204 protein-coding genes, 5 tRNA genes, 1 riboswitch and 4 other annotated features (1 of these 214 only partly in view) are annotated in these 230,686 nt (G+C 29.5%); of the genes, 40 read left to right on the forward strand and 169 right to left on the reverse strand.

What is annotated here, in order from left to right; all coding sequences use genetic code 11:
• The 11 genes from secD to B2S02_RS06130 all read right to left on the reverse strand — a co-directional run.
• On the reverse strand, positions 1-1,529 hold the 5' portion of the coding sequence (gene secD, locus B2S02_RS06080) for a protein translocase subunit SecD (RefSeq protein ID WP_346848656.1). 616 nt of this gene lie to the left of the window's left edge; 1,529 of the gene's 2,145 nt are visible here — the first part of the coding sequence; its start codon is at positions 1,527-1,529; its stop codon lies beyond the left edge, outside the window.
• Positions 1,530-1,697: 168 nt separating this feature from the next.
• A complete protein-coding gene (gene scfB, locus B2S02_RS06085; RefSeq protein WP_346848655.1) occupies positions 1,698-3,062 on the reverse strand; it encodes a thioether cross-link-forming SCIFF peptide maturase in 1,365 nt (454 codons plus the stop codon).
• Between the two features lie 58 nt (positions 3,063-3,120).
• Positions 3,121-3,258: a six-cysteine ranthipeptide SCIFF gene (scfA, locus tag B2S02_RS06090; RefSeq protein ID WP_035134469.1), complete on the reverse strand. Its 138-nt coding sequence runs from the start codon at positions 3,256-3,258 to the stop codon at positions 3,121-3,123.
• Positions 3,259-3,285: 27 nt separating this feature from the next.
• Positions 3,286-3,654, reverse strand: a complete 369-nt coding sequence (locus tag B2S02_RS06095) for a TIGR04086 family membrane protein (RefSeq protein ID WP_035134467.1) — start codon at positions 3,652-3,654, stop codon at positions 3,286-3,288.
• A gap of 54 nt (positions 3,655-3,708) precedes the next feature.
• The gene (yajC, locus tag B2S02_RS06100; RefSeq protein ID WP_346848654.1) at positions 3,709-3,999 is read right to left on the reverse strand and encodes a preprotein translocase subunit YajC; all 291 of its coding nucleotides are present in this window, start codon (positions 3,997-3,999) and stop codon (positions 3,709-3,711) included.
• Between the two features lie 51 nt (positions 4,000-4,050).
• The gene (gene tgt / locus B2S02_RS06105; protein ID WP_346848653.1) at positions 4,051-5,178 is read right to left on the reverse strand and encodes a tRNA guanosine(34) transglycosylase Tgt; all 1,128 of its coding nucleotides are present in this window, start codon (positions 5,176-5,178) and stop codon (positions 4,051-4,053) included.
• Positions 5,179-5,194: 16 nt separating this feature from the next.
• The gene (gene queA / locus B2S02_RS06110) at positions 5,195-6,223 is read right to left on the reverse strand and encodes a tRNA preQ1(34) S-adenosylmethionine ribosyltransferase-isomerase QueA (RefSeq protein ID WP_346848652.1); all 1,029 of its coding nucleotides are present in this window, start codon (positions 6,221-6,223) and stop codon (positions 5,195-5,197) included.
• A gap of 38 nt (positions 6,224-6,261) precedes the next feature.
• Entirely contained in the window at positions 6,262-7,269 is a 1,008-nt protein-coding gene (ruvB, locus tag B2S02_RS06115; protein ID WP_346920454.1) for a Holliday junction branch migration DNA helicase RuvB, read from the reverse strand.
• Positions 7,270-7,306: 37 nt separating this feature from the next.
• Positions 7,307-7,900 carry a Holliday junction branch migration protein RuvA gene (gene ruvA / locus B2S02_RS06120; RefSeq protein ID WP_346848650.1) on the reverse strand — a complete coding sequence of 198 codons (594 nt, stop codon included), beginning with the start codon at positions 7,898-7,900 and terminating at the stop codon, positions 7,307-7,309.
• Between the two features lie 294 nt (positions 7,901-8,194).
• Positions 8,195-8,854 carry a hypothetical protein gene (locus tag B2S02_RS06125; protein WP_346848649.1) on the reverse strand — a complete coding sequence of 220 codons (660 nt, stop codon included), beginning with the start codon at positions 8,852-8,854 and terminating at the stop codon, positions 8,195-8,197.
• Between the two features lie 205 nt (positions 8,855-9,059).
• Entirely contained in the window at positions 9,060-9,473 is a 414-nt protein-coding gene (locus tag B2S02_RS06130) for a DUF3785 family protein (RefSeq protein ID WP_346848648.1), read from the reverse strand.
• Between the two features lie 233 nt (positions 9,474-9,706).
• On the opposite strand from B2S02_RS06130, the gene B2S02_RS06135 reads away from it, so the two are divergent.
• From B2S02_RS06135 to B2S02_RS06150, 4 genes are all read left to right on the forward strand, one after another.
• Positions 9,707-11,098 carry a hypothetical protein gene (locus tag B2S02_RS06135; protein ID WP_346878560.1) on the forward strand — a complete coding sequence of 464 codons (1,392 nt, stop codon included), beginning with the start codon at positions 9,707-9,709 and terminating at the stop codon, positions 11,096-11,098.
• 194 nt (positions 11,099-11,292) lie between these two features.
• Entirely contained in the window at positions 11,293-11,586 is a 294-nt protein-coding gene (locus B2S02_RS06140; protein WP_346848646.1) for a metalloregulator ArsR/SmtB family transcription factor, read from the forward strand.
• 158 nt (positions 11,587-11,744) lie between these two features.
• On the forward strand, positions 11,745-14,237 hold the full coding sequence (locus tag B2S02_RS06145; protein WP_346878559.1) for a CoA-disulfide reductase: 2,493 nt from the start codon (positions 11,745-11,747) through the stop codon (positions 14,235-14,237).
• A gap of 446 nt (positions 14,238-14,683) precedes the next feature.
• Positions 14,684-14,851: a hypothetical protein gene (locus B2S02_RS06150; RefSeq protein ID WP_198028596.1), complete on the forward strand. Its 168-nt coding sequence runs from the start codon at positions 14,684-14,686 to the stop codon at positions 14,849-14,851.
• 232 nt (positions 14,852-15,083) lie between these two features.
• Here B2S02_RS06150 and B2S02_RS06155 read toward each other — a convergent pair whose 3' ends face one another.
• The 7 genes from B2S02_RS06155 to hflX form a co-directional block, all read right to left on the reverse strand.
• Positions 15,084-15,332, reverse strand: coding sequence for a BhlA/UviB family holin-like peptide (locus B2S02_RS06155; protein ID WP_150843415.1), 249 nt, complete (start codon positions 15,330-15,332; stop codon positions 15,084-15,086).
• 283 nt (positions 15,333-15,615) lie between these two features.
• Positions 15,616-15,762 carry a hypothetical protein gene (locus tag B2S02_RS06160; protein ID WP_346848644.1) on the reverse strand — a complete coding sequence of 49 codons (147 nt, stop codon included), beginning with the start codon at positions 15,760-15,762 and terminating at the stop codon, positions 15,616-15,618.
• Between the two features lie 372 nt (positions 15,763-16,134).
• Positions 16,135-16,875, reverse strand: coding sequence for a YebC/PmpR family DNA-binding transcriptional regulator (locus tag B2S02_RS06165; protein WP_035134436.1), 741 nt, complete (start codon positions 16,873-16,875; stop codon positions 16,135-16,137).
• Positions 16,876-16,970: 95 nt separating this feature from the next.
• Positions 16,971-17,624, reverse strand: a complete 654-nt coding sequence (locus B2S02_RS06170; protein ID WP_346848638.1) for a YigZ family protein — start codon at positions 17,622-17,624, stop codon at positions 16,971-16,973.
• Positions 17,625-17,697: 73 nt separating this feature from the next.
• On the reverse strand, positions 17,698-18,606 hold the full coding sequence (locus B2S02_RS06175; protein WP_346848637.1) for an EamA family transporter: 909 nt from the start codon (positions 18,604-18,606) through the stop codon (positions 17,698-17,700).
• Positions 18,599-19,303 carry a HEAT repeat domain-containing protein gene (locus B2S02_RS06180; protein ID WP_346878557.1) on the reverse strand — a complete coding sequence of 235 codons (705 nt, stop codon included), beginning with the start codon at positions 19,301-19,303 and terminating at the stop codon, positions 18,599-18,601. The genes B2S02_RS06175 and B2S02_RS06180 overlap by 8 nt, the downstream gene beginning before the upstream one ends.
• 71 nt (positions 19,304-19,374) lie before the next feature.
• Positions 19,375-21,162 (reverse strand): GTPase HflX, encoded by a 1,788-nt coding sequence (hflX, locus tag B2S02_RS06185; protein WP_346920455.1) that lies wholly within the window; start codon positions 21,160-21,162, stop codon positions 19,375-19,377.
• Between the two features lie 150 nt (positions 21,163-21,312).
• On the opposite strand from hflX, the gene hpt reads away from it, so the two are divergent.
• Positions 21,313-21,840, forward strand: coding sequence for a hypoxanthine phosphoribosyltransferase (hpt, locus tag B2S02_RS06190; RefSeq protein WP_346848635.1), 528 nt, complete (start codon positions 21,313-21,315; stop codon positions 21,838-21,840).
• Positions 21,841-21,979: 139 nt separating this feature from the next.
• Here hpt and B2S02_RS06195 read toward each other — a convergent pair whose 3' ends face one another.
• Entirely contained in the window at positions 21,980-22,711 is a 732-nt protein-coding gene (locus B2S02_RS06195; protein ID WP_035134424.1) for a class I SAM-dependent methyltransferase, read from the reverse strand.
• A 144-nt stretch (positions 22,712-22,855) separates the two neighbouring features.
• Entirely contained in the window at positions 22,856-23,488 is a 633-nt protein-coding gene (gene yunB / locus B2S02_RS06200; RefSeq protein ID WP_346878556.1) for a sporulation protein YunB, read from the reverse strand.
• A 184-nt stretch (positions 23,489-23,672) separates the two neighbouring features.
• On the opposite strand from yunB, the gene B2S02_RS06205 reads away from it, so the two are divergent.
• The gene (locus tag B2S02_RS06205; protein WP_346920456.1) at positions 23,673-26,264 is read left to right on the forward strand and encodes a transglycosylase domain-containing protein; all 2,592 of its coding nucleotides are present in this window, start codon (positions 23,673-23,675) and stop codon (positions 26,262-26,264) included.
• 72 nt (positions 26,265-26,336) lie between these two features.
• Here the strand turns inward: B2S02_RS06205 and spoVAE are convergent, their stop codons facing one another.
• From spoVAE to B2S02_RS06330, 25 genes are all read right to left on the reverse strand, one after another.
• A complete protein-coding gene (spoVAE, locus tag B2S02_RS06210) occupies positions 26,337-26,696 on the reverse strand; it encodes a stage V sporulation protein AE (protein WP_346848632.1) in 360 nt (119 codons plus the stop codon).
• A gap of 2 nt (positions 26,697-26,698) precedes the next feature.
• Complete coding sequence (gene spoVAD / locus B2S02_RS06215) at positions 26,699-27,718, reverse strand: stage V sporulation protein AD (protein ID WP_150844476.1); 1,020 nt, start codon at positions 27,716-27,718, stop codon at positions 26,699-26,701.
• Positions 27,719-27,722: 4 nt separating this feature from the next.
• Entirely contained in the window at positions 27,723-28,175 is a 453-nt protein-coding gene (gene spoVAC / locus B2S02_RS06220) for a stage V sporulation protein AC (RefSeq protein ID WP_346848631.1), read from the reverse strand.
• 266 nt (positions 28,176-28,441) lie between these two features.
• On the reverse strand, positions 28,442-29,197 hold the full coding sequence (sigF, locus tag B2S02_RS06225) for an RNA polymerase sporulation sigma factor SigF (RefSeq protein WP_035134413.1): 756 nt from the start codon (positions 29,195-29,197) through the stop codon (positions 28,442-28,444).
• Positions 29,198-29,206: 9 nt separating this feature from the next.
• Positions 29,207-29,638: an anti-sigma F factor gene (gene spoIIAB, locus B2S02_RS06230; RefSeq protein ID WP_035134411.1), complete on the reverse strand. Its 432-nt coding sequence runs from the start codon at positions 29,636-29,638 to the stop codon at positions 29,207-29,209.
• A 17-nt stretch (positions 29,639-29,655) separates the two neighbouring features.
• A complete protein-coding gene (spoIIAA, locus tag B2S02_RS06235) occupies positions 29,656-29,991 on the reverse strand; it encodes an anti-sigma F factor antagonist (protein WP_035134409.1) in 336 nt (111 codons plus the stop codon).
• Positions 29,992-30,401: 410 nt separating this feature from the next.
• Positions 30,402-31,037, reverse strand: coding sequence for a cyclodeaminase/cyclohydrolase family protein (locus tag B2S02_RS06240; RefSeq protein WP_346878554.1), 636 nt, complete (start codon positions 31,035-31,037; stop codon positions 30,402-30,404).
• A 17-nt stretch (positions 31,038-31,054) separates the two neighbouring features.
• Positions 31,055-32,311, reverse strand: coding sequence for an imidazolonepropionase (gene hutI / locus B2S02_RS06245; RefSeq protein ID WP_346848629.1), 1,257 nt, complete (start codon positions 32,309-32,311; stop codon positions 31,055-31,057).
• Between the two features lie 22 nt (positions 32,312-32,333).
• Positions 32,334-33,230: a glutamate formimidoyltransferase gene (gene ftcD, locus B2S02_RS06250; protein ID WP_035134405.1), complete on the reverse strand. Its 897-nt coding sequence runs from the start codon at positions 33,228-33,230 to the stop codon at positions 32,334-32,336.
• A 116-nt stretch (positions 33,231-33,346) separates the two neighbouring features.
• Positions 33,347-34,870, reverse strand: coding sequence for a histidine ammonia-lyase (gene hutH / locus B2S02_RS06255; protein ID WP_346878553.1), 1,524 nt, complete (start codon positions 34,868-34,870; stop codon positions 33,347-33,349).
• 236 nt (positions 34,871-35,106) lie between these two features.
• Positions 35,107-36,243 carry a glycosyltransferase gene (locus tag B2S02_RS06260; protein ID WP_346848626.1) on the reverse strand — a complete coding sequence of 379 codons (1,137 nt, stop codon included), beginning with the start codon at positions 36,241-36,243 and terminating at the stop codon, positions 35,107-35,109.
• Between the two features lie 142 nt (positions 36,244-36,385).
• Complete coding sequence (locus B2S02_RS06265) at positions 36,386-37,270, reverse strand: DMT family transporter (RefSeq protein ID WP_346848625.1); 885 nt, start codon at positions 37,268-37,270, stop codon at positions 36,386-36,388.
• Between the two features lie 122 nt (positions 37,271-37,392).
• A complete protein-coding gene (locus B2S02_RS06270) occupies positions 37,393-38,067 on the reverse strand; it encodes a sugar transferase (protein ID WP_414632888.1) in 675 nt (224 codons plus the stop codon).
• Positions 38,068-38,285: 218 nt separating this feature from the next.
• A complete protein-coding gene (locus B2S02_RS06275) occupies positions 38,286-39,455 on the reverse strand; it encodes a DegT/DnrJ/EryC1/StrS aminotransferase family protein (protein ID WP_346848624.1) in 1,170 nt (389 codons plus the stop codon).
• A 12-nt stretch (positions 39,456-39,467) separates the two neighbouring features.
• On the reverse strand, positions 39,468-40,688 hold the full coding sequence (locus tag B2S02_RS06280) for a glycosyltransferase family 4 protein (protein ID WP_346848623.1): 1,221 nt from the start codon (positions 40,686-40,688) through the stop codon (positions 39,468-39,470).
• Positions 40,689-40,710: 22 nt separating this feature from the next.
• Entirely contained in the window at positions 40,711-41,763 is a 1,053-nt protein-coding gene (wecB, locus tag B2S02_RS06285; protein WP_346848622.1) for a non-hydrolyzing UDP-N-acetylglucosamine 2-epimerase, read from the reverse strand.
• 20 nt (positions 41,764-41,783) lie between these two features.
• A complete protein-coding gene (locus B2S02_RS06290) occupies positions 41,784-42,878 on the reverse strand; it encodes a glycosyltransferase (protein ID WP_346848621.1) in 1,095 nt (364 codons plus the stop codon).
• Positions 42,879-42,901: 23 nt separating this feature from the next.
• A complete protein-coding gene (locus B2S02_RS06295; protein ID WP_346848620.1) occupies positions 42,902-44,005 on the reverse strand; it encodes a glycosyltransferase family 1 protein in 1,104 nt (367 codons plus the stop codon).
• A 75-nt stretch (positions 44,006-44,080) separates the two neighbouring features.
• Positions 44,081-45,439 (reverse strand): O-antigen polymerase, encoded by a 1,359-nt coding sequence (locus tag B2S02_RS06300; protein ID WP_346848619.1) that lies wholly within the window; start codon positions 45,437-45,439, stop codon positions 44,081-44,083.
• A 14-nt stretch (positions 45,440-45,453) separates the two neighbouring features.
• A complete protein-coding gene (locus B2S02_RS06305) occupies positions 45,454-46,548 on the reverse strand; it encodes a leucine-rich repeat domain-containing protein (RefSeq protein ID WP_346848618.1) in 1,095 nt (364 codons plus the stop codon).
• Between the two features lies 1 nt (position 46,549).
• Positions 46,550-47,851 carry a flippase gene (locus B2S02_RS06310; RefSeq protein WP_346848617.1) on the reverse strand — a complete coding sequence of 434 codons (1,302 nt, stop codon included), beginning with the start codon at positions 47,849-47,851 and terminating at the stop codon, positions 46,550-46,552.
• Between the two features lie 13 nt (positions 47,852-47,864).
• Complete coding sequence (locus B2S02_RS06315) at positions 47,865-48,965, reverse strand: Gfo/Idh/MocA family oxidoreductase (protein WP_346848616.1); 1,101 nt, start codon at positions 48,963-48,965, stop codon at positions 47,865-47,867.
• A gap of 155 nt (positions 48,966-49,120) precedes the next feature.
• The gene (locus B2S02_RS06320) at positions 49,121-50,437 is read right to left on the reverse strand and encodes a nucleotide sugar dehydrogenase (RefSeq protein ID WP_346848615.1); all 1,317 of its coding nucleotides are present in this window, start codon (positions 50,435-50,437) and stop codon (positions 49,121-49,123) included.
• 51 nt (positions 50,438-50,488) lie between these two features.
• Positions 50,489-52,330, reverse strand: a complete 1,842-nt coding sequence (locus tag B2S02_RS06325; RefSeq protein WP_346848614.1) for a nucleoside-diphosphate sugar epimerase/dehydratase — start codon at positions 52,328-52,330, stop codon at positions 50,489-50,491.
• Between the two features lie 181 nt (positions 52,331-52,511).
• A complete protein-coding gene (locus tag B2S02_RS06330; RefSeq protein WP_346848613.1) occupies positions 52,512-53,573 on the reverse strand; it encodes a tetratricopeptide repeat protein in 1,062 nt (353 codons plus the stop codon).
• A gap of 382 nt (positions 53,574-53,955) precedes the next feature.
• On the opposite strand from B2S02_RS06330, the gene B2S02_RS06335 reads away from it, so the two are divergent.
• Positions 53,956-55,446, forward strand: coding sequence for an aminotransferase class I/II-fold pyridoxal phosphate-dependent enzyme (locus B2S02_RS06335; RefSeq protein ID WP_346848612.1), 1,491 nt, complete (start codon positions 53,956-53,958; stop codon positions 55,444-55,446).
• 104 nt (positions 55,447-55,550) lie between these two features.
• Here the strand turns inward: B2S02_RS06335 and B2S02_RS06340 are convergent, their stop codons facing one another.
• The 26 genes from B2S02_RS06340 to ytxC form a co-directional block, all read right to left on the reverse strand.
• The gene (locus B2S02_RS06340; protein ID WP_346848611.1) at positions 55,551-56,411 is read right to left on the reverse strand and encodes a hypothetical protein; all 861 of its coding nucleotides are present in this window, start codon (positions 56,409-56,411) and stop codon (positions 55,551-55,553) included.
• Between the two features lie 271 nt (positions 56,412-56,682).
• Positions 56,683-57,258 carry an indolepyruvate oxidoreductase subunit beta gene (locus tag B2S02_RS06345; protein ID WP_346848610.1) on the reverse strand — a complete coding sequence of 192 codons (576 nt, stop codon included), beginning with the start codon at positions 57,256-57,258 and terminating at the stop codon, positions 56,683-56,685.
• A 1-nt stretch (position 57,259) separates the two neighbouring features.
• Positions 57,260-59,026 carry an indolepyruvate ferredoxin oxidoreductase subunit alpha gene (gene iorA, locus B2S02_RS06350; RefSeq protein WP_346848609.1) on the reverse strand — a complete coding sequence of 589 codons (1,767 nt, stop codon included), beginning with the start codon at positions 59,024-59,026 and terminating at the stop codon, positions 57,260-57,262.
• Between the two features lie 76 nt (positions 59,027-59,102).
• Positions 59,103-59,999, reverse strand: a complete 897-nt coding sequence (locus B2S02_RS06355; protein WP_346848608.1) for a phosphate butyryltransferase — start codon at positions 59,997-59,999, stop codon at positions 59,103-59,105.
• Positions 60,000-60,248: 249 nt separating this feature from the next.
• Positions 60,249-61,271, reverse strand: a complete 1,023-nt coding sequence (locus B2S02_RS06360; protein ID WP_346848607.1) for an alpha-hydroxy-acid oxidizing protein — start codon at positions 61,269-61,271, stop codon at positions 60,249-60,251.
• A 23-nt stretch (positions 61,272-61,294) separates the two neighbouring features.
• Positions 61,295-61,768, reverse strand: a complete 474-nt coding sequence (locus tag B2S02_RS06365; protein WP_346848606.1) for a DUF523 domain-containing protein — start codon at positions 61,766-61,768, stop codon at positions 61,295-61,297.
• A 24-nt stretch (positions 61,769-61,792) separates the two neighbouring features.
• Positions 61,793-64,159 (reverse strand): endonuclease MutS2, encoded by a 2,367-nt coding sequence (locus B2S02_RS06370; RefSeq protein WP_346848605.1) that lies wholly within the window; start codon positions 64,157-64,159, stop codon positions 61,793-61,795.
• 17 nt (positions 64,160-64,176) lie between these two features.
• Positions 64,177-66,543 carry a U32 family peptidase gene (locus B2S02_RS06375; RefSeq protein WP_346920457.1) on the reverse strand — a complete coding sequence of 789 codons (2,367 nt, stop codon included), beginning with the start codon at positions 66,541-66,543 and terminating at the stop codon, positions 64,177-64,179.
• A 176-nt stretch (positions 66,544-66,719) separates the two neighbouring features.
• Entirely contained in the window at positions 66,720-67,712 is a 993-nt protein-coding gene (locus B2S02_RS06380) for a glycosyltransferase (RefSeq protein ID WP_346848603.1), read from the reverse strand.
• A gap of 166 nt (positions 67,713-67,878) precedes the next feature.
• Positions 67,879-68,481, reverse strand: a complete 603-nt coding sequence (locus tag B2S02_RS06385) for a cell division protein ZapA (protein WP_346848602.1) — start codon at positions 68,479-68,481, stop codon at positions 67,879-67,881.
• A 305-nt stretch (positions 68,482-68,786) separates the two neighbouring features.
• Complete coding sequence (locus B2S02_RS06390; RefSeq protein WP_346848601.1) at positions 68,787-69,458, reverse strand: ABC transporter ATP-binding protein; 672 nt, start codon at positions 69,456-69,458, stop codon at positions 68,787-68,789.
• A 21-nt stretch (positions 69,459-69,479) separates the two neighbouring features.
• Positions 69,480-72,011 (reverse strand): ABC transporter permease, encoded by a 2,532-nt coding sequence (locus tag B2S02_RS06395; protein WP_346848600.1) that lies wholly within the window; start codon positions 72,009-72,011, stop codon positions 69,480-69,482.
• 91 nt (positions 72,012-72,102) lie between these two features.
• On the reverse strand, positions 72,103-72,237 hold the full coding sequence (locus B2S02_RS06400) for a hypothetical protein (RefSeq protein ID WP_346848599.1): 135 nt from the start codon (positions 72,235-72,237) through the stop codon (positions 72,103-72,105).
• A 54-nt stretch (positions 72,238-72,291) separates the two neighbouring features.
• Positions 72,292-72,576 (reverse strand): hypothetical protein, encoded by a 285-nt coding sequence (locus B2S02_RS06405; protein WP_346848598.1) that lies wholly within the window; start codon positions 72,574-72,576, stop codon positions 72,292-72,294.
• A gap of 11 nt (positions 72,577-72,587) precedes the next feature.
• Complete coding sequence (locus tag B2S02_RS06410) at positions 72,588-74,723, reverse strand: radical SAM peptide maturase, CXXX-repeat target family (protein WP_346848597.1); 2,136 nt, start codon at positions 74,721-74,723, stop codon at positions 72,588-72,590.
• Between the two features lie 19 nt (positions 74,724-74,742).
• Positions 74,743-76,398 carry an ABC transporter ATP-binding protein gene (locus tag B2S02_RS06415; protein ID WP_346848700.1) on the reverse strand — a complete coding sequence of 552 codons (1,656 nt, stop codon included), beginning with the start codon at positions 76,396-76,398 and terminating at the stop codon, positions 74,743-74,745.
• Between the two features lie 303 nt (positions 76,399-76,701).
• Positions 76,702-77,976: a helix-turn-helix transcriptional regulator gene (locus B2S02_RS06420; protein ID WP_346848596.1), complete on the reverse strand. Its 1,275-nt coding sequence runs from the start codon at positions 77,974-77,976 to the stop codon at positions 76,702-76,704.
• A gap of 220 nt (positions 77,977-78,196) precedes the next feature.
• The gene (gene pheT, locus B2S02_RS06425; protein ID WP_346848595.1) at positions 78,197-80,575 is read right to left on the reverse strand and encodes a phenylalanine--tRNA ligase subunit beta; all 2,379 of its coding nucleotides are present in this window, start codon (positions 80,573-80,575) and stop codon (positions 78,197-78,199) included.
• A gap of 18 nt (positions 80,576-80,593) precedes the next feature.
• A complete protein-coding gene (gene pheS, locus B2S02_RS06430) occupies positions 80,594-81,613 on the reverse strand; it encodes a phenylalanine--tRNA ligase subunit alpha (protein WP_035134359.1) in 1,020 nt (339 codons plus the stop codon).
• Between the two features lie 170 nt (positions 81,614-81,783).
• Positions 81,784-81,998, reverse strand: a binding site (T-box leader).
• A gap of 103 nt (positions 81,999-82,101) precedes the next feature.
• Entirely contained in the window at positions 82,102-82,893 is a 792-nt protein-coding gene (locus tag B2S02_RS06435; protein ID WP_346877765.1) for an RNA methyltransferase, read from the reverse strand.
• Positions 82,894-82,905: 12 nt separating this feature from the next.
• Positions 82,906-83,565 carry a TrkA family potassium uptake protein gene (locus B2S02_RS06440; protein WP_346848593.1) on the reverse strand — a complete coding sequence of 220 codons (660 nt, stop codon included), beginning with the start codon at positions 83,563-83,565 and terminating at the stop codon, positions 82,906-82,908.
• A gap of 14 nt (positions 83,566-83,579) precedes the next feature.
• A complete protein-coding gene (locus B2S02_RS06445; protein ID WP_346848592.1) occupies positions 83,580-84,947 on the reverse strand; it encodes a TrkH family potassium uptake protein in 1,368 nt (455 codons plus the stop codon).
• Positions 84,948-85,205: 258 nt separating this feature from the next.
• Complete coding sequence (rplT, locus tag B2S02_RS06450; protein ID WP_035135825.1) at positions 85,206-85,559, reverse strand: 50S ribosomal protein L20; 354 nt, start codon at positions 85,557-85,559, stop codon at positions 85,206-85,208.
• 27 nt (positions 85,560-85,586) lie between these two features.
• Positions 85,587-85,784, reverse strand: coding sequence for a 50S ribosomal protein L35 (gene rpmI, locus B2S02_RS06455; RefSeq protein ID WP_035135823.1), 198 nt, complete (start codon positions 85,782-85,784; stop codon positions 85,587-85,589).
• A 19-nt stretch (positions 85,785-85,803) separates the two neighbouring features.
• Positions 85,804-86,331 carry a translation initiation factor IF-3 gene (gene infC, locus B2S02_RS06460; RefSeq protein WP_035135821.1) on the reverse strand — a complete coding sequence of 176 codons (528 nt, stop codon included), beginning with the start codon at positions 86,329-86,331 and terminating at the stop codon, positions 85,804-85,806.
• Positions 86,332-86,364: 33 nt separating this feature from the next.
• Positions 86,365-86,476, reverse strand: a sequence feature (ribosomal protein L20 leader region).
• A gap of 36 nt (positions 86,477-86,512) precedes the next feature.
• The gene (ytxC, locus tag B2S02_RS06465) at positions 86,513-87,439 is read right to left on the reverse strand and encodes a putative sporulation protein YtxC (protein WP_346920458.1); all 927 of its coding nucleotides are present in this window, start codon (positions 87,437-87,439) and stop codon (positions 86,513-86,515) included.
• A 188-nt stretch (positions 87,440-87,627) separates the two neighbouring features.
• Here ytxC and B2S02_RS06470 point away from each other — a divergent pair, with 188 nt between their 5' ends.
• Positions 87,628-88,335: a DUF6873 family GME fold protein gene (locus tag B2S02_RS06470; RefSeq protein WP_346848590.1), complete on the forward strand. Its 708-nt coding sequence runs from the start codon at positions 87,628-87,630 to the stop codon at positions 88,333-88,335.
• Between the two features lie 125 nt (positions 88,336-88,460).
• On the opposite strand, the gene B2S02_RS06475 is transcribed toward B2S02_RS06470, so the two are convergent.
• From B2S02_RS06475 to B2S02_RS06510, 8 genes are all read right to left on the reverse strand, one after another.
• Positions 88,461-88,534 (reverse strand) — tRNA-Cys (locus B2S02_RS06475).
• Between the two features lie 4 nt (positions 88,535-88,538).
• Positions 88,539-88,613: transfer RNA gene (locus tag B2S02_RS06480), tRNA-Gly, on the reverse strand.
• 7 nt (positions 88,614-88,620) lie between these two features.
• Positions 88,621-88,696, reverse strand: a tRNA-Phe gene (locus B2S02_RS06485).
• A gap of 22 nt (positions 88,697-88,718) precedes the next feature.
• Positions 88,719-88,795 (reverse strand) — tRNA-Asp (locus B2S02_RS06490).
• A gap of 3 nt (positions 88,796-88,798) precedes the next feature.
• Positions 88,799-88,874, reverse strand: a tRNA-Val gene (locus B2S02_RS06495).
• 141 nt (positions 88,875-89,015) lie between these two features.
• On the reverse strand, positions 89,016-89,897 hold the full coding sequence (gene hslO / locus B2S02_RS06500) for an Hsp33 family molecular chaperone HslO (RefSeq protein ID WP_346848589.1): 882 nt from the start codon (positions 89,895-89,897) through the stop codon (positions 89,016-89,018).
• A 4-nt stretch (positions 89,898-89,901) separates the two neighbouring features.
• Positions 89,902-90,648 (reverse strand): class I SAM-dependent methyltransferase, encoded by a 747-nt coding sequence (locus B2S02_RS06505; RefSeq protein WP_346848588.1) that lies wholly within the window; start codon positions 90,646-90,648, stop codon positions 89,902-89,904.
• Positions 90,649-90,867: 219 nt separating this feature from the next.
• A complete protein-coding gene (locus tag B2S02_RS06510; protein ID WP_346848587.1) occupies positions 90,868-91,110 on the reverse strand; it encodes a small, acid-soluble spore protein, alpha/beta type in 243 nt (80 codons plus the stop codon).
• A gap of 565 nt (positions 91,111-91,675) precedes the next feature.
• Here B2S02_RS06510 and B2S02_RS06515 point away from each other — a divergent pair.
• Entirely contained in the window at positions 91,676-93,361 is a 1,686-nt protein-coding gene (locus B2S02_RS06515; RefSeq protein WP_346920459.1) for a peptide ABC transporter substrate-binding protein, read from the forward strand.
• 144 nt (positions 93,362-93,505) lie between these two features.
• Here B2S02_RS06515 and B2S02_RS06520 read toward each other — a convergent pair whose 3' ends face one another.
• The 6 genes from B2S02_RS06520 to B2S02_RS06545 form a co-directional block, all read right to left on the reverse strand.
• Entirely contained in the window at positions 93,506-95,203 is a 1,698-nt protein-coding gene (locus tag B2S02_RS06520) for a peptide ABC transporter substrate-binding protein (RefSeq protein WP_346848585.1), read from the reverse strand.
• Positions 95,204-95,735: 532 nt separating this feature from the next.
• A complete protein-coding gene (locus B2S02_RS06525) occupies positions 95,736-97,421 on the reverse strand; it encodes a peptide ABC transporter substrate-binding protein (protein WP_346848584.1) in 1,686 nt (561 codons plus the stop codon).
• Positions 97,422-98,092: 671 nt separating this feature from the next.
• Positions 98,093-99,061 (reverse strand): oligopeptide/dipeptide ABC transporter ATP-binding protein, encoded by a 969-nt coding sequence (locus tag B2S02_RS06530; RefSeq protein ID WP_150846023.1) that lies wholly within the window; start codon positions 99,059-99,061, stop codon positions 98,093-98,095.
• Between the two features lies 1 nt (position 99,062).
• Positions 99,063-100,085: an ABC transporter ATP-binding protein gene (locus B2S02_RS06535; RefSeq protein ID WP_346848583.1), complete on the reverse strand. Its 1,023-nt coding sequence runs from the start codon at positions 100,083-100,085 to the stop codon at positions 99,063-99,065.
• Positions 100,086-100,099: 14 nt separating this feature from the next.
• Entirely contained in the window at positions 100,100-101,020 is a 921-nt protein-coding gene (locus B2S02_RS06540; protein WP_346848582.1) for an ABC transporter permease, read from the reverse strand.
• A gap of 11 nt (positions 101,021-101,031) precedes the next feature.
• On the reverse strand, positions 101,032-101,964 hold the full coding sequence (locus B2S02_RS06545) for an ABC transporter permease (RefSeq protein WP_346848581.1): 933 nt from the start codon (positions 101,962-101,964) through the stop codon (positions 101,032-101,034).
• Between the two features lie 1,060 nt (positions 101,965-103,024).
• On the opposite strand from B2S02_RS06545, the gene B2S02_RS06550 reads away from it, so the two are divergent.
• Genes B2S02_RS06550 through dapB form a run of 3 tightly spaced genes read left to right on the forward strand, consistent with a single transcriptional unit; the run spans position 103,025 to position 105,692 of the window.
• On the forward strand, positions 103,025-104,026 hold the full coding sequence (locus B2S02_RS06550; RefSeq protein ID WP_346848580.1) for an aspartate-semialdehyde dehydrogenase: 1,002 nt from the start codon (positions 103,025-103,027) through the stop codon (positions 104,024-104,026).
• Positions 104,027-104,051: 25 nt separating this feature from the next.
• Positions 104,052-104,930 carry a 4-hydroxy-tetrahydrodipicolinate synthase gene (gene dapA / locus B2S02_RS06555; protein WP_346848579.1) on the forward strand — a complete coding sequence of 293 codons (879 nt, stop codon included), beginning with the start codon at positions 104,052-104,054 and terminating at the stop codon, positions 104,928-104,930.
• A 12-nt stretch (positions 104,931-104,942) separates the two neighbouring features.
• Positions 104,943-105,692, forward strand: coding sequence for a 4-hydroxy-tetrahydrodipicolinate reductase (dapB, locus tag B2S02_RS06560; protein WP_346848578.1), 750 nt, complete (start codon positions 104,943-104,945; stop codon positions 105,690-105,692).
• Between the two features lie 92 nt (positions 105,693-105,784).
• Here the strand turns inward: dapB and B2S02_RS06565 are convergent, their stop codons facing one another.
• Both B2S02_RS06565 and B2S02_RS06570 read right to left on the reverse strand, forming a co-directional pair.
• A complete protein-coding gene (locus B2S02_RS06565) occupies positions 105,785-106,933 on the reverse strand; it encodes a pyridoxal phosphate-dependent aminotransferase (protein WP_346848577.1) in 1,149 nt (382 codons plus the stop codon).
• Positions 106,934-106,952: 19 nt separating this feature from the next.
• A complete protein-coding gene (locus B2S02_RS06570; protein WP_035133066.1) occupies positions 106,953-107,492 on the reverse strand; it encodes a cob(I)yrinic acid a,c-diamide adenosyltransferase in 540 nt (179 codons plus the stop codon).
• Between the two features lie 223 nt (positions 107,493-107,715).
• Between B2S02_RS06570 and dapD the strand changes: the two genes are divergently transcribed.
• Positions 107,716-108,426, forward strand: coding sequence for a 2,3,4,5-tetrahydropyridine-2,6-dicarboxylate N-acetyltransferase (gene dapD / locus B2S02_RS06575; protein ID WP_150846032.1), 711 nt, complete (start codon positions 107,716-107,718; stop codon positions 108,424-108,426).
• Positions 108,427-108,500: 74 nt separating this feature from the next.
• Here the strand turns inward: dapD and B2S02_RS06580 are convergent, their stop codons facing one another.
• Positions 108,501-109,235: a single-stranded DNA-binding protein gene (locus B2S02_RS06580; RefSeq protein WP_150846033.1), complete on the reverse strand. Its 735-nt coding sequence runs from the start codon at positions 109,233-109,235 to the stop codon at positions 108,501-108,503.
• A gap of 223 nt (positions 109,236-109,458) precedes the next feature.
• Positions 109,459-110,223, reverse strand: coding sequence for a polysaccharide deacetylase family sporulation protein PdaB (gene pdaB / locus B2S02_RS06585; RefSeq protein WP_346848576.1), 765 nt, complete (start codon positions 110,221-110,223; stop codon positions 109,459-109,461).
• 164 nt (positions 110,224-110,387) lie between these two features.
• On the opposite strand from pdaB, the gene B2S02_RS06590 reads away from it, so the two are divergent.
• Positions 110,388-110,912, forward strand: coding sequence for a DUF4364 family protein (locus B2S02_RS06590; protein WP_035133078.1), 525 nt, complete (start codon positions 110,388-110,390; stop codon positions 110,910-110,912).
• A gap of 49 nt (positions 110,913-110,961) precedes the next feature.
• Here B2S02_RS06590 and B2S02_RS06595 read toward each other — a convergent pair whose 3' ends face one another.
• From B2S02_RS06595 to B2S02_RS06605, 3 genes are all read right to left on the reverse strand, one after another.
• The gene (locus tag B2S02_RS06595; protein ID WP_346848575.1) at positions 110,962-111,846 is read right to left on the reverse strand and encodes a YncE family protein; all 885 of its coding nucleotides are present in this window, start codon (positions 111,844-111,846) and stop codon (positions 110,962-110,964) included.
• An 87-nt stretch (positions 111,847-111,933) separates the two neighbouring features.
• A complete protein-coding gene (locus B2S02_RS06600) occupies positions 111,934-113,238 on the reverse strand; it encodes a folylpolyglutamate synthase/dihydrofolate synthase family protein (protein ID WP_346848574.1) in 1,305 nt (434 codons plus the stop codon).
• A 208-nt stretch (positions 113,239-113,446) separates the two neighbouring features.
• Positions 113,447-116,089, reverse strand: coding sequence for a valine--tRNA ligase (locus tag B2S02_RS06605; protein ID WP_346920460.1), 2,643 nt, complete (start codon positions 116,087-116,089; stop codon positions 113,447-113,449).
• 199 nt (positions 116,090-116,288) lie between these two features.
• Positions 116,289-116,506, reverse strand: a binding site (T-box leader).
• Between the two features lie 164 nt (positions 116,507-116,670).
• On the opposite strand from B2S02_RS06605, the gene B2S02_RS06610 reads away from it, so the two are divergent.
• Positions 116,671-117,030: a tetratricopeptide repeat protein gene (locus B2S02_RS06610; RefSeq protein WP_035133086.1), complete on the forward strand. Its 360-nt coding sequence runs from the start codon at positions 116,671-116,673 to the stop codon at positions 117,028-117,030.
• A 115-nt stretch (positions 117,031-117,145) separates the two neighbouring features.
• Here the strand turns inward: B2S02_RS06610 and B2S02_RS06615 are convergent, their stop codons facing one another.
• From B2S02_RS06615 to B2S02_RS06625, 3 genes are read right to left on the reverse strand one after another with little or no spacing between them, the layout of a single operon-like run.
• The gene (locus B2S02_RS06615) at positions 117,146-118,333 is read right to left on the reverse strand and encodes a transglutaminase-like domain-containing protein (RefSeq protein WP_346920461.1); all 1,188 of its coding nucleotides are present in this window, start codon (positions 118,331-118,333) and stop codon (positions 117,146-117,148) included.
• Positions 118,334-118,374: 41 nt separating this feature from the next.
• Positions 118,375-119,238, reverse strand: a complete 864-nt coding sequence (gene recX, locus B2S02_RS06620) for a recombination regulator RecX (protein ID WP_346879525.1) — start codon at positions 119,236-119,238, stop codon at positions 118,375-118,377.
• 37 nt (positions 119,239-119,275) lie between these two features.
• Positions 119,276-120,523, reverse strand: a complete 1,248-nt coding sequence (locus tag B2S02_RS06625; RefSeq protein WP_346848570.1) for a pitrilysin family protein — start codon at positions 120,521-120,523, stop codon at positions 119,276-119,278.
• A gap of 248 nt (positions 120,524-120,771) precedes the next feature.
• Between B2S02_RS06625 and B2S02_RS06630 the strand changes: the two genes are divergently transcribed.
• Positions 120,772-122,340, forward strand: coding sequence for a DEAD/DEAH box helicase (locus B2S02_RS06630; protein WP_035133090.1), 1,569 nt, complete (start codon positions 120,772-120,774; stop codon positions 122,338-122,340).
• 133 nt (positions 122,341-122,473) lie between these two features.
• Complete coding sequence (locus B2S02_RS06635) at positions 122,474-123,916, forward strand: WG repeat-containing protein (RefSeq protein ID WP_346878545.1); 1,443 nt, start codon at positions 122,474-122,476, stop codon at positions 123,914-123,916.
• 92 nt (positions 123,917-124,008) lie between these two features.
• Here B2S02_RS06635 and dhaS read toward each other — a convergent pair whose 3' ends face one another.
• The 6 genes from dhaS to B2S02_RS06665 form a co-directional block, all read right to left on the reverse strand.
• Positions 124,009-124,575, reverse strand: a complete 567-nt coding sequence (gene dhaS / locus B2S02_RS06640; RefSeq protein ID WP_035133092.1) for a dihydroxyacetone kinase transcriptional activator DhaS — start codon at positions 124,573-124,575, stop codon at positions 124,009-124,011.
• 192 nt (positions 124,576-124,767) lie between these two features.
• Entirely contained in the window at positions 124,768-125,529 is a 762-nt protein-coding gene (locus tag B2S02_RS06645; RefSeq protein WP_346848568.1) for a 4Fe-4S dicluster domain-containing protein, read from the reverse strand.
• Between the two features lie 186 nt (positions 125,530-125,715).
• The gene (locus tag B2S02_RS06650; protein ID WP_346848567.1) at positions 125,716-126,906 is read right to left on the reverse strand and encodes a pentapeptide repeat-containing protein; all 1,191 of its coding nucleotides are present in this window, start codon (positions 126,904-126,906) and stop codon (positions 125,716-125,718) included.
• Between the two features lie 379 nt (positions 126,907-127,285).
• Positions 127,286-128,440, reverse strand: a complete 1,155-nt coding sequence (locus B2S02_RS06655; RefSeq protein WP_346848566.1) for a YibE/F family protein — start codon at positions 128,438-128,440, stop codon at positions 127,286-127,288.
• Between the two features lie 83 nt (positions 128,441-128,523).
• Positions 128,524-133,521, reverse strand: coding sequence for a CehA/McbA family metallohydrolase (locus B2S02_RS06660; protein WP_346920462.1), 4,998 nt, complete (start codon positions 133,519-133,521; stop codon positions 128,524-128,526).
• A gap of 285 nt (positions 133,522-133,806) precedes the next feature.
• A complete protein-coding gene (locus B2S02_RS06665; RefSeq protein ID WP_346878543.1) occupies positions 133,807-135,033 on the reverse strand; it encodes a dicarboxylate/amino acid:cation symporter in 1,227 nt (408 codons plus the stop codon).
• Between the two features lie 177 nt (positions 135,034-135,210).
• Here B2S02_RS06665 and B2S02_RS06670 point away from each other — a divergent pair, with 177 nt between their 5' ends.
• Positions 135,211-136,068 (forward strand): AraC family transcriptional regulator, encoded by an 858-nt coding sequence (locus B2S02_RS06670; protein WP_346878542.1) that lies wholly within the window; start codon positions 135,211-135,213, stop codon positions 136,066-136,068.
• A gap of 51 nt (positions 136,069-136,119) precedes the next feature.
• On the opposite strand, the gene B2S02_RS06675 is transcribed toward B2S02_RS06670, so the two are convergent.
• The 5 genes from B2S02_RS06675 to B2S02_RS06695 all read right to left on the reverse strand — a co-directional run bounded on the left by B2S02_RS06675 (position 136,120) and on the right by B2S02_RS06695 (position 140,186).
• Positions 136,120-136,257: a clostri-philic family protein gene (locus tag B2S02_RS06675; RefSeq protein ID WP_346878541.1), complete on the reverse strand. Its 138-nt coding sequence runs from the start codon at positions 136,255-136,257 to the stop codon at positions 136,120-136,122.
• Between the two features lie 66 nt (positions 136,258-136,323).
• Complete coding sequence (locus tag B2S02_RS06680; protein WP_346920463.1) at positions 136,324-137,142, reverse strand: M55 family metallopeptidase; 819 nt, start codon at positions 137,140-137,142, stop codon at positions 136,324-136,326.
• A gap of 25 nt (positions 137,143-137,167) precedes the next feature.
• Positions 137,168-138,556 (reverse strand): aldehyde dehydrogenase, encoded by a 1,389-nt coding sequence (locus tag B2S02_RS06685; RefSeq protein ID WP_346878539.1) that lies wholly within the window; start codon positions 138,554-138,556, stop codon positions 137,168-137,170.
• Positions 138,557-138,845: 289 nt separating this feature from the next.
• Positions 138,846-139,529, reverse strand: coding sequence for a hypothetical protein (locus B2S02_RS06690; protein WP_346877758.1), 684 nt, complete (start codon positions 139,527-139,529; stop codon positions 138,846-138,848).
• Positions 139,530-139,616: 87 nt separating this feature from the next.
• Positions 139,617-140,186 carry a helix-turn-helix domain-containing protein gene (locus B2S02_RS06695; RefSeq protein WP_346848559.1) on the reverse strand — a complete coding sequence of 190 codons (570 nt, stop codon included), beginning with the start codon at positions 140,184-140,186 and terminating at the stop codon, positions 139,617-139,619.
• A 391-nt stretch (positions 140,187-140,577) separates the two neighbouring features.
• Here B2S02_RS06695 and B2S02_RS06700 point away from each other — a divergent pair, with 391 nt between their 5' ends.
• Both B2S02_RS06700 and B2S02_RS06705 read left to right on the forward strand, forming a co-directional pair.
• Positions 140,578-141,291: a flavin reductase family protein gene (locus B2S02_RS06700; RefSeq protein ID WP_346877756.1), complete on the forward strand. Its 714-nt coding sequence runs from the start codon at positions 140,578-140,580 to the stop codon at positions 141,289-141,291.
• A 33-nt stretch (positions 141,292-141,324) separates the two neighbouring features.
• Positions 141,325-143,229 carry an NAD(+) synthase gene (locus B2S02_RS06705; RefSeq protein ID WP_346920464.1) on the forward strand — a complete coding sequence of 635 codons (1,905 nt, stop codon included), beginning with the start codon at positions 141,325-141,327 and terminating at the stop codon, positions 143,227-143,229.
• Between the two features lie 128 nt (positions 143,230-143,357).
• Here B2S02_RS06705 and B2S02_RS06710 read toward each other — a convergent pair whose 3' ends face one another.
• Positions 143,358-143,780 carry a DUF327 family protein gene (locus B2S02_RS06710; RefSeq protein ID WP_150846056.1) on the reverse strand — a complete coding sequence of 141 codons (423 nt, stop codon included), beginning with the start codon at positions 143,778-143,780 and terminating at the stop codon, positions 143,358-143,360.
• A 100-nt stretch (positions 143,781-143,880) separates the two neighbouring features.
• Here B2S02_RS06710 and B2S02_RS06715 point away from each other — a divergent pair, with 100 nt between their 5' ends.
• From B2S02_RS06715 to B2S02_RS06740, 6 genes are all read left to right on the forward strand, one after another.
• The gene (locus tag B2S02_RS06715) at positions 143,881-144,447 is read left to right on the forward strand and encodes a chromate transporter (protein WP_346848556.1); all 567 of its coding nucleotides are present in this window, start codon (positions 143,881-143,883) and stop codon (positions 144,445-144,447) included.
• Entirely contained in the window at positions 144,448-144,996 is a 549-nt protein-coding gene (locus tag B2S02_RS06720) for a chromate transporter (RefSeq protein WP_346879520.1), read from the forward strand.
• Positions 144,997-145,320: 324 nt separating this feature from the next.
• Complete coding sequence (locus B2S02_RS06725; protein ID WP_346848554.1) at positions 145,321-147,972, forward strand: cation-translocating P-type ATPase; 2,652 nt, start codon at positions 145,321-145,323, stop codon at positions 147,970-147,972.
• 400 nt (positions 147,973-148,372) lie between these two features.
• Positions 148,373-148,516 carry a hypothetical protein gene (locus tag B2S02_RS06730; RefSeq protein WP_346879519.1) on the forward strand — a complete coding sequence of 48 codons (144 nt, stop codon included), beginning with the start codon at positions 148,373-148,375 and terminating at the stop codon, positions 148,514-148,516.
• Positions 148,517-148,723: 207 nt separating this feature from the next.
• Complete coding sequence (locus B2S02_RS06735; RefSeq protein ID WP_346879518.1) at positions 148,724-150,004, forward strand: helix-turn-helix domain-containing protein; 1,281 nt, start codon at positions 148,724-148,726, stop codon at positions 150,002-150,004.
• A 361-nt stretch (positions 150,005-150,365) separates the two neighbouring features.
• Positions 150,366-151,424, forward strand: a complete 1,059-nt coding sequence (locus B2S02_RS06740; RefSeq protein ID WP_346920465.1) for a hypothetical protein — start codon at positions 150,366-150,368, stop codon at positions 151,422-151,424.
• Positions 151,425-151,482: 58 nt separating this feature from the next.
• Here B2S02_RS06740 and B2S02_RS06745 read toward each other — a convergent pair whose 3' ends face one another.
• The 6 genes from B2S02_RS06745 to B2S02_RS06770 all read right to left on the reverse strand — a co-directional run bounded on the left by B2S02_RS06745 (position 151,483) and on the right by B2S02_RS06770 (position 154,770).
• Positions 151,483-151,980 carry a hypothetical protein gene (locus B2S02_RS06745; RefSeq protein WP_346920466.1) on the reverse strand — a complete coding sequence of 166 codons (498 nt, stop codon included), beginning with the start codon at positions 151,978-151,980 and terminating at the stop codon, positions 151,483-151,485.
• Positions 151,980-152,159: a helix-turn-helix domain-containing protein gene (locus B2S02_RS06750; RefSeq protein ID WP_035133168.1), complete on the reverse strand. Its 180-nt coding sequence runs from the start codon at positions 152,157-152,159 to the stop codon at positions 151,980-151,982. The genes B2S02_RS06745 and B2S02_RS06750 overlap by 1 nt, the downstream gene beginning before the upstream one ends.
• 38 nt (positions 152,160-152,197) lie before the next feature.
• Positions 152,198-152,644 carry a DUF2975 domain-containing protein gene (locus B2S02_RS06755; RefSeq protein ID WP_346879563.1) on the reverse strand — a complete coding sequence of 149 codons (447 nt, stop codon included), beginning with the start codon at positions 152,642-152,644 and terminating at the stop codon, positions 152,198-152,200.
• Between the two features lie 146 nt (positions 152,645-152,790).
• On the reverse strand, positions 152,791-153,627 hold the full coding sequence (locus B2S02_RS06760) for a CvfB family protein (RefSeq protein ID WP_346877752.1): 837 nt from the start codon (positions 153,625-153,627) through the stop codon (positions 152,791-152,793).
• 38 nt (positions 153,628-153,665) lie between these two features.
• A complete protein-coding gene (locus B2S02_RS06765) occupies positions 153,666-154,163 on the reverse strand; it encodes a GAF domain-containing protein (protein ID WP_346848548.1) in 498 nt (165 codons plus the stop codon).
• Positions 154,164-154,257: 94 nt separating this feature from the next.
• Complete coding sequence (locus tag B2S02_RS06770) at positions 154,258-154,770, reverse strand: gamma carbonic anhydrase family protein (RefSeq protein WP_346848698.1); 513 nt, start codon at positions 154,768-154,770, stop codon at positions 154,258-154,260.
• A gap of 483 nt (positions 154,771-155,253) precedes the next feature.
• Here B2S02_RS06770 and B2S02_RS06775 point away from each other — a divergent pair, with 483 nt between their 5' ends.
• Positions 155,254-158,253: a vitamin B12-dependent ribonucleotide reductase gene (locus B2S02_RS06775; protein ID WP_346920467.1), complete on the forward strand. Its 3,000-nt coding sequence runs from the start codon at positions 155,254-155,256 to the stop codon at positions 158,251-158,253.
• Positions 158,254-158,320: 67 nt separating this feature from the next.
• On the opposite strand, the gene B2S02_RS06780 is transcribed toward B2S02_RS06775, so the two are convergent.
• From B2S02_RS06780 to ymfI, 5 genes are all read right to left on the reverse strand, one after another.
• Positions 158,321-159,712 (reverse strand): hypothetical protein, encoded by a 1,392-nt coding sequence (locus B2S02_RS06780; protein ID WP_346879513.1) that lies wholly within the window; start codon positions 159,710-159,712, stop codon positions 158,321-158,323.
• Positions 159,709-161,106, reverse strand: a complete 1,398-nt coding sequence (locus B2S02_RS06785) for a HAMP domain-containing sensor histidine kinase (RefSeq protein ID WP_346920468.1) — start codon at positions 161,104-161,106, stop codon at positions 159,709-159,711. The genes B2S02_RS06780 and B2S02_RS06785 overlap by 4 nt, the downstream gene beginning before the upstream one ends.
• Positions 161,107-161,793 carry a response regulator transcription factor gene (locus B2S02_RS06790; RefSeq protein WP_035133134.1) on the reverse strand — a complete coding sequence of 229 codons (687 nt, stop codon included), beginning with the start codon at positions 161,791-161,793 and terminating at the stop codon, positions 161,107-161,109. It abuts the gene before it with no gap.
• A gap of 87 nt (positions 161,794-161,880) precedes the next feature.
• On the reverse strand, positions 161,881-162,219 hold the full coding sequence (locus tag B2S02_RS06795; RefSeq protein ID WP_346848544.1) for a hypothetical protein: 339 nt from the start codon (positions 162,217-162,219) through the stop codon (positions 161,881-161,883).
• 85 nt (positions 162,220-162,304) lie between these two features.
• A complete protein-coding gene (gene ymfI, locus B2S02_RS06800; RefSeq protein ID WP_346848543.1) occupies positions 162,305-163,042 on the reverse strand; it encodes an elongation factor P 5-aminopentanone reductase in 738 nt (245 codons plus the stop codon).
• Positions 163,043-163,306: 264 nt separating this feature from the next.
• On the opposite strand from ymfI, the gene B2S02_RS06805 reads away from it, so the two are divergent.
• Positions 163,307-163,477, forward strand: a complete 171-nt coding sequence (locus B2S02_RS06805) for a DUF362 domain-containing protein (protein WP_035133140.1) — start codon at positions 163,307-163,309, stop codon at positions 163,475-163,477.
• Between the two features lie 59 nt (positions 163,478-163,536).
• Here B2S02_RS06805 and B2S02_RS06810 read toward each other — a convergent pair whose 3' ends face one another.
• The 4 genes from B2S02_RS06810 to B2S02_RS06825 form a co-directional block, all read right to left on the reverse strand.
• Complete coding sequence (locus B2S02_RS06810; protein WP_346879511.1) at positions 163,537-164,880, reverse strand: erythromycin esterase family protein; 1,344 nt, start codon at positions 164,878-164,880, stop codon at positions 163,537-163,539.
• A 211-nt stretch (positions 164,881-165,091) separates the two neighbouring features.
• The gene (locus B2S02_RS06815) at positions 165,092-165,949 is read right to left on the reverse strand and encodes a YitT family protein (protein WP_346877750.1); all 858 of its coding nucleotides are present in this window, start codon (positions 165,947-165,949) and stop codon (positions 165,092-165,094) included.
• Positions 165,950-166,195: 246 nt separating this feature from the next.
• On the reverse strand, positions 166,196-166,507 hold the full coding sequence (locus B2S02_RS06820; protein ID WP_150846074.1) for a DUF1540 domain-containing protein: 312 nt from the start codon (positions 166,505-166,507) through the stop codon (positions 166,196-166,198).
• 81 nt (positions 166,508-166,588) lie between these two features.
• Entirely contained in the window at positions 166,589-168,325 is a 1,737-nt protein-coding gene (locus B2S02_RS06825; RefSeq protein WP_346920469.1) for a DUF4153 domain-containing protein, read from the reverse strand.
• A gap of 222 nt (positions 168,326-168,547) precedes the next feature.
• Between B2S02_RS06825 and splB the strand changes: the two genes are divergently transcribed.
• Positions 168,548-169,570, forward strand: a complete 1,023-nt coding sequence (gene splB / locus B2S02_RS06830; protein WP_346848539.1) for a spore photoproduct lyase — start codon at positions 168,548-168,550, stop codon at positions 169,568-169,570.
• Between the two features lie 104 nt (positions 169,571-169,674).
• Here splB and B2S02_RS06835 read toward each other — a convergent pair whose 3' ends face one another.
• The 9 genes from B2S02_RS06835 to B2S02_RS06875 all read right to left on the reverse strand — a co-directional run bounded on the left by B2S02_RS06835 (position 169,675) and on the right by B2S02_RS06875 (position 175,543).
• Positions 169,675-170,361 carry a M15 family metallopeptidase gene (locus B2S02_RS06835; RefSeq protein ID WP_346877748.1) on the reverse strand — a complete coding sequence of 229 codons (687 nt, stop codon included), beginning with the start codon at positions 170,359-170,361 and terminating at the stop codon, positions 169,675-169,677.
• Between the two features lie 108 nt (positions 170,362-170,469).
• Positions 170,470-171,534: an ACR3 family arsenite efflux transporter gene (arsB, locus tag B2S02_RS06840; RefSeq protein ID WP_346867429.1), complete on the reverse strand. Its 1,065-nt coding sequence runs from the start codon at positions 171,532-171,534 to the stop codon at positions 170,470-170,472.
• 12 nt (positions 171,535-171,546) lie between these two features.
• Positions 171,547-171,957 (reverse strand): arsenate reductase ArsC, encoded by a 411-nt coding sequence (locus tag B2S02_RS06845; RefSeq protein ID WP_346848536.1) that lies wholly within the window; start codon positions 171,955-171,957, stop codon positions 171,547-171,549.
• 79 nt (positions 171,958-172,036) lie between these two features.
• Positions 172,037-172,354: an ArsR/SmtB family transcription factor gene (locus B2S02_RS06850; protein ID WP_346848535.1), complete on the reverse strand. Its 318-nt coding sequence runs from the start codon at positions 172,352-172,354 to the stop codon at positions 172,037-172,039.
• A 188-nt stretch (positions 172,355-172,542) separates the two neighbouring features.
• Positions 172,543-172,782 (reverse strand): thioredoxin family protein, encoded by a 240-nt coding sequence (locus B2S02_RS06855; RefSeq protein WP_346848534.1) that lies wholly within the window; start codon positions 172,780-172,782, stop codon positions 172,543-172,545.
• A 26-nt stretch (positions 172,783-172,808) separates the two neighbouring features.
• Positions 172,809-173,744, reverse strand: coding sequence for a CobW family GTP-binding protein (locus B2S02_RS06860; protein WP_346848533.1), 936 nt, complete (start codon positions 173,742-173,744; stop codon positions 172,809-172,811).
• Positions 173,745-173,793: 49 nt separating this feature from the next.
• Positions 173,794-174,069 (reverse strand): ArsR/SmtB family transcription factor, encoded by a 276-nt coding sequence (locus tag B2S02_RS06865; RefSeq protein ID WP_035133162.1) that lies wholly within the window; start codon positions 174,067-174,069, stop codon positions 173,794-173,796.
• Between the two features lie 201 nt (positions 174,070-174,270).
• Positions 174,271-174,933, reverse strand: coding sequence for a GGDEF domain-containing protein (locus B2S02_RS06870; RefSeq protein ID WP_346848532.1), 663 nt, complete (start codon positions 174,931-174,933; stop codon positions 174,271-174,273).
• Positions 174,934-175,351: 418 nt separating this feature from the next.
• A complete protein-coding gene (locus B2S02_RS06875; RefSeq protein ID WP_346848531.1) occupies positions 175,352-175,543 on the reverse strand; it encodes a helix-turn-helix transcriptional regulator in 192 nt (63 codons plus the stop codon).
• A 165-nt stretch (positions 175,544-175,708) separates the two neighbouring features.
• Between B2S02_RS06875 and B2S02_RS06880 the strand changes: the two genes are divergently transcribed.
• Both B2S02_RS06880 and B2S02_RS06885 read left to right on the forward strand, forming a co-directional pair.
• Positions 175,709-176,056, forward strand: a complete 348-nt coding sequence (locus B2S02_RS06880) for a helix-turn-helix domain-containing protein (protein ID WP_346848530.1) — start codon at positions 175,709-175,711, stop codon at positions 176,054-176,056.
• A 202-nt stretch (positions 176,057-176,258) separates the two neighbouring features.
• A complete protein-coding gene (locus tag B2S02_RS06885) occupies positions 176,259-178,406 on the forward strand; it encodes a HAMP domain-containing sensor histidine kinase (RefSeq protein WP_346920470.1) in 2,148 nt (715 codons plus the stop codon).
• Positions 178,407-178,476: 70 nt separating this feature from the next.
• On the opposite strand, the gene nhaC is transcribed toward B2S02_RS06885, so the two are convergent.
• The 4 genes from nhaC to asnS all read right to left on the reverse strand — a co-directional run bounded on the left by nhaC (position 178,477) and on the right by asnS (position 184,557).
• A complete protein-coding gene (gene nhaC, locus B2S02_RS06890) occupies positions 178,477-179,937 on the reverse strand; it encodes a Na+/H+ antiporter NhaC (RefSeq protein WP_346848528.1) in 1,461 nt (486 codons plus the stop codon).
• 487 nt (positions 179,938-180,424) lie between these two features.
• Positions 180,425-181,840, reverse strand: coding sequence for a hypothetical protein (locus tag B2S02_RS06895; protein WP_346920471.1), 1,416 nt, complete (start codon positions 181,838-181,840; stop codon positions 180,425-180,427).
• The gene (locus tag B2S02_RS06900; RefSeq protein ID WP_346920472.1) at positions 181,833-182,372 is read right to left on the reverse strand and encodes an RNA polymerase sigma factor; all 540 of its coding nucleotides are present in this window, start codon (positions 182,370-182,372) and stop codon (positions 181,833-181,835) included. The genes B2S02_RS06895 and B2S02_RS06900 overlap by 8 nt, the downstream gene beginning before the upstream one ends.
• Positions 182,373-183,165: 793 nt before the next feature.
• Positions 183,166-184,557: an asparagine--tRNA ligase gene (gene asnS, locus B2S02_RS06905; RefSeq protein ID WP_346848525.1), complete on the reverse strand. Its 1,392-nt coding sequence runs from the start codon at positions 184,555-184,557 to the stop codon at positions 183,166-183,168.
• A 92-nt stretch (positions 184,558-184,649) separates the two neighbouring features.
• Positions 184,650-184,894, reverse strand: a binding site (T-box leader).
• A 193-nt stretch (positions 184,895-185,087) separates the two neighbouring features.
• Here asnS and B2S02_RS06910 point away from each other — a divergent pair.
• The gene (locus B2S02_RS06910; protein ID WP_346848524.1) at positions 185,088-185,570 is read left to right on the forward strand and encodes a DUF1648 domain-containing protein; all 483 of its coding nucleotides are present in this window, start codon (positions 185,088-185,090) and stop codon (positions 185,568-185,570) included.
• Positions 185,571-185,661: 91 nt separating this feature from the next.
• Here the strand turns inward: B2S02_RS06910 and B2S02_RS06915 are convergent, their stop codons facing one another.
• The 7 genes from B2S02_RS06915 to B2S02_RS06945 form a co-directional block, all read right to left on the reverse strand.
• Positions 185,662-186,798, reverse strand: coding sequence for a DHHW family protein (locus B2S02_RS06915; protein WP_346848523.1), 1,137 nt, complete (start codon positions 186,796-186,798; stop codon positions 185,662-185,664).
• A gap of 19 nt (positions 186,799-186,817) precedes the next feature.
• The gene (locus tag B2S02_RS06920; RefSeq protein ID WP_346848522.1) at positions 186,818-188,224 is read right to left on the reverse strand and encodes an MBOAT family O-acyltransferase; all 1,407 of its coding nucleotides are present in this window, start codon (positions 188,222-188,224) and stop codon (positions 186,818-186,820) included.
• Positions 188,225-188,252: 28 nt separating this feature from the next.
• Positions 188,253-188,726: a DUF4358 domain-containing protein gene (locus B2S02_RS06925; RefSeq protein ID WP_346848521.1), complete on the reverse strand. Its 474-nt coding sequence runs from the start codon at positions 188,724-188,726 to the stop codon at positions 188,253-188,255.
• A 9-nt stretch (positions 188,727-188,735) separates the two neighbouring features.
• On the reverse strand, positions 188,736-189,524 hold the full coding sequence (locus tag B2S02_RS06930; protein ID WP_346848520.1) for a GDSL-type esterase/lipase family protein: 789 nt from the start codon (positions 189,522-189,524) through the stop codon (positions 188,736-188,738).
• 202 nt (positions 189,525-189,726) lie between these two features.
• A complete protein-coding gene (locus tag B2S02_RS06935) occupies positions 189,727-190,254 on the reverse strand; it encodes a QueT transporter family protein (protein WP_346877741.1) in 528 nt (175 codons plus the stop codon).
• A 632-nt stretch (positions 190,255-190,886) separates the two neighbouring features.
• A complete protein-coding gene (locus B2S02_RS06940) occupies positions 190,887-191,588 on the reverse strand; it encodes a hypothetical protein (protein WP_346920473.1) in 702 nt (233 codons plus the stop codon).
• Positions 191,589-192,006: 418 nt separating this feature from the next.
• Positions 192,007-192,453 carry a hypothetical protein gene (locus tag B2S02_RS06945; RefSeq protein ID WP_346848517.1) on the reverse strand — a complete coding sequence of 149 codons (447 nt, stop codon included), beginning with the start codon at positions 192,451-192,453 and terminating at the stop codon, positions 192,007-192,009.
• 290 nt (positions 192,454-192,743) lie between these two features.
• On the opposite strand from B2S02_RS06945, the gene B2S02_RS06950 reads away from it, so the two are divergent.
• The gene (locus B2S02_RS06950; protein WP_346848516.1) at positions 192,744-194,363 is read left to right on the forward strand and encodes a Na/Pi cotransporter family protein; all 1,620 of its coding nucleotides are present in this window, start codon (positions 192,744-192,746) and stop codon (positions 194,361-194,363) included.
• Positions 194,364-194,474: 111 nt separating this feature from the next.
• Here B2S02_RS06950 and B2S02_RS06955 read toward each other — a convergent pair whose 3' ends face one another.
• Both B2S02_RS06955 and B2S02_RS06960 read right to left on the reverse strand, forming a co-directional pair.
• A complete protein-coding gene (locus B2S02_RS06955; RefSeq protein WP_346877739.1) occupies positions 194,475-195,326 on the reverse strand; it encodes a YjjW family glycine radical enzyme activase in 852 nt (283 codons plus the stop codon).
• A gap of 148 nt (positions 195,327-195,474) precedes the next feature.
• The gene (locus B2S02_RS06960) at positions 195,475-196,974 is read right to left on the reverse strand and encodes a YjjI family glycine radical enzyme (protein ID WP_346920474.1); all 1,500 of its coding nucleotides are present in this window, start codon (positions 196,972-196,974) and stop codon (positions 195,475-195,477) included.
• A 358-nt stretch (positions 196,975-197,332) separates the two neighbouring features.
• On the opposite strand from B2S02_RS06960, the gene B2S02_RS06965 reads away from it, so the two are divergent.
• On the forward strand, positions 197,333-197,827 hold the full coding sequence (locus tag B2S02_RS06965) for a metallophosphoesterase family protein (protein WP_346848513.1): 495 nt from the start codon (positions 197,333-197,335) through the stop codon (positions 197,825-197,827).
• 75 nt (positions 197,828-197,902) lie between these two features.
• On the opposite strand, the gene B2S02_RS06970 is transcribed toward B2S02_RS06965, so the two are convergent.
• The 8 genes from B2S02_RS06970 to B2S02_RS07005 all read right to left on the reverse strand — a co-directional run bounded on the left by B2S02_RS06970 (position 197,903) and on the right by B2S02_RS07005 (position 207,221).
• Positions 197,903-198,883, reverse strand: coding sequence for a biotin--[acetyl-CoA-carboxylase] ligase (locus B2S02_RS06970; RefSeq protein WP_346847424.1), 981 nt, complete (start codon positions 198,881-198,883; stop codon positions 197,903-197,905).
• A 25-nt stretch (positions 198,884-198,908) separates the two neighbouring features.
• Positions 198,909-199,574 carry an HDIG domain-containing metalloprotein gene (locus tag B2S02_RS06975; protein ID WP_346847423.1) on the reverse strand — a complete coding sequence of 222 codons (666 nt, stop codon included), beginning with the start codon at positions 199,572-199,574 and terminating at the stop codon, positions 198,909-198,911.
• Between the two features lie 275 nt (positions 199,575-199,849).
• Positions 199,850-201,379, reverse strand: coding sequence for a VanW family protein (locus B2S02_RS06980; protein WP_346847422.1), 1,530 nt, complete (start codon positions 201,377-201,379; stop codon positions 199,850-199,852).
• Between the two features lie 169 nt (positions 201,380-201,548).
• Positions 201,549-202,922: a VanW family protein gene (locus tag B2S02_RS06985; RefSeq protein WP_346847421.1), complete on the reverse strand. Its 1,374-nt coding sequence runs from the start codon at positions 202,920-202,922 to the stop codon at positions 201,549-201,551.
• 305 nt (positions 202,923-203,227) lie between these two features.
• Positions 203,228-204,406, reverse strand: a complete 1,179-nt coding sequence (locus B2S02_RS06990; protein WP_346847420.1) for an acetyl-CoA C-acetyltransferase — start codon at positions 204,404-204,406, stop codon at positions 203,228-203,230.
• Between the two features lie 401 nt (positions 204,407-204,807).
• On the reverse strand, positions 204,808-206,166 hold the full coding sequence (locus B2S02_RS06995; RefSeq protein ID WP_051824230.1) for a sigma-54 interaction domain-containing protein: 1,359 nt from the start codon (positions 206,164-206,166) through the stop codon (positions 204,808-204,810).
• 112 nt (positions 206,167-206,278) lie between these two features.
• Entirely contained in the window at positions 206,279-206,818 is a 540-nt protein-coding gene (locus B2S02_RS07000) for a Gx transporter family protein (protein ID WP_035135090.1), read from the reverse strand.
• A 10-nt stretch (positions 206,819-206,828) separates the two neighbouring features.
• Positions 206,829-207,221, reverse strand: coding sequence for a NusG domain II-containing protein (locus tag B2S02_RS07005; protein WP_346847419.1), 393 nt, complete (start codon positions 207,219-207,221; stop codon positions 206,829-206,831).
• A gap of 362 nt (positions 207,222-207,583) precedes the next feature.
• On the opposite strand from B2S02_RS07005, the gene B2S02_RS07010 reads away from it, so the two are divergent.
• Together B2S02_RS07010 and B2S02_RS07015 are read left to right on the forward strand one after the other, a co-directional pair.
• Positions 207,584-207,979 (forward strand): FMN-binding protein, encoded by a 396-nt coding sequence (locus B2S02_RS07010; protein ID WP_198028602.1) that lies wholly within the window; start codon positions 207,584-207,586, stop codon positions 207,977-207,979.
• 254 nt (positions 207,980-208,233) lie between these two features.
• Positions 208,234-209,274 (forward strand): FAD:protein FMN transferase, encoded by a 1,041-nt coding sequence (locus B2S02_RS07015; protein WP_346847418.1) that lies wholly within the window; start codon positions 208,234-208,236, stop codon positions 209,272-209,274.
• A gap of 32 nt (positions 209,275-209,306) precedes the next feature.
• Here the strand turns inward: B2S02_RS07015 and B2S02_RS07020 are convergent, their stop codons facing one another.
• The 9 genes from B2S02_RS07020 to cobT form a co-directional block, all read right to left on the reverse strand.
• Positions 209,307-212,198, reverse strand: a complete 2,892-nt coding sequence (locus B2S02_RS07020) for a hypothetical protein (protein WP_346878524.1) — start codon at positions 212,196-212,198, stop codon at positions 209,307-209,309.
• A gap of 51 nt (positions 212,199-212,249) precedes the next feature.
• The gene (locus B2S02_RS07025) at positions 212,250-212,831 is read right to left on the reverse strand and encodes an XRE family transcriptional regulator (protein ID WP_346847416.1); all 582 of its coding nucleotides are present in this window, start codon (positions 212,829-212,831) and stop codon (positions 212,250-212,252) included.
• A 406-nt stretch (positions 212,832-213,237) separates the two neighbouring features.
• A complete protein-coding gene (yjeM, locus tag B2S02_RS07030) occupies positions 213,238-214,755 on the reverse strand; it encodes a glutamate/gamma-aminobutyrate family transporter YjeM (RefSeq protein WP_346847415.1) in 1,518 nt (505 codons plus the stop codon).
• A gap of 155 nt (positions 214,756-214,910) precedes the next feature.
• On the reverse strand, positions 214,911-216,683 hold the full coding sequence (locus B2S02_RS07035) for an aminopeptidase P family protein (protein ID WP_346920475.1): 1,773 nt from the start codon (positions 216,681-216,683) through the stop codon (positions 214,911-214,913).
• Positions 216,684-216,732: 49 nt separating this feature from the next.
• The gene (locus tag B2S02_RS07040; protein WP_346878522.1) at positions 216,733-217,587 is read right to left on the reverse strand and encodes a DegV family protein; all 855 of its coding nucleotides are present in this window, start codon (positions 217,585-217,587) and stop codon (positions 216,733-216,735) included.
• A 285-nt stretch (positions 217,588-217,872) separates the two neighbouring features.
• Positions 217,873-218,688, reverse strand: a complete 816-nt coding sequence (gene cobS, locus B2S02_RS07045; RefSeq protein WP_051823907.1) for an adenosylcobinamide-GDP ribazoletransferase — start codon at positions 218,686-218,688, stop codon at positions 217,873-217,875.
• 15 nt (positions 218,689-218,703) lie between these two features.
• Positions 218,704-219,255 carry a bifunctional adenosylcobinamide kinase/adenosylcobinamide-phosphate guanylyltransferase gene (gene cobU / locus B2S02_RS07050; RefSeq protein ID WP_346847411.1) on the reverse strand — a complete coding sequence of 184 codons (552 nt, stop codon included), beginning with the start codon at positions 219,253-219,255 and terminating at the stop codon, positions 218,704-218,706.
• A gap of 45 nt (positions 219,256-219,300) precedes the next feature.
• A complete protein-coding gene (gene cobC / locus B2S02_RS07055) occupies positions 219,301-219,888 on the reverse strand; it encodes an alpha-ribazole phosphatase (protein ID WP_346847410.1) in 588 nt (195 codons plus the stop codon).
• A 59-nt stretch (positions 219,889-219,947) separates the two neighbouring features.
• Positions 219,948-221,021, reverse strand: coding sequence for a nicotinate-nucleotide--dimethylbenzimidazole phosphoribosyltransferase (gene cobT / locus B2S02_RS07060; RefSeq protein ID WP_346847409.1), 1,074 nt, complete (start codon positions 221,019-221,021; stop codon positions 219,948-219,950).
• Positions 221,022-221,180: 159 nt separating this feature from the next.
• Positions 221,181-221,353: riboswitch (cobalamin riboswitch) on the reverse strand.
• 273 nt (positions 221,354-221,626) lie between these two features.
• Between cobT and B2S02_RS07065 the strand changes: the two genes are divergently transcribed.
• The 4 genes from B2S02_RS07065 to B2S02_RS07080 all read left to right on the forward strand — a co-directional run bounded on the left by B2S02_RS07065 (position 221,627) and on the right by B2S02_RS07080 (position 225,589).
• A complete protein-coding gene (locus B2S02_RS07065) occupies positions 221,627-222,487 on the forward strand; it encodes a DMT family transporter (protein ID WP_346920476.1) in 861 nt (286 codons plus the stop codon).
• Positions 222,488-222,723: 236 nt separating this feature from the next.
• The gene (locus B2S02_RS07070) at positions 222,724-223,818 is read left to right on the forward strand and encodes an MGDG synthase family glycosyltransferase (protein WP_346879500.1); all 1,095 of its coding nucleotides are present in this window, start codon (positions 222,724-222,726) and stop codon (positions 223,816-223,818) included.
• Positions 223,818-224,522: a polysaccharide deacetylase family protein gene (locus B2S02_RS07075; RefSeq protein ID WP_346847406.1), complete on the forward strand. Its 705-nt coding sequence runs from the start codon at positions 223,818-223,820 to the stop codon at positions 224,520-224,522. Before B2S02_RS07070 ends, B2S02_RS07075 begins: the two co-directional genes overlap by 1 nt.
• Before the next feature lie 2 nt (positions 224,523-224,524).
• Positions 224,525-225,589, forward strand: coding sequence for a lysylphosphatidylglycerol synthase transmembrane domain-containing protein (locus tag B2S02_RS07080; protein ID WP_346847405.1), 1,065 nt, complete (start codon positions 224,525-224,527; stop codon positions 225,587-225,589).
• A gap of 129 nt (positions 225,590-225,718) precedes the next feature.
• Here the strand turns inward: B2S02_RS07080 and B2S02_RS07085 are convergent, their stop codons facing one another.
• From B2S02_RS07085 to eutM, 8 genes are all read right to left on the reverse strand, one after another.
• Positions 225,719-226,189: a cupin domain-containing protein gene (locus B2S02_RS07085; protein WP_346847434.1), complete on the reverse strand. Its 471-nt coding sequence runs from the start codon at positions 226,187-226,189 to the stop codon at positions 225,719-225,721.
• 2 nt (positions 226,190-226,191) lie between these two features.
• The gene (gene eutH / locus B2S02_RS07090; RefSeq protein ID WP_035130598.1) at positions 226,192-227,286 is read right to left on the reverse strand and encodes an ethanolamine utilization protein EutH; all 1,095 of its coding nucleotides are present in this window, start codon (positions 227,284-227,286) and stop codon (positions 226,192-226,194) included.
• An 81-nt stretch (positions 227,287-227,367) separates the two neighbouring features.
• The gene (locus tag B2S02_RS07095) at positions 227,368-227,913 is read right to left on the reverse strand and encodes a BMC domain-containing protein (protein WP_346847404.1); all 546 of its coding nucleotides are present in this window, start codon (positions 227,911-227,913) and stop codon (positions 227,368-227,370) included.
• A complete protein-coding gene (locus tag B2S02_RS07100) occupies positions 227,906-228,178 on the reverse strand; it encodes a EutN/CcmL family microcompartment protein (RefSeq protein ID WP_035130595.1) in 273 nt (90 codons plus the stop codon). Before B2S02_RS07100 ends, B2S02_RS07095 begins: the two co-directional genes overlap by 8 nt.
• An 11-nt stretch (positions 228,179-228,189) precedes the next feature.
• Positions 228,190-228,876 carry a TIGR02536 family ethanolamine utilization protein gene (locus tag B2S02_RS07105; RefSeq protein ID WP_346920477.1) on the reverse strand — a complete coding sequence of 229 codons (687 nt, stop codon included), beginning with the start codon at positions 228,874-228,876 and terminating at the stop codon, positions 228,190-228,192.
• Between the two features lie 22 nt (positions 228,877-228,898).
• On the reverse strand, positions 228,899-229,525 hold the full coding sequence (gene eutD / locus B2S02_RS07110; protein ID WP_150846124.1) for an ethanolamine utilization phosphate acetyltransferase EutD: 627 nt from the start codon (positions 229,523-229,525) through the stop codon (positions 228,899-228,901).
• Between the two features lie 16 nt (positions 229,526-229,541).
• Positions 229,542-230,321: an ethanolamine utilization cobalamin adenosyltransferase gene (locus B2S02_RS07115; RefSeq protein ID WP_035130586.1), complete on the reverse strand. Its 780-nt coding sequence runs from the start codon at positions 230,319-230,321 to the stop codon at positions 229,542-229,544.
• Between the two features lie 72 nt (positions 230,322-230,393).
• Positions 230,394-230,684, reverse strand: coding sequence for an ethanolamine utilization microcompartment protein EutM (eutM, locus tag B2S02_RS07120; RefSeq protein ID WP_035130585.1), 291 nt, complete (start codon positions 230,682-230,684; stop codon positions 230,394-230,396).
• Positions 230,685-230,686: the final 2 nt, after the last annotated feature.

Here is a 230,686-nt window from a genome sequence, read left to right on the forward strand (position 1 = left end):
TCATTCAATACCCCTTCTTGAACAATAATTTGTATCTCTTTTCCTTCACTAGCTAATTTGGTAGAGTATTTATCTTTAGCATACTTATCAATAATAGTATTTACATCAGCCTTATTGAATTCTTTATTCATATCTAAAGTAATTAATGTACCACCCTTGAAATCTATACCATAATTTAAACCTTTAGTTGCTATAAATCCAACTCCAATAGCAATTATAATAATTGATATAGCAAACCATATTTTAGTCTTCTCTATTATTTTTAAACTAGTAAATTCATGTTTTTTTCCTTCTCTCACGCCAAAATATGATGGTTTATTTATCCAACCTGCATTTACAGCATTATTGAGTAGAAACTTTGTAACAAATAAGGCAGTAAATATACTTACAATAATACCTATAAGTAGCGTTACTGCAAATCCCTTAACAGAACCTGAACCTAGAAAATATAATACTAGTGCTGCAATAATTGTAGTTATGTTAGAGTCTAAAATTGACGATAATGCTCTACTATAACCAGCTTCAACAGAAGTCTTTATAGATTTACCTAATCTTAACTCTTCCTTAGTTCTTTCAAATATGAGAACATTAGCATCTACAGCCATACCAATGGTAAGAATTAACCCTGCTATACCTGCTAAAGTTAATACTACTCCAAATTGAGAGAATATTACAAGTAATAAACTTACATATAAAACTATAGCCACAGAAGCAATTATTCCTGGAACTCTATAGTATGCAACCATAAATAGTATTATACAAGCTATACCAATCATGGCTGCCTTTTTACTAAGGGATAATGCCTCAGCTCCAATAGTTGGTCCTACTGTTTTAACTGAAGTAGCTTCTATTTTTACTGGAAGAGCTCCCGAAGTTATGATACTAGCAATAGAATTTGCCTCTTCTAAAGAACTCATACCTTCAATAATTGCCTTTCCATCACTAATAACAGCATTAACTGTTGGATTAGTTAAAACTTCACCATCCATTTTTATAGCTATACTTTTATTTAAGAAAGTCTTAGTTGCTTCCGCAAATTTTGCAGTTCCATCTTCATTTAATTCAAGATTAACAACATACTTATTATCTTGAGATATATATGCTCCTGCTTCTTTAACCTCTTTACCAGTTAAAATTACTTTTCCATCTGGACCTTCAAAGGTTAATTCACCAGTTTTACCAATGGTATCTAAAACCTTATCTGTATCAAACTCTCCTGGTATTTCTATTCTAATTCTATTTTCGCCTTCTTGAGTTATAGGAATTTCGCTTACTCCATCTTTATTTATTCTCATAGAAATAAGTTCTATAGTTCTATCTATAACAGCTTGATCTACCTTCTCCTCCTTTATCTCCATTAAAAGAGAAGTTCCTCCTACTAAATCAAGCCCTTTATCAATACTACTTCCAAAGGTTTTGATTCTATAATTACCTAAATTCACCCCATAAAGACCAGCGTATGCAAAAAGACCTATTAATATTATTGCTATGATAACTACAATTCCACTTTTTCTATTTTTCCTCCTCATGGTTATCCCCTTCCTGTTTTCTAATTGTATTTTCTAATTGTCTATTTATTATTTATTTTACAGGTATTGTATGGATAAAATCAAGTACATATAACTTAATTTTCTGTATACTTCTTATTTTTTATCAAAATAAGGATAGAATTTTTAATTCTATCCTTTAAAACACAATTATTTATTCATTGTTTTCGCTTTTAAAGCAATAGCACACTCTATTCTCTTCTTTTGCATTTTACAACCTAATTCATATGGCACGTGAACATCACCATTAAAGTTAAAGTTGTTAGCTTGACATCCTCCACTACAGTAGAATCTTGCCCAGCAGTTTTTACATGTAGGTTTATTATATATATGAGCATCCTTAAGATTTTGAACTATAGAAAAGTCCTTAACCCCTTCATATATATCTCCCATAAGAAAGTCTTTATTCCCTACAAATTGATGACAAGGATATATTTCTCCATCAGGAGTAACTGCTACATACTCATGTCCAGCTCCACATCCTGAAATTCTCTTATAGATGCATGGACCTCCTTGTAAATCTATATTGAAGTGATAGAATTTAAAGGATTTTCCTGCTTCATATTTTTCAACCATATATTCATATAATTTATCATATTGTTCAAAAATTGTAGGAAGGTCCTCTTCTCTTAATGAAAGTTCATGGTCATCTGGAAGTACTACTGGTTCAATAGATACTTCATCAAAGCCTAGCTCCACCATATGCTTTACATCTTCAAAGAAATCTGTATTTTCTCTTGTAAAAGTACCTCTTACATAATAAGTCTTAGACTTATCTCTTATATCTACCATTTTCTTTATTTTAGGTAATATAGATTCATAGGTACCAGTTCCATCAAATCTTATTCTTACTTTATCATTGACTTCTTTTCTTCCATCTATACTTAAAATTATATTTCCCATGTTTTTATCAAGGTAGTCCATTATTTCATCATTTAAAAGAGTAGAGTTAGTAGTCATAGTAAATCTAATGTTTTTATTGTGAAGTTTTTCTTGTTCTCTACCGTAATCTACTATTTCCTTTATGATATCAAAGGCCATAAGTGGCTCTCCACCAAATAAGTCAATTTCTATATTTTTTCTTTTACCTGAGTTTTTTATAACAAAATCTATAGCGTCTTTACCGGTTTGTGCGCTCATGGTTTTTCTACAACCCTTATATTCTCCTTCATCGGCAAAACAATATTTGCACTTCAAATTACAATCATGAATTATATTAAGACAAAGGGCTTTAATGGCTACCTCTGCTTGTCCACTCATCATTGCTATATTTTCATATAAATCTTTAGAATAAAGCATTTCTTCATGAACTAAAGATTCTAATTCCTCATATACATCATCAATTTCTTCACTGGAGTATCTATCCTTATATATTTCTTTTAACTCGTCTTTAGTTTTAAGTTTATCTGAGTCTAACATGTCATATACAAGCTCATCTACTTCATGAACTGCACCTGAATTTACATCTATAACATAAAAATCATTGCCTTGTCTAAATTTGTGAATTAATTCCATTGTTTTTCCTCCTAACTAAACACAAAGCAGTAACTTTTTGTTACTGCCTTTAAAATGATTAGTTTTCACACTCTAAATTAGCTACTGTACAAGAAGTTTTGCAAGCTGATTGACATGAGTTAGCACACTCTTTACAACCTGGTTTTTTTAAACTTTCTTTAATGTTAGATTTGTTGATAGTTTTTATATGTTTCATTTTTATTCCTCCTAAAATTGATAATATCTATAGATTCACTCCTAGCATTCCTGACAATGATCCTGCTGCTAATGCTAAAATTAATCTAACTACGTCTTTTCCTCCTAATGCCAAGTCATTTCCAAAGCATAAGGATACTATATAAAGTATTAACATATAAAATACTGCTACTAGCAACCCCACAAGCCAACCTTTGCTTCCCATTTTTAATGTAGCATATATAGCTCCATATACCACACTAGCCAATGTAGCTATAACTAAAAATACTGATGTGACTGCGTCACTAAATGGGAAATATGAAGTAACTAGTGAATATACTAAAACGCAAATTACTGTTAAAATTGATGCTCTTAGCACCCCTACTCCTATAGCGGAATAATTAAACTTTTTATACATACCCAAAACCCCCTTATATTAATAAATATGTTTATATAAGGGGTTTTATGATGATTATGCCTTTATTTCTTCTGGTTCATTAGCTGATTTTGTAACTGAAGCAATACCTAGTTTGCTCATTTTTATTCTTGCTCTATCTGGACCACTTTCTAAAATAATATATTCTTCTTGAATATTTATTATTCTTCCCATGATTCCACCTTTAGTCATAATCTCATCATTTATAGCTAAAGAATTCAACATATCATTGTATTGTTTCTTTCTTTTCTTTTCTGGCATGAAAATCATGAAGTAAAACAACACAAGTACAAGTACCATTGGAAGAAACGCCATTAAGTTTTGCATAATATCTCTCCTTTCACTAGTTATGTATATATTTAAAAAATAGATACCTAATTATTTTTTTCCCCACTCTGAAAGTCTTTGATTTTTAAATTCTTCAAAGTAATCCCCATCAATTGCATTTCTTATATCCTCCATTAATTTATTATAGAAATATAAGTTATGAAGCACACAAAGTCTCATTGCCAACATTTCCTTGGCTTTAAATAAGTGCCTTATGTATCCTCTTGTATAATGCCTACAAGTAGGACAATCACATCCTTCATCTATAGGTTTTTTATCTAATTCATATTTAGCATTCATGATGTTTATTTTACCATACTTAGTAAACACATGTCCATGCCTTCCATTTCTAGCTGGTAATACACAATCAAAGAAATCTACACCTCTTGAAACTGCCTCTAATATATTTTCTGGAGTACCAACTCCCATAAGATAAATTGGTTTATCCTCTGGAAGATATGGAACTACCGCATCAATAACTCTATACATGTCCTCATGACTTTCACCAACAGCCAATCCTCCAATTGCATATCCATCCAGGTCTAGTTTTCTAATGGTCTTAGCATGTTCTATTCTAATATCCTCGTAAACTCCACCTTGATTTATACCAAATAGCATTTGCTTTTTATTTATTGTATTAGGATCTGCATTTAATCTATCCATCTCTACTTTACATCTTTCAAGCCATCTAGTAGTTCTTGCTACAGATTTTTCTACATATTCTCTTGAAGATGGATTTGGAATACACTCATCAAAGGCCATAGCAATAGTTGAAGCTAGATTACTTTGAATTTGCATACTTTCTTCAGGTCCCATAAATATTTTCCTACCATCTATATGAGAGCTAAAGTATACACCCTCTTCTTTAATTTTTCTCATGCTTGCTAATGAGAACACTTGAAACCCACCTGAATCTGTAAGAATAGGTCTATCCCAATTCATAAATTCATGAAGTCCTCCCATTTTTTTAACTACTTCATCTCCTGGTCTTAAATGAAGATGATATGTATTTGACAATTCTACCTGACACCCAATTTCTTTTAAATCCATGGATGATACTGCTCCTTTTATTGCAGCCAAAGTTCCAACATTCATGAACACAGGGGTCTGTATTGTACCATGAGGAGTAACAAATTCCCCACGTCTAACTTTTCCACTCTTTTTAAGTAATTTATACACCTATTCATCGTCCTTCCTATTCATGGATAAACATAGCATCACCAAAACTAAAGAATCTATATTTGTTTTCTACTGCAATTTTATAAGCATTCATCACTATTTCCCTAGTTGAAAAAGCACTTATAAGCATTATTAAAGTAGATTCTGGCAAATGAAAATTAGTTATTATGGCATCTACTATTTTAAATTTATACCCTGGATATATGAATATACTAGTATATCCTGATTGTTCTTTAACTTGACCTTCTTCATTAGCTATACTTTCAAGGGTTCTATTTGATGTGGTTCCTACAGCTATAACTCTTTTCCCACTTCTTTTAGCATTATTTATTATTTCAGCGTTTTCCTTATCTAAAATATAATACTCAGAATGCATTTCATGATCTTGAATATCTTCAGCTTTTACTGGTCTAAAGGTTCCAAGTCCCACATGCAAAGTTACAAAAGCTATATTAATTCCCTTTTTTTTGATAGCTTGTAGTAACTCATCTGTAAAGTGTAGTCCTGCTGTAGGGGCTGCTGCAGAACCTACTTCCTTTGAGTAAACCGTTTGGTATCTTTCTCTATCTTCCAGTTTTTCTTCTATATATGGTGGCAATGGCATTTCGCCAAGTCTATCTAATACTTCTTCAAATATACCATTATAGTAAAACTTTACTTTTCTATTTCCATTGTCTAAAACTTCTACTACCTCGGCTTTTAGTTCTCCATTTCCAAATACAAATTTAGCTCCAACTTTTCCTCTTTTACCAGGCTTAACTAAGGTTTCCCATATATCGTCTTCATGCCTATTTAAAAGCAAAAACTCCATTTTACCACCGGAGCCTTCCTTAGCTCCATAAAGTCTAGCCGGCATAACTCTTGTATCATTTAATACAAGACAATCTCCTGGATTTAAATACTCTATAATATCTTTAAACACTTTATGTTCTACTTCACCACTTTTTTTATTTAGAACCATAAGCCTTGATTCATCTCTTTTTTTTAAAGGATGCTGGGCTATTAATTCCTTTGGTAAATCAAAATAAAAATCCTTTACTTTCAAAGTCTATACACTTCCCTATTCTATCTATATGTTTATTTCTATAATATATGATCTGGAATAATCCTTCCTAAATGTTCATAGGCTTTCTTTGCCGCCATTCTACCTCTTGGAGTTCTTACAATAAACCCCTTTTGTATCAGGTATGGTTCATATACATCCTCAATGGTACTGACTTCTTCACCTATAAAATAAGCTAGTGTCTCAACTCCAACGGGTCCCCCATTAAAGTTATCCACTATAGCTTCTAATATCTTATTATCTAATCTATCAAAGCCTTCTCTATCCACTTCTAAAAGTTCAGCTGCTTGCTCCACCATGTTAATATCAATTACACTTATACCTTTAACCATAGAGTAATCTCTAACTCTTTTTAGTAACCTATTAGCTATCCTTGGTGTTCCTCTAGATCTCATTCCCAGACTAAAGGCACCTTCCTTATCAATTTCAACTCCTAATATTTCAGAAGACCTTAAAACAATTTCTTTAAGCTCGTCATCATTATAATATTCCATTGAACATAGTACTCCAAATCTATCTCTTAAAGGTGCAGTCAAAAGTCCTACCCTTGTAGTTGCTCCTATGAGAGTAAATTTAGGTAAATCTAGTCTTATAGATTTTGCTGATGCCCCCTTACCAATAACAATATCTAAAGCGAAATCTTCCATGGCTGGATATAAAATTTCTTCTACAGACCTATTCAATCTATGAATTTCATCTATGAATAATACATCATTGGTATTTAGATTAGTTAACAATGCTGCTAAATCTCCAGCTCTCTCTATAGCAGGACCAGATGTAATTTTTAAATTTCCACTCATTTCTTTTGCTACTATGTTAGCTAATGTAGTTTTACCAAGGCCTGGTGGTCCATATAATAATAAATGGTCTAAGGGTTCTTTTCTCATCTTTGCAGCTTTTAAAAATATATCTAACTTATTTTTAACTTTTTCTTGTCCTATATATTCCTTAAGTCGCTGAGGTCTTAAGGAATATTCTACTTCTATATCTTCCTCAATAATATTAGATGTAATAACTCTATCTTCCATAATCCCCCTCCTTAACTAAAAACCTTTAATAAGGTTATTATCCCATTAAAATTTTCAAACATTCCTTTATAATATCTTCAACACTATTACTTCTATTAGCTTTTTCTATTGCTTTTTCTGCCTCTTTATCTGAGTATCCAAGAGCTATAAGTGCCCCCACTGCTTCTGATAGTTTTTCATTATCTATGTCAATATCACTAATAGTAGTTCCCTTTGGCATGGCGCCTCCTACGGTTATCTTATCCTTAAGTTCTAATATGATCCTTTGAGCAGTTTTCTTACCAATGCCCGGTGCCTTAGTTATTAATTTATCATCATCGGTAATTATAGCATACTTTAATGTAGAAACATTGGCAATAGACATGAGTGATAGTGCCGCCTTAGGTCCTACACCATTAATGGAAATAAGAAGATTAAACATGGATATTTCATCTTTAGTTAAAAAACCATAAAGTCCAATGAAATCTTCTCTTACAATTTGATGAGTATAAATCTTTATTTGTTGATCTATAGCTGGCATATTAGAAATTGTACTACCTGATGTGAAAATTTTATATCCAATATTACCACATTCTATAACTATATATTCCTTTTCTATAGACTTAAAAATTCCTTTTATATATTCATACATGCTTTGTCACCTATCTTTTTTATTTAACCATTTGTTAATTCTTCATTACTATATAGTCATCATCTGCAAATTTAGACCTATAATCTATTATATACCTATATGTATTGATATTAAACTTCACTAATTAATTATATTACCTTACAATCGTAACTATATTATACTTTACCATCTACAATATAACAATTCAATAAAAACTATTTTAAACTTATTTCAAATTAAATTTATACCATTTCTACAATTTCTCATGAAAAAAGAGTGTTTCAAAATTCCTTTTGAAACACTCCCTTTCTGACACTATGTGCTACAAAGAGCCTGAGCATATTCCATAGCCTCTTGTATATTGGAAAACTGATAATCTTTATGTCCTTCGTAGAATGTCCTCAAAAGATTACCTCTGTTCTCTATGTCGTTAATTTTTAAATACGACTGTCCATTATCATCTTTAGGATTCAATATCTTCTCTTCTACTACTTTTATTGTTCCATTAGAATCCTTATTATAAATAACAATATTTTCATCCTTTATTCCTATAAAATAAGAATCTTCTTTGTAGGAATATCCTTCTATGTCCTTTACAAATATAATATCTTCTTTTGTGAATTTTTCTACCTTGTATCCAAAACTAGAAAATATCTTTTCAGCCTGCTCCTGATTAAGACCAATCAAATTATCTTTTTCTACATTTATAGTTTTATCTAATTTATCATTAATCTTTACCTTACCTAAAGAGTTTTTATAGTTTAACATGAACTCTATATTACTTTTATCTGAAATTAATACATCATTCATATTTAAAAAGCTTGCTTGAGATGCTTCGCCTAAAATTCCAGCTCCTCCATCTTTTGAACTTCTTAAGAATGCTATACTTACAGTATAGCTAAGTAAAAAAACTATTATTCCTACAGAGGCTATAAAAATATATAATCCTTTATTTTTTTTATATCTTTCAATCATACAATCCCTCCTACTAGGAATTGTATCCAGCTTTGATATGTTTATACACTATTGCTTACAAAAATTTATAAATTATACATCTCCATTCTTCTTCCATTAAAGAGTATATGGAATTAACCTAAAAATATACACAGATATTTAAATTCAAGTCACAGTTATTTAAATTCATGTCACAATTATTTAATTATATATCACAGTTATTTATTTACATATCACACTGTTCAACTTCTATTGCAAAATTCTTACAACTTTCACAGATGATAATAGATACTATATAACTTTCATCAATTTTTTTCATTCTCTCTAATTTGGAATAAGTAGTGGTTTCAAACTCATTACTTATATTACTAATTATATATTTTCCTTCTTTAGTAAAAATATAAAAATGATACTCTAAATATCTATAATGTTTTTTATCTATAACTTCACTATTTCCACATGCTTCACAGTTATCAGCATAATATTCATAGTCAAATTCTACTTTTTCTTTACCTTCTTCTAAAATTTCTAATGCTTTTTCTATGGTAAAATCTTGTACTTCCTCAGCTTCAATATAAGAAAGGTTATCTTCTGATAAAATAAACTCTTCATCCTTATGTTTAAATTTAAAATTATTCATATTATTTCTCCTCAATTCTTCAATTTGTTCCAAAATATCATACTATTATTATATATTATTTAAAACTATTTAAACAGTTTTATTCATAATATAAAACCTCTTATATTTTTAGTCCATAGAACTAACCAATGAAAATCTGAATTTTTAAAATTTCCATCTTGCTTTTTTAACACTAATTTCTCCTGTCAGCATATTCTATTATTAAATTAGGATAAGTTAGTAGGAGGCTACAAATGATTGAATTAACCGCAATACACTATATATATTTAATTTTTATTATATTAATTTTAATAGCAATGATAAAAAAATTAGACTGTTCCCTTATTTGCATTGTTGGAGTAGTATTAATTGCATTAATTAGCACTAAATCTATTCCTGCATCTCTAATTAGTATTTTTAATAGTTTTATCTACTCAATTACGGAATTACTGCCAACAATACTTATAATATCTATAATTGCTGGATTAAGTAAAGCATTATCCTATACTGGCATAAGTAAAGTTATGATAGAACCCTTTAGTAAGTTTATGAAAAATGATTTTATAGCCTTTTGGGGTATAGGTATAATAATGATGATTATTTCTTATTTCTTTTGGCCATCTCCAGCCGTTGCACTAGTTGGAGCTGTATTAGTTCCTGTTGCTATCAAATCTGGTCTCCCTGCCATAGGTGCTGCCATAGCTATGAATCTTTTCGGTCATGGTATTGCATTGTCTACAGACTTTGTAATTCAAGCTGCTCCAAAATTAACTGCGGATGCTGCTGGTATTCCTGTATCTGAAGTAGTTAAAGCTAGTATTCCTCTAATAATTATTATGGGAATTGTCACTACTGTTACAGCCTTTATCATGCTAAAGAAAGATATGAAAAATGGAACCCTTGAAAATCTCACCTACACTGAATATTCAGAAGAGGTTCAGTCTACAGATGAATCTCTTTTAAGCAAAGGATGGAAATCTTTTTTTGCAATATTAATTCCTCTTCTCTTTTCTATTGATGTATTTTTGATGGTTTCTTTAAACTTAAAAGGTGGAGATGCTACAGCACTAATCGGTGGTACAACCTTAATTATACTCATATTGATATCTATAAAATCTTATAAAAAGGCTTCTCTTGATAAAATCACTAGATATCTTGTAGAAGGTTTCCAATTTGGCTTTAAAGTTTTTGGAATAGTAGTTCCAATTGCTGCCTTTTTCTATGTAGGGGGTGATGGATTTACAGCTATTATAGGTAACTATTTACCTACTGGCTCCTTAGGTATAGTAAACGACTTAGGTTTTGCCCTTTCTAAGGCAGTTCCACTAAACAATTTTTTAAGTGCTTTTGGTGTAACTACTGTAGGTGCAATCACTGGACTAGATGGTTCTGGATTTTCCGGTATAGCTCTAACCGGTTCCACTGCAAATTTATTTGGAACAGCCACTGGTGGAAATGTGGCTACTTTAACCGCTCTTGGACAATTAGGTGCTATTTGGGTAGGTGGAGGCACATTAATACCTTGGGCAATTATCCCCGTTTCTGCTATATGCAAGGTATCCCCTTTTGAGCTTGCAAAGCGCAACTTTAAACCAGTAGTTTTAGGTTTAATTGTTACTACCATAGTGGCCCTATTCTTCTTGTAATGTATAATTTAACTAAACTTCATAGAGAGGTTTACTCTCACTGAAGTTTAGTTGAGTTTAATTTTCTATATTACAACACAATATCTAAAATTAAAATAAGTTAATGTTTTAAATATATATTTTTTTATTTTTCATTGACACATTTGTAACTATATCGTATTATATGAATATAGTGATATGGAGGTGTATAAAACATGACTGAGAATGACACATTTTTAACTAACCCAAAACTTTTTGAAGAAAAAGCAAATATTTTAAAGGCATTAGCCCACCCCGTAAGACTATGCATTGTTAAAGGTCTCATTGAAACTGGTGGAAGCAATGTTACCAATATGCAAAATTGCTTAAATATGCCTCAATCAACTATATCGCAGCACATTGGAAAGCTAAAAACTTTTGGCATTATAGACTGGCAGCGTAACGGTCTTGAAATTATATATAGTGTTAGTGATGAGAATATAAAAAAGTTAATAGAAGTATTATTTTAACTATTAAGAAGTCAAAATTCTTTAGACTTCTTTTTTATAAATATTTTACATCGTATTATTATTATATATAAATATTAAGATTTAATTGTTCCTGAGTATTGTAAAGGTTATATTGTTTATACTATTTGTATTGTTTAATATTGAAAGGAGATTTTATTATGAGTAAAAAAGTTATTATCGTTGGTGGAGTTGCTGGTGGGGCTTCTACTGCTGCACGTTTAAAAAGACTAGATGAATCTTTAGAAATAATTATGTTTGAAAAAGGGGAATATATTTCTTTTGCCAATTGCGGACTTCCTTATTATATAGGTGAAACTATAAAGGAAAGGGATAATCTCCTAGTGCAAACAGTAGAAGGCATGAGTTCTAGATTTAACATTGACATAAGAAACTTTAGTGAAGTTATTAAAATTGATAAGGATGCAAAAAAAGTTACTGTAAAAAATCATAGTTCTTCTCAAGTTTATGAAGAAAGTTATGATGTATTAGTTTTATCACCGGGTGCTAGTCCAATAACCCCACCTATTCCCGGCCTTAAAGAAGCAACCAATTTATTTACTCTTAGAAATATACCAGATACAGATAAGATTAAAGCCTTTGTTGATAATAACTCTCCAAAGGAAGCTGTAATTGTTGGTGGTGGCTTTATAGGTCTTGAAATGGCTGAAAACCTTAATGAAAGAGGAGTTTCTGTAACTCTTGTAGAGATGGCAGATCAAGTAATGGCTCCTCTAGATTACGAAATGGCAGCAATAGTTCATGAACATCTACTTCAAAATGGAGTTAATTTAATTCTTAAAGATGGAGTTAAATCCTTTGAAAACCGTGGTAAAAAAGTAGTTTTAAATAGTGGTAAAGAAATTGTAACAGACATGATTGTTTTATCAATAGGAGTTTCTCCTGAAAGTAAGATTGCCATAGATGCTGGTCTAGAAGTTAACAATAGAAAAGCAATTGTTGTAAATAAAGAAATGAAAACTTCTGATGAAAACATCTACGCTCTTGGTGATGCTGTAGAAGTAATTGATTATATAAATGGTAATCCAACTATGATTCCACTTGCATGGCCAGCTAATAGACAAGGGCATGTTGTAGCTGATAATATCTGTGGTAAAAAAGCTGAATATAATGGTACTTTAGGTTCTTCTGTAGCAAAGGTATTTTCACTAACTGTTGCAACTACAGGCAATAATGAAAAAACTTTAAAAAGACTTAACTTAGAGTATAAGGCAATCCATTTACATCCAAATTCCCATGCTGGTTACTATCCTGGTGCCTTCCCTATCTCTCTTAAAGTTTTATTCAATCCAAAGGATGGAAAACTATTAGGAGCACAGGGTGTAGGTTTAGATGGCGTAGAAAAGCGTATCGATGTTATAGCTACTGCTATAAAAGGTAATCTAAAGGTTACAGATTTACCTGAGTTAGAATTATGCTACGCTCCACCATATTCTTCTGCAAAAGACCCTGTTAATATGGCTGGATATATAGGAACTAATATAATGGATAATTTAGTTTCTATAGTTCAATGGGATGAAGTTGATAATTTAATAGCTAACAATGAATTTATCCTAGATGTACGAGAAGAGATGGAGTTTGAAGTTGGTCATATAGAAAATGCTATAAATATTCCTCTAGGTACCCTTAGAAATAATTTAAATAAAATACCAAAGGACAAAACAATCTATGTTTATTGTCAAGTAGGTCTTCGTGGATATATCGGCTGTAGAATACTTTCTCAATATGGATTTAATTGTGTGAACTTAGATGGTGGTTATAAAACTTATGCTACCGTTAAATCTTCTTTAAATAATAAAGATACTCAATCTAACTTAAATAATAATACTGAAGACTGTACTTGTGAAACTAGTACTTCTTCTAATATAGAAGATTCTAGTAAAGTTACTGTAAGTCTTGATGCTTGTGGACTTCAATGTCCAGGTCCTATTAGAAGAGTTTTTGAGGAAATTGGCAAAATGAAGGATGGAGATATCTTAGAAGTTAAAGCTTCTGATCCAGGTTTCCAAAAGGACATCAATAGTTGGTGTAGTAAAACAGGAAATACCCTTGTAAAAGGTGAATTTGATAAAAAAGAAAAAGCCTTTGTAGCATTAATCAAAAAAGGTACCTCTCAAGATCTAACAAGTAGCTCATCGCCTATTAGTTGTGATATTTCTAAAAAGGATGGTGCAACCCTTGTAGTTTTCAGTGGTGACCTTGATAAAGCTATAGCTTCCTTCATCATAGCTACTGGTGCAGCATCCATGGGAAAACCAGTTACCATGTTCTTTACTTTCTGGGGACTTAATATCTTAAAAAGAAAAGATAAGCCTTCTGTTAAAAAGGATACCATGGAAAAAATGTTTGATATGATGCTTCCAAGCAGCACTGGAAAGCTTCCATTATCTAAAATGAATATGGCTGGTATGGGCCCTGCTATGATTAAAAACATTATGGCTAAAAATAATGTAGATGACCTTGATACTTTAATTGCTAATGCTCTTAAAATGGGAGTTAAAATCATTGCTTGTGCTATGTCTATGGATTTAATGGGTATTAAACATGAAGAATTAATTCCTGAAGTTGAGGTTGGTGGAGTTGCAACGTATTTAGCTTCCACAGAAGATGCTGGACTTAACTTATTTATCTAATGTATAACTCATATATTTGTCTACCTCTAGATGAATAGTTCCTTAATTAAAACTTTATGTTTCTATTTAAGTAAATGACTATCTCTTTATTGAGATAGTCATTTACTTATTCAAAATAACCTATACCTTACGTAAATATATTAAGCTATTCTTTTTCCTTAGGAGATTTAATTCCTGCCTTTGAAGATATATGATCTTTTACATTTCCAGTCTTAGGGTTACTTGGAGTATGTTCATGCTTTTTATGATTTTTAGCCATTTTTAATACCTCCCATATAATTTTATTGTCAATATTATTATGTGTCCAAACATTCAATCTATACCTTTAATAAAATGGTAATGTCTCTTTCTAAGGAAGCTAATCCTTTACTTTCCTTAATAATTTCTTACTTTAAGGACAAAATAATTGTGTAGTTATCCTTTATATCATTTAAGGAGGTGTTTTTATGGTTGATAATAATAAAAGTCGTCTTAAGGATCAAAAAAGAAGTCAAGCTGAACTAAGAAAAATGTATCCTAAGGATGGTGCAGATGTAGGAATAATAGATGGAGTTAAAATAGGCTCCTACGCTAATAGCAAAGATCATTCTGAGAAGGATGAAATAACTTATTAATAAAGATTAGCAGAGAAGTCTTTATAGAAATTGCTAATTTACTAGATGTATTATTAAAAAATTTCCCTATATAACTATTTATATAGGGAAATCTTTAAATATATAAATATATGCCTATTTCGCTAGTTAACTAGTTAACTATTTGTTCTGTTCATGCGGGTTTCAGAGATTTTAATATGGGAGTGTTATGATTTTATATAAGAATTAATGCTTTGATTATATTTTTGACTTATTAACTTTTTCTCATATAATTTTTTAGATCACCTACATCCTTTTTTAGATCTTCTACATCTTTTTTCACTTCATCTACTATCCTTAATTTATCGGTAAGGTGTGATATCACATCTTGATAATTTTTTTCTCTTTCTTCTTGCTTCACATCTCTTTTTTCTTGAGCTTTTAGTATATAGAATAATAAAAATATACTTAGTACAGCCCAAATACCTTGGGATAAAGCTACCTTTAGAATTTCATTCTCCATCATTTATTTCACACTCCTTACTTGATATATTTATTTATTAGTAAGACTGTAATGACTTTTTGCTAAGAGAACACATTTTGGGTTTATTATTTATATGCCTAAAGCCTATAAATTAATATAAAAGTATTCTACTTTTATAACTACAAATTATCTGATAATTCTGAAAATTAATTATCCATTTCAACTTCATTAAATATGAGTTTTATTTAGACTATAATAATCTAATATAAGGATTTCTTGATGTAATTTACTAATGTTCCCTCAGATAAGTTAAAGATATTCCCTAATTAAATAAATTATTTTTAGCACAGTCATATCTTAGCTTCCTTGGTAAACTATTAGTAATAGAATCAAATTTAATTAACAATGATTCCATACTATTCTTATCATAAGGTTTTGCTTCTTTCACTAGAGTCACTATTAATCCCATTCTATACATCCTCCTTAAGATTACTTAATAAAATAAGAAGTTATTTTATGTAAAAGACAACTAGTTCAATTATCATTTATGATATTTTGTTATAGTTTATGCTACAATCAATAATAATACAACTAATAAAGCCTAAGATGGATGAAACGCAACATGAAATTCAACAAGAGTATCATTAAGGGTATATTGTTATTAATAATGCAACATTAAAGTTAAATTATATGGTTGCAAGTTACTTACTATCCTATTTATAGAAAGCAACTTGCAATTTTAAACACATATCATTCATAATCATTGTATGTCATAATCATATTATTTATTAGTAATTAATGAATAAATTTCAAAGTTAGTAATACCAACGGTTACTCACTACTACCCTTCCCATCCTTCTGGGAATTCAGCATTATGATATACATTTTGTACATCATCATCATCTTCTAAAACATCTAACATCTTTTGGAATTTAGTCGCAACTTCTTCATTAATTTCAGTGTATGTGTCTGGAATCATTTTAACATCTGCTTCTAAGAATTCTATTCCGTTAGATTCTAAAGCTTCTCTCACAGTACCAAAGTCTTCTGGAGTTGTAGTTACTACAAATACTTCATCTTCAGCTACAAAGTCCTCAGCACCTGCATCTAAAGCCATCATCATTAACTCATCTTCATCTACTGAATCAGTTTTTTCTATGATGATTTCACCTTTACTTTGGAACATGAAGCCTACACATCCAACGGTTCCCATATTTCCACCTTGTTTAGAGAAGGCGTATCTTACATTTCCTGCTGTTCTATTTTTATTCTCAGTAAGACACTCAACTATAACTGCTATTCCTTCTGGTCCGTATCCTTCATAGATTATAGTTTCATAGTTTACTGCACTTAACTCTCCTGCGGCTTTTTTAATTGCTCTAGTAATTGTATCATTAGGCATATTAGCTGCTTTTGCTTTTGCTATAACGTCTCTAAGCTTAGCATTTGTCTCTGGATTAGAGCCACCGTTTTTAGCTGCAACAACTATTTCCTTACCTATTTTAGTAAATATTTTACCTCTCTTAGCATCTGCTTTACCCTTTTTAGCTTGGATATTATGCCACTTTGAATGTCCTGACATATTAACTTCCTCCTGTACTATATATATAATTATTAACTTTAAAATCAATGTACCTATTATAACATAATATGTCTAATAATTTCAAATTTCAAGAGCTATCCTTCAATAGCTCTATAATATCTGTATCCTTCTTTAAATAAATACTCTTCATCCTCTTCACATATAGTTACTTTTCCACTAGTAGCCTCTACAAAATCTGCAATTATTGTTTCCTTATTTTCTACCTCTGTGAACAGTGATAACTCCACTTTATCTGTATATATGGTATCTTCAATATGCCAATTATTTGTACCACATAGGTATTGTATTTTACCTATTAAATCATATTCTAAAGTAAATCTTAATTTTAAGCCCTTTACTTTTTCTACAACACCTGCTTCTTCAATGGCTGAAGAGGCTCCTTTAGAGTAAGCTCTTATTAGCCCACCTCCCCCTAAAAGAATACCACCAAAGTAACGAGTAACTACCACCGCTACATCGGTTAAATCATTTTTCTTTATGACTTCTAAAACTGGAATGCCTGCTGTTCCTTGGGGTTCACCGTCATCACTGTATCTTTGTATGCCTTTATTTTCTCCCACTATATAAGCATAAACATTGTGGGTTGCTTCTTTATGCATACTCTTTATTTCATTTACAAAGTTCTTTGCTTCTTCTTCAGTATTTACTCTCTTTATGTATCCTATAAATGTAGATTTCTTTTCTTGAAATTCTGAAGTAGCACTCCCTTTCACTGTAAAATAACTCATATTTAAGCCCCCTCTATAATATTTAAAATAGATTTCTGTACTCTAAACCATAATGAAGATTTCTCGAAGACTGTTAGCTCATAAGTATTATGGCTATTATGGTAAGTACTATAGCAGTAATCTCCTTCTTCCCTAACTTTTCTTTAAAGAATATAACTCCACAAAAGTTTGTGATTAAAATAGTTCCTGCACTTACCATAGGAAAGGCTATAACTGCTCTTACTTCTTCTAAGCCCTTTATTAAAAAGCTTGGCATTAATACATTAGGAATACCTACCATGACACCAAAACACATATCTATTAACTTTACTTTTCTATTTTTAATAATTAACATAATTAAGCTTATAGTAAATCCCGTTAGGAAAGTATAAAATAAATATAAATTTTTATATTGTACCATACCAAAGTTTTGAAATAGCTTTGTTACAAAATCTCCTCCACCAGCTAGTATAAAAAGAAGTATTAAATCTACTTTCATAGTATCTTTAACCTTTTGTTCTTCTTTGTTATTTAGATTTATAACTATTATAGCTATGATAGACAAGATTATTCCTAATATAGGTAATAATTCTATGGTCTCTCCTAATAGTATAACAGATAAAATTGTAGGTATTAATACTCCTAGCTTCATAAAAGTTGCAGATACAGATACTCCATTCTTTCCTACAGATTTTTGATATAGAATAAAACTTAAAAAATATAAAATACCTGTTATTATACCTAGAATTATTGCTAAAGCTCCTGTTCCTTCTTTAGAGAAAAGTTGTCCACTTATAAGTACCTGATTAAATTCCTGCATAAACATAGAAAACCAATTTATGTGGAAAATATTTAAACTTCCCATCATTATTATACTTGCCATCATTCCTGATAGATAATTTATGCTAGTTACCATATATCTATTACTTTCTCTACCTTCACTAAACTTAAATACAATAGCTATTAAAGAACTGCATAATATAGATAATAAAATATTAATCATTATTTTTATCTCCGTCACTTATATCTTGAAAATTTAATTCTTCATTATCTCTTTGCTTAATATAACCCTCACAAGCCTTTTTAATATACTCTTTATCAGTACTATTAAATAAAGCTCTTATTTTATCATCGGCTTCTCCACTGCTTATCTTCTGTAAGGACTTAACTGCATAACTTATTACTTGAGGATTTTTATCCTCCAAAGCTCTAATAAGGGCTCTCTCAGCTCTTGAATTACCTATTTTTCCAAGAGCTGAAATTGCCATTCTTCTAATATTTACATGATTATTAACCGTTGCCTTTATAAGTATGTCTACAGTGACATTACTTCTAAGTTCACCCATGATCCATATGGCGGCTTCTTTGTCCTTAAGTCCTAGCTCCATATAGTTTTTAACTAAAAAATGAATTAACTTTTCTTTATTAACTCTATCTAAACTATTCAAAACCAAAATTCTTTCTTCCTTAGCTGCTAAGATTAGGGATTTAAATAGATCTGATGACGATTCACTTTTAACTAAAAACCTGTATTTTATTTTGCAATTTATGAGATGTTTTTGAACTGTGGCTCTATCTAAATTTCTAATTTTACATATGGCTTCTATAGATTTTCCTTCTAAGCTTAGAAAATAGCTGATTTCTTCATCACTATAATTTTCAATGAAATTCCAATCATATTTAACTAATCCTGTACTCAAATTTTCTCCCTACTCTCCCCTTCAAATAATGCTCTAACTTCGATCCTAACAATATAATGATACTTTAGTTACTACTCTATAATATATTTTGAACTTTTGTTATAGACCTCATCATCACCTTGAACTACAAGAATAGTACCTTCTTCACCGTACTCTTCACTTTCTACCAAAGCATTTCTATGTAGATATGCAACTGATGATGAATCGCTATATGGTATTAATACCTTAAAGGTTTTTAATTTATAAGGAAGTATTTCTGTACATTTATTTAGCAACTCTTCAAAATTGATTTTATGTTTAGCTGAAACTTCTAAAATAGAATAGTTATTAAATGTTTCCTTTAAAGAATTTAAAATATCATCATTAGAATTATCAATTTTGTTGAGCACCAATAAAGTTGGCTTATCTCCTGCACCTAACTCCTTAAGTACTTCCTCTACCACTGTTATTTGCTTTTCTGCTGCATTACTAGATGCAGCTACTACGTGAAGTAATAAGTCTGAATAAACTACCTCTTCTAAAGTTGATTTAAAAGCTTCTACTAAATCGTGAGGTAATTTTCTTATAAAGCCTACAGTGTCTGTTACTGTGGCAACTCTATTGTCTGGAAGAGCCATAGCCCTGGTTGTAATATCTAAGGTTGCAAATAACATATCAGCCTCAAAAACTTTTTCTTTTACCGTAGCTGACTTAACTGGTGAGTATTCACAAAGAGCATTTCTAAGGGTAGATTTTCCTGCATTAGTATATCCCACTAATGATATCTTAGAAATATTATCCTTACTTCTTCTTTCTCTTTGGGTTGCTCTTATACTTTTTATCTTTTCTAATTCTTTATTTAAATCATAGATAGTATCTCTGATCTTTCTTTTGTCTGTCTCTAGCTTTTTCTCTCCTGGTCCCTTTGTTCCTATACCCCCTCCTGTTCTTGAAAGCATAGTTCCTAATCCACTAAGCCTGCTTAATCTGTATTTTAACTGGGATAACTCTACCTGAATTTTAGATTCCTTACTTCTGGCTCTCCTTGCAAATATCTCTAAAATAAGAGTAGTTCTATCAATTACCTTTGTTCCTATAGCTTGCTCTAGATTTCTTACTTGAGATCCTGATAATTCCTCATCAAATATTACTACATTGGCTCTTAGTGACTGTCTTAAATATGCTATTTCTTCAACCTTACCACTACCTATAAAATAAGCTGAATCAATTTTATTACGTTTTTGAAGTATTTCAAAAACTGGCTCTACATCACAGGCTTTAGTAAGTTCCTTTAACTCAGCTAGGCTTTCCTCATCTTCTATAGATACTAATATCGCTCTTTCTGAATTATCTTCCACTATGTTATCTACTTTAAAAACATCTTCAATATATCTAACCTTATCTAAAAACTTGTAGCTTAAAACTTTATTGATAGTTAAATTTTCAACTTCTTCTTCTATGAGCATGTTATCCTTCACATCACAGAAACCCATATTATAAATTAGAGGTTTATCCTCTGATACACCAATGGCAACTATACAATCTAGTTTTAATTTTAGAAGTGCAGATAAATCTAATGCGGATAGTTTAGGATTTCCATTGGGATGGGTATGGATTACTCTCACTTGAGATAATCTCCCCTCTCTAGTGTCAATCATAGGAACTTCAACTGTTGAGCTGTCTCCGATGGCAACACTAACAACACTTCCTTTTCTATCTATAGCAACGCTAACCTCTCTTTCAATTTCAAGGGTAACCTCTCTTAGAAGTTCTGCTAACTCTTCAGTTAATATGTCTGATTTTTGAAATCTCATATCATATATAGTATCTAACTTTTTCAAGATGAAGTTTTTAACTCCATCAGTATTTCCATTTATCATATAATCATCTCCAAACCTTATTTTTCTTTATTAATAATTTTTCTACATTAAACAAACACTGCATTCTTATACATTTTATACTATTGACAATTTCACCTTAATTTTATACTATGAAAACATTAATGTAAATATAAATTGAGGTGTGATTACATGGAAGATAAACAAAGAAATGTTCTCTTTTCTAGAGAAGAAATCAATGAGGCTGTAGTTAAAATTGGAGCAAAAATTTCTAAAGACTATGATGGAAAAACTGTTTACGTATTATCTCTACTTAGAGGAAGCTTCATATTTGCTGCTGACTTAGTTAGAGAAATTACTGTACCTACAACTATAGGTTTTATGACTACATCAAGCTATGGTCATGGCGAAGAAACTAGTGGTACTTGTAAAATAGTTCAAGATGTACCTGATAATATTGAAGGTATGGATGTACTTGTAGTAGATGACATTGTAGATAGTGGTATTACTATGAACTTTGTGGTTGAACACGTTAAAAAGTTGGGTGCTAAAAGTGTAAAATGCTGTACTCTTTTAGACAAACCAGAAAGAAGAACTGTAGAAATATCTCCAGACTATTGTTGTTTTGAGATTCCTGATTTATTTGTAGTTGGATATGGCTTAAATTATGGTGACTTATATAGAAATATTCCTTACATATTTAACTGGGAATCTAAATAATAACCTTACAAATGTTTTAAATACTTAATATATTAATAGAAGAAAAAACATGAAAACATACTAAAAGCTAATATTAACTTATTAACTTCTAGTATGTTTTTTTATTTATTAAATTATATATTTACATTACTATAATTTTCTACTTAATAGCCTCTACTATTAAAGGAAGAGCATTTCCTGTATAGGTACTTCTATTAAAATCATCGTAGCTCCAGGATTTTTCAAATCCAATTTCCTTTAACATTTCAAATAACTCTTCATTTTCTAACATAAATAGATCTACTGTGTTTTCTAAAATCTCATTATTTTCTTTATCAGTTATTCTTCCCGTAAACTTTACAATATCACTATCTGGTTTAATACTATAAAACCTTTCAAATTTAACTTTAGGACCATCAATAAGAGGCAATTCTTTAATATGCTCTCTCTTCACCTTATCAAAATTAATAGTTTGAATACATAATGGTGAATCCTTTTTTAATACTTCATAGCATCCTTTTAAAAATTCTTTTATTTGACTTTTTCCGCCTAGGTGAGGAAGTACATTCCCTATACATACAATACCATTAAACTCTTCTCCAAAGGACTTAGCTATAGTTTTCATATCCATAACTTCAAACTTCAAAGTATCACTTTCCTTATACCTATCCTTAGCTATTCTTATCATTTCTTGGTCTAAGTCTATGCCTAAAGCCCTATATCCTTGTGAAGAAATATATTCTGTAGTTTCTCCAGTACTACATCCAATATCTAAAACAAATCCACCCTTTTCTATATTCTTTAAAGCAAACTTCTTTTTACCTAATGGTGCTGGAAAAATATCATCATAATATTTAGCTAAGGCATTATAAAATTTTATACATTGATCCATATTACTCATCTCCTGTTCTTTAATTATTTATTCTATAGGAAATTCCTACTATTTAAATTAATTATATATTTTCATATATCTATATTTATTTACATAAATAGTATGATATATAAAGAATTTATTCAGTGATTAGCATCACACTTTCTAATTACCGTTAAGATCCATTTGTATTGCAGTACTTGGTACCCTTCCAACTATAATGGTTTCAACTATAGGTATTTCATTAACTATTTCTAACTCACTAGAAGATACTGCCATAATCATCTTTACTCTAGTGGTTGTTTCTATATAAATTTTATGCCTAGTTTGATTTATTCCTGCATCTTCAAATTCGGATATATATCTAGTAGTAATATGCCCTATTGGCCTCATTCTTATTTTTACATCTGGACCAAATCTACCTAAAATATTATTTTTAGTCACATATCCCATGGGTATCTTTATGTCTACTTTAGATTTTTCCTCTAATTCATCTTGTGCTTTTAATACAGTCAATGTAGCAATTTCACTTAGTTTTAAAGTATCTGCTGACATCATTATGATGTTTCCATCATTATCCTTATCAAATTTTATTATATCATTATAATTAAAATTCTTAGAGTATTCCTGGAAAATTGTTTTATTTATTATATTAGTGACCTCTGCTCTCATCTGTGCATCTGCCACTAATTTTACCGTTGGCATTATAATTTTATCTAAAGTATATATAAAAGTTATTAAAAAAGTCATAATTAAAAAAGTTATTATGGTAAATTTTAACTTCAAAGATGATTTCATAGTATTACTCCTTTATAAATGTGGTATAATGTTAATAAATGTATAATATGTTACATAAAATTATTCAATATCTAATATATGTATATGTATAAGAACTTCATTGAAGAATACTATATTGTATTTATACTAGCATATAAGTTATAATATAGTATCGAAGATATGTTCATCATAAAAGGAGGAGAATATGGGAGAAAATAAAAAAATTAAACCTAAGCAAAAAAAGCCCAAGAAGAAAAGTCGTAAAGTCTTTAAAGTAATATATATAGTTTTACTACTTTTAATAATAACTTGTGCAGCTGCTGGTTTTGGTATTATATCTGGCATGATTAAAACAGCTCCAGAGCTTGATCTTGATATATTTTTATCTAATGGAGAAACTACACTTCTATATGACAATAAAGGAAAAGAAATGGATGAGTATAAGACTCCTGAAAAGAGAATCTCTGTAGATATATCTACAGTACCTAAATATCTACAGGACGCCTTTGTAAGTATTGAAGATCAACGATTTTTAGAACATAAAGGTGTTGACATAAGAAGACTTGGAGGAGCTGTAATCCAAGATGCTAAAATAATTCTTGGTTTATCTAATGATGAAATCCAAGGTGCATCAACTATTACTCAACAGTTGGTTAAGTATAAGTTTTTCCTTGAAGATTCTATAAATAATAGAGCTAATATAGAAAGAAAAGTTCAGGAGATTTATTTGGCACGTAAGTTAGAAAAGCTTCTATCTAAGGAACAAATTCTTAACGAATACATGAATACTATCTTTTTAGGCGGTAACGCTCACGGAATTGAAGCTGCTTCAACCATGTATTTTGGAAAATCTGTAGCAGATGGTTTAACCCTTAAGCAATGTGCATTTTTAGCAAGTGCTGCTCAGAATCCAACTATATCTTATATGAATGCCTATGAAGCCTTTGAAAAGAAAGAAGCCTTTGACTCACCAAGAACTAAATTGGTTCTTGCTAAAATGCTAGAGCTGGGAAAAATAACTCAAGAGGAATATGATACTGCTTTAGCAGAACCTCTTATGCTAAATTTCTCAACTTTAGAGGGTGACAAAATGGTTTATGAATGGTTTTCAAGACCTGTAATAAAACAAGTGGCAAAGGATTTAATGAAAACCTATGGATATACTGAAGCTGAAGCCTATGAAAAAATCACCTTTGGTGGTTTAAGAATATATACAACCATGGATAGAAAACTTCAGGATTCAGTACAAAAAATTATGAACAATTATCTTAAAGATACTCAAGGCTCTAAGGCAGATGGAGTTCAAGCCTCTGCTATAATAACAGATTATCTTAAGGGTGAAGTTAAAGTTATAATTGGTGGTATTGGTGATCAACCAGCTATGTCTTATAATAGAGCTATCTCTGTTGGAAAGGATGGTCAAACCTTCCTACGTTCACCAGGTTCTAGTATAAAGCCACTTACTGTATATGCTCCAGCTATTGAAGGTAAAACTTTAACTGCAGGGTCGGTATTTGTAGATGGTCCATTACCAACTTCTATTGGTTCTAAATATCCAGATAAAGGCAGTTCCTACGTTCCACAGAACTGGAATTATGTATTTGACGGATATATTACTATCCGTGATGCTCTTGCTCTTTCTAAAAATACCGTGGCAGTATCTGTAGTTGATAGAATAGGTTTAGATACGTCAGCATCCTATGGAGAAAAATTTGGATTAAGTATAACTGATAGAGATAGAACTAGTATTTCTGCTTTATCTCTAGGTGAAATAGATGGAACTACACCTTATGAAATGGCTCAAGCCTTTGGTACCTTTGGAAATCAAGGAAATATGACTACTTCAAGAATATATACTAAGGTTACTGATAAGAATGGTAAAGTTCTACTCGAGCCAAAACTTGAATCTAAACAAGTAATTTCTCCACAAACAGCTTATATTGTTTATGATATGCTTGAAGGTTCTGTGAACAACACAGGTCCACAAGCAAGATTTGGGAATATGGAAGTTAGGGGTAAAACTGGTACCTCTGAATCTACCAAAAACCTTTATTTCAGTGGATTAACACCTTACTACTCAGGCGCTGTATGGATGGGCTATGATAATAGTAAGGAATTACCTTTTACTAGTAGTAGCGTTCCAGCTGGTCTATGGGGTAAGATTATGGCAGCAGCTCATGAGGGGCTTGAATATAAATCTCTTCAGGCTCCTGGTGGATTAACTAGTGCTTATATTTCTAAAGATTCTGGAACCCTTCCAACGGCGCTTACTAAGAGGGATCCTAGGGGAAATAGAATTTACTCTGAAATCTTTATAAGTGGTACTCAACCAACTACTCTGGATAATATCCATGTGGAACTTGACGTTGTAAAGGCTGCTGATGGTAAATACTACTTACCTTCTGATAAAACACCTAAAGATAAAATACAAAAGGTAGTATTTATAACTCGTGATACTAGATTATATTCTGGTAACATGCTTGATAATAAATACCTAGCTCCAGTGGCTAAAGATCCTACAGAATATAAGGTTGAAGAAAAAGATAAAGATAAAGATAAAGATAAAGAAAAGGATAAAGATAAAAATAAAGATAAAATACCTAATCCTAATAAACCTGGTGAAAATACAAATCCTGGTGATACAACTACACCTCCTGTAGGCCCATCTGATCCTGGTGGTGATACTGGAGATGAAGGTAACACTGGAAATAGTGAAAATAAGCCTGAAGCTTTCAATCATCTGTTAAATATCTATACTATGATCCCTAAAATATTTAGTAATAGTATAAGAGGCTAAATAATTCTATTATAAAACTATAAAATTAAAGTCTTCTCAAATACACAAATTTGAGAAGACTTTTTATATGCTTTACTTCGTTTTAGAGTCAAATAGTACTGACATTAGGTATCCGAATACTACAGCAGCCGCTATACCTGCAGAAGTAGCACTTACACCTCCTGTAACAATTCCTAATAAACCATTTTTATCAACTTCCTCCATAACACCTTTAGCTAAGGAATATCCAAATCCAGGTAGAGGAATCCTAGCTCCCGATAAACCAATCTCAGCTATCTTTTCATATATGCCAAATCCTTGAAGAACTACCCCTGATACTACAAAGATAACTAATATTCTAGATGGAGTTAATTTTGTGGTATCCATTAAAACTTGACCTATTACACAAATGATTCCACCAACTACAAAAACCCTTAGAAAATCTCCCCACATATTTATTCACCCCCAAACTCTAGAGCAATGGCATGGGCTATACCTGGTATAGTTTCACCTTGATAGTTAGATATGGTGCTTAGAAGAGCTCCTGTAGCAATTAGTAACACCTTTTTATACTTTTTCTGTATCATTCCTTTATAAATCATACTACTCATAACTGTAGCAGAACATCCTGCTCCACTACCTCCACAGTTGGTACTCTGTGATTTACAATCAAATATTTCATCACCACAATCAATATAATTTGATCCTATATTATAGCCATATTCCTTTAATAACTCAGTAGTTATTTGCTTACCAACAGAACCTAAATCTCCACTGACAATGATGTCGTAATCACTAGGCTTTCTACCTGTGTCTTGAAAATGTTGTTTTATAGTATCAACTGCTGCTGGAGCCATGGCTGCTCCCATTTCATTAGGGTCAGTTATTCCATAATCCTTTACCTTACCAAGGGTAATATGAGTTACACGAGGTACATTGTTTCCCTTTTTAGCTAATACCACCGCTGCTGCACCTGTAACCGTCCATTGAGATGATGGAGCTCGTTGACTTCCCATTTCTAGAGGTACTCTAAACTGACGCTCTGATGATGAGAAATGAGATGAAGATACTGCCATCATATGATTACCTATATCTGCTTCTAAACATATTGATGCTAGTGAAAGTGCTTCTATAAATGTTGAACATGCCCCATATAAACCCAAAAATGGAATATCTACTTCTCTTGCCATAAAACAAGATGGCATTAATTGATTTATTAAATCCCCGGCAAAAACATAAGAGATATCTTGTTCTTTAAGGTGTGCTTTTTTAAGTACTTCTTGAACTACATGTAGTTGCATTTTACTTTCTGCCGATTCAAAGGTCTTACAACCACATAAATCATCCTCTAGAATCTCGTCAAAATTATCCTTTAATGGACCTTCCCCTTCTTTGGGACCAACAACGGTATATGTAGCTATAAGTCTTGGTTTTGTCAATAATTCTACTGTTTGTAATCCTACTTTTCTTCCCATATTATTACCACCTAAAAATATAATATAATATTCCAAGTATAACAGAGGCACTAATGCTATAAACAAGCACTGGTCCTGCTATAGTAAACATCTTTGATGCAACTCCAAACACATATCCTTCTTTTTTAAATTCTATGGCTGGTGATACAATAGAGTTTGCAAAGCCTGTTATTGGGACTACCGATCCAGCTCCTGCATAATCTCCAATTCTGTCATATATACCTATCCCTGTTAAAAGGGCTCCTAGAAATATCATAATAACTGTTTCCCATGCAGTAGCTTGTAATTTATCTTGACCTAAATAAATCAATGTTTTAAAAATAATCTCTCCAACTACACATATTAATCCACCAGTCCAAAAGGCTCTGAAAGAATTCTTAAATATAGTAGGTTTAGGTTTGGAACTTTCATATACATTTTGAAACTTAGCTTTTATTTTAGTTTCTTTTACTTTCATTATTATCCTCCTAACATCAAAATTGTAAAAGTATTAATGATAGTATCTGCATTTTACTAAAATTTAAACAAAAAAAGATGCTTACGCATCTTTTTCAAATTTACAAATTAAAAACTTATGATTTTTTTAACCTTAGAAGAAGCTAAGAACTCTGTTTACCCGATGACTATCAGCTCTAATACTCCCATCTTTTTCAAATTGGTAGTAAAGAGCTGCTACGTCCCTGGATAACGATTTCTAACCTTCGAAGAAGCTAAGAACTCTGTTTACCCAGATAGCCTATCTCTCATAATTTTTAGAACTTTTTTTTCAATTCTAGAAACTTGTACTTGACTTATGCCCATCATCTTAGCTACTTGAATTTGAGTTTTATCTTTAAAATATCTAAGTATTATAATTTGCCTTGATTTAACATCCAATTTATTTAAGGCTTCCTTCAATGCTAGCTTATCAATTACCTCATTATCTTCTTCATAATCCTCACTAAGCTTATCTATAAGTAATACTGGAGCTCCGTCATCTTGATGAATAGTGTCATATAAGTATTGCATGCTACTAGCAGATTCTAGTGCAGTGATTATATCTTCTTTATCTACTTTTGAATAATCTGATAATTCTTCAATGGTGGGTTCTCTTCCGAGTTCTTTGGTTAATGCATCCTTATCATAGTGTAACTTTCTAGCCGTATTTTTAATGCTTCTACTTACCTTTATCATTCCATCATCTCTTAAAAATCTTTTTATTTCTCCTATAATCATTGGAACAGCATATGTAGAAAATTTTACATTAAAGTTCTCATCAAAGTTATTTATAGCTTTCACTAGGCCTATGCATCCTATTTGAAATATATCATCGTACTCATAGCCTCTATTTAAAAACTTTTTGCTTATAGAAGAAACTAAAGGTAAATTCATTTCTGTTAAATATTCTAAAGCTTCATTATCTCCTTCTTTAGCCCGTTTTATAAGTTCCTTATTATCGTCATAATTATAGTTATTATTTCTATGAATTTTCTCACTCATATTTTTCACCTATCTTACAGTGTTGAAAGCTTTTTTCATTGTTACAGTTGTTCCCTCACCCTTTACAGATTCTACTATTAGGCTATCCATAAAAGTTTCCATAACTGTGAAGCCCATTCCTGATCTCTCTAGGTCAGGTCTAGATGTATATAGAGGTTGCATTGCCATATCTACATTATCTATTCCCGCACCATTATCTATTACTTTTACTGTAAACTCATTCTCAATAATTGTAGCCTCTAATTTTACAAAGTTACCTTCACTTTCATTGCCATAGCCATGAATAATTGCATTGGTAACTGCTTCTGATACTGCAGTTTTTATATCACTAAGCTCGTCTAATGTAGGATCTAACTGCGCAGCAAAAGCTGCTATTACAACTCTTGCAAAGCTTTCATTTTTAGATAAACTACTAAATTCAACTTTGATTTTATTTTCCATATCATTAATTCCTCCCACTAAATGTTCCTTAGTGCTTCTTCAACATTTTCATACATTGAAATTATTTTAAACATACCTGAAAGTTCAAATATTCTCTTAACTGTAGGTGTAACATTTGTTAAGCACACCTTGCCACCCCTTAAGGACATCTTCTTATATCTTCCTATTACTGCTCCAATTCCTGAACTATCCATAAAATTCACACCAGAAAAATTGAAAATTAAAGCCTTATATCCATCTTTATCTAAAATATCATCAATCCTAGTTCTAACTTCTTCTGCACTGTGATGATCAAGTTCTCCTTGAAGTGTAACTACGATTTTGTCATCTAATGGTTCAAACCTAAGTAACATACGCTTCCCTCCAACCTATATTATATTCATAAATTTTTACATTTAGAACATACACTAATTATACACTATATTGTTAATCCGTTACAGTTTTTTCCAAAATTTATTTGAGAAATTTAATACAAAAATATTTACTTGTCAACATATTTTTACATTCATCGCCTTCATTATTTTACATTTAAGCATAATTTTCATATTTGCACAAATAATATTGATTTAAAACTTAGCAACTTAGCGTAATAAAAATTAGTGGTATCGCTTCTCTGTATCTTATTAATTTAAAAATTATTTAGTGAGTTCTTCATATTTATAACTATATTTATAAATATAATCTTATTAAAAAAGAGAATGCACTCAATGGATATTCTTCCCTGAGACATTCTCTTTTATATAGTGTTTGTAATTATCTTAAGCTACATATGTTGATTTACAATAGCTAATATCTCTTTTTGCTTTTTCATACCATCTTCACTTAATTTTTTTAATTTACTTCTAATTTCCTCTGTATAAGCTTCATCCTTTATAGAAGAAAGATTTATTTTTACATTTAAAATTGCTCCTTCTATAGCACTTTGAGCCAATAATGCTGCTACACCACCATCAGAAATAGCGTTTTTATTACCATATTTAACGCATACAAGAATTCCTTCATAAATTTCATAGGATCTTCTTGCTACTTTTAATGGTACTTGTGTTGCTGCCTTATACCCTAATTGTATTTTACTACTTCTAGCAGCTTTTTCTTCATCAGTATCCTTAGGCATTTTAAATGCAGCCATAAGTTCATTGAAAGCTTCTGTATCTTCATTCATAAGGTCTAAGAATTCATCCTTTTCTCTTCCTGATACTTCTAAATATTTATTTACTAATGCTTTTTCTTCCTCATTTAATGCTTCATAAGCTTTTTTGCCTACAGTTAAGTTAAAAACCATTGATGATAATGCACTAGATAATGATGCACAAAGAGCTGCTACACTTCCACCACCTGGAGCTGGTGAATTTGAACCTAATTCTCCAATAAACTCTCTCACAGTTTTTGTATCTAACATAAATATTCCTCCTGTAATTACTTATTTTTTTCTCTATCTACAACTATCTTACCATTTTTTATTACCTTGTCTATAGAATTTATTCCAAAGTGATAAACTAGATAATTTAAGTTTTTGCTATTAAATATAGCTATATCGGCCTTTTTACCTTTTTCTATAGAACCTACAGATTTTTCTCTATTAATAGCACAAGCTGCATTTATAGTCATAGCATTGATTATCTCATTAGGAAGCATTCTCATTCCGAAACATGCAAAGGTCATAACATTTTGCATGGATTCAGTAGGAGATGTTCCTGGGTTACAATCTGTAGCAAGTGCAACGGCCACGTTATTATCGATCATATCTCTTGCTCTTGCAAACTTACCAAGCATTAAATAGAAAGCTGTAGATGGTAATAATACCGCTACCACATCATTTTCACTTAAAGCCTTTATTCCTTCATCCGAAGCTGCTATTAAATGCTCTGCTGAAATACATTTCAACTCTCCTGCAAGCTCTGCTCCCTTAACAGATTCAACTTCATCACCATGAAGCTTGAGTTTCATTCCATATTCTCTACCCTTTTCAAGGATTTTTCTACATTCCTCAGTAGTGAATACTCCTTCTTCACAGAAGCAATCTATAAATTCTGCTAAATTTTCTTTTGCTATACCTGGTATCATTTCTTCCATTATAAGTTTTATAAAACCTTCTCTATCACCTTTATATTCCTTAGGAATAGCATGGGCTCCCATAAAAGTAGATACCACATCTATTGGATGAGTCTTATCTAATCTTTTATTTACTTCTAATATTTTTTTCTCGGTCTCTAAGTCTAAACCATAGCCTGATTTACTCTCTACAGTAGTTGTACCGTGATTTAACATTATATTAAGTCTACTTTTAGCTTCTGCTACTAATTCATCTAGAGATGCTTTTCTAGTGTTTTCTACGGTACTTAATATTCCTCCACCCATATTTAGGATTTCAATATATCCTACCTTATTTAATTTTAGAGGTAATTCATTTTCACGACTTCCACTATAAACTAAATGAGTATGGGGATCTACAAGTCCCGGTGTAACTGTTTTGCCTTTACCACTAATAATTATGGTATCTTCATCTATATAGGATTTATATTCCTCATCTTTTCCTACAGCAGATATTATATCGTCTTCTATAAATACAAAACCATTTTCTATGATATTGGCATCATTCATTTCCTTGCCTTTTTTTCTATGGCTACCTTCACAGGTAACCAAGCAATCAATATTCCTAATTAATATAGACATGTCTTTCAACTCCTAAGCTATTTTATTCGCTTATTCTTCTTTCTAGTATTTGATCCATGGAGAAATTCTCTATTTGAAGATAGTACTCAGCACTATTGATTAAAGCAGCCATTGGTACAAGTCCTATAACTTCACTACCAACTACTGGTACTCCATAGCGTTTTGCTTCCATCTTAACCATTTCAAAAGCTCTGTATACTGCTGTTTTTTCATAGTTTACTAAGTTCATAGATACTTGTGCTATATTTCTATCTTCAAGCATTACTCCCATAGCCTTTGCAAATCTTAATCCACCACCTAAATGTCTAACTGTCTTAGCAATAGTATCTGCTATTTGTAAATTGTCTGTTCCTAAATTTACATTGAAGGCTACTAAAGGTTGTCTTGCAGCAATAGCAACGCATCCACCCTTAACATTAACTTCTTTTGGACCATAGTCTGGTGCCCATTTATCTTCTTTTATTTTTTCAAAGAAGCCTTCATATTGACCTTTTCTTACCGTTGCTAAATTTTCTCTATGTGAAGCTGTAGCAGCTTTTTCATATAAATATACTGGAATATTAAATCTTTCTGCAATTACTTTACCAACTCTATTAGCTATTTCTACGCACTCTTCCATGGTAATTCCATCGATAGGTACAAATGGAACTACATCTAGAGCACCCATTCTTGGATGAGCTCCTGTATGAGCACTCATATCTATATTTTCATAAACCTTTTCTGCCATATTTATTATCGCTTTCTCTAGAGCTTCTGGTTCTCCTACCACAGTAACAACAGATCTATTATGGTCTGCATCACTAGAATAGTCTAGTAACTTTACTCCCTCTACTCCTCTAAATACATTTACTATAGCTTCAATTTTTTCCTTGTCTCTACCTTCACTAAAGTTAGGTATACATTCTACTATTCTTGCCATAATTAACTCCTCCTATTTATTTGTAGTTGATACCAATACCTGTATTTATAGATATTGGTATCACTTTTTATTTTTAAATTATAATATACTAATTCTTTAAAGTCTTTAGGGTTGCATTAATAATTAACCTTAACTACTTCTTCAACTTTATTAGCTAGTTCTCCACTACGAAGAAGATCTGTAACCTTATCTATCTCTTTATACATAACTACATCATTTTCTATAAAGTTAACTACGTTTCTAACTGATTCATAGGCAACCTTAGTTCCTTTACCTAAAGTATAATCCTCTCTAAAATCGATAGCTTGACATGCAGCTAAAATTTCAGTAGCTACGACTCTCTCTGCATTTCTTATTATATCCCTTGCCTTTCTAGCTGCTATTGTACCCATGCTAACATGATCTTCTTGGTTTGCAGAAGAAGGTATTGAATCAACACTAGCAGGATGAGCAAGGATTTTATTTTCAGAAACTAAAGCTGCTGCTGCATATTGAGTTATCATAAATCCAGAATTTAGGCCACCATGTTTAACAAGAAAAGCTGGAAGATCATTTAATTGATAGTTAATTAATCTTTCAAGTCTTCTTTCAGATACATTGGCAATTTCACTCATAGCTATACCTAAGAAGTCAAAAGTTAATGCCATAGGTTGACCATGGAAGTTTCCTCCTGAAATAACGTCTCCTTCCTCTGTTACTATTGGATTATCTGTTACTGAATTAATCTCTATTTCTACTTTATGTTTTGCATAATTTAATGCATCCTTAGAAGCTCCATGAATTTGTGGTATACATCTTAAAGTATATGCATCCTGTACTCTAATTTCCCCTTGAGATGTCACAAGAGAACTTCCATCTACTAAAGCTAATATGTTCTTTGCTGTTTCAATTTGCCCTTCATGAGGACGTATGTTATGAGTTCTTAAATCAAACGCATCTCTTATTCCTCTTAGTGCTTCTACTGTTAATGCAGCAGCTATATCGCCACTCTTAATTAAGTTTATTCCATCCCATAAAGCCAAAGCTCCAACAGCAGTCATAACTTGAGTACCGTTAATTAATGCAAGACCTTCTTTAGCTATTAATTGAACTACTTCTATACCAGCTTTATTCATAGCTTCTCTACCACTTATTATTTTACCCTGATACTCAGCTTCTCCTTCTCCTAACATTGGTAATACCATATGAGATAATGGTGCTAAATCACCGGATGCTCCTAAAGACCCTTTCTCTGGTATTACTGGATGAACTCCCTTATTTAGCATAGCCACCAAGGTTTGTAGTGTTGATAATCTTATTCCTGAATATCCTTTGGATAAAGCATTAGCTCTAAGCAAAATTATTGTTCTCACTATATCTGTATCAAGGCTGTTTCCAAAGCCACAAGCATGAGATATAATTAAATTTCTTTGAAGAGTTTTGCAATCTTCACCTGATATAGATACATCAGAAAATTTTCCAAACCCTGTAGTTATTCCGTAGACTATTCTATCTTCTTCAACAATTTTATCTACAATTCCTCTAGATTTTTCTACTCTTTTTATGGCTTCTTCACTAAGCTCAACTTGATAATTATTTCTAGCCACATTTACTATATCTTCAAGTCTTAAGTCATTTCCATTGATTATTACTTTATTCATTAATATCTCCCCTTTACAATATACTTTCCTATATAATTACTATTCTTTATAAAATCAAAATAACCTTTTAATTATTACGTCTGAATATTATGAATATTTTTAATGTATTATCATTTTAACTTACTAAAGAATTAGTTATTCTTTGTTCTATTAATTTAATAATGATTTAACAAAACAATAACTGTTGTATTATGATAATTAAATCATTATAATACAACAGTTATTATATCTTATGCTTATTTTATAGACTTTACTATATCATCATATTCTTTTTTTAATTTTTCTCCTACCACCTTTAAAGAAAAGTTGTCTTCCACATATCTTCGAATAGTTTCACTAGAAAATTGTGAATATTTACTTACCATCATATTTAATCCGTTATACAATGCATCCACATTTTCTTTTTCAACTAAAATACCATTTGTTTCATTTACAAATTCTTCAGGCCCACCACACTTAGTTGCAAGAACGGGTCTTCCATAGCTCATGCTCTCAATTAACACTGCCCCAAAAGTTTCTTTTATACTAGAAGATATTAAAAAGTTACTTTTTTTTATATAATAACCAACTTTTCCATTTGGGATTTTTCCAATAAAAGTACAATTATTCTGTATTCCAAAATTTTGAGCAAGATTTTCATAATTTTCTTTATATGTACCCTCACCTATAAATAAAACTTCAATTTTAAGATGTGTATTTTTAATGAATCGCTCCAATGCAGGAATTAGATATTTTATTCCTTTAACTTCATTAGATTCCATACTTCCAATAAAGAGTATAGTAACCTTATCCTTTATAGGATTATTTGCAACTCTATCTTTAGAAATATCTACTACATTTCCTATGACCTTCCCATTAAAAACATATCCTAAACATTCAAGTTCTTTTTTTAAAAATTCACTAACAGTTATAACTTTTTTTGCATTCTTATATACTTGTTTAAGAACTATATTATAAAATCTATCTGCAAATTCTCTTGTATTAGATCTATGCTCAGTTAGAATATAAGGTTTACTCGTATTTGTAAAACAATTCAAATAAGCTATGACTCCTGCTGGATAGCCAACATGAGCATGAATTAAATCGATACTATTATCTTTAATTATTTTTTTTAAATATCTAATTGCATTTTTGAAGCTATTAAACTTAGACAGTTTGCTATTTCTCATATAATCCGTATTAGCTCTATATATCTTAACTTTATCTTCTATGCTCAAACTTAGATTATTGGGTAAAATTTCCTCATCAAAAGGATAATATACTATTGGATTAATGCCAATACTTCTAAGAGCTTTAACCTGTTCTTTTATAAAAATACCTCCAACATAATCTTTTTTATTAGGATACCAGGCTGGTAATATTAATACATTCATATAAAACTCCTTTATTATATTTATCAATATACCTTACTATATCATTATAACTTATATATAAGATTAATTTCCATTTTTCATCACATATTATCAATATAAATAACTATCTTTAAGTGACATAATCCATTTCATAAAGTAAATTTTATTTTTTTACGGTATCTTTTGCCAATTTAACCATGATTACTATTATTATAAAACTTCCAATGATTATTTTAAATGATATGGGTTCTCCTAAAACAATAACCCCTAAAACTAAAGATACTATAGGTTCTAAAGCACTAAAAATAGCAGCATTTGTTGCTCCTATAAGTTTTACTCCTTTTAGAAATGCCATTAATGCAACAACGGTAGATATAAATGCAATCAATAATATGGATATAATTCCATAAAAATTTATAACACTATTAAAACTATCAGTTATAACTCCTATACATCCTCCAACTATTGCTGAAATTAAAGATATATAGAATGTTATAACAAAATTATTTAATCCTTTAATATTTTCATTTGATGCACCGATTACATAAATAGCATAACATAGAGCTGATGATAGAACTAATATTACTCCAACATTACTTACCTTTTGAACTTTTACATCTAGCATAATAAATATACCAATAATTGTTATAATCAAATATAAAAATTTTTTCGGATTGAATCTTTCTTTATTAAATAATACAGATAAAACCATAACCATTAACGGATACGTATGAAGTATCATACCAGCTATCCCTACATCAATATATTGGTACGATACAAATAATAAAATTGATGTCATTGAATATCCCACTACACCTAAAAATAATATAATTCTTATTTGACATCTATTTAATTTAAGTGAAATATTCCTACTCCTTATGTATAATAAAAGTATTATTGACGCAAAAGTAAACCTGAGTGCTAAAGTGCTTATAGGATTTGCTCCACCACTATATGCTAACTTAGCTAAAATTGGCATTAATCCAAAGGCTATAGATGCTACTGCAATATAAAAAATCCCCTTAATTTTATTGCTACTCTTGTCCATAATTTTTCCTCCCCTATGACTCATGATATTTAAACTTTTTTAAATACTCATGAAAGGAATATACCAAACTAATCCACTCTATATAACAGTCAATTTGTTTTATTAAATAATATTGCTGTTTACTAAAAAGCTCCTTCTCGTTTAAATACCTTAAAAATAGTAGTCAATAAAATCTTAATATCATACCATATAGAAAAGTTGCTTATATAAGTTAAATCATAATATATAGTTTTTCCTAATTCAATTTCTCCTCTTCCACTTACTTGTGCTAAACCTGTAATTCCAGGTAAAACTAATAATCTTTGATAATAGTTCTCCGGATAATATTTTACAACTTCCGGTATTTCAGGTCTTGGTCCAACCAAGCTCATATGACCAAATAAAACATTAAATAATTGTGGTATTTCATCAAGACTTGTGTTTCTCAGAAAACTACCTACTTTTGTTATTCTATTATCACTCTTACTCTGAAATACAAAGTTATCCATATTAGTTGGATCTATTTGCAATTCTCTCTTGCTTTCAGCTGATATCACCATAGTTCTAAATTTATATATGGTAAAATTTTTTCTATCTTTTCCTACTCTAACTTGCTTAAATAATACTGGCCCCTTACTATCTAGTTTTATTGCTATAGCAATAATTAAATATATGGGTGATAATAATAATATTCCTATAATCGATAGTATCATATCAAAAACTCTTTTTAAAAAAAATTGCATTTTTTTATTTTCTATTTTTTCTTTTTTATCTATTACTATATTGTTCTCCAAAATATTTCCTCCTTGTACGAACATAAGACTATTATATCATTTATTTTACAAAAAAAATATTTTTTAATTATTATGAATTTATTAATTTGTATTTATCATGCATGAATTAATATCATATATTTTTAATGCTAAAGCCTATATTTCATACAATTTAATTAATTGTTATATTTATATAAATCATAAAGTAAAAGACTTAATTCTACTTTAAAAGAACTAAGTCTTTAGCATAATATAGTAAGATATTATTTATGATTTTCTTTTATTATATTAGTAACTGCATTAATAACATCTTCAACATCATCATCATTCATCTTTGGATACAATGGTAATGAAAGTATAGTATCAAAGTAACTTTCAGCTACCGGGAAGTCACCTTCTTTATAGCCATAATTCTCTCTATAATAACTCATTAAATGTACAGGTATAAAATGAACACTAGTTCCAATATTAGCTTCTGCCATAAGCTCTATAAATTTATCCCTGTCTATTGTAAGCTTATCAAGGTCTAATCTTACTACATAAAGGTGCCATGAATGAGTAGTATACTCTGCCTCTGGTGGAAGTTTTATTCCATCAAGATGAGAAAATGCTTCTTCATATTTTTTCACTATTTCTTTTCTTCTATCTTGCATAAACTCTAACTTATTCATTTGAGTTTTAGCTAAAGCTGCTTGAATATCAAACATATTGTACTTATGCCCCGGATATTCTATATCATATCTCCATGACCCACCTTTGCCATATCTATTCCACGCAGCTTTACTCATCCCATGAGTTGATATAACTCTTGCTTTTTCAGCTATATCTTCTCTATTAGTTGTAAGCATTCCGCCTTCACCTGTACATATATTCTTAGTTGCATAGAAACTGAAAGATGCACAATCGCCTTTTTTCCCTATTAAATCACCTTTATAGTAAGTATCGATGGCATGTGCTGCATCCTCAGATACAAAAAGATTGTACTTCTCAGCAATAGCTCTTATTTTGTCCATATCACAAGCATGGCCTGTATAATGCACCGGAACTATCGCTTTAGTTTTATCTGTTATCTTCTCTTCTATTTTATTTGCATCAATGCAAAATGTATTCGGATCTACATCTACAAATACAGGTGTCGCACCTACGTGAATTATAGTATTAACAGTAGCTGCAAAAGTAATTGGAGTTGTTATAACTTCATCTCCCGGTTTAACTCCTCCTGCTATTAAAGCAATATGTAATGCAGCAGTAGCTGAATTCATAGCGATAGCATATTTTGCACCTGTATATTCTGCGAATCTCTTCTCAAATTCAATAGTTCTAGGACCCTTAGCTACCCATCCTGATTTTAATGTATCTACTACTTCATTTATGTCATCATCCTCAAGTAGTGGTACTGAATAAGGTAAAAAAGTTTCTCTTTTTCTAACCATATTAATGCCTCCTTACTTTAACTCTAGTAATATATTTTCTAACTTTCTCGCAATTGCTTCTCGAGAAAAGTTTCTTATAGCATATTCTCTCCCATTTTCCCCAAGTTTTTCTCTCAGTTCTTTATCTTTGTATAGTCTTAAAATGGCTTCTGCAATTTCCTTAGAATTTTCAGGTTCAACTACAATTCCAGCTTTAGCACTATTAATTAAATTTTCTGCCTCACCTTCAACAGCTAATACAATAGGTATTTCTGAAGCTAAGTTTTCAAACATCTTTGATGGTAGTGCACCTTTAAATATGTCTAATTTTTTTAGTGGTACTACAGTTGCATCCATTGAAGCTATAATCTTAGGCATATCTTTCTTATGCTGCATAGGTAAAAAAGTAACATTTTCAAGTTTCTTTTCTTTAACTCTATTCATAAGCATTGGCTTTTCTGGGCCTTCTCCTATAAATACAATTTGTATCTCTTTTTCTTCTTTTATAATTTCAGCTGCATCAACTAACACTTCAAGTCCTTGAGCAATTCCATGAATACCTGCATAAACAACTGCAAATTTATCTTCTATTCCTATACTTTCTCTAAACTCTTCAGATTTATTTTCCTTTTTAAAAAATTCTGTATCAACACCATTTGTTATAATATGAACTTTGTTCTTGTCAAATCCTCTAGAAACTATGTTATCAACAATGCCCTTGGTTTGCCCGGTAACTGCTGCCGCTTTTCTATAACAAAATTCTTCTAACCATGTAGATGCTTTAATCATAGCTTTATTATGTAGAACACCTAATTTTACTGCCGACTCTGGCCATAAATCAGATACATTAAATACAAACTTAGCCTTTTTCATCTTTGATAAAACATATCCTGACCATCCCAGAAATAATGGCGGTGATTCTGTTATTATCACATCTTGCTCTTCTATATGTTTTGCTCCACTAAATACACTACTCCAAGTAAATGATAAATAATTTCTAAGTCTCTTTACAAAATCCTTACTTTTAGTAGCATAAATTCCTGTTCGTACTATATCTATTCCATCAATAGTTTCTTTAACTATCTTCTTGCCCCTATATTCTTCAAATATTTCTCCTCTTGGATAGTTCGGCATAGCAGTCAATATCGTAACCTCATGACCAAATTTCTTTAATTGTTTGGCAAACTCAAAAATCCTATTCTGAGGAGCTCCTACTTCTGGAGGACAATACTGAGTTAAAAATAATATCTTCATTAGAATTCCCTCTTTACCAATCTTATTTTTCTATAATGATACAAATCTTTTCAGAAGATTTCCCATCTCCAAATATATCCATTTGTGGTTTGCTTGGTATAAAATTAACTATAGCATCTAGTATTTTATCTCTATCAGTTCCAACAATTCTATTCCAATCATTTTCTACAGTCTCTACCCATTCAGTTTCATCTCTCATTGTTATACATGGTTTCTTCATGAAGAAAGCTTCTTTTTGTACTCCGCCACTATCAGTTACCACCTTTATACAGTTGCTTTCTAACGCAAGCATATCTAGATATCCTATTGGGTCAATTACTATTATATTATCACCGAACTCTAAGTTATAATCACTCATATACTTTTTAGTTCTTGGATGTAATGGAAGAACTATGGTCTTATCACTAGCATTAAGAGCTTCTATTATATTTTTTAATCTTGAAATATCATTAGTATTTTCAGCCCTATGTATTGTAGTTAATATAAATTCTTTATTTTCTAAATTTAATCTTTCAATTATTGTACTGTTCTTCTTAGCGATCTCACCAAAATGAAGAACTGCATCAAACATTACATCTCCTACATTATATACATTCTCCACTATACCTTCATTTTTTAAGTTTCTAATAGCTGTTTCAGTAGGTGCAAACAATTTGGATGATAAATGGTCTGTAAGTATTCTATTCTGCTCTTCTGGCATAGCTTTATTAAAGCTCCTAAGTCCCGCTTCAACATGAACTACAGGAATTAACATTTTACTTGCAACTAATGCTCCAGCTAAAGTAGAGTTTGTATCACCATATACTAAAATCATATCTGGCTTTTCTTTTTCATATATTTCCTCTAACTTTGTCATCATCTCTCCAGTTTGCTTTCCATGTCCTCCAGACCCAACTGAAAGATTATAATTAGGATAAGGTATGTTTAACTCATCAAAAAATATCTTTGACATATTTTCATCATAATGTTGTCCTGTATGAACTAATATTTCTTCATGTTTTTCTCTTAACTTATTAGATACTGCCGCAGCTTTAATAAATTGAGGTCTAGCACCAATAACTGTTATTATCTTCATAATTTCTACTCCTTTTTAACTTACTTACGTTGACTAGTTAACAGTTGCTTATATATATCATCTACCTTATTGAAATTATCTTTAACATTGTAGTTATCAACAACAAACCGTCTTCCATATTTCCCCATAGAAACTCTTAGTTCTTTATCTATAATTAGCTTTTCTATGGCTTTCTCAAGGTCAATAACATTTTCTTTAGGAATTACAATACTACTTTTTTCAGGACATGTAGCCTCTGGTAACCCACCTACATTTGATACTATAGTTGGAGTACCACAAGCTTGAGCTTCTACAGCTGCTACTCCAAAACTTTCACTATCTAACGTTGAAGGAAATACTGCAATATCAAATCTATTAAATGACTGAACTACTTCTCCTTGGGTTATAAATCCTAAAAATTTAACTTTATTCTCTATATTTAATTCTTTACATAGATTATCTAAATATTCCTTTTGAGATCCTATTCCTCCTACTTCTAGGTAAATATTTTCATATTTTTTTGTTAGACTTCCAAAAGCTCTTACTAAATACTCAATTCCATATTTAGTTTCTAAGGCTTTAATTGTTCCAATTACTATACCTTCTCTATCATCATATTTATTATTATTAGGTTTAAATAAGTTAATATCTACACCAAATGGAGTTATTTCTATAGATTTATTAGTATATTTCTTGGTTTCCTCAGCCATAACTTTACTTGTAGATAGCAACACATCTGCTTTAGATAAATTTCGCTCAACAAATTTTCTACATAATATATTCTGTTTTGGAAAATCATAAACATCACTTCCCCAAACAGAAATAACGTAAGGATGAAAATTAGTAGCTCCAGCTAAAAACGCATAGCTAGTTGCATAGTGTGCATGCAATATATCTGGCTTTATTTCATTAACTAAAGCTCTAACCTTACCTGTATACGTAAGATATTGAAGCTTACTCATAAAGCTTCCATTTCTTACATTCTCTAATTGTATTTTTAGACTATGTACAGTAACTCCATCTATCTCACCATCATTTAATGAAATTACATGTATATCGTATCCCTTGGTCTTAAAAAATTGACACCACTTTTTTGTATGTATACTATTTGCATCGGATAAATAACAAATCTTCATTTTTATCTCCTTTGAACTAGTCCTTATTTACCAATAAGGCTTTCCATTACCGTTTTTGCTCTCATTTTCCATGTATTATTCTCATAGGCTACTTCTACTGCCTTTAACTTATCATTTTTCTCTTTTTCTGAGTTATTTGCAATATGATCTAACATATCTTCTATATCCTTATCTGTATAGTTTACAACATAACCAATATTATTTTCTTCTATAAATCTTCCTGCAGCAGTTCCTTTAATACCTAGTATAGGCTTTCTATAAGCTACATATGAAAATAACTTCATCGGCATAGCAAACTTTCTATACTCTGAACTTTCCACTACTAAAGAGAAGAAGTCTGCTTTCATCGCAATTTCATCTAACTCTTTACCACTTTTATGAATTACTTTAATTCTATCATTTAAATATTTTTCATAATCTTGCTTTCCTGCTTGCCATTCATTTTCTCTACAACAAATATCTAAAGCGAACTTTTCATTTTTATATATTGCCCTTACTATACCTTCTATATTATATAGTTCTTTATCTAAACCACCTACATAAAGTATCTTAATCTGATTACTTTTCTTATTTGAGCTAGTATCAACACTTAATTCATCACATCCTGATGGCAAATCATAAGTTGGTATATTTAAATCTATAGGAATATACTCCTTCATCATTATAGATGGTAAGTATAATGCATCTAGATATTTTTTATACTTTAGCAGATCATAATAATAAAACATATATGCTGGTATTCTTTTTATAAAAGGAACACTCTTCTTATACTGATCAAACCTCCAATAAATATCTCTATAGAATAACCCTATTTTAATATCACGCTTCTTACAGAAATTGAAGAAATCAAAGTCTAAAAATGGAAACATTGGAATATGATTTGCTTCAGTTAATAATGTAGGTTCTGTAGCACTTTCTGTGTATATAAAATCATATTTTTCTCCATTTTTAATTTTCTCTTTTAACTCTTTTACTTTTTTCTTTCTTTCTTCACCGTACCCCTTAACAACTTCTACTTCATATCCAGCAGATTTAAATCCTTCAATAAACTTCATCGGTCTAATATTAGATGCACTAGGATAACTTGTATTAATATAAAATGGATAATATATAATACATTTTTTCATTTTTTCACCTCTTTACAAAATTACAACATTAACAGGCTTTTGCTCTAATTTATTATTTTATCACATATAGTCTTATTAACTAGACTTACTTCTTCTATTTTTCAAATAAATACATATATATTTGCTTAAATAGTTAATAAAAATAAATAGTAACACTATAATTATTATATTTGCATTATATATAAAGTCAAAGAATCCACCTTGAGTAATACTTGCTAATTCACCAGTTAAAATCCCAAATAACGCAACATTTAGTGCAGTTTTACGTAGCTTCTTAGTAAATAAATAATATATTATCCCAAATAATATTGCCACATACACTATACTTAGGAGTACACCTATTGAACCAAAATTGGCATAAGCCTCTCCTATAAAAAGAGCATTCATAACACCAGCTGTTCCTTCAAATACACTTCTCGAACCATAGAATGCCATAATTAATTTAGCAGAACGTAAAGGCGTCAAGTCTGAACCTAATATTCTAAGCATCGTTCCTGAAAAACTTCTACCCATTAAAAATGGAAAGTGATTAGGGAAGAAATCAAAATGATACATAAGCGTTCCAGCTTGAGTAAATATCAACCTACTTATAGGTCCTGTATGAATAGAAAATTCAAGCACATATCCCATTACTTTATAGAACAAAATAATTAACCCACTTAAAAATCCTATAATTATATATAAGAAGTATCTTTTAATACCATCATTTAACATCACAAATACTATTACAAATGTAAACAAGTAAAATATAACTGGCGTTTTTGCAAAATTATATGTCTTAGTGAGTATAGAGCATATAGCTAAAGTAACAAATAATAATGCCCATTTTATTTTCCTAGTTTTATATGCGTAAACAAAAGATATATATGAAAATACAGGTATTAAAGAAAGAATAAGTATATTCTTTACATATTGATGTATTATAGTAATATTAGAAATATTTATTCTAGCTGTTTTAAAGTTAAATCCTTGTTCTGTAAATATCATTTTAAATAATGGTATATAACCAATCTTAATGAATAAAAGAATCATTAAAATTATAGAAAAGCTTGAAAATACTAGAACAATATAAAAAACTAATTTTTCATTATCTATATTAGTATCACACTTTAAATATTCACTATAACTATCTCTCACATCTACTTTTAATATTTTATATAATATAATTATAACTGAAGGAAATAATATAGCTGTTAAAAGTACATAGAAAAAAGTTCTTGGTATAGTATCATTATTTAAAATATAGTTAATAGTATAGTGCTGCTTATCTCCAAGAAACACCAAACTAGTACCAATATATGTTTGAAGTATGAATAAATAAAATGTATAAGATATTAAATTTAATTTTCTTATACTTAATGTTCCTGCTGCTTTTTTGAACAAATAAGTACTTATTGTCAATCCTAATGTAACTAATAATATTTTTAAAGTCATAAACTTTTCTTCCTTTACTTATTGTTGTATATATCATCCATAAAAAATTCTTTAGTCTTTGTATCTGCATTTTTAAATCTTGTTTTCATATCTAATAACGGTGTTCTATCTAATCTATCATCTACATATATTTCATTTAAACTCGGAAGTTTTACTAATAATTCAATATTTTCTATATTAGTATATCTTATATTGATTTTTTCCAAGTTATGTAGTCTATTTATATAACTCAAATCTGAAATATCATTGTAAGAAACTGTTAAACTTTGAAGATTTATGTTTTCTTCAACAAATCTTAAATTATCTAAATTATTATTAGATAGCTCTAGTATTTGTAAATATTCATTACTTTTAAGGCTATCTATTTCCTCTATACCATTTCCATTTGCTTTAAATTCATTAATATAAATTAAATTTTCAATTCCTTTTAAACTCATAATTGAATTATTTGAAATATCAAGATTTACTAACTGTGTTATTTTAGTTAAATCATCAAATTTATTTAATCTGTTATTAGCTATATTTAGAATTTTTAAGTTTTTTAAGTTAGTTAGTGTAGTTGCACTACTAATATTATTTCTAGCTATATCCAAGCATATTATACTATCTATTTTACCTAAAGGTTCAACATTACGTATACTATTGTAAGATAAATCCAGATCTAATAAATTATTAAGATTTGATAAAAAAGTTATATCTTCAATCTGATTAGAACTTAAATTTAATATTTTAAGATACGTTAATCCTTTTAATGGTTCTATATCTATTATTTTATTTTTGCTTAAGTTTAAATCAGTAAGTGAATGAAAATATTGGATTCCTTCAATGCTTTCAATTTTACTTTCACTTAAATCTAAAGTACCAATACCAACCAAATCACTCTCATAAATATTACCAATATACTTTTTAATTTCTCTTCTTATAGATTTTTCAAAATTATTATCTTTAAAAGTTATAATTTTATCATATTTATATTTTTCAGCATTCTGTTTCTTTGTAATACTAATTTTAACACATATTGATATGGTTAATAAAACTATTATTATTATAAATAATAATATTCCTGCTTTTTGCTTATTTTCTTTGATATAATCTAAATATTTTTTCATATTACCTCCAACGCTTTTTCAAAACCTTGTATTTCATCTCTCTAATCACATTTTTATCATTTTCACTAAATAAAAACAGTCCCTCAAATGTAAAATTTTCTTTTTTAATAAAAATAATTACATATATAATTCCATATGCAAAATATGAAATACTAGAAGCAATTGCAGCACCACTTATCCCCCAAATTGGAATTAACACCGTGTTAAATACAATATTTATTACAAATACAGTAAAAGTTATATATAAATGTACCTTAGGTTGACCAGAACTTTGAAAGTATGATGAAGATATTTTACCTATTGATGCAAATAAAATTCCAACAAATAATATAATTGTAGGCATTATAGCACCTCGATACTGCTCTCCATATAAAACAGGAATAATATATGTACATAAAATACCAATTATCATAAGTACAAATGTAACGTAAAACGTAACCTTTATAGTATTGCTAGTTAGTCTTGCTCTTTCTTCTGATGTATCATTTTTCATATTATATAATCTTCCCAAAATTGCACTTGCCACACTACCAGGGATTAAAAATAATAGTTCTGCTAAAGATACAGCTATACTATATACTCCTAAATCTGTAGTTCCTAACATAAATTTTATGAAAAATTGATCTATTTTATAATTCATAAAAATAAATAAAGTTGCTAAATATATAGTTATTCCAAACTTAAATTCTTTAATCATTATGCTTTTATTTATTAATAATTTAAATCTTTGATTATATCTTCTTCCTAGTAATATAGCATTAAATATTACTGGTAAGGATAAAATCATTAAGTAACTATATATATTTAGCAATCCAGTAAACCATAATATTATAGTCAATGCAATTTTCACTATGTTTGATGTTAATGTAATTTTATTTACTTCAATAATTTTCTCATTAGATATATATACTGTTGATAAAAATTCAGTTATCATAGTAAAAGATAATATTAGTATCCCCAATAAAATCATTCCATAATTATAACCTTGGAAAATCAAACCTGAACTTCTACCAATAACCACTATAATGGACTGTATAATACACATAAATATTATATAAGAAAAATTATTATTAAAAACTTCCTCACTACTATACTGTGTCTTCTTACTAAAATACGGTGTAGCATAAGTTATTCCAAAGTGACCATACTGTCCTATTGTTGTAAAAAACAATAGAAAGTATGCCACCTCACCTTTTCCCTCTGCTCCTAGCACTCTAGAAACTATAATGCTCACTATAAAGGCCAAAACTGACGTAATTATTTGAGTAACAAAGTTACTTGCTATATTCTTTTTATATCCCACAGTGAACCCTCACTTACTTATTTTTCATTTCCTTCATATCCATAGTAGAAAAATCGCCTAATGGAAACTTAACAGGCATTCCAGTTGCTGTAGACTTGTAAGCAGCTAATATTATTTCTAGAGGTTTTTTAGCCTCTTCTCCACTTACCAGTGGCTGTCTATCTTCTATGATAGAGTCTACTACATCTTTAAATAATAAAGTATGTCCAAATCCATAAACACTATCTGGATCTGCTTCTTGTGCTGCCAAAACTTTCTCCTCACTTTCTTCTGAGCCTTCAATTCTCCAAGTTTCAATTTTATTTACTGCAAGGCCTCCTATGCAAACAGCTGCCTTTTCCCCAAAAATACTTAATGTTTCCTCTAAATTTGTAGGATACACACAAGCACTTCCTTCTATTATCCCTATGGCACCATTTTTAAACCTTATTAATATAGCTCCAAAATCTTCTGCATCAATATCTCTTAAGAAAGTATCACATTGAGCATATACTGTATCAACATCTGAGCACATCATCCATTGTAGTAAATCTATATTATGGATACATTGATTCATTAATGTTCCACCATCAAGTTCATAAGTCCCTCTCCAAGGAGCTTGCTCATAATATCCCATGTTTCTATTCCAAAGTATTCTTGCTGTACCATTAACCATCTTACCAAAATTATTTGCTTCAACTTCACTTCTTAGTTTTTGAATAGCAGTATTAAATCTATTTTGATGTGATACACATAATTTAACATTATTTTCTTTAGCACAAGCTATCATTTCATCAGCATCTTTAATTGATAACGCCATTGGTTTTTCAACTATAACATGAATATGTTTTTTCATACAATTTATAGCAATTTCTGGATGATATCCACTTTCAGTTGCTATATACACTATATCTATATCTTCTTTTTCTAACATTTCTTTATAATCTTTATATATATTAACTTTAACTTCCTTACCTAACTTGTCAATATATTCATTTTTCTTTGCAATAGCTTTTTCTTCTATAGGGTCACAAGTTGATACCAACTGTAGCCTTTCCTTGTTATTAACCACTGCTTCTATTCCCTTATAGGATATCCTTCCACATCCAATAACAGCTACATTAAATAATTTCATACCAATTCCTCCTAATATATTTTAGGGATTAAGACTAAACTCGAACCCTTTAAATATGGTTAATTATTACCAATATTATCTATTAAATTTTTATTCATAATTATTAGATACAGCACAAAAGACATTGTAGTGCTGTATCTAATACACTTAATATATTAAAGTTTATTTATTTTATCTCTATTTTTTTTAACATCCTTTGTCGCATTTCTTGTATCATAAAGGATCTTAGCCTTTTCAACCATCAATTCATAGTCGTAACAACTGTGATCTGTAGTGATGATTACTATATCAGCATTATCAATTTCTTTTTCCCAATCTACTGATATATATTCAATACCTTTATGTTTAAAAGACGGAATATATGGATCATTAATCATTATGTCCGCACCATTTTTGTTTAATATCTCAAGGACTTTCAATGTTGGTGACTCTCTCATATCATCTATATCTTTTTTATATGCTGCACCCATAACAAGTACTTTTGCACCATTTAACGCCTTTTTATGTCCGTTTAAAAGCTTCATCACGTTCTCAACTACAAATTCTGGCATAGAATCATTAATTATACCTGAAGTCTCTATAAGTTTTGTATGATAATCATACTCTTTTGCCTTCCATTCCAAGTAGAATGGATCTAGTGGTATACAGTGACCACCAAGACCTGGACCTGGATAGAATGGCATAAATCCATAAGGCTTAGTTTTTGCAGCTTCAATAACTTCCCAAACGTCAATTCCCATCCTCTTACACAATATTGCCATTTCATTAGCTAAGGCTATATTTATATTTCTAAAGGTATTTTCAAGAATTTTTTCCATCTCAGCTACTGCTGGTGACGATACCTCCATAATTTCTCCATCCAATACACATCTGTATAAAGTTCCTGCAACCTCAGTGCACTCTGGTGTACATCCACCTACAACCTTAGGTGTATTTTTAGTGTTATATTCCTTATTACCGGGATCTACTCTTTCTGGTGAAAATGCTAAAAAGAAATCCTCTCCACATTTTAATCCACTTTCTTCAAGAATTGGTTTTATAACTTCATCCGTTGTTCCAGGATAGGTTGTGCTCTCAAGAATTATAAGCATTCCTCGCTTTAAGTATTTTGCTACATCTTTTGTTGAGTTAACTACATAGGATAAGTCCGGCTGTTTATAAAGATCAAGAGGTGTTGGTACAGCTATACATACTGTATCTACTTCTTCTATGAAGCTAAAATTCGTAGTTGCTTTTAGCTTACCCGCTTTAACAAGGGCTGATAAGTCATTATCTACTATATCACCTATATAATTTTCTCCATTGTTAACCATAACAACTTTTTTATCTTGAACATCAAATCCTATAACTTCATATCCCGCCTTAGCTTTTTCTACTGCTAGAGGAAGTCCTACATATCCAAGACCTACTACACCTAGTTTAGCTGTTTTATTCTTTAATTTTAATAATAATTCTTCCTTTAATTGACTCATAATTGTTCCTCCTATTAGTAATTTATTACATTACACAATTCGTTACATATCTTAGTCTTTCTTTCTTTTATATGTAGGAACTTTTTCTTCAAGCAATTTTATTATTTCTTCTTTAGTCATATTATCTACATTTCTAAACTGTTTTATAGCTTCTTCAATAAATTCTATAGTAGCATCTTTAGGTTTTTCTACAAAAATTTTATTATGCTCTGTAGATGTAAGTGCTACTTCATCCATTAAAAGCTCTTCATACAACTTTTCACCTGGTCTTAATCCCACATATTCTATTTTAATATCTACATCTGGCTTATATCCAGATAATGTTATTAAATCTCTTGCTAAATCAACCATTTTAACCGGTTTACCCATATCTAATACAAATATCTCTCCACCATCTGCAAGACCACCAGCTTGAATAACTAATTGAGCAGCCTCAGGAATAGTCATAAAGAACCTTGTTATTTCTGGATGGGTTACAGTTACTGGTCCACCCTTTTCAATTTGCTTTTTAAATAGTGGTATTACTGAACCATTACTTCCAAGAACATTTCCAAATCTAACTGCTACATAATCTGTTTTACTAACTTCATTAAAAGCTTGAATTATAAGTTCACAAAATCTTTTAGTGGCTCCCATTACATTAGTTGGATTTACTGCCTTATCTGTACTAATTAAAACAAACTTTTTAACATTATATTTATTACAGCATTTAGCTACATTATATGTACCTAAAATATTATTTTTAATTGCATCCCCTGCATTTCCCTCCATTAAAGGTACATGCTTATGAGCTGCTGCATGGAATACCACTTCTGGTTTGTGCTCGTCAAATATTTGATCTATTCTTATCATATCTCTTACAGAAGCAATAATTACTTGTTTATTTATTTCTGGATAGTTTCTGTTAAATTCCATTTCTAAATCATAAGCATTATTCTCATATATATCCAGAATAATTATTTTTCTAGGTGAGAATTTTGCTATTTGCCTAATAATTTCAGACCCAATACTTCCACCACCACCAGTAACTAGTATTGTTTTATTTTTTATATATCTTTCTATATGCTCCGATTTTAGCTTTATCGATTCTCTTCCCAATAAATCATCAATGTTCACATCTCTCATATGATTTACATTTATGCTATCATCAATAATTTTATAAATACCTGGCATGGTTTTAATATTTTTTGTCACCTGTTTACATATATCTAGAATTTCTTTCTTAGTATTCTTATCCACTGATGGCATCGCAAGCATTATTTCATCAACTTTGTTTTGCTTACAAAAGGATATAATCTTATTTCTATCTCCTACAACCTTTACTCCATGAATTCTCTTACCTATCTTATTTATATTATCATCAATCAACCCAACAATTTTATAGTGCAAAGTACTATTATTATTTATTTCTTTAATAAGTATAGCTCCAGCATCTCCAGCACCTATGATTAACAAATTCTTTTTTTTGTTAATCGATCCTTTATCTGTTCCATTATTCTCCATGATTCTATATAAAAATCTAACTCCACCTAAGCTTATTACGCTCAATAGCCAAAATATAATATGAACAGTTATTGGAAATCTAAAAAATCTACTTTTTAACATAGTGTGGCTTATAAAATAACCATAGATTATAAATACTATATTAGAAGCAGTCATAGAATATACTATCGATAGTAACTCCTCAACAGATGCATATTTCCAAATATTACTATATAGTTTGAATATCATATTAAATATAATTGTTAATGCTACAACTGGAACTATTGATAATATAAAAAACTCTCTATAATCAGGTTGTATCCTGAAATCAAATTTTAGTAATAAAGCCAAATATAAACTTATTGCGACAAGAATTACATCTAAAACTATATTTTTATTTTCTTTTTTCATAACTTCACTTCCTAAATCAATTATGGTAATCAAATACTTCAAGATGTTTTGAAATGCAAATTTCAAAAGTTTATCACAGTTATTATACTGTTTTTTGCATGTAAACACAATTGCATTCAAAGTTATTCATAAAATATTATTTAATTATTTATATTCTATTGATACATTCTTTTTCGTTTGATTATCCTAATGTTTCTTCAAGTTCCTTTACAATTTCATCCTCTGGATCTAATTTTTTAGCTATATCTAAATGTATTTTTGCTTGATTAAAATCCTTAATATTTATATAACACATTATTAAATTAGTGCATACCTCTATAGATTTGGTAACCTCAAATACTTTCCTTAAATACTTAATTGCAGTTTCGAAATCATTCAAGCAAGCATAGTTTATCCCAAGTTCATTAAACACCTGAACATAGTTACTATCTATAGATAATGCTTCATTTAAATAGTATATAGCTTTTTCATAGTTTTGTAAAATTCTATAAGAAACTGCAATATAATAAAATATCTCAGCGCTATCCCCTAATACATCTATTAGTGGTAATAATACTTCTAACGCTTTCTTTGGCTCTTCATATACAAGTTCTTTCCCCTTATCAAAAGAATTGATTATATCTAGATTCTCTTTTAATACCTCAACCTCTTCACTTACATTTCCTCCCAATGATATATATTGTTTAATATTAAAATGAGCTTTTTCAAAATCTTTATCTTCATAACTTACTAAGGCTGAATAATAATAAGGTTGTGGATAATCCTTAATCTCTTTTCCAATTTCAATAAGTTTAATAATCTCTTCTTTAAATACAATATTATTTTTTCTCATTCCATCAATTAAAATAAAAGCTTTATTTAAATTATCTGTTGTAATTTCAACTTCCAATAATCCTTTTAATAATATATATCCATCTTCATACTTTTCATTTTTAATATTCTCAAATATTTTTCCTTTTATATAATTAACGCTATTAGGAATGGATTCTATTATTTCCTTATATACATGATTAAATTTAAAGTTTTTATCTGCTCCTAGTGCATAAAAAATTCCCTCTATAAAAAAATTAACAGGAATATTAGATAAATCATCTCCTTCTTTAGTTTTGGAAACTATTTTATCTGAATTTACTGGTAGATATATATTATCTTTAAATACATATTCATTTATTTTGCTACCTTTTTTTATTTCAAGAAATAGCATTTTCTCAAGTTTTTCTAAAAAATAATTTTCATTACTCATAATGCACCTTCTTACTATTCTATATTTTTTAATTTATTCCACTAAACTATATTACCATTTATTTTATTTTTAATCATCTGTTTTTTGTATAAAGTAATATTTTCGTATTTTTTTTATTTTTTATATAACACAATTTAATAAACGCATAAAATTTATATGCTTTATTATACATTTATAATCTTATAACTCATATAATAAGTAAAACATTATAAATATTTAATTATAAACTAAAATCTTATTGCATTGATACTAATATTATTCTATAATAAATTTGTTTTATAACTTTATAAATATTATATTTGGAGTAAAATTATTATAGGGAGGTCATTAAATTATATTATTGATATCTCTATACTTTATAAATTAGAAAGAGGGTATGGAATTGTATAAGTTAAACCAAAATGAAACCCCATTATTTGATGCCTTAATGGAATATGTGAATAGAGACACTCTTCCATTCCATGTTCCTGGGCATAAAAAAGGTGTTGGAGTAGACATAGATTTTAAAAACTTCATGGGCGAAAATCCGTTTAAGATTGACGTTACAGTTTTTAAACTAGTAGATAGTTATCATCATCCAACAGGTCCTATAAAAAAAGCTCAAGAATTAGCTGCTGATGCCTACGGTTCAGATGCATGCTTTTTCTCTGTTCATGGAACATCCGGCGCTATTCAAGCAATGATTCTTTCTGTAGTAGGTGCTGGGGACAAAATAATAATTCCTAGGAATGTTCATAAATCCATTACTGGAGGAATTATCTTAGCTGGTGCTATCCCTGTATATATGCAGCCTGAGTTAGATAAAAAGATAGGAATTGCAAATGGAGTTACACCTGAAACAGTAAGAACTACATTGGAAGCTAATAAGGATGCTAAAGCTGTTCTTATAATCAATCCAACTTATTATGGTGTATCTACAGACATTCAGCAAATTGCTGATATCGTTCATGAATATGATATTCCTTTAATAGTTGATGAGGCTCATGGACCGCATTTAAACTTTAATAAAAATTTACCTATGTCTGCCATGGAAGCTGGTGCTGATATCTGTGCTCAAAGTACTCATAAAATTATTGGTGCTTTAACTCAAGGATCTCTACTTCAAGTTAACTCTAAAAGAGTAAGTATTCCAAGGGTAAAACAGGTTTTAAACTTAATGCATACAACTTCGCCTTCTTATATTCTAATGGCTTCATTAGATACTGCTAGAAGACAAATTGCATTGGGTGGAGAAGAATTACTAGATAAAACAATAGAACTTTCTAATTATGTTAGAGATGAAGTTAATAAAATCCCTGGTTTCTATTGCTTTGGCGAAGAAATCTTAGGAGTTCCTGGAGCATATGCCTTTGATCCAACTAAAATTACAATAACTTGTAGAGATTTAGGTATAACTGGTTATGATTTGGATATGATTTTAACAAACAAGTATCATATTCAAATGGAACTTTCGGATTTATATAATGTCCTTATTGTAGGTTCCTTTGGCGATACTGAAGATGGCATGGAAAGACTTTTAAGAGCTTTGAGAGAAATCAGTGATGACTATTATGGCAAGGGTACTGCTAAAGCAGACTTCATAGACATCCCTTCCATTCCTGAGCAAATACAGATTCCTAACGAAGCCTTCAACAGTGTTAAAACTTCTGTTAGAATTAAAAATAGCGTAGGCATGATTAGTGGTGAATTCCTAATGGCTTATCCACCAGGAATACCTGTACTATGCCCGGGAGAAAAAATCACACAAGAAATTGTAGATTATGTTCAACAACTAAAAGATACTGGCCTTTATGTTCAAGGTACTGAAGATCCTGAAGTTGAGTATATAAATGTAGTTAAAGATGAGGATGCAGTATTTATTAACGTTGAATAATAAATGTGAATTTTATATTATATAAATTATAATAATTAAAGGTATGATATCTCTCACATACATACCTTTAATTATTTTTATTAATCTTTAACTGTATTGATCTTTTAATTTTTTTTCTTATTTCTTAACTCTAATAATTTAAATTCAGCATTGGTTCTTCCTGAATTTACTATACTTTTTAAATACTGATTATAAGACATGTTAATAATGCTTTCATAAGCTCTAATTAAACTTTCAAAATAACCCATCATATAGTTTACCTTCATTAATGGATCTGTATAAGATATATTAAATCTTATAGTATATTTTTTCCTTACTTTCTCTGCCGCCTTTTTTAAGCAGTTATAACTTGAAGATCCTTTAGCTATGAGTATCACCTTTTCATAATTACATGCCATCACTTCTTTATATGCTGGCATACATGCTTCAATAATATTTTCATCAAAGTATTTCTGTTTTGATGTTTCTTCCTGTACTACCTTAAGAAAATCTTGTAATTTCAAGTTAGTTTTAGCTCTAAGTTCTATTAGTTTTGATAATATATCTTTAACCTTTTCAACTTCCTTATGTTCAATATCATATTTTTTATTCATTTTCTCAATGATTTCAAAGCCTTTCATCATTAATTCCAAATCAGTTTTATTTTTTTCTACTTCTTCTTCATTTTGAAGAGCCTTAATTATACTACCATTATCATCATTTAAGAATGCTTCCATGAAAAAGAATATTCTTCCTAGTCTCATTATTGTTTTCTCATCTTCTACTACTTTATTATTTACATCAATATATATATATCCCTTTTTCTTACCAATTAAGCTGACAATACCTTTTTTTTCAAATATTACCTCTTTATATGTATTTCCCAAAAATAGCGCTGGCTCAGATATCTTAATATCTTCAAATAACTTACTATATTTTTTTATAGCTTTTTTTTCTTCTGAATTTGGTGCTTTGTATATTCCCATTAATTATCCTCCCATAGTAATTTTACTTATATAATTATGAATAGTAACCACTAAACTTAATATACTCTTATTATCATTAGATCTACTTTTCAGACTTTTACTATAATATATTATATCAGAAAATAATGAAAATCATATAAATTTATTGCTTATATAAAAAATATTAGCTTTACCTCTATATAATAGAGTAAAGCTAATATTTTATAGAAACTTATTCTAAACCTTATAATGAACAAGCTTTAATCATGAAATTAACTCTTCTGATTTTCCTCTATACTTCCATTCCTGCAACTAAAGCTTTCTTATTTAACTCTACAGCCTTTGCTGGCACTAATGAAGCTACAACCTCTTCCCAATTTACTTCCTTTATATCTAGGGCTTTAAGTAACGCTCCTAGTAATACAACGTTTTGTGCTTTCATATTACCTAGATCTTTTGCAATTTCTGCCGCTTTAATTATAACTGTATTTTCTGCTGTAGATCTTAGTGCCTCATTTACACCCTCTGGATACTTTTCTAGTCCTATTAGTACTGGTACAGGATGAATTTCATAATCATTTACTATTAAATGTCCACCTTCTTTTAAATAAGGTAGTGCTCTTAGTGCTTCACTTTTTTCAAAAGCAACTATGGCATCAGCTTTTCCTTTTTCTATTAAAGGAGAATAGACTTTTTCTCCAAATCTAACTTGAGTAGTAACACTTCCTCCTCTTTGAGCCATTCCATGAACCTCAGACATTTTAACGTCATAGCCATTTCTTAACAAGCCTTCAGATAATATTTTTGAAGCTAAGATAGTTCCTTGTCCTCCTACACCTATAAATAATATACTTTTTACTTCCTTCATATTATTCACCAACCTTTTCTATAGCATCAAATGGACAAACTTGCTTACATATTTCACAACCATTACACATGCTTTCATCTATTTCCACTACACCATTTTGGAATTTCAATGCTGGACATCCTGTTTTTAAGCACATTTTACACTTCTTACATTTCTCTACATCAACTTTACACTTTAAGTTAGCTCTTTTCTTTAATACGTCTTTTATCAAAGCACAAGGTTGTTTTGTAATAATTACAAAAGGTTCTGTGCTATCATGAGCTTCTTTTACAGCCTTTGAAGTTTCTTCTATTTTATATGGATCTACTACCTTTATATTTTCCTTTTTAATACCACATGCAAGGACTAAAGCTTCAATATCTACCATTGGAGCTTCTCTATTTTGAAGGGTTCTACCTGTTCCTGGATTTTCTTGGTGCCCTGTCATTCCTGTGATTCTGTTATCAAGAATTACAGTTACTATCGGTGTATTGTTATAAACACTTTCAATTAATCCAGTTACTCCTGAATGGAAGAACGTTGAATCTCCAATAAATGCAAATACCTTTTTATCTTCTCTATTAGCTACTATACTAGCTCTTTCCATTCCTACACCAGCTGATATAGAAGCACCCATGCAAATTACAGTGTCAGTTACACTAAGTGGTGCATTCATACCAAGAGTATAGCATCCAATATCTCCAGAAGCTATTACATCCTTATATTTTGATACTGCATAGAATATTCCTCTGTGAGGACATCCTGGACATAGCACTGGTGGTCTAGAAGGTGGATTAGTATCTGCTGTATAAGTTATTTTATTTTCTTCTCCTAAAATACCTCTTCTAATAATGGCTGGATTTAGTTCTTCACATATAGGAATAACTTCCTTACCTATGCAGCTAATTCCTAAAGCTTTAACTGAATTTTCTAAGTATGGATCATTCTCTTCTACTACATATAATTTTTCTACCTTAGATGCAAACTCTTTAATCATTTCATCTGGTAATGGGTAAGAGAAACCTATCTTTAGGTATGATGCATTATCTCCAAAAACTTCTCTACAATATTCATAAGAAATACCACTAGTAATTATACCTATCTTTGTATTTCCCATTTCCATTCTATTAAGCTTTGTAGTATTAGAATATTGTCTTAGCTTCTCTAATCTCTCTTCTACTTCATAGTGTTTAATTTTTGAATGACCTGGAGTCATTATATATTTTTTAATATTTTTTTCATATGGCTTCACTTCTACAGCTTGTTTATCTCCAACCTCTACTACTGTTTTAGAGTGTGAAATTCTAGTTGTAACTCTAAATAAAACTAATGTATCAAATTTTTCACTTATTTCATATGCTTCCTTCATATAGTCAATGCATTCTTGTGAGTTTGATGGTTCAACCATTGCAACCTTAGCATGAGGAGCATAAAATCTGTTATCTTGCTCATTTTGAGAAGAGTGCATTCCTGGATCATCAGCAGTTACAACTACAAAACCTCCGTTAACTCCTTCATATGCCATAGTAAATAATGGGTCAGCAGCCACATTAAGTCCTACATGCTTCATTGTAGTAAGCACTCTTGCTCCTCCAATAGATGCACCTGATGCTACTTCAAAACCAACCTTTTCATTTGGTGCCCATTCTGCATATACACCTTCATATAATGCAAAGTTCTCTAATATTTCTGTACTAGGTGTTCCTGGATAAGCTGATGCTACATGACATCCAGCTTCATAGGCACCTCTAGCGATGGCTTCATTACCAGTCATTATAACCTTTTTCATATTCACATTCCCCCATTACAATTTATCTTTTAATAATTAATTAACTATCCTACTTCAATTATTCCCCAATAATTGTTTACCCTAAAATACTACCTAATGCTATTGAATAAAGCTTGGATTTTGCACTATCTGCTCTAGAAACCAATACTACGGGGCATTTTGCACCTACAATTACTCCAGCACTTTCAGCACCAGCAAAATAAGTCATAGACTTTCCTAGGAAGTTTCCAGCTTCAATATTAGGTACAAGAAGTATATCCACTTCTCCTGCTACATCACTTACAATTCCTTTGTGGTGAGCCGCTTCCTTAGATATAGCGTTATCAAGTCCCAGTGGACCATCTATTATACAACCTTTAATTTGTCCTCTCTTATTCATTGCTGAAAGAGCTGCTGCATCTAAAGTTGCCTGCATTGATGGATTAATTACTTCTACAGCACAAATTGGTGCTACCTTTGGCATATCTATCTCTAGTGCTTTTGCCACTGTTACTGCATTCTTTAATATTCCTATTTTATCTTTTAATTCTGGATATGGCACCATTCCTCCATCGGTAAGAAGTAACAGCTTATCATAAGACTTTACATCATACACCATTACATGAGATAGTAAATTATTTGTTCTTAGATTTGCTTCCTTATTAAGTACAGCTCTTAATAAATCTGAAGTCCCAAGTAATCCTTTCATTACATAATTAGCCTCGCCCTTTGTAACCAATTCCACAGCCTTTGCTGCAGCCTTAGTTATGTCACACTCATTAATTATTCTTACTCTAGATAAGTCTATATTAGAATCTTTTGCTATAGTTTTAATTTTCTCTTCATTTCCAACTAATATAGCATTTATGATACCCATGTCCACTGCCTTTATCACTGCTTCTAGAACAACATTGTCTTGTGCTACTGCTACTGCCATAGTTTTCTTTTCTTTTTTCTTTGCTAATTCTAACAATTCTTCTAAACTTTTAACCATATTTTCACTCCTTATGTATAGGTTTACTAAAAAATTGAAATAAGTAGTAGATATCCAACACTTTTTTTATAATATTTTATATTTTCTTACTTTTAAGTATAATGTGTAATCCTTTCTGAGTCAATTTTAACTGCTAAAGTGTAATAGTGTATTTTTTATTTAAAATTAACAAAAATAGATATCTTAAATTATACAATTTAAGATATCTATTAAAAATTTTTATTACTTTAAAAAACTTTACTTATTCGATTATTTTCTTTGGAATATAATTCTCTTATCTATACTATCTACATCTTTACATCCCGTAAGTACCATAGCAGATTTCAACTCTCCCTTTAATCCATGAACATAAGTTTTTACACCATCTCTTTTACCACCAAAGGATGCAGTTACAAAAGGCCTTCCTATTAATACAGCATCTGCACCAAGGGCTAAGAATTTAAGTACATCTACTCCTGTTCTTACTCCTCCATCAGCTAAAATCTTAACTTTACCCTTTACTGCTTTTGCTATATCTTCAAGAACATCTGCTACACCTGGAGTTTCATCTAAAACTCTACCTCCATGGTTAGAAACTACTATAGCATCTACACCTGATTCTACTGCAAGTAATGCTTCATCTACTGTCATAATTCCCTTTAGTATAAATGGAAGTTTAGTACTGTTAACTAATTCCTTTATCTCCTTTACTCCTTTAGGCATTACTGGCTTCCCATGAAGAGCTAAAGTTATAAGTCCACAGGCATCTATATCCACGCCTACGGCAAATGCTCCTGACTCCTCAGCTAATTTTATCTTTTCAATTATATTTTTATTTTCCCATGGTTTTATAAATACAATACCTTCACCATTAAACTCCTTTAACACTTTTAAATTAGTTGTTAAAAATGTATCTACTGCTGTATCTCCTACCATTGGGTATATACCTGCATCTAAAGTACCTCCAATAACCCAAGAAATATACTCTTCTTCAGAATACTTTCCACCCATGTTAAGAGTAGTTCCTGAAACTGGAGCTGCAAAAACTGGTATATCTAACTTCTTACCAAAAATCTCAATAGCTGTATCTGGATCCTTAGCATCGTGAATTACGCGCATATTAAGCTTATATCTTTCAAGAGCTCTAATGTTTTCTGTAAATGCATTTCCAGTACCTTTTCCACCCATACCTGGGACTTCTCCTGCACAAACAACTCCATTGCATACATTACATACTTTACAGCTATTATTTAAATTAACTCTAGCTTCTTTTCTAACATCACTATAATTCATAAAATCCCCACCTAACTATAAAACTAAATATTATTTTCCTCAAAGAATTTATCCAATTCATCTTCAGTATAAATCTTTATATTATTTCTAATTAAAAGCTCTGCAGTTACTCCATTACCTGTTTTTTTACCACCTGAAAAAGTACCATCATATATAATTCCTTTTCCACATGATGGACTCCTTGCCTTTAAAATAGCTGTATCAATTTTTAACTCTCTAGCTATATTTAATGTTTCCTCTGCACCTTTAATAAATTCACCAGTTACATCATCACTTACATCTCTTCCTAAAACCCTACATTTTCCATCTAAGACCATAGCACCATCACCATTTACAATCTCATGAGCTTCTCTAGGAGTCGCCTGTCCTCCAAGTTGCTCTGGACATACTGGTATAGCCTTCCCTTGTCTTAAAAGTTCAAGAATTTTTTCATTTAAATTATTGTTACCGTCATATTTGCAGTTAATACCACAAAGACATCCACTTACCAAAATCATTTCGTCAACCCCTATACTCTAGTATTACTTTAACTCAACCACAGTAACTCCTGTTCCACCTTCTCCATAATTACCAAGTCTATAGCTTTTAACATGGGGATGATGTTTTAATAAATCAGTTATAGAACTCTTAAGTACTCCTGTTCCTTTACCATGAATTACTGTAACTTCGCCGAGACCACCAAGATAAGCTTCATCTAAATACTTATCTGTGGTATAAATAGCCTCCTCGGAATCCATACCCCTTAAGTCTACTGAAGATGATACTGCTTTTAGATTAAGCTTAGCTTCTCTTCTTTGAACCTTAGCTTTTTTCTTATCTTCACTAGACACTTTTCCCTTCCTTAAATCCTTAAGCTTTACAGAGATTTTCATTATTCCAGCTTGAACTTGAACTTCTCCCTTATTATCCACCTCGGATACTACTATAACATTCTGATTTAAAGATGGAAGATATACCTCCTGTCCTTGAGTTACAGAAGTTAATCCTTCTCCCTTAGGCTCATCTTTTTTACTTAATTTTTCTTCCATGTTATCAAGAGAATCCTTTATCTTCTTTCTTTCATTCTCTATTTTAGTTCTAGCTTCTGAAGAATAGCCTAACCTTTCAAGTTCTCTTATATTTTTAACAATGGAATCAGCTTCTTCCTTAGCAGCTTTTATAAGCTCTTTAGCTTCTCGTTGTGCTTCATAGATAGCTTTTTCTCTAACATTTTCGAACTTATATAACTTTTCTTCATATTTATTTTTTAGTTTTTCTGCTTCTGCTTTTAAACCTTCTGCCTTCCTAGCATCATTTTCTGCTTTAATGCTCTTTTGTTGAAGATTTTGTATTAACTCTTCAAACTTTAAGCTCTCTGTGGAAATATTTTCTTTAGCACTATTTATAATATACTCTGGAAGACCAAGCCTCCTTGATATTTCAAAGGCATTAGATTTACCTGGCACACCTATAAGCAAATTATAAGTTGGTCTTAAAGTTTCAACATCGAATTCTACAGAGCCATTTTCTACTCCAACAGTTTTTAAAGCATAACCTTTAAGTTCACTATAGTGAGTAGTTGCTATTATTTTTGTATTTCTATCCCTTAAGTTATCCAAAATACTCATAGCAAGAGCTGCACCCTCCGTTGGATCTGTTCCTGAACCAAGCTCATCAAAAAGTGCTAAAGTATTTTCATCTGCTTCATTAATAATATTTACTATATTAGTCATATGAGATGAGAAAGTAGATAAACTTTGTTCTATACTTTGTTCATCACCAATATCAGCAAATATATTTGAGAATACACTAACAGCTGAACCTGCTCTTGCAGGAATCATCATTCCACTCATAGCCATAAGCTCTATTAAACCTACAGTTTTTAGTGTTACAGTTTTACCTCCTGTATTAGGACCTGTAATAACTAAAGAAGTAAACTCTCTACCAAGATAAATAGTGCTTGGTACTACTACCTTTTGGTCTATTAAAGGATGCCTAGCCTCTATTAAATCTATAATTCCTTTATCATTTACCTCTGGACATATACAATTTAATTCATTGGCATATTTAGCTTTTGCAAATATAAAATCTAATTCCCATATAATACTTCCATTATTCTCTATAACATCAATGTTACCTGCAATTTTTAAAGTAAGTTCCTTAAGAATTCTATTTATTTCTGCCTTTTCTTTATTTCTAAGTTCTCTTATTTCATTATTAAGATCTACTAGTCCCATAGGCTCTATAAATAATGTAGCACCTGTACCACTCTGGTCATGGATCAAACCCTTAACCTGTTCTTTATACTCAGATCTTACAGGAAGTACATATCTATCTCCTCTTACAGTATAAAGACTTTCTTGAAGATATTTAGAGTAGGTCCTAACCATGCTATTAACTCTGTCTTTAATGGAAGAACTTTTATCTTTTAGTTTCTTTCTAATTATAAATAAAGTTTCACTAGCTCTATCTGCAATTTCATCCTCTCCAATAATAGCTCTAAAGATTTCATCTTCAATGTTCTTAAAGGGAACTATACCTGCTATTATATCTTCCAAAACTCTATAAGTTGTTTCATCGTCCTTACTCTGTACATATTCCTTAAAATTTCTAGAACTTTTAAGCATATTACCAATTCTAAGTAATTCTACTGGCATAAGTGTGGAATTTTTCTTAGCTCTTAAAAGCGCTTCCCTAACATCATATATTCCTTCAAAGGGTGGTGCACTTTTTGTAGTTAATAAAATTAATGCTTCCTTAGTCTCCTCTAAATGCTCTTTGATTTCATAGAGATTGTTATATGGTTTCAGATTATCAATTAAATCTTTCCCCGCTTTTGTAACTGTATACTTTTTTAATATTTCCTTGATTTTATAATACTCAAGTACTTTAAAGGTCTTTTCATTCATTTCTTATCCCCTACTTTCTATTCAATTCCCCTCTTATAATGTCCTTTTGTAGTTTTCCCTAAATCTACATCTTCATCTTTAAATATATATTTCATCACCTTTAAAACCTGATTATAATCTTCATCTATAAAGTCAACTCTATAATTGTTAATATTATTTTTCCTTAATTCCTTAATGAATGGAACTATATTTACAGGTAATGTATTATATATATGGCTTCTACAATATTTATCCGTAGTAACCAGAAACTCTTCATTCATCCTATCTCTTAATACAAACTTATCCTTGTCACATCTGAAATTACAGTTTGAAGTAGAGCTCTTATCACCAAAGGTACTGCCAATTACACAGTATTCACTTACCATAAGTTCATACTTACCATAAACTACTACTTGCACTGGAGTTTTAATATTTTTAGCTATAGAAAACATTTCTTTATTGTTAAGTTCTACACTTAAAGCTGATATATCTGTATACCTATTATAAAAATCATAGCTTTCACTATTTAAAATATTTAACTTATAATCTCCAATTATGTTAAGTCTGTTTTTAAACACATTTATTATACCTAAATTAGCTGTAATTAACCCCTTAATTTTAGAAATATTCTTTTCTATAGCTTCAGTAACTAAATTAAATTCACTTTTTATTATATTAGGAACAATCATATATAAATTTTCATAATCTACTTCTTCTAAATTAAAACCTCCACCCTTTTTAAATAAATCTACTCCTATAGCTGGATCTATATCTGGATTTTCATCTATAAAACTTAATACACTTTTTAATTGTTCTAGAGTTTTAACGCATATTAGATACTCATCATTAAATATATCTTTAGCTTCTTTAGAATTCCTATTAAATTCTTTATAAGCCTTTTCTTCCACATGCCGTTTATCACGAATTTTAATATACTTCATTATATCTTCAATAAGCTCACGTCTTACACTATTTATAGATGATACCCTTAAAAATCCTTCTTCAAAGGTTTCAAATTCAATGTTTTCTAGTTTAAAAGGAGTATCCCCTAACTTATTGAGATTTTTAATTATGGCTTCCTTATCCATAGGCTTATTAGCTGCAACCTCTACATTTTCTCCATAGACTTCAAATTCTTTTTCCTGATAAACCGTAGATAAATAAAATCTTTCTCCTGGAGCAAATCTAACCTTTATAGTTAAGGGTAACTTTACACCATAAATATCTTCATAATTTTTTTGAAGTTTAGTTAAAAGTTCAGTATCTGAAGTTACATATACTTTATCTCCAACCTTATATTTAGTAGGCATAAGCTTCACTTTTTCGCCTTTAGAGGCTTCTTTAACCTTTTCTTTCCCCTTTAAAATATTTGTGATTGTAAATCCACTATTATCAGTTCTAACTCCATCCTGGGCTTTTATATCCTTTTGAAGCTGTATGGTTAAATCTTTTTCAACGGTGCCTAAAAATACACCTGTATTTTTGGGGCAATTATATGCCATCATGTCTCTTCCAATGTTTCCTCTAAGATATGCCTTTGAAAACCCTTCTCTATTAAATAATTGATTTAATATGGCCTTTTTAGGTGCTATCTCAAAACATTTGTTGTGATACACACTATCTATAGCTTCTCTATAGGTAGTTACAACACCACTTACATATTCAGGCTTTTTCATTCTACCTTCTATCTTTAATGATGAAGTCCCACTTTCAATTAAACTTTTAATTTCATCTATAGTACAAGTATCCTTTGGACTTAATAAATACCCTTCTCTATTTTCTCCACTAGATTTTTTTATTATAGTATAAGGTAATCTACAGGGCTGTGCACATCTTCCTCTATTTCCGCTTCTTCCTCCTATGATACTACTCATAAGGCATTGTCCAGAATAACTTATACATAATGCTCCATGGACAAATATTTCTGTTTCTATATCTAAGTCCTTTGAAATATATCTTATTTCATCTAGACTTAACTCCCTTGATAAAACTATTCTTTGAAAGCCCTCATTCTTTAAAAATATAGCCCCTTCTCCATTATGTATAGTCATTTGTGTGGATGCATGAATTTCAAAATCTGGTATAGCTTCTTTTATAATTTTAAATAATCCCATATCTTGAGTTATAATAGCATCTACACCAATTTCATATAGAAACTTCCCATACTCTAAAGCTTCACCTAACTCATCTTCTTTTATCACAGTATTAAAGGCTATATATACTTTAACATTATATAAATGACAATAATTCACTACTTCTATTAATTCTTCTTCATTAAAATTATTTGCATAGGCTCTAGCAGAAAACTTACTCCCGCCCATATATATAGCATCTGCACCACCTTGAACAGCAGCATAGATACTTTCTTTACTTCCACCTGGCGCTAATAATTCTATTTTATCCATATGTTCTCAACTCCTATCAATAAGAAATGTCTTTATTCTATATTAAAAAAGTCATACTTATTTTATTAGTACTTATTTTTTACTTCTCATGGATTATTATATCACAATTCTCTTTGTTACAAACTGTAAAAAATAATAGGAGCTAATACCTTTTTATTGGTTAGCCCCTATACATCTTAATTCATCAATTTTAAATATCCCTCATATATGCCTTCTAACATATTCTTCAAGTTATAATTATATCTTATATATTCTTTTAGTTTATTATTTTTTCTTTCTGCCCTACTTTTCTCTACTGCTAATTTTATACTATTATGATTATAAGGATCACAATATATTGCCATATCCTTAAAATATTCCTTTGAAGCCCCTTCCTCCGTAACCACTATGTTACATCCATAAGCTGCTGCCTTAAGGGATGATAAACTTGTAACTTCTGAAAAACTAGCTAATACGTGAGCACTAGAAAAGGTGTATGCATTATACAAATCATAGTCATTCATAAATCCTAAATAATGTGTAGTAGGATAAGCTAAACATTCTTTTAAGTAACGCTCCTCTGATGCCGTTCCAACTAGAACTAAGTCTACTCCTATTTCATTACATATCTTACTTAATTCTAATTGGTTTTTCACTTCACAAATTCTTCCTACACACAATATATAATTATCTAAATTATATCTCTCCTTAAAATTATATAACGGAACCTCATCATAATTTATATCTACTCCATTATAAACAACTTTAATATCTCCCTTTGTAGTGAAATCCTTGGTTATTAAAGACTTTTCGTATATACTATTGCAAAATATGATTTTACTCTTCTTCAAAATTAATTCCTTATAAGCTTTGCAATTATTCCATAGATTTTTTCGTTCCATATTATTACTATATTCGAAAAACTTCTCCATATTGAAATACATCGGTGATACTACTATACTACATTTACTATTACTAGCCAATTTAAAATGTTTATAAGCATCAAATATATTTTTAATATCAAATAGATGTACTATATCATAATCATCATAATTAGCCTCCTCATTGGCTCCACATATATCTACATTAACCCCTTTCTCTTTTAAAAAAGTGTATATTTTAAATATTATAGTAGTATCTCCTGAACTTAAATTTATATAATTACTTCTAGCACATAGCAAAACTTTCATGTATAATCCCCCTAAGAATTATGGTTTTACCTAATACCTATGCCCATAAAATTTTAATTATCACAATATTAAAGAATAAAATTATATTTAATTCATAAATATAGCTAATTATCCTAAAATAAAAAATAGGCGATAATATATAAATATAATATTATCACCTAAACTTCTACTTTTTTCTTACATTGACTTGTCCATTTTTCATAAGCTGAAGGTTTTTATCCTCAATCTCATGACTAAGTTGCTCTAGCTGTCTTACTCTAGCTATTTGGTCATATCTTAAATTATTATTTTCAGATAGAAGCTTTTTATTAAAGGTCATTTGTTTTTTATTATCCTTTTTTAACTCTTGAACAACTTGATCCATAAGTTCTAATTGCTCTTTAAGATATGTAACCTCATCCTTTAGCTTTCCTATCTCTTCATCTTTATCCGAAGTGTTAACTTTTCTTAAGTCTTCATTTTCTTTTTTTGCAGCCTGTAAATCTCTTTTTAGTCCTTCTACTTCGGAAATAAGATTTTTTTGTTCCTTTGCAATCATTTTATAATTTTCATTTGCCCTTTCGCAGGCCTCTTTATTTTTAAAAACCTCATCTCCTAAATTAATTGCTGCAAGAATAGTAGCATCAGGACGACTTATTTTAGAATTCTTAAACATTAGACTATTTATTTTATTATCTACATATTGAGCAACCATTTGTAGATACTCATCATTTTCTTCTCCTCTAAGGTTATATTCCATTCCATTTATCTTAACTGTTATAATGCTCACATAAACACCCTCTTAATTATAAATTTACATCTGCATAAACTTATAATCATTTTAACATATATTAGCTATTTATTAAATAAGGTATTTAATAAATATTCCAAATACTTGTCAACAATATGTTTCATAAAACTTAATTAAATATAAATATAATATATTATGGTACATATTTTATAATTATATTGTAAAATTTTACCATATAATCAAGCCACAGTTTTTATAAAAATTATTCTTTTCTAACTACCAAAGTATTGCAAATAAAAAATGTTACACAACTATTTCTTTATATTAGTTATGTAACATTCTTCTTATTTACCCTCTATAATCATTCCATCAGTAATAGTAATAATTCTATCTGCCATTTGTGCTATACTACCATCGTGAGTAATCATGATTAGTGTTTGATTATACTTTTCTATGGTTGATTTTAGTAGTTGCAATACTTCTTTACTATTTTTACTGTCTAAATTTCCTGTAGGTTCATCTGCAAATATTATGGACGGTTTATTAGCTAGTGCTCTAGCAATGGATACCCTTTGCTGCTGCCCTCCAGATAGTTCACCTGGAAGATGTTTTCTTCTTTCTTTTATATCAAGAACATCCATAATTTCATCAATATACCCTTCATCTACCTTTTTACCATCCATTAATACTGGAAGTTTTATATTTTCCTCTGCTGAAAGTATAGGAATTAAATTAAAAGCTTGAAATATAAATCCTACGTTCTGTCTTCTATATCTAGATAACTCATTTTCACTTAACTCATAAATATCTTGTTCATTAATAAATACCTTTCCTGCTGAAGGCTTATCTAATCCTGCAAGAAGATGTAGTAATGTACTTTTTCCAGAGCCACTAGGTCCTACTATGGCTACAAATTCTCCTTCTTTAATCTCTAAATCCGTAGGTTTTAACGCCTTTACTGCAGTTTCATTCATTCCATAGGTTTTAGCTAGACCACTGGTTATTAACATACTCATATTAATTCCTCCATTACTCTTCTACTCTACATCCCTAATACTCTCAACAATACTTGATTTAAATAATATTTTTGACGGTAATATAGATGATAGTAGTGTGATTATGATTGTAATTATTATAATTATAGTCATTTGGCCTATTGGTATATGCCAGCTTATAATCTGACCTAGCCAAAGCTCTGAATTTTTAGTTATAATTGCTGAAATTCCCAAAGTTAGCAGTACTGAAATTGCAGAAGATACTATTCCATAAATGGCCCCTTCCCACATTATGATCTTCTTAACCTGCTTTCCACTAAGGCCCATAGCTCTTAGGAATCCAAACTCTTTCTTCCTCATAATTGCGCTCATATTCATGATATTAATAAGATTTATTATGCTTACTATGGCTACAACAATAACTATACTGTACATGGCAAATATAATTTGAGCATTATTTACCTTTACTTTTTCTAGTTCTTCTCTGTAAGATAATAATGTAGCTCCCTTATCACCATCTACAACTGCTCTTAACTCTTCTTCAACTTCTTCATAGTCATATCCCTCCTTAACATTCCCTTCCCAATATTGATATTTAGTCATTTCCATATGTTTCTTCATGGCAGAGTCAGGTAGAATTATTGCTGATGAGTGTACTGTTGTGCTTGGAGTACCTAAAGGTAATCCTTTTATTGCATCTTCACTAACTATAGCTCCAACTTTAAACTCTGGATAAGTTCCACCTAAAAATTCTCCATTATCATTTAACTTAGTAAATGAAGGTTGTACAACATCTCCCACAGATAAATTAGTGTAGTTCAATCCATCTATATTTTGTACAAGAATTAATATATCTTCATTTTTCATCTTGTCTATATCTATCTCACCAGCAATGACATTTTTCTTTAAAGCTTCTAACTCCTCATCACTACGTCCTAAAATTGTAACTTCTATTAAATATCTATCCCTAGATATACACTGTGATATATACTGTACAGACTTTCCTAATTCTTCATAGGTTCTTAATCCTTCTTCTGTATAATTTTCTTTTTCAATATCCATAGTTGTGCCTCTTCTCTTAAGCTTTAAGGTTACATCCAATCCTTCCACAGAAGAAACCTTTTCTAGCGATAATCCACTTTTAGAATCAACTTTAAAATCTACCTTGAAGCTATCTTTAAAGATTGCCACAGGATTTGTAGAACCTACCACATAATTTACTGTCATAAACATGGTTATAGTTATAATTAAAGATAAACATGTAGATAAAAATCTTTTTTTATTTCTAATTATATTTATAAACGCCAAATTGATTTCAAAAGATACCTTTTTTAAAATAGATTTATCTAAGCTTCCTCTCATATTACTACTCTTTAAACTAGTATTTGCTCCTCCAGTTATAGCCTCTGTGGGTGATATAACCGAAGCTTTTCTAGCTGGAAAATAAGTTCCTATAAATGCAGTTAAAAGTCCCACTACAATTGCTACTAAGATAATTTTAGTATCCATTGTTCTCACTGTACCTAAATTCTCTATTCCAGTGACTATTTTTATAATATACCTAGTTATCCAGTTTCCTAATAAAATTCCTATAGGAATAAATACAATTGTTATAAGCATACCCTCAATTAAAATCATGGCTTTTATTTTCCATGGAGGACATCCCATTGCCCTAAGCATACCAAATTCTTTAGTTCTCTCTGATACACTAACATTAAATATGTTATAAACTATTACACTAGAAATTACTATTAATATTAATGAAACAAAAAACATTATATTATCATATTTTTCATATTCACTTTTTAATTGTAACTTAGGTTCGTTAGCAAAAAATCCTCCGGTAGAATATCTTGATTCAGTTAACTTTTTTACAGCATCCTCAACAGAGTAAGATGGCTTTATCATTATATATCCGTCAGCTTCTACACTTTGCATAGTAAGCTTTTTCTCTTTTAATATCTTTTCTCCAAATTCAGGTGTAATATATGCATTCCCTTCCTTTGGATAGAACCAGTTTCTATAGGTAAAATCATAAGTCCCTGTAAGTACGAACTCTGTTTCACCCTTCTCATAATAAAATTCTGTACCTCTGCCTCTGTGAACTATGGTATAAGGAATGGTTATCTTATCTCCTATTTCATACTTTTTAGGAAACAAATCTAAAATCCACTTTTCTATAGCTATTTCATTATCCTTTTCTGGATATCTACCTTCTATCAATTCTAGATTTAATATATCTGTAGCATTTTCTTTAAATGCCGAAATTTGAAGACTATTATCTGTATTCGGCACATCATATCTGCCAATTGGCCAAACCGTAGTAACTTCTTTTACAACCTCTTCTTTTGCAACTCTATCAAAATCCACATAACCTAAAGTTCCTAAATAGATATCATGTATTCCTCCTGAATCATCCTTCATCTTCTGATATAGCGATTCCTTTAAAGCTTCTGATATAGTGCCTAATGATACTATTAGTGCCATAGATACTATAATACCTAAAGCTACAAAGATAATTCTTTTTTTCCCCTTTTTAATATATCGTGGAATAATCCCCCAAAAACTTTTCATATTTCACCTCCAAAATAAGAAAATAAATCTTTTAATATTAATATATAAAAGATTTATTTCCCTAAATTAAAATATTATTTTTGATAAAATGCTATCTTTGAACTTTTATAAGTTTACCATAACAAGAATCTCCACATGCATTCATACAAGTATAATCTTCACAAACTATAATTGTATGGATTGCCTTTTTAGCATTTTTATTCTTTTTTGAAAGTAAATGTTCCATGATTTCACCCCCCTTAAATTTAATATATATAATAACATAAATATGTTATTCACTTTATATATATTTTAGAATAATCTCTCCTGTATAAACATCCACATATATATCCTCACTATTCTTAATAACTAGTTCATATCTCCTCTCAATCTCATTCCACCACTGTGATATTTCTTTATCTATTACTTTTATATCTTCTTCGACTTTATCCAGTAAATCTTTTCTGCTATTATTATTTAAAATTAGCTTTAACTCCTCAAGAGAATTTTTTCTTTCTGTGTACACTTCAAAATCTTTTATGTCATTTGCATCAAGAATTGAAATTATCTTATCTTTTTCTTCCATTTAAACACCTCTTACATAACCTTAAAATATTCTATAGGATCTTTGTACATATTACTCTTTATATAATTGGAAATATGTTTTATATTAATTAAATTATTATTAATTAGTAGTTGTTGAAGCATACAAGACTTTTCTTTTTCTAGATTTGATATTAAACATTGTATTCTAGGTGACATATTAATTTCTTCAGTCATTAACTCATTAATAAACTTACAGTTTTTACAATGATAGCTATCACACTTTCCACACATAATTAAATTTTTAGATTTAAACTCTTCATTAAGATTTTTTAAAATTCCATCCTCTATACTTCCCATGTACTTATTCTCGTCATTAAAATACGCTGCTGGACACATGTAAACTTTGCCATTAGGTGCTAATGCATAGGTATATACGCCTGAACTACATCTATTATGTTCTTGTAATTCAAAGATATCTGTTAACACATTTATATCTATCACTTCACTATTCTTATAGATTTCTACTATAATTTTTATTAGTTTATCTAATTCATGAGAATATTTCTCTACATCTTTTTCATTCCAGTATGGAATATCTTTTATAATTAAGTTGATTCGAGAATAGTTTTCTTTAATTTTTCCTATAAAATTTGATAGTTCATGTAACTTTTCTTTGTATACATTAACAATGCAAGCATCATTGTAATCTTCACCTATAAGTTCTTCTGACATATTCAATACAGATATTCCATTTATACCTTCTATATCACTTGTACCCTTCATAATAGTTAATGAGCTGTGTCCATCATATTTAAACTTATTGTTATTATCTTCAAGTATTACTGGCATAAAATTATTATCTTCGCAAAAACTCAGTCCCTTATTAAAAATTTCTTCACTCATCACATGATCTCCACCACTGTTTTCATATAGACAATGAGATGTAGCTTTATCGGATGTTATAAATAGCATATACTTTTCCGGTGTATTTATTTTCTTTCTTTCCTCTTCAATTTCTCTTCTTGGTGATTTCATACCTGTAACTTTTTCAAACTTATCCCAATAATATTCATTTGCTCTAACATTAGCCTTATGCATTTCACATATATACGTAGCTTTTTTATATATGGTTCCATAACAATCATAATTAAAGCCTGTACATCCTGTACATCCTGTAGCTACTTCACATTCTAAACATTTGTCTTCACTTTCCTTTAAAGTATTTAATTCCAAAAATGGCCTTACCTTATCTAAATCCATCCCTTTATTAATATCCCCTACTTTTCTACCTTTTCTATTATTCATAGAAAGGTCCAAAAATCTAACACATGGATAAAAGTTGCCATCACAATCTATTGCAAGCATTCTGCCTGCTCCACAGCTATTACTTTTAAGTTCATTTTCTAAAAGTGGAAATCCCTTATTAGGATCAAAGAATGACACAGTATATTTATCCCAAATCTTATTTTCTAATATATAATCTCCTAAAGCTTTGAGTTGTTCTTCAAATATAAGCGGATCTTCTTCATCCCAAACTTCTTCAAATACCACATTAGCAGCAACTTGTGATATTCCTAAATCCCATAGATTTATAATACTATCTTTTAAATATTTTATATCTCCATGGGCAAAAGTTGCCTTTGTAGCCGCTTCTGGAAATTGCTCTAACCATAAGGGTACATTTTTAACTACATCATCATATGATCCAGTTCCATCTAATTTTACTCTTTGTAAATCATGTTTTTCTTTATTTCCATCAACACTTAATCCAATAGATACATGCTTACGATTCTTTTTAATATATTCTTGCACTTTAGGGTGATCATATAATATACCATTACTTGAAAAACTTAATCTATATTTATTAAACCAAGGATGATTTAATTCATAAGTTCTTACTTTTATATAATCTGTTATTTTATCAATCAAATCCATTTCTAAGAAAGGCTCCCCACCTATGAAGTTCCAGATTACTCCAAGTTCATTAAAAGTTTTTCTATCTTCTAATATATAATCAATAGCCTTTTTAGCAGTTTCAAAGGACATTTTTTTTACATTGTTTTTTCCTGTCATATAGCAATATTTGCATCTAAGATTACATTCCTCAGTTACTGAAAATGTAATATCCTTTATTCTTCTGTCCCCCCATACTACAGGTAGTTTTCCCATTGAAATATTATTGTCCATAATTAATACTCCCCTTTTTCTAGTTTTCTCTTCCCTTTAAATATAAATTTTTATATAAAGACTCGTAACTCATTAACTCCTTATGTGATCCCGATTCAATTATTTGACCCTGATTTATAAGAAAAATACTTTTTGCATTAAATATACCTTTTAATCTATGCGTAATTACTATTACTATATGATCTATTGATATATAATTAATTAATTCATTTATAGATTCCTCTGTATCATTATCTAATGCGGATGTTATTTCATCTAAAAGTAATATTGATGTTCTTCTTAATAATGCCCTTGCTATGGCAATTCTTTGTTTCTGACCTACAGATAAACCAACTCCACCTTCTGAAACTACAGTATCATAATTATTAGGAAGACTCATTATAAATTTATGTATATTGCAAATAGAACATACATGTTCAATCTCATTCATATCACTACAAGAGTTTCCTAATAATAAATTGTCCTTAATTGATAAATTAAACAAATATGGTTCCTGTCTCACTACTGAAACATTATTTCGTAGTGAAACATCACTCATCTCTCTAATGTTAACTTCATTGATTAATATTTCTCCATCATAATTATCATAAAATCTTAATAACAAATTAAATATTGTACTTTTACCACTTCCACTTTCACCAACTATTACATATTTTCCAAATCCATTAAATGATACATTTAAATTACTGATAACATTTTTATCAGTATAGCTAAATGAAACATTCTTTAATTCAATCTTTTTTTCTTCTTTATGAATATCTTTATTACCAAATATATTCGTATTAAAATTTAAATTATTATTTAAATCATATATTCTTTTTAATGACACAATAAGTTTTTGAATAACAGCATTAACCTTAGTTAAGCTAGAAAGAGAGTTTGAAAACAAAATTGAGTATGATAAGAATGTTATGAATTCCTCAATACCAATTTTCCCTAAACTAATTAAAACTATTGCAATGAAAATAAATATTATCATATCTAGATAATTTACAGCTTGTACAAGCATATTACCTTTTATAGTTATATATTGGGACTTTATTGCTTGGTTAGTTGCTTTATCTAAAATTGATCCTAATCTATTCTCCATCTTATCTCTAATGCCTAAAGATACAATTTCTCTTATACCTGTAAAACACTGTGCCTCAACTCCATAGCATTGATCATTAAATTGTTTATAAAGTGAAATTTCCTTCTTAACTTTTTTTCCACTCCATTTAAAAATTCCTAAAGTTATAGGAAATGTTGCAGCAATTATTAAGAATAAATAGACATTTAAACTAATCATTGAAACGCCAATAAAAGTTACTACAAATAATGAATCTAGTAGTGATATAGAATAATTAGCAAATACATTTGATATATCTTCGATGTCGTTATTCATTCGTGATAATAATTCTCCTGTTTCTGTATTGTCGAATACCTGGATAGGAAAGTTAAGTATTTTAGAAAACAAATCACTTCTTATATCTTTACATACATTACAATCTACTTTAGTTAATATTCTAAATTTAAATGCTTCTGTCAATACTTGTCCTAAATATATAAATACTAATAGTAAAAGCATATTTATAGCTAAGTTATATTCAGATCGGAATAACAGGTTTATAATTTTAGCTTTTATTTTAGGTTCTATTGAAACTAGCAATGTAACTATAGTCATAAGAATAATCATCAAAGCTATTTTTCATGTATATGGTTTTACATAATTGAATGCCCATCTAATAACTTTTTTATCTTCTTTAGATAAAGTTTTCATATATACTCCTTTAGCTGATTTTCATTATACGTTCATAATTATTATATTTCTATAAACCATTAAAATCATTATTTTAATGATTTATAGTTTACTAACTCCTCATTACTAACACTAAATTGATAATTATATTTATTATTCTTTTAATAAATATCCCCTTTTACATTTATCAAAGTTAAAGTGCTAAATATAAATATTAAGAAAAACATACTAATAACTTCTTCATAATGTTCCATTCTTAATTTCTCTTATAGTATCTAATAAACTTTTATTTATATTTTTATTAGTTATCAATCCAACTAAAATATCATTAAGTAACTCTTTATGATTATCATACATATGTTTATTACGATTTAAAATTATTAAATATTGATTTGTATAATTTGAATTTAGTAACTCATCATGATAATCTTGTACTATATTTTCATATATCTTTGTTAGCCATAAAATATTATTATCATTAATACATAATTTGATCGCAGTATTATAATGTTTAACAGCAGCTTTAACATCAAATTTAATAAAATAGTTTTTTATTTTTATTAAGTATGCTATATATAAACTAGCATCCTCACTTTTAAGCCTATCGCCATTTATTTTATTTAAATAGAAGTTAGAACGCTCTTCATCTTCAACTAATTCATACAATGTAATTAAGTTAATTATTACACTTGAATTATCTGGAAACTCTTTGTGTAATTTTATATAACTATTTATAGACTTCTCTATATTACCAACTTCATAATTCACATTAGCTTCCAGTATGCTGCTATCTATAATAAGTTTTGACTCTACATATTCTAATTTTTTTATACTTTCTATATATTCTAACGAAACTTTATAATTATTAATCTCCTTATTAATCAAAGCTACCCCGTAATATACCCGTGACTCAATATCTTGAATGTTCCTAATTTCATAATTACTCCTTTTATAAACTAGCTTAATTAATATTTCTGCTTCCGTATAACTTTTTAAGCCTAATGCCCAATTGCATAGGCATACATGATCCCACCCAATTTTATTTAAAATATCTATGTAGGAATATTCTTCCAAGCATCCTATATCTTTTGCTTTGGTATAGAAATCAAGAGATTTTTGAAATTCATTTTGATTTCCAAAAATTTCACCTTGTAGTTTATAATAATCCTGTAAAATATTTTTAAGATTATACTGTAAACATATAGTTTCAAAATTTTCTGTATCTATTTTTTCTTTTTTTCTTAGTTCAATCTCACATAAATATCTTGCATAATCTTCATCCTCCATTACTAATTCTTTAGGATATACATTTAAGCTAATATTTTTATGTTTAGCTATGTAATTTAAATGATTACTTATTATTTCAGCTGTTCTATAAGTTATTTTTCTTCTTTTGGTTTCTATAAATTTAATTTGTTGTAATGATAAACTCTCTGTTACCAATTCCTTTTGACTAATATTTAACATATTTCTATAATATTTCAATCTATTTGTAACCTTAAAATTGCTTATCATTTGTTCCTCCTTTATTTTAACATGATTTCATATAAAAAATAGTCTTTATACAAAATTATATATAATAATACATATATAACCATAATTGTACATTAATGAGTTTACAAATTCAACATTTATAGACTATATTTTGTTTAAAATTGTAAACTATTCACTTCATAGAAAACTCCATAAAAAAATAAGTAGATGTAAATTTACACCTACTTATTTTAATTAATAATTATCTTAATTCTGCACCTAGCTTATGCTCTAAGCTTCTTAAAATCTTATCATGGACCTTATTTACTTCAGTATCAGTTAAAGTTTTATCTGCATGTCTATAGGTTATAGCATAGGCTATACTCTTCTTACCTTCTGGAATTTGACTTCCTTTATAAACATCGAATAGCTTAGCACTTTCTAAGATGCCGCCACCTTGTTTTTTAATAGTGTCTTCTATCTCTTGTACTAGAACTCTATCATCTACTAAAACTGCAATATCTCTTGTTACTGCTGGGAATTTAGGAAGTGCTTTATGTTTTTTGTCTATCTTAGCACATTCCATTAATATATCTAAATTTAATTCAGCAACAAAACATCTTGTATCTATACCATAATTTTCACTTACATCTGGATGAATTTCACCTAAAACTCCAGAAATTTTATTTCTAAGTTTTAATGCAGCAGTTTTTCCTGGATGGAAGCTAGGATTCTCACTTTCTCTAATAAAAATTCCATTATCTATTCCTAAAGCATTTAGTACATTTTCTACCACACCTTTAAGTTCTAAATAATCTCCCGCTCCATACATTCCTAAGGTTAAAATATTTCTTTCTTCTGGCAACTTCTCTTCATCAGTATTTTTTATATATACTTTACCTATTTCAAAAAGCATTGCACTTTCATTACTCTTTACATAGTTTCTAGCTAAAGATTCCATCATTGATGCAAGAGTAGTAGTTCTCATAACCTTGAAATCTTCTCCTAGAGGATTTCTAATTTCAACTACATTTCTAAGTTCACTATCTTGTGGAATTAAAAGTTTATCAAAAATTTTATTGCTTACAAAGGAATAACTTATAGATTGATTTATTCCACTGGCTACTAAAGCTTCTATTATTTTATCTTCTAGCTTATGCTTATCTGATTTTCCAGACTTTATAGCCTCACAATGAGGAAGGGTAGATTCAAAATTATTATATCCATGAATTCTAGCAATTTCCTCTGCTATCTCCTCTTTTATATTTAGATCACTTCTAAATGTTGGACAATTAACAACTAAAACATCACCTTTAATTTCAGTATTTAAATCTAATCCATCTAAATATCTTTTCATATCTTCTTTTGATATATTACTACCTAAGAATCTATTAACCCAGTTACTATCTACTTCTAAGGTATGAGGTTCTATAACTTCATTATATATATCTATAACCCCAGTCATAACCTTACCTGCACCTAATTCTTCCACTAGGGCACATACTCTATCAATAGCTAACTTACATAGGTTTGGATCTAAATCCTTCTCAAATTTAGTTGAAGCTTCTGTTCTAAGTCCTAACTTTTTAGATGTATTTCTTATATTAAGACCATTAAAATTTGCACTTTCTAGGACTATCATAGAAGTATCTTCTTTAACCTCTGAGTTTAATCCTCCCATAACTCCTGCAAGTCCTATAGTTTTATCCCCATCCTTTATACAAAGCATAGAGCTATCTATAGTTCTTTCCTCTTCGTCTAAAGTAACAAATTTTTCTCCATCTTTTCCAGTATCAACTACTATAGTATTAGATACTATATCTCTAGCATCAAAGGCATGTAATGGTTGACCTAACTCTAACATAACAAAGTTTGTTATATCTACAATATTATTAATAGGTCTTACATCAGCTTCTAATAATCTCTCTTGCATCCACTGTGGTGATGGTTCTATCTTTATATTGCTAATTCCTTTAGCCATATATCTTCTACATAGTGGACTCTTAATTTCTACTTTATAACTATCAGTTATATTAGTTTTATCTTCTTCACTATATTTAAGATTTGGCATTTTATAAGTTAACCCTAGAGTCGCTGCTGTTTCTCTTGCCATTCCAATTATACTAAAGCAATCTGCTCTATTAGAAGTTATTTCAAAGTCAATAATAGCACTTTCAAGAGGTATTACAGACTTGATATCTACTCCAATAGATGTATCTTTAGGTAATATCATAAGTCCATGTACTGGCTCATCTCCAGCAATTCCAAGCTCTTCTTCTGAGCAGAACATACCGTTTGATACTACTCCTCTTAATTTACCTTTTTTTATTTTAAGTCCGCCATGCAGCGTTGCTCCGTGTAGTGCTACTGGAATAATATCCTGCTCCTTCATATTTGTAGCAGCAGTTACTATTTGTATTTCTTCCTCTTTGTTAATATCCACTGCACATACAACTAGTTTTTCTGCATCTGGATGTCTTTCTATCTTTGTTATCTTTCCTGTAACTACATTAGAAATTTCATCTCCTGTAAGTATAACCTCTTCAACATGAGACCCTGAAAGATTTAATGCATCTGCAAGTTCTACAGGGGAAACATTTATATCAACATAGTCTTTTAACCATTTAACTGGATACTTCATAATCTTCCTCCTTATATATTAAAACTGATTTAAAAATCTCATATCACTTTCATATAATAATCTAATATCTTCAATACCGTATTTTAACATTACAATTCTATCTAATCCAAATCCGAAAGCAAAACCGCTATATTTTTCTGGATCAATTCCGCAATTTCTAAGTACTTGTGGATGCACCATACCACAGCCTACAATTTCTATCCATCCACTACCTTTACAAACTTTACATCCCTTACCTCCGCATACAAAGCAAGTTGCATCCATCTCTGCTGATGGTTCTGTAAATGGGAAGTGGTGCGGTCTAAATTTAACTTTCATGTCATCTCCAAACATCTTTTGGATAAACATTTCTAGTGTTCCCTTTAAGTCTCCAAAGGTAATATTTTCTGCCACTACTAATCCCTCAATTTGATAGAATATTGGTGAGTGAGTTGCATCTACAGCATCTGAACGATATACCTTTCCTGGTGCAATCATCTTTATTGGTGGCTTTTGATTTTCCATAGTTCTTATCTGGATTGGAGATGTCTGAGTTCTTAATACTATATTATCATTTATGTAGAAAGTATCTTGTTCTCCTCTCGCTGGATGATCCTTGGGTATATTTAAAGCTTCAAAATTGTAATGATCAAACTCTACTTCTGGTCCTTCTTCTATAGAAAAACCCATAGATAAAAATATATCATTTACTTGATCAAGAGTTAAACTTAATGGATGTTTTTTCCCCATAGTTTGTTTCTTTCCTGGCATAGAAATGTCTATTACTTCACTATTTAATTTTTCAGTCTTTTCTGCACTTCTAATAGCTACTACCTTTGTATCAATGGCACTTTCTATTTCTTCTCTTACTTCATTAGCAATTTTACCTACCACCGGTCTTTCTTCTGCTGATAGTTTTCCCATACCTCTTAAGATTGCAGTAAGCTCTCCTTTTTTCCCTAGATACTTTACTCTAATATTTTCAAGTTCAGCTTTATCTGTTACTTGACTTAGTTGTTCTAGGGCAATTTTTTTAATTTGTTCTAATTGTTCTTTCATATTCTAAGCTCCTTTCTAAAATTCATGAGTTCATTTAAAATTATGGATTAAAACTTTCTTTGGAAAAAAATTTCCACTTCATAATTAATGAAATTTCTACTTAATTCAAGTATAAATAATAGTTTCTGAAATTAAGTTTTTGCTTTATAGACATAAAAAAACCGTCCCTAAAAAGGGACGGAAAATCCGCGGTACCACCCTAATTGAGTTTTATTAAAACTCCTCTTAGTAAATCTATCGACCATAGCCGCTAATTACTACTATTACTTCATAATTAGTACTCAGAAGTGAACTTCGATATAATCCTATAAGAACAGCTTTCAGTCTTTGGCTCTTCATCCCTTATATAAAAATATATATCTACTCTCTTCGTCATTGTATAAATATTTTATTTTACTAAACCAGTTTGGATACTATTTCACTTAAATAACATTTAAATCCTAACTTGATAGAAACATTATACATATAATATATAAAAATTTCAAGTATTAATACTTTTTATTTAACTTTTGTCTTACACCTTCATATATCATAATAGATGCAGCTATAGCAACATTTAAGGATTCTGTATTTCCTAGCATAGGAATTTTAACCTTAAAGGTAGCTAAATTCATAACTTCATCACTAATGCCATTACCTTCATTACCTACAGCTATTATTGCATTATCTACTAGATTAACTTCATAAAAGTTTTTTTCTGTGTCAAGGGAACTACATACTAAATTATACCCTTCACTAATTAATCTTTTTGTGAAAACTAAATTTTCATCATGGATTATAGGAATATTAAATATGGAACCCATAGTAGCTCTTAAGGTTTTTTCATTGTATAAGTCTACTGTATCTTTACTTAAAATAACTCCCCTACAACCAGCACTATGAGCTGTTCTTATTATAGTTCCTAAATTGCCTGGATCTTGTATCTTGTCAGCTAAAATATACAGTCCTTCTTCTTTATTAAAATTTTCCTCTTTCATTTGAAGTACAGCTAAAACTCCTTGAGAATTTTCTGTACCTGAAATATTTTTAAATAGACTGTCATTTATAATAAATAATTTTTCTTCATATTTATTAATATAAAAAGAAAATTTTTCTTTAAATTTATCAACTGAGCTTTCCTTTATAAAAAGTTTATCTATAATAAAATCTGATTTAAAACCTTCTTCTAGAAATCTAAATCCTTCTACAATAAACTTCTTATTTTCAACTCTATATTTTTTTTCTTTTAATTTTTTAATTTCTTTTAATGTATTATTATCCTTACTTTTTATAACCTGCACTTATAAATCTCCTTATCTAACTAAACTTTCAATTCCGTTTAGCTCAGCAGTTCCTCCTATGGCTACTATTATATCGCCTTCCTGTATAACCTCATCTGCAGATGGAGATACCTCTATGTTATCATCTCTTTTAATAGCTACCACATTTACACTGTACCTCACTCTTAAATCTAGCTCTTTTAGAGAGTGACCTTCCCATTCCTTTGGGGTAACAATTTCTGCAATGCTAAAGTCTGGTGATAACTCTATATAATCAAGTATGTTAGAAGAACAAAGGTTATGAGCAACTCTAATTCCCATATCTCTCTCTGGGAATATAACTCTATTGGCACCTATTTTATATAAAACTTTTGCATGCAATGCATTATTAGCCTTAGTTATAATATGCTTAACATTCATTTCTTTAACTAAAAGAGTAGATAGAATATTAGCTTGAATATCAGAACCAATACTAATTATAGCCACATCAAAATTACCAATTCCAAGGGCTCTTAGGCTAACCTCATCATTTGCATCTACTTGAACAGCATGAGTAACTCTTTCTGCAATGTTTTGAACAGCTTCTTCATCTATATCTACAGCTAATACATCATTACCAAGTGCATATAAAGTCTCTGCTACTGAAGTTCCAAATCTACCTAAACCAATAACTATAAATTGTTTTTTACTCATTAATATATCCCCCTTTATCCAACTAAGATTTTATCTTCTGGATACTTAATAGAATTTCCTCTTTTACTTTTTCTTATAGAAATTGCTACAACTAATGTAAGTGGCCCAACTCTACCCGCATACATAGTTAGTGCTACTATAGCCTTGCCTATAGCAGTAAGCTCTTGAGTTAATCCTAATGTTAACCCAACAGTTCCAAAGGCTGAAGTAGCTTCAAATAAATAATGTTCAAACGGAGCACCTGATGCTCTTTCTGTAATAGATAATAATATGGTTGTAGTAAACACTAACGCCAGTGCTATTACTACTACTGCTAAAGCCTTATATACAGTTTCTTTATTTATTTTTCTTTTAAATAACTCTGTATCTTCTCTTCCATTTATAACTGATAGTATTGTCATAAAAAGCACGCCCGCGGTAGAAGTTTTTATTCCCCCAGCCGTTGATCCTGGTGAACCACCAATAAACATCAACATTATGGATAAAAATGTAGATGCCATAGTCATCTTTGTCAAATCTATAGAATTAAATCCTGCTGTTCTTGGTGAAACCGATGCAAAGAATGCTGACAGCACTTTTTCTTTAATCCCCATAGGTTTTAAAGTATCTGGATTAGAAAGTTCAAATACAAGAAACATTATAAATCCAAACAAAATCAATCCTGCACTTACAGCTATTACTAGTTTAGTCTGAAGTGTTAATCTTTTAGTACGTTTATAATTAAATATATCATTCCATGCATAGAAACCTAGTCCACCAATTACTATTAAAGAAGATATAGTAAGTATTATCAAAGCATTATCACTATAGGCAGTTAAGCTACCGTAATTTCCCATAAGATCAAATCCAGCATTACAAAATGCAGAAACTGCATGAAATATACTATAATATATACCTTTAATAATTCCAAACTCAGGTATAAATTCAAAGGAAAGCAGTAAAGCTCCTATAAATTCTATTGAAAAAGTAAAAACTAATATATATCTAGCTAATTTTACTATTCCCTGAAGAGATGTTGAATTTAATGATTCCCTTATAATTAATCTTTCTTTTAAAGTTATTTTTTTACCAATAATTAATGATAAAAGTGTAGCAAAAGACATAAATCCAAGACCACCAATTTGTATTAAAATAAGTATTACTGTTTTTCCAAAATAACTCCAATAAGTACCAGTATCTACAGTAACTAATCCTGTCACACAAACTGCAGAAGTTGATGTGAAAATACAATCTATAAATGGAGTTCCTACACCTTTTATAGTAGCAATAGGTAAGCTTAATAATAGGGCACCTGTAAATATTATAGTTGCAAATCCCATAGCTATTATTTGAACTGGAGTAAAGTTTTTACGCCTTAGAACATCCCTTAATCTTAACTGCATAAATAACACCTCAAACTTTTAAAAAAATTTATCACGATTATATATTTATATATAGTTTCCCCATTTCCTTATTAAAATATATATAGTATAAAAATGTAGCCATGGCTACATTTCTATACTATATATATCCATTTATTTATTATCTTTATTTCTTATATAAAAATAATAAATAATTATGTACATTAAAATTTAGTCTAACAAAATCCAGAGACATGACATAGTCATCCTCTGGCTTTTATTTTTTATATTTAATTAATCTTATAGATGCTTCTTAGCAACTTCTACTAATTCAGCAAATGCTTTTGGATCGTTGATTGCTATTTCAGAAAGCATTTTTCTGTTTATTTCAACTCCAGCAAGCTTCATTCCATTCATGAATTTTGAATAAGAAAGATCATTCATTCTAGCAGCTGCATTTATTCTAGCTATCCATAGTTTTCTGAAATCTCTTTTCTTTAATTTTCTTCCAACATAAGCATTTCTTAATGCTCTTATTACTGATTCATTAGCTGTTTTAAATAACTTGCTTTTTCCACCGTAGTATCCTTTTGCAAGTTTTAATACTTTTTTATGTTTTTTACGACTATTCATCGCTCTTTTTACTCTTGCCATTATATTTACCTCCTAGATAACTTCCTACTATAAGTATGGTAGTAATTTCTTCATTATTTTTTCTTGAGTAGTTGAAACGTATCCTGTTTTTCTAAGATTTCTCTTAGTCTTTCTGCTCTTCTTAGTTAATATATGGCGTCTAAAAGCTTTAGATCTTTTTAACTTACCTGTTCCTGTCTTTTTAAATCTCTTTGCTGCACCTCTATGTGTTTTCATTTTTGGCATTGTAAAGTCCTCCTCTCGGTTATGCTCTTTTTGGAGCTAATATCATTATCATATTTCTTCCTTCTTGTCTAGCTGGCTTTTCAATAACATAAACATCGCCTAATTTTTCTACAAAAAGGTTTAATATCTTGTGTCCTACTTGCGAGTTTTCAATTTCTCTTCCTCTAAATCTCACAGTAACTTTAACTTTGTCTTCATCTAATAAGAACTTTCTAGCATTATTAGCTTTTATCTCAATATCGTGATCTTCTATGCTAGCACTTAGTCTAATCTCTTTAAGAGTAGTGATTTTTTGTTTCTTTTTAGCTTCTTTTTCCTTCTTTTGTTGCTCATAAACAAACTTACCAAAATCCATGATTTTGCATACCATAGGTTTTGCATTTGGAGATACTACAACTAAATCTAATTCCTTTTGTAATGCAATTTCTAATGCTTCTTTTGTAGAAATTACTCCTAGTGCTTCCCCGTCTGAGTTAATAACTCTAACTTCTTTGTCTCTTATCTCTTCATTCATCATGAAATCTTTATTTTTACTGATAACATTCACCTCCGGCTTTTAAACCACATATTTTTATCTTATATAAAATAAAAAGGACAGCAAAAGCCGTCCTGTTATTACAATCATTGTAAACCAAAATTTTACCTTACTAGCAGTACTGTAAGGTGAGAAACGGCAGTTTCTACTTGTTAATTAGTTATTTACTTTTTCACTAACATAGTTAATCTTACTACACCTTTATATTATTGTCAATAGGCATTTCTATAATTTCTTTAAACATTAAACATTCATTACAACCACTACAATGATAAATTCTATTCTCAAAAACTTTCTCTAGAGTATTAATTAGCTCCTTATTTTTACATCTATTAGCAGAATGTATTACTATTTTTTTCGGGCACATAGTTATTAGTCCACTTATAACTAAATCATCTTGACTAACGTCTACTATATTTTTATTTTCGCAAATTTCATTCAAAAGGGTTTCCATAATATTATTTCCAAATTCATCTCTGAGTATATATGAATCTCCTCTTTTTCCAATATACAAATCTACCTTTTCAGCCTTACTTTCTTGTATCTCAACAAAATACTTTAAAAGACTAATAAATTCATTATACTCCTTTTCTATCATATAACTTTCTACCACTTTTTCTATTATCGCATATATCTGTGGCATTAATTCCTTGGATCTAAAGTCCATAAACCCTTTAATATTTAATACGGTACCTTCTTCTATACAATTAATAATTCTATCTAAAATACTATTTTTCTTATTCATATAATATATCACAGTATCATCTATAGGTACTTCTTCTTTTAAAATTTTATATATATCCTTTTTTACAATACTTATATCGTTATAGTTAAGAAAATTATATGTTTCATTCAGATGTTTATTAACCCTTTTTTCTAAAAATTCATTAATAATTACACCATATAAAATATTAGCTGTATAATAGTTAAATAATTTCTTAACTTCATCCTCAGTGTAATCACCATCTTCCCAATATATATGTATACATTCATCTAATTCATCATTTTCAATTTTCAAATTTATACTTTTCTTTTTTTCTCTTAAATACTCACTCATACTCTTAACTTGATTTAATACATAATCCTTATAACTATTATTTACAATGGTCAACAGTAGCATTCAATCACCCCACTTCATGTTAAGAATTTTATAGATACAGAACTTTACTTTAATATATTATGTATATTATGTGTTTTTATTTTTTACTATATACAATTTATTAAATCCAATTTATTCTACAAATAATATAATATATATGATATATTATTTTTAAGTTAGTAACAACTAACCTTAAGGTGGTGATATTTTTGAAATATGCTTTTGTAGACTTTAGAATTTCTTTTGAGGAATTATTTGCTTTAGAAAATTTAAATTGTAAAGTTATCCTTTGCGAACCATGCAATTCATTATATCCAGCTATATGTGGTCATCCTGATATTCTTATGCATTTCATTGACAATAATAATGCCATCATTCATAAGGATGCATCTTCTACCTTTGAAGAAACTCTAAAATCTCTAAATCTAACAGTATTGAGAAGCACTAGCACTTTAACTGATAAATATCCTAATGATATTATCCTTAATGCTGTAAATACTCCTGATTTTTTTATGCATAATATAAGGTATACTGATAAAACTTTATTAGAAAATATTAATCATAAGACATTAATAAATATAAATCAAGGTTATACTAAATGCTCTACTGTAGTATTATCTAATAAGGCCTTTATAACTTCTGATATATGCATTTACAAAGAATTAAATAACTGTGGATATGATGTACTCTTAATTCCACCAGGTGACATTCTTTTACCTCATTTGAATTATGGCTTTATTGGAGGAACTTGTGGTATGGTAGATTCTAAAACTATAGTTTTTTATGGAGACCTAGATTTATATCCTCACGGGAATTTAATAAAAAGATTTTTAGATAAGCATGGCATAACACCTATTTCTTTAGCCAACTCTCAATTAATTGATAGAGGTAGTATATACTTTTTAGATATTCAGTAACTCATCTATACAAAATACTACAATATGAATTTTTAATACTTAATTTTAATGCCTCTCTCTAAGAAGCACATTTATATAATGCACAAAAAAAATAAAAAAGCAAGTAAATAAATTACTTGCTTTTTTGGAGGCGCCACCCAGATTTGAACTGGGGATAAAGGCTTTGCAGGCCTCTGCCTTACCACTTGGCTATAGCGCCATATTGGAGCGGAAGACGAGATTCGAACTCGCGACGTTCACCTTGGCAAGGTGACGCTCTACCACTGAGCCACTCCCGCGTAATAATGGTGGCTCGAGCAGGAATCGAACCAGCGACACGAGGATTTTCAGTCCTCTGCTCTACCGACTGAGCTATCGAGCCAGACACAAATTTTAGAATTTATTGGCGACCCAGAAGGGACTCGAACCCTCGACCTCCGGCGTGACAGGCCGGCACTCTAACCAACTGAGCCACTGGGCCATATGGTGGTCGCAACAGGGATCGAACCTGTGACCCCCTGCTTGTAAGGCAGGTGCTCTCCCAGCTGAGCTATGCGACCAAAATTTAAATTTGTGACACCATTATTAAAAATAATCTTTGCTAAGCTTAAAAATCAATAAATCTTCCAAGTCTTAACAAAGACTATTATATTAAATTTTTAGTTTATTGTCAATATGGTTTTTAGAATTTATTATAGAAATTAGTCAATAGCTTCTAATATTTTTTTAATATCTTCTGGTTTAAAATTATAGGTTTTATTACAGAAATGGCACAATATTTCTTCTGTCTTGCCCTCATCATATATCTCTTGTAAATCATCTTTACCAATACTAATCAGTACTCTTTCAACTCTTTCTCTTGAACAGTCGCATTTATACGCTGGTACTAAAGCATCATATATTTTCAAATCCATATCTTCAAATATAAATTCTAATATTTCTTCTATAGTCATTCCCTTCTCTATCATAGCTGTTACTGATGGAACTTCTTCCAATCTATAAGTTATAATATCTGCTAAGAATTCTGATGCACCTGGCATCATTTGTATAATAAATCCCCCAGCAGCTTTTATAGATAAATCCGTATCTACCAATACTCCTAAAGCAACAGCAGATGGTGTTTGCTCAGATACCGTAAAGTAATACGCTATATCATCGCCTACTTCTCCTGTATATATAGGCACTTGACCTACATAAGGTTCTTTAAGCCCCATATCCTTAATTACTTTTAGATATCCATTTTTACCTATAGCACCACCAACTTCTAATTTACCTTTTTCATTTAAAGGTAAATCCACTTTTGGGTTTCCTATATATCCTTTAACACTTCCATCATGATGGGCAGTAACAGTAACACCTTTTGCTTCTCCACCACCATCTATTTGAATAGTTAAACTATCAGTATCATTTTTTAGCATAGCACCCATTAAAACCCCACCAGTTAACATTCTCCCTACTGCTGCTGAAGCTGTTGGCATACATTCATGAGTTTTAGTTGCTTCATTCACTAATTCAGTAGTAATAGCTGCAATTATTCTTACTTGACCATCCTTTGCAGTGGCTCTAATTAATTTATCTTTCATTACTCTAACATCCTTTCTTACTCAAAACATAGGTTATTCTTTGTGTATTCTCGCCTATGGCAACTTCTTCATAGCAATTAAGTTTTTTTTCTATGACAAGGTTTGCTTCTTTTATAAATTTTTCTATTTTACTCTCACTATAGGCTCTCTCTCTGTGATGTTCATCAAATCTATGATACACTTGTCCTTCTTTAACAAAAAAGGTTAAGTACATATCAACAATATCCTCTTGTAATTGATTTTCCCAAATATATACCACATCTTCTCTGTCATAGTTAAAGCTATTATTTCCTAATATATTTTTTATTTTGTACTCTGTATTAATGTCAAAAATAAAAACGCCATCATCCTTTAAGTGTTTATTAACTGACACAAAATATAATTGAAGTTTTTCATCCTCAATTATATAATTAGTAGAATCCAATCCACAGGTTATCAGATCAAACTGCTTTTTAAGATTAAAAGTACATATATCTTGGCACATAACCTTAGCTTTAATTCCTTCTGCCTTTAATTTTTCATCAGCAATAGATAACATATACTCTGATAAATCTATAGCCGTTGTAAATATGAAGTTTTTCCCAATTAACTTGGTAAAATTCCCTGTACCACAAGCTAAATCTAAATACTCTCTTCTTCCAACATTATATTCCTTGCAAATCTCAATAATTTTATCTGCCCAACCTCTATAATTGATATCTTCATTAATAAGTTCATCGTATATATCAGCAAAATCATTATAACAGTCCATAGGTTCACCATCTTTTCTATATAATCACCTATTTATTTTACATTACTTTTTTTATTTTGTCTAAGAATTCTTCCATGACCATGTAACAAATCTCATATCTATATGTTTATTCATGAACTAAGCTATAATTATATCTCTTCACTAAATTAATATAATTTATCTTAATTATTCTAACAAAGTCTTAGTTAAACTTGATTATTATTAGTATATTATATAAAACTAAAAAAACTCATCATTCTTGGGAATATTTAGACCCTTCTTCTTTTTGGTCATCATACCTCCAATTCTCCCCGTTTCTTCTGCAGTTAAACTACTCCATCCAAATTCATTTACTTTTTCAGCCAAACCTAATTCTTCTACTATATCATATTTTATTTGCTCTCTTAAAGCCTCCTGTGGAGTTAATTCTTTATTAGCTTTTAATTTAGATTTTATTACTTTTTTTATAGGAGTCTTACCCACAAGCTTCCACCTCCGCGTTATTAAAATATAGTTTTAATGTAATAACTATATTTTCTACCATAGACTTTTTTTTATTCATTTCCTTTATAAATTCTACATTAGTTATTCATCCATCCCCTATGTATTATCAAAATAAATAATTAATCTCATTACATATTTTCACTTAAATAAATATATTTACATATAGTAGTTTTTTATGTATAATTATATATTATAACAATTAAATCTAATTATTATTTTAATATGAAATATTCACTATATTATTTCATATAATTTCATATGAATTAATATTTTTTTCAATATCATTAATTATCTATCATCATTATTGTGAACTCTATTTCATTTTTCACTTATTAGCTTCACAAACTTTTATATTTGTGAAATATATATTTATAACTTTACCAAACCTTATTCAAATTAAATATAACCATTTTTAGTTTAACTTACATTACTTTTGCAAAATTTTTAATAATATCTCATCTTCGTTGATATGACATAATTCTTTAATTAGAGAATTATATTAGCATTGCTAATATTTTCATATTATAAATAGGGGGAAATATTTATGAAAAGCAAAAATATCTTAGCTTGTATTCTTACTTTATCCATAGCATCAACTATAATACTTGGATGTGGTAGATCAAGCAGTTCAGAGAACTCCGAGAAAACTAAAGAAGGCACTATTGATGAAAATCAATATATTAATGTACTGTTAGGTGCAGAACCACAAAGTCTAGACCCTTCAAAAACTTATGATGTCTATTCATCATACATCCATACTAATACTATGGAGGCTTTAACTAGATTAGGCGTAGATGAAGATGGTAATGACTTAGTTAAAGAAGGAATATCTAATAAATGGACTCAATCCGAAAATGGCTTAACTTGGACATTTAAATTGAGAGATGCTAAATGGAGTGATGGGCAACCTGTTACTGCAGATCAGTTTGTGTATGGTATCACTAGAACATTAGATCCAAATGTTGCTTCTCCAATGGGATATTTGCTTTATCCAATAAAAAATGCCGCTAAATTCAATGCTGGTAAAGCAAAAGCTGAAGAAGTTGGTGTAAAAGCCATCGATGATCACACTTTAGAAATCACATTAGAATCACCTTGTGCATATTTCTTAAACATGACTTACTTGAAAATAATGGAACCTCAAAGAAAAGACTTAATAGAAAAACATGCAGATAAATATGGCTCAGATGCAGACACTTTAATCTTCACTGGTCCATTTAAAATCTCTGAATGGGTACACAACAACAAAATTGAATTAGTAAAAAACCCCGAATATTGGGATGCTGAAAATGTAAAACTTGATAAAGCTACAATGAAAATAATTAAGGAAGAATCTGCTAGAATGAATGAAATATTTAATGGTTCTTTAGATTTAGCTAATGTAAGTTCCAAGGATTGGATTAACAAATTAAATGAAACCGGAAATTTTACAGTCAAAAAAGGTTACGATACTTCAATATGCTATAATTTTTTTAACCAAGAAAACAGATACTTCAAAAATGCAAAAATAAGAAAAGCTTTTCTCATAGCTGAAGACCGTGAAGGTGCAGTTTCAGCATTGTATAGAAACTTAGCAGAACCTTGTACAGCTTGGGTTCCACCATCAGTTAAAGTAGGTGAGGAAGAGTTTAGAAGTGCTACTGATTTTAATCCGGTAACCGAGCTAATAAAAGAAAATCCAGACCCTAAAAAATTACTTATAGAGGGTTTAAAGGAAGAAGGTTTAGATCCAGATCCTTCAAAGCATACTATTAAACTTCTTCAATCTGGCACTAGTTCTTACAGTAAAGAAATGGCAGAATTTTCTCAGGAGAATTATAATAAAACATTAGGAGTTAACATTGATGTAGATTATGTGGAATGGGCAATTTTCTGCGATAGGACAGATAACATGGATTATGAATTAGCAGGAATGTCAGTTACTGCCGATTATAATGATCCACTAACTTATTTTGATATGTTCCTTCATGATACTGCTTCCGTTAAAACTGGATGGAAGAACGATAAATATGAAGAGTTAATACAAAAAGCTAGAACCACTTCAGATCAAGAAGCAAGAAAGAAGTTATTCCAAGAAGCAGAAAAAATTTTTATTTATGAAGATGTAGTGTGTAGTCCAACTACGTGGAGATTTAAAAATACTTATATTTATAATTATGTTAAAAATTATACTTCTCCAACCTTTGGATCTTTAGATTTAAAAGAAGTGTATACAGAAGGTAGACCATAATATAGAATTATAAAATAAAACTGTGTTTATATTACTTAAAGAACCTAATTAAACACAGTTTTTTATTGTATTTGTTAAAAACTACAGAAAAGGCTATCTCAAAGAAATGAGATAGCCTTTTTAAAATTATAATACTATTTTATATTATTTTCTACCTGAAGTGTAAGTGTATTTTAAATCAACTGTTCCAAATAATGGAGCACTGTAACTCTTAATATACTTTCTTACATATGTGTTTTTAAATCTCCAAGACTCTGGACTTATAACAGCATCTTCATATAATAAAATTCTTTCTGCTTGTTTAAATAATTCGGTTCTTTCTGCTGGGTCTACAGTTTTTGCTGCATCAGCTATAAGCTTATCGTATTTAGGATTTGACCATCCTGTCATTACAACGTTAGCTCCAGTTACCCAGAAATCAAGGAATGTGTTAGGGTCATTGTAGTCACCGCCCCATGCCATAGCTGCTACTTGATAATCAAAGTTATCAGTTCTTTCTTGGAATTGTGCCCACTCAACATAATCAACTTTTACTTTTACACCAAGTTTATCTTCATAAACACGTTGTTGGAATTCAGCCCATACCTTATTTTCAGCTGAAGTACCTGATTCTAAGTAGTTAATAGTTATTTTAGATGGATCATCTCCAAGTCCTAACTCTTTCATTCCTTCAATTAATAGAGCCTTTGGATCTGGATTTTCATCTATAAGATCCTTAACTGGAGTATCACTTACTTTATCTCTGTAATCTTCTCCACCTATTTGTACTTTAGGAGGTACAAAAGACATAGCTGGCTCTCCTAGACCTTTTCTTAAAGTCTTAATTTTATTTTCTCTATCTTCAGCTACCATAAATGCTTTTCTTACTTTAGCATTACTAAATAACTTATCTTTATGGTTGAAGAAAGTATAAGTAGTAGAACCATCATATCCTTTTTTAGCCTCATACTCACCAGTTTTATCAAATTTTTCTATCCATTCTGGTTTAGAAACTGCTGCCATATCTAATGAACCATTAAGTAATTCATTCATTTGAGCAGACTCTTCTTTAATTATCTTCATTGTAGCTTTATCAAGTTTTACATTTTCAGCATCCCAATATTCTGGATTTTTAGTAAATTCAATCTTATTGTTGTGTACCCATTCAGAGATTATGAATGGTCCACTATATACCATTGTATTTGCTTCAGATCCATATTTATCGCCATGTTCTTTTATTATATCCTCTCTTTGTGGTTGCATTACTTTAAAGTATGTTAAATCTAAGAAGTATGAACATGGTGAATTTAATGTAAATTCAATTGTTTTATCATCTACAGCCTTAACACCTAAATCTTCTGCTTTAGCTTTACCTGCGTTAAATTCTGAAGCATTTTTGATTGGGTATAATAAGAATGCATATGGTGATGCAGTATTTTGATCTAAAGTTCTAGTGATACCATAAACGAAGTCTTTTGCAGTAATTGCTTTTCCATCACTCCATTTAGCATCTCTTAACTTAAATGTCCAAACAGATTTGTCATCGTTAGGTTTCCAGCTTTCAGCTATACCTTCTATGATTTTATCTTTTCCAGCTTCATCTTGAATAATTCTTGTTAATGCCTCTTGGCTGTTTGCAAGAACTTGTGATGAATACAAATCACTTGATTTTGATTGATCAATTGTCTTTGGTTCAGCCCTCAATAATAAGTTAAGATACTGTTCTTTATCCATATCTCCAGAAGCAGCAGTCTCTCCACCTTTGCCCTCATCTTTTTTGTCATCTTTACCACAACCTACTAAAGCAACAGAAGTTACCATAGATACAGCTAGTAAAGCAGCTAATATTTTTTTGCTTTTCATGAATAATCCCCCTTCATTAATCATCAATATAATAGATATAATGTCATATCCATCTGATTTAAATTTATTATATATTAACACTTTCACTATTGCAATACCCATTATCTGAATATTTATAAGATTACCTCAATTCGACTTATTATCTTATATAAGTGCAAATATCTTATGAAATATTAATGCAACCTCTCATTTTGATTAATTATATTAATATTTTTTTAATTAAAATTTATTTATTAATTTATTTTTCTTTTTTTCGTTTGTTTATTTTTCTTTTTTCTTCTTTTTTCTCTATTAATCGGGTTTTATTTGCATTTAAATTCGAAATTTGTAATACGAATTTTATCATTTAATCACTACATATATTATATATATTATAGTATTTTAGATAATATTGACTTCTTTTCCCTAACTTTATAATGCATTAAATTAGAATTTTCTTATAAAGCCCACTTTTATAGGCAAAAACATCAAAGCATCTAAAAAAAGTGAAGCATTCGTTATTTGCTTCACTTTTTCTCATTTCATTATAATATTATTTTCTTCCAGTAGTATAAGTATATTTTAAGTCTATTGTTCCAAATAATGGAGCAGTGTAGTTTTTAACATACTTTCTTACATAAGTATTTTTAAATCTCCAAGCTTCTGGACTTACAACACCATCTTCATATAATAGTATTCTTTCAGCTTCTTTGAAAAGTTCAGCTCTTTCATTCGGATCATCACTTTTTCCTGCTTTAGCTATAAGTTCATCGTACTTAGGATTTGACCAACCTGTTGGTACAACTCCAGCTGTTGATGTCCATAAATCTAAATATGTGTTAGGGTCATTATAGTCTCCAGTCCATGCCATACCTGCAACTTGATAATCAAAATTATCAGTTCTTTCTTGGAATTGTGCCCATTCAACAAAATCAACTTTAACATTAATTCCAAGTTTTTTTGTATAAACTTGTTGTTGGAATTCAGCATATTCTTTAGCTACCGCATCAGTACCTGATTGTAAGTAACTAATGGTTATTTTAGATGGATCTTCTCCAAGCCCTAGTTCCTTCATACCTTCTATTAATAATGCTTTTGGATCTGTATTTTCATCCATTAATTTTTGAACTGGTAATTCATTTACTTTTGTTCTATATTCTTCTCCACCTATTTGTACAGACTTTGGTACAAAACCTAGAGCAGGTTCGCCAAGACCTTTTCTTAAAGTCTTAATTTTATTTTCTCTATCTTCTGCTACTATAAATGCTTTTCTTACCTTAGCATTACTGAATAATTTATCTTTAAGGTTAAAGAAAGTATATGTAGTCGAACCATCATATCCTTTTTTAGCTTCATATTCACCAGCAGAATCAAACTTTTCTATCCATTCTGGTTTAACTACTGTAGCCATATCTAATGAACCATTAAGTAATTCATTCATTCTAGCAGACTCTTCTTTTATTATTTTCATTGTAACTTTATCAAGTTTTACATTTTCAGCATCCCAATATTCAGGATTCTTAACAAATTCTACTTTATTATTATGTACCCATTCAGATATCATAAATGGTCCACAATATACCATACTGTTAGCTTCTGAACCATATTTATCACCGTGTTCTTTTACTATATCTTCTCTTTGTGGTTGCATTACTTTAAAGTATGTTAAATCAAGAAAGTATGCACATGGTGATGCTAATGTAAACTCAACAGTTTTTTCGTCTAGAGCTTTAACTCCTAAATCTTCTGCCTTAGCTTTACCAGAGTTGAATTCTACAGCGTTAGCAATAGGATATAATAGGAAAGCATATGGTGATGCAGTATTTTGATCTAGAGTTCTAGTAATACCATATACAAACTGTTCTGCAGTAACTGGTTTACCATCACTCCATTTAGCATCTCTTAATTTAAATGTCCAAGTTAATTTATCATCTGAAGTTTCCCAGCTTTCAGCTATACCCTTTTCAATTTTATCTTTACCATTTTCATCTTGTACAATTCTTGTTAATGATTCTTGACAGTTTGCAAGAATTTGTGAAGAATATGAATCACTTGATTTAGATTGGTCAATTGTTTTTGGTTCAGATTGTAAAAGCATATTTAAATATTGTTCAGCATCTGCTTCTCCATTAGTAGCAGTTCCTGCACCCTTTTCTTCGCCTTTACCACACCCAACTAATGCCGCTGATGTTACCATAGATAATGCTAATAATGATGCTAGTATTTTTTTACTCTTCATAAGTAATCCCCCTTAAAATAATTTGGTTTAGTTCAAAAATTAAAAATTTTCTTTCTAACCTCGGCTCATCTTTGCGTTATTCATTGTGCATATTTCTACACATTTCCTCATAACTTTTATTTATATTTATAGTACACTCTTTTTACGACAATGTCAATGTTGACCACTTCCACTTAAGACATTATAATTTTAATTTTATTCAATTATACGAATTATTACCTATATTTTTTATGTAAAATTCCCTATATTTCAACAAAGTATTATAAATTCACGAATGGCAATTGATTCTATTACCATTGGTACACCCTATCTTCAAGGTTTCATATTTTTCTTTGTCGTAATTTGTAGTTTTTTTCATAAATTAATCATTAAAAGAAGATATATGAATTTCGTTTTTTAATAAAATTCTTTTTTCTGTATTTTCTTTAAATAAAACTCAATTAAATTCAATATGATATTTACTACTAAACACCCATATATGACCTCCTTTTATAATATTATTAAAAGATATACGAATTTATATACCTGGTAATAAAACTCAATAAATGAATAAAATTGATAGTCATTGGATAAAGTCTTTGTTTGAAATTACAATGATTAAAAACAAAATTTGACTAAGCTTTTAAATAAAAAAATAAGAGTGCTTAAGCACTCTTATTTTTTTATTTAAATTATAGTATATGACATGCAGCAAAGTGATTTGGCTCAATTTCTCTAAACTCAGGAGTTTTTTCACTACATATAGGCTTTGCATATCTACATCTAGGTGCAAATCTACAACCTGGTTTAGGATTTATTGGACTTGGCACTTCTCCTTCTAAAGGTATTCTTGCTTTTTTCTTAGTTGCATCAGGATCAGGAATTGGAATCGCTGATAATAACGCTTGAGTATATGGATGTAAAGGCTTATCATATAAATCTTTACTACTAGCAAGTTCTACCATAGTTCCTAAATACATAACTCCAACTCTATCAGATATGTGTTTAACCATTGATAGGTCATGGGCTATGAATAAATATGTTAATCCTAATTCATTTTGCAATTTTATCAGCAAGTTAACAACTTGCGCTTGAATAGATACATCTAGAGCAGATATAGGCTCATCACAAACTATGAAGTCTGGTTCTATAGCAAGAGCTCTTGCTATCCCTATTCTCTGTCTTTGTCCACCCGAAAACTCATGAGGGAATCTAGATGCGTGCTCTTTATTTAGTCCTACTAATTGTAGTAATTCATAAATTCTAGCCTGTCTTTCATTACCTTTGTGAAGGTTATGAATATCTATTCCTTCCCCAATAATATCTCCAACAGTCATTCTTGGATTTAGCGATGCATAAGGGTCTTGGAATATTATTTGAGCTCTTCTAGTAAACTCTTTTTTCTGTTTTTTATCATATTTACTAATATCGTCTCCATCAAATAATATTTCACCACCAGTCGCTCCATAAAGTCCCATTACAGTTCTTCCACACGTTGTTTTTCCACAACCTGATTCTCCAACAAGACCTAATGTTTCACCTTTAAATATATTAAAACTAACATCGTCTACCGCCTTAAGTGTAGCATTCCTACCAACCTCGAAATATTTCTTAAGATTCTTTACTTCAATTAAAACTTCTTTTTTATTTGATTCAGCCATCTTATTCACCTCTTCTTAACGCTTCTGGAACTTCAACCTTAGGTGCCATTGGGTGTTTTAACCAACACAACACTTGGTGATCGTTCTCTACATTAGTTACTTCTGGCATTTCCTCTAAACATATTTGCATACAATATTCACATCTTGCAGCAAAAGGACATCCAACTGGTGGTTTAACTAAGTCTGGCGGAGTACCGTTTAAAGCGTAAAGCGTATCCTTATTTTTTGTCTCAAGTCTTGGAACTGATTGAAGCAATGCCCATGTATAAGGGTGTTGAGGATTTGCAAATATTTCTTCTACAGTACCTCTTTCGATAACTTGTCCCGCATACATTACTTGAATTCTATCCGCAGTATCCGCTACTACTCCAAGATCGTGAGTAATAAGTATAACTGCAGTTCCTAGTTTCTTTTGAAGATCTCCTATAAGATCCATTATTTGAGCTTGTATTGTAACATCTAGAGCAGTAGTTGGCTCGTCCGCAATAAGTATCTTAGGATTACATGCAAGAGCTATAGCTATCATAGCTCTTTGTCTCATACCACCTGAGAATTCATGCGGATATTGATGAGCTCTCTTATCAGCATTTGGTATATTAACAAGATCAAGCATTTTTATTGCTTCTTTCATAGCTTCAGCTTTATTCATACCTCTATGAATTATTAAACTCTCAGCAATTTGCTTACCAACTGTCATTGTAGGATTTAATGAAGTCATAGGATCTTGGAATATCATAGATATATCTGATCCCCTTAATTTTCTTAATTCCTTCTCGTTCATATCTAAAATATTTTTACCCTCAAAAATGATTTTAGAATCTTTTTTAATTTCTGCTGGCATTGGTTCTGGTAACAGCCTCATTATAGCCTTTGATGTAACTGTTTTTCCACAACCTGATTCTCCAACTATAGCTAAAGTTTCACCCTTATCAAGATGGAAATCTACACCTCTTACTGCTTTTACTTCACCCGCATAGGTATGAAATGAAACTTGTAAATTTTCTATATCTAAAATTCTTTCCATTTGCCATTCCCCCCTTATTGACGTAATTTAGGATCTAGTGCGTCTCTTAAACCATCACCTAATAAATTAAAAGATAACATTGTTAACGAAATCGCTAAGGCAGGGAAAATTAATTGATAAGCGTAGAACATTATAGTCTGTTGTCCTGCTGCTGCAAGAGCTCCCCAACTTGTCATTGGTGATTGAACACCTATTCCTAAGAAACTTAAGAAAGCTTCTGCAAATATAAATGATGGTATATCGAATGTTATAGCAACAATCATAACACCTAAAGTATTTGGTACTAAGTGTTTTGCTATTACTCTTGAAGCATTTGCTCCCAGTGCTTTTGCAGCAAGTACGTATTCTTGTTCTTTAATTTGTAAAAGTTGTCCCCTTACAAGTCTAGCCATATAACACCATCCTGTAATGGTCATAGCTATAATAAGTGGTATCATACTACCACCATCCATAATAACCCTGATAAGTATAACTAAAACTAGGTATGGAATACTTACTAAAATTTCTAGTATTCTCATCATGATATCATCAGCAATTCCACCAAGATATCCAGCTATACCACCGTAAATTGTTCCTACAACAGTGTCGATAACAGCTCCAATTAACCCTATAGCGATAGATATTCTACCACCTATCCAAACTCTTGTAAACAAATCTCTACCTAAGCTATCTGTTCCAAACCAATATGTTGCGTTTGGTTTTAAGTTTAACATATCATTATTTGTAGCTTGATATTCAAAATTACTTATCATAGGTCCTATTATTGTCATCAATGTAATTATTCCTAATAACACCAACGAAAGCATCGCAACTTTATTCTTTTTAAGTCTTCTCCATGCATCTTGCCAGTAGGTCATACTAGGTCTAAGTATTCCCTCTGAATCTAGGTTATCACAACCTATAATTTGAAATTTTTCTTTTGAAAATTCTGCCATACTTATCCCTCCTAACGCTTTCCGCTTGATACTCTTATTCTTGGGTCAACTAATCCATAGATTATATCAACTAAGAATAATGCAACTATAAATAATGCTGATACAAATATTGATTGTCCCATTATCATAGTATAATCTCTATCAGTAATTGCTGATACGAAATATTGTCCAAGTCCCGGTATTGAAAATATACTTTCAACTACGAAGGAACCTGTAAATATACCAGCAACTTGTGGTCCTAGAAGGGTAATAGCTGGTAAAATAGCATTCCTTATAACATGTTTAAATACTAAACTAACATTAGAAACCCCTTTAGCCTTAGCTGTTATTATATAATCTTGTCCAATAACATCCAAACAGTTAGCTCTCATATATCTTGCATATGTAGCTATAGGAGCTAAACTTAATGCTATGGTAGGTAATATAGTATGCTTAAACTCGCCCCACCCTGTTGTTGGCAACCATGTTAATTTAACTGTGAAGAAGAATTGTAGTAGTGATGCTACAACAAAACTTGGTACAGATATACCAACTATGGCTATGAACATTACTAAATAATCTGGCCATTTTCCTCTTTTAAATGCAGCTACAATACCTAATAAGATACCTATTGTAACTCCCAGTATAAGACCTTGTCCTCCAATTCGTGCTGAAATAGGTGCATGTTTCATAATAGTCTCTGTAATATCTCTTCCCGGAGATGCTAGAGATTGTCCTAAATCTCCTTTGACAGCATTCTTAACGAATAATCCATATTGAGTTAAAAGTGGCTTATTTAATCCATATTTAGCATAGTAGTTAGCTTTTATTTGCTCTGGAAGCTTTCTTGCTGCAACCGCAAGTGGATCTCCAGGCATAGCATGGATAAGCATAAATGTTATTGATGATGCAATGAATAATGTCAATAACATATATCCAAATCTTTTTAGAGTAAATTTAAACATCGTCATCCCTCCATTTTTAAGTAAAAATATGCAATAAAATCCCCATCTACTGCATTTCCCCCAACATTAACCTTTTTCTACCTTAAGCACAATGAGACATTATTAGAAATTACATCTCTCCTATAGACTCCTATAAATGAAATGTAAATATTTAAGACACCGCTAAGCTTATTAATGATATCGTATACAAAGTCGTTGTTTTATAATTTGCAACATTATGTATTATGATATTATAAAACTTTAGCACTTTTTTATTCTTTTTTTGCCTCATATCAACTTTTAAAATGTAATGCATTATTTCCCCTTACTAACACCTCCCACACTAATAATAAAATCTAGTAAGGCTTCATTCCTTTAACATTACTAAAACACACTTAAGATGCTATTGTGAAATTAGCAAAAATGATTTATTTAAATAGTTAGTTCCTTTCAAATATTTTGACAATTGCCACAATATCAAAGCCACTTACTTTTCAAAAGCAACACTAAGAAATTAACTCTCAGTATTTTAATCATTCATACATATTTCATAGTTAATATGTGGTTATGTATTTTAGTAGTTATAATTGTTAAAAGTATGAAAATAAAAATAATAATAAATTCATTTTTTATAATATTAACACAGGGTTCTGTAAGTTGTCAAACTATTTTAATACATAATTTGTTCTTAAGATTACAAATTGCAACAAAATATTAGATAATATTTTAAATTCATATTATTAAATCTTCTATACGCCTTCATATTTTTACATATTTAAACAAATGCATCTTTTTATTTAAAATATTATCTTGCGGATTTTTAATATGATTCATTTATATCTAAAATCTTATTATCTACTCTTTAAATTGACCTAACACTTCCTTACTTTCATCTTCCCCTTAACAATCTGGGCTTAATAATATCTACATACATTGTATTATGCTTTTACTTCCGTTGACATCTTTGGTATATATCTCTGCTATAATAAAAATTTTATATATAAATTTAATAAAGTTATATAACTTTATCTACTTAAGTTATATAATGTATTATAAATATAAGTTAAGTGAGGTGGTATTTTTGAAATACAATGTTGCTATAGTCGGGGCTACTGGAATGGTGGGAAGACAATTCATAAATATTTTAGCTGAAAGAAATTTTCCCATAGAGGATTTATATCTTTTTTCATCTGCCAGGTCTGCTGGAACTACTATACACTTTAATGGAAAAGATATATTGGTAGAAGAACTTAAGAAAGAAAATATAATTAACAAAAAAATTGATTTAGCTCTTTTTTCAGCTGGTGGAGATGTCAGCTTAGAATTTGCTCCTATATTCGCAGAACACAATACCGTGGTTATAGATAATAGTAGTGCATGGAGAATGGATCCTAGAGTTCCTCTGGTAGTTCCTGAGGTTAATGGTGAAGATATTAAATGGCATAATGGTATTATTGCTAATCCTAACTGTTCTACTATTCAAGCAATGGTTGCTCTTAAACCTCTTGATATTAAATATGGAATAAAAAGAGTTGTATACTCAACTTATCAAGCTGTATCCGGTGCTGGAGTTCAAGGGTTTAATGATCTAAAGGATGGAGTATCTAATGTTCCTCCTAAGAAATTTCAATATCCTATAGCCTATAATGTAATACCTCAAATTGATGTATTCTTAGATAATGGTTATACAAAGGAAGAAATGAAGATGATAAATGAAACCCATAAAATTCTTCATAATGATCAAATTAAAGTTACTGCTACCACAGTAAGGGTACCTGTATTCCATGGTCATAGCGAAAGTATTAACGTAGAATTTGAAAATACTTTTGAATTGGATGATATTTTCGACTTATTTAAAACTTTACCTGGAATTACTGTAATGGATGATATAAAAAATAATATTTATCCTATGCCTGTAGATATAGAAGGTCAGGATGACGTTTATATTGGAAGAATCAGACGTGATTTTAGTGTTGATAATGGTGTTAACCTATGGGTTGTTGCTGATAATATTAGAAAAGGTGCTGCCCTTAATGCAGTACAAATTGCAGAAGTTTTTATAAAAGAAAATTTAATAAAATAAATATAATGATTTAAGAGGTGTATATATGAGTATTTTTAAAGGTTCTGGTGTTGCAATTGTAACTCCATTTAGCAAAGACGGTGTAGACTTTCCTAAATTAAAAGAATTATTAGAATGGCATATTGAAAATGGAACTGACGCTATCATAGTATGTGGTACAACTGGAGAAGCATCTACTATGACAGAGGCTGAGAGAAAAGAAACTATAAAATTCACTGTAGATACAGTTAATAAGAGAATCCCTGTTATAGCTGGTACTGGTAGTAATAACACCATGGCTTCTGTTAAAATGAGCATCTACGCTGAGTCTGTTGGTGTAGATGGACTTTTAGTAATTAACCCTTACTACAATAAGACTTCAGTAAAAGGCTTAATTGCTCATTTTAAAACTATTGCTGAAGCTGTTAATACTCCTATAGTAGTATATAATGTACCATCTAGAACTGGCATGAATATTTCACCAAAGGCTCTCCATGAACTTTGTCAGCTAGATAATATTGTTGCTGTAAAGGAAGCTAGTGGAAATATAAGCCAAATTGCAGAAATAAAATATCTCTGTGGAGATAAATTAGATATATATTCTGGGAATGATAATGAAATTATACCAACTCTTGCTATAGGCGGACTTGGTATAATATCAGTTATTGCAAATATTGTACCTAAAGATGTTCATAATATATGTGAATTATTCTTTAATGGAGAAATAAAAGCAGCTCAAGAGTTATTTTTAAAAACAATCCCTTTAACTAATGCATGTTTCTGTGAAACAAACCCTATTCCTATAAAAACTGCCTTAAATCTTATGGGTAGAAGTGTTGGAAACTTAAGACTTCCATTAGTTGATATGGATGATAATAATTTAGAGACTTTGAAAGAAGCTCTAAAAAACTACTACTTATTATAAAGGAGACTATACATGGTAAAGATTTTATTAGTTGGATGTAACGGAAAAATGGGTCATATGATTTCAAAGGTAGCTTCTACTTCTGAAACACTAAATATTCAAGCTGGAGTAGATATGAATACAGAATCTAATTTTAATTACTCTATTTATGATTCCATAGATAAAGTAACAGAAGAAGTAGATGTAATTCTGGACTTCTCAAGACCTTCAAGTTTAGACTCTATATCAAAATATGCTTTAGCTCACTCATTACCAGTAGTATTTTGCACTACTGGCTATACGGAAGAACAAATAGTTCATATTAAAAATCTACAAAATTCAATTCCTGTGTTCTATTCCGCTAATATGTCTATAGGAATTAATATAATAAATAATTTATTAAAATCTATTAGCAATAAACTATATACAGATTTTGATATTGAGATAATAGAAAAACATCACAATCAAAAGGTAGATGCTCCAAGTGGTACTGCACTACTTCTTGCAAATACTATAAAGGACTCTATAGAAGAAGAAACAACCTTCAACTATGGTAGAGAAGGAATCTCTAAAAGAGAACACAAGGAAATAGGAATTCATGCAATCCGTGGTGGAAATATTATAGGTGACCATGAAGTTATATTTGCTGGTATGGGTGAAGTAATTGAAATTAAACACTCTGCTATTTCAAGAGAAGTATTCGCTGTAGGCGCTTTAAAGGCTTGTGAGTATGTTCATAACAAACCAAAAGGCATATATTCTATGGACGATGTAGTTAAATAGTAAATCAAATTTAGTTCAAATAAAAAGTGTTATGAAATCTATATTTTCATAACACTTTTATTTAATATTTACTTATCTTTTATATTTAACCCTTAGTTAAGCTTTATCTGATTTAACCACTGTTCCATTAAATCTAAAGATAATTTTAAATTTTCCATGCTGTAGCAATAAGAAATTCTAACATACCCTTCTCCACCTTTTCCAAATGCAGTTCCTGGTACTACGGCTACCTTAGTATCCTCAAGTAGCTTATCACAAAAATCTTCACTACTAAATCCAAAGGATTTTATACACGGAAATATATAAAATGCTCCCTGTGGTCTTATAACTTCAAGCCCCATAGAAACTAGTCTATCATAGACATAATCCCTTCTTATCTTTAATTCTGATTTTATATGTTCCATATGGTACATAGACTTCTTAAGTCCTTCTAAAGCTCCATATTGACCAATAGACGGTGCACATGACACATTGTATTGATGAACCTTTATTATGCTATTTAATATCCATTCCGCTGCACATACATATCCTATTCTAATTCCTGTCATGGAAAACATTTTTGAAAATCCACCTATAAGTATAAGTTTATCTTTTAACTTTCCATACTGTGATATAGAGTTAAATTCTCCAAATACAATAGAGCTATAAATTTCATCACTTACAATTAATATATCTTTATCTTTTAATATATTAAATAATCTATCACATTGATCCTTGGTCAAAAGTTGTCCTGTAGGATTTGATGGATAAGATACTACCATCACCTTAGGACACTCTTTCTCTATAACTCTCTCCAATTGCTCCATATCTAAAGATAAATCTTCCTTAATATTATAATTTATTACCTCTCCACCAAGAATCTTAACACAATTTTCATAGGCAGGATATGCAATGGAAGGTATTAGAACTTTATCTCCTGGATTTAATATTCCAGTAAAAGTAGATAATAATCCTTCACTTCCTCCTACAGTTACACATATTTCTTTACTGGAGAAACTTATATTTAAAGAATTTAGATACTTAGAAATTTCTTCTCTTAACTCTTCTATCCCAGCATTAGGTGTATAAGTAGTCCTATCTTCATCAAGGGACTTTTTCATAGCCTCTTTTATTTCCCCAGGTATTTTAAAATCTGGCTCACCTAGAGTTAGTGATATAGCACCTTCTATCTTAGCGACCTTATTATAAAATTTCCTTATTCCTGATATTTCTATATTGTCTATATTACTTGACAACCTCATAATTTATACCTTATACTCCTTAGAATTCTATTCCTCTTCTTGCTGGAACCCCTTCATTAAAGTAGTGTTTAAGATCTTTCATTTCAGTAACTAAATTAGCTCTTTGCATTATTGATTCTGGCACATTTCTACCTGTCATTATAAGTTCTACATCATCTGGTTTTTTATCTATCAATTCTATTAATTGTTCTTCTGTAATTAACCCATTAGATAAAGTTCCCATTATTTCATCCATTATCAATATATCACAATTTCCTTCTTCCAACTGTTTTATACAAAACTTATACGCTTCTTGAATATCCTCTTTTAGCTCTAACTTTTCTTGATCATTTAATGTCCAAAAAAATCCTCTAGGTCTTTCAAATCTATGAATAGTAAAATATGGAGCCATAAGTTTAGCTGACTCTAATTCTCCTGTTGCATCACTTTTTAAAAACTGAACCATACATACTCTATATTTATTTCCAGCAGCTCTAGTTGCAAGCCCCACCGCTGCTGTAGTTTTTCCTTTTCCGTTTCCAGTATATATTTGAATATATCCTTTGTTTAAGTTTCCCATATATTTACCTCCTAGGTCTACTTTTTTAATTTTATTATATCATTTACAAATAAAATATTCCATTATATATGATTTTTATGATATAACTATAGATATACTATATTGATAAATTAAATATACTAAGTATTATATTCAAAAATATCTTATTTATTTATAATTATTGTTGAGTTTTTAGGATAATATATAAATGAATATATATTACTTGTCGAAAGGAGTTAGAGGTATGGAATATAACTTTACTGATCCATATGAAATTGCTAGATTTATAAAGGAGTCAAAGAAATCAACCCCTGTGAAAGCTTATGTTAAAGGTGATCTAAAGGATTGTAACTTTGAAAATGTAGACTGTTTTGGCGAAGGCAGCTTTTATGTTTTATTTGGCGATAGCGCTGATATAAATAATTTTTTAGATGCAAATAAAGAAAAAATACATAACTACAGGCTTGAATCTGATAGAAGAAACTCAGCTATACCTATGCTTGATACAAGAAGTATAAATGCTAGAATTGAGCCAGGTGCAATAATCCGTGATAGAGTTTCTATTGGAAATAATGCTGTTATTATGATGGGTGCTGTTATCAACATAGGTGCTGAAATCGGTGATGAAACCATGGTAGATATGAATGCTGTTGTAGGTGCTAGAGGAAAGCTTGGTAAAGGGGTCCACCTTGGAGCTGGAGCAGTAGTTGCTGGAGTTTTAGAACCACCTAGCAAGTCTCCATGTGAAATTGGTGACCATGTACTTATAGGAGCTAATGCAGTAATCTTAGAAGGTGTAAAAATAGGAAATCATTCAGTAGTAGCTGCTGGTGCTATCGTTACAACAGATGTACCTGAAAATGTAGTTGTAGCTGGCTCTCCAGCTAAAATAATTAAACATGTAGATGATAAAACTAAGAGTAAAACTGAAATCTTAGCTGATTTAAGAAAATAATAAATTATAAAATAACAACCCAAAAGCTATCATGAAGGACTTCTTCATGATAGCTTTTGGGTTGATTTATCTCATTAAATAACTTCTTTCTCTTCATTATCATTTAAATTTGTTTCTTGTATATTGTTACTCTCATCTGTAGATGGATCATTGTCCACTTTTCCTATAATAGTTACATTATCTCTATTTTCGTCAGTAACTCTTTCCATTTTAGAGATTGAAACTTCATAGGCAATTTTTTTAACTACTTCTGTATCTGAAACTTTCTTTTGATATTCCCTACTTTGTAATCTTCCCCAAATTCTAATGTTATCCCCTACTTCTAAACTCTTACAAAATCTAGAGTTCCTTCCCCAAGCGATAGTAGGAATGTAATCTGATTTATTGTACAATCTATTAACAGCTAATAACATATCTGCTATTTCTCTGCCAAATGGTGTTGTTCTGTAAACGGGTGCCTTGCAAATATATCCATCTAAGAAAATTTGATTTGGATTTTTTCCTCTTTCCTCAAGTTGGCGAATATCTCTTGCAAATACAGTTAATATAAGTCTATTGGCACCATCTACAAACTTGTTATAGGATCTAAGCTGTCCATCTATTACAAGCTCACTTCCAATACTTACATCAATTCCTGCAATTAATCTTTCTGATACTGTAATTACTAATATGTCAGAAGTATCACTAAGTCTTGAAACCTCAAATTCAAAATTGTAAAATCCCTCTCCATACATTTCGTGGCTAAACTCTAAATCTGAGATAACTTTTCCCTCTAAGTAAATTTTGTTATTAAAAATATTATTATCCATGGTAACCCCTCTTTCCCTTGGTTTTTTAGTAAAATTTACTATAATTTATATTCATAAAAAATAAAAATATAACTATTTATAGTAAAAATCAAATATTTTTCTTATAGTTCTATTTACATTACCCCCGTGAATTAATTATAGAATAATTGTCTAAATTTTACAACATTTAATTTTCAAAAATTCACATTTTTTAGTCTTATAATTAAAATATGCAATAATTTTGTCAGTTTTCATTTAGTATTTGTTTCCCTGAATGATCTAGATAATAATTATCACTATATATTAAGTTAGACACTGTAATAAATTCATAACCCATAGCTTGGTATTTTTCAATTATTTTCGGCAAATTTTCTGTGGTGTACTTTCCATCATTATGAAATAGTAGTATAGAGCCTTCCCTTGCCTTTGATACTATTCTTTCATATTCTATATCTGCTCCATTGGCCTTCCAGTCAACACTATCAACATCCCACTGTATTGCCTTTAACCCTGTACTTTGTATAGCTTCTACTGAATCATCATTATATGAGCCTGATGGAAATCTAAACGTTTTAGGCATTTCTCCAGTCAAATTTAATATTTTAGCATTAGCTATTTCTAAATCCTTAATTATACTCTCCTTTGTCAGATTGGTATAATCAGGATGTTTATTAGAATGATTTCCTATTTCATGTCCTCTCTTTGAAATTTCTATTACTTTGTCTGGATAATCATCACACCATAATCCGATAATATAAAATGTGGCCTTTACATTATATTTATCGAGAACATCTAGAATTTCATTAGTTTTATCATCACCCCAATTAACATCAAAGGTTATAGCCATTTTCTTTTCTTTTGTGTCTACTGAATAAATAGGTACCTTTCTATCTGTTGGAATAAAGGTCTCCTTATAAAATACACGTCCCATAATACTTATACACACTATTAATATTAACAATGCTAAATAAGTTGTTATTTTTATCTTAATTCTATTAGATCTATCCATATTCCTCCTTTACTTATAAACATACTTTCTATAAAATTATATTCATAATCAGTTATTATATGCTATACTATATCATGTAAACTTAATTCATATTTAATAAATATGTGTTATAATTTAATATAATAAATATGTATAAAAGTACATGGTTTAAAGGAGGTTACTTTATGTTTGATAATTCTTTGAACTTAGCAGAAAACAAGCTTCTACTGTTGCATATAATAGATAAAGTTGATTTACCTATATCAAACATACAACTTACAGAAATTGTCCTTGAAAATAATTTTATAAATTATTTTACACTGCAAGAATATATAGATGATTTAATCTCGTCTCAACTAATAAATAAAATTAATTATAAAGATAAAGATAGATTAGTAATATCAAGTAAAGGTAAAGAAGTCCTATCTTTATTTAAAAATAGATTATCTAAGGATAGTTTAAGTAAATTAAATTCTTATATAGATGGGAAAATGAATCTAATAAAAAAAGAGGCTACAATTTCAGCTGATTACACCATTGAAAATTCCAATAGTTATGTAGTTAGCCTAGGTGCTTCTGAAAATAATATCCCTCTCATGGAAATTAAGGTAACAGTGGCATCAAATAAACAAGCCAGAGAGTTATGTTCCAAATGGAAAGCTAACCCCTCTGACTTATACACTAAGATTATTAAAGTTTTAACTGAGTAATTTTTATTAAGCTCATTATAAATCTACCCTTAGTATTTTCATAAATATTTTAATCTATAATCATCCCTGTAGGCTGGCCCTTTAATGGGATGATTAATTTTTCATGATTATCATTTTTATTAATCCTCATTATCAAATCATTGTAGCTATCTCCTACGTAAATATACCTTTCATCGCAAATTATTCCTCTAGGCATACCACCAATTCTTATACTCTTTACATTTATAAAATTTACAATATCAATAATGGATATAGTTCCATCACCATAGTTAGATACATAGCAATACTTTTCATCGCAATACATATCAAAAGGACAATTTCCCACTGATAATCTATGTATTACTTTATGATTTCTGCTTGATATAACACTTACACACCCCTTATCCAAACTACCTGCACTACTTTCACAAACAAGAATATAATCCCCATTTAAAGTAAATAACGCTTTTGTTGGTGCTTGCCCTACCTTTATGTTTTTAATGTCACTACCATATAACGAATCAAATACTGTAATTGTATCGTCACCATTATTGGCTACAACTATTTCATTGCTGTGATTACAACAGTCAATACTATGTGGAGAGTCTCCACAAGGAATAATCTCTATTATTTCTTTTTTATTCAAATCAAAAGTTACAACATTATTTGAGTCTCCGCAAATAATATATAAATGATTTCCCAAGGCACAAATATCTCTACAGTTTCTTCCTAAATAATAGCTATAGGATTTTAAATCCTTCAAATTAACTATAGACACTGAACCATCGTAACAATTTGAAGTGAATAATTGATCCCCTTGTATACATAATCCATGAGGACCTACTTTATTTTCATTAACTCCTTCTAACTTTATAACATCTTCTAATGCAAACTTCTCTATACCAATTTTGTTAATGCTATCTTGAGTTGTATTACAAATATATAAGTACCTCATTGGAATCCCTCCTCACATTATACTATGAAGGAACCTTCCATTATGCTACGAAAAATTTGTTACACCATAAATATATTATATTTAAAATTAATTATGATTTCTTATTATCTTCCTCATATCTCCCACCATATAAAGAGAACCAGATATGACTAGTAAAGTATCCTCATCACAATAGGAAAGTGCTTTAACGTATGCTTCTTCATAATCCATAATAGCTTCACACTCTTTATTGCAAATATTAATCTTCTCCTTTAAATCTTCACATAGCTCAGCTCTCTCACTATGAGGAGTTACAGCTATAATTTTTTCTGCTTTAGGACATATTATACTTATCATTTCATCTACTTGCTTATCTGCTAAAATTCCTATTATTAACACTAGTTTTCTATACTTAAAATAAATATCTATACTTTCAGTTAACTTCCTTATACCATCAATATTATGAGCACCATCAATTACCACTAAAGGATTTATTCTCATAATTTCTAATCTACCTGGCCATTTAACTTGAGATAAACCATTTGTTATACTTTCCTTTGTAATATTAACTCCAAGATCTATTAAAGCTTCACAAACATTTATAACAACATTACAATTTTGAACCTGATAAGTTCCTAAAAGAGATAATTTAACATTATAACTGTCTCTTTCTGTTATAATGTTTAAATTTTGAACCACTGTATTTCCCTTATACTCTCCTACTTTAACTAAAGATGCATTTTCTCTTTTCACTTTTATAAGTGGTGAATTTTTTTCTTTACAAATGTTCTCTATGACTTTAGTGACTTTATCTTCCTGTGGATATAAAACTACTGGAGTATTATTTTTAATAATTCCACCCTTTTCATAAGCAATTTCCTCTAAGGTATTTCCTAAAATATTCATATGATCATAGCTTACAGATCCAACTATAGATAAAATTGGTTCTATAACATTAGTAGAGTCTAGTCTTCCTCCAAGTCCTACCTCTACAACAACAAAATCAGCCTTCATTTTATGAAAATATAAAAATCCTGCACAAGTTATTATCTCAAACTCAGTAGGGTTACCATAACCTAAAGTAGTTACTTCTTTAACGGCCATTGAAACTTCTGTAACTATCCTAGCTAAATCTTCCTTGGGAATATTCTTATTATTTATCTGAATACGCTCTTCAAACTCTTCAATATAAGGAGATATATAGCATCCTACTTTGTACCCACTATGTATTAATATCTTTGTAATCATAGCTGTGGTTGAACCTTTACCATTAGTTCCTGCCACATGAATAGCTTTAATCTTCTTATGTGGATCTCCAAGGAGTTCTAGTATCTTTTCTGTTCTTTCCAAGCCTAGTTTACTTCCAAACTTAGCAGTATCCTTTATATAGTTAATAGCTTCAGTATAATTCATAATACCCCTCCTGAATTCTAATTTCATAACCTATTTTACCTCATTACATATCCATACTCAACTATATCACACTAGTAATTATCAATATTAAAAAGGATATCTGAAAAGTATAAGACTATAAATAAAATATATAGTCTATACACTTTTAGATATCCTTCTATTTATTAATATTAAAATTTATTTTTATATAAACATTCTTAAATGTTTTTTATTGTAACTTTTCTATACTCTCTAATACGGAATTATACATTTCTCTGTACTTTTCACCCTTAGTTTTTTCCTCTTCAACAACCTCAGCTGGAGCTTTAGAAACAAATCTTTCATTAGCAAGTTTTTTCTCTACTCTTTCAATTTCTCCTTGTAATTTAGCTTTTTCTTTGTTTAATCTTTCAAGTTCTTTCTCCACATCTACTAACTCTAAAAGTGGCATGTAAATCTCTGCGCCCTTTGAAACTACAGATACTATATTTTCTGGTGCTTCTTCTTTAGCGTTTAAGATTATAACTTCACTAGCAGATGCTAATTTTTCAAAGTAAACTTTTCCTTCTTTAAAAGCTTCTGCTGCTTCAGTTGCATATATATATGTTTTAGCCTTTCTTGAAGGTGGTACATTCATTTCTGTTCTTGCATTTCTTGTATTTCTTATGGCATCTATAATATAATTCATATATTCTTCTGCTTTGAAATCTTCTAAATCAGCTTCAAACTCTGGCCATTTAGCAATTGTAATAGATTCACTTTCTTTAGTTAAGTGAGTATAAATCTCTTCTGTGATATATGGCATTACTGGATGAAGTAATTTTAATCCTGAAACTAAAACTTTATTAAGAACATTTAAAGCTATTCCTTTAACTTCTTCATTATCACTATATAAAGATGGTTTAGCAATTTCTATATACCAATCACAGAATTCAGTCCACATAAAGTCATGAACCTTCTGAAGTGCAATACCGATTTCATATTTTTCTATATTCTCTGTAACTTCTTTAACTATATTGTTAAGTCTTGATAATATCCATCTGTCGGCTACAGAATAGTTTTTACAATCTTTATATTTCTCTATAAGAACTTCATCATTGTACATCATAACAAATCTTGATGCATTCCAAATCTTATTAGCAAAGTTTCTTGCTGCCTCAACTCTTGATTCATAGAATCTTATATCACTTCCTGGAGCATTACCAGTAACAAGGGAAAATCTTAGAGCATCTGCTCCATAATTTTCTATAACTTCTAGTGGATCAACACCGTTATCTAAAGACTTAGACATCTTTCTGCCTTGATCATCTCTAACCATACCATGGAAAAATACTGTTTTAAATGGTACTTCATCCATGTTGTACAAACCTGAGAATATCATTCTTGCAACCCAGAAGAATATAATATCTCCACCAGTAACCAATGTACTTGTTGGATAAAAATATTTTAAATCCTCTGTATCACCAGGCCAACCTAATGTTGAGAATGGCCATAGGGCTGAACTAAACCAAGTATCTAAAACGTCTTTATCTTGCTCTAGATCTGTAGATCTACACTTACTGCAATGAGTTGGAGCTTCTGTATCAACTATTATCTCTCCACAATCTTTACAGTACCAAACTGGAATTCTATGTCCCCACCATAATTGTCTTGAAATACACCAATCTTGAATATTTTCCATCCAGTTATAGTAGATTTTTTCAAATCTTTCTGGAATGAATTTTATATCTTTTTCTTTTACGGCCTTAATTGCTGGTGCTGCAAGAGTATCCATTTTTACATACCATTGCTTAGAAAGCATTGGCTCAATAGTACATCCACATCTATCATGAGTTCCTACATTGTGACTATGCTCTTTAATCTTAACTAAATATCCGTGTTCTTCCAAATCTTTTATAATAAGCTTTCGAGCTTCATATCTCTCAAGTCCTGAATACTTTCCATAACCTTCAGATATAGTTCCATTTTCCTCCAAAACTACAACTTCATCTAAGTTATGCCTCTTACCTACTTGATAATCATTAGGGTCATGAGCTGGAGTTATCTTAACACAACCTGTTCCAAATTCCATATCTACATAGTCATCGGCAACAACTTGAATTTCTCTATTCACTAATGGTAACCTAAGTTTCTTACCAACTAGGTGAGCATATCTTTCATCCTTAGGATTAACTGCTACTGCAGTATCTCCAAGTAAAGTTTCTGGCCTTGTTGTAGCAATTTCAACTACTTCATCAATACCTATTACAGGGTAATTTATGTGCCAGAAATGTCCTCCTTGCTCTTCATATTCAATCTCCGCATCTGAGATAGCAGTCATACATTTAGGACACCAGTTTGTAATTCTATTTCCTTGATATATAAGACCATCTTTGTATAATTTAACAAAAACTTCTCTAACAGCCTTACTTAAATTTTCATCCATAGTAAAAGCTTCTCTTGTAAAATCAGCAGAACAACCCATTTTTTTAAGTTGAGTTTTAATTCTATCTCTATATTCCTCTGTCCATTCCCAAACCTTTTCTAAAAATGCCTCTCTACCAATTTCCTTCTTTTTAATTCCTTTTGCAAGTAAAGCTTTTTCAACTCTTACTTCAGTAGCTATACTTGCATGGTCTTCTCCCGGAAGCCATAATGTGCTATACCCTTGCATTCTCTTAGTTCTTATAAGTATATCTTGAAGAGTGTTATCTAAAGCATGACCAAGGTGCAGTTGTCCTGTGATATTCGGTGGTGGCATTATTACTGTATATGGCTTTTTATTTTTATCTACTTGTGGAGTAAAAAATCCACTTTCTTCCCACCACTTATATAGTCTTTCTTCAAACTCTTTAGGATCATAATTCTTTGCTATATTGTTATTTTCATCCATTGTTATTACCTGCCCTTCTATATGTTTTTATTTTTTACTTTTGATTACTTGTTCTAACAATTACAGTTCTTAGTAGCTATAATGTACAAAACCTTAACTAAACTATTACACAGAAATTAGCATTACATTTATTAATATACTTAATACTAGGGTAATTTAATAGATTAGTATAAAATTAATAAAAAAAAGCGCTATCACCCCAAAGGACGACAGCGCGCGTTACCACCTTTATTTCTCAAAATTACTTTTAAGACTCTCTTAATTTTAACGATGAGGAACCACCGTCTCTAGCTACTTAATTTCGCTAAAGCAACTCCGAAGCTACCTTCAAAATACTTCCTATAGAAAACCTTTCAGCCCATGGATTTTCCTCTCTTAATATTTCATATTCTTACTCCTCTTCATCACAGTCAATTTATTATGTATTATATATATTTCTCTTTTATAATATTATATACAATACAACTCTTTTGTCAATACAAATTTCAAAATATAATTTACATAAATTTATAAATGTTATAGTATATTTTAGAACAAAATGGAAAATATTAAGATAAAGTACTAATTAGGAGGTCTTTTCCTTGAATTATTTTGCACAAGGTAATGATTTATATAAACTTAAGGACTATAAAAATGCTATTGATATGTATAAAAAATCTGCAGAGTTAAAGGAATATGAAGCACCTTCATTTTATAATTCTGCTGTATGTTTTATTAAACTAAAAAACTATAAGGCTGCAATACCTCTTATTCATAGAGCTTTGAATCTACGAAAAGAAAGTAAATATTATTTCAACCTTGCTTATTGTCATGTAATGATGGATGAAAATAAAAAGGCCCTAAATTATTTTAATACTGCATGGTCCATAGATAATACGGATACTGAATGTGAAAAGGCCATAAGTTTCATACTTTCTAAATATAAAAAAACAAGCATATAAGCTTGTTTTTTTATATTTAACTATTATTTTAATTTCATAATACAAACTTTATAATATAAAAGTTATATAAATCTAATATAAAAGACTAATTAAAACTTAAGTTTTAATTAAATTTTTACTTCCATTCTCCTGCGATTTTTCTATTTCTATGCTCTGAATTAAAGGTATCATTATCAAAATAATTCCCTGCATTATAAAAAGTTGAATCCACATTTACCCATTTATCCATTTCCTTTATATACACTTCATTCCATGAGTGACTAACCCAAGACATTCCATTATAACCTTCTCCTACAATTAGTCTTACTGGTATATCATTTGCTTTACACATTGCAACATATAAACATGCATAGTCAAAGCAAACACCTTTTCCTGTATTAAAAGTATTTATGGCTCCAGAATTAATCTCTGTAGGTATGGAATTATTCATAACTTCTGTAGCCTTATCATCATCATAAATTATAGCATTCCCTATCCATTCATATAAAGATCTTGCTTTATCATAATCGTTATCATACTTACTAGTTATACTTAACGCAGTATTATCTATGATCTCATTAGATCTTATTCCCTCATCTAATGTTACTCCATTATAAAAAACTACCCCTTGAAGATATCCATTTACATCATCTACTATATTATTTTTCTCATCTACTACTTTAAATGAATTCTCTAATATATTGGGGAAACTTTTAGCTATCTCAGAATCCGTAACAGGCTCTATAATCTTTTTATTAATATAACTATATATGGTAGATGAATTTAATTTATTATCTAGCTTTGGATTATTTAAAAAAATTGATGCATAGCTAAGTAGTGCTGATAATATTATCATATAACATATAGCCTTAGGAATTTGAAACATTCCTCCTAATAAAGCTCTAGTACCTCTGCCTGTATTTCTAATACTGGTATCAATGGCATCTGAAGCTGGATATAAAGTAGTCCTGCTAATAAATTCTATAAGGGCTTTAAATATCTGATAAATAATTAAGAATGTAAACAATAGTATAATCCCATTAAATAGCTTAGATTTAGTAATAAGATAAGCAAAGGATGGAGAAATCTTTGAGGATATATATTCAACTAATCCATACTTATCTAATGCAAACACATTTTTTACCACCACAGTAGTTAGTATTATTGAACAAACCATTGCCATAGAAGTTAATACACCCTTAATTGTAACCACCATGCTTTTACTTTTCAATTTAAATACAATGCCCATTATTACAGGATATACAAATGCTATAACCAATACTAATGAAACAATATTTATATTATACTCCTCTAAAAATTCCATTCTATCCCTCCTTTTCTCTCCTGTTAGATTTTCTTCTAGATTTAATAATAGGGATCTTCACCTTTAATAATCTTGTTTAATACAGTTTTGATATCGCTGTAATTATAACCCTTTCTTAAAAGGAAATCCTGTAATTTTTTCTTTATTTTAATTGCATCCTCTTCTGACTTGCTAAGGCGTTCATATCTTTTCTCTGCAATACTGAGAAGTTCATCCCATTGATTTTCCTTAACCTGATTATAACCATCTGACCTAAAGACCTCTATATTTTCTTTTTCCTTGATTTCTAATTTATTTACTACTGATTTAATAGTATCAAAATTATATCCCTTAGATATTAAAAAAGTATTAAGTTTACTTTTTATTTTTACTATATTGCCTTCATTTTTACATAGCACTTTAAGTTTTTTTTCTGCTAGCTTTAAAGCCACTGTTTCTTCATCCTTAGAAGAAATTTCATTTAGTATGTTATTTATCATTTCCTCAGATATACCCTTTTTTATAAGTTTATATCTAATGTTTCCTTTGCCTTCTATTCTAATATTTTGTGTTACATAAGCTTTTGCATAATATTCGTCATCAATAAATTTATATGCCTTTAGAAATTCTAAAACTCTGTCTATGACACTATCTTCATATTCTTTCCTTTGTAGAAATTCTCTCACTTGAAACTCACTCTTTAGAGCTCTCTCAATATACTTTAAAGCCTTTGTCTTTGCTGTAAGAAAATTATCTTCAACTATAACTTTCTTTAGGTCTTCAATATTAATTTCTTTTCCCTTAGATAAATTATGATAATATACTAACTCACTGCTACATCCAAAGGCAAATTCACCATTTATAAATATATTTACTCTGTTATCCTTTTTCTTTTGGGCTTCAATCTTAGTAATTATTTTACTCACTGTTCTTCCTTCCCATCATCTATAGAAATTTTATACCTTACTCCCTATCACATAGAAGCACATGAATTGTAGGCTTATTTAGTACCTTCTTAGCTACTTCATATAAATCTTGAGCTACTATATAATTCAAATTCTCCATATCTTCATTAAATTGATATAAATTATCCTCTTCCATAGCCTGATGTACTACATAATTTCCTAAATCTGTTGAATCCTCTAAAGTAGAAGCTATAGCAGTCTTAAACACCTTTTTCATTAAATTTATAGTATTACCATCAAATACAATTATTTCCTCTTTAATTTTTTCTATACAATTATTTATGGTTTCTATAGTTGCATCAACATCCTCTGGTGCTACTGCTGCATAGATATATAAAGTTTTCAAGTTGTTTGTTAAGTCAAGACTTGTATAAATATCATAAGCAAGTCCCCTATCTTCTCTAAGTTCTCTAAATAATATAGAATTAGAACTCTCTCCAAACTTGTGATTTAATATTCTTAAAGCTAACTCTTCCTTCTTAGTTAGATCATTAAATGTATATAAATATATTATTGTACTCTGCTCCATATTATCTCTATGCGTAATCTTAATTTTGTCTTTATTTTTTTCAAAATTTAAAATAGGCTTACTTACTTTTTTTCTTTTCCACTGACTAAAATATTTTTTAACTAACTCTATTACATATTCATGTTCATAAGATGATACCACTGTTATCACTGTATTATTAGAAACATAGTGATTATTATAATATCTTATCAAATCTTCTCTACTAATTGACTTTACAATCTCTTCTTTTCCTATTACATCAACTTTTAATGGACTATGAGTAAATGCCATATCATTTATTTTTTGAAAAGATAAATCTTCTACATCATCCTTACCACTTCTTAATTCTGCTAATATTACTCCTCTTTCCTTCTCAATGTGTTCCTCTAAAAAAGTAGGATGTTGAAGTAAGTCACTAATCAATTCTAAACTTACATCTAATTCTTCGTTTAAAGTAGTAGTATTAAAAACAGTGGACATATAATCTGTATAAGCATTATACTCTCCACCTAAATTTTCTAAATCACTATTTAATTTTTCATTATCTCTATTTACAGTTCCCTTAAAAAGCATATGCTCTATAAAATGAGATATACCACGTTCTTGATTTTCTTCACAAACAGCTCCAACCATAACTCCGATATTTAAAGAAGCTATTTGGGTTTCTTTTTTTATAGTTATTAACCTAAGTCCATTTTCCAAATATGTTTCCATTGTATCAAATAAAAATTTTTTCATATATTCTCCTTAATTTAAAATATCTATATATAATTATACCTATAATTCTAATTATATCTACACATAATATAATATATGATTTTCTATAAATGTAATAGAGTTTTATATTTCCACCTGCATAATTTTTATTTATTTCATTATACTTAGGGATAAATACTTAGAGATAAAATTTCAGTTTACAATTGCTATTATAGATTTACTGTGTTACTATTAGATGTATTTAAAGAAAAAAGAGAAGAGGAATATGAATGATAAAAACTAAATTTGAAGAACTTGGACTTAAGGATTCCATATTAAAGTCTATAAATGACTTAAACTTTGAAAATCCTAGTGATATACAAGAGAAAAGCATTCCTGTAAGTTTACAAGGTTACGATATAATAGGTCAAGCGCAAACAGGAACTGGTAAAACCCTTGCCTTCGGAGCACCTATTCTTAGCAACATGGGTCCTAAGGGTGGAGCTATCCAAACCTTAATATTAGCTCCAACAAGAGAATTAGCTATTCAGGTTAGCGAAGAACTTTTGAAATTGTGTAAGTATGAAAAGTATAAAATCCTACCAATCTATGGTGGTCAATCCTTTGACAGACAACTTGCTGCTCTAAAAAGAGGAGTAGATATTGTAGTTGGAACTCCTGGAAGAATATTAGATCACATTAATAGAAGAACATTAAAACTTCAAAATGTTAAATTCTTAGTTTTAGACGAAGCTGACGAAATGTTAAACATGGGATTTATTGAGGATATTGAAAGTATCCTATCTAACTTAAATGAGGAAAGACAAACGCTTTTATTCTCTGCTACAATGCCAAGACCAATAAAAAACCTATCTAAAAATTACATGAAACCTGATGCTCAACATATTGTAATAGCTAAAAAATCCATGACTGTATCCAAAATACAACAATCATACTTTTTAGTTAACTCATCTAATAAATTTGATTCACTTTGTAGAATTTTAGACGTAGATAATCCAACTACAACAATAATGTTCTGTAAAACTAAAAAAGGTGTAGATGAATTAGTTGATGCTTTACATGGTAAAGGCTATAGTGTTGAAGGTATGCACGGAGATATGAAACAAAGCCAAAGAATGAACACATTAGCTAAATTCAAGAGCGGACAACTACATTTTCTTGTAGCTACTGATGTTGCAGCTCGTGGAATTGATGTTGAAGATGTTACTCATGTTATTAACTATGACTTGCCACAAGATATAGAATCTTATGTGCATAGAATAGGAAGAACTGGAAGAGCTAATAAAGAAGGTATTGCTTATAGCTTTGCTTCAAGAAAAGAAGTTTCTTTTATAAGACAAATAGAAAATCATACTAAAAGTAAAATAGTAAAAAAAGACATTCCTACTTTAGCTGATATATTCTCTGCTAAATCTGGAAGTTTAATAGAAAACATTGGGAATGTATTACAAGAAGACTCATACAATACATTCTTACCTATGGCTAAAGAGCTAATAAATGAGTATGGTGCTGAAGATGTTACTGCTTCTTTACTAAAACTAATGTTTGATAAAGAATTAAATTGTAACTATGCTGAAGAGTCTGTAGATGTAGATGATACAACAAGATTATTCTTATCTATAGGTAAGCTCGACAAGGCCAGAGCTAAAGATGTTATTGAATTTTTAGATAACACTGCCGGTGTTAAAGGTAAAGAAATTGGAAGAATTGATATCCTTGATAAGTTCTCCTTTGTTGATGTACCTAGCAATCTTGTAAATATAATATTAGAGAATTCTAAAGGAAAAATGTTTGGTAAAAGAAAAGTAAACATTGAAATATCTAATAAAAGAAAATAGATTTACATCTAATATATAGCCAAAATGCGGTATTTTACATAATACTGCATTTTTTATTTTTTTGCCAAATCTTGTATATCTATAGAAAATATAATGTTAAAATATAGTAAATAATATTTTAAAAGGAGGACATATGAAGATTTTAAACAAAATTCTATTAATAGTATTATTAATTTTCTGTGTTGTTCTAAGTGGTTGTAATAACAATAATAAATATGAAGAAGCCTCCTCTTTCACTGATGGCCTAGCAGCAGTTAAACTTAGAGGTCTTTGGGGATTTATTGATACAGAAGAAAATCTAGTTATAACTCCAACCTATGACGAAACACATTCATTTTATAACAATATAGCCCCTGTAAAAAAAGATGGATTTTGGGGTGCTATTGATAAAAAAAATAATGTGATAATTCCTTTTGATTATGAAGAAGCTACTATTGTATCTGATACTCTCATTTCTGTTAAAAAGAACAGTAAGTATGGTTGTATAGACTTTAAAAACAATATAGTAGTTGATTTCGTATCTGAAACCCCAATTTCAATATATAATTGTGGAGAGGAAAATATAGCCATTATAACAGAAAACAATTACCAAGGCTTTATAGTTTTAAATACTAATTTAAAGGTAGAGCCCAAGTATACTGCCATAATGCCTAACAATTCTATAGTTCATCTTGAAAGTAACGGAAAATTTGGTTTTGTAAATCTAGAAAGTAAAACTATAGTAGAACCTAAATATTCTTATTACTTAAGCTTCAATGATGATTTAGCTCCTGTAGATATAGATGGAAAGTTTGGTTATATAAATACTAAAGATAAAATGATAATTAAACCTATTTACGATGGGGCTGATTCATTTATTAATGGACTAGCTACAGTATATCTTGATGGTAAGACTGGATGTATAGACAAGAATGGTGATGTTGTAATTCCATTTAAATATGATTATATAAACTCCTTTTGGGAAAGTGATATTTTGGTAGCTTCCTTAGATAACAAGGTTGCTCTTATGAATACTAAAGGAGAATTGCTCTTTGAACCTAAGTTTGAATACATAGAATTAGGTTCAGGAGATAATATGTTTGCTGCTAGCTATGTAGATGAAGATGGTAACCGTAAGAATGTATTTATAAATAAACAAGGTGAAATTATACTTAACACAGACTATACTGAAATTTATCCATTCTATGATGGCTTTGCTACCATTTATAAGTCAAGCAAATGTGGTATCTTAGCTTCTAATGGAATTGAGGTAGTTCCTCCTATTTATGATGAGGTTTATAATATTGATTCATCTAGAAATATATTTCAAGTATGCCTAAATGGTAAATGGGGGCTTATAGATAAAACCCAAAAAGAAATTTTAAAATGCGAATATAATATTATTGACCCCTACACTGAAAATATCTTTTTAGTAAGTAAAGATAATAAATGGGGGCTTTATAATAAATCCTCTAATAAGTTTACAGATATCATATATGATGAAATCACTCCTTCCTTCAGGGATATAGCCCCCATATCTGTAAAATTAGATAATCAGTGGTTTTACATTGATGAAGATGGTAATAAACTAAAGTAACTTTTAAATCATAGTTATATGAAATATTTTATAATTACACTAATACTTTAAAGAATATATAAGTTTTAAAGGATGCATGATGGATATATTTATTATGCATCCTTTTCATATCTCTCTAAAGCTCTCATAAAGTTACCCTCTACTAATTCACTTAACTTTTCAATAATCTTATGAGAATCTTCCTTCATTCCACCATTCATCCACTGAATTACCAAACCTGTAAATGCTAAAGTATAAAAATTTGCAATAAACTTTTTATTGTCTTCTGTAGCTCTCATATTCTGAGAAACTTCATTAACTACTCCAATAATTAAATCATAAGTAACTGTGTAAAGATATGAATCTAGGTGATTCTTTCCTAAAGAATTTAAAGTATTCATGCAAAATCTTCTATTGCTTTCTATATAGTTGAAAATCTTTTGAAATCCGTCAGTCCAGGTGTTATAACTTCTGTATTGTGATATGCTTTCTACGGCTTCTGTTTCATAAATCCATTCCAGTAGATTGTATATATCTTGAAAATGATAGTAAAATGTTTGTCTATTTAATCCACAGTTATTAACTATCTCTTTAACAGATATCTTATTTAACGGTATAGAATTCATTAATTCCTTCAAAGATTTAGCTAATGCTTTTTTTGTTATTATTGAATTTGACATAGGTACTTATTTCCTCCCTATGGATTTTTTCATCTTTACATTTACTATACATTATATTATCTTTTTAATCCATTAATTTTCTATTACCCCTCTTTAAAATTTATAAATATTTATGCAATAATAAAAGCTATCTATAAATCTATTAAGTTAACAGATTTATAGATAGCTCCACACTTAAAATATATTCAATTATCACTCTATTATATCACCATTAGTTCCAATGGTTACTTCTTTGTAAGGAACTATTATTTGTGCTTGAAGCATGGCACTTTTAACTGAAGCTACTATTCCTGAGCAGCATGGCACTTCCATTCTAACTACAGTTATACTCTTTATATTGTTCTTCTTAAGTATTTCAGTTAATTTATTCTTATAATGTTCATTGTCATCAAGTTTTGGACATCCTATTACTGTAACTTTATCCTTCATAAAGTCTCTATGGAAATTTCCGTAAGCATAAGCTGTACAATCTGCTGCTACTAATAAGTTAGCATCCTTTAGATATGGCGCACTAGTATTTATTAAGTTCAATTGCACTGGCCATTGCATAAGCTCAGAGTTGTTTTCAGTAGTATTCTCTCTTTTTTTAGGCATAGTTTCCATAGTGATTATTGGTTTTCTTTCAATAGTTTTAGCCATTGTTCCAGGACATCCACATGGCAACTTTTCTTCCCCACCAATATTTATATCTTTAATCTCTTTAGACTTATTATCTAATTCTAAAATTCTTGCCTTTACTGCATCATCATCATATTCATCCGCTTCTCTTTCTATAATCTCTATAGCTGCTGTAGGACAATTGGGTAAGCAATCTCCTAATCCATCACAATATATATCGCTAACAAGTTTTGCCTTTCCATCGACTAATTCTATAGCTTTTTCATGACAAGCCGTAACACATAATCCGCAGCCATTACATTTTTCCTCATGGATCTTAATTATTTTTCTCTTCATAACAAATCCTCCTAAACCTATTATTTAATCTAATTTATCATATTTTTCAAAATTATATTTTTTATCACACTTATCTTTTGTTTAATTTTAACACCAAATTTAAATTAAACTATATTTAATATAGCTTAATTATAACTAGATTTCTATAATAGGTCTGTAACTTTTGTTACGCAACTAAATTTTTATTTATCTTACTAATTTTCTTGTTAAGGTACCTATTCCAACCCCCATCATAATTACTCCAACTATCATCTCAGTATTAGCTACTATAAAAGAAGCCGGTATTGGCGTTTCATTATCAGATCCTAGTCCTGTAAATACCTCAACACTTATATTTATACATTGATTTACTTGACTTAGAAATTCATTAAAGTTTTTTGGTAATCCTATACTCCACCAGTAGCTAATTATTTGATTTTGTGAGTTATATCCCAAGATCAAATACATAGTTGCAAAAATTAATATTAAAACTAAAGAGCTTATTAATGGATATAATATTCGTTCTCCATATCCACATGTAAACCAATAAATATAAGATATTGTTTTGGGTAATAGCTTTTTCAAACTTTTTCTTTGCATATTCTTACAAAGATAATAGTATTCTCCAAAGTTGTTCTTCAAATTATTTTCATTATATTTATCAGCAATAGTTTCATATACAGTATATATTCCTTCATACTCTGTCTTTGTTTTTTTCTTTGGTTGAATTTTATCAAAAAAAGTTTTTGGATCTAGTTTGCTTTTTAATTTATCATTAAATTCTAAATCCTCAATGTAAGTTGATATTATTTTCCCTCCTGATAAATCCACATCCATTAAATTAATTCTTTTCATATAAGAATTTATAATTATAGCACTAGTCATATCTGTAAGTTCAAAAGATGTATCTTTAAGTTCACATTCATCAATTATTAAATAAGTGATATTAGAGCTTAAAAATTTACAGTATAATTTACATTTTTCAAAACTACAAGATAGATTATCCTTTTTATTTAGTGATGGTACATTATTAATTTCTTCTAAAATCATAGTACAGTTCTCAAAAATTACTCCTCCACCCCCAAAGTCACATTCTATGAACCTACAGGCCACAAATGTGCAATTTTTAAATTTTATATTATAAAATTTACACTTTATAAACTCAGTACATACGATACTTTTATCAGTAATCTCTAAAAAATCCCCCTCATTTTCAGTTTTAGAATTATTTATAGTTCTATCTTTAATGATTCTAAAACTATACTTTTCATCTTGTTGGATGCTAATTTTGTTCTTATTATTTTTTATTTCACTAAATAGTTTCTTATTATTTTCTATTCTTTTATATAGCTCTTCTTTTCCTTTAAACACTTCTTCTTTAAAGTTTATATAAGGCATAAAAGTCCTCTCCTTTTAATATCTACTATTTTTTATACTAATACTACTTAGTATGATACCTTTATATAAAAATTACTCATGTAGCTATATAGCTATTTTATTTTTCATCATTATACCTTTTTAAAGGGAAAATAAAGAACTGTATCATCCTTAATTATCTGAGTTAATTTTATTACTCTTTAATTACAAGGCTGAAACAGTTTGTTTCAAATCCTATTTCTTTATAATTTTATTTTTTTCTTAGGCACCTGAAAATAAATAATAAGTCAAAGATGGGAAGTATATTTTGAGTTAGACAAGGAAACAGGTTCCTTAGATAGTAGCACTATCTAAGGGTTCTGTTGACGCAGTATAACACAAAATAGACGAGTATTCTGACTTACTTATTTTTTGAAGATGCCTTACATAGATATGCTGCCATAATTGCTGTTGCTGGTACAGTTAGAATTATTCCTATAGTTCCTGATAACCCTTGAATCAGTTCGGTGCCAAGGATATCTAAATTCAGTAACCTATTAGTTGTCATACTAGAAGAGTATAATAAAATAAGTATGTTTATAGCTCCTCCTGCAAATGCTAAAATTAAAGTATTAGCCATAGTTCCTATTATATCTTTACCAATATTCATACCACTTTTAAATAATGCTTTTATACTCATAGTCTTATCTATGGAACTTATTTCAAATATAGATGAGGATATTGACATAGCTACATCCATAACCGCTCCCAATGCAGACACAAGAATCCCTGCAAAAAATATACCCTTTATTTTTAGATTAGTCGTTTCTGCTATATACATTATACTTTCTACCTCTGACATGTTTATTCCTGAGAGATTTGTGGTTTCACCAAATATGTAGGCAAGTATTCCTGCTATTAAAACTCCTATTAAAGTTCCTAAGATGGCTGACAATGTTTTCTTATTTGTTCCTGATACTAGTACTAAGGTAATTGATGTACTTATTATAGCTATTATTATAGCTGATATTATAGGACTTACACCTCTTAGCATTAATGGTACCATCAAAAATATTACGCAAATCATTGTAAATAGTAATGCTACTATAGATTTTAAACCTTTAAATCCTCCAACCAATAATATTACTAGTAAAAATAAAATAACCATAATAGATAAAGAAGTGCTTCTCTTAAAGCTAGATATAGCCACATCATTAAGCTTATTGTCCATGAAGTACATGGCAACTATTACCTTGTCACCTTTTTTTACTACAGTATTATATAGTCTACTTACATTATTAGTTATTTCATATTGATTTTCCACATAAGGGCCATTTAATATTTTTACTGATACCTGTTGATATCCTAGTTCTATTTCCTCTATATACTTATCATCTTGCAAATTTTCTTTAAGTACATTTACTATTTCTGCTTCATAATATTCTACGCCAGCACTTAGCTTGTCCAACAAAAATCCATTAGTAAATATTAGTTTAGATGAAAAAACAATTAATATTCCTAATATAACGGTTACTGTTATTGTTATAATATCCTTCTTGTATTTATTTATATTCATTAATAACCCTCCTCTCACCTATTTTATTGTAAGGGGCTGTTTCAAACTTACTTTGAGTCAGCCCCTAAATTCAATGTCTAATTTTATTTTTTACTCTGCTCTGTATTCTCTCCTTTGTTTTTTCTCTTAAATAATAGAGTTACTCCTCCTCCAATTACTAAAACAGCTATAACTATTAGTACTATTGAAGAACTATCTCCTCCTGTTTGAGGTAAGTTTGAATTATTGTTTCCTGAATTATTTGGTTTGTTTGGTTTATTAGGCTTACTTGGATTTTCTGGTTTTTCGTTATCATCTTTACCTGGTGTTTCTTTATCTATTACAGTTACCTTTCTTGTCATAGTAGTATTATTTCCAAAGCTATCAGTTATGCTATAGGTTAAAACATACTCTCCAGCCTTACTTGTATCTACTGAACCTGTAATTACTATTTTTGAAGTTATATCTCCATCCTCTTTATCAGTAGCAATTACCCCTGATTTAGGATCAAAGCTATCTCCAACCTTTATTGTTATATTTTCAGCTCCATTAATCACTGGTTTTTCATTGGTTTCTTCACTTGGAATTAATATTATTTCTCCAGTATTTCTAACTCTAAGTCTTGCTCCTTCAGGATCCATTGAACCAAGTCCAATAGCTGATACTGTATCTCCAACTTTAATATTTTTATCCCATATTCCCTTTGTACTCTCATCTTTTCCATCCCATATATATCCTTCTACATATATCCTTGATTCTCCAGTGCCATCGTTAATATATAAATTAGATTTATCCATTCTAACTACCTTACCTTGCACCTGAATAAGCTTACCACCATTCTCAGCTATCATACTATTTCCTGTAGAAAGCTTTACTGGAGATATATCAACTGGGTTTTCATCAATAATTTGAATTTGAGTATCTTCATCCTTAACTTGAATTTCAAATTCACCCTGATATGCATCTACTGTACCTGTAACTCTAATTTTTTGTCCAACCCTTAATGGAGTTTTAGATACACCAAATATACAGATACCGCCTGTTTCATCTTCTATATACACTACTTCAAAGAAGGAATTTTTAGGAGTTACTGCCTCTGACTGAGAAGTTACTATACCTTCTATAGTAAACTCTTCTCCTAGTAAATCAGGTACATTGTCCTTATTTGCATCTATTCTAACATCTTTGATATTTACTTTTTCAGCTATCTTCTCTGGCATCATCCAACCCATAATATTTTTTACTATTTTAATATTTGAGTAAGATATTGCATTTTGCCCATCTGTTTCAAAATCTGAGAAAAATGTATTACCAGCTACTACTACCTTACCACCATTACTTAGCTCTTCTGCTCCAATAACTGATACCTTTCCTTGTGCTACTGGTACGTTATCTTTAGCATTATCCGCATCGCTAGTAGTTGTAGTTTCATAACCCTTTACTAAGAAATCTACCTTCTCTCCCTTTGCTCCATCTGCAAGGACAACTGAAGCTCCACTATAGAAGCTATATTGCTCTTTTCCATCTTTGATACCAGATACTAAATTGTATAATGGTGAACTGTATTTATTAAAGTATAATCTATAAGGTTGACCACCATTAGTAGTATTATCAATAACTTGGTCATCATTTATTCTAAGTTCTGTTCCTATAGCTTCAAGTAATGGATTAAGCTGCCTATCATTGCTATATTCACCTTCACCATCCTTATAGTCAGCAATAGTAGTTATTATTATATTTCCTCCAGCCTTTACATAATCAGCAATAGCCTTTATCTCACTTGTCTCTAACTTACTCTTAGTTAAGTTATATTCTGACTTATCAATACTCTGTGGGTTTGTAAGAATAAATAAATCTACTCCCTTGAGAGTATCTGCAGTTATTGTCTCTTTATTTAAAGAAAGTATTGTATTTCTCTGTTGTAACAAATTCTTAAGTGCTGTATATTTTCCTGCATAATTTCCACTTACATATTGATTTACGTGAGCACCATCTATTACAACTCTATAAGTGTTTTCTGGATTTCTAACTTTGACCTTTACACTATTAGTAAATACTTTTTCACTGCCTTCATGATTTATTGTTGCTTTAGCATAAATTGTATATTCACCTTGTTTAGTAGGTATCCAATCTATTTGAACATTTTCGGTTTTAGTTCCTTCCACTAAAGGAATAACTTTTTCACCTACTTTATTTTCTGTTTTAATTTCATTTGCAAAGAACTCCACCTTAGCATCTTTTAAAGCCTTAGCTTCATTATTGTAAATTCCTACAGAAACTTGAACCTTTTCATTAGGTAAAGTTATTTCATTGTCTACAGTAACTGTAGTTAAACCAAAGTTACTACTATCACCAACCCATACTGGTGCTGTAACAGCTATATCCTGATCACCCTGCACTATCTTTAAATAGTAGTAGGTATATTCTGGAGACAATTCAAACTGCCAGTCTACATTTTTAGAATTAAATTCTTTAGATACAACCTCAACTCCACCATTAGAAATAACTGATACTTTCTTTATAGTCTCATCATCAGTTATATTAACTTTAAAATTTAGTTTATCTACTTCACCTAAGGAACTTCCCATTAGACTACCATTTACTGTGTAATCAACAATCATATTCTCATCTTCTGAAGCATATACATTTAAATTTCTTATAGAATCATATATATCTCCTCTAGAGTTATCTGTGGCTATAATTACTGTTCTTGCATTATTAGCTGTAAACCACTTGCCCTTATGATTATCTTGGTTATTAGTTGGTGCAACATGCCATCCTTTATCAAGAGCTCTTGTATAATATTCATAACTTGGAAAATAACCTGAACCTCTTATTGGCCCCTCACCATTACCAACTTCCACTAAGTTTACAACCTTGTCTGTAGCCTCACTATAATAACCAAAGTCTGCAAAATCCCCAAAAGTCTTACCTGGATGATTTAATTGAGAAATTGACTGTGGTTGTGTTTGCAATGTATTGTAATAGTTTTGTAAATCCATGGCCTTATTTGATCTGGTTTCAAATCCTGGTGTATTAAATGTATTTATATGACCCCACCCTCCAGTAGAACCTGACCAAGTCATTTCATATCCATATATAGCTGTAAAATCATCTTCTTTATCATATTTATCCGCTGTAAACTGAGCATTTGTCCAAGCTTTGCTAGCTGAACCGTCTGCTAAGGAAGCTGCTGTATCATTATCAAACCAATTTGAGTGATCTGTTACTGCATAATAGTCAGCTCCATGATTCTTAGCCCAAGAATAAGCTTCATCTAAAGAACCTGTTCCATCTGAAATATTAGTATGTGAATGAAGTTGCCCGAAGTAGTGACTTAACTTACCTTTTTTGAAAGTCCATTCTTTACTTGAATAATTCCCCAAAGTATCTTTAGCTTCAATCTTTACTCTGTGACTTCCATCGTCTAAATCAGTAGTTGGTTTGTATAGAATAGATGTTGAAGTTATTGTAGCTTTTGAAGTTACATCTTCACCATCAAAGAATATTTTAATAGAATTTTTATCTACTCCTGTCCTATCTTTTATTGAAGCCTTTATTTCAGGTCTTGCTACATCTCCAATACCTACACCACTGTCTGGCACTAAATCATATATTTCTGGTCCAACTATATCTTCATTAGTTACTTCTACATTAAATACTCCTTCTTGTGGAATTCTTGTAATATTAGTTCCATCCTCAGCCACAAGATAATATTCTATACCCATCAATTTCAGTTCTTCTTTAGATATTAATGCCATGTAATTTCCTTGTTCATCTTTAGTCATATTTATAGCCTTAAAGACTTCTTCTCCCTTAACTCTATAGTTTAACATTGCACTTTTAACTTCTTTATTATCTTCAATAGAAGCTGTTATTTTGAGATCTTCCTCTATTGATGCTTTAAGAATTGGTTCATGTTTTATTATAGGCCCTTCAGTGTCAGGAGCTTCTACCTTTGTAAATGTACAAGATGAACCATATATTTGTACAGTTGTGTTGTATTTCCCCATAGTTCCTTTAACATTAACTAAGTCACCAGTAACTACATTTATATCAGAAGGTACATAGTATATGTCTAACTTATCTTCTCCTTGAGTTAAGGTCTTAGCTGCAACATCTATAACTGCATTAGTTATTTCCACATATTTTGAGTCATGCTTTCCTGTTAATAACTCTTTTATAGTATAAATTTCTGCAGTTGGCATACCACTATTAGATATAACCTTAATATCGCTAGCCTGAAGTTGAGCTAATCCTTTAAAGGTATCTCTGGTACCTTTAACTTCAACTAATGCTCCATTAACTGCAGCACTTAAATCTATCTTAGTGGAGTTATTTGATATTTCAATTGCACCTGTAGCATCTTGAATATGAAGGGTTTTATTTCTATCATTAAAGGAAACTATTCCCCTAACTACAGCTTCAACCCCATTAGTTAAATCTCTAGCAGATGATATAGTTATGACCTCTGAAGTTGGTGGATCTATTGGTGGTTCTCCTGGATCTGTAGTTCCTCCTCCAATACAAGAAATTTCTATATCATCTATAGCTAAGTTACCTGATGCTTTATTGAAAGTAAATCTTATAGCTGTAACTCCCTTTTCTAAAGAAACTGAAAAGGTACTTTCACTCGTAACTGTAATATCTGGTCCTTTTATCTCTTGCCACACATCATTAACTTTAACTTCTAATTTTAAAGTTGAAGTTATCGGACCATTTCCAACTTGCCCCTTATACCAAAAACTCAAAGTTCCTGTTGAAGGTAAATTGAATACTGGTGTTTCTAAAGTTTCAGTACTACTTCCACTCAATCGTCCAAATCCTAGTGAAGGTTTTGTTTTACCATAATTCCCATTTGTGTCATATCCATCTAGTACAGTAGCTTTTTCCCCATTTCTTGTAATTGTCCATCCTTCTCCTTCTGGTTTTACATTCTTTCTAGCTCCTGTAAAACCTTCTGAAAGGAGTATTGTTGTATCTTCATTATTATTAATAGCTCTTTCTACTGCATAAACACTTATACTTGGCATAACAATATAAGTTACTAAGAATAATAATGCACTAATTAGGCTTAAAAGTTTATTTTTTTTCTTTCCCAATTAACTGCCCCCCTTACAATATTTTATAAATAATTATAACATTATATGGATATTATTTAAATTATTGTAATAAAACATTTAATCTTATATTATTCTATAAATTAACTATTTTTTTGAATTTATAAATATTTTTTATCAACTAATCAGTAAAATTTGTAATTAAATAATCTAATTAATAAAATATTATCAATAAGATTGAATAAAAATAAGGCTATTTCAGTCAGTTGAGATAGCCTTATTTCTATATGCAAAATTTATATCTGTACTTTTATTATAAATTTTATTTTAAATCCTTTTCTTTTCTGTAAATTTAGATATTACCATGGTACAAACCGTGTTACCTGCAGAATTTAATAAGGTTGCGGGCGCATCAATTATAGTTGCAATAACTAACATTATTGCTAAAGCTTCTGGAGGAAATCCAAATATACTTAATATTAGCATCTCGCCAATGGAACCACCTACTGGTATAGCACCAACAACAGCTCCTACTAGTAATCCCACCATGAAAATAATAGTTAAAGTTCCCAAGCTATTAATGTCTCTTCCGAATATCGCAAATAAAAACATTATCTTATATATTCCACCTATCACTGAACCATCCTTATGGATATTTACACCTAAAGGCATAACTATATTAGCTAAGGAACTAGATACTCCCATATTTTTAGCTGCCTGAATATTTACTGGAATACAGGCTGCACTAGAACATGTAGCTAATGCTGTCACTGATGGTCCTGTGGAATTTCTCCAGAAAGCTTTTATACCTTCTTTACCCCCTGCTATATAGGCATAGAGAGTAAAGAATATAATAAAATATACTATAGATACTATCAAATACAGTACAAATACCTTTGCATATCCACTTAATATTTGACTTCCTAATTGACCAACTACGTTGGCAAAATATGCTGCTAATCCTATTGGAGCATAATACATTATTATATTTATCACCTTATTTACTACTATAGCGCCACTACTTAAAAAATTAGAAAACTCCTTTCCTTCTTCTTTTGCTAACATAGTTCCAAAACCTATAAGCATAGAAAATATTATAAGTGCCAATAAATTACTTCTAGATAACAACTGTGAAAAATCCCCTACAGTAATACTAGAAACTATTTTTTCTAAAAATCCTACTTGCTCCCTAGGTACAACTTGAGCACTATTCATTAACTCTGTAAACATAGACGAATTTAGTCCCTGTGCAGGATTAAAAATTTTGAAACTAGTTACCCCTATTATTCCTGATATAATAGCCGTACATACAAATACTACTATTGTAATTCCAAGTATCTTTCCTAATTTTTTTGAGCTATCCATATTAGCAATAGCCGATGAAATACTAAAGAATACTAATGGTATCAGTATTGTAAATATTAAATTTAGAAATATTGTTCCCAGTGGTGCAAAAATACTTGCCCTTTCTCCCATGATCAACCCTATAACTCCACCTATAATAACTGAAATTATTAAAAATATCGAGGACTTATAATTTTTTAAAATCTCCATTTTTCCTCCTCCTTAAATAAAATAATATAATTAGTAATTTAATTTTCATATATGTTATAATCTTATTATATTCAACACTATGTACAATAAATATTGAATATACTGTTTAAAACATTGCAAAAACTGCTTTTTTAATAATATGATAAATGAAGTATATTTAGTTTTGGAGGTATCTTTATGGATAACACATATTCAAGTAACAAATCTGGATATCTTAATAAAGACTTTCAGCTTTTTCATATAAAGGACAAAAAAAATCAAGAATTCGAGTTTCATTATCATGACTTTAATAAAATAATAATCTTTTTATCTGGAAAAGTTACTTATTTAATTGAAGGGAAGGCTTATTATTTAAAGCCTTGGGATATTCTACTTGTAAACAATCATGATGTGCACAAGCCTATTATCGATTCTAATGAGACCTATGAACGTATAATTATTTGGGCTAATTCAGGTTTTATTGAAAATCATAATTATGAAGGTTGCGATTTATCAACTTGCTTTAAACTAGCAAAAGAGAAGAGTTTTAATTTAATAAGACTTGAAGATAAATTTCAAAATAACCTTAAAAATATCATATCTTCCTTAGAAGTATCATTTAACTCTCAAGATTTTGGAAGTAAACTTTTAGGTAACTCCCTCTTTATTCAACTAATTATATATCTTAACAGACTTTATCTTGATAAAACTTATATTACTACTAAGGATTCTTTAAAATACGATAAACAAATTGAAGAGATTTTAAAATATATAAACAATAACCTATCACAAGATCTATCCATTGAACTTATATGTAAGGAATTCTTTATAAGTAAATATTATTTAATGCATAAATTCAAAAATGAAACTGGGTATACTCTTCATAACTATATAATTCAGAAGAGATTATTTATGGCTCAAGAACTTATAAAATCTGGTGAGCCTGTAACTAAGGTTAGTTCTCTCTGTGGATTTAAGGATTACTCTAGTTTTCTACGTAGCTTTAAAAAGCTCTTTCACAAATCACCCCGAGAATATATAAATGCAATAAAATAAGCTGTCTCAAAATAAACTACTTCTGAGACAGCTTCTTAAAACACAATTTAACTATTTTATTTCATTTCCGTTGAAATCTTTAAATTCAGGCTTATTTCGCGGATCCCCAACATTGTTTTGATTCTCATGAAGCTTTTGTCTTCTTTTTCCCTTCTGAGCTGGATTGTTAGAACCTGATTTTCTCTTCATAATAAACACATCCTTTCCTTAAATAGTTTCTACTTTTTTTAAGGTTTTATGTGTTTAAATTAAGTGTTATCGCATCCAAGCCCCAGCCAAGGTAATTAGACCACTTCTTATTTTATAAGCTTCCATAATATCCTTTGCCTTGTACTTAATTCTGTTAGGTTCTATAAGCTGAACTCCTGGAATACATAAGGTTCCTTCTGCCATACCACTATCCATAAAGGCTATTTCTAACTCTACTTCATCATCTAATATGTTAGGTTCTACTAATTTATTATAAATAGCTTTTTCTGCTGATGATTCTAACATTTTATGAACTCTCTTTGGCTGTATGCATTCACCTACATATCTACTGTGAGCTTTTTTAACTTCTACAGCTTCTATATTCTTGTTAAATTCTTTAGCTTGACTTGTTAAAATGTTATCTCCTGATGTCATTACCACTGGAACTTTAAAATATCCTGCCAATAAGGAGTTAAATTCAAACTCTCCTACTACTTTTCCATTTAGTCTTATCTCTGATACCACAGAGCTATTATAACTGTGGGCTAAAACCCCTGAAGTATTATGTCTTCCATGATATCCTATCAGCATAGCTGCATCAAAAGTATTATTTATACCCTCCATCATGCCAAGAATTTTTTTATTTCCACTAATTAATACTACATCTTCATCTAACTCTTCAATGAGAATACTTGTCATAGGACCGTGAGAATCATTTACTAGTATTTCTTTTGCACCTGCTTTTTTAATTCCTCTTATGACTGCATTTACTTCTTCTGTCATAAGCTTTCTTGCTCTTTCATAGTTATAGCCACCTTCATTAGTAAATCCCCAGTTAGTTACTCCACTGATTCCTTCAATATCCACTGAAATATAAATTTTCATAAAACTCCCCCTTATCTCATTCAATTTATTTCATAAGTTTTTTTACATTACTTAGATTTTTATTATTAAAAGGTGGAAAAACTATTGGAATATTTATTTTAGTAGTTTTTCTTACAACGCTTCTTCTATGAGAAAATGTCTTAAAGCTTTCTTTACCATGATAAGCTCCTATACCTGAATTTCCAACTCCTCCAAAAGGTAACTCCGGATTAGCTAAATGAGTTATTGTGTCATTTATACAAGCTCCACCTGAAGATATCTCTTCCAAAACCTTTTCCTCTACTTCGTAGTTTTCAGTAAATAAATACAGAGCTAATGGCTTTGATAGTTTTTTAATTTCCCCTATTATCTCATCTAAATTACTAAAGCTTATAATTGGAAGAATAGGTCCAAAAATCTCTTCTGACATAGCTGCACCTTCCCATGAAGCATCTATAAGTGTAGGTTCAATATATCTTTTTTCTCTATTTACTTTTCCACCATATATTATTTTATCTGCCTCTTTATCTAATATATTTTTAAGCCTTATGAAGTGTCTATCATTAACAATTCTTCCGTAGTCTTTACTCTCCATAGCATCCTTACCATAGAAGCTTTGAATTTGCAATTTTAATTCCTTAATTAATTCATCTTTCACCTTGTTATTTACTACTACATAATCCGGTGCTACACAGGTTTGACCTACATTTATAGTCTTGCCCCAAATTATACGCTTAGCTGCCACTCTAATATCTGCACTTTCATCTACAATTACAGGACTTTTCCCACCTAATTCTAAAGTAACAGGAACTAGGTTTCTTGCAGCAGCTTCCATTATTATTTTCCCAACTTGAGCACTCCCTGTAAAGAAGATGTAATCAAAGGTACCATTAATCAATGAAGTGTTAGTTTCTATTCCACCTTCTACTGAGCGTATATATTCCTTAGGGAAGGTTTCAGTAATCATTTCTGTAATTACTCTTGATAAATTGGGCACATTTTCAGATGGTTTTAATACTACACAATTTCCAGCAGCAAGTGCTCCCACCAAAGGTTCTATCAAAAGTTGAAATGGATAATTATAAGGCCCTATAATTAGAACCGTTCCATAGGGCTCAGAAATTACAAAACTTTTTGCAGGAAATAAGTACAAAGGCGTTTTTACCTTTTCTTTCTTTGCCCACTTCTTTAAATTCTTTATAGTGTGACTAATACTACTTAATACAAAGCCTACCTCTGTAGTATAAGATTCAAACTCACACTTTCCTAAATCTTTATATAATGCTTCATATATTTTATATTCATACTTTTTTATAGCAGACTTTAAACTTCTTAATTGATTAATACGAAAATCTATATTACGACTTTTTTTTGACTCAAAAAACTTATAGTGATCTTCTATAATTTTATCTACATCAATTGAACTTAATTCCATAAACCAAATCACTCCTTATTATACCTATTTCAATAACTATATTTTATACTATTTTTACATATTATACTACATAGCTCCATAGCAAAGACCTACTTAAAAATTTTATTTTTAAGTAGGTCTTTCAAAGGGATAATTTATTTCAAACAGCTTAAGAATTCATAATTTAAAAATATTTAATATAATAAATATTAAAATTTTTAAAATTTATCTTATATAACTATTTAAAATTTTACCTAGGATACGATTTAAATATTTACCTATAGAACTATATAAATATTTAAATAGTTAACTAGTTGTTTACACCATGCGGGTTTGAGAGTTTTTTCATCTCGTTATATCCCATAAATACAATCCATACATAGGCTAAAGTCTTAGGTATCATAAGAATTCCTATGATCGGTAAAGTATTGGACCATAGTACAACAGGAATATAGAATCCAAAAGATAAAATTATTGCAATAGGCATAAATTTAAATCCTTTATCATTGTTTTCTTTAATTTTATTATGGAAAATCCATATGATTATAAGTCCTATTAATGCAAAAGGAATGTTACGATATATTCCCCAGGAAACTGGAGCATTATATGATAACCATTGGTTTTCTGGGAATGCACATAATATAATCCTAACAATAGCTAATCCATAAATAATATTAGTTAAGCCTTTTTTGTCTTTGACATCATAACGAATTCTCCATATATGATATAGCACTACATAAAATATAGTCATTGTAATAGATGTAATTAGTTTTCCTACTCCTAAAGCCGCAGCATTAGCTTCTAAACCAGTGGTAACTAATCCATAAGCCCTTGGAACTAGATGAAATGCATCTCCACATCCTAAAATCACTGCCATAATTCCAAATAATCTGTATTGTTTATTTTGTCCACTTTTCTTAATCATAATAATTCCCATTATTATAACTGTCGAAAGATAAAGAATATCAAAAAGTGTTTCCATAATCCCTTGCATAATATATCACCTCGCATTTTTATTTGAACATAGTTCATTTTTAAGTATATAGAATGCTGTAAGTTAATACAGCATTTTTATTTAACTTTATTTAAAATAAATAATTCTCTTTAATGCTTCTATAAAAAAAGTTATATCCTCTTCCTTAGCCTTAAGCATAACTAACATGTTGCTAAAAATAAATTTAGCCACTTTTTCCTTAGTTAAATTGTCTGTCCAAGTTTCATCACTAATATTATCTTCTGAATCTAAGAGATTAACTATACTTTCACTAACTTTTTTAAAAAATTCGTGTTCTTTTTTTCTTCCTAGAGATTTTTCACTACTACTTAATAAAGATAACTGATCTATCCAATTTTCTTGAAATTTATCTAAGTAAACAAAAATATTATTATATAATAGCTCTATCTTTTCAAAAATATTTTTTTCACCCATTAAGCATGTATGAAAATCAGTAAAGGCCTCTCTCCAAAAATCTTCAACAACCGCTAACACTAATTCACTTTTTGTGGAGAATGAATTATAAACTGTACCTACTGAAATTTTACATCTACTGGCTACAGCTCTTATATTTATTGCTGCAATTCCATTCTCTAAGGCAATTTCTTTTGCTCCTTTAAGTATAATCTCTCTTGGGTTTTCTGAGAACCTATTCATTATATCTACTCCTTGTTTGAACTACGTTCAAGTTAATTATATATCAAATTTTTTTATAGGTCAATATGTCTTGTTATTTTAGCCTAACTGATTGAAGCTAAATTCTCCTTATATAAGTTAAGAATTTCCCTATATTTATATTATAATATAAGGTTATGAATAAAAACACACTGTTTACACTTAAAACTCCCCGAAATTTCTTATACCTACTAAAACGGGTAATCAAAATTAAAGATTAATTTAAATTATTGTACTATAATAAATATCTATAGCTTAGATGGTTATTATTTTTGATAAATATACCCAACTTGCTATATAATACATATGAGACAAAAATAATTAAGTTTATTTATATTAGGTTTATGTTAAAATTAGAAAGTGATGTGATATTATGGCTAAAACTACTTTTAAGGGTAGTATTATGCTAAATCCTGTTCCAGCAGTGATGATAACTAGTAGAAATTCTGAAGGAAAGGATAATGTATTTACTGTAGGCTGGATAGGTACAGCTTGTACTAAGCCACCTATGATTACAGTTGCTATTCGTCCTGAAAGATTATCCTATGAATATATAAAACAAACTGGTTCCTTCGTAGTAAATCTAGCTTCTAGTAATCTAGTTAAAGCTGTGGATTACTGTGGAGTTAAAAGTGGAAGAACCAATGACAAGTTTAGGGATATGAACTTGTCTCTCAGTGAAGCTAAGGATATTTCCTGCGGTATTATTAATCAATGTCCCGTTGCCTTTGAGTGTGTAGTAAAATCTATAACTCCCCTAGGTACCCATGATTTATTTTTAGCTGAAATAGTTAACTGTCATGTGGAAAATACACTTATCGATGAAAAAGGGAAAATTCACTTTGATAAAGGAGACCTACTTTCATACTCTCATGGTGAATACTTTAGCTTAGCTCCTAAGCCTATTGGAAAATTCGGATATTCTGTGGCTAAAAAAACTACTATTAAACTTAAAAATAAAGGCATAAAAAAACATAATGAAACCACAAAAACTGCAATAGTGGAGAAAGAACAATTACATAATAAAAAAAATATTAAGAGTAATAAACCTAAAAAAACTAAAACTAAAAAAAGAACTCGTATATAAGAAATATCTTTAATATGAAAGGTGCGATGTTTAATGAACTTTATAAAGGTTGGTTCTGCTTGTCCTATTACTAAGGTAGCAGATGTTGACTTTAACTTAAATGAAATAAAAAAATGTGTTGAAAAAGCTATAGAAGAACAAGTTAAAATTTTAGTTTTTCCTGAATTATCTATAACCTCTTATAGTTGTGCTGATTTATTCTTTCAACAAAAACTACTAAAAAAAGCAGAAGTAGCTATTGAAAATCTTTGTGTATTTTCTGAAGGAAGAGATATGTTATTTGCTGTAGGTGCTCCTTTTGAATATGATGATGTGCTTTATAATGCAGCTTATCTTATCTTTAATGGTAAAGTTTTAGGTATTGTTCCAAAAAGTTACTTACCTAATGCTTCTGAATTCTATGAAAAACGTTGGTTTAGCAGTGGTCTTAATATAACTTCTAGAATAGTTAAACTTCCTTTCCAAGATAATATATATTTTGGAACTAACCTAATATTTAGAAGTGGTGATATTAGTATTGGAGTGGAAATTTGTGAAGACCTTTGGGTTACTATTCCACCAAGTAGCTTCTTATCTTTAGCTGGTTGTAATGTAATATGTAATTTATCTTCATCTAATGAGTTAGTTAGCAAGGCTGACTATAGAAGAGCCTTAATTGAAAATCAAAGTGCTAGATGTATGAGTTCCTATATCTATTCTTCTAGTGGAGTCTTTGAATCTACTACTGATGTATTATTTAGTGGCCATCTTTTAATCAGTGAAAATGGTGGAATCTTATCTGAAAATGAAAGATTTAATCGCGAAAATGAAATTATTACAGCAATTATTGATGTAGATAAATTAAAGGCTGAAAGATTAAAAAATATAAGCTTTAGAGATAATAAAGTTTTAATTCCTTTTGATATGGAAACTATATACTTTGATTTTAACAATATAGCTATTAATAATTTTGATAAATATATAGATAAACATCCTTTTGTACCTAGTAATCCTCTTGAAAGAGATAAACGATCTAAAGAGATATTTAATATTCAAACTTCAGCTCTTGCTAAAAGATTTGAGCATACTGGCTTAAAGAAGGCAGTTATAGGAATTTCTGGCGGTCTTGATTCTACTCTAGCTTTTCTAGTTGTAGTAAAAACCTTTGATATGTTGAAAATGCCTAGAGAAAATATTGTAACCATTACTATGCCTGGTTTTGGTACTACAGATAGAACCTATAATAATGCCTTAGATCTTTGCAAGTACCTAGATACAGACTTAAGAGAAATAAATATTGTACCTGCTTGCCTCCAACATTTTAAAGATATTGGTCATCCTGTAGAGCAACATGATGTAACCTACGAAAATGTTCAAGCAAGAGAAAGAACACAAATTCTTATGGACCTTGCTAATAAAGAAGGTGGACTGTTAATTGGGACAGGGGATTTATCTGAGTTAGCTCTTGGTTGGTGTACTTATAATGGAGATCATATGTCCATGTATTCTGTAAACTGTTCTATTCCAAAAACCCTTGTAAGATACCTAGTGGATTATGTGGCTGACCATGAAAGCACTCCTGATATAAGTAAAATCCTTATTGATATTTTGGATACCCCTGTAAGTCCAGAGCTACTTCCTAAGGACAAAGATGGAAACATTACTCAAAAGACTGAAGATATTGTAGGACCTTATGAACTTCACGATTTCTTCCTATACCATTTCATGAAACATGGTGCTTCTAAGGAACGTATAGAATTCTTAGCTAAGGCTGCCTTTAAGGGGATATATGATGACGAAGTAATTAGTAAATGGCTTAATAAATTTATGACTCGATTCTTCACTCAACAATTTAAGCGTTCAGCTCTACCTGATGGTCCTAAGGTTGGATCTATAAGCCTTTCTCCAAGAGGAGATTTAAGAATGCCATCAGATGCTAGCTATAACGGATTTCTTTAACTTTAAAAATATAATTAAATACCACTGGTAATTGTCTATTTATTACCAGTGGTCCTTAACTTAATATATAAAATATTAAATTATAGTATAACTTAATAATGAAGATAATTAGAGATATTAATTTATAATTATCTATAAATATCTACAATGAGACCTGATATTTCATCTATAGTGCTAGCTATATCTAAGTTTTCTCGTTCTTCATTAAGTAGCATCTGTGTTAGTTCTTCTAATTTATTGTCAATAGTCTCTACTGTAACAAAGTATTGAGTTTGCCAAAAGCTTATATCCTTTTTTATGGAATACATAAATGAAAGTACTGATTCTAGATATTCTTTTATTTCTTTTTTATAAGCTCTAACATCAGCATAGCACTTTGAAATTACAAGTCTGCTACCTTTAGATTTTATATTTTTAAGCATTTTCTTAAGATCTTCTTCTGACTTTTGCTCTCTAGCAAAGCTAAAATTTTTAGAGAAGTCCTGTTTGTTATTTACAACTTTACTTTCTCTTTGTATTGGAGTATTTCTTCCTACTTTTGATATCTCCATGTGAACACCCCCTTGTCCTTTAATTATATTATAAATAAGGTTAAGGATTTTAGCTATATTTTCTTACTATTTACAGATTAAATTAATTTAGGAGGCAATTATGAAAACTTTAATTAATATGTTTATAACCTTCTTTAAGATAGGTGCCTTTACCTTTGGTGGTGGTTATGCCATGATTCCACTTATTGAAAGAGAAGTTGTAGATAAAAACCATTGGATAGACAAAGATGAATTTATAGATATAATAGCTATATCTCAAAGCTTTCCTGGAGCCTTAGCAATAAATAGCTGTACCTTCATTGGATACAAAATTAATGGAGTTCTAGGAGCTATCCTAGGACTTTTAGGTGTAGCCCTTCCCTCCTTTATCATTATAGTAATTATAGCTATGGCCTTCAGTAAATTCAGAAACCTTTATGTCATTGAACTTATCTTTAAAGGCATCAATGCTGCCGTTCCCCTTCTAATTTTAGTAGGTGTAAATAGCTTGGCAAAGGTTTTAGATAAAACAGCTGTTAATATAATTATTGTAATAGTCACTGTAATTCTTAGTGTATTTATGAATGTTAATCCTGTATATTTAATTCTTATTGCTGCTGTATATGGAATATATATTAATAGAAATCACCACATTGATAATTATAAAAATACAAAGGAGGAAAATTAGATGCTATTACTAAAGCTATATTTAGCCTTTCTTAAAATTGGAACCTTCGGCTTTGGTGGTGGATACGCTATGCTTCCTTTAATTCAAAAGGAAATTGTAGACAACAATGCTTGGCTATCTCAAACAGATTTCATGGATATCATAGGTATATCTCAAATGACTCCTGGTCCTATAGCTATAAATGCTGCAACCTTTGTAGGCTATAAAACTGGCGGAATTATAGGAAGTGTTCTATCTACACTAGGGGTTGTCACTACATCCTTCATACTCATATCCTTTGCTAATTACTTCTTTAATAAATTTAAAAATTCAAAGATACTAGCTCATGCCTTAAAAGGAATGAGACCTGCTCTTATTGGACTTATAATTTCTGTATTTATAACTCTTAGCTACGAGTCCTATAGAGATTTAAACAGTTTAATAATAGCAGCAATTATTGGTTTTCTACTTTATAAAACTAAAATTCATCCTATATTAATTATTGTTATTGCAGCATTATTAGGTATATTATTCTATGGAATGATCCCTAATTTGCTTGCTAAGTTTTAATAAAAAATATCTTGTAATTTATTAGTACATCCCTTATAATTAATGTATAAAATATAATTACATATGAGGGAGTAATTAGTAGGATTATCCTATGGCAATGTCAACATCTTGGCTTTAAGTCTGGCTTTGCATTAAATAATGAGACTCATGTATAGTGCTTACGCTATATATGAGTCTTTTCTTTTTACATACATTACCTACATATGTGATTATGTTTTTGCAAATATTAATAAAAGAATATCTTTTATTAAATCTATGTAAGTTTTACTAACTAAATCTTAGATTTAGAGTATGGCTTAACACTATTAATTATGAGGTGATTTTATGTATTTTAATGACTCTATTGACGATGTTATAGGTAAGTTTAACACCAACCCAGATACTGGTCTTACTTCATCTCAAGTTGAGGAAATTAGGTCCAAGTATGGGTCTAATAAACTGGCATCAAAAAAGAAAAAAACTAAAGTCCAACTATTCTTTGCACAACTAAATGATATTCTAATTTATATCCTTATAGTTGCAGCTATACTATCTGTAGTTGTAGGAAAAGAAATAAGTGATGCAATTATTATCGGTATTGTTATTTTAGTTAATGCAACAGTTGGAATGATTCAAGAGTCTAAAGCCGAGAAGGCCCTTGATGCATTAAAGGAATTATCAACACCAAAGGCTATAGTAAAGCGTAATGGAGAATTAATAGAAATTCCTTCAGAGGAAGTAGTCCCTGGTGATGTAATTATCATCGATGCAGGTAGATTTATTCCTTGTGATATTCGTCTTATAGAAAGTGCTAACCTTAAGGTAGAAGAATCTGCCCTTACTGGTGAGTCTGTTCCTGTAGACAAGAATGCAAATCTTATCCTTGAAGATGAAAAAGTATCTCTTGGTGATAAAAAGAACATGGTATTTATGTCTACCTTAGCTACCTATGGTAGAGCTACAGGTATAGCTGTAGCTACAGGTATGAATACTGAAATTGGTAAAATAGCTAAAATGCTTGATGAAGGTGAAAATGAGCTTACACCTCTTCAAAAGAAACTTGAACAACTGGGAAAAGTTTTAGGTATTGCTGCTATTGGTATCTGTGCTATTATGTTTGCAGTCGGTTTATTACAAGATAGAGCTGTTACTGATATGTTCATGATTTCTATCAGCCTTGCTGTTGCGGCTATTCCTGAAGGTCTTGCTGCTATTGTAACTATAGTTCTTGCTTTAGGTGTTCAAAGAATGATAAAGCAAAATGCTATTATTAGAAAATTACCTTCTGTAGAAACTTTAGGTTCTGTGAATATTATATGCTCTGATAAAACTGGTACATTAACTCAAAATAAAATGACAGTAGTTAAATACTTTGCAGATAATAAACTAAAAGAAGTTAAGGAATTCAATATAAATAATGATGGCGAAAAACTTTTACTTGAAAACATAGTCCTTTGTAATGATGCTACTTCTACGGCTACATCAAAAACTGGAGATCCAACAGAAATAGCACTTTTAGATATGGGAAATATGTTTAACGTTTTTAAAGAAGAGTTAGATAAAACTCATAAAAGAGTTGATGAAATACCTTTTGATTCTGACAGAAAATTAATGACTACGGTAAACTCTTATGAAGATAAATTTAATGTAATGACTAAGGGTGCTACTGATAATCTTATTAATATATGTACTTCTGCTTATATTAATGGTGAAGTTGTACCTATGACTGAAGAAATTAAAAATGGTTTCTTAAAAGTTGCTACAGCTATGTCAGACGATGCTTTAAGAGTTCTAGGTGCTGCTTTTAAAACTGTTAACTCTACCCATGTAGAAGTTGATGAATTGGAAAAAGACTTAACATTCATTGGTCTTATTGGTATGATAGACCCTCCTAGACTAGAAGTTAAAGACTCTATAGAAATTTGTAAAACTTCTGGCATAAAAACTATAATGATTACTGGTGACCATAAAAATACAGCCTTTGCTATCGCTAAGGAACTATCTATTGCAGAGGATATAAACCAAGTAGCTAGTGGTGCTGACATAGATAACTTAACTGATGAGGAACTTTCAAGTAGATGTGAAAATCTAAGAGTTTTTGCTAGAGTATCTCCTGAGCATAAGGTTAGAATAGTTAAAGCCTTTAAATCTAAAGGAAATATTGTATCTATGACTGGCGACGGAGTTAATGATGCTCCATCCTTAAAGGCTGCTGATATTGGTGTAGCTATGGGTATCACAGGTACTGACGTTGCTAAAGGTGCCTCTGACATGGTATTAACAGATGATAACTTTTCTACCATAGTAGCAGCTATTGAAGAAGGTAGGAATATATTTAATAACATAAAAAAATCTGTAATATTCTTAATTTCTTGTAATGCCGGTGAGATTGTTGCTCTATTCTTTGGTATTCTCTTCGGATGGGCTGCACCACTTAATGCAACTCATATATTATGGGTTAATCTTATAACAGACTCCTTCCCAGCTCTTGCCCTAGGTGTAGACCCTGGTGATAAGGATGTTATGAAACATAAACCAAGAAGTCCTAAGGATAGTTTATTTAAGGGTTCTTTATTTACTCTTTTATTTAATGGTGTGTTAATTGGTATATTAACCCTTATAGGTTTCATTTATGGAGTTAACAAATACGGAGATGCCGGAGTTACTCTTGTTAACATAGCTAACAATCCTGAAGCTTTGATGCATGCTCAAACTATAGCCTTTGTAGTTCTTAGTGGAACTCAACTGATTCATTCTTTAAATATGAGAAGTTCAGATAAATCCATATTTAAAATTGGTTTGTTCTCAAATATGTATTTAATCTATGCAATGGTTGTTGGTATCGCATTACAAATGGCAGTTATTTATATACCGCCAATTGCTAGAATGTTCAATGTTATACCACTAACTTTAGCAGATTGGGGACTTGTTATTGTTCTAAGCTTAATACCTTTAGTTATAAATGAAATAATTAAACTATTTATCAAAGATAAATAAAAAAAGACAAATTTCAATAAAATTACAAGTAACTCATAAAAGGCAGTATTAATGTCTTTTATGAGTTACATTTAAATTATAATACATTTTAATTACTTTTTCATTTTTATACATATTTATACAATGAGGAGAGATTTATGACGTAAATTTGTTGTTACTTTTTATATTTTATTATTGTAATTATACATATTATGTTATAAAATATAATTAATTACTGTGAATGTATTTTAAATATATACTAATAATCATCTTATATCGACATATAAATAATATTTTATAAAAAGTAACTGTTAATTATATACTTTTTTAAGATACATTGTGCATTAAAATAATTCTCAACTTTATCTTGTTCATAATTTTAAAGCTTAATATAAATATTAATATTAAAGGAGTGAATTTTATGAAAACTAAACTTACTAAAGGTATAGTATTTTTATGTGCACTAACTTTAACTGCTTTTATCGGAATTTCATTATATGATGTAGGTCAAGAAGAGGGTCCACTAGGACAAGCGCCCATATCTATACAAATTTACAACTTATAATTATTAACAGATTAATTTCTTACACTATTAAATTTTAGCTATATCTATAATAAAACTTTATTATAGATATAGCTAAGAATACTAATGGTACAATAGGTGAAATAGTAAATTTAATACATATACTGGAACTAATTATGCATTGCCTTTACATATAATTACCTATAAAATATAATTAACTATATTTATTTAAATAAGGGGGTGAAGGATTTGGATTTCTTAAGTCCTGGAAAAAGATTAAAAGCTCTTAGACAACAACTAAATATCAAACAAGTAGAACTAGAAGAAATCGGTGTTTCTAGAAATTATATTAGTATGGTTGAAAGTGATAAAAGAAATCTTACCGGAGTAACCTTAGCAAATTATCTTAAGTTTATGCAAAACAAAGCTGATGAGCTTGAAACTAATATCAATTTAGATGTAAATTATTTACTTCTTCCTGAAAAAGAAGAAGCACGAAACTATTGTCATATGAAATTAGATTTAACCTTAAGTCATAAAAATTTAGATGAAGTTATAAAAATAGGTGAAAAATACAAATTAGAAGACATACTTTTAAAATCTTACTTATTAAAGGGAAATCTACTATATGATGAAAATTCATATAATACCGCCTTTGTATATTACTATAAAATACTAGAAATTCATAATGATAATAAAGATAACAGTAATAAATCTTTTGCATATATTAAGCTTTCTAAATGCAAGATTATGACTCTATCCTATGAAGAAGCTCTCACATATTTATTTAAAGCCTATTCCTATTGTAAAGAGTTTAATGACGATACTAATCTTAGAAATTGTTTATATAATATAGCTCTTGTATATAAAAAATTAGGTGAATATGATAATGCTCTTATATATATAGATGAGTTGCTAAATATATGTGATTGTGATACCAATATAAACGTGTATATAATTAGCATTATCTTAAAGTGTAATTGTTATCTTAAGAAAAAAGATTACCACCTTGCTTTAACTATATATTTTGATATTCTAAATAACTTTAGTGAAAATATTGGAGTTCACTTAGGATTGATTTATAATAATATAGGATGTATTTATTGTGAGATAAATGAAATAGATAAATCTATTGACTATTTTAATAGATCAATTAGCTTTAGAAAAGTACATGATATTAAAAATTTGAATTCTAGTATTATAGATATGTCTTCTGCATATGTAAAAGAAAATTCATATGATAAGGCTATAGAACTATTGTATGAAGGTATAGCTTTATCTGAGAAATATTCTAACATAGAGTTTTTAATAAGAGGCTACTCTATATTGGAAGATATTTATATAAAATTAAATGATAAAAATAAACTTGAAGAGATATATCTTGTATTAGTAGAAATTTTAAAAGAAATAGATGTAGTTAAAGTTTTAGGTATTTACATAAAGCTGTCTCTACTGTATATGGATATTGGGAAATATGATAAATCTAAAGAAATTTTATACGAAGCTAACAATGTTCAAAAACTTTTATAAAAAAGTGATTCAAAATTTTGAATCACTTTTTTATTTAAAATACGTATACTTATGCAAACTTATAAAATATTATAAATTTCTAAAACTTTCATGTTCAAAAAATGACATAATGATGACAACATAGGATTTGTAGTTACAACAATTTTCTATATAGTTAATTTTACCATCTTTCTTTATTTATACATAAAATTTTCCTTATATTTTTATGATATACATAGTATTTTGTTATTGATAATTTCATTTCATTTCTATTATCCAAATGTTGCACTAATTGTTAAGTTACTATAGACTAATATATATGAACATAATTTAATTTGCTTAAATATGAGTAAAAGGATTTTTATTTTACTTGAATAAGGGGATGAATGATTTGATATTAAGTGAAGAAACTAAAGCTAGAACTTATTGCACGGATAAACTTAGGTTAAATTTAACTGCTGATGAACTTGATGAGGTAATTCATATTGGAGAACTTAATAAGTTAATAGATATACTTCCTTCTCTGTATATTAAAAAGGGAAATCTCTTATATGATAAAAATCTATTTAATGAAGCTTTTGTATTCTATGCTAAAACCTTAGAATTATATAATGCTATTCCTACCAAAGATGATGATATGATATTTATATATAATAAATTAGCTAAGTGTAAAATCAAAACCCTTTGTTATGAAGAGGCCTTAGCATATCTATGTACATGCCACTCTTTTACTTTAGAAAATAAGGATAAAAATAATTATTATAATTGTACCTATAATATAGCTTTAACCTATAAAAAGTTAAATGATTTTGATAATTCTATTCTTTATATAGATAAATTATTAGGTGCTGTTGATATTAATAATGACCTAACCAGATATATTCAAGGAACAATTTTAAAAGCTAACTGTTATCTTAGTAATAGTTCTAATTTTCAAGCCATAACTCTATATAAAGAGCTTCTTCATACCTTTGGAGATAAATTAGGAATCTATAAAGGATATATCTATAATAATTTGGCATTAGCCTATTCAGATGCAAATAATAATGATGATTCTCTAAAGTATTTTAATAAGGCCATAGATTTTAAAACTTCTAATGATAAAGATAGTCTTGACAGTACATTAATGTATATGGCTAAGTTATATATGAAAATCGATTCTAATAAAGAGGCTATATCTAAAATTAAATATGGATTAAATCTGGCTAAAGAATATTCTCACAGTGAAGCTTTACTACTAGGATATAGTCTTTTAGAACAAATATATAGGGGACTAAATGATATTGAAGAACTTAGAACTCTCTATTCTGAAATGATAGAAACCTTTAAAGATGTTGATCCTAATATAACTATGGAGATATACTCAAAACTTTCTAACCTTTTGCCTGATGCTATTGGATATAATAAGTTAGACACTATTTTTAGAGTAAGTAAACTATAAATTAAAACTTAATACAATAAAAGGATTGGAAGTTCCAATCCTTTTATTTAGTCTTAAATCATCTATAAGATTCGTATATTTCTAAAGTATTACCATCTAAAATAAATACAATAAAATCACTTTTATTATTTTTATCCATATAAAAATATTTAGCTTCTTTGCTTAGTTTTTCTATTACTTTTTCAGGATTACCATCAGATATACTAATTTCCTTATGATTTATTTTATCTCTATCTTCTAATAGCATAACACCATCATAGGATATTTTAAAAGGTATCTCCTCATAGTTAAACCACTGAAAAGAATTATTTAATTTCTCTAAGTCTTCTTCATCATGGTAAATTACTTCATTAATTTCATCTCCATCACCGCCAAAACCCCCTCTAGTACTTCCTATGAGAGTTAGTTTATCTGGTTTAGGTAATTTTATGTTCCAATTGGCTTCTAGGCATTCTGTGTAGGTTGGAAGTATTATAGGTCTTACTTTAATATAAGTTAATAGTAAAATTATCGTAACTACAATCTCTAATATTGTAGCTAAAACTTTCTTCTTCATTACTCCTCCTTATATTCCAATATATCACCAGGTTGACAATCCAAGGCCTTACATATAGCTTCTAAAGTAGTAAATCTTATTGCCTTTGCCTTATTATTTTTTAAAATAGATAAGTTAGCCATTGTTATGCCAACTTTTTCTGAAAGTTCAGTAGCGCTCATCTTTCTCTTAGCCATCATTACATCTACGTTAACAATTATCAATTAATCCACCTTCCTTATATAGTAAGATCATTTTCTTCTTGTAGTTCAATTCCATTATTTATAAGCTCTCTTACTACTGAAGAAATGATAAATACCATCATGGTAGCAAAAGTTATAACTATACAAATTAAATTTTTATATAAGAATATTGTTCCTGCTAAATAAGTAACAAAAGCTATGAATGAGCATATACTTATCACCTTTAGCGACTTTATACTCTCTTTACAAAAAGGACTTCCTTTTAATAGCTTTCCACTTAATTTCATTACTGAAATAAGTATTAATAAAAATGGTATATAAGTTATATATAAGAATATTTTTATTCCTCCACCTATATCTAACCCAGCAGTAGATATATTACTAAGATACCAATTTACTATATTAGGTAATGTTGCTCCAGCTATTATAGTTATAACTACTGATAAAACTGATACAATATATAGTATCTTTCTAAATAACATATTTTTCAAATTTATCACCTCTAACCAAAGCTTATCACAAGAGGCTTTTTACGTCAATAAATATTTATTGTTATTCAATAAATATAATATTACTTAAAAAGCTACCTCAAAATAATTCTGAGATAGCTTTTAACTTTATTCATATTTTATTTTAACCTAGTACCATTTTCATCTTGCTCTATAAGTCCTTTTTTCATCAGTGCCCCTAAAGATCTCTTAAAGGCATTCTTGCTAGCCTTAAAATATTTTTTTATATCATCTGGATTAGACTTATCATTAAATCTCATTGAACCTTGGTTCTTCTTTAAGTAGCTAAGAATAACCTCCTCTAATTCTCCCATTTCCTCAAGACGAGGTTTTCTTGTGGTGATTTGAATTTTACCATCATCAAAGTATTTCTTTACTCTAGCCTTTATTTTATCACCAATGGAAATGTCGTCATAACATTCACTTTTTAATATAATTCCTCTGAATGTATTGTCTATAGCTACAACTAAATTTCCATTAGAATGTTTTCCATAAACTACGCCTTCTACCTCTTCTCCAACATTATAATGAGTAGTATCATGTAAGTATCTATCTACTCTAGTTGTTGCAGCTATTCTGTTAGTTTTATCTACATATAGATAAAATAAATATTTTTTGTCTACTTCTAATTCAACGGGTGCTTCCCTAAATGGAACTAATACATCCCTTTCTATACCTATGCTAATAAAGTATCCTATTCCAGTCTTATCTACTACTTTTAAGTAAGCTAACTCTCCTACTTGAGCTTCTACTGGCTTCATAGTAGCTATAGGTCTGTCCTTAGAGTCTCGGTATACAAATACATCTACTTCATCCTCTACGCCTATTTCACCCACTATATTTCCCTTTGGTATTAGTATGTCTTCAGAAGTTGTCTTTCCCTCTGCATCTAAATAATATCCAAATTCACAACTTCTTGATACTTTAAGAGTATTAATTTTTCCTAATTCTATCATTTATTTTCTCCTATCCACTTTTAAAACTTTGCTTATATTTATAATTGACTCCAATCAATATATTTATTAAGCTTATCTACAAATTTTATTAAATATTTCTCTTCTAATTCTGTAAATGTGTTAAATTCATAACTATCTATATCTAGTACTCCATAAACCACATCATCTTTTATTATTGGAATTACTATTTCAGAATTTGATGCCGAATCACAGGCAATGTGTCCTGGAAAATCATGAACATTATCTATTCTTTGAATTTTCTTAGTTGCTACTGCTGTTCCACATACGCCTTTTCCTATAGCTATTCTATTACAAGCTGGTAAACCTTGAAATGGCCCTAAAACTAGCTCTTCATTTTTTACAAAGTAAAATCCACTCCAATTTAATTTATCAAAAATAGCATATATAATGGCAGATGCATTAGAAATATTTGCATATATATCTTTTTCCGAACTTAACTGGCCTTCTAAGAGGATTAACATGTATTTATATTTTTCTTCTGTAGTCATTTTTTTTATTACATCTAACTTTATCAAAACTATCTCTCCTAGCATAATTTTATTATCTAAAACTACATAAAATTCAAATTGCTTATTATAAGGCTACTTGTATTGCTTCAATAGCATTATTTCACTCTTGAATTTCTTTATGCTCTCTTCCCATATTAACATAATTCTCAGCTGAAGACTTTATAGATTTAATTTCTTCTTCTGTTAACTCCCTTACCACCTTAGCAGGGCTTCCTATACATAATACTCCACTTGGGATTATTTTGTTTTGAGTTACAAGGCTTCCTGCTCCTATAATTGTATTATCTCCTATTTCAGCACCATTTAGTATTATTGATCCCATTCCTACTAACACATTATTTCCTACATTACACCCATGAATTATGCAGTTATGACCTATGGTAACATTATCTCCTATCCTAGTTGATATTCCAAAATCATTATGTACTGTAGAATTTTCTTGAATGTTAGTATTTTTTCCTATACTGGTGGTATCCATATCACTTCTAATTACCACGCTATACCATACATTAGTATTTTCTCCTATAGTTACATCCCCTATTACCGTTGCATTTTCTGCTATAAAACATGTATCATCTATAATTGGTGTATTCCCTTTAATTGCTTTTATCATTTTCCATCCATCCTTTATACTTGAAATTTCCATAATTTTCATTCAACCATTTTAATTTCTTAAAACTATATGAACACAACAATAATTATTATCTTTTATATAAGGTAATGATACCATAATTTAAAAGTCTATTGTGTAATAATTTATTTTTTCCTATTATTCATCACCTAATTACTGAATTATGTATTTATTTTTCCATATGTATTATGAAATTATATTAGTTTGTAATAATTTTTATAACTTTGTCATAAAATTTTATTAGTTAATCAGTTGAAGTGGTTAGGGTACTGAAATCTACTTAATTTAAGGCTATTTTCAGGTGTGAACAAGCACAGTTTAATGGAAATTTCAATAGTTGTAAGAAAAAAAATTATATAATATAATACAACATATAGTGCAAAAGCACATTTCGGACACAATATATAGTATATGAAGTATTTAGGGGGTGACTTGCTAATCATAACAGTGTGATTAGCTTTTATAATGAAGAGTATTAACAATATAATAAAAAGATACTACACAAAAGAGTTAGAAACTAATAAAGATTTGACAGTATACGATTTATTCCAGTGGAAAAAAGTTGACGTAATTTTAAAAGACTATAAAAAAGGTACCATTCTCGTAGATATGAAGGACTTAGAATTTCCAATTCACTATTCACAAAATGCTTGTGATATAATTGCTTCTAAATATTTCAAAAGAGCTTTAGTACCTAATGAAGTAGGCTATGAAAATAGTCTTAAAATGGTGGCACATAGATTAGTTAATTTTTGGTGTGCATCTCTAAAGGATGAAGGTTTAATAACTAATGATGAGGAGTTTACAATACTTTATGATGAATTAGTTTATTGCTTCTTAAATCAAATGTATGCACCAAATTCACCCCAATGGTTTAATACTGGATTAAAGCTTTCTTATGATATAGCTGGTGAGCATCAAGGTCATTTTTATTATGATGAGAACTTAAAAAAAGTTGTTAAAAGCGTAGATAACTATACTAGAACTCAAGCTTCTGCTTGCTTTATTTTATCTATACAAGATAAACTTTTAGGACCTCATTCAATTTCTGAGCAATATGTAACAGAAACTAAACTATTTAAGGGTGGTTCTGGATGTGGAACTAACTATTCAACTCTTAGAGCTAAAGACGAAAAGCTTTCTGCTGGTGGAATTTCTTCAGGTGTTATGAGCTTTTTAAAGGGCTTTGATAGAAATGCTGGAACTATAAAATCTGGTGGTACTACAAGACGTGCAGCTAAAATGGTTTGCCTTGATATAGATCACCCAGAAATTAGAGAATTTATAAATTGGAAGGCTAGAGAAGAAGATAAGGTTCGTGCTTTAGGTAAAATGGGCTATGATGCTTCCTTTGAAGGCGAAGCTTATGAAACTGTATCCGGTCAAAACGGTAATAACTCTATAAGATTCAGCGATGAATTCATGAAAAAAGTTGAAAATCTATCTGAAAATCCAGATGAAGTAATAACTTTAAAGGGAAGAATAGATGAAAAAATTAATAAGGATGTTAAAGTTAGTGAGCTATGGGACGAATTCAACTTAGCTTCATGGCAATGTGCTGACCCAGCACCTCAATTTGATGATACCTTCAACGCTTGGCATACATGTCCCGGTGGTGAAGATGGAGACCTTGGTGCAAAGCATAATAGATTAAATTCTACTAACCCATGTGGTGAATATGCTTTCTTAGATGATACATCTTGTAACTTAGCTTCAATTAATATATATAAGTTCTATAACAAGGATAGTAAAGTATTTGATTTAGATGGATATGTTCATATGGTATCTTTGCTACAACTTATGCTTGAATCTTCTGTTCACTGGGGTCAATTCCCAACAGAAGATATTGCAAGAAAAACATATATGTTTAGAACAACAGGTCTTGGAATTGCAAACCTAGCTTCTCTTCTTATGGTAATGGGTTATGCTTACGATTCAGAAGAAGCTAGACAATTAACTGCTTCTCTAATTGGAGTGCTTACTGGAGCTTCTTACGTTACTTCTGCCCTTATGGCTGAAAAAGTAGGACCATTCGAAAAATATGACATTAATAAAGATGCAATGCTTAGAGTAATAAGAAATCATGGAAGGGTTGCAGGAGCGCTAGATAGTGAATACGAAGACCTTCACTATAGCCCTGTGGAAGTTAATCATGAAATTCTTAAGGTAGAAGGTAATACTGAGCTATCTGAACTTTTAAAAACTCTTTGGCAAGAAGCTGTAGAGTATGGTGAGAAATTTGGATATAGAAATGCTCAAGTATCTGTAATAGCTCCAACTGGAACAATTTCATTTGCTATGGATTGTGGTGCTACTTCTATTGAACCATACTTCTCCCACTTTGTTTATAAAAAATTATCCGGTGGTGGATTTATGACTATAGTAAATCCAATTATAGAAGATGCCCTTGATAACCTTGGATACTCACAAGATGAAATTAAAGACATAGTAGATTATATTCTTAGAAAAGAAATGGTTAATGAAAATGGATATGAGTATGAAAAAATTATAGATGGTAAAATTGAAGGAGCTCCTCATCTTAAAGAAGAACATATTCACATTTTTGATACAGCAAACAAATGTGGAAGTGGTGAGAGATATATTAAGCCTATGGGACACGTTCTAATGATGGCTGCCATCACACCTCTTATATCTGGTTCAGTTTCTAAGACGGTAAACCTACCTAAAACAGCTACTGTAGATGACTTTAAAAAGGTTGTCCTTGATTCTTGGAACCTTGGGGTAAAAGGAATATCTCTTTATAGAGATGGATGCAAAGCTAGTCAACCTTTAAATACAGTTTTAGAAGAAGAAAATGATGCAGATTTAGAAAAGCTAACTTATGAAGAGCTTTTATCTAAAGCTAAAGAACTACAAAATCAAACTACTTCATCTACTGTATTTACTCGTGAAAAACCAATTGGTATTAGATTTGGAACTACTCATCCTGCTCAAATAGATGATGTTAAAATATACACTACAGTTAATAGAAGAACAAATGGGGAAATTTCTGAAATTTATATAACTACAGATAGAGAAGGAACTATAATAACTGGACTCTTAAATTCTCTTTCTAAATCTATTTCTGTAATGCTACAATATCACGTTCCTGCAGCAGATATTGCTAAAATGCTTAGAGGCCAAAAATATGAACCTTATGGCTTTGTGCAAAAACATCCTTACATTAAGCATGTTAGCTCCATCTCTGACTTAATCAGTAAAGTTATAGATATTGAGCTTGGTGACTATTCTCGTTGCCAAATTAAACCTAACCCTAAGGATATGGTAAAACCAATAATTCATCATAATGAAGTATCTACTACTTCTATTGACCATGGGAAATCAGAAATAAAAGGTGAGCGTATTTACTCCGAGGTTTGTTCAAACTGTTCAAGTACAAACTTAGTGAGAAATGGTACATGTAAGGTTTGTCAAGATTGTGGAACAACCACTGGATGTAGCTAAAATTATACATGATAACTAAAAAGCCAGGCAAATTATTGCCTGGCTTTTCCTTGGTTTATATACTACACTATTTACTTGACTTAAGTAATGAATTTACTTGTTCTGTCCAATATCCTACAAATTCTGCCATGGCCCATTCTGCCATAACTATCTCCTCATCACCATTTAAAGAAATAGTTAACTCTGGTGATTCACTGATTTTTCCATCTTCTATTTTATATCCATATAAACTTGATTTTGTCTTTATTATAGTCATATTTTTATTAGGTGACGATAATGCATCCTCCGCTGATGGAACCTGATTTTTAATTCCTTGCCATGATGTAAATAGCCTATCATACCTAGCTACATTCTTAGATACTTTTAAAGGAATATTTATATTATTTTCAATACTTTCATCCTTTTTACTATGAACAGTATAAATCTGCCATCTTCCTTGATTTCTTTTGATAGAAACATCTGTAAACTTATTTATATCTTCTATATGAAGTCCTTGTGCTTCATTATTAAACTTAGTTATATTTTTCTGTTCACTAATATTTCCTAAGGAAACTGCTCCTTTACCTTCCATATTCATAGTATCAATTAAATATGTCCCTACCTTTTCCGCCCTATGATCTTCTCCTTGTTCATGAATTTTAATACTTATATAATCATTTCCTATAAAATTTATCTCTTTAGATACATTTATATTTGGTTCTTTACTTACTTTTAGATCAGCTTGCTTTTCAGATGGATTGCCACTTAAAAATACAAATTCTATATTATCCTTATAATTGTTTTCAATATATTCTCTATGAATTGAAACCTTGAAAAATCCATTTTTACGTGGTAAAAGTAGGAATGGAACCTCTTTACTATATATTTTTTTACCATCATAGGATATCCAAAGAGTTTTATATGTAAATCCCTCATCAGTTTTATCTTTAATGCCTATTAATACTCCATTACTAATTTTCTCACTATCTGCTATTTCATCTACACCGGTTTTTTCATTGATATTCTCCATGGGTTTATCATCTATTTTTTCAAGATAAAGTAAAACATCGTCCTGTATTACTAATATACCTTTATCTATAACAATAACTTCCTTTAAATATGTATTTTTAGATGATATGGTTACAACTTCTACTTCCTTAGTATCTTTTAAATAATCAGGTATAAAGCCTATAGTATTATAAATGTATTGTTCACCATTTACTAATTTAGCTTTATAAGTTATGTTCTTGTATGCCTTATCAAACATAAATACTTCTTCATTACTAAAACTCACTTTGCTGTCTAACAAATTACAATTAAATACTTCCTCTTCTGTAATTCCCACATAATTTTTAACTTGCCATTGTCCCTTTAAAATAGAATCATTATTTGGTTTCTTTACTTCTATGTTAAATTTATTACAACCAGTAAGAATAAGCGCTAACATAAAAGTTATCAGTATTCTTATTAATCTTTTCATCTCATATCTCCTCTAGGTAACATTATAATAACCTCTGTACCCTTTTGTAATTCACTATCTATCTTTAAAATTCCGCCATGCTGAGTTATAATTTCTTCACATATAGAGAGTCCTATACCATTGCTTGCATTTATATTTCTTCCCTTATAAAATTTTTCTTTAACATGAGGTAGTTCATCTTTAGAAATTCCATAGCCATAATCTTTAATTGATATAGTTAAATATTTTTCATCTTCTATTAGCTTAACTACTATTTTAGAATCATTAGGTGAAAACTTTATAGCATTATCTAAAATATTTATTAAAACCTGTTTCATTCTATTTTTATCAACTTCTATAGGTTTAACCTGTAGTTCTTCAAATATGACCTCTATTCCTCTAGACAGTAGTTTAGGTTCTAATTGTCTTAATATATCTTGAGTAAACTCACCTATACTTATCACTTCTTTTCTTAAAGTGATTTTACCTGAAATTAACTTTGAAAAGTCCAATAATTCTTCTACTAGATAAGTTAATCTTTCAACCTCTGACTCTATAATTTTAAGACCTTCTCTTACTTCTTCTTTATCTTCTAAATCTGAGGACTCTAACACAATGGCCCATCCCTTAATAGAAGTTAGAGGTGTTCTAAGTTCATGGGATACAGATGATATAAATTCATTCTTTAGTCTTTCATTTTTTAGTATCTCCTCAGACATATAGTTTAGAGTATCAGCTAAACTTCCTATCTCATCCTTAGAGTAATTTGGTATACTCTCTTTAAAGTTACCCTTAGCCATCTTTTCTGCTCCCACAGAAACTAGTTTTAAAGGCTTCATTATACTATTAGAAATAAATAAACTTATAGTAGACGAAATAGAAATTACTAGTATACCTAATAAAATTATTATAAACAATATTTCCCTTATGCTTTTATCTATACCTTCAGTAGAGGCGCTAAATCTCAATATTCCATCTACATCTGTATCAAAAGAAAGTGGATATGCTACACAAATAATCTTTTCATTATTATTTTCATTTTGATATATATTAGCTTCCCCTTCAGTATTACCACTAGCTGCTGCTTTAACTTCTCTAGTTAATATTCTGTCCTTTGAAATATATCCTGAAGAATCCATCATAACATTACCTTCTAAGTCTATTATTTGAACTCTACAATCCGTATTACTCCAAAATGTATCATTATCATTAAATATATTCTCTTTTACAGTATTGGAGGACAAGTATGTATTATAAAAATCTGATGATATCTTGATTTGACCATATATAGTATCCTCTAGATTTCTATAGTAATATCCTTTGATAGCTATGTAAACCATAATTTGAACTATGAATATGGTTATAGCTATTACAATTATATTACTGCTAGAAATCTTAGTTTTTAAGGATTTCACTTAATCTTCCCTCCACTTATATCCTGTTCCCCAAACAGTTTCAATATATTTAGGTTTAGATGAGTTATCTTCTATCTTACTTCTAATACGTCTTATATTTACATCAATAATTTTATTTTCCCCTATGTAATTATAGCCCCACACCATATCTAGAAGTTCATCTCTGCTAAAGGCCTTGTTTGGATTTTCCATAAACATTTTTATAAGCATATATTCTTTAGGGGTTAATTCTATCTCTACTCCACTTTTATATAGTACCTTACTATCCAAATCTATTTTAAAAGCTCCAGATATAATTTCTCTACTCTTAAGACCATTTCCTAGTTCCATTCTTCTAAGTAAAGATTTAATAATAGCTATAAGCTCTAATGGGTTGAAGGGCTTTATAATATAGTGATCTGCACCAAACTCTAATCCCATAATTTTATCCCCATCTTGCGCTCTAGCAGTAAGCATTATTATTCCCATCTGTGGATAACTTTTCTTTAAAATTTCACACACTTTATATCCATCAATTCCAGGAAGCATTATATCAAGTATTACAATATCAGGGCTCTCTTTTGCAACTTCTTCAATACCAAGTTCTCCTGTTTCTGCTTCTACTACCTGAAAGCCCTCTCTCTTAAGGCTTATTTTTACAAACTTTCTTATATGTTCTTCATCTTCAATTAATAATATTTTCTTCATTATATTCACCTCTAATGTACAAAAGCACCAATAGTAAAATAAATTAACATCGGTGCTTCTTGTTCGTAATTCTTATTTTCTCTTTAACTATTCTTCCTTATCATTACTTTCTTCATACTCTTCTACATCTACAATAGTAGAATCGCTATAGTCTATATAAGATTCTGAGTCTGGAGTTACATTGGCACTATTGCTACCTTGTGGCCTTCCATTCTCATTAGAAGAATAAAATTCGTTAGTTTCCTTTTTCACCTTATATTTTAAGTACATTATACTAAGGGTTATTATAATTACAATCCCTAAAATAAGCCATAAAATTCCTTTGAATACAATTCCTAAAACTCCAAAAATCAATGGAGAAAATATAAATAACAGTATACATACAAATATAACTTTTATTAATGTTTTCATCTCAACACTATTCATAAATTCTAATTCCTTTCTATATGTATCAATTAAATAATTAATATACTATCTGATTTTAAAATTATTATCTGCTTTAAAGGTAAATTTAAAAGCCCCCGTTTACATTTAGTATTTCCCCTGTGATATAGCTACTATCCTTACTAGCTAAAAATACAGCAGCTCTTCCCACTTCCGATACACTTCCAAATCTCCCCATGGGTATTTCCTCTGTTAATTCCACTCTTTCTTCCTCTTTCATCCACATGTTCATCTTAGTTTCGATAACACCCGGTGCTATGGCATTTACTTTTATATTACTTAATGCTAGTTCCTTAGCTAAGGCCTTTGTAAAGGAATTTATAGCTCCCTTTGATGCAGAATATAAAACTTCGCAGGCAGCTCCTTCACCTCCCCAAACTGATGATATATTAATAATGCTACCTTCTTTTCTTGAAATCATATGATTAACTACAGAGTTTGTAGTATTAAATACTGACTTAAAATTTACAGACATAATTTTATCAAAATCTTCTTCAGTGTCATCCATAAATAGTCCTATTTTAGAAATAGCTGCATTGTTTACTAATACATCCACTCTGCCCAATTTCTCTAGAGTATATTCTATTAATTCCTTAGAAAAGTTATAATTACTTACATCTCCTTTAAATAAAGTACAATAATTTCCCATGGAACTAATTTGATTTAAAGTCTCCCTTGCACTTTCATCATCGTTAAAATAGTTTAGTACTAATATTGCTCCTTCTTTAGCAAATTCTAAGGCTATTCCCTTACCTATACCTCTTGTTCCTCCTGTAATTACTACCACTTTTCCCTTTAATTTCATTTTCATACCTCTTAAAACTTCTTTAATTCCCATTGTAGTTATTTTAACATTTGTTTTTTTATAGCACTAGTTATATGTACTGAAAATAAATTAATTTAAATAAATGTTAATATATTTTACATTTACTTTAATTAGTTCATTTATTAACTATAAAATTAATTTATTTCTTGTATTTTTTATTATATTTAAATATAAATCCTCTTTATTATTATATCATAATATGGTATGATAATCATGATTTAATAGTAAAGGGGGGTCTTTTTCATGGCTTATAAAATAGTAGATACTTGCATCTCTTGTGGTGCTTGCGAATCTGAATGTCCAGTTAGCTGCATAAGTGCAGGAGATGGATTATACGTTATCGATGCTGATTCTTGTATCGAATGTGGTGCTTGTGCTAGCGTTTGCCCAGTTGGTGCTCCAGTTCAAGACTAATTGAAATAAAAAATAGATGTNNACATCTATTTTTTATTTCAATTTTTTATCTTAATTTTTTATTTTAATTTACTTATAGCATTAGTGTCTCTAATAAATATTAACCCATCAAAGGTATCTATAGGCTTTAATTTCATATAATAATCTTCTTCATACCCATTATAAAAAATAATGTTATGCATTAGTATTGAAGATGATAATATTTTTTTAACATCCTTATCCTGTGATGAAGATTTAAAATCTATAAAACTATTTGATATTTCTGTAAGGTTAAATATATTAGAAAACATTTGAGGATTTCCTTCTTCTATATTATAGATTTCATACTCACTACCTACACCACTACTGTCTATAGGATACGCTCCAAAACTACCTTGATGAAATTCTAATGCTAATGAATAATATTTATCTTTATACATCTCCTTTAAATTATACCCCATGCTTTTATAATCTTTAGAAATATTGCTTATATGTTGATTTCCACTCCAAAGAACTATTTTATCATTTCCATTTTTACTCTCACGATCTAGAATCCATTTAATATTATCAGCTAATAATTTTCCTTCCATATTCAAAGCTTCTTTAATGTTATGCTCTGGTCCACTGTATATGGCTAATTCTATGCTTTTCAAGATAGTCTGAAGATATTTCGAAGCCTCTTCATATTTCTCTTCTGAGGTACTTTTTACAAGTTTCTCTTTATTTTCATTAAATATATTAATTAGAATTTCAACCTTTTCTTGTTCTCTTCTTAACTCACTTGTAGGTATATTTCTAACGGGTCTTCCTCTTACTTCATCCAAATCACCATCAAACTTCTTGTATAGATCTTCATCAATATCTCTTAAGTAATTTATTACAAAATTTGAACTATCTTCAGCATTAGTAACTTGAATACCGTAAAACTTAATTTTTTCCTTATGATTAGAATCTTCATTATACTTTCTCATCCATTCTATTAACTCCAAAGACTCCACCGTTGACCAAGAATAACCTCCATTTATCTTTGTTTGTCTTACTATATTTTCAGCATTTCCTTCCCCATTCAATATATAATTATTAATTAATTCAGTTCTTCCAAAATCCACATCCATAGCAAAGGTTCTATACCCCATTTCCTCTACTAAAAATTCCAGCATACGATGCTTAATTTGAAAAAACTCTTTTGTTCCATAGGTTGCCCCACCTAAGGCTATAATTTGTTTATCCTTAAATATATCCTTAAATTCCTTTAAATCTTCAAAGCCATTGCCAACCTCCACAGTGTTTAAAGGAACTAATTTTTCTTTTATAATTTCAGCCTCCTCATTAGGACTAAGTTTTCCCCAAAATAATCCTACGCATACTAGTCCGAGAATTATTATAACTGAAATTATTAATAATACCTTATTTCCTCTTTTCATCTTCATATACCCCCTAAATACCTATTTTAACCCTTAACTCAACATTTTCAACTTATGGTTACATATATATTATAGCAAATTTTAGAAATATTTCAATATTTATCTAGGTCATCTTAGAGTAATGGACAAAATTCTTCTTATTTTTAACTATATATCATAAATACAATAAAAAATCAGTAAATCCCCCAATTGAAATTTACTGATTATATAATTAGTCTAGTATATTACCAAAGCCTTCCCCTAAAACCTCATGGACATTATGGGTTATGATAAAAGCACATGGATCCACTTCTTTTATAAAATTTCTAAGCTTAATAAACTCCTTTTTACCCATTACAGTTATTAAAACATCACTTTTTTCTAAATTGTATGCTCCTATAGCACGATAAATAGTAGCACTCCTACCTAGCTCTTCAATAATAAACTTTCTTATCTCTTCAGTTTTAGAACTCATTATTTCGATTCTCTTAGTTATATTAAGTCCATCTATAACAAAGTCTACCATGGAGCCATTTATTATAACACCAAGTAAAGCATACATCCCTGTAGTAGCTCCAAATGCTATAACTGCAAGTAAGGTTATACTAAAATCTATAATTAAAAGTCCTTTTCCAATTTCTAAATGAGCATATTTGTTTAATATTTTAGCAGGTATATCCGTTCCCCCTGTAGATGCATTCCTATTAAACACTATAGCCATACCTATAGCCCCAATTAATATACCAAAAATTAAATTTATAAGTATATCCTGTGAAATAGGTTTACTAATAGGTGCTATTTTTTCTAAAAGGGATATTATTACTGAAAGCATAAGGCTAGAATATATAGTTTTTGTTCCAAATGCCTTTCCAATAAAAATAAAACCTATGACAAAGAAAAATATGTTCCCTATAAGCATTATAATACCAATACTAAGGTTAGGAATATAATGGTTTATTATCATAGCGAGCCCAGTAAGTCCTCCAGCTGCTAAATTGTGTGGAACTAGAAAAAAATGAATACCTATAGCTATTAAAGTTAATCCAAAAGTTATTATAATATAATCTTTTATTTCCTTTTTCAAACCCATTCCTCCTCAATTCACCCTATTGATTTTTGTAAAAACTATCTTATGTCTTTCAATTTTATGTTAACTCTCTTTATTTAATCATATATCAATAGATAAGTTATTACAATATCTCTCTTTTTCTTATATATGTTTCACTGTTTAAACACTTATATACGTAAAAAACTACTACTATAAAATTTAACCGAACTTAATCAGAAAATTTCATAATAGTAGCTTGTTCTTTATATTTACTTATAGTATTTTTCTTTACTTGCAATGAAATGTAGCACACTCTGTTTCTCTTGGCTTACATGCATGGTCTCCAGAAATACAAATTTCTGAAGCATCACATTTATGGTTTTCGTTATAAACACAATTGGTAGCTTCACATCCTACTACCATTTCTGGATTAGGTCTTTGATTACTATTTGACATAGCTCCGCTTTTTTCTGCAAAACTATCACAACAAGTAGATGATTTATGAGTAGCTTCTCTTCCACCTACTTGAATAGAATCAATGCAGCAATAATAATCATTATTATATGCACAACTACATGCATCACATTTTAATTTAGTCATAAGAATGCCTCCTAAAGTTTATTTCAATAATATTGTTTCAATTTAGTAGGCAAATTATTCTTACATAATTTTATTGTTCTTTTACTTTATCTTTACAAATACGGAAAATTGAATTTCTGTAGACTCTATATGGTCATAATTTAAATCCTTACGACCAGAAAAGTTATCAATTTTTATTTTAATTTTAACTTTATCTGTTTCATCTTCAAATTGCATATCTTCTACAGGTATGGAGTTTGTTTTATTAACACCATATTTATCTATTATCCTATTAAAATACTCATTTAAATTTTTATTATATATCTGTTTACCTTTCTCTAATATCTTAAGTTCATTAGATGCTTTATTATAGTCAACTGTAATTCCATAAGAATTCTTATTAGCAGCACTTTGATAACTTATAATGTTAAAAAGGTAATCATAGTCCTTTATTTCTATAGGCTCTGATATTTCTTCACTTATAAAATAAAAATGTTCATATCTACTTTCATAATTTAAATTAGAATAAGTTATTCCTAGTACCCTCTCTGTATCACTTATAGTAAAATTATCTGGCAAATATTTAATATCCTTTAATTCATGTTTTCTATTAAAATAATCCAAAATACTATTGAGTTCTATTTGATCACCTTTAGAAACTGGATTTATAGCTTTAACTATTTTACCATTTTCAATCATATTATTTTTTATAAGGAACTTTTCAAATCTTTTATTTTGACTATACTTAGATAAATTATAACTACTCAAAGGTCCACAAATTGATATAAAAGTAATTATAGTAAGAGATATTGGGAGTATAATATTTTTTACTTTCTTAATTATTGAGTAATATATCATTATTCCAAAGACCCAAATCCCTAGTGCTAAAACAAAATATCTATTTTCAGTTATTCCATAGGCATTAACTCTTATTCCCATAGAAATAAACATAAGTACTATAAGAGGAAGTATTGCCTTTGGAAACATCTTTACAAACTTGCTTACCCAAGGACTATTTTCCTTTACTGGTGAAGTTAAAAACAAGGTTCCTGCTGATATTACTCCATACCATAATACTAAATGAGAAACTAATCCTTCAGGCCACTGTCTAGTAATAATTATCTTAGCAAAATATATATATAAGATTATTGTGTATATAGAAATTAATGGCATAATTATATAAATCATTAATATTTTAAACACCTTTGGATACTTTTCAACCTTTATAACTTCTTCCTTTTCTGGGATTCCTCCAAGAAAGAAGCATTGTGCAAAAACTCCTACAACTATAAGCCATGTATAATAATATATCTCATATTTAACTTCTATTCCAAAAAGATAATCTACGGTGAACAATATTGCTATTAATCCTAAATATAAAACTATAGAATATAAAACTGTTGTAAAAAATCTTCCTAAAACCTTTATTACATACATCTCAAAACTTCCATCCTTATAAATATATGGAGTAAAAAAGAACCCTGTAATAAATATTATAATAAGACCAACATATCTAGTAATCTGAACCATATTTAAATCTCCAAGACAAAAATATCCGTAGACTGCTAAACAAATAGCTGCAATAATATAAATTAGATATTTAAACTTCTCATTAGATTTATTTCTTCTTTCAAAATATAATTCAATGCAAATATATACTGGAATACCAAGTACTAAAGTCATCACAACACGTCTTAATTCCTCGTCACTTCCAATACTTTCTCCCATATAGATTAAAGTTATAACTGCAGCTATAGATAAAAATATGGGTATAGGAAATCTTTTTACTGAATCTTTTATAGAATTTTTCCATCCATTTACCAAAATTTTAATATACAATAATATGCCCCCCTTTATTATAAAATTATTTTTCTATGTTTTATAGTTACCTTTAGATAACTATTTATGTACCACTGTAAATTACACCCATTATACCATATCATCTAAATTAAAACATTTATCTATTACACATAATATTATCATATATGTAAAGAATATTCCTATTAAATATAAAGGAGGTGACCTTTAGTTTGAAGCCCATTGCTTCTACTAAAGAACTTAATGTTTATTCCTAAAAGAATATTATTTGAAAAAGGATCCTTGGATTATGAAATAGGCAAAAATATTTATAACACTTTTAAGGATAATAAAAATATTGAAATAATAAAATTAACTTCTAATAAGATTAAAGAGCGAATTCCTGGTGAAAATTTGCATAGCTTTTATAGTGAAGGTAAGAATACCCTAGTTGTGGGTATAAAAAAAAGAAGTAAATTTCAATCCTGTAAACCTTCTGCTAATTGGCAGTTACCCCTAGTGTCCGGTTGTATTGCCCATTGTCAGTATTGCTACTTAAATACAAATCTAGGTGATAAACCTTATATAAAGATTAATGTAAATATAGATGATATTCTAAATCAAGCAAATGAATATATTAAAGAAAGATTACCTTCTAAAACTTTATTTGAAGGTTCTGCCACCTCTGATCCTATACCTATAGAACCTTATACTAATAGTTTAAAAAAAGCTATAGAATTCTTTGCTAATAGCGATCATGGACTATTTCGTTTTGTTACAAAGTTTAATGATGTTGATAGTCTATTAGATATAGATCACAAGGGACATACAGAAATTCGATTTACTCTAAATACAGATAAAGTAATCAGTGACTTTGAAAATAGAGCCGCTTCTATAGATAAAAGAATAGAAGCTAGTGTAAAGGTGGCTAATGCTGGGTATCCTATAGGTTTTATTATTGCGCCAGTATTTCTTTATGAAGGTTGGAAAAACGATTATAAACAACTTTTATTAAACCTTAAGGATAAGCTTCCTGATAACTTAACTACTCCTGTTACCTTTGAAATAATATCTCATAGGTATACTCCTAGAGCAAAAAATATAATTCTAGAAGTATTTCCTGAAACAACACTTCCTATGGTTGATGAGGAAAGAAAATATAAATATGGACAATTTGGATATGGTAAATATGTATATACAAAAGAGCAGTTAGAAGAGATGAAAGAATTTTTTAGTTTAGAAATTGACTCTATATTTAATAATAAAGTTATAAAGTATATAATATAATGTTAAATGCAAAAGCCAAGCTATATTACCTTATATAACTTGGCTTCTTTAATGTTATAAAATTGTTTTTATATCTTTTGATTTATTCTATGTTTATATATTATTTAATTAATTTCAGCAAATTCTTCTAAGGTTATTCCATCATTATAAATCTTTTCTGACATTTCACTACCCACATATCTCACATGCCAAGGTTCATAATTATATCCTGTTATATCTTCTTTTCCCGACTCATATCTTACTATAAATCCATATTTATATGCATTATTAGCTATCCAATTAGCTTCTGGACATCCTTCAGATATCCATCCAGAACTAGTTGCTAAATCCATAGCCTCTCCTAGTTGATGCTCACTTGCTCCAGGCTTTGCTACATATTTATCTGAATAAGATTTTCCTTGGGTTTCCACATTATATTCATATAAACTTTTTTGTGTTTTGTAAGATCTATAGCCTGATAAACCACATAAGTAAACCCCATCCTTTGAAGCAGCATCTACTAGTTCCTCTAAAGCCTTAGCAGACTCCTTTGTCATATATCTTTCTTCTTCTGTGGATTCTGGTAAGAATTCTATATTTACTGAAACTAAATCCTTTGGCTTATAATCTGATGTTAAAGCATAATTTTTATTTACCACTACTTTATCATAATCATTAATAATAAAATATCCCTCTGATTTCAAATGAAATTTATTGATTAAATAATTTGTAGCACACATGCCTAATATAACTATTACTAGTAACTTCAATATAACTCTTCTTGCTTTTCTAACCTTTTTCTTTTTTCCCATAAGACCATCTCCTTAAGTTCATATACTTATTTTAAACCTTATGAGATTATTATTTATTACTTAAAGCTTACAAATTTATTACTTATTTATTAAGACATGAAATTTAAACTATTCTCCTTCTTTAGTAAACCAACCTCTACTATTATTAGCTATTCTAACAAGGGTAAGCATCACAGGTACTTCTACTAATACACCTACAACTGTAGCTAATGCAGCACCTGATTGTAATCCAAATAATGAAATTGCTACTGCTACTGCTAATTCAAAAAAGTTACTTGCTCCAATCATTCCTGCTGGTGCTGCTATAGAATGTGGCAACTTCCAAAGTTTTGCCCAAATATAAGCTATTCCAAATATAAGGAAGGTTTGAATTATAAGTGGTACTGCAATTAATACTATATGAACAGGATTATTTAAAATAGTATCACCTTGGAAGGAGAATAATATAATCAAAGTCAGTAATAATCCTATTATAGTAACATTATCAAACTTCTTTAAAAATACATTATTAAAATAATCTATTCCTTTGTTTTTAATTATTAATGTTCTAGTTATAAATCCCAGTGCTAATGGTATAACTACAAATAAAACTGTTGATAATACAAGAGTTTCTATAGGTATAACTACATCTCCAACACCTAGTAAAAAAGCTACAATAGGAGCAAATGCAATTAAAATAATCAAGTCATTAACTGCTACCTGAACTAAAGTATAGGAAGGATCCCCTTTAGTTAAGTGACTCCAAACAAATACCATAGCTGTACATGGTGCAGCTCCTAAAAGCACTGCTCCAGCTAAATACTCCTTAGCAAGTTCTGGTGCTATTATGCCCTTAAATACTATAAAGAAGAAAAATGCTGATATAGCATACATTGTAAAAGGTTTAATAAGCCAATTAGTTGTACAAGTAACTATAAGTCCCTTTGGTTTTCTAGTGGCATTAATTATACTTCCAAAATCAATCTTTAACATCATAGGGTATATCATTAACCATATAAGTATAGCCACAGGTATTGACACATTATAATACTCAAACTTATTTAGAGTATTAGGTATCATAGGCAAAAACTGACCAACCAATATTCCCACTACAATACAAAGGGCAACCCATAGAGTTAAGTATCTTTCAAAAACACCTAACCCTTTTCCACTATTTTCTTTATTATTACCCATAAGATAAACCTCCTATAATTCAATTTCTTTATTTTTTATTCTCTTAGCTAAATTTTTAATTTTTTCTTCAACAATTTTAGCAGTTTTAATAAATTCTTCATCTGACTTTCCAGTTGGATCCTCTAATCCCCAATCCTCTATATGCTTTCCGGGTAAAATAGGACATACAACATTACAACCCATTTTAATAACTATATCTACCTCAGGTATATCTCCTAGCAGTTTAGATTTCTGAGTCTCATTCATATCAATGTTATATAGCTCATTTATTATTCTAACCGCATCTTGATTTATTGTAGGTCTTAGTTGGGTCCCTGCAGAATAACTTTCAAAAACCTCTCCTTCATATAACTTTCCTAAGGCCTCCGCCATTTGAGATCTACAAGAATTGTGAACACATATAAATGCCACCTTTAGTTTCATATTAACTCCTCCATTCTTAATTGGTTAGTGTATGGTTTTCACACTTTTTATTTTAAAAATATCTATATATAACATGGATTTATTTACATCTACACTTTTCTTTTTCTTTGCAAATACACTCCTCTTTATCTGTTGTAACACTTGTTAAAAACAATATTAATTTATTACAATTAGTATTATTTAAAGAATAATGACTCCACAGTCCATCCTTTCTACTCTCAACAAGACCACAATCCATCAACACCTTCATATGATGTGAAAGAGTTGGTTGTGTAAAATCAAAATGTTCTAGAATATCACATGCACATCTTTCCCCACAGGATAATATGTCTACTATTTTTAACCTATTTGGATCAGATAATGCTTTTATAATTTTTGCATTTTCTTCATAATTCATTTTAACGCCTCCTTATATAGATAACTGTCTATGTTTATAATATAGACCATCACCTATATAGTGTCAATATGCTTATTTAATTTTTCTCCCTGTGCTACATTTATTCTTAACTATGTAGAATGATTTATTTGTATAATTAAAAATAAGTAACTAAATTTAATATCTAGTTACTTATTCTAAAACTTTTACTATATAGATTTTTTTATTAACTCTACTATTTGTTTAGTAGATAAAACTTGTCCCATAGCCTTTGGTTTACCATTTATCATGAGAGTAGGAGTAGTCATAACTCCTAATGAAATAATATCTACTAAAGATTCAACCTTAGTGACATCAGCTTCTATCCCTAACTCCTTTAAAGCTTCCAAAGTATTATCATAAAGTTTAGTGCATTTAGAGCACCCTTCTCCTAAAACCTTAAATTCCATATGAACTCCTCCTAAAATTCAAAACTTTAATTTTTAAGTTCCATTTTTTCTCCTACAATTTCATTCCAATTATTAATTATAGGCTTTATTATATTAGGTCCTATTTTAGATATAAACACTAGTTGTGAAACTTCCTTTGGTTCACATGGCTTATAATCTATATTTTTTCCTACCACATCTATTTGTTGCCATCCATCATTTAAGTTAAAGAAGCCTTTTATTCTATAGCTATACTTCTTTATAGAATTTAAGAATTCTTCCATTTTATTTTTGCTTACAACACTACTAAAATTCATAGTTAAGCTTTTTGGCTTATTTTCCACAGTATTTGTAGACTCTTCTCCTTCAGCCCACTGATTTACTAATAGATCCTTATCTAAAAAGTCCATACTAAACTCTCCAAAGGAACAAGTTTCTATATCACACTTTGGATTTACCAGTCTAACTTCTTTAATTACGTTCTTTAGCTCTTCCTCTTCAATTAAATCTACCTTATTTATGATAGCCATATGACAATGCTTTAATTGACGATTTACTGTTTCTAAATCTTCTAATTGCTCTCTAAAGTTCATTCCATCGATTAAGCATAATACTCCCTTTAAATCATAGGTTGTTTCAGGTGATAAAACCTTTACACCTTTAAGTATCTCTTCTATATTAGATGGATCTGCTAGGCCTGAACTCTCTACAAAGACATACTCTAAATCCTGTTTACTCATTTCAGCTAAAGCTTGAGCAAAGGATATTTTTAAACATGAGCAAAAGATAGATCCCCTATTAATCTCTACCATCTCAATATTATCTCTTTTAAGTATAGTTCCATCTATGCCTAGCTTCCCAAATTCATTTTGTATAACTCCAACCTTATTTCCTTTTAACACATCTAATAGCCTTAAAAGTACCGTAGTTTTACCTGAACCTAAAAATCCAGTTAATACATATAAATTAATTTTTTTCTCCATGGTTTGCCCTCCTGTAGATTAATAATATAAAGAAATATCCTTAGATTTTTTAGTTCTTAGAGTTTAAAAAACTTCTCAATTCAGTAATTCTCTCTGAATTTAATGTATATTTCATCCAAGAGCCATCCTTGTTACCAAGAACCAATCCACTATCTGTTAAAATCTTCATATGATAAGATAAGGTAGGTTGAGTAATATTAAAATTCTCAAGAATTTTACATGCACACAATTCCTCTGATTCTGTAAGCATATTAATAATTTTTAGTCTAGTCTCATCTGCCAATGCTTTAAACATTTGAACATATTCTGCATAATCATATTTCATAAAATTCTATCTCCTAATCTTCTATTTATAAGTATTTTATATCCCTATTATATCCTTCATATAGATATTTGTCTATATGACTTTTTAATCTCAATTATTACAAATCCTAAAAAACAATATGTGATTCCATTAAATGCAAATAGCTATCTCTATATAAGTTTTTAGTAATTTTGAGATATCTAAATTTCTTAAATCCTAAATTTACATTGTATATGTATTTTTCCCTAATGATTTAGATAAATATAACTTTTCATCAGCTTCTTTTACTAAATTATATATATCCTCTTCATTAATTATTCTAGTAATTTCTATACCTATACTAACAGTTATTCTATCGCTAACTTGTGAACATTCATGAATAATATTAAGTTCCCTAAGATGCTTCATAAACCTTTTTATATTTTCAATAGTCTCTTTCTCATCCAGCCTAGATATTATTGAGAATTCTTCTCCCCCATACCTGCAGACTACATCCTCATTAAATATATCTTTCAAAGCTTTTGATACTACTTTTAAAATCTTATCTCCTTGAACATGCCCATAGTTATCATTGTATAGTTTAAAATCATCTATATCTACCATTAGAAACGTAATAACTTCTTTATTCTGACAGGCTTTTAATAATTCCAAATGCATAAATCTTCTATTATATGTATCCGTTAAAAAATCTCTCTCACTTATTAGTTTTAGCTCCTTATTTATTATAGATATTGCATTGTTTCTTATACCTAATACAAATACTGTAATAATTAAAAATATATTTATAAACTTACACAGACTTTCTTCTTTGATGAATATTATACTAACTAATAGTAGCAATGGAAATAGTACTATTAGTTTTTTTTTATATTTTCCTAACTTCATAAAAACTACTCTTATCGCTCCTCCCCATTCTGGGTAAAGTATGATAATTTTCCTCTCAACTATTTCTGTAAATAATGATTTTGCTCCGTCATAACTTTAACCTACAGATTAAACATTCGTACAATAATACTAAATCATTAGACTAAAAATTTAAGCTTTAGTATATCCTATTACTATGCATCTATAAAAATAGACAACCATAATTTCATATTGGATTGCCTTCTAAATATATTGTAGCAATATTTTCATTAGTTAATTATGTTATCTAAGTAATTTTATTTTGTATAAATATTATCCTTAATATTTATTAAGTTAAAATTTTATAGTTAGTATTTATTCTAACATTTGAATAAATTATTTATTCTACCGTTTTTCCATTTAGTCTATAGTATATTTTTATCATTTGTTTATATAACTTTTAATCTAAGAGATCCTTCAAACTAACCTCAAGTGCAATAGCCAAACTATTTAGAGTTTTTAGAGATGGCACTGTTCTTAAATTTTCAATATCAGATAAGTATGTGTTAGATATACCTGATAATTGAGCCAATTTATTTTGATTTATGCCCATTGATTTTCTAATAAATTTGATTTTTTTTCCTATTTCCACTCTATCACCCCAAACACTATTTTACGCTAATAAAGTAAAAAATCAATAGTTTTATGATTTTTTTACTGTCTATACATATTTTTTGTTCGTTTACTTATACTAATACTTAAACTATAATTTTATTATAAAAGTACGTAAATAACGTACTTTATTGGAGGTATATATATGAATTCAAGAAAAAAACTTAGAGACCTTAGAAAATCTAAAGGATTAACTTTAAAAGAATTATCTACTAAAACAAATTTATCAATATCGTTTATAAGTGATATTGAGCACAATAGAAGTAATCCTTCTATATCTACTTTAAAAATACTTTGTAATGCTTTAGATGTACCTATATCCTATTTATTAGAAGATGATAAAACTCCATCTAATTTAATATGTACTGATTTAGATGCAGTATTATCAATGCTACTAAATGACTTCTCATCTTGGAGTTATGATGACAAAATAGAACTAATCTGCTATCTAAAAGCTAAAAAACATGTTCGAGAAGCACAAAAAAAGATATGAATATATAAATTTATATAAATAATTTTAATACTATTTAATCAAATTAAACTTTAAATCTAATTTATGTTATTACTTAATTTATTTTATATTATTTATAACATCCATCCCGTATTATGGCTTTTTTTGTAATATTTGTTTCATTTTTCTTCATTCCATTATATAATTGAAACATAATATATATTCTTAAATAGGAGTGATTGCTGTGTATAATAATCTTTTCAATAAAACACACCTAAATCAAGAAACTATAGATGTATTAATCCCTATTTTAAATGAATTTGATGATTGTATATGGATAAAAAATATAAATGGAGAATATCTAGCAGTCAATAACGCATTATGTAATCTTCTAGGAGAGGATAAAAATACTTTATTGTATAGTAACGGTCTTGATATCTTCGACTACTCTAGTTTTAAATTTGTCATTAAAGATGATTTAAATGTTATTAATAAAAAGAAAAAAAGTATTATGAATGAATATTTATATATAAAAGATAGAGAAGTTATTTTACAAACTCACAAAATTCCCATTATAAATTCGGACAATAGTTGTTACTCCTTTTTAGCTATTGGACAAGTTATTAATACAGATGAACTATACTATAACAATTTTATTATAGACAATAAATATAAAACACTATGCAATCTAATTACTGAAAGTGAAGAAAAACGTGAACAAGTTTCTTATGAAGAAGTTCATGAATATCTTATGGATATATATGAAACCCTAGACATAAATGGTACAAGCCTTTGGATCTATGATGATTCTAAAAAAATGTTAATAAAGCAAATGTCACTAGGAGTTACTGAAAGCATATCTGGCAATGATACCTTTTCTATAAGTGATTTCTATAAAGACGAATTAATAAATATTTCTACTAAAATAAACTCACCCACACCTTTAAAAAACTGTGAAAATTTTTATTGTAATAATGGTTTTTGTCAAAACTATAAGTATTTTCTTAAAGATAATTATATAATTGTTATACCTATAGTCTATAATAACTCCAGACTTCTAGGTGTTTTAAATTTATATTATAATGAGTCATTTGACACAGAATCTAATGCTAAATATATTGTAAGGACTTCTAAGCGATTAGCCTTATTACTAAAAAATATATATTTATCTACCCAATTGACAGATCAGTTACAAAAAAAGATTAAACTTGAAAATGAATTGAGTAGATTTCTTAATATAGCAGTTGATTTATATGCGATTATAGATACTAAGGGATATATTAAAAAAATAAGTTCTAATATACCTTTCATATTGGGCTGGGACTTTAATGATTTGAAAAAAATTCCTATTCAGACACTAATAAAATCAACAAATAATAGTATAAATTTCAAAGATATTTTGCATACCTATAACAAAAAATTTTATGGTGGAATATGTGAAGTAAAATGCAAAAACAATTCTTTCAAATTAATTGAATGGTATTATTATCACCAACAAGAAACACAGGAAATATTTATTACGGGTAAAGATGTAACTAGCTTTTCAAAACTTGAAGAAAAAGTTGCCTCTTTAGAAGAAAAAGTAGAATGTGAGAAATTTAAAACAGATTTTCTAGCAAATATCTCACACGAATTTAAAACTCCTTTAAATATAATATTAGCAAGCATTCAGTTAGAGCTTAATGGTTATAATAGTATAAATGATAATAATAGTATTTACTATAATCGTCTTAATATGATAAAACAAAACTCATATAGACTTCTTCGATTAGTTGATAACCTAATTGATGTGACCCAAGTTGATAGCACCAATATAAAGCTATACAAAGAAAATGTTAATGCTATTACCTATTTTGAAGATGTGGTGAACTCAGTTTCTCAATATATAAAGAAAATGGGTAAAAATATAATATTTGATACTAATGAAGAAGAAGTATTTCTGGATTGTGATCCTGAAAAAATTCAAAAAGTAATTTTAAATTTAATTTCTAATTCCATAAAATACACAGAAGTTAATGGCAACATATGGATTACACTAACAACTAACTGGGATGAGCATAGACTATATATTTCTGTAAAGGATGATGGTGTAGGTATACCAAAGGATAGTTATGATATTATATTTGAAAGATTTAAACAGGTGGATAATTTATTCATAAGAAGAGCTGAAGGAAGTGGAATAGGATTACCCTTAGCAAAATCCTTTATCGAACTTCATAGTGGCGAAATATGGGTAAATAAGACTATAGACAAAGGTTCAGAGTTTATCTTTTACTTACCTATAACCTCTGAAAAAGATAGTAAAATTAATTATTTCTATAATAAAGTTATAGACTCTAGAGGTGAGAGACTTAAGATTGAATTTTCAGACATATATTCTTATCCTAATTAAAATAATTTACAAAGAATAAAAACAAAATGGGATCCCTTATAATAAGGAATTCCATTTTTTATTTGTATTCTTAAGCTACAATTTCTTTATCATTTTCTTCTTTTATAAAATCCTCAGCTGTTAATCCTTTAGATATTGGTTTACTTTCATCTAATGGCTTCATTGCAAATCCCGTATATCCATATATTGCAGATATAATAGGATTAATTAGTCCCAAGAAGTGGAATGGTGCATAAGCAAAAGCACTTACTCCTAAAGTAGTAAAGTATACTGCCCCACAAGTTGACCAAGGCACCAGCCCTGAAGTTAAAGTTCCTGCATCTTCAAGTACTCTTGAAAGATTTTTAGGATGTAAATTCAACTTTTCATATACTGGTTTATACATTTGACCTGGTATAACTATTGCCATATATTGATCAGCAGCCATAAAGTTCATAGCGATACAACTTATAATATTTGATAGAACAATACTTCCTCTGCTGTGACAGAAAGTAAGAATTTTAGCTATTATAGTATCTAAACAACCTATTTGCTTTACAAGTCCACCAAAACATAATGCACACATAACTAAAGAAATAGTTTCCATCATTCCAAGCATACCGCCTCTATTAAGGAGTGAGTCAACCATTGCATTTCCTGAGCTTATCTCAAATCCATAGAATAATGACTGTACAATACTTGAAATAGTCTGTCCTTGTCCTAGTGCAAATAAAACTCCTATAATAGTTCCACCTAACATTCCTGGTATTGCTGGAACTTTAAATATAATCATTAAAACTACTGAAAGTGGTGCTATAAATATTATTGGACTAATATTGAAGCTTCCTTGTAATGTTTCTAAAATAGCATTTATTTGACTAGTATCAGCAACTGCTGTATTTCTAAATCCTAAGCCTATTATCGCAAATAGAATTACAGCAATTATAAAGCTTGGTACTGTTGTATACAACATATGTCTTATATGATCAAACACATTTACTCCCGCTACACCTGCTGATAAATTTGTACTATCTGAAAGTGGTGACAGCTTATCTCCAAAAGAAGCCCCTGTAACAACTGCCCCTGCAACAATTGCAGAAGGTATTCCAAGACCAGCACCTATACCCATTGCTGCTGTTCCCATAGTTCCTGCTGTAGTCCATGCACTTCCTGTTGAAACAGAAACGATAGCACATATTATTGGAAGCAAGAATAAAAACATAGTTGGTGTAAATAATTTAAGTCCATAAAATATCATTCCCGGAACTACTCCACCCGCAATCCAAGCTCCTACTAAACAACCAACTATCATAATAATAAAGTTAGCTTGCATAGCCATGGAGTTTGTCTTTATCATTGACTCCTCCATATCTTCCCAACTATGACCTAAAAATTTCCCTATAATGGCGGTAATAGCACAACATATAACTAATGGTATCTGTGGTGCTGAATCAAATACTAGTACACCTAATAGCATAAAGCAAATTAAGCACACAAATGGTATCACTGCTATTAGCAGCGATGGTTTTTTAATTTCTTTCCCCTTATTCATAAATTAGTCCCCCTTGTTAATTAAATATTTATCTTTAAGTATTTTCTTATAAAAAAATACTTATAAGCGTGAATTAAATAATTTATCTATAGTTATTTTATACCCCTTTATATGTAATAAATAGTAAAATATATAATTATATTTAATTTAAATATAATTATGAATAAATATCCACTTAATATATTGAATATATCATGAATTTTGTGAAATTTCAATAAAGTTTACCGTTTAATTTGTTTATTTATTCATTCATTTTGTATTTTTATGTATTTTTATGTATTTTTATATTTCTATTTACATTAATTAGTTGTAAGTTTTTTTAATAAGAGATAATTGTTAACTTTATAACTCTTATTAAAGTTATTTTTAACAATAAAAAGCCTCAGAAACTGTTGATAAATCTATTTATTCTATCAATGACTCTATTATATTATTAATGTAAAAAAGGTATATCTCAAAAAATATTTTGAGATATACCTTTAAATTTTTATTTAGTTACTTTAATATAATTTCCAACAGAAGACGTAGTTCCACTTTGCTCAAACCTAATATAAGCATTGTCAATTTTATCTTCATCTACTGCATAAACTAAATGAGTTTCTTTTGTTTCATTCGGTGAAAAATCACTGAAGAAAAAGCTTTTTCCTTCATAATCTGATTGATCAAAGTATATTGGTGCATTATCCATTTGAAGGTTATTACCATTACCCCAATAATCACTTAGAAATTGGAGATTACCATTTGATGCTTTCTTCATAAACCCAATTCTCGGATAAATATTTATATCTTTTAGTTCTTTATCAAAAGGATTCTTCATGGTTAAAGTTACATAAACATACTTCATTCCTACTGTTTCAGTAATAGTATTCATTTTATTATTTTCCCATTTTTCCTCGTTAACTCTTTCATAATCCTTTAGTGTTCCATCTTCATTTATAAATGTAAGATACTCATTATAGTCAGAGAACTTATTTTTATCTAATTCAGGTAACTTATCTAATACTTCAATATTATTTACAGTAAAAGTTGGGTTTTCATCTGGGAACGCTTCATCACTTATTTCTTCATCAATATTAAATACATGATCAGTTGAAATTCCAGGTTCTACATATTCTATCTCTTCTTTATCATTATCTACTACATCTTTTAGTTCATCTGAAAATGCAGGAATCACAATAAATTCTCCAGGAATCTCTTCACATTTAATATTTTCTGCTACTTTCTTAAGTTCTTCTAAAGAAGTATTGTCAGCACCATAAATTGTAACAACATATCCACCTTTTTCATAAAACATATTGATAATATGATTGTACTCCAGTCCTTCCCTTGTAAGAATTTGTGCCTTTATGCCACCAAGGGTAGTTTCTTCTACATCACTTACGTAAATTTCTTCAAAATGCGTAGTATAGACAGGTGGACAAATAGTAATTCCCCCTACACTAAGGTCACCATTAGGATGATATTTTCCAAGAGCATTTTCAGTCTCTATATATCCTTCTGGAATATAGCCAGGAACCACCTTCATTGCAGGTACTTTAGTAGGAGCAGATTCTGTTTCAATATCACAAGTAAGTGTTCCTGTTTCTTCATTCTTACTTGTTGTAACTAAATAATGTTTAACTGCACCATAGGCTGTTGCAGATATTGCTAATGTAGCTGTAATAGCTGCAATAAGTACTATTATCTTTTTCTTCATAATTTTTTTCCCCTTTTTATTAATACTCTGAATAGAGTCTGTATTATTATCCCTTTGAATAAAATCTTGATTTTCAATGATGTTAACTTTTTGATTTTTATATTTTTGAGAAAATTCATGAGGCTCAATAGTACGTTTTAACTCTTCTACAGCATTTTCTTGCCCTAAAAGATACATCAATTTATCAAGATCTGGTTTATTATCCATACAATTCATCTCCTATCATTTCTTTTACCATCTTTTTGGCACGTTCATATCTTTTTGCTGCAACATCTTCACTAATGTGTAGTAATGATGATATTTCTCTATAGCTAAGTTCATAAAAGCAACGATACTGAATTATCTCACGATATTTTGATGGTAATTTGGAAAGTAATTGTGTAATCATATGTCTATCTTCTACTGTTTTTACAGAAGGAACTCCCTTTTGGTTTTCACTTGTCACTTTTTCCTCTACCTCTTTAGTGAATAACTGAGTTTCTTTCCTATTTCTACGATATAAATCAATGGATATGTTTTTTATTGTATATACAACCAATCTCTTAGTTTTTAAACTTTCTACCCCATGAATAGTCGAGATATATGGAATTAGCTTTATAAATGCATCTTGAACTGCATCCTCAGCTTGTTCTACATTATTTAAAATCGAGTATGCAATACCATACATCTTATTTTCATAGGCATCATAAAGCTGTGCTAGCATATTATTTTTAAAACTTTCATCCGATGAAATCTCCACCTAATCACTCCTTGCTGTTTAAGAGTCCTCTTACTAAACATAACGAATGAGAACTTACAATTCTGACATTTTTATCTTAAATTCAAAATAATTACTACTTATATAATAGTATAGGTTACTTTTAATAAATTCCACCATTGTAATTAAGTTTTAAAGTAGAAATTTAAGATAGAATTTTACACATAAAAAAAGAGCATTTATACCAGAAATACTCTTTTTTAATATTAATCTATTATAGTAACTTCTCCAAATTCTCCACTAATTCACCTATTGCATTAACATAATCCTTTATTATTCTATCCGCAACTTCATTTGCTACTATTTCTTCATCTAAATTCAAAAAATCACCCCTTATATTATATAAAACCTATAATGTTATATGATTTATCTTACCATTTTTAAAAAATTTTATAATATCATGTCCTAAATTAATCATTATCATTTTATCATAAACATATTCATTTAAATACTTTTATCTATTCTCCATAAAACTTAGGTGAAGCCTTTGAATCTTTAATTAACTCTAACTTAACATGCTTTCAGTATCTTTTAATATGTATAAAATCCTTGAAACCCCTATGGCGCCTACAAATAGTTAAATAGTTTTATTGTTAAATATAAAGCTAGTTTCCTATAAAAATATTAATATAGTTATAGTTTTACATAGTTAAGATTATAATTTAAAATTTTTTTATAAATTAGACTGTGCTATTAAATAAGTTGATGTATGCTTAAACACAAAAGAGGGTAAAACTTTCGTTTTACCCTCATATTTATTCTATTAAATTTTCTCCTAGAATTCTGCAGTTCCTGTAGTTCTTGGGAATGGTATTACGTCTCTGATGTTGCTCATTCCAGTTACGTACATTATCATTCTTTCGAAGCCTAGACCAAATCCAGCGTGTTTTGTGCCACCAAATTTTCTTAATTCTAGGTACCACCAGTAGTCCTCTGGGTTTAATCCTAATTCGTTGATTCTGTCTACAAGAAGATCATATCTTTCTTCTCTTTGGCTTCCTCCGATGATTTCTCCTATACCAGGAACTAATAAGTCCATAGCTGCTACAGTTTTGTTGTCATCGTTCATTCTCATGTAGAAAGCTTTGATTTCCTTTGGATAGTCAGTAACGAATACTGGTCTTTTGTATACTTCCTCAGTAAGATATCTCTCATGCTCTGTTTGAAGGTCACAACCCCATTCTACTGGGTACTGGAACTCTTTATCTGATTTCTTTAATAATTCTACAGCTTCTGTATAAGTTACATGACCAAAGTCAGAAGTTGCAACGTGGTTTAATCTTTCAAGTAATCCCTTATCTACAAAGCTGTTGAAGAATTCCATTTCTTCTGGAGCATTTTCAAGGACATAGTTTATAATATACTTTATCATATCTTCTGCCAATGTCATGTCATCCTTAAGGTCTGCAAAAGCTATCTCTGGCTCTACCATCCAGAACTCTGCCGCATGTCTTGCAGTGTTAGAATTTTCAGCTCTGAAAGTTGGTCCGAAAGTATAAACATTTCTAAATGCAAGAGCATAAGCTTCTGCTGCAAGCTGACCACTAACTGTAAGGTTTGTTTCCTTACCAAAGAAGTCATTCTTATAATCTATTTTCTTATCCTCAGTCATTGGGATGTTCTCAAGATCCATAGTTGTAACTCTGAACATTTCCCCTGCACCTTCACAGTCACTTCCTGTAATTATTGGAGTGTGAGTATAAACAAATCCTCTTTCATTGAAGAATCTATGAATTGCATATGCAACTAAAGAACGTACTCTAAATACTGCTGAAAAAGCATTACTTCTAGGTCTTAAGTGAGCTATAGTTCTTAAATATTCAAAGGTGTGTCTCTTCTTTTGAAGTGGATACTCATTACTTGATTCACCTTCTATTACTATTTTTGTAGCTTTAATTTCAAAAGGTTGCTTACTTCCTGGAGTTAATACAAGCTTTCCTTCAACTATTATAGATGAGCTAATACTTAACTTTTCTATTTCTTTAAAGTTTTCAAGGCTATCCTCGAATACAACTTGAAGGTTTTTAAAGAAGCTACCATCATTAACTTCTATAAAACCAAAAGCTTTAGAACTTCTTAAAGTTCTAATCCATCCTGAAATACAAACATCTTGGTCTGCGTATTTTTCACTTTCTCTGTAAAGACTTTTTACTAAGACTGTTTCCATAATAAAATCCTCCTTTTATAATTTGATTATTGCCTGTTGAGGTAATATGATTCTATTTTAAGACAATAAAAAAACCTTTCCTTCCCTAAAAAAACAGGGACGAAAGGATACATTCCGCGGTACCACCCAAATTATCATATTGATCAACTCAACAAGTACAAAGATCTCTCTTGATACTCTTCTCTTTTAACGGTGAGCTTCCGTCTAAGTCTACTTTCCTAAGATTTCGGTTAGAAACTCCGAGATGTTCTTCAATAAGAGCTTCATATTGACCTTCCACCATCGTCAACTCGCTTTAACTACTTCTCATATCTACTCTTCTCATCACAGTCTTTATTTTCATCTATTAACTAGTATTTTCAAATTTATATTATTTATTCAAAACACTTGTTATCTATTATTATATGTGCATGATTTTAGAATGTCAACTATTGGTGAAAAATTTTGTATTTGTTATAATATAACATTTGTTATATTATTATATTATAGCTTAATATCTATTAATTATTTATATGTTTGGAGGATATTCTATGAAAGAGAAAGTCCCTTTTACTAAATTTCAAAAATTCCTTGAAACTCTAGCTCTATTAATCTTACTAGGCTCAATAATCTATCTAATATTCATTTGGAGCACCCTTCCTGATACTATCCCATCTCATTATAATGCTAAAGGAGTTGTTACCAACTGGAGTGGGAAAGGTATGCTACTTATAATGCCTATAATTTCAATAATTTTATATACAGGACTTACAACCATAACACTGTTTCCTAATATATGGAATGTACCTGTAGAAATCACAGAAAAAAATCAAAATTTTGTATATACTAATCTGAAAACTATGCTGATAGTTTTAAAATTAATCTTAGTTTCTGATTTTTCTTATATGACAATATGTTCAGCAACTCAAAGTTCTTTAAGTGTTTTATTTACACCTATAGTTTTAATTGCTGTATTTGGTACACTTGCCTTTTTTATCACTAGAATAATTAAAGGAAGCAAAAAACTTCAATAATATACTTAGAATATATACAAAATCTTAATTAAATAAAGGAGCCTAGATATTAATATATCTAAGCTCCTATTTATTGTTAATTAAGTTATTACTAATTAAGATTTAATATAGAATCGTCAGAATTAAAGGTATTTACATTATATAAGAATAATATATCTGTTATATCCTTCGACTCAATTAACTCTTCAATATTGTCCATGTAATACCTAAGATCTACCACGTCTATCTCTCCATAGTGGGAAGTTAAAAAAGGTAGAAAACTATTGGCATAGGAATCTTTAACTACTAATAGCTTCTTCTTTGGATCTCCTAAAGATTTAATATTAATATGTGGATGATTTCCTCCTGTAAAAACTTCATACTTATCCTTTTTATCTAAATTCTCACTGCTATACAGGGTACTAGTTCTCTTTTGCTCAGTTATATAATTAACCACCATTTCTCCATTTTCTTTAGGTATGTATACATTTATACAATCTGGCTTTCCTCTCTTATCTCCTATTTTTGAAGTTAAGCTTCCATAAAAATCATTAGCAACTAACTCAACCTGAAAATCTCCCTCTTTTTTAGGCTCTAGCCCCAAACTCTTACAAAATTCCACATAGGCAAGATAAGCCCCTTTGCTAGTCCAGTGATGGTCTGTCCTATAGTATAGATACTTATCCTTATTATTTATAAGTGCATTATAGGGATTAATATATTTTACATTAGAACTTAACTTTCCTTCTATGTACTTCATATATTCCAACTGATTATCCACTGGTGCGTATTTAGGTAGCCTATCCTTTAGAATCTCTGTAGCTGTTGGTATCAGCATAAAGCTTGTATTTATATTTTCATATTTCTTTACAAATTCATTAACAGCTAAAACCTTATGGTCAGTTTCTTCTTTCGCTCTCTCTTCAAAGTCTTCTATAAGTTGATTATTCTTTCCTATAAATACATCATTACTTTCACTTTTACCCATTAGTTTATCTACCTTAGCCTTAGCATTTATAAATAAACCTCTGCCTGGAAATTGGTCTGATATATAACTCTCATAATGTTTAATATAGTCACCACTAAGAAGTGCTCCTAAAGAAAACTCTGGTCTACTAGCTAGATTTCTATTTTCTTCTTCTGAAAATGCTTTTTCTCTTCTTAATATATTACTTACAGACATTATAGCTATAAATAAGAGAAATACTACTACCATTAGCCTTCTATTTACCTTGTTACTTTTATACATTTCTCTCACTCTGCTTTCTTTAAAATCTAAAATATAGGAAAGGATTATAACTTTCACTAACTAAATAAACTATAGATAAAATTAAAACTAACATATTCATAGCTATAACTATATATACACCCTTTAACTTATACTTCTTTTTTATATATGCAATTAAATTTTTAATCAACGGCGTAGAGCAAATAATTGCTATTACTATAAGTATTAGATTTGTTTTCAAAGTATATTTAGCCATATTATCCATAAAAATATTTTTTCCCATTCCAAACATAAGCTTTATGTAATTTAGTGCATCTTTAACCTTTGATGTATCAAAGAATACCCAGCTTATAATTACTAAAACTACAGTATATATATGAGTAATAGCATCAGGGACTTTATTAAGAATTTTTCCTAAAAATAATTTTTCAAGGAATATGAATACTCCAAAATATAGGCCCCAAATTACAAAATTCCAACTAGCTCCATGCCATAGTCCTGTGGCAAACCATACTATAAGTAAATTTCTAAATTGCACAGCCTTCCCTCTTCTATTTCCTCCTAAAGGAATATATATATAATCCCTAAACCATGAACCTAAGGATATGTGCCATCTTCTCCAAAACTCACTGATACTCTTAGACATATAGGGATGATTAAAGTTCTCTAAAAATTCAAATCCAAACATTTTTCCAAGACCTATTGCCATATCAGAGTAACCACTAAAATCAAAATATATTTGTAGTGTAAAGGCAATTATACCTATCCAAGCTGTTAATATAGATAATTCTTCAATAGGAAGCCCCTTAATAGAAGTCCAAATCATGCCTATATTGTTAGCAATAAGAACCTTTTTTCCCATACCTCCAATAAATCTTTCTACCCCTTCTCCAAATTTATCTATAGACTCACTTCTGTTATTAAGTTGATCTTCTATATCATTATATTGGACAATTGGTCCAGCTACTAGTTGCGGAAACATAGTAATGTATGCCCCAAAATTTATAATGTTTCTTTGTGCAACCACCTTTCCCATATATACATCTGCTACATAGGATATGAGCTGGAATGTGTAAAAAGATATTCCCAGTGGTAAGGGTAAATTCCTTATTTGAAGATTAATACCAAAAATTCCATTGATATTATCAATTAAAAACCCATAATACTTAAAGAAGAATAAAAAACTTAAATTTAGTACAATTACTGTAATAAATATAGCTGTTCTTTTTTCACTATCTTCCTTATTTGACTCTATCATAAGGCCACCTATATAATCAATTAATATAGAGCCTAACATTAAGAAGATATATATTGGTTCTCCCCAAGCGTAAAAAATCAAACTCATTATAAGAATTACTAGGTTTTTAAATTTCCTAGGACATATATAATAAATTATTAAAGTAATTGGCAAAAACATAAATAAAAATATCAAACTACTAAAAACCAAATTAATCACTCCAATTAAAATATAGTTACTACTTAAACGCTTTATTTATCGCTGCTTCTATGGTCGCCGAATCTCTTGAAATGATCAATATTAAGTACTTTCCTTTTATATCTAATACACGATTACTTATTATGTCATATTCCTCGGGTCTATAGCTATTAAAACTATCGGATTGTTTTTTTATTCTTCCCTCAACTTTAACCTTTAATTGCTCTATAGCCTCTTCACTTTTCCCTTTCAATACAAGGACTTCATTAGCATCCATATTACTCTTAGGTGCGTATAAAATAAAATCTTCTACTTCATTTTTACTTATATAATATAACTTTCTTAGCTTTGAACTATCCCCTACATCCATGTGCTCGCTGTTTATAATCTGTGAAAGATCATTTTTTAAGCTATCCATATCTGCATCCTTAACTTTAAGAATTTGGTATAAAGCTATAAATACAATCAATACTACTGCTATCAAAATATAATAATAATTTTTATACTTTTTCATATTTATCTCCTAATTATTTGATGTAATCCCTTGGTGTAAATAAGATAACCATTTTAAATAAAAATCATATTTAAAGTGTACTCCATCTTGCTCATAGAACTCAGCCTTATCCCTTACCAATACATCAATATTTAAATAATTAACTGCTGTTTCTTTACTTACTTCATAAGCTAATTTTCTAAACTCATCTAAATTAGTATTAGTAAGCCTTCCATTAGTTTCTATAGCCCTATCCATAACTGGTAGAGGTGCTTGTATGTATACATTAGTATTAGGTAATTTTGTCTTAATCTCATTTATAAATTCTATATAATGAGCCTTAAACTTATCTGGACCTCCAGGTCCACTTCCATCGAATGCTATTACATCATTCATTCCATATAAAAGTACTACATTTTTAGGCTGTAAAGATACAACTTTATCTATGTTTTCTTTTCCTTTAACTACAGTATCTCCTTTATTACTTATTACATTATACTGATTTACTAGTTCCATCTCCATAAGCCCTTCTGTAATAGAGTCTCCCATAAATACTGTATTTTCATAGAACTTATAAAAATCAACTTCTTTATCCTCTACCACAACTTCAGGGGTATGATGTTTCTCTATCTTATCCTGGATTACACTTAAATCAGCCTGTTCTAAATCTTTCAAGTGCTTTCTCCCTAATAGTACTCTTTGTTTTTCATTCATCTGGACCTTTTTATTCTCTATAAAGGTATGCATACCTATTGCTGCTATCATTACTACTAATATTATTCCTATAATTGTCATAATTTGAAAACTTCTTTTCTTCATGTTATCTTCCTCTTCTGTCTAATATTTATCTTCCTTAATCATTCTAATACAACAAATTTAATATTTGGTTACAAAATCCTTACGTTTCAAAAAAACTTTACTTCACATAAAGAAACCTAAGCATAGATATACTTAGGTTTTTTCATCATTATAATAATATATGGTTCTCAAAATTTTAATAATTATCCGATTATAGGTTATCCTAGTTAATCTTTAATATATCACTTAAATTCTCATTTTTAATAATAAATTTAAATACTAAAACTCCTATAATTGAAACTACTACAAATTCTCCTATGGCAACTTGTAATACAGAAAGCCAAAATGGTAAATTTATCATGTAGTAAAGCTCAGCTCCTATAATTAAAGCATTTGATATAGTTGCCCATAAAGATGCTATAAATAGTACAAGTGTTTTATTATAGCCTTCTTTTTTAGTTAAAGCCTTCTTAGTTTGCCAAATTAAAACTACAGCTATTAAACTAGCTAAGCTTCCAAATATCATATCTACTATTGCCATAGGACTTAGTAGAAAATTTGAAATGGCACATCCTATAGTTAAGGCTGGAATATATAGTGGGTCTATAAATGCCAAAAGTACCATTACCTCTGATAATCTAAATTGAATATTTCCAAAGGCAAAGGGTGCAATAACAGCAGTAACCGCTACATAAGTAGCTATAATTAGAGCCATCTTTAATAATTTTTTAGTATTGTTGCTAGTATTCATAAATATAATACCCTCCTCATTTTTTAATAGTGTAAGCTCTTAGCCTTACTAGATTCATATATTGCCCTATTTAACTCCATACAAACCTACTAATAAAATAATGAGTCTAGCTATGTCACCTCACTAGCTCCGCACCTATCTTTAACTCAGCATTTTCTTTATCTAAAAAATACCACCCCATATTTATTGGTGATTAAAATATATACTCCTATAATATATATTTATATATCTTATAGAAAAAATAAAGGCCGTCATCCAAATGACAGCCTTGTAATCCTTGTACATAAATAAAGCTCTACCTTTTTATGATGAGCTAATTAAAAGATTTCAATGCCGTAGTTTTTTTTAAAGACAGGAGGCTTACGAACTGTCACTCTTATTTTGTTCAATCTTATTATATAATGTAAAGTGTTGAATTTCAAGTGTTTCAGAGATTTTCAGAAGATTTATTTTATTATTTATTCTCATGTAATATTGATATTTTCTATATTTTTCGTTGGAAACTTTGTTAGAATAGTTTTTCCAATGAAATTTATTAAAATATTATATTACTATTGATTTTTACATCCTTCAGTGGCATGGTTTGTGTGCTAAATGTACATTTAAACCAAACTTATACATACACCTCTAATTTATCTTAACATATCAACAATCTCATCTTTAGATTTTATCTTATCTTTATATTCACCTTCAAATTCTTTTGGTATTTGTTGCTTCCATTTAGAGTCTTCTAGCTTGTATTTTCCCTGATATTCACCTACTGGTGCATAACATGGCTTACCATCTAATGGTGGTGTTTGTAAAGCAAATATTATTACATGCTCTTTTATATCCATAGGTGCAATCCCATCTGTTATGAGCTTGGTTGGTTTCATATCTTTTAATGAAATGGCTTCATTTGAAAACTTCTTCTTATGTTCATTTAATAAGACTTCTGGTGAGAAAATTCCTCCTGTTTCTATAACGCATATATTTTTCCCTTTTTCTAATGTGCCATCATTTTTAAAAATTTCTACTATTTCTACCTTTGAAACTGTATAAGGTATATCTTCTATCATGGGTGAAGTTGTATTTTTAACAATCCCTTCTACGATTATAGTTGAATCTTTTTTTAATTCATTTATACTATTGTATTTCTTAGTTAAACTTATATGTGAGTCTATAATGTCATATTTAATATCGTCATTAATTACCCCTGTTGTATTATTTGAAACTACTAGACTATTTGCACCTAAATTCCATTCTGAATCCTTAATCTTACTATAAGCATTAAAACAAAACACCGTAATTACTAATACTATTGTTATACTAAAATATTTTATTATTTTTTTCATTTTAGTTTTCTCCATTCACTTTATTAAAATAATCTATTTATAGCTCTACAATCTTCCACACTAGGTCCCCTGTCTAAAATTCCTGGAAACTAATCATACATATCACTTTATTCCAATTCCAATTTTGTATCCAAGGTTTTATATTAGAACCTCCCACGATAAAATATGTTATTCACACTCAATAAGAATATTGTTCATTTTTACATTAATCCTCCTTTGCTCACTTTTTATACTTATTATAGCTTGTACATTTATAACTTATATTCACATATTATAGAAATAAAATTCCAGTATATTTAGCATACTGGAATTTTATCCCTAAATCTTTTTATAAATTATAATTGTGAACATAAAAAAAGCCAAGAATTAAATTCTCAGCTTTCTTTCTTCTAAAATATCCTTTAGAATTTTTATATGATTAATTAAGTCTTCTTCCAATTTCTTCGAGGCAAGCTTTTGCTTTATTCATTATTGGAATTAACTTACCCTTTTTATCTTCTTTAATTTTACTAATACTTTTATCTAAATCTTCATACTTTCTTTCCATAATTCGCTTTGTAATGTCTGGATACTCCTTTAGCAGCTCTATATCACTTTCATTTATATTATCATACATAACCATGTCATTTATGGCGTCTGCCACTCTATTATATATATTTATTTTAATTAAGGTTGGTGAATCATCCTTTGCACGATCAAACTCCTTTTTCCTAACAAACCATGGTTCAGGAATATCTTTTTCAAGGTTATCAGCTTCACTTTCAAAAATAACTAGATTTTTAATGCACTCTCTATGTTCGATGACATCAAAATATCCTAAATATTCAGTCTTCTTAACTCTTTTTATTATTTCTTTAAATTCCATAAGCCCACTTCCTTTCTTATAATATATAATTCTATGCTTCTTTAAACATTCCTTCTATATTATATACATTATTTTTCACTAAAATACACAAAATAAGTTAATGAAGTCTTTTAGACCTTTGTCCTTTGTTAAATTCATGTTAATTTTTCTTTATCTATTGTTAAAACTTTCTACTCTTTGTTAAATAAAAGGTTTTTGTGTTACTATTAAGTTAAAATTATTGTATCTTTAATTGTGTCTTTAGAATGAATATTATTTGAATACATATTATTTATTGGAGGTTTAACACTATGGAATCATTGTTTTTAATTATTAACCTTTTAGGAGGTCTTGGAGTATTCCTATTTGGTATGAAAATCATGGGAGATGGTCTTGAAAACCTTGCTGGCGAAAAGTTAAAGGGGATCTTTGATAAAATTACCTCTAATCCACTTAAGGGTGTAGCAACAGGTGCTATAGTTACTGCTATAATTCAAAGCAGTAGTGCTGTAACTGTTATGGTAGTTGGATTTGTTAATGCAGGTATTATGAATTTATCTCAAGCGGCCTATGTAATCATGGGTGCTAATATTGGAACAACTATAACAGCTCAATTAATTACCTTTGATTTTGATGCTATAATTCCTGTATTTATTGCAATAGGGGCCTTTTTAGTACTATTTACCAAAAAGAAAAATCCTAAAGAATTAGGTCATATAATTCTAGGATTTGGTATTTTATTTTTAGGTCTTATTTTAATGTCTGACGCTATGTCTCCTCTTAGAGAGTCACCAGTATTCACAAAACTTATTTTAAGTCTAAAAGGACATGTATTCTTAAGCCTTTTATTAGGAATAGGAATGACTGCTATAATTCAAAGTTCCTCTGCAGTTACTGGAATTTTAGTTGCTTTAGCTTCTGTTGGAAGTCTTCCAATTGATGTAGCTATACCAATGTTATATGGAACTAATATTGGTACTTGTGTTACTGCTCTAATATCCTGTTTAGGAACTAGCAAGACTGCTAAAAAGGCGGCATTAATTCACTTATTCTTTAATGTAATAGGTAGTATAATATTCCTAATTCCTCCAGTTTCTAAATTACTATTAACTACAGTAACAACTCTTACCCCTGGTGTAACTGGAGGAGTTGTGGCAAAACAAATTGCTAATGCCCATACAATGTTTAATGTAGTTAACACTATATTAATATTACCATTTACAAAATACTTAGTAACTTTAGTTAATTTCATACTTCCAGGAGAAGATGAAAAAGAAGTTGATGGAGTTAAGTATATAGATGACAGACTCTTAGAAACTCCAACTATAGCCTTTGGTCAAGTTACTAATGAGATTATTAGAATGGGTACTTTAGCTAAGGAAAATATAGAAACAGCCTTAATGGGCTTTACTGATAATAATGAAGATTCAATTAACAAAGTATATAAGAATGAAGCTTTAATAAATCTATTAGAAACAGATATAACTAGATATCTAGTTAAACTATCCAATTCTGATATTGGAGATGAGCAAAGAACTACTATAGCTTCATATTTCCATGTAGTTAATGATATAGAACGTATCGGAGATCATGCTGAAAACATTGCTGACCTGGCTAAAGATAAACTTTCTAAGAATGTTAAGTTTTCTAAAGATGCCATTGAAGAACTTAAAGTAATGGTGAATATTTGCATAGAAGCTTTGGAGCATAGCATAGAATGTTTCTCTGACTATAGTGATAAAAAGGCTTTGGATGTAAGGACCTTAGAAGAAAAAATAGATACTTTAGAAAAAGATTTAAAGATATCACATATCAAAAGATTAAATAATGGTTCATGTGATGCAATTGTAGGTACTATATTCTTAGATCTTATTAGTAACCTTGAAAGAGTGGGTGACCACGCTGTTAACATTGCTGAAATACTTTCTTAAATATAAATATGTCCCTAAAGTAAATTATTAAATACTTTAAAAGCTACAATTCAAAATTGCTGAATTGTAGCTTTCCCCTTTTATATAGATTACTTTTTAAATTTCCATTCTTTAAACTATTATGGTGTTTATGCATCCATTAGCTCTAGCTAATGATTCTAATTCCTTCATATAATCATTAGTAGGTACTGTAGTCTCAAGTAATTCCTTTCTTACTCCCATAGGTCTATATTTAATTAGCTTATATTGAATATTAGGATTAATTTCAGCTAACAGCTTACTTCCCATGTCTACAGTATAATTATTATTAAGAACTTCTGGTACTACTACTGTTCTAATTTCATATATTTTATCAAGTTTTCCTAGCTCTCTTATGTTTTTTATTACCGTTTCATTAGTGAGGCCTGTAAGCATCCTATTTTCTTCTGGAGAAAAAGCTTTTAAATCTATCATAGTTTTATCTGTTACTTCTAAAAGTTCTTTATCCTTATATATAGGAGTGGAACCATTAGTGTCTATAAAAGTTGTTAAACCAAGACTCTTTACTTTTGTAAATAGCTCCTTTAGAAAATCTCTTTGAAGAGTACATTCGCCTCCTGAAACCGTTATTCCTGAAATAAATAGCTTTACCTTTTCAATTTTTTTCATTAGTTCTGAGGCAGTTATTTTTGTTATCTTAGGGCTACTGTTTTTCCTACAAGTATCAACACAAGCATCACAATTAACGCATTTATCAATATCATACTCTACCTTACCATCTACCATTGATAGGGCTCCATATTCACAGGCAGGCACACATTCGCCACAATTGATACATCTATTTATAGTTTCTGGATTATGACAATAAAGACAGTTATAATTACATCCTTGAAGAAATATGGCCATTCTATTGCCTTCTCCATCTACATTACTAAAAGGTATTATTTTATTAACATAGCCTATAGTTTCTTGCTTATCATTCATACTTCTTCCCCCAGTTCTCATATATTTTCTTTTCCTGATAATATAGAACCGCTCCAATACTATAAGCTTTTGCTACAATTGTATCGAAGCGGCCTTTATTATAAAAATCCTTTTTATCCTATGACTACCAACTCTAATGATAAGAATTCTATTTATCAGAACTTCTTAATTTTCTTTCAAGTATCTTGGAGTTTTTAACTGCTCCATATCCAAGGGCTACTGTATCTTGAAGTACTTGCTCTCCCCTATCTAAAGCTTCAATATCAGAACGCTTAACAAGATATCCTGTAATTCTTATAACGTCACAATCATCACAGTATAGGGAGAAATATCTCATATTTAGTGCAAAGGCACCTTTGATTATATCTAAAATTGACTTTGGATTCTTCTTAGCCATTTCATCAAATTTAAATATATCACCAATTCCAGATGGGAAGTATTTGTGGAATACTGCACTTTGAATCAAGTGTTCTGGTAATGATGGCTCTTCTCCTATTGGAATTCTACATCCTGGACTTGTTTCAGTATCCGAATCAATTCCAACTTGAGAATGAAGTAGATAATGATTATCTGTAACTTCACAATATTTATTTTCATGGGCATTAACCATAGTATACATTTTATTTATAATAGTTTCACCTAGCTTGTTAGCTCTTTCACCATATCCAAATCTATCCTTTTCATCTGTTGCTCCTAGAAGCGTATTTACACATTCTGCAAGACCAACTAATCCAAACATAGCAGTAAATCTATCTCTTGATAATAAACCTTCTCTTACAAGGAAACTTGACTCAAAGAAATTACTTTCTTCTACTATGAATTTAACTCTATTATCCATATAATCAAGCATTGATTCTACAGCATCTGGTAATACAGTGTTTAAAAAGTGTTCTTCATTATACGACATCTTAGCTAGTTTTGAAAGTAACATTCTAACTAATGTATAACTTCCACCGCCAAGATTAAGTCCATTATAGCAACTTACTATTCCATACTTTTCTCCTAATTCTGAGCTAAACATTTCATGGTTAGCAAAGCTTGGCTTAGCACAGGTAAGAGCTGTTTTTATTGCTTCAACTGCAAATTCTTCACTAGTTTCCTTTGAGTATTTTAAGGTTATATTAGGAGTAGCATTTTGAAGTTCTCTCTCTACTTCTAAAATTATTCTTCCTGCTTTAGTATACTTAGGTCCAATATTAGCATGACAGAATGAATCAGTTATTGTTCTGTCTATATGCTTTAAGAAAAATTTAATTGCTTTATATGCTTCTTCCTCATCTTCTATATATGGATCTAAAAGGGTATCAATATTACCTACATATACTGGGAAAGATGTAACTGATGGTACATGTTTATATAGAATAAGTAAATTATTTACTGCATCCCATATATCCTCTGCAGGAGTTAGGCTTAAAAACTTACTTCCATTTTTCATAAACTTTTCATAGTCAGGTACAATGTATCTAGGTCTATAGGGTGCGTTACCTTCATTAAGGTCACATATAACACCTGCATTTTCGTACATTTTTGTTTTGTCAGATTTATTTAATACATCTAAACTATTTTCTGACTCCCTAGCTAAATTTAAAACTTTCATTTCATAAGTTAAAGTCTTGTCTTTAATAATATTCATTATACTATCTTTCATTTTATCACTCCTATGACATTTTGAAATTAAGTAAATATTATTATGTTGTTCCTGCTTAACTATATACATAAATTAAATATAATTAAGCCATACTTTATTACAATAATGCAATGTTTATAATAAATTTATCTTAATTATAGTATACCCGAATATAAGAGTTTTTTCTACTATTTAATGAATAATAATTATTGATTACATTAACTTTTTAAGTAACATTTTAATTTTATCAGTATTTTTAACTTGTGTTACTTTTTTAAGAAAAGTTTCAATTAACTGTTTAAATATAAACTACACAAATAAAATTTTATGCTTATACTAATAATGTATATATATTTTTTAAGTGGAGGTGAAGCTTAAATTGAAAATCGGAATTATTTCTGATACTCACATGAATAAACATTATTCAAGACTAAAACATATACTAGATGATAAGTTAAAAGATGTAGATTTAATAATTCATGCAGGAGATTATACCTCCCCTGAAGTAATATCTATGATTAAGGAAAAATCAAAATTTATAGGTGTTTATGGAAATAATGACAAATCTAATTTAAGAAGTTTAGTTCCTGAAAAACACATATTAACTTTAGAAGGTTATAAAATTGGTATTTGTCACGGGGATGGTACTAAAAAGCAAACTATAGATAATGTGGTTGATACTTTTAAGAAGGATAAGCTTGATATAATAATATATGGTCATAGCCATAAACCTTGTATTTTTACTAAAGGAAAAACAATGTATTTAAATCCTGGATCTTCTACTAGCAAAAGAAAAGAACCTTGGTTTTCTTATATAATTTTAGAGCTTAATAAAAATTGTCCCATATCAGCTTCAGTAAACTTTTTTAAATAGCTAAAAAATTCATTATTCCATAGAGTAAAAGGATTGAGCCTATAAAATAGACTTCAATCCTTTTAATTTATTAGTTTAAACATATCCATAGATTCCTCTTACAGATACTTCTCCAGATATTACTCTATTAATAGTACCATCTTTATGTTTTACTATTAATTCTCCTTCATCATCAATATCTATTACCGTACATATGACTTCATTATTTCCATTAATTACTCTTACCTCTTTATTTATAAGTAATGAGCCTTCTCTACAAATTTCTATAACTCTACTTATATCTCCTGTATTTTTAAAGTCTTCGTAAAACACTTCAAAATTATTCAATATATTAGCTACAAGTTTTTTTCTATCAACTTCATTTCCTAATTCATTTTTAAGGGATGTGGCTTTTTCCTTTAACTCATCTGGAAATGATTCCATATTAACATTTATACCAATTCCCATGATGACATAATTTACTCTTTCTATTTCTGCATTCATCTCAGTTAATATGCCACATATCTTTTTGCCATTAATGACTATATCGTTAGGCCACTTTATTCCTACAGAAATGCCCATCTCCTTTAGAGCAGTATAAACTGCTGCTGCACCAATTAAAGTAGCTCTAGGTGCTACCATAGGAGATATATTTGGTTTTAATACTATGGACATCCATATTCCTGTTCCTTTAGGTGAAATCCAACTTCTACCCAATCTCCCCTTCCCACTAGTTTGTTCCTCTGCAGCAACTACCATTCCTTCTATAGGATTATTACTACACTCTCTTCTGCACTGAACATTAGTAGAGTCTACTTCATCAAAATAAATGAAGTTTCTCCCTATATACTTAGTTATAAGAAGAGGTAAAATCTCTTCACCATCTATAATATCCGGAGTACTTATTAGTTTATATCCTCTATTGGAAATTGATTCTATAACGTATCCTACTTCCTTTAAGCTTTTTATATGCTTCCATATTCCAGCCCTAGTAATTCCTAATTCCTCACTAAGTCTTTCCCCTGAAATATATTCATCCTTACTTTTTCTAAGTATGTTCAATATCTTCTTCTTCATTAAATACTTACCTTCCTAAGCTTTCTTATTTCTCAGGCAAATTATATGTCTCTGCCATTCTTTTTCTCTTATCAATATAATTCTGGCACCTTTCTAAGAAAATTTCAATATTTCTCTCTTCTTTTCTTACTTCCTCTTCGGTCTTTGGCCCTCTCCCTAATCTATCACATATTCCAAGAAGTCCTATATCCTCAATGTATCCACTTTTAACAACTCTATTAAGGTCTGCAAACTCATTATTTTTTACTACGAAAAGAATCTGCATATGAAGTCTAACTAGATTTACTACATAATCATAAAATCCTTTATCTTCATGAAGCTTTAAATGGGTTAAAAATTCTTCTGCCATTCTTGCTCCAACTTTATCATGGTCATAGGCAGTGAGGTAGCCTCTTCTTAACTTTGTAGTAGTTAACTTACCTATGTCATGTAAAAATGCTGCCCACATAAATCCCTTTGGCTCTTTGCTTCTATCTCTTCTTTTAGCAGCTTCATCTATAACCATCATAGTGTGAATCCAAACATTGCCTTCTGGGTGATGTTTAGGATTTTGCTCCACATCTTTTAACTTTAAAACCATGTTATAGGGATATATATCTGGATAACCATTATTTTCTACTAAGTTATTAAAATATATGGATGGCTTTTTATCTTCTAAAAGATGCTTTGTAAATTCTTCAAAATAATTCATTTAACTTTTCTCCCTTCTTATCATACCTATATAATTAATATTATTTACATATATAATATTTACTATTAATATAATAGGTCATGAAATTTTTTCTTATGCTGTTATACACAATATATTTTTATTAACATTATATTGTAACCAATTATTTAAATTCAATTAAATATTTACTATGATAAAATACCCTACAGTATAGACGGATATCTTGTCTATCTATAGGGTATTGATTATTCAAGAATAAATATCTTTATTTTTTCTTTCATTTCTTTATCATAATTTTAGTTACCTGCAGGTTTATCTGTTGGCTTTTCAGCAGGTTTTTCTGCCGGCTTGTCTGCTGGTTTTTCTGCCGGTTTTTCTGCTGGTTTGGTAACAGGAGCTTGTTCTACTTTTTTAGTACCTCTTTTTATTATTTTAGGTAGTGGTATATAAGTATCAGTATTCATAAGCTCTGTTGAAACTACATTACCATTTTCATAAATAGTTCTATATGCCTTAACCTTATATCCCTGAGATCCATTCTGAGTAACCTTTTCTGTTCCTATAGGTAAAGTTGGATCATCCTCATATTTTACTGTTACAGGAATGGTCTCATAGGTTTCTGAGTTAAAGCTATATGTTTTTCCACCCTTAGCTGCAGAGTTAGAATATATATTAAAGGTTACATTTCCACCACTAGTATATCCTTCAATATATATTGGATATTTGTATGGATTTGTGAATACATAATCTATTCCTCCATAAGCAATAGTTGCATCAAGTCCTAACGGAACATATCCTACTGCCATGTTATGATTTAATCTTTGATCTGGAAGAATTCCTGAGTCTAATACTGCATTGTGAAGTGTTGAGGATACTTGGCAAATACCTCCTCCATATCCAATCTCCACCTTATTTCCTACATAAACGCCTCCTGGTTGATAACCTTTATCTGCTGTAGTGTCACCCACTGTAGTATTAAAACTAAAACTTTCTCCTGGCATTAGTACTATACCATTTACAGTTTGAGCTCCTAGTGATATATTGGTACTTCTACTCCAATCTGAACTTCCAAAGTTAGTAGTTTTGGTTCCAATTCTAGTGTTAATCGTTGATAATTTTTCTTTTGTCTTAGTAGGTACCTCTTTTTTTATAGTTGCAGTTACTTCTATGTTTCCTGCTTTACTTTCTGATACTTTAGCATTTATATCCTTAACTAATGCTTGTACATCCAAAGTCTTACCAACTACTTCTTCAGTAATGTTAAATCCTGAACCTGATTTTGCTATAGTAGCATCTTTTTTAGCAACATTAATTTCACTTTCCATTTTTTTAGCAACAGTATTTATAATTTCGTTATTATAGGTAAATGTTATTGGAAAGTCTTTTTTTTCAGAACTCTTTATTGCTTTAAACTTATCTAAATACCCAAGATCTCTATTATGGTTAAAAGCTTCGTTTACAGTTTCATCTATATTAAACTCTACATGTAAGTCAGTGTAGTTAATATCATACTCCTTATCTCCAGCTTTAATTTTAATACTTCTGTTCCCAATTTCGTCGTTATATTTACTATTTAGTTCTTGTACAACTTGGTCCTTGGCTTTACCACTTACATCTATTCCTTCAACCTGCACACCTGGCATAATTAAATTCTCATATTTTGATACAGTAGTATGGATGTATGTTGTTGTACCTAAAAATACTAAAAGAACTATAGTTATTACGGAAGAAATTGCTATGATCTTAGCTTTTTTATTAGATTTTTTATTCCCTGGGGTTAGTGAAAGCTTCGATCCATTCTCACCCTTCTCTAGATTCATATCCATAGTAACATTCCTTTCATTTTACAATTAAAAAATTGATTTAACATATAAATTATATCATATGTTAATCATATTTTCATTTATATTATTATTACGATTTCATTACATAATAATTTTCTATTGTAAAATTTTAACATAAGCATTGTATATATGCAATTCCTTCCCTATACCTCTATCCATTTCTTCTGATGATTTTATTTACAGGTTCATATATCTCATCATATATTACCTCTTCTTTTACTACCTTCTTATTTTCTAAGGTTTTTCTATAAACCTTTATCTTATAACCTTTACTACCTTGATTCTCAACTATTTCTTCCCCCTCATCCAAGTTTATGTCCTTTTTATATTCTATCTTTTGAGGTATTTCTTTATAGACTTTACTAATGACTTCATACTTTATATTTTCTAATTCTTTATAAGAATATATATTAAATGTTAATTTATTATTTTCTACTATACCATCTATATAAATGGGATATGGTAAAGTATTTTTAAACTTATAATCTACAACATTATAATAAATGGTTGCATCCATTCCTTTATCAACATACCCTATTGGCATAGAATGATGCGTTCTCTCCATAGGCAGAATTCCTGCTCTTATTATTGCATTATGAAGAGTTGTAGATACCTGACAAATACCTCCACCTAATTCAGGTTGAAGTTTATTATCTTTTATAACAGGTGCTTCTACATATCCTTTTTCTTTAGTGCTTTCACCTACTAGTTTATTAAAACTATATTCTTCCTCTGGCATTAAAACTATACCACTTGCTGCTTCAGTTGCTACTTTAATATTAGTAGCTCTAACATCACCTACAAAGTTTGTACTAAAACTAGATATTATTATATTAATCCTTTTCAAATCTTCAGTGTTTATTTCTGGATTTTCAATACTAATAGGCAATTTGAGAGTAACATCACCTTTATTATTCTCAGTATTACTTTTTACAACTTCTTCAACCTGAGAAATAAAATCTTTTCTATTTATTTCTTCTTTTGAAGAACTTTCACTTACTTTTAGTTTTCCATCTTCCTTGATGATAGTTGCATTTTTAACTTCCTTGTTGAGAGTTTTTTCAATTTCATCTAACAATGAATCTACAAAATTTGTATTATAACTATACTCAATATCAAAATCTACTTTTTTAGGATTTTTTATCAACTTATAACCTTCTCTTACAGATAAATCCTTTCCATAATCCAAAGCTTCCATAAGAGTTTCCTGTAAGTTGCTTTTTATATTTAAGCTTTCATAATCAATCTTATATTCTTTATCTTTTACCTTTACCTTAATATCATTATTGATAAGTTCTTTGCTTTTTTCATTTAAAAGCTTTATAGATTCCTCCTTAGTTCTACCACCCACTTCAATTCCTTCTACAAAAACTTGAGGATAAATTTTATTTACATAACTACTTACGGTACGCTTCATATATCCGTAATAAAATAGAAAATACACTACAATAAAAACAACTATTAAAGCAATAATAGTAAAAAAAGTATTTTTATTTCCTTTTCTTCTCTGATTTCTTTTTTCCATATAAAATTCTCCTCTCATGGTATTTAAATTAGCTTGTGTAGTATTTCATGAAATATTCTAGCTAAAATAAAAAATCAGCTCATTGTAAATTTACAATGAACTGATTTTTTTATTTATACTTAAAAAGTTATAGCTAATTAATATTTTTCTTTTCTCGCTTTGCTCGCAGGGACACTCCTTCTCACATTCGTTCGAAATGTTAAACCAAAGATTTTCTTTTCTCGCTTTGCTCGTAAGGACACTCCTTCTCACATGCGTTCGAATGAGTAAGTTCGAATACCCAAATATAAAATTTGGATTCTCACTTATCTTTCTATTACTATTGCGATTCCTTGTCCGCCACCTATACATAGTGTAGCAAGACCTTTTTTGTTATCTCTCTTAATCATTTCATAGATAAGAGTAGTTAATATTCTAGCTCCTGATGCTCCAACTGGGTGTCCAATAGCTATTGCTCCACCATTAACATTTACTTTATTCATGTCAAATTTTAAATCTTTAGCTACTGCTAATGATTGTGCTGCAAAAGCTTCATTAGCTTCTATTAAATCTAAATCTTCAACTGTTAATCCAGCTTTAGATAAAGCTTTGCTTGTAGCTTCGAATGGTCCATATCCCATTATTTGTGGATCAAGACCTGCTGATGCATAAGATTTTATAGTTGCAAGATAGTTAACTCCTAGTTGTTCGGCTTTTTCTTTAGACATAACTATGAACATAGCAGCTCCATCATTTATTCCTGAAGCGTTACCAGCAGTAACTGTTCCACCTTTTTTGAAAGCTGGCTTAAGTTTTCCTAATTTCTCTATTGTTGAACCAAATTTAGGGAACTCATCTGTATCAAATACAATTGGATCTCCTTTTCTTTGAGGTATTTCAACTGGTACTATTTCATCTTTAAATCTTCCTTCTTTTACAGCCTTTTCAGCTTTTAATTGGCTACTTAAAGCAAATTCGTCTTGCATTTCTCTTGTAAGACCCCATTTTTCAGCTATGTTTTCTGCAGTAACTCCCATATGATAATCATAGAACGCATCCCAAAGACCATCTTTAATCATAGTGTCAACCATTGTTGAATCACCCATTCTTTGTCCCCATCTAGATGTTGGTAATACATATGGTGCATTACTCATTGATTCTGTTCCACCACAAAGGATTACATCTGCATCTCCTGATTTAATTGCTTGAGCTGCTAATGTTACAGCTTTTATTCCTGAACCACAAACTTTATTAATACTAATTGCTGTAGATTCTTCTTTTAAACCAGCCTTTAAAGCTACTTGTCTTCCAACATTTTGTCCAAGCCCTGCACTTATAACATTTCCTATAATAGCTTCATCTATAATAGCTGGATCTATTCCTGCTCTTTTTATTGCTTCTTTTGCAGCTACAGCACCAATTTCAGCTGCTGATAATTTTGATAATGAACCTCCAAATGATCCTACTGCTGTTCTAGCAGCACTTACAATAACAACTTCTTTCATTTTTAACTCCATCCTTTTCTTAAAAATTTTTTCTTTAAATAATTCGTTACGTTAGAAACTATTTTATCCCCTGCTTATATATCTACATAGGGTTACAAAGTCTATGTTTATTACTCTTATTTATATAGCAGTTTCCATGCCAACTTCTACAATCCCCTAAATATCTACTTTCTCGTGAATTAGGGAAAATAACATTGTAAACTACAGTTTACGGTTTTTCCTTAAACAAATCTTTGTTAATATTATAACTTCAATGTTAAATAAATCACCTAAAGCAAAATCAATAATTAGCAGATTTTTTTCATCATTTATTAATACATTTAATCTATTTAAAGGGTTAATTCTCCAAACTAAAGCACACATGTAAACNNGTTTACATGTGTGCTTTAGTTTACACTTTTTTAAAGTTCCATATTAAACCTCTTCATTTTTTTATAAAGACCTTGCCTACTAATACCCAAAACCTTAGCAGTTTCATTTTTATTACCATTAAGTTTCTCTAGAGTTTCTGTAATTACCTGCTTTTCTATTTCTTCTACTATATCTTTAAGTTGTTTATTTTCATAATCAACCTTTCTTTTGTTACAATCTAATATCTTTGCGGGTAAATGCTCTGGTAATATTTTAAGCTCTGTATTAAGTAAATTTATTGCTCTTTCAATAACATTTTCTAGTTCTCTAACATTACCTGGCCAGTTATAACATTTAAGATAATCCAAGGTTTCTTCTGATATACCTTCACTATATATTCCATACTTATTACATAGCTTAACTCTTAATGCCTCTGCAAGTGGTCCCACATCTTCAATTCTTTCTCTTAGTGCTGGAAGCTTAACATGCATAACATTTAATCTATAGTATAAATCTTGTCTAAACTTACCCTCTTGAGTTAACTGTAATAAGTTTTTATTGGTAGATGCTATAATCCTAACATCTATCTTTTTTACATCATTACTACCAACTCTTACAATTTCTCTATCTTGAAGAACTCTTAATAACTTCACCTGCATAAAAAGAGGCATATCTCCTATTTCATCTAAAAGAATAGTTCCTCCATCTGCAAGCTCAAATTTACCCTTCATTCCTGTTTTTTTCGCTCCTGTAAATGCTCCTTCTTCATAGCCAAACATTTCTGATTCAAATAGTTCTGTTGGTATAGCTCCACAATTTATTTTAACAAAGGGTTTTCTGGCTCTTTTACTACTATTGTGTATGGACTGTGCAACTAATTCTTTTCCTGTACCACTCTCCCCTGTAATTAATACAGATGAATCTCCTCTTGCAATCTTCTCAGCAAATTTTATAGCAGTTAAGAAGCTTGAGCTATTTCCGATAATTTTATCAAAAGTATAGGTTGCTTTATTCTCTACAGTGAGTTCATTTTTATAAAATTGAACCTCTTTTTCTAAATGGGATATCTTACTACTTAATATTTTAAAATTATCTATATCTTTAAACATAACTCTACCTATGGCGCCTCTAATTTTTCCATTAATTATTATAGGAACTCTCATAGATATCATTTTATGTTCATTAACCTCTTGAATATCTCCAACTTCTTTAAATCCATTTTTAGCTATAAGATGTAATTTTGTGTTTGGAATAACCTTAGTTACATGTTTCCCCTCTGGTTCTTTACACCCTAAAAACTTCTTGTATCCATCTGTCATCATTGTTATAATTCCATCTTCATTAACTACTACAATGTATTCATTTAAACTATTAAATGCAAAATTGAGTATTTCTTCATCAACTCTCATATATTTTTCCTCCTAAATAAAATACATTATTTTATGTTTCTATCTATTAAGTGTAACTATATCCTTATTTAATATATTTATATCCATTTGAGCTATTTTAATTAAACTTATTTTAAAACCAATTGTTATTTACACCAAAAACTTTTTTTAAATGTTCTACTGCAAAATTGCCTGTAATTCCAACAAATATGCCAGTCCCTATCCCTGCCACGCTCATAACAGGTAAATAGAGCATAACACTCATGGTTTTTACTATTAGTGATGCTGCAAGTAATTGTCCTACATTATGAAATACTGCCCCCGCACAACTTACTCCTACAATACTTATCTTTTCTTTTCCAAGGTGTTTTGCAAATACCATAAATATATAACTTAAAATCCCACCAGATAAACTATACATTAATCTAGATATACTTCCTCCAAACATTACGGAAAGCAAAATTCTTAAAAACATGACTAAAAAAGTCTCTTTATAACTTAAGGTGTATAATGCTATTACCGTAATAATATTAGCAAGACCTAGTCTTGTGCCCGGAGTTATAAATGGTACTGGTATCATATTTTCAAATATGTGTAGCACCATGGACATTGCTACTAATAGGGATATATATATCATTTTTCTAATATTTTTACTAGCTTCTTTACTATTCATTTTCTTCACCTCAACGAGAAATTACATCTTCCCCTTCACTACTCTTTTGTTCCCCTACTATTTCAATGATTAACCTATTAGGCAGACATACTATTCTTTCTCCAACCGCTCCTATAAATCCTTCATTTACACATATTTCATCCTTACAATCTGCATCTACAATTCCTATTTTCATTTCATGAATTACAACTCGATTAAATCCATAGGAAGATTTAATAGTAAATTCTTCATCTAACCCTGTGGTTAGTTCCACTCTCTTTGTCTCTTTGCCATCTATAGAAATAACAGCATAATTTATTCCTTTATAATTACTCTGATAATTTTTTAGCATAATGTAAGGTATAAATGACACTATTAGTAACACTACAATTATTACTATATCCATTCTCTTCATTAATTTCATATTCATTCTTCTCCTATCCAACAATAGTTTAAACAAAGTAATTTTAATCTTTTATTGTTATTATATCAATATGTTCACCTAAATTCCTTAGTGATTAAGAAATTTCAGAAAAATAATCTTTAACCTAAAAAAACAATATACATACTCTAATGTATTTTTATGTTATTAATGTTAACTTTAATCATAAATTGTAAATAATTTTTTAACAATTTTCCTGGAAATATATTTACTATTATTTTAGTTTAGTTTATAATTAAATCATAAAAATAGTATGTTTCTTAAACTAGAAATATTTTTAGGAGGTAACATTAATGAATAAAAAAGTTCTAGCTTTATTATCCTCAGTAGTTTTAACTGCTGGAATGTTAGTTGGTTGTGGTTCAAAAGGAATGAAAGATGGAAGCTATAAATCTGAATTTGACACTTTTGATGATCACGGTTGGAAAGGACAAGTTGAAATTACAGTTGCTGATGGAAAAATCACTGATGCTAAATTCGACTATGTAAATGAATCTGGAGATCTAAAGAGTAAAGATGCCGAATATCAAGAAAAAATGACAAAAGTATCTGGAATTGGCCCTGTTGAGTTCTCAACTCAATATGCAGAAGCTCTTGTAGAGAAACAAGACCCTGCAACAGTTGATGCAATAACTGGAGCAACTACTTCTGGAGATGATTTTAAACTTTTAGCCGATGCAGCTATCCAACATGCAAATGATGGTAAAACTGAAACTGCTGTAGTTAAAGCTAAAAAATAGTATTTTCATAAATAGTATAGTAATAAGACTTTAGGATATCCTGAAGTCTTATATTTATTTCTCCATATTTATATAGTTATTACTAGTTTAAAAAATTCTATGTATTTTATATTTAAAAGTTTCACCTAATAAATTATAATGTTATTATTAATATAAAGATATAATTCACTTTAATAATGTTTTAACAATATATAAATTTTTTTATTTAAATATTAAAACTTTATATTACTATGCATATAACTAAGGAGGTCCCTATGAAACTTTTTAAAAAACTTTCTTGCATTTTAGTTCTATTTATAACTATTATTATTGTTGCAGGATGTGCAAATCAAAGATTACCTATTAAGCCAATTAGTAAAACAGAGCTAGTCATTGGTACAGTGTGTACCATAACCATATATGATAAAAGTGATACAACTATAATAGATGAATCTTTTGCTCGTTTAAGAGAACTAGAAAATATATTAAGTATAAGTAAGTCTAATACCGAATTGGATGAAGTAAATAATATGGCAGGAATAGAACCTGTTGAGGTTAGTAATGATACTTTTAATGTGGTAAAAAAAGGACTAGAATATTCTAAACTGTCTGGTGGTTCACTAGATATCACTATTGGACCTTTGGTAAAGTTATGGGGAATTGGTACAGATAATGCTAAGCTTCCCTCAGAAAAAGAAATTAATGAAAAAAAGGCTTTAATTGATTATAATAAAATTCAAATAGATGAATCAAAAAAAAGTATATTTTTAAAAGATTCCAATATGATTATAGATTTAGGTGCAATTGCAAAGGGGTATGCTGCTGATGAAATAGTTAAAATCCTAAAAAATGCTGAAGTATCCAGTGCAATTATTGATTTAGGTGGTAATATTTATGTACTCGGTGACAAGATAGATGGTACCCCTTGGAAGGTAGGAGTTCAAAACCCTGAAAAATCCGGTAGTGATACTATTGGATTTGTAAGTGTTAGTAATAAATCTATTGTAACCTCTGGAGTGTATGAAAGATACTTTGAGCAAGATGGTAAAAACTATCACCATATTCTAAGTCCAGATACAGGTTATCCATATGACAACAACATCTTAGGTGTGTCTATATTATCTAATAACTCTATAGATGGTGATTCTCTATCAACTACTTTATTTGCCCTTGGGGTAGATGAAGGTTTAAAACTTATTAACTCATTAGATGATGTTGAGGCAATTTTTATAACTAAGAACCATGAACTATACCTAACTAATGGCTTTAAAAAAGCATTTACCCTTACAAATAATAATTATGAAATAAAAGAATAATAAATGGCTATGGTAGTCCCATAGCCATTTTTTTAAACTAATTTATAGCATTTACTATTATTATATACCATATTATGATCAAGTTGTTTGATATATTTTAATACCTCTACATCTACAAATTTCATAAGAACTTCTAATTCCTCATTCTTTTTAGTAATCTCTTCATGAGATTTTGTCATATCCATCTCTGCTTGCTCAACTATATTTTTATCTATTGTAATATCATTTAGAGTTCCTTCAAATATATCTTTTATTTCTTCCTTTAACTTGTCTGAAAGTCCTCTTAAGTTTTCCATTATATTATTGCTTAATATAGCAGCAATATTATCCTTATTTTCTATGACTTGATTTTTAATTTTTATTCTAGTACTTTCTGCCTTTTCTTCTGACTTCATAAACATTACCTTAATTCCACCAGCTACTGTACTTAAGAATTTCTCATTTGGTATTACAGTAACTTCATAATTAATACTATTTAAGAATTCATCATGTAATACTAAAAATTCCTTCAGTAGCTCTTCAAGTGGTTTTATATCTATGGGTTTAATTTTACTTGTAAAATCACCATAGGCAGATATTACAGTATCTCTATTATCCTTTATCTTTTCTATAGTCTCTTGATGGTATCCATAGAGCTTTGAATACTTAGTTATATAAACCTCAAATTGCTCTAACATTAAATCATATATATTTTTATTACACCAATTTACAATAGTTTCACTAAATATCTTTTCAGCCTTATCCTTTAGTGTTGAAGTTTCTTCTAAGTCATCTATAGCATCTAGTTTTTTTTCTATAAGATCAGGGATAATTATTGATATCTTTTCTTCAGCATATTTTCCTAAAAACTCTATATCACCCTGAATTTTTGTAAGAAATTCATTATAGTTTGATTTAACTTCATCTGCTAGGTTTATATATTCTGATACACATTCCTTAAGGGTATATCTTCTTTCCTTATAAACTGCATTTTTAAATTTTATGTCTTCTCTAATTCCATCTAAAGTTTTATTTATATTGGTCTTAAAGTCATTAAATTTCATATTTATTATATTTTCTGAAGTTTGTCCTATAAGTGTTTCTAATAACTCTCTAGAATCAAAAAAGTCTTTTTGGTCAAATAATATAATTTCTCTTTTATAATCTAGCATATTTTCCAATAAAGCTTTATTATAACTTAATGCTTCAGCCTTATAATCACTACTTTTTGTATTAATAAGAATAGCCAATATAGAATTGTTACAATCTTCCAATATATGTTTAATATAAGTTACATCAATATCCCTTAACTCTTTATGACCATCTATTACAATAATATTTTTATCTGCCATTTTACCATGAATAGACTTATCATAAGTTATAATACATTTATTAGGATCTCTTAATAAATTATTCTTTGTAATAACTTCACAACTATAATAATCTTTAATATATGATTTTAACTCAAGTTGTTTATTGCTAATAAACACAATATCCTTATCTTGTAAAAAGATCTTTTCTCCAACAATATTGTTTAAAGTTTCTTCTACCTCTCTATCTTGAATTGCATTAATACCTATTATTGTTTTTTTACTACTACTTCTAATAAAGTCACTAGTATCAAATTTAGATTCTATACCATAGCTTGTACATATATCTTTTACATTATTATATAAGTATAGCCAAGGATATTCTCTTAAATTATAGTTTTCCCTTTTAGTTCCATCTATAGATATTTCTTTACATTCTTCTATATAATTAAGTAGCTCCTTATTTATATTAAATATATTGATTATGGAAGATAACTTAGTTGAAGTTTCAATTGCTTTTTCATAATTATTGTTTTGAACCGCAGCATTCATTAAATAAAACGCAAAGTCAAATTCATACTCTCTTAAAAATACTTCTTTATACTTTCTTATTCTTATATCTTCATAAATTTCATTTAACACACATACTGCTTGAGAACAATTTATAAAATCTCCGTGTTTATAATCTATAATTTTAAAACTTTGTCTTAGATAACTTAATACTTTAATAAGTTGTTCTTCCTCTTGTCTGATACCTTTGTATAAGCTTAAAATTAAAGTACTCCATTCAACAATTTTAAGCTCTTCCATTAATATATTACAGAACTTTATAATCTTATCTACACATTCTATATCTAGGGATTGTGCTTTTGTGCATATAGTATTCATTGCATTTATCCAATGAGGGCTACTATCCTTACAATATTCCTCTATTGAGATATCTATGGCATTAGAGTAAGATTTTTCTGTTGTAAAATACTCTACAACATCTATATTTATTCCTTTAAATGAAGATAATATTTTTATTACATTTCTAGCTGCCTCATTTGCTTTATCTATAATGTTTAATTCTTTACTTGCTCTATATACGCAATAGTTTTTTTGTATGTATAATATTTCTTCTTCTCCAATTATACTTTCATATAAGTATAAAGCTTCTTCAACTTCAACCATATCACCAAGATTTTTTCTTGCCCACATTAATAGTTCAAAAAATACTACTCCACTTTTACATTGAATTTCTTCAGTTTGAAATTTATTTCCACTTTTTAAGAATTCCTCCATAACCTCTATTACTTTAGAAAAGTAATCCTTTGACAATTCAAATTCTTTTCTCTCAAAATATATTTCTCCTAGTGAGTAGTATGATACTATAAGATTTCTAAAATCCTCATACTCCATATTCCCAATTACTTTATAATCTAACTTTTCTATAATTTTTTTAAAAAACTCAGTAAGGTTTACTTCATTTACATCTATTCTAAATATATTTTTAACACACCAGTTATAATAATGCTTTACCATTAAGCAGGGTTCACAGGTAATCTTACTGTCTGTAATATCTAGATAAAAATTCAATTTACCTAAATTGTTTTCACACTGCTGAAGGAATTTCATCTGTTTTTTTAAAGACAATTCATTCACTCTCCTTATTTTATTTAGTCATACATGACATTTGTCTATATTTTATATGATGTTACTTTTGCTAGTTGCTGCAGGATTAGGAACACTTGCAACTAAAATTTTGCATATTTTATTAGTATAGTTTGCATAGTTATGATTAATAGAAGATTTAAAATGTGCTGAATCACCGGGGTAAAGATACTGCTTTTCATCATTTATGAATAAAGTTATAATTCCTTCTAATACATATATAAATTCTTCACCTTCATGCTGATAAGTATTTAAATTTTCCTCTGTATTGGTAGGCAATATTTCAATTAATCTAGGCAATATAGTTTTATCTTCAGGATTATTTGATAATACATAATTAATATGAAGGGCATTATCTATTTTATATATATCTCTTTCGTAACTCTTTTGTATAAATCTTTCTCTCCTCTTACTAGTTGATAGTAAAAAGTAAGATAATTCAACATCTAAAGCTTCTGCTATATTAAGTAAAGAATCTGTAGCTATACTGGTAAGACCTCTTTCTAATTGAGATAAAAACCCAGTAGATAAAGATGTTTTTTCGCTTAGTTCCTTTAATGTCATCTTTTTATTAGTTCTAAGTTCTTTAATTTTGCTTCCTATGATTTTATTCAACCGTTCCACCTCTTTGTTTAATTTAACTTTTTATATAGAGCCTAGCTGCTTTAACACTGTGGTTAGCTACTATGTAAGGAATAATAATGTCATCAACTAGAGCTACTGACTATTTGAGTATATGTTCAACTAAACTTCAATGGAGATAAAACTCCCTCTAAGCTAAGTTTCACTTGATATTAATATTATTACTCAATACCTAAGTATTGTCTAGCTAAGTTTATAATTTATAAATAAATTTGATAAATATAAATAAATGTTTATAAAATTTTCACCAAAATAAAAGACATATTAAAACTTCTATAATAATAAATTTTATATTTAAATGTTTTTATAAAATAAAGTCCAGATATTATTTATCTGAACTTTATAATCTTTAGAACATATTCTTCAATGCAAATTTTTCTTAATTATTTTTCTTTAAGTTCTTTTCATATCTAGCGAAAAGTACTAAGGCAACTATTGAAAAGAATATTGGTCCTGCAATACTCCATATAGTTTTAGCCATATCTCCATTCATAGCTGGCTCAATTATTGAGAAAAAGTTAGCAAATCCAACTGTAGCTGTTACTACAATAGTTACGAGTATTATAAATCCTTTACCTTTGAAAACTTGGAAAGGTTTTTGTATTCCTGCTCTTCTTTTAAATGATATAAATGCTCCAGACAAGAACATATATGGAATTGTCATAGCTACATTAGTCATGGCTACAAGAATACTAAAGAATTCTTCCATAGCTTCTCCACCAAATCCTACTAATAAAATCATAATTATTACTACTATAGCCTGAATAAGCATTGCATTTACAGGCATACCTTTTTTCATTTTTGCAACTGAATCGGGGAATAACCCCTTAGGAGTTCCTGCTATTAATTGCTTAAGTGGTGCATATGTTAAAGTAAAGAACGCTCCTGTAAGAGCAAGTAGCATTGATAATCCAACAAATCTAGCTATCCAGTTACCAATTTGTACTGAAATAGCTTCAGTTGCTCCAAAGGTTACTCCAAATTGATAACCTAAATTATTCATTATAAGATAACCTACATTTCCCATGTGAACTATATCTCCATACTTACCATTTGTTCCAAGTATAGCATCCCAATTTGTAAATATTCCAACACAGAATAATCCTACTGCATATCCAACAGCTATGATTATAGCAGATATAGCAAGACCTTTAGGAAAGTTTTTTTCTGGTTCATCTGTTTGATCAACCAATCCTCCAACTACCTCAATACCACCAAAGGCAAATAAAGCAAATACCATAAATGATAATATTGATATTGAACTTTGATAAGCTGGGTTAGGCGATGATATGAAAGTTGTAGAATTAACTATAGGTTGTGCTAATTCTCCACCATTTCCTATTAATATAACTATGGAACCTAGTATTAACAATATATTAAGTGCTGCTACAGCTGTACCTCCTACTGAAGTAATCTTTTTAATTTTTTCTATCCCCTTAGTTGACACGAAGGTAACAAATATAATCCAAAGAACAGCAAGTATGGCAAGAGTTTGACGCCCTCCAAAACCAAATATACTCCATGTACTAGTTGTATCTGTACCATAAATTGCATTAGATAAAGTTACCCATATTCCAGAAGATACATTAACCATCCATATTACCGTTGACGTATACCACATAAATGTCCCTATAAATGCATACTTAGCATTTACCGACTTCTCCATCCATGAATATATTCCTCCGGTTTCATTTTTAAATGCGGCTCCATATTCAGCCATCATAAATGCAAATGGAATAAAGAATAATATTGCAGCTATAATGAAGAAGGGTATTGAACCATACCCCATTAAATAGTATGACCTGGGCATATTATTAAAGCCATATACAGATGTAAAAATCATTAATATCAGTGCTGTGATAGATAACTTTTCTGTACTACCTTTCTTTGATGACATTATTTTTCCTCCTTTGTAGCTAAATTAAGTTTAAAAACTTAATTTTATCTAATTACTTATTAAATAAGTAATCTTATTTTATTTTTCACCATAATAAAATAAATATGTAAGAAAAATAAGAAACCACAAATATCCATTGTGGTTTCTTACTTTTTTTAAATCTCTTTGGTTGCATTTCTTAACCATAAAACCTCATCCTCTAATAAATAGGGACTTAACTTTTCTAATACTTTTTTATGATAATCATTTAACCAAGATTTTTCATCTTCATTAAGCAAAGGTATATTTATTGCATCTAGTTCATAAGGACATAAAGTTAAATCTTTAAAGCACATAAATTTTCCAAAATCATTTTTTTCTTTTTCTTGAACAGCTATTAAGTTTTCAATTCTTACCCCATGTTTATCAGCTTTATAAACTCCAGGTTCATTAGATACTATCATGCCTTCTTCTAAATCAATTGGATTTAATTCTCTTCTTATCCCCTGTGGACCCTCATGTACATTAAGTAAATAGCCAACTCCATGTCCTGTTCCATGTTTAAAGTCTAATCCTTTGCTCCAAAGAGCTCTTCTTGCTAAAACATCAAGACTACATCCCGGAGTTCCTTCCAAGAATATTGCTGTAGATAGATTTAGATGTCCTTTTAAAACTAAAGTATAATCTTCCTTTTCTTCTTCTGTAAGTTCACCTAGGGCTATAGTTCTTGTAATATCCGTAGTTCCATCTAAATATTGAGCTCCAGAATCTACTAGGAACAATCCTTTTGGTTGTAGTTTCAGACTAGACTCTTCAGATGCTTTGTAGTGAATTATAGCTCCATGAGGACCATATCCCGCAATGGTATCAAAGCTTATGTCTATAAAATCCTCACCTTCTGCTCTAAGTTTTTTTAGTTTTTCAGCCGCTGATATTTCTGTTATCTCTTCATTATTTACATTTTCTTTTACCCACTTTATGAACTTTACCATAGCTATTCCATCTTTTATATGGGCATTTTCTATATTTTTAAGCTCTACAGAATTTTTTCTAGCTTTTAAATCCGTAGTTATATTCCTTTTTTCTATTGTGTTAACTTCTTTATTTATAGATTCCTTAAGCCATACATTAGTTTTGCTTGGATCAAAGGTTATATTTCCTTTAATTAACTTAAGATCTGATACTATGTCATTATAATCTTTTATAGATATTGATTTACTACTTAATAGATTTATAATTTTTTCATTTAATTTTTCCTTATCTACATATAGAATATACTTGTCATCACTAATTAAGAAATAACTTAAGAATACAGGATTACATTCCACATCTCCGCCTCTTAAATTTAGAAGCCATGCTATATCATCTAAAGATGCTAATAATAAGTTATTTACATTAATATTTTTCATTTCTTCTTTTACTAAAGTTAACTTTTCTTCTACAGTTTTTCCTGCATAAGAATCTTCATGAATAAATATTTTATTATTAGGCATAGTTGGCCTATCTTTCCAGATAATATCAAAAATATCTTCTTCAGGTTTTGTTTTAATCCCCTTTTCTTCAAAAGCTTCTTCTAAATCATGAAGCTGAGAAACTGTAAACACCTTTCCATTAAAGCTGACAGTATCTCCTGATTTCACATTATCACAGATCCATTGTGTATAGGTTTTAACACCTGGTTCACCCATACGTTCTAGTATGTATTCTGTACCTTGAATTTGTTGTTCTCCTTGAAGAAAATATCTTCCATCTACCCATAAATGAGCTTCTTTCTCCGTTATAACAACAGTTCCAGCAGATCCAGTAAATCCTGAAATCCATTGTCTCACTCTAAAATAGTCACTTACATACTCACTTCCATGATTATCTGAACTTGGAATAATAAAAGCGTCTATACTTCTTTCTTTCATTAAACTTCTTAAACTTTCAATTCTTGATTTAATATCCACTTTAACATCTCCTTATAAAATAAATTTTATTAATGTTTAAATATCAATCTTATTTTTCAGTATAATAAACAACTCCTACAGTTTTAGGTCCTACATGACAGCCTATCACAGGCCCAATGCATTGTATATCTACATCTATACCTAATATTTCTTTGATTTTATTAGCTAGAGCCCTTCCTTCTTCTTCACAGTTTATGTGATGAACTATTACCTGTCCAAGTCCTCTATTTTTTATATCCTTTTGCAATTTTTCTATAATTTTAAGTATTGCCTTCTGTTTTGTTCTAACTTTATCAAAAACTGAAGTCTTTCCAGCTTCTACAGTAAGTATAGGTCTAATTTGAAGAAGTGCTCCAAATAAAGCGGCTGCTCCTCCTATACGACCACCCTTTTTCAAATATTCTAAAGTATCTGGTACAAATAAAAACCTACTCTTACTCTTTATAGCCTCTACTCCAGCTATAACTTCCTCCATAGATTTACCTTCCTCAGCCAGTTTTGCTGCTTCCAAAACTGCATATCCCATTTGCATACAGTTAGATGCTGAATCTATAACTTCCATCCTAGCCTTAGGATATTTGTCCATTATCATTGTTTTTATTAGTTGATTACAAGTAGCATATGTACCACTCATTTCTGAGGATATAAAAACTCCTAATGCTTCATGTCCTTCACCTATAACCTGGTCAAAGCTATTAAATAAATCATCTATACTTGGTTGAGATGAAGTAGGTATACTATCTAGCTTCTCCAATGTTTTATAGAACTTATCATTTTCAATTTCTATTTCTTTATTCGCTATATTATTTATAACAACACCTAAAGAAACTACAGTAATATCATATTTTTCTATGAGCTCCTTTGGTATATAACTAGTACTATCTGTTATTATTTTTATACTCATAAATCTTGCCTCCAAATAACAATAATTATATGCTTATTATTAATTATAATCATAATTAATATTTATTTTTATATTATATTTAATTCTAATATAATATTCTAATTTTCAAAAATATAAAACTCTCTACGGAGCTAACATTTAAGTAATATAATATTTAAATTAAGTTTGCATCTCAAATTTAAAATTCAAGATGCAAACTACAATATTAATTATATACAATTTTCTAAACAATATTATAATTATATCAATACCAGATTTAAAAATATATAGATAACCATTATTTTCTTAAAAAATCATACTACTAATTAGTATAAATAAAGCTAGCTCAACAATTTCATTATTGGCACCTAGGGTATCTCCAGAATGCCCTCCTATTTTGCTATTACAAAACAAATTAAATATTATAGTAACTATAAGTCCACCAAGTAAAAGTATAATAATATATTTAATATTAAAGAATAAACTTCCAATAAGTAAAGTAAGAGTTAATGCTCCTGTAAAATATACACCATTAGTATTTCCAATGTAAAAATTCCCAGTACCTTCTTTCTTAGCCGACTTTCCTATTAAAGCAATAAATACAGTAAATAATCTACTTATCATTGGTACTACTATTATCATATAACCTATAGATTTTGTTCCTATATAATATATTCCTAAAGCCTTAACTGCTATATCTATAATCATGGCTAATACTCCAAAAGAACCTACTCTACTATCCTTCATTATCTCAATTATTCGCTCTCTACTTCTAAAAGAAAAGAATCCATCACAGGTATCTCCTAGTCCGTCCATGTGAAGTCCACCTGTAATAAATATTCCAACTATAACTGTAATTATAGCAACCATAGGTAATGGCAACCATATAGATGTAATATAAAAAATTAAATATTCAATAGCCCCAAGAATGGCTCCTACTACGGGAAAATATAAAGTAGCTTTTTTAAAGTTTTCTTTCTCACAAGCCAAAGATATATTTACCGGTATTCTAGTTATAAATTGGAATAGTAAAAGAAAATTATTAAAGAAAATCTTTTCTTTTCCTATGGCTCCTAATACCATAATAGCTATTATAGCTAAAATTATCAAATTTTTAATCATAACACTGCTCCTCGTCTATCCCTTTATTTTTAGTCCTTGTCCACAACAAACTAAATATACCTCATCACAAATATTTGCTACATGTTGATTTATAAAACCTTGAATATCTCTAAAAATTCTAGATAATTTGTTTTCAGGCACTAATCCCCATCCAACTTCGTTGGTAATTAATACAACTTCTTTATCTAACTCTTTACACTTTTCTAAGAATAATGTAAATTCATTCTTTATGCTATCACATATTTTATCTATTTCATCATCACTTATATTATCGTAATTTGTAGTGATTTCAAACATTAAATTGGTAGTCATTATAGTAACGCAATCTAAAAAAATATATCTTTCAGTAAATCTCTCTATTTTTTTATGTAAGTCTTTATAACTTTCTAAGGTTTGCCACTTTTTATTTCTGCTTTCCTTATGCTTTTCTATTCTGTGCTTCATTTCATCGTCTGTTACTATAGCTGTTGCTATATATAATACATCATCAGTATGTTTAAGTAGATTTTCTCCATATTTACTTTTCCCACTTCTACATCCACCAGTAACTAAAGTTAATTTACTCATTTTCTTTCTCCTCTTCTTTTATCCTCATAAACAAATTAATTAATATTAAAATTCTACTGGAATTATACTATCAATATAAAAGTACCCGTATTCTAATTTAATTATGGACAAATCTGCATTTTTAGAATTAAACCTCCAATAATTATCTAAACTACCTTCCAATATATAAGTATATATTGTTCTTATAATTCCTCCATGGGTACAAATAAGTATATTTTCAACTGATTCTTTTTTTAGTTCTTCCATAAAGCTTTTCACTCTATTATAAACCTCTATAAAGCTCTCTCCATTCTCTATGGAATACTCCTTCCAATCATTTGTCCAAGTATCATATTCTAACTTAAATGAATCTTGTAACTGCTTATAGTTTTTTCCTTCAAAGATTCCAAAGTTTCTTTCATTCAATCTAGAATCTACTTTAACTCCTTCTCCTTCATATATTTTTTTAAGGGTTTCCTTTGCTCTTTTTTTTTCACTACAAAACACTTTATCAAAGTTTATATGTTTCAATTTTTCTCCTACTAATTCTGCTTGCTTAATTCCCTTTTCTGTTAGTTCACAGTCTATATCTCCATAGTAAGTCTTTTTTATATTTTCTTCTGTTTCCCCGTGTCTAACTATATATATTTTCAATTACTACACTCCTTTATAAAAAGCCGTATATCAATAACCTATCTGCACCGGTTCATATTCTATTGTTTTCTTATATCTATATAATCCTTTTTATCTATGCCAGCTTCATTAAAGGAATCCATATTATTCATAGTAAAAACAGCACTCTCTATTATTCCAAAGGCTATTGGACATCCACTACCTTCACCTAATCTCATTCCTAAACTAAACATAGGTTCAAGTCCTAAAGTTTTCATTGCATATTGTGATCCTGGTTCTGCTGATAGGTGAGATGCAAACATATACCCTGAAGTCTTTGAACTTAATTCCTTTGCACAAATAGCTGCAGCTGATGATATAAGCCCATCAATTACCACTGGCACTTTATATATAGCACCTCCTAAAAATACTCCACAAAGGCCAGCTATATCAAATCCACCTACCTTACTAAGCACATCTATTGCATCATTTTTGTTAGGCTTATTTATTTCAATAGATTTTTTTACCATAGCCTTTTTATGGGACAATCCATCATCTGTTAGACCTGAGCCTTTACCAACTATTAAATCACTATCAATTCCAGAGAATACACTTATTATAGCTGCAGAAGTAGCTGTATTACCTACTCCCATCTCACCAGTTCCTATTAAATCATATCCTTGATTTTTTAACTCCTTAACAATATCAATTCCTATCTTTATAGCTTTGATAGCTTCTTCCCTAGTCATTGCAGGACCTTTAGTCATATTACTTGTACCATATCTAATCTTTCTGTTAATTATTCTAGGATCAGTAAATTCCTTATCCACTCCTATATCAACCACAGTAGTATCATTATTGTAGTATCTACTTAATATACACACTCCAGTAGTACCCTTTACAAAATTTTCTGTAACTGTAGCTGTTACCTCTCTTGGACATGAAGAAACCCCTGATTCTTGAATTCCATTATCAGCACACATTATAACTATATTTTTCTTTTTTATTTCTTTTATATGCTCACCCTTAATACCACTAAGTTTTACAACAATCTCTTCTAATACTCCTAAACTTCCTATAGGCTTGCTTAAATGATCTATGTAATTCTTAGAATTATTCATTACTTCTCTATTTACTTCTTCAATGCCACTTAATAACTTTTTTAATTCATCCACTCTTATCACTCCATCTAAATTTATTCTGTAAAATTTATTCTTTAAATAGTTTTATTATAACTAAAAACACCCTTATCCTCTAAGATAAGGGTGTTAATACACATAACTAAATTTATTAAACTAAAAAATAGTTTGATATACTCTTCCCTCCGAAGGTCTCAACTAACAAAGTTTTAGGCAGGTCTCCTGGCTCACGGCTTATCCTCATCATTTCCTTCCCAGTAAATTACCAGTGGTATCATGACTTGTATCCGTACACAGTAGCGGGGGCTGCAGTGGCTTTTAACCACTTTCCCTATTAAACTTAATGTACCTTAAACTATTATTCATTTAACTTAAATTATATACTACTAGCATAACTTATTCAACAATCTTTATGGACTCCATATTAAATAATACATATAACTTTAGGTTATTAACTATAAATATAAATTAAATTTACATAACATTCGTAAATATCCCTATTCCCTTGAAAAATTTATGAAATAGTGGATAATTATAATTGATAAGTAATATCATTTGAATTGCATTTATAACTTTACTATGATACATAAACTGTATTTTAAAATAGTTTATAAAAATTAACTTAAGATTGGAGACGTACTATGAGTAATAGAATTAAAGGAATAATATTAATTATTTTATCTGCCTTTGGCTTTGCAATGATGTCTGCCTTTGTAAAGCTATCTGGAGATTTACCCTCTACGCAAAAGGCTTTTTTTAGAAACATAGTTTCTTTTGTCATAGCCCTTGGTATGATTATATATCACAAAGAAAGTTTCTTTGGCAAAAAAGAAAACCAAAAGCTTCTTATTATGAGATCCACTTTAGGCACATTAGGAGTAATATTAAACTTTTATGCTATAGACCATCTTATTCTTTCAGATGCTAATATGCTTAATAAGCTAAGTCCTTTCTTTGTAATACTTTTCTCTGCTATCTTTTTAAAAGAAAGATTACAGGTAAGGCATATTACTATCATTGCTATTGGTTTCCTTGGATCACTACTTATTATAAAGCCTGCTTTTAGTGTAGACATAATTCCTTACCTCATAGGGCTTTCATCTGCCATATTTGCTGGCTCTGCCTATACCTGCGTTCGAGCCATTGGAAACCGTGAAAAGCATTATACTGTGGTGTTTTATTTTTCTTGCTTTTCTGTAATAACAATTTTCCCATTTATGATATTTTCTTATACACCTATGACTTTGATTCAATTTACCTACTTAATATTAGCCGGTATCTTTGCAACTATAGGACAATTTGGAATTACTCTAGCCTATAAGTATGCACCTGCAAAAGAAATATCAATTTTTGATTACTCTAATATAATCTTTTCAGCTATTATAAGCATGGTAATATTTAACCAATCCCCTGATATCATAAGTATTTTAGGATACATAGTTATATTTTCTGCTTCACTTTACATGTTTATGTACAATAAAAAACTAGATAACCTTAAATAATATTTTTAAAAGTGTTGTCTCAAAGTTAATTCTTTTGAGACAATCCTTTTTATTATATATCTAAGGTCTTTATTTCTCTATTTAATATAGTAATTTATTATTAATTTATGTTTAGCTTAATAATTTCCTCCAAATCTTTAATAAATCTTAAGATTTATTAAAGGTATTTCTTAAGATTTACCATGTAAAATAAAACCATAGTAAAAATTATGTAGAATTAATGGGGGGTTTAAAATATGAAAATATTAATTCTTACAGGAAAATTTGGTATGGGCCATTATTCAGTATCTAAATCTTTATGTGAACAAATTCAGTCTAATCATCCTAATGCATCAGTAGTTATAAAGGATGTTTTTGAATATTCGTTACCAAATTATTCCAATGCACTTTATAAGGCTTTTAATGTTATGGTGAACAAAGGTAGTGTGTTTTATAATCAAGTTTATAAAATTACGGAAAATAGAAAATATAATATGAATCCTATGTTTTTAAAATACTTTCTTCCTAAGCTTGATAACCTAATTAAAGATGTAGAACCTAATATTATTATTTCTACTCTACCCTTTTGCTCTCAACTAATATCAAGATATAAGATGAAATATAATCCATCTCTTCCGCTTATAACTTGCATAACGGATATTAGTAGTCATTCAGAGTGGCTTAATGATAATACTAATTGTTATTTAGTTGGAAGTAACTCTTTAAAAAAGGATTTAATTTTAAAAGGTGTTCCTGAAAACAAAATATTTATTAATGGAATACCAGTAAAAGAGGAATTTAAAAAATCTATAACTAATAGTTCTTCTAATGAAAAACAGCTCCTTATTATGGGCGGTGGATTAGGGCTATTACCCAAGTCTATGGAATTTTATAACCAGCTTAATTCTTTAGAAAATGTAAAGACTACAGTTATTACAGGAAAAAATACTGAAATCTATAATATGCTTTATGGAAAATATGAAAATATTAATGTACTTGGATATACTGATGAGGTTTATAAATATATGCAAAAAGCAGATTTAATACTTTCTAAACCTGGTGGAATAACTTTATTTGAAAGTATTTTCTCAGAAACACCTTTAATTGCCTTTAAGCCTTTTCTTCAACAAGAAATTAATAATACTAACTTTATATTAAATAATGGTATTGGAAAGGTTCTTGAGACAAGTCCTGATAAATGTTTTGATAAAATAAAAAAAATTATTTTTGATGATGCAATACTAGATAATCTTTCTAATAATATAAAAATTTTCAAAAAACAATTTGATTGTACATCAATTGAAAAAGTATTACTTACTTTAGAAGCTAATATGGATGGAGCGTGTGCTTAATGTACTTTACTACTTTAACAGCTATTATTATAATTATTTTTCTAATTCATTCAATTATACCAACTTTATACAACAAATATATAAATTCAAATATTATTAAACTCACTAATAAAGATAATGAAATAATGCTAACTTTTGATGATGGCCCTGATGAAAGATATACTAATAATCTTTTAGATGTGCTTAAAGAAAATAAAATTAAAGCTACTTTCTTTGTTGTTGCAGAGAATGCTAAGAATAATCCTGAAATAATCTATCGTATGCATAAAGAAGGGCACACTATAGCACTACATTCTTTAGCCCATAAAAATGCTCTCTTTTATAGCTATAAATATACGAAAAAAGATTTTAAAAATAGTATAGAAATCATGAAAAACTTCAATTATCAAATCAACTATTATAGACCTCCTTGGGGACATAGTAATATCTTTACAAACTTTTTTGTTAAACAGTATAATTTAAAAATGATTTTATGGGATGTTATGGCAGAAGATTGGAGTAAATATGCTACAGTAGATTCTATATCTTCAAAGTTAATACTACGCACTGATAGAAATTCTATTATATGTCTACATGATGCAGGAGAGAATTCAGGGGGTGCCTCCAATGCTCCTCTTAAAACCATTGAAGCATTATCTACAGTTTTACCTAAGTTAAAATTAGTAGGTTATAAATTTATAACACCAGAAAGGTTAGGACATTAATTGTGCAAAAATCTATAAAAAAAGACAAGTTTAAAAACTACTATGGAAGTTTAATTTTTATGTTCTTACTCATTGCTATTACTTTTTACTTACTTTTTAAAGATACTTCGATAACTTCACTAATCCCTGTAATAAACACAATTAATCCTATTTACTTATTCATAGCATTTTCTATGATGTGTCTATTTATAATTTTTGAAGCTTATGTTATTTATATTATACTTAAAAATTTAAATATAAAAGTACCTTTTAAAAAATGTATTGGTTATTCCTTTATTGGATTTTACTTTAGTGCTATTACTCCTTCATCATCTGGTGGTCAGCCAGCACAAGTATACTATATGAAAAAGGATAATATAAATATATCCTATTCTTCTTTAACTTTGTTAATAGTTGCCATAGTCTATCAATCAGTAATGCTTTTATATGGACTACTTATGTATCTTTTTAAATATACTTTTATAATAAATAATATACATGGCATTAAATGGTTGTTAATTTACGGAGTTATGATAAATGTATTTATAATAGGTTTTATATTTGCAGCTATATTTTCTAAAAATTTAGTTGGTAAATTTATTAAATTTATTGTTGAACTCTTATCAAAATTTAAAGTTATAAAAAATACAGAGTATACTCTATCTAAAATTGATGTTCACCTTGATGAATATACTAATGGTGCTAATTATATCAAAAATAATCCTTTACTAATTGTTAAGGTTTTAATAGTTACAGTTTTACAAATCACAGCCATGTATTTAGTTCCATATTTCATATATAAATCTTTTGGATTAAGTACTTATGGCATTATAGATGTACTTTCTATACAAGCCTTATTAACTATAGCAGTCTCTTCTTTGCCTTTGCCTGGCGCAGTAGGTGCCAGTGAAAGTAGCTTTATGATATTATTTAAAATATTCTTTTCAAAAGAATTATTGCTCTCTGCAATGCTATTAAGCCGTGTAATTAGTTTTTATGCCTTTCTATTATTAAGTAGCATAATAACAATAATTATTCATATTAAAGTTAATGGTAGACATAAAATTCAACATAGTCATCTATATTAATAATAAGCTCAGATAGAAATTACAGTAATAGAATATTTAATATTCTATTAGTTTATATTTAAACTAAAAATACAGACTATATCTAAATAAAATTTGGATATAGTCTGTATTGGTATGTTAATTAATTTATTAGTTTTGAGTTGCCCAATCTGCTGGATATGTTACATATATGAATCTAGCATAGTTTGGAACTGAGAATTTAATTGTGCTTCCTTTTGGTATTAAAATTAATTCTCCAGCATCTGCAGATACAAGTCTTCCATCTATTACTATGTCTAGATGTCCTTCTATAACATAATCTATTTCATCATAGTTTAAAGTCCAATCGAAGGTTGTTTCTTTCATCTCCATTATTCCACAACCTAATCTTTTACTTTCCTCAAGAGTGAATAAATCTTTTGTATATACTATATCACTGCTATTTCCAGTATCAAGTCTATTTGACTCATCTACTCTAACTGTTGGTAGTTTAACAGAGATAATTCCACTTACATCTTTATTTCTTACAAAATCTACAGAATCATTAGAAGCTCCTGTAAGTTTTTCTTCTATTATTTGTCTAACTAATTTTTCTAATAAGCTTTTATCGATATTTTCCATCATTATTTAGCCTCCTCCTTTTTAGCTGCATTGTTTGCAATAAATATAGCTACAAATACTGCTGTAATTCCTGCAACTAATTTACCAACTATCATTGGTAATATCATTTCTGAATTAAATCCTGCTGTAAATCCTAAGTGATCTCCAAATACAAAGGCTGCAGATACTGCAAAAGCAACGTTAATTATTTTACCTCTGTTATCCATATCCTTCATCATTCCGAACATTGGAATACTATTAGCAAGCGTTGCAACCATACCAGCAGCTGCTATATCATTCATTTTTAAAACTTTACCTAATCCCATTAATGGTTTTTGGAATACTTTCGTAATTACATATACTAGTGGGAATGCTCCAGCAAGAACTATTGCTATTGCTCCAACAGTTTCAATACCATCAGAAATTGGTGCCATTCCTGGAATTACAACAATTCCTGTTAATGCTTCAATTACAGCCGCTGCTAATCCTAAAGTTATAACTATTACTACAAACTTCCCGAAAACTGTAAATCCTTTAATTATTGCATTTTCAAATTTCCAAAGTCCTAAAGCTATAAGTGCTGCAATTATTACTATTGGAATTAAGTTTTTTAGTACCATAATTATTGGGAATCCAGCTACAAGACCACCAACAAAAGCTCCTAATGGAATTGTAATAACCCCTGCTAATACTCCCATAGCTAAGAATTTATGATCTTCTTTTTCTATTATTCCAAGGGCAACTGGAATTGTAAATACTATAGTAACACCCATCATTGAACCAACTATTAATCCGCCAAACATTCCTGCTTGAGAATCTACTGCAAGAGCTTTAGAAAGCGAAGCTCCTCCCATATCGTTTGCAAGTAATGTACCTCCAAACATACCGGGGTCTGCTCCTAAGAAATTAAATACTGGTACTATTACTGGTTCTAATATATTTGCAAGTACTGGTGCAAGACAGATAACTCCTATCATTGCAATTGCAAGAGAACCCATAGCCATGAAACCTTCTTCGAACTTTTCTCCCAGTCCAAACTTATTTCCTAAACACTTATCTATGGCTCCAAGGGCCATAAATACAACCATGATATATACGATTATCTCGTTAATTCCCATTGTTTCATCTCCTTAATAAGTTAATTCTTTATTTATTCAATTTATTTATACTGTTAACTGTGTAAACTAAAGTTTAAGCTTTTATGTTAAATACTTAATGATAAGTTCATCTGGCGAAGGTATTACTGATGCATGAACAATTCGTTTTTCTTCTATAGCTTCTTTAGCTATATTTATTCCATGCTCTACATCACTAAGCCCACCAGAAATAATATAAACAAGTTTACCACTTATTCCAGATGCTACTTGTAGTTTTACTAAATTTAAATTGGCTCCCTTAAGAGCAATATCTAACGCTTTAAGACCACTACTTACGCTATTGGTCTCCATTACTCCTATGGCCCCATTAGCCTTAGTTACAAACCTACTTTTCAAAGCTTGTATAATATTATTATGGACACTATTTATAATACAACTATCTATTATATGCCCCTGACCAGAGAAAATCCCGTGGTCAAGGGTTGTTCTTATAGCACCTTCATCTCCTGTTAATATCACTAAAAACCTTCCAGGACATATAGTTTTAATATATAGTACATCAACATCAGCTTTTTTCACCATTTCATCTGCAACTTCAATGCCTTTAGCTATACTTTTAAAATCAATTGCTCCAATACTTTTACTCATTTTCCACCTCTATTGAATCAATTATTCCTATTATAGTTGCATCCACAGGTACATCTCTTTCTCCTAGTGATACTCTAGCTGCACCACCTCTAGTTATAAGTACATTGTCTCCAGTACCTGCACCTACACTATCCGCTGCTACAAAAAAGCCTGTTTCTTCTACATCTATATCTTTAAGTAGCCTCACTATTAAAAACTTTTGACCATTTAGCTTTTCATCTTTTCTAGTTGCCCATAATCTACCAACAACTCTACCTATAACCATATTATCCTCCGCTAAACTCTTTTAACTTTCAGATTATGAATTCTTATAAAGTCGTTAGCCAATGGAGTGATTATGCTTTTTTTATCTATTACCACAGATTTCATTCCATTCATAAATGGCTTCCTAAGATCCATCTCACTAATAAGTTTCTTATTTCTAATTTCGAAGCTCATCTCTTCTGATATAAAATTTGAAGTTTCTAATATACTAATATTTTCAATTTTTTTATACTCTTCTTTTCTTGTGGTTTTATCTTCAACTTTTTCAATAAACTCAACTATATCAATTCCGTACACTTTAAGCTCTCTTTCAAAGCTTAAATACTTATTATATAGTGCTCTTGGCGCAGTATTTTTATACTTTCTATACTCTAGACCATTTTCAAGGACATATACCTTCTTACCTGCTAATAGCATATTAATGATAAAGTTTTCTTCTTCATTAATACCAGTTAGCGTAGCTATATTTGCCATGGACTTTATAGATAGTGTAGAAACTATGGCTATGTCAGCTTCTAGTTGTTCTTCATTATATGAAGTCACAGTATATTCTTCATCTAAATTAGATTTAGTAATAGGATCCAACTCTACATCTCCAATTATTACAGCTATCTTATGTTTTACAATATTTTTATTTGTTTCTTCTAACTTTTTATAAACTTCTTTTACTATTAAGTCCACAAGTTTATCATAGTTCATTTATATACCTCCTTTTTGAGGCCTACTTAACTATTCTACAAAGAGTTCCCTTCGTAAATCCACAAGCATTAGCCTCATCATAGTCTATATGCATATATGTTCTAAAGTCTGGGCTTACTCTTATGACAACATCATCAAATATTAGGGGTCTATTACCATAAACCTTTGCTTGAATGATTTCTTTATCTTTCACACCAAACTTCTCTGCATCTTCTGGAGTTATGTGTATGTGCCTTTTAGCAACAATTACTCCTTTATCTATTGTAAGAGTAGCTCGTTCTGTAGAAATTGTAATTCCAGGAGTACCTTCTATTTTACCACTCTCTTTAACAGGAGCCTTAATTCCAAGAACTGTTGCATCAGTTAATGAAATTTCTACTTGTGTAGATTTCCTTGCAGGTCCAAGAACAACAACATTTTTTAGTGAACCCTTAGGTCCTGTTATAGTAACTCTTTCTTTACATGCATATTGACCTGGTTGTGATAAGTCTTTAACCTTATTTAACTGATAATCACGTCCAAATAATATGTTTATATGTTCTTCACATAAGTGAACGTGTTTTCCTGAAGCTTCAACTTCTATAAAAGCTTCTTTTTTTACTCTCTTTATTACTTCATCTATGATATCTTCTACTAAAAGATTATTCATATTTCATCCTCCTGCTTTAACTGTATTCTCCAGTTCTATATTTAAATATCATTATCCAAAACAAGGATGATAATCTATTTAATGCCTTTATTATATCCGGCCTTTGAACATCACCATACTCCCCTTTAAATGCGGTATAAGCTAAAAGTTCAGTTTCTCTTATAGTTGTTCTACAAGAATTTAATGCCACAACAGCCTCACCCATAGAAAACGCTACTGGCTCATGACCAATCCCATAATATTTCTTTGGATAATGAGATTTTTCTCTCAATTCTTCTGGAGTCATACCAAGAAGTTTAAATTCTCCTACTGGTTCATTAACCACTTCACATCTAAGGAGACCTCTTACAAACTTTAATATCTCTTCAAGGTCTTCTGTTAGCTTTGAAGCTCCTAATTTATGAGTAATAACTTGAGTTTCCAATATCTTAGACTCAAGAGAATCTAACTTTCCTCTCAGCGCTATTATCTTATGATCTTTAAACACTAATAAGTTTCCATTTAAATGTGTCATATGCTCAGGTTTTTCCATTAATTCAGCACCAAATACAGTTATATATTTACTTTTTTCTTCTCTCGTTTGTAACTTTACAGGTACTTCTTCTTTTACCTTTTTTACTTCATGCACTACTTCCTCTAAAGAATCTACATACTTCAATTTAATATTATTTTCTGACAAAAATGATTTTGCAGATGGGGTTACTATTTGCCCTTTTAGAACTCTAAATTCGGTATATTCCTTAAAGTCTGTTCCCTTTAACTGTCTTCTAACTTCACTTTCAGTTAATACTGACATATCTTCACATCCCTCATTAGATGTAAGAGACGTATTGCTTATTTTAGCAATACATCTCTACACAAACCTAAATTAAACTGTTTCCTGTGTTTTTGGTAAAACAGCATCTACTTCAAAGTGTGGTCTTGGGATTACGTGAACTGATATTAATTCTCCAACTCTTTCAGCAGCAGCTGCTCCAGCATCTGTAGCAGCTTTAACAGCTCCAACATCTCCTCTTACAAGTACAGTTACAAGACCGCCACCAACTTGTTCTTTTCCTACTAGTTGTACGTTAGCAGCTTTAACCATTGCGTCTGCAGCTTCTATTGCTGCTACTAATCCTTTAGTTTCAATCATTCCTAATGCATTTGCGTTTGCCATTA

This window comes from Clostridium sp. UBA7339, from assembly GCF_002470865.1.
Taxonomy (GTDB): domain Bacteria; phylum Bacillota; class Clostridia; order Clostridiales; family Clostridiaceae; genus Clostridium_J; species Clostridium_J sulfidigenes.

Coding starts and splice junctions, on each gene's coding strand:
- B2S02_RS07070 (WP_346879500.1), top strand. CDS start 222,724: ATGAAAATATTAATTCTTACAGGAAAATTTGGTATGGGCCATTATTCA.
- B2S02_RS06630 (WP_035133090.1), top strand. CDS start 120,772: ATGATAAAAACTAAATTTGAAGAACTTGGACTTAAGGATTCCATATTA.
- B2S02_RS06770 (WP_346848698.1), bottom strand. CDS start 154,770: ATGATAAAAGCAATTAAAGGGAATACACCAATTATAGATGATACATGT.
- B2S02_RS06155 (WP_150843415.1), bottom strand. CDS start 15,332: ATGGAGAATGAAATTCTAAAGGTAGCTTTATCCCAAGGTATTTGGGCT.
- ymfI (WP_346848543.1), bottom strand. CDS start 163,042: ATGAAATTAAAGGGAAAAGTGGTAGTAATTACAGGAGGAACAAGAGGT.
- B2S02_RS06665 (WP_346878543.1), bottom strand. CDS start 135,033: ATGGAGATTTTAAAAAATTATAAGTCCTCGATATTTTTAATAATTTCA.
- cobU (WP_346847411.1), bottom strand. CDS start 219,255: ATGAGTAAATTAACTTTAGTTACTGGTGGATGTAGAAGTGGGAAAAGT.
- B2S02_RS06175 (WP_346848637.1), bottom strand. CDS start 18,606: ATGATTAATATTTTATTATCTATATTATGCAGTTCTTTAATAGCTATT.
- B2S02_RS06690 (WP_346877758.1), bottom strand. CDS start 139,529: ATGCAAGGGATTATGGAAACACTTTTTGATATTCTTTATCTTTCGACA.
- spoVAC (WP_346848631.1), bottom strand. CDS start 28,175: ATGAAAGTAAAAGAAACTAAAATAAAAGCTAAGTTTCAAAATGTATAT.
- B2S02_RS06605 (WP_346920460.1), bottom strand. CDS start 116,089: ATGGATGAAAATAACAATATAGCAAAGAATTATGATCCTAAAGAGTTT.
- B2S02_RS06655 (WP_346848566.1), bottom strand. CDS start 128,440: ATGAATATAAATAAATACAAGAAGGATATTATAACAATAACAGTAACC.
- B2S02_RS06195 (WP_035134424.1), bottom strand. CDS start 22,711: ATGGATCAATGTATAAAATTTTATAATGCCTTAGCTAAATATTATGAT.
- hpt (WP_346848635.1), top strand. CDS start 21,313: ATGGAAGATAAACAAAGAAATGTTCTCTTTTCTAGAGAAGAAATCAAT.
- pdaB (WP_346848576.1), bottom strand. CDS start 110,223: ATGGATAGATCTAATAGAATTAAGATAAAAATAACAACTTATTTAGCA.
- B2S02_RS06280 (WP_346848623.1), bottom strand. CDS start 40,688: ATGAAGATATTATTTTTAACTCAGTATTGTCCTCCAGAAGTAGGAGCT.
- B2S02_RS06810 (WP_346879511.1), bottom strand. CDS start 164,880: ATGAAAAGAGGAAATAAGGTATTATTAATAATTTCAGTTATAATAATT.
- B2S02_RS06990 (WP_346847420.1), bottom strand. CDS start 204,406: ATGAAAGAAGTTGTTATTGTAAGTGCTGCTAGAACAGCAGTAGGATCA.
- B2S02_RS07010 (WP_198028602.1), top strand. CDS start 207,584: ATGTTAGTTGGTTGTGGTTCAAAAGGAATGAAAGATGGAAGCTATAAA.
- yjeM (WP_346847415.1), bottom strand. CDS start 214,755: ATGTCATCAAAGAAAGGTAGTACAGAAAAGTTATCTATCACAGCACTG.
- B2S02_RS06720 (WP_346879520.1), top strand. CDS start 144,448: ATGCTATTACTAAAGCTATATTTAGCCTTTCTTAAAATTGGAACCTTC.
- sigF (WP_035134413.1), bottom strand. CDS start 29,197: ATGAGTGAGAAAATTCATAGAAATAATAACTATAATTATGACGATAAT.
- B2S02_RS07015 (WP_346847418.1), top strand. CDS start 208,234: ATGAAACTTTTTAAAAAACTTTCTTGCATTTTAGTTCTATTTATAACT.
- B2S02_RS06930 (WP_346848520.1), bottom strand. CDS start 189,524: ATGAAGAAAAGAAGTTTTCAAATTATGACAATTATAGGAATAATATTA.
- B2S02_RS06970 (WP_346847424.1), bottom strand. CDS start 198,883: ATGAAGAAGAAGATATTGAACATACTTAGAAAAAGTAAGGATGAATAT.
- B2S02_RS06715 (WP_346848556.1), top strand. CDS start 143,881: ATGAAAACTTTAATTAATATGTTTATAACCTTCTTTAAGATAGGTGCC.
- B2S02_RS06780 (WP_346879513.1), bottom strand. CDS start 159,712: ATGAAAAGATTAATAAGAATACTGATAACTTTTATGTTAGCGCTTATT.
- B2S02_RS06130 (WP_346848648.1), bottom strand. CDS start 9,473: ATGAATAATTTTAAATTTAAACATAAGGATGAAGAGTTTATTTTATCA.
- B2S02_RS06835 (WP_346877748.1), bottom strand. CDS start 170,361: ATGGGAAAAAAGAAAAAGGTTAGAAAAGCAAGAAGAGTTATATTGAAG.
- B2S02_RS06945 (WP_346848517.1), bottom strand. CDS start 192,453: ATGGAATTTAAAGAAATAATAAAAAGAGTTAAGAAGACTGAATATTTA.
- B2S02_RS06850 (WP_346848535.1), bottom strand. CDS start 172,354: ATGAATTATGAAGAAAATGCAAAAATTATAAAAGCATTATCTGATCCA.
- splB (WP_346848539.1), top strand. CDS start 168,548: ATGTTTATTCCTAAAAGAATATTATTTGAAAAAGGATCCTTGGATTAT.
- B2S02_RS06865 (WP_035133162.1), bottom strand. CDS start 174,069: ATGAAATATGATTATGCAGAATATGTTCAAATGTTTAAAGCATTGGCA.
- ruvA (WP_346848650.1), bottom strand. CDS start 7,900: ATGTATGAATATATAAAAGGAATTTTTAAGTCTATAGAAAAGGAATAT.
- B2S02_RS06615 (WP_346920461.1), bottom strand. CDS start 118,333: ATGGAATTTTTAGAGGAGTATAATATAAATATTGTTTCATTAGTATTG.
- B2S02_RS07115 (WP_035130586.1), bottom strand. CDS start 230,321: ATGTCAGTATTAACTGAAAGTGAAGTTAGAAGACAGTTAAAGGGAACA.
- B2S02_RS06365 (WP_346848606.1), bottom strand. CDS start 61,768: ATGATTTTGGTAAGTGGATGTCTTTGTGGTATTAACTGCAAATATGAC.
- B2S02_RS07075 (WP_346847406.1), top strand. CDS start 223,818: ATGTACTTTACTACTTTAACAGCTATTATTATAATTATTTTTCTAATT.
- B2S02_RS06935 (WP_346877741.1), bottom strand. CDS start 190,254: ATGAATACTAGCAACAATACTAAAAAATTATTAAAGATGGCTCTAATT.
- B2S02_RS06960 (WP_346920474.1), bottom strand. CDS start 196,974: ATGAAAGATAGTATAATGAATATTATTAAAGACAAGACTTTAACTTAT.
- B2S02_RS06535 (WP_346848583.1), bottom strand. CDS start 100,085: ATGGAAAGAATTTTAGATATAGAAAATTTACAAGTTTCATTTCATACC.
- B2S02_RS06745 (WP_346920466.1), bottom strand. CDS start 151,980: ATGAAGAAGAAAGTTTTAGCTACAATATTAGAGATTGTAGTTACGATA.
- spoIIAB (WP_035134411.1), bottom strand. CDS start 29,638: ATGGAAAATAAAATCAAAGTTGAATTTAGTAGTTTATCTAAAAATGAA.
- B2S02_RS07000 (WP_035135090.1), bottom strand. CDS start 206,818: ATGAATAGTAAAGAAGCTAGTAAAAATATTAGAAAAATGATATATATA.
- B2S02_RS06345 (WP_346848610.1), bottom strand. CDS start 57,258: ATGAAGGAAGTAAAAAGTATATTATTTATAGGTGTAGGAGGACAAGGA.
- spoIIAA (WP_035134409.1), bottom strand. CDS start 29,991: ATGTTACTTAGGTTTGAACCATTAGATGACAAAATCGTAGTTACACTT.
- B2S02_RS06845 (WP_346848536.1), bottom strand. CDS start 171,957: ATGAAACTAAAGGTGGCATTTATATGTGTTCACAATTCTTGTAGATCT.
- B2S02_RS06650 (WP_346848567.1), bottom strand. CDS start 126,906: ATGCCTTATATAAACTTTAAAGAAGAAGTGTTTAAAGGAAAAGAAGAG.
- B2S02_RS06360 (WP_346848607.1), bottom strand. CDS start 61,271: ATGAATTATAGTGATGTTAGAAAAGAAGCTAGAGTTAATTTAAATAAT.
- B2S02_RS06380 (WP_346848603.1), bottom strand. CDS start 67,712: ATGAAAGTTTTGCTATGTGCTAGAAGTAATTATATAAATTTAAGTTCA.
- B2S02_RS06895 (WP_346920471.1), bottom strand. CDS start 181,840: ATGGATAATAAACCAGATCTTGATAAATTGATGTATCTTTTAGGGCAA.
- B2S02_RS06705 (WP_346920464.1), top strand. CDS start 141,325: ATGAACTTTATAAAGGTTGGTTCTGCTTGTCCTATTACTAAGGTAGCA.
- ruvB (WP_346920454.1), bottom strand. CDS start 7,269: ATGGAAGATAGAGTTATTACATCTAATATTATTGAGGAAGATATAGAA.
- B2S02_RS06570 (WP_035133066.1), bottom strand. CDS start 107,492: ATGGGAAACTTAAACAAAGGATATATTCAAATATATACTGGAAACGGA.
- asnS (WP_346848525.1), bottom strand. CDS start 184,557: ATGGAAACAGTCTTAGTAAAAAGTCTTTACAGAGAAAGTGAAAAATAC.
- B2S02_RS06400 (WP_346848599.1), bottom strand. CDS start 72,237: ATGGAACATTTACTTTCAAAAAAGAATAAAAATGCTAAAAAGGCAATC.
- B2S02_RS06165 (WP_035134436.1), bottom strand. CDS start 16,875: ATGTCAGGACATTCAAAGTGGCATAATATCCAAGCTAAAAAGGGTAAA.
- B2S02_RS07105 (WP_346920477.1), bottom strand. CDS start 228,876: ATGAACTATGATAAACTTGTGGACTTAATAGTAAAAGAAGTTTATAAA.
- hflX (WP_346920455.1), bottom strand. CDS start 21,162: ATGATAAATGGAAATACTGATGGAGTTAAAAACTTCATCTTGAAAAAG.
- B2S02_RS06940 (WP_346920473.1), bottom strand. CDS start 191,588: ATGAAAAAAATAATAAAATATTTTAGTATAACAATAGTATTAGTAATT.
- B2S02_RS06395 (WP_346848600.1), bottom strand. CDS start 72,011: ATGAAAAGTTTTTGGGGGATTATTCCACGATATATTAAAAAGGGGAAA.
- B2S02_RS06910 (WP_346848524.1), top strand. CDS start 185,088: ATGAAAGAGAAAGTCCCTTTTACTAAATTTCAAAAATTCCTTGAAACT.
- iorA (WP_346848609.1), bottom strand. CDS start 59,026: ATGAAAAAGGTTATAATGACTGGTAATGAAGCCATCGCTAGAGGTGCC.
- B2S02_RS06145 (WP_346878559.1), top strand. CDS start 11,745: ATGAGTAAAAAAGTTATTATCGTTGGTGGAGTTGCTGGTGGGGCTTCT.
- hutH (WP_346878553.1), bottom strand. CDS start 34,870: ATGAATAAAGTAATAATCAATGGAAATGACTTAAGACTTGAAGATATA.
- dapB (WP_346848578.1), top strand. CDS start 104,943: ATGGTAAAGATTTTATTAGTTGGATGTAACGGAAAAATGGGTCATATG.
- B2S02_RS06755 (WP_346879563.1), bottom strand. CDS start 152,644: ATGTTATTTAGAAAGATACTATATATTGTATCAGTTTTATCAGTAGTT.
- B2S02_RS06750 (WP_035133168.1), bottom strand. CDS start 152,159: ATGATGGCTAAGAGAAAGATGAGCGCTACTGAACTTTCAGAAAAAGTT.
- B2S02_RS06625 (WP_346848570.1), bottom strand. CDS start 120,523: ATGAAAAAATTTTTATTTGATACAATGGAAACATATTTGGAAAATGGA.
- B2S02_RS07040 (WP_346878522.1), bottom strand. CDS start 217,587: ATGAGTATAAAAATAATAACAGATAGTACTAGTTATATACCAAAGGAG.
- B2S02_RS06595 (WP_346848575.1), bottom strand. CDS start 111,846: ATGAGGTACTTATATATTTGTAATACAACTCAAGATAGCATTAACAAA.
- B2S02_RS06760 (WP_346877752.1), bottom strand. CDS start 153,627: ATGATAGAATTAGGAAAAATTAATACTCTTAAAGTATCAAGAAGTTGT.
- B2S02_RS07095 (WP_346847404.1), bottom strand. CDS start 227,913: ATGAGTAAAAGTATTGGAGCAATTGATTTTAAAAGTATAGCTAAAGGC.
- dapD (WP_150846032.1), top strand. CDS start 107,716: ATGGAATATAACTTTACTGATCCATATGAAATTGCTAGATTTATAAAG.
- B2S02_RS06670 (WP_346878542.1), top strand. CDS start 135,211: ATGGATAACACATATTCAAGTAACAAATCTGGATATCTTAATAAAGAC.
- B2S02_RS06530 (WP_150846023.1), bottom strand. CDS start 99,061: ATGGCTGAATCAAATAAAAAAGAAGTTTTAATTGAAGTAAAGAATCTT.
- B2S02_RS06545 (WP_346848581.1), bottom strand. CDS start 101,964: ATGTTTAAATTTACTCTAAAAAGATTTGGATATATGTTATTGACATTA.
- B2S02_RS06855 (WP_346848534.1), bottom strand. CDS start 172,782: ATGGAATTTAAGGTTTTAGGAGAAGGGTGCTCTAAATGCACTAAACTT.
- B2S02_RS06205 (WP_346920456.1), top strand. CDS start 23,673: ATGGGAGAAAATAAAAAAATTAAACCTAAGCAAAAAAAGCCCAAGAAG.
- arsB (WP_346867429.1), bottom strand. CDS start 171,534: ATGGGTAATAATAAAGAAAATAGTGGAAAAGGGTTAGGTGTTTTTGAA.
- B2S02_RS06795 (WP_346848544.1), bottom strand. CDS start 162,219: ATGAATAGTGTTGAGATGAAAACATTAATAAAAGTTATATTTGTATGT.
- dapA (WP_346848579.1), top strand. CDS start 104,052: ATGAGTATTTTTAAAGGTTCTGGTGTTGCAATTGTAACTCCATTTAGC.
- B2S02_RS07100 (WP_035130595.1), bottom strand. CDS start 228,178: ATGGTTATAGGTAGAGTTGTTGGTAGATTATGGGCAACTAGAAAAGAT.
- B2S02_RS06975 (WP_346847423.1), bottom strand. CDS start 199,574: ATGAATTATTTTGAAGAATTTACAAAGCATCTTTTAGAAGATAAAAAG.
- B2S02_RS06390 (WP_346848601.1), bottom strand. CDS start 69,458: ATGAGTATGTTAATAACCAGTGGTCTAGCTAAAACCTATGGAATGAAT.
- B2S02_RS06160 (WP_346848644.1), bottom strand. CDS start 15,762: ATGGGATTAATAGTGACTCTAGTGAAAGAAGCAAAACCTTATGATAAG.
- B2S02_RS06355 (WP_346848608.1), bottom strand. CDS start 59,999: ATGGTTAAAAGTTTAGAAGAATTGTTAGAATTAGCAAAGAAAAAAGAA.
- B2S02_RS06370 (WP_346848605.1), bottom strand. CDS start 64,159: ATGAATGAAAAGACCTTTAAAGTACTTGAGTATTATAAAATCAAGGAA.
- ftcD (WP_035134405.1), bottom strand. CDS start 33,230: ATGGCAAGAATAGTAGAATGTATACCTAACTTTAGTGAAGGTAGAGAC.
- B2S02_RS06700 (WP_346877756.1), top strand. CDS start 140,578: ATGGCTAAAACTACTTTTAAGGGTAGTATTATGCTAAATCCTGTTCCA.
- B2S02_RS06985 (WP_346847421.1), bottom strand. CDS start 202,922: ATGGAAAAAAGAAATCAGAGAAGAAAAGGAAATAAAAATACTTTTTTT.
- B2S02_RS06325 (WP_346848614.1), bottom strand. CDS start 52,330: ATGAAAAAAGAAAATAAAAATATAGTTTTAGATGTAATTCTTGTCGCA.
- scfB (WP_346848655.1), bottom strand. CDS start 3,062: ATGGAATTAATTCACAAATTTAGACAAGGCAATGATTTTTATGTTATA.
- B2S02_RS06790 (WP_035133134.1), bottom strand. CDS start 161,793: ATGAAGAAAATATTATTAATTGAAGATGAAGAACATATAAGAAAGTTT.
- B2S02_RS06315 (WP_346848616.1), bottom strand. CDS start 48,965: ATGAAATTATTTAATGTAGCTGTTATTGGATGTGGAAGGATATCCTAT.
- B2S02_RS06135 (WP_346878560.1), top strand. CDS start 9,707: ATGATTGAATTAACCGCAATACACTATATATATTTAATTTTTATTATA.
- B2S02_RS06150 (WP_198028596.1), top strand. CDS start 14,684: ATGGTTGATAATAATAAAAGTCGTCTTAAGGATCAAAAAAGAAGTCAA.
- pheT (WP_346848595.1), bottom strand. CDS start 80,575: ATGAAGTATCCAGTTAAATGGTTAAAAGACTATGTTGATATAAATGTT.
- scfA (WP_035134469.1), bottom strand. CDS start 3,258: ATGAAACATATAAAAACTATCAACAAATCTAACATTAAAGAAAGTTTA.
- B2S02_RS06330 (WP_346848613.1), bottom strand. CDS start 53,573: ATGAGTAATGAAAATTATTTTTTAGAAAAACTTGAGAAAATGCTATTT.
- B2S02_RS06565 (WP_346848577.1), bottom strand. CDS start 106,933: ATGAGGTTGTCAAGTAATATAGACAATATAGAAATATCAGGAATAAGG.
- B2S02_RS06410 (WP_346848597.1), bottom strand. CDS start 74,723: ATGGACAATAATATTTCAATGGGAAAACTACCTGTAGTATGGGGGGAC.
- B2S02_RS07005 (WP_346847419.1), bottom strand. CDS start 207,221: ATGAAATTAATGAAGAGAATGGATATAGTAATAATTGTAGTGTTACTA.
- B2S02_RS06805 (WP_035133140.1), top strand. CDS start 163,307: ATGGCTTATAAAATAGTAGATACTTGCATCTCTTGTGGTGCTTGCGAA.
- B2S02_RS06730 (WP_346879519.1), top strand. CDS start 148,373: ATGAAAACTAAACTTACTAAAGGTATAGTATTTTTATGTGCACTAACT.
- nhaC (WP_346848528.1), bottom strand. CDS start 179,937: ATGAATAAGGGGAAAGAAATTAAAAAACCATCGCTGCTAATAGCAGTG.
- B2S02_RS06710 (WP_150846056.1), bottom strand. CDS start 143,780: ATGGAGATATCAAAAGTAGGAAGAAATACTCCAATACAAAGAGAAAGT.
- B2S02_RS06440 (WP_346848593.1), bottom strand. CDS start 83,565: ATGAGTAAAAAACAATTTATAGTTATTGGTTTAGGTAGATTTGGAACT.
- B2S02_RS06995 (WP_051824230.1), bottom strand. CDS start 206,166: ATGAGAGTTGATGAAGAAATACTCAATTTTGCATTTAATAGTTTAAAT.
- cobS (WP_051823907.1), bottom strand. CDS start 218,688: ATGATTAAAAATTTGATAATTTTAGCTATAATAGCTATTATGGTATTA.
- B2S02_RS06870 (WP_346848532.1), bottom strand. CDS start 174,933: ATGAAGTTAGGAAAATATAAAAAAAAACTAATAGTACTATTTCCATTG.
- yajC (WP_346848654.1), bottom strand. CDS start 3,999: ATGCAAAACTTAATGGCGTTTCTTCCAATGGTACTTGTACTTGTGTTG.
- B2S02_RS07065 (WP_346920476.1), top strand. CDS start 221,627: ATGAGTAATAGAATTAAAGGAATAATATTAATTATTTTATCTGCCTTT.
- wecB (WP_346848622.1), bottom strand. CDS start 41,763: ATGAAGATAATAACAGTTATTGGTGCTAGACCTCAATTTATTAAAGCT.
- B2S02_RS06125 (WP_346848649.1), bottom strand. CDS start 8,854: ATGATTGAAAGATATAAAAAAAATAAAGGATTATATATTTTTATAGCC.
- B2S02_RS06695 (WP_346848559.1), bottom strand. CDS start 140,186: ATGAATAGGTTCTCAGAAAACCCAAGAGAGATTATACTTAAAGGAGCA.
- B2S02_RS06580 (WP_150846033.1), bottom strand. CDS start 109,235: ATGGATAATAATATTTTTAATAACAAAATTTACTTAGAGGGAAAAGTT.
- B2S02_RS06270 (WP_414632888.1), bottom strand. CDS start 38,067: ATGTTCGTACAAGGAGGAAATATTTTGGAGAACAATATAGTAATAGAT.
- dhaS (WP_035133092.1), bottom strand. CDS start 124,575: ATGTCAAATTCAATAATAACAAAAAAAGCATTAGCTAAATCTTTGAAG.
- B2S02_RS06645 (WP_346848568.1), bottom strand. CDS start 125,529: ATGAAGAGAAAAATAATTAAGATCCATGAGGAAAAATGTAATGGCTGC.
- B2S02_RS06290 (WP_346848621.1), bottom strand. CDS start 42,878: ATGAAGATTTGTTATTTATCCGATGCAAATAGTATACATACAAAAAAG.
- B2S02_RS06525 (WP_346848584.1), bottom strand. CDS start 97,421: ATGAAGAGTAAAAAAATACTAGCATCATTATTAGCATTATCTATGGTA.
- B2S02_RS06740 (WP_346920465.1), top strand. CDS start 150,366: ATGAATGATTTGATATTAAGTGAAGAAACTAAAGCTAGAACTTATTGC.
- B2S02_RS06685 (WP_346878539.1), bottom strand. CDS start 138,556: ATGGAATTAAGTTCAATTGATGTAGATAAAATTATAGAAGATCACTAT.
- eutH (WP_035130598.1), bottom strand. CDS start 227,286: ATGGGAATTAACGAGATAATCGTATATATCATGGTTGTATTTATGGCC.
- rpmI (WP_035135823.1), bottom strand. CDS start 85,784: ATGCCAAAAATGAAAACACATAGAGGTGCAGCAAAGAGATTTAAAAAG.
- B2S02_RS07085 (WP_346847434.1), bottom strand. CDS start 226,189: ATGGAAAATATCGATAAAAGCTTATTAGAAAAATTAGTTAGACAAATA.
- B2S02_RS06320 (WP_346848615.1), bottom strand. CDS start 50,437: ATGAGTCAATTAAAGGAAGAATTATTATTAAAATTAAAGAATAAAACA.
- B2S02_RS06635 (WP_346878545.1), top strand. CDS start 122,474: ATGAAGATTTTAAACAAAATTCTATTAATAGTATTATTAATTTTCTGT.
- B2S02_RS06505 (WP_346848588.1), bottom strand. CDS start 90,648: ATGGACTGTTATAATGATTTTGCTGATATATACGATGAACTTATTAAT.
- spoVAD (WP_150844476.1), bottom strand. CDS start 27,718: ATGGGAAGAAAAGTAGGATTACAAACAGTAGAATTATTGACAAAACCA.
- hslO (WP_346848589.1), bottom strand. CDS start 89,897: ATGAAAGATAAATTAATTAGAGCCACTGCAAAGGATGGTCAAGTAAGA.
- B2S02_RS06260 (WP_346848626.1), bottom strand. CDS start 36,243: ATGAATGTATTAATATTACCAGCCTGGTATCCTAATAAAAAAGATTAT.
- B2S02_RS06815 (WP_346877750.1), bottom strand. CDS start 165,949: ATGGGTTTGAAAAAGGAAATAAAAGATTATATTATAATAACTTTTGGA.
- B2S02_RS06375 (WP_346920457.1), bottom strand. CDS start 66,543: ATGGATAAAATAGAATTATTAGCGCCAGGTGGAAGTAAAGAAAGTATC.
- B2S02_RS06680 (WP_346920463.1), bottom strand. CDS start 137,142: ATGAAAATTTATATTTCAGTGGATATTGAAGGAATCAGTGGAGTAACT.
- B2S02_RS06925 (WP_346848521.1), bottom strand. CDS start 188,726: ATGAAAAAGTATAAAAATTATTATTATATTTTGATAGCAGTAGTATTG.
- B2S02_RS06445 (WP_346848592.1), bottom strand. CDS start 84,947: ATGCAGTTAAGATTAAGGGATGTTCTAAGGCGTAAAAACTTTACTCCA.
- B2S02_RS06520 (WP_346848585.1), bottom strand. CDS start 95,203: ATGAAAAGCAAAAAAATATTAGCTGCTTTACTAGCTGTATCTATGGTA.
- B2S02_RS06295 (WP_346848620.1), bottom strand. CDS start 44,005: ATGAAAAAATGTATTATATATTATCCATTTTATATTAATACAAGTTAT.
- B2S02_RS06305 (WP_346848618.1), bottom strand. CDS start 46,548: ATGAAAAAATATTTAGATTATATCAAAGAAAATAAGCAAAAAGCAGGA.
- B2S02_RS06600 (WP_346848574.1), bottom strand. CDS start 113,238: ATGAATTATACTGAAGCTATTAACTATATAAAGGATACTGCTAAGTTT.
- ytxC (WP_346920458.1), bottom strand. CDS start 87,439: ATGCTACTGTTGACCATTGTAAATAATAGTTATAAGGATTATGTATTA.
- B2S02_RS06860 (WP_346848533.1), bottom strand. CDS start 173,744: ATGGAGAAAAAAATTAATTTATATGTATTAACTGGATTTTTAGGTTCA.
- B2S02_RS06915 (WP_346848523.1), bottom strand. CDS start 186,798: ATGTATAAAAGTAACAAGGTAAATAGAAGGCTAATGGTAGTAGTATTT.
- spoVAE (WP_346848632.1), bottom strand. CDS start 26,696: ATGTGGGGAGATTTTCTAAGGGTTTTTGTAGTTGGTGGAATCATTTGT.
- B2S02_RS06955 (WP_346877739.1), bottom strand. CDS start 195,326: ATGAATGATAAGCAAGAAACTATAGGCTATGTTAATAAAATAATACCT.
- B2S02_RS06590 (WP_035133078.1), top strand. CDS start 110,388: ATGTTTGATAATTCTTTGAACTTAGCAGAAAACAAGCTTCTACTGTTG.
- B2S02_RS06540 (WP_346848582.1), bottom strand. CDS start 101,020: ATGGCAGAATTTTCAAAAGAAAAATTTCAAATTATAGGTTGTGATAAC.
- B2S02_RS06095 (WP_035134467.1), bottom strand. CDS start 3,654: ATGTATAAAAAGTTTAATTATTCCGCTATAGGAGTAGGGGTGCTAAGA.
- B2S02_RS06265 (WP_346848625.1), bottom strand. CDS start 37,270: ATGGACAAGAGTAGCAATAAAATTAAGGGGATTTTTTATATTGCAGTA.
- B2S02_RS06515 (WP_346920459.1), top strand. CDS start 91,676: ATGAAAAGCAAAAATATCTTAGCTTGTATTCTTACTTTATCCATAGCA.
- eutM (WP_035130585.1), bottom strand. CDS start 230,684: ATGGCAAACGCAAATGCATTAGGAATGATTGAAACTAAAGGATTAGTA.
- B2S02_RS06140 (WP_346848646.1), top strand. CDS start 11,293: ATGACTGAGAATGACACATTTTTAACTAACCCAAAACTTTTTGAAGAA.
- B2S02_RS06275 (WP_346848624.1), bottom strand. CDS start 39,455: ATGGTTAGAAAAAGAGAAACTTTTTTACCTTATTCAGTACCACTACTT.
- B2S02_RS06775 (WP_346920467.1), top strand. CDS start 155,254: ATGAAGAGTATTAACAATATAATAAAAAGATACTACACAAAAGAGTTA.
- B2S02_RS06170 (WP_346848638.1), bottom strand. CDS start 17,624: ATGAGTTATTTTACAGTGAAAGGGAGTGCTACTTCAGAATTTCAAGAA.
- pheS (WP_035134359.1), bottom strand. CDS start 81,613: ATGAAAGAACAATTAGAACAAATTAAAAAAATTGCCCTAGAACAACTA.
- B2S02_RS06240 (WP_346878554.1), bottom strand. CDS start 31,037: ATGTTAGATACAAAAACTGTGAGAGAGTTTATTGGAGAATTAGGTTCA.
- B2S02_RS06725 (WP_346848554.1), top strand. CDS start 145,321: ATGTATTTTAATGACTCTATTGACGATGTTATAGGTAAGTTTAACACC.
- B2S02_RS06880 (WP_346848530.1), top strand. CDS start 175,709: ATGAATTCAAGAAAAAAACTTAGAGACCTTAGAAAATCTAAAGGATTA.
- B2S02_RS06675 (WP_346878541.1), bottom strand. CDS start 136,257: ATGAAGAGAAAATCAGGTTCTAACAATCCAGCTCAGAAGGGAAAAAGA.
- rplT (WP_035135825.1), bottom strand. CDS start 85,559: ATGGCAAGAGTAAAAAGAGCGATGAATAGTCGTAAAAAACATAAAAAA.
- B2S02_RS06980 (WP_346847422.1), bottom strand. CDS start 201,379: ATGGATATGAATCTAGAGAAGGGTGAGAATGGATCGAAGCTTTCACTA.
- hutI (WP_346848629.1), bottom strand. CDS start 32,311: ATGTCTATATTAATTAGGAATATTGATTGCTTGGTTACCTGTGAAGGT.
- B2S02_RS06415 (WP_346848700.1), bottom strand. CDS start 76,398: ATGATTATTCTTATGACTATAGTTACATTGCTAGTTTCAATAGAACCT.
- yunB (WP_346878556.1), bottom strand. CDS start 23,488: ATGAAATCATCTTTGAAGTTAAAATTTACCATAATAACTTTTTTAATT.
- B2S02_RS06950 (WP_346848516.1), top strand. CDS start 192,744: ATGGAATCATTGTTTTTAATTATTAACCTTTTAGGAGGTCTTGGAGTA.
- B2S02_RS06300 (WP_346848619.1), bottom strand. CDS start 45,439: ATGACTTTAAAAATATTATTAGTTACATTAGGATTGACAATAAGTACT.
- B2S02_RS06405 (WP_346848598.1), bottom strand. CDS start 72,576: ATGGAAGAAAAAGATAAGATAATTTCAATTCTTGATGCAAATGACATA.
- B2S02_RS06340 (WP_346848611.1), bottom strand. CDS start 56,411: ATGGGAATATACAAAGCACCAAATTCAGAAGAAAAAAAAGCTATAAAA.
- eutD (WP_150846124.1), bottom strand. CDS start 229,525: ATGAATAATCTTTTAGTAGAAGATATCATAGATGAAGTAATAAAGAGA.
- B2S02_RS06820 (WP_150846074.1), bottom strand. CDS start 166,507: ATGACTAAATTAAAATGTGATGCATGTAGTTGTGCATATAATAATGAT.
- B2S02_RS06420 (WP_346848596.1), bottom strand. CDS start 77,976: ATGATAAGCAATTTTAAGGTTACAAATAGATTGAAATATTATAGAAAT.